The sequence below is a fragment of the Brevibacterium marinum genome (genome assembly GCF_011927955.1).
In the GTDB taxonomy this organism is placed as follows: Bacteria; Actinomycetota; Actinomycetes; order Actinomycetales; family Brevibacteriaceae; genus Brevibacterium; species Brevibacterium marinum.
In genome coordinates this window covers 172,429-403,114 of record NZ_JAATJN010000001.1, presented here as the reverse complement: position 1 = coordinate 403,114, position 230,686 = coordinate 172,429, and the positions used below count along the sequence as shown (strand labels likewise).

Sequence of the window (230,686 nt, the reverse complement as noted above, 5' to 3'; positions counted from 1 at the left end):
CGGGTCGCCACCGCAGCGGCAGGACTCGCCGCCGTGACGTTGCTGGCCACTGGCTGCGGTGGTGGCGGTGGTGGCAGCGGTGAGGAAGGCGAAGCGAACGCTGACTTCATCACGATTGCGACAGGTGGATCGTCCGGGGTCTACTACCAGGTCGGAGCCACCATGTCCGAGGTGCTGGCCGACGAGCTCGGTGCTGACACCTCAGTCCAGTCGACGGGGGCCTCGGTCGAAAACCTCACCCTGATCCAGGACGGCGGGGCGGAATTGGCCTTCACCCAAGGTGACGCCGTCGACCAAGCGCTCGCCGGCGAAGGCGCATTCGAGGGCAAGAAGATCGACTCCTTGCCGGTTGTCGCCAACCTCTACAACCAGTACGTGCAGCTGGTGACCATCGAGGGATCAGGCATCGAAAGTATTGACGATCTCAAGGGCAAAGCGGTCTCCGTCGGCGACCAGAACTCGGGCGTCGAACTCAATGCGCGCACGGTCGTCGACGCCTACGGCCTCAGCTACGATGACTTCGACGCCGACTACCTGCCGTACGCCGAAGCCATCGACCAGATGCGCAACGGCCAGCTCGAGGCCGCCTTCGTCACGAGCGGACTGCCGAACTCGGCCGTGACCGACCTGGCCACCAGCGACGATGTCAAGGTGGTCCCCTTTACCGGAGACGGACGCGAGAAGCTGCTGTCGGAGCATTCGTACTTCGGAGAGGGAGAAGTGCCAGCCGGCACATACGGAGACAATGAGGCTGCGGACACGCTGACCATCCCGAACCTGCTCGTAGCCAGCCCGTCCCTGAGCGATGACGCCGTCTACGACATTACACAGACCCTGTTCGACAACCTCGATCAGATTCAGGCTTCGCACAATGCGGCCACGGACATCACCGTCGACACAGCCCAGGACGTGCCCGTCAGCGAGCTCGCGCCCGGGGCCGATAAGTATTTCGACGAACAGGGCTGACCCATCGGGAGCCTGACCCGGAGGGCGGCTCTGACCGTCGCGACGGCTGTGGGGTTGGGCATCATCGTTCCGATGTCCGTGTCGGGCCCCACGCCGAGGCGGCTGATCATCCGGGAGCAGCCGCCGGGACGACGGGTGTTCCGGTCTGTGCCCGTTGACGACGACAGCAAGGTGGCAATGACCTGGATGCATTCGGTCGACAAGACTCCCTGGTGGGAGTACTACGACATCGTCGGCGGTGAGTTCGTCCTTGACTGCACCGAGCTTGCCCTCATGGGGGCCGGGACACCGTTCAACGCACCGCGGACCGAGATCGACGGCGACATGGTCAGTTTGTGCGGACTCGATGAGCACTTCCCCGTCATTCGGTGGATCCATTCTCATCGAGTCCACCACAGGATCTACCTCGACGAAGAGCTGCTTTTGCGCACACATGCCATCGATCATCACGTACGCGCCGAAATGATTGTGATCGGAGACTGAGGACCATGACGAACGACCATCGTCCCGAAGAGGGCTGCGAGCAGACCTCAGGATCGTCTCCGGCGCCGAGCGGGGTGGAAGAGAAAGGCGCGCGGACCGCTATCCAGGTTTCCCAGACTGGGGCTGTATCGGCGGGCACCGTCGAGAAGTACGACCGCGAATCGCGCACCCGTGACATCTGGTCGACCAAGCTGGCACTGCCGCTGACGGTTTTCGCAGTCGGGCTCTCGGTCTACCAGATCTACTACGCTCTGTTCGGCGGACCGCCGACCCTCGTCCACCGTGGAATCCACGTAGGGGCGATCCTCGTGCTCTGCTTCGCCGTGCAGCGCTTCCGTCTCGGCGAAGTTCGGAAGACCCCGCCATGGTATGACTGGCTGTTCATCGTCGGATCGGTCGCCATCGCGGTCTATCTGGGCCTCGTGTTCGAGAAGCTGACCGTCAGCGGCGGCCGTTTCGAGACCATCGATGTCGTCTTCTCCTCGATCTGCCTGCTGCTCGTGCTCGAGGCTGCGCGACGAGTCACCGGACCGGTGCTGCCGATCCTCGCAGTGCTCTTCATCGTCTTTGACTACTATGGGCGATCGATGCCGGGGCTGTTCCGGCATCGCGGCTATGATCTCGACCGGATCGTCACCTTCATGTATGAGTCGACCGAGGGCATCTTCTCTACAGCGATCGGGGTGTCCTCGACCTACATCTTCCTCTTCATCCTGTTCGGAGCTATTCTGCAGAAGTCGGGGATGGGCCAGTTCTTCAATGACATCGCCATGGCCCTGGCCGGACAGGCTCGGGGAGGACCCGCGAAGGTTGCAGTCCTCGCCTCTGGCTTCCTCGGCTCGATCAACGGTTCGGCGATTGCCAACGTCGTCACCACCGGAGCCTTCACGATTCCGATGATGAAGCGGGTGGGCTATCAACGCAATTTCGCCGGGGCGGTGGAGTCCGCTGCCTCGGTGGGTGGTCAGATCATGCCGCCGATCATGGGCGCTGCCGCCTTCATCATGGCCGAGACTCTCGGCGTGCCCTACACCCAGATCGTACTCGTCGCCATCGTACCTGCGGTGCTCTACTATCTGGCAATCCTCATCCAGGTCCATCTGCGCGCGACAAGCCAGGGTCTGAGTGGAATCAGCCGTGAGAACCTGCCGGCTGTGATGGATGTGATGAAGGAGCGCGGACACCTGCTGGTGCCACTGCTCTTCCTGCTCTACATGCTCTTCTTTTCCGGTACCACGATCCTGTTCGCCGCTGTGACCACGATCTTCGTCACGATTGCCGCAGCGATGGTGCGAAAGAGCACCCGGATGTCGCCACTGGACATCATCCACGCTCTGCGCGACGGCGCGATCACGGCAGTCTCTGTGGCGGTGGCCTGCGCCTGCGTGGGCATCATCGTCGGTGTGGCCACCCAGACGGGCTTCGGCGTCAAGCTGGCTGGGGCCATTGTGACCATCGGCGGCGGTTATCTCCTGCCGACTCTGCTGCTGACAGCGGTCGCGTGCATCATCTTGGGAATGGGCCTGCCGAGCATTCCGGCCTACATCATCGTCTCCACGATGGCGGCTCCGGCACTCATCCAGCTCGAGGTCCCGGCTCTGGCCGCACACCTGTTCGTGTTCTACTTCGGACTCTTCGCCAACATCACCCCACCGGTCGCACTCGCGGCTTTCGCGGCGGCCGGACTGTCGGGCGGCAGTCCGATGCGAACCGGGTTCCTGGCCATGCGTCTGGCCCTGGGCGGATTGATCGTGCCGTTCGTCTTCGTGTATCAGCCGGAGCTTCTCATGCTCGACGGCACCGCGTGGGACACGGTTCGAGCGACTGTCATCCTGCTCATCGGGGTCACGCTCATCGCTGTCGCGGCTGAGGGCCATCTTTTCATTCCGCTGCCGGTCTGGCTGCGCATCACCATCGTCGTGGGCGCGATCGGGCTTGTCACCCCGAGTCATCTCTACGACCTCATCGGTGCCGTCGTGGCCGCAGCCGCCCTGGCCATTACAATGGCGATGGCCAAGAAGCAGGACAGACTCGCATGGCGAGAGATCTGAGCGGCCGCGGCTTCGACCTCACGTCGTCCGGCCCGATTCTGACGTCGTGCGGCAACGGATCGCACTGACGGCGGTACGGCAGTGAGAGGGAGAGTGGAATGAGCAACGTCGAAGCACATCCGGACCAGGTGGTCTGCCGGGCCGGTGGTCTGCCCGGACCGCAATGCGATGAGCAGGGCCGGGCGCCGGTCGAGGTCATCACCGCCAGGGACGTTCCCCTCGGCGGGCCCAGGGCGATGACCGTGCGCCGCACCCTGCCTCAGCGTCAGCGCTCGCTCATCGGCCCGTGGTGCTTCGTCGACCACTACGGTCCCGATGACGTCGCGAGCTCGGGCGGGATGGACGTCGCCCCTCACCCGCATACCGGTCTGCAGACCGTGAGCTGGCTCTTCGACGGTGCCATCGAACACATCGACTCGGGCGGGCACACCGGACTCGTGCTGCCCGGGGAGGTCAACCTCATGACCGCCGGTCAGGGCATCTGCCATTCCGAGGTCTCGACCGAGGGGACGTCGACCCTCCACGGCGTGCAGCTGTGGCTGGCCCTGCCCGAGCACACCCGTCACCAGGAAGCACGCGAATTCGAGCACTTCGCACCCGAGGTCACGAGCTTCGATGGAGGTGAGCTCCTCGTCTTCCTCGGCCAGCTGTGGGGGACGTCCTCACCCGTGAGCACCCACTCGCCCCTCCTCGGCGCAGAGATCCGCCTGGACCCCGGCGCGAGCATCGACCTGCCCGTCGACGAGACCTTCGAACACGGTGTCCTCGTCGACTCCGGCGACGTCGCCGTCGAGAACGTTGCGCTGCCGGTCGACGCCATCGGCTACACCGGGGTCGGGCTGACGGAGATGCGGATCAGCAACCGCGCAGACACCGCGGCCAGGATCGTCCTCCTCGGCGGGGAGCCCTTCCCCGAGCAGATCGTCATGTGGTGGAACTTCGTCGGCCGCACCCACGAGGAGATCCAGCAGTTCCGCGAGGAGTGGCAGGCAGAGGACGACCGCTTCGGTGCCGTCGACGGCTATGTCGGCAAGGGTGGGCCCGGTCAGAATGCCGATGGACTCGGTCGGCTCCCCGCGCCGGGGTTGCCCGACGTCGTCATCAAGGCGCGGAGGAATCCGCCGCCCCACGTCCAGGGCGGACCCGAGGACGTCTGAGCGCCCCTGGGCACTCTGCCGAGACCAACTGATGAGGGCAGCCGTCGGCTGCTGAACAGAGGAGAGAGCAATGAGCGAAGCACTCAAGGATTCCACCGGCGCGGACGTGCATGTGGAACTCGATGAACCGGGACGTGCCTACGTCATCACCGTCGACTCGGGCGAAGTGGCCGGTCGCGCGCACTTCCTTCCCGGACCGGACGCCGACACGGAGCGGATCTTCCACCACACGGTCGTCGACGAAGCCTTCGGTGGACGCGGCCTGTCGAAGGTCCTCGTCGCCCAGGCACTGGCCGACTCCCGCGAGAAGGGATTGACGGTGGTGCCGGTCTGCCCGCTGTTCGTCAAGAAGCTCAAGGACACCGGCGATGACTATCAGGCCGAAGGCGGTCGTTTCCGCACGGCGACCGGCGCCGACCTCGCCATCGTCAAGGCGAACGGCTGACATGAACGCGAACCGCCCGTATATGGACAAGTCCCACCCCGAGGTCTACAAAGCTATGGCCCAGACAGCGGCCGCCTCACGCAAGGCGGCGCGGGCAGCCGGCCTCGACGACGGCCTTATCGAACTGGTCAACATGAGGGTCTCCCAGATCAACGGCTGCCGGACCTGTCTGAGCGTTCACGCCCCGGCCGCACGAAAGGCCGGCATCGATCAGCTCAAACTCGATGTGCTGCCCAGCTGGCGCGAGGCGGAGATCTTCGACGAGCGCGAGAAATCCGCACTCCTGTTGGCCGAGACGCTGACCGTCCTCGACAAGATGGCCGATCGCGATGAGATCGCCGCCGAGGCGGGGCAGCACCTGAGCACCGAGCAGATCGCGGCCATCGAGTGGACCGTGACCCTGATCAACGCGTTCAACCGCATCTCGATCGCAAGCAACCACCCGGTCGCCGGCGCGAAGGACCAGTGATCGAATGGACCACATGACTCACGCCGATCTTCGTTCGGACACGGTCACCCGCCCCGGTCGGGGAATGCGCAGTGCCATGGCCGACGCCGAGGTGGGCGATGCGGTCTACGACGACTGTCCGACGACCAAGCGCCTCGAGGCGATGACCGCCGAACTCCTCGGCGCTGAAGCGGCGCTGCTCTTTCCCACCGGAACGCAGTCCAACCTCGCCGGGCTGATGGCCCACTGCGGACGCGGAGACGAATTCATCGTCGGCCAGGCCGCGCACGCCTACCGCAACGAGGGCGGCGGAGCGGCAGTGCTGGGCTCGATCCAGCCCCAACCCCTGCCGAACGACCCCGATGGCATCATCGACCTGAGCACGATCGCAGCCGCGATCAAACCCGATGACTTCCACAACCCGATCACGCGGCTGCTGGCCCTGGAGGACACGTTCAACGGGGGCTGTCTGGCCGATGAGTACCTTGTCGAAGCGACCGACCTGGCCCGCAACCATGGTCTGGCGACCCACCTGGACGGGGCGCGGATGATGAATGCGGCCGTCGCCACCGGTCGCGAACCGGCGTGGATCGCGCGACGGTTCGATTCGGTCTCACTGTGCCTGTCGAAAGGGCTCGGCGCACCCGTCGGCTCGCTCCTCGCCGGCCCCAGGGAGCTGATCGAACGTGCCAGGCGGATTCGCAAGATGCTCGGCGGCGGCATGCGCCAGACCGGAGTGATCGCCGCGGCAGGCATCTACGCGCTGGAGAACAACGTCAGCCGACTGCGCGAAGACCATGACCGGGCGACTCGATTGGCCGAGATCTTCCATGAGTTCCCCGAACTCGGGGCAGGGCAGGCCCGCACCAACATGGTGTTCATGTCGCCGTCGGGAATCGCCATGGATGACTTCACCGCATTCCTCGTCGATCGCGGCATCATCGTCGGCGGCAGCTACGGAACCCTGCGCTGGGTCACACACCTCGACGTCGACGATGAGGCGATCGAGTCCGTCGGACGGGCGTGCAAGGAGTACTTCGACCGGTAGGCCCGGCGCACTGCCCACCTGTGGCCACTGATCTGCTGGAGGCGGACCATCTGAAAATTGCTTCTCTGCTCAGGTGATGAGACTCCTGTCTTGGCATGTGGAGGTGTCGGGCACACTGGTGGACGGACGACACCACTGCCGACGTCGACGAACACCTGTGAAGGAGCCACACCCCACTCATGTCCGCCGAAACGACATCGCAGACCAACCCCGGCTCCACCTCGGCGCCGTCATCTCTGACCGGACGGCTGCGACTGATCGGCCCCGGCGTCGTGCTCGCCCTGGCCAGCGTCGGCGCCTCGGACATGATCACGACGATGAACTCCGGGGCCGAGTACGGTCTCGCTCTGATCTGGGTCTTCACCGTCGGCATCATCCTCAAATTCGTCCTCTCCGAAGCAGTCTCCCGCCTGCAGATGAGCGGCGACCGATCGCTCCTGTCACATCTCACGAGCTTCGGCGGACGCACCTTCCCCGCCGTGTTCCTCATCGCCGAACTGCTTGTCGGTCTCTTCTTCGGCGCCGGAGTCGTAGCCGTGGCGACGAACATTCTGCAGACCATCTTCCCGGTCCTGCCGTTCTGGCCGACCGCGATCGTCGTCCTGATCTCGGCCGTCGTCCTCGTCGGCATCGGACGCTACGGTCTGGTGGAAAAGGCCATGATGGGCTTCGGGGTCCTCATGTTCTTCGGCATCATCGCCCTCGCCATCTCCGTGTTCCAGGGCCAGGGAGCCCAGGAGGTGGCCGTCGAGACCATGGCGCCGACGTTCCCCAACGGGTCGATCATCACTGTCATGTCGCTGATCGGCGGTGTCGGCGGAGCGACGGGAATCCTCGCCTACTCCTATTGGATCCGCGAGAAGTCCTGGCGCAGTGCCGAGTGGAAACCGGTCGTCCGCCTCGACCTGTTCGTCAGCTATGGACTCGTGTTCGTCTTCGCCGTGGCCATGAGCGCGGTGGGCGCCTTCATCCTCTATGGCCAGGGTTTCACCATCTCCGACAACGGCTCACTGTTCGCCATCGCCGACAGTCTGGTGGGCCGCATCGGCGACGTGGGTCGGATGGTCTTCCTCATCAGCTTCCTCGCCGTCGTCTACACCAGTGTGCTCGGCGGATTCTCCGGCATCGCCTATGTCACCGCCGACTGCGTCCGGGTGCTGCGCCGATACTCTCGTCAGGACGAGGAGAGGTTCGAGATGTCGGCCAAGTCGGTCGAATTCCGCGGCGCGCTGGTCTACCTCGGCATTGCGACCCTGGCCATCATGAGTCTGGGCCAACCGGTCACCCTGGTCCTCATCTACGCTGCGATCAGCGCGTTCATCCTGCCGGTGCTCGCCGCTGCGCTGCTGGTCATCCTCAACCGGTCGTCGGTGCCCGAGTCGCTGCGGAACAAGGGAGTGTCGAATGTGCTGCTGAGCGTCTGCTTCCTGCTCTTCGGATTTCTCGCGGTGCTCCAGGTCAAGGAATCGGTGATGGGGCTGATGGGGTGAGATCAGGGGCCGAGGAGTGCAAGAGGCACAACCGCGATGCCGTCGGGTCGACGGTAGGCAGCGGCTCCGGTCGTGATGACGACAAGGTCGGCGATCTGATCGGGTATCTGCTCACGCAGCCAGTGCAGATGCCTGATATCTGAATCGGAGACATCGGCCGCCAGTTTGACCTCGATGCCGAGGATTCCGCCGTCGGCGCCCTCAACGATCAGATCGACTTCTCTCTCGCCTCTAAACAGACGGAGATGTCGGACTGCAGCTTCTGCGGCTTGAGCCATTACGCGGATGCCTAACGTTGCAAGTGACTCGAACAAGGGCCCAGCGAGGTGAGCTCCTTTGGGTGATAGGAGAGACTCGGCAGTTTGGCTGAGAAGGTTCGCAGCAAGCGCTGGATCGGCCAACTGGTGTTTGGGCGCCTGCTGCAAACGGCGATTCAGATTGTTCGTCGGTGCCCATCCAGGCACAGGGTCGAGCAGCCACAGTTGGCTGAGATGGTCTCTGTAGGTAATGGTGGTCGTTTTCGCTGGCTGAGCTCCGTCGCCACCTGTAGTCGTGTCGAGCAGTCGCGAATACGATGTTGTTGTCGATGACGCTGCGGCATAAGCGGCCAGCCACCGTCTGAGTGTTTCTGGACGCCTGACGGTGTAGCCAAGGTCCGGTAGGTCTCTGTCGACGATTCTCTGAACATAGGCTGTCAACATGCGGCGTTGAACTCGTGGAGCAGTTTTCATGATGCCTGGAAAGCCGCTGGAGACGATGGCGTCGGCATAATCGGTAAGCAGAAACGTCGATGTTCCGTTGACTGGCTTGCGCTGGCCTGACAGGAGATGTGCCAGCGAGACCGTCGGCGTGACGAGACCGCGTTCGTGCACGCCCATCGGTCGCATCCGCAGGGACAGAATGCGTCCGGCGCCACTGTGGGTCCCCGATGCATTGATCGGTGATGCGGAGCCTGTGAGAAGAAAGCGACCGTTTGGCGCACCTGTGTCCACCGAACGTCGAACTGAGTCCCAGACCTGTGGCAGTTGCTGCCATTCGTCGAGGAGAACGGTGCCTTCAGGGATTGACTTAAGCGAGAAGTCGGATCGAAGAACATCTCGCTGAGCTGGGTCGTCCAAGTACCAAGCGATGTCAGCCCGTCGCAATGCCGTATCGGTCTTGCCTACGCCTTTGGGCCCATCAATCGCTATGGCTGCTGCTTCATCTGAAAGTTCATCGAGCTCGAGATCAATGGTGCGGGAAAGGTATTCCATGGAACATGTCCTTTGGGAGTGTTTGCCGCGACCTTATGGACGCTCCACGTGGTCCATTGATTCTCTACGCTACCATTTTGTGAGCGTTTACACTACTAATTTGCGCTTCCAAACGATACGTTTTTGCATGTCCATACGCTACCTTTTCAAAAACGCTATCGGCCCACCCCCGCCCCGCTCACTCTCGCCCGGAGCTGATCCACGTCGGATTGTCGACGATGTTGCGCGTCCCTTCGACCAATGATCGGATGGAGTCGAGTTCCCTCATGTCAGCTGCGTCGAGACGCAGACCCACGGCGCCGAGGTTCTCCAGGGCACGTTCGGGCTTCCGTGACCCGGGAATCGGTACCGTACTGACGCCCATCTGGGCAGCGCGATGGAGGAGCCACGCCAGCGCCACCTGAGCGTTGGTGGCGCCGTGATGGTGGGCCACCTCGGCGACGATATCGACGACCTTCTGGTTGGCGTCGAACGCCTCACCCATACGCGTGGTTCCGCCGCGGAAATCACCCGCGACCTGCTCCTTGGTCAGGGCGCCGGTGAGGAATCCACGACCCAAGGGACTGGAGGGAACGAACCCGACCCCGAGCTCGGCGCAGGCGGGCACGACGTAATCCTCGACGTCGCGTGACCACAGGTTCCACTCGGACTGGAGCGCGGCGATCGGGTGGGTGCTGTGTGCCCGCCGGAGTTCTGTGGACGTGACTTCGGAGAGACCGAGGTGGCGGATCTTGCCCACCTCGGATCTGCGGGGCATGGGATGTCTGCCGGGCGCTGTGTCATGGAAGTAAACCTACGACTGAGAGTGCACTCTCAGTCAAGAGGTGGGCTGAAACTGATTGCGAGCGTCAGATGGCGTGCCTGAGTGCTGCCAGCTTTTCCTTGAACGTCGTCGCTCGTGGCTGAGAACATATGACTTATGTCCGCGACGAAGCAGTCTCTCAGTGCCGCAGTCTTCCTCGGGTTGAGCGTCGACGGCCGCATAGCGCGGCCGGACGGAGACTTGGAGTGGCTGACCAGCCGCGGCGAAGCTGCCGGGGATGCGGGTTTCACACCCTTCGTGGAGTCTGTCGACGCGGTGGTGATGGGTCGAAGAACCTACGAAGCTATCGCTTCCGAGGAGGATTGGCCATACCTGGATCACCCGATCCATGTGATCAGCACGACCCTCGCTGCAGACGCAGACTCTCGAATCACCGTGCATCGCTCGGCCGAGGCGGCCGTTGACGCGCTCCAGCAGGATGGTCGCAGGCGCGTCTACGTCGACGGTGGGGCGACTATCCGGTGGTTCCTTGCCGCGAGGCTTGTCGATGAGCTCACGCTCTCCCGCGTACCCGTGCTCATCGGAGAGGGGCCATCACTGTTCGGGTCGCTTGGAGGAGATGTCGACCTTGAGCACGTCCGCACTGCGGTACTCGACGGCGGGATGGTTCAGACCACCTACCGCGTCTTGGATGGACCAACGCCTCACACGAGCAAGTAGGCCGTGCTGAGCGAGAAGTATCGTCTGCGTCGCGACGCGTCATGACCGACGCCCCTCCACACTTCCCGTCGAGAGCAGGTAGCTGAGCACGTCGGTGACCGTGACCACGGTAGGGTCGCCATCGGCGTGATCGACCAACGCCAATTGAGTGCCAGCGGCCTTCATCGCACTGAACGCACGGACAGCGGTCAAGCTTGCCGGCAGTGCTTCGACCGGGCGCGCTACCTCGGTGATGGAAGCTCCCTCATCGAGACTGAGAACATCACGGACGTGGACGACGTGGGTCGGCGGCTGCCCTCCCGTGGTGTGCACGAGGATGCGCCGGTGACGATCGCGATGCGAAGCTTTTCGCACCTCTCCCGCTGTCGCTCCCGGTCCGACAGCAGTCGGCTTCTCACGTTCGGCTACGAGCTCGCCGAGGCTGAGCTGAGTGAGTTCGAGAGCACCGAGCAGCGCGTCCGAGGACTCCTGTTCGAGGGTGCCGGCCTGCGCCGAATGCCGCAGCAGCTCCCGCAGATCGTCCGAGGTGTGGCCCTGATCGACCTCGTCAACAGGTTCGACGCCGACGATCCGCAGGCAGGCGTTGGCCGCATTGTTGAGCACGTGGAGCAGAGGTCGAGTGAGGAACATGAACCCCCGCATCGGCAGTGCGAGCATGATCGCAGACCGTTCCGGGTGTGCGACAGCCCACGACTTCGGCGCCATTTCACCGACGACGAGGTGGAGGAAGGTGACGACGATGAGGGCGAGGACGAAGCCGGTGAGGTCGGCGATCCAGAGCGGCAGGCCCACAGCATCCGCGACCGGGGTGATCCAGTGATGGACCGCGGGCTTCGTGATCGCGCCCAGCGCCAGGGTGCACGCCGTGATGCCCAACTGGGAGCCGGCGAGGAGGACGGAGAGCTCGGTGGAGCTGCGCAGTGCGGCACGGGCCGAATGGCTGTCGGCCGCCGCGTCTTCCAGCCGGTGGCGTTTGGCGGCGATCAGGGCGAATTCGACGGCGACGAAGAATGCACTCAGTCCGATGATGAGGATAGTGAGGGTGGTAATGATCCAGGGATTGCTCATCGTCCCACCTCGATTCCGAGCCCAAGCAGGGAGGGCACGTGGGATCTCACCTCGAGGACGTCGACATTGAGCAAGACGAGGCTCGGCGGTTCCGTGCCGGCCAGCTCAGCAGGGTCGACGGGCAAAGTGATCTCGATCCGATCGCCGACGGCGGGGAAGCCCCTGGCCTCTTCGATGACGAGACCGGAGAGAGTCAGCGCCGAGGTGACCGGCAGTTCGCGCTGGAGGGCGCGGCCGAGCTCGTCGAGGGGGATCGCCCCGGGAGCCGTCCAGGTGCCGTCATCAGCGGAGACGATCTCCTCGATCGCATCATCGTGTTCGTCGACAATGTCACCGACGAGCTCCTCGCCGAGGTCCTCCACCGTAATGATGCCGGAGAAGCCGCCGAACTCATCGACGACGCAGCCCATCTGGGCCCGACCCTCGGTCAGAGTGCGCACGGCATCGGGAAGCGGCAGGGACTCAGGAACGAAGACCGGTGCCTTGAGGAGCCGGCGCAGATCGTCATCATCGGCGGCGGAGAGAATGTCGAGGAGATCGATCGTGCCCACAACCTCCTCGGCGGCATTGAGCACCGGGTATCGGGAATGACCGGTCTGCATGAGGGTTCGCACCTGGTGAAGCGGCATGTCCTCGCTGATGACATCGACTCGAGAACGGGGCACAGTGGCATGGTCGACGCTCTGCTGCGGAAAGTCGAGGATGCGATCGAGGATGAGGGAATCCTCGTCGACGAGATCCCCGCTCTGGCGGGAGTCGGCGACGATATGCTTGAGATCGCGGCGGGTCGCGGAGTGGTCGACATCGTGGACGGGGTCGATTCCGAGGACCTTCAGCAGGGCGTTCGACGCCTTGTCGAAGATCGTGATGAGCCAGCCGAAGACGGCGAGGTAGATCGCAGTCGAACGCGCCAGCCAGATGGCCAGAGGCTCGGGGCGGGCGATCGCGAGATTCTTCGGGAAGAGTTCGCCGAAGACCATCTGGATGATCGTCGCCACGACCAGTGCGAGCACGGTGCCGATGGCAATTCCGGTGCCAGTGGGGATCGATGTCCCGCCGAGGGCCTCGCCGACAGCCGTGCCGATGAGGGGCTCGGCGACATAGCCGACCAGCAGCCCGGTGACGGTGATGCCCAGCTGGGCGCCCGAGAGCATGAACGAAGTTCGGCGAGTGATCGACTGGGCGCGCTCTGCTGCTCGGTCACCGTTGGCCGAGCGGGCGGCAAGTCGGGAACGGTCGACGGCCATGTAGGCGAATTCCTGGGCCACGAAATAGCCTGTGGCAACAGTGATGAGGAGGACGACGAGCAGGCCGACGAGAAGCGAGAGAAGCCAGGTCAACGGAGTTCACCTGCCCGCGCGGGGTGTTGCTGAGAATTGATACTGCTGCTGATGTCCCAGCCGGGACTTCGATAGTCGTCCATGTTCCTTCCGGAAGTCTGCATGTAGGCGGCTGACTCCGATTATCCAGGCAAGAGCTGGCAGAACGCTGAGGGCGGGCCGGCGCATGGGACTTATCTCGCGCGCACCGTCCCATCCTCAGTCGAAGCTTCACGACGGGGACTTATCACGCTCCCGAAGTCGACCTCTGCCAACCGCCGTTACTCACTTTGCGCTCAAACCATCGGGTTGCAACCCGATGGTTTGAGCGCAAAGTGAGTAACGAAAGCGTCAGCCCACGAACGCCGCCCTACCCCACGAACGCCGTAGCGAAGAACGGCACGAAGGTCACCAGAGCCAGCGCACCCAGCAGCACCAATGCGCTCGGAAGCGCGGCCTTGGCCACCCCGACGACGCTCATGCCCGACATGCCGGAGGCGACGAACAGGTTGAGGCCCAGCGGCGGCGTGATCATCCCGATCTCCAGATTCATCACGACGACGATGCCGAAGTGGATCGGGTCGATGCCCAGGTCCATCGCGATCGGCAGCAGGATCGGTGCCAGAATGAGGATCGCCGAGGACGTCTCCATCACACAGCCCACGAACAGCAGCAGGATGTTGACGAGGATGAGGAACTGCCACGGTTGCAGGTCCCAATCGTTGATCGTGGCCGAAATGGACCCTGGAATCCGCTCGCTGGCCAGGACGAAGGTGAAGAGAATGCCGTTGGCGATGATGAACATGACCATCGCCGAGGTCTTCACCGACGACAGCGTGACCTCCCACAGCTGCGAGATCTTGATTTCGCGATAGATGAGCAGAGAGACCACCAGGGAATAGGCGACCGCGACGGCCGCCGCTTCGGTGGGGGTGAACCAGCCCGAGTAGATTCCGCCGAGGACGAGGAACGGCAGCGCCAGCGCCAGGATCGCATCGCGGAAGGCCTTGAGCTTATCGGCATTCGACATCCGGAAGCCGGCGCCGGCGTTTCCGTACCCCTTCTTCCAGGCCACGAACACGGCCATGCCCAGCAGCATGACACCGGCGAGGATGCCCGGCAGGATGCCGGCGAGGAAGAGATCGCCGATGTTCTGCTCGGTGGCGATGCCGAAGACGATGAGCGGGATCGACGGTGGAACGAGGATGCCCAGAGACCCCGAGGTGGCGACGAGTCCCGTGGAGAACTCCTTCGGATACCCGTTCTTGACCATGGCCGGAATCATCAGCGCGCCGACGGCGACGACCGTGGCCGGAGACGATCCCGAGACCGCCGCGAAGAACATGCACGCGAGCACCGTGGTGATCGCCATGCCGCCGCGCAGGTGCCCGACCATCGCGGCGCCGAAGTCGGTCAGGCGTCTCGAGATCCCGCCGCGGGACATGATGTTGGCTGCGAGGATGAAGAAGGGGATCGCCATGAGCGGGAACGAGTTCAGGGCGTTGAAGAGGCGTTCCGAGACCTGGGTCATCGGAATCAGCGTGAAGTAGTAGAAGTAGACGAGGCTGGTCAGGCCCAGGGCGACCGCAATCGGCGCGGAGCTGATGAGCAGCAGGATGAGGACTGCGATGAGGACGAACGTTGCTTCCAGCATCAGCGCCCCCCTTCCTTCGTGTCGTCGTCGCCGAGGTTGTCATCCCCGGCCGTGCCGTGATCGGTCCCATCGCCGAGGTTGTCGTTACCGCCGGCGTGCTCGTGTCCGCTTGCAGGCGGTGGGTCATCGATGGCGAGGTCGTCGACGGCGATGCCGACGGCGGCGGCCTCCTCTGCGAGCACGTCCTTTTCCAGCGTTTCGGCCGGGGCCTTGAGCGCACGAAAGAGCATCTCTGCTGCGCGGATGAAAAACAGCGTCATGCCGATCGCCAGCGAGAGTTCGACGACCCACAGCGGCAGCTTCAATGCAGGGGTGATGGTCGTGCGGGAGAAGGGTTCGGTGATCAGTGCCCAGGACAGATAGGCGATGAAGCCCGCATAGACGAGAGTCGCCAGCCCGCCCAGAATCACGAAGAACTTCTTCTTCCGTCCCTTGAGCAGTGTCGGCATGATGTCGACGGCGACGTGTTCGTTGTGGCGCAGGGTCACGACGGCGCCGAAGAATGTCGAGCAGATGATGAGGTAGATGATGGCCTCTTCGGACCAGAAGAGCACGTCCCCGGTGAGGTTGCGCAGGAGCACGGCGAAGACGGCCAGAACCGTCGCGGCGATGAGGCTGCCCCCGGCGAGGACGTTCTCCACCCGGCTGAGGTATCTGTCGAAGACCTTCATTCTCAGCCCCTTTCCTTGTTGCGACGGATGAGCTCGTCGACGACCTCTGGCCCGATGACGTCCCGGTACCGCTCGTACTCGGAAGGCACGACCATGTCCTTGAACGACTGCCGCTGCTTCTTCGTCGGAACGACGATCTTGGTGTCGCCGGACTCCTCGATGAGCCTCTTCGACTCGGCGTTGACCTTCTGCGCTTCCTTCCGGTTGAACTCGGAGGCCTCATCGGCGGCTTCGTCGACGACGGCCTGCAGGTCATCGGGCAGCTCGTCGTACCAGCGCTTGTTCACGGTGAGGATGTAGCCGATATAGCCGTGGTCGAGTTCGGTCACGTACTTCTGCACGGTGTGCATCTTCTGCGACTCGATGTTCGAGTAGGTGTTCTCGCCGCCGTCGATGAGTCCCTGCTGGAGCCCGCTGTAGACCTCAGCGAAGGCCAGCGGCGAGGGGATGCCGCCCCAGGTCTCGAACTGGGTGCGCAGCACGTCGGAGGGTTGGATCCGGTACTTCTTGCCCTTCATATCCTGGGGCGAGAGAGTCGGATCGTTCGAGTGGATCTGCTTCATGCCCGAGTCCCACAGCCCCAGCACCTTGAGCCCATTGGCCTCGAGGTCGGGGTTGGCGTAGATGGCCTTGCCGATCTCGGTGTCCGGGCTGACGATGTCCGGGATCTCATCCGGCTCGTCGAAGATGAACGGCAGATCGAGGACCTGCAGACTCGGCGCGATGGTCGTGAACTTGGCGCTGGCCGGGGCGAGCATCTGCACGGCATTGGACTGCAGGGCCTGCATCTCGTCCTTGTCGCCGTAGAGCTCCGAGTTCGGAAACACCTCGACCTGAATGCGACCGTCGGACTTCTTCTCGATCTGCTTGCCGAAGAAGTCGGCGGCGAGCCCCTTGGGCGTACCGGCCGAGGTGACATGGGCGAAGCGCAGTTCGAACTTCTCCTGCTTGCCGCTGCGCGCGGGATTGCAGCCACTCAGCACGAGCAGGCAGATCGACAGGCAGGCAACCAAAGGTTTCCACCCGGATCGTCGTATCGACGTCATCGTCAGCTCCAGTAATCGAGACCAGTGTCGTGTCGGGTTCCGAGGCTGATCGGTGCAGACGGATGCACTGTGCACGACACCGTGCGCACGTGACCTGATCGACCATCTCGGAGCCAAACGCTGTTGAGCTTAGACGAGAATCCGATGTTTTCCAATATTATCCGCCAAAGAATGCATTATTTCTTGGGATGTGGGAAACCGGGCGCCTGAAACGCGCAGAGCAGGAGGCCCGAAGGGTGACGAGAGCGTGCTGTACTGTGGCGGCGCTCAGTCCGCGTCGAAGTCGAAGGGGTCGGCGATCGGCTCGCCCGAGGTCGACTCGGCCAGGCGCAGGAAGCCGTTCGTGATGTGCTCGCCGAGGTGGCCCGCCGCAGCGTCCGGATCGACCCGTCTCACCGCATCGACGATGGCCTGGTGCTCGCTGTGGACCTCGTTGAGGCGGTCCGAGGAGTCGAGCGTGAGATCCCAGGGGAAGGCGCGCCACCTGGTCGCGATGTCATCGCGCAGAGCCGGCAGCCCGCAGCGGTCGTAGAAGAAGAAGTGGAACTCCTCATTGCGGGAGTTGCGCCCCATGGCATCGCCCTTGTCGCTGGCGGAATCGAGAGCCTCGAGGAGCCTCTCCGCCTGGCGCAGCTCATGCCTCGAGATGCGTGTCGTGGCGCGGGCGATGGCGAAGGTCTCGGTGAGCTTGCGGGTGACGAAGAGGGACTTGAGTCGGTCGACGTCGACTCCGGCCACCCGCACGCCGCGGTGGGCCTCGGAGGACACGAGGCCTTCGGCCTCGAGGATGCGCAGGGCTTCGCGGACAGGGGTGATCGAGGCGTTGAACCACTCGGCGACCTGGTCCTGGCGCAGGCGTTCGCCGCGCTCGAGTTCTCGACCGAGGATCTTCCGGCGCAGGCCGAGGACGACCATGTCTCGCTTCGTCGACGCCGATTCCAGATCCATCCCGCCCTCCGTCGTTCTGTTCGCTGCCTATTCGCGGCGCACGTGGTTTGTCTTGCTGGCGCGCTGGCTGTCGCGAGCGCGCCCACTGTGCTTGGCCGCAGTTCCGACCTCTGTCGTGATGAGTGTATCCCGAACAGCAGTGCTCATCCCTAATAATGCATTGTCAGCTAGAAGATGTATTATTCAATCGTCAACTCATGAAATCTCGTTGTGGAGGGCCCTTGCACGCTGAACTTCCGTTGTCCGGGATCACCGTCGTCAGCTGTGAGCAGGCCGTGGCGGCACCGTTCGCCTCCCGGCAGCTCGCCGATCTGGGTGCCCGTGTGATCAAGATCGAGCGCCCCGGGGTCGGAGACTTCGCGCGTGGCTACGACACCACCGTCAACGGCATGTCGAGTCACTTCGTGTGGATCAACCGCAACAAGGAGAGCCTGAGCCTCGACCTCAAACAGGCCCGAGGCAAAGCGATCCTGAAGGACCTGGTCGCCGAGGCCGATGTCTTCATCCAGAATTTCGCCCCCGGCGCCGCCGAGCGACTGGGCTTCGGAGTCGAGGAGCTGCGTGGCATCAACGACCGCCTCATCTATGCTTCGATCTCCGGATACGGAACGGACGGGCCCTACAAGGACGCCAAGGCATACGATGCACTTGTGCAGGCCGAAGCAGGTTTGGTCTCCGTGACGGGGACCGAGGACCATCCAGCGAAGACGGGAATCTCCACGGCGGACATCTCCGCCGGCATGTACACCTATTCCGGAATCCTGACCGCACTGTTCAATCGCGAACGCACCGGACAGGGCACGAGTCTGCAGATCAGCCTGTTCGACTCCCTCGTCGAATGGATGGGCTACCCCCTCTATTTCACCCACGGGGGCGGCACCCGCCCGACCCGGGCCGGAACCTCCCACGCCGCCATCGCCCCCTACGGGGCCTTCACCTGCGGCGACGGCACTCAGATCATGCTCGCGATCCAAAACGAACGCGAATGGGAGCGCTTCGCCGCTCAGGTTCTCGACCGACCCGATATGGTCGCTGACGAACGCTTCGATCGGGCCGCCCACCGCTACGCCCACCGCGACGAACTGCAGACCATCATCGACGCCGCCTTCGCGGACCTCACCGGCGTGCAGGCCGATGAACTCCTCGAAACCGCCGGTGTGGCCCACTCACGCCAGAGGGACATGACCGAGATCGCCGAGCACCCCCAGCTGGTCGAGCGCGGCCGTTGGCAGGACGTCGGGTCACCGGTCGGACCGGTTCCGATGCTCGTGCCCCCGGTCCAGATGTCCGGGGTCGAACCAAGGATGGACCCGATTCCCGATGTGGGCGAGCATTCGGCCGACATCCTCGGCGGTCTCGGATTCAGTCCCGAGCAGGTCGCCGAACTTCAGAGTGAAGGAGTCATCTGAGCGCCATGACAGCACAGTCCGATTCCACAGCGGCAGCGTCGAAAGCCACACCGCCCGCCGGCGCCCCAGGCTTCGACTACACGCCGCTGCTGCCCACCGCCGGACAGGGGGCGACCATGCGCCGTCTCGACATCGGCGGAGTCGAGCAGGTCCACGCTGAGGTGGGCGGTCAGTCGAAGTCGTTCCTCACGGTCGCGTCGTCGACGCTGTCCGATCTGGCCGAGCTCGCCTTCACCGAGGTCTCCCACTACCTGCGCACCGACCATCTCGCCAGCCTGCGGGCGATCATCGACGATCCGGAGGCCAGCGCCAACGACGTCTTCGTCGCCCTCGACCTGCTCAAGAACGCCTCGGTCTCGGCCGGAGAGGTCCTGCCCATGTGCCAGGACACCGGCACCGCGATCGTCTCGGCCAAACGCGGACCCAATGTACTCACCGACGGCGACGACGCGAAGCACCTCTCGGCCGGAATCCACCGAGCCTATGCGGAGCTCAACCTTCGCTATTCGCAGCTGGCGCCGCTGAGCCTGTTCGAGGAGAAGAACACGGGAACCAACCTGCCCGCCCAGATCGAAGTGGGGCTGAGCCCGGCCGACGACTACGAGCTTCTGTTCATGGCCAAGGGCGGGGGCAGCGCGAACAAGTCCTTCCTCTACCAGGAGACGAAGGCGGTGCTGGGCGAGGACGCGATGCTCGAGTTCCTCGCGGAGAAGATCTCGACGCTGGGCACCGCGGCCTGCCCGCCCTACCACCTCGCCGTGGTCATCGGCGGGCCCTCGGCCGAATACACGCTCAAGACCGCGAAGCTCGCCAGCGCCCACTACCTCGACGATCTGCCGACGACCGGCGACGAGTCCGGACACGGGTTCCGGGACACGAAGTTCGAGACCACGGTCTTCGAACTCACTCAGCGGCTCGGCTTCGGCGCCCAGTTCGGCGGCAAGTACTTCTGCCACGATGTCCGCGTCGTCCGCCTGCCCCGGCACAACGGATCGCTGCCGATCGCGATCGCGGTCAGCTGCTCGGCCGACAGACAGATCATCGCGCGGATCAATGCCGATGGTGTCTTCATCGAAGAGCTCGAGCACGATCCGGCCCGGTTCCTGCCCGCGATGGGTCGGGTCGAGGAGATCGAATCCGGCAACGTCACCGCCGTCGACCTCGACCGTCCCATGTCCGAACTGCAGGCGCAGCTGTCCGAACTGGCCGTCGGCGACAGGCTGTCTCTGTCGGGCACGATGATCGTCGCCCGCGACATCGTCCACGCCAACCTGCGTGAACGCCTCAACTCCGGCGGTGACCTGCCCGACTACTTCAAGGACCACCCGATCTACTACGCGGGCCCGGCCAAGACTCCCGAGGGCATGCCGTCAGGGTCCTTCGGGCCGACCACTGCCTCGCGGATGGACACCTATGTGCATCAGTTCCAGGAGGCAGGCGGGTCGATGATCATGCTCGCCAAGGGCAACCGCTCGGCTCAGGTCAAGAACTCCTGCGCCGAGTTCGGCGGCTTCTATCTCGGCTCGATCGGCGGGCCCGCGGCCCGACTGGCTCAGGACTGCATCACCGACGTGGAGGTCCTCGACATGGAAGAGCTCGGCATGGAAGCGGTGTGGAGGATCAGAGTGGAGGACTTCCCCGCCTTCATCATCACCGACGACAAGGGAAACGACTTCTTCGACTCCACCGGCCCCGACACCACGATCGGACTCGGACGCACGCGGACGGTCAAGGACGGCGCCCGCTTGGACTGAACCGATCTGAACCGACGCGTACGGGCACTGACACCACTCAGCGCCCAACGCATTCAGCAAGGACACGAACAGCCGCCTCGGCGAGGCAGACAACACGCACTTGGGACACAGAGGAAGAGGAATTCGAGATGGCAGTCAGCAGCGAAGAGCAGATGATGATCGACACGGTCGCGGAATTCGTCGACCACGACGTCAAACCCCACGTCAACCGGGTCGAGCATGCCGACGAGTACCCGGAGAAGTGGATTCAGACCATGAAGGACATGGGCATCTACGGGCTCGCGATCGACGAGCCCTGGGGGATGGGCAAGGTCTCGACCGAGGCCTACGCTCTCATCACCCAGGAGTTGGCCCGCGGATGGATGTCCCTGGCCGGAGCCATGGGCGGGCACACCGTCGTCGCCAAGCTCATCGCCGAATACGGCACGGACGAACAGAAGGACGACTACCTGCCGCGCATGGCCACCGGTGAGCTGCGGGCGACCATGGCGCTGACCGAACCCGGCGGCGGCTCCGATCTGCAGGCCATGCGCACCACGGCTGCCAAGGACGGCGACGACTACGTCATCAACGGCTCGAAGACCTGGATCAGCAACGCCCGCAAGTCCGACCTCGTCGCCCTGCTGTGCAAGACCGATCCGAGCGCCGATCCTCGCCACAAGGGCATTTCGATCATTCTCGTCGAGAAGGGCGAGGGCTTCACGGTGTCGAAGAACCTCTCCAAGCTCGGGTACAAAGGTGTCGAGACCTGTGAGCTCGTGTTCGAGAACCTGCGTCAGCGGCAGACCCAGCTGCTCGGATCTGTCGAGGGCGTGGGCTTCAAGCAGATGATGAAGGGCCTCGAGATCGGCCGCATCCAGGTGGCGTCTCGGTCACTGGGAGTCGCGCAGGCCGCGCTCAATGATGCAGTGAAGTACTCGCAGGAACGCGAGTCGATGGGCAAGCCGATTTGGCGTCACCAGGCCGTGGGCAACCAGCTCGCGAAGATGGCAACGAAGCTCGAGGCCGCTCGTCAGCTCGTCCTTCACGCTGCCCGGACCTATGATTCGGGTGACCGGGTGGACATGGAGGCGGGAATGGCCAAGTACTACGCGTCGGAGATGGCCGCCGAGGTGGCCCTTGACGCGATCCGTGTCCATGGCGGTTACGGATACTCCACCGAATACGACGTCGAGCGCTACTACCGTGACGCGCCGCTGATGATCGTCGGCGAGGGCACGAACGAGATCCAGCTGAACGTCATCGCCAAGCAGCTCATCGGCCGCAACAAGGCTTGATCGCAAGCGCGATCGTCAACGTTCACGCGAGAGGATAGGGAAGTATGACGCATAAGCCCCGGCCCAGGCCGGACACCCCGCATTTCATGACCGAGGAGAGGCAGGAGATCCAGGCCCTGGCGCGCGAGTTCGCCCGCGACGTCGTCCTCCCGATCGCCGATGAACTCGACCCCGTCGAGGGCCAGTTCCCCGAATCGATGGTCAAACAGATGGCCGAGATGGGCTTCTTCGGCATCCTCATCCCCGAAGAATACGGCGGCCTCGGGTTGGGTGTCTTCGAGTACTGCCTCGTGGCCGAAGAGCTCTCCCGCGCCTGGATGTCCGTGGGCGGTTTGTTGGCGCGTGGCAACGGGATGGGTGGCAACTTCTCCCCCGAACAGGAAGCGAGATTGCTGCCGAAGGTCGCCACCGGCGAATACCTCGGTGCCTTCGCCCTGTCCGAGGCCGAGGCCGGCTCCGATGTCGCCAACATCCGTTGCAAAGCCACCCGGGCCGATGACGGGGGTTGGGTGATCAACGGCACGAAGATGTGGTGCACTTATGCTGATCAGGCCGACTATCTCATCCTCTTCGCCCGCACCAGCACCGACGAAGAGAAGCGTCATCGTGGGATTTCGGCGTTCCTCGTGGAGAAACCCCGTGGCGAGTTTCCTGAGGGCATGTCGGGGGCGGCGACGAAGAAGATCGGCTACTTCGGGTGGAAGACCTGGGAGCTGGCCTTCGATGACTTCCACTTGCCCGCCGACGCACTACTCGGTGAAGAGGGTCGAGGGTTCTATCAGGCGGTATCGGGCCTTGAGGTCGGGCGTGCCCATACGGCAGCGAGGTCGATCGGTCTGGCACAGGCGGCACTCGAGGACTCGATCGCGTATTTGCAGCAGCGTGAGCAGTTCGGACACCCTCTGGCGGAGTTCCAGCATCTGCGATTCAAGGTCGCCGATATGGCTGCCCAGATCGAGGCGAGTCGGGCGTTGATGTATCACGTGTGCACACAGATCGACTCCGGTGCCCGGTGCGACAAAGAAGCCGCGATGGTGAAGTATCTGGCGGCCGAGATGGCGGAGACGGTGACCTCGGAGGCGGTCCAGATCCATGGTGGTGCCGGGTACACGAAGGACTTCGCGGTCGAACGTCACTGGCGGGATGCGAGGTTGACGAAGATCTTCGAAGGCTCGTCCGAGATCCAGATGCGCATCATCTCCGACGAACTGTTAGGACGCTGACATGACTGAGATCAACTTGCAGGACTGGGTGGGCCGGTCGCACACGGAGGAGGACACCGCCTCGGCGGTCAGTGCTTCACGTTTGGCCACACTGCTCGAACAGGAACCGCATTCCTCGGCAGAGCCGGCGACCCTGTTCCCGCTGGGGCACTGGCTGCACTTCGCCGAAGACGATGTCCCGATGAACGAACTCGGCGACGACGGACACGTGAAGCTCGGTGGCTTCATGCCACCGGTCGGCCTGCCCCGACGCATGTGGGCCGGCAGTCAGCTCGAGTTCCACGCGCCCATCGTCGCCGCTCAGGCCCTGTCACGGACGACGACGATCGAGTCGATCACAGAGAAGGCCGGCGGCAGCGGGCGGCTGTGCTTCGTCGTCCTCCGACATGAGGTTTCCGCGGATGGAATCCTGGCGACGACGGACCGGCACACGATCGTCTACCGGGAAGCCACCTCGGCGCCGGACCGTTCCGCAGCGGCCCCACCACGGGGCGATTCCCCGGTGCCCGAGGGATGGGACTGGGTGCGCTCGGTGAGACCCAACGAGGTCATGCTCTTCCGGTACTCGGCGCTGACGTTCAACTCGCACCGCATCCACTACGACCACCCCTACGTCACGCAGGTCGAAGGCTATCCTGGGCTGGTGACACACGGCCCGCTGACGGCCACACTGCTCCTGGACGCATTCATGAAGAACCACGTGGAAGCCACGATCGCGACATACGACTTCCGGGCGAAGTCACCGTTGTTCGCCGGCGAGCAGATCCACCTCGCCGGGCGTCGCACGGACTCCGGCGTTCACGAGCTGCAGGCCATCGCCCCTGATGGGAAGACCGCGATCGCGGCGACAGTGACGACCACCGAAACTTGAGGAGAAGCCATGTCAGAGACACGACCGGCACCACTGGCCGGACTGAAAGTCATCGAGATCTCCGCGTTCGTCGCAGCCCCTCTGGGCGCGATGACCCTGGCGCAGCTCGGGGCGGACGTCATCCGCATCGACCCGATCGGCGGCAACATCGACGCCAACCGCTGGCCGATCAGCGACGACGGCACGAGCATCTACTGGGCCAGCCTGAACAAGGGCAAACGCTCGGTCACCCTCGACCTCAAATCCGATGAGGGCAAGAAGATCGCGACCGACCTTATCGCCGAGGCGGGCACCCTGGTCACGAACCTGCCCGCCCGTGGATGGTTGAGCTACGAGAATCTCTCCCAGCACCGTGAGGACCTCGTCATGCTCCGGCTCAACGGCTCCCACGACGGGAAACCGGCCGTGGACTACACGGTCAACGCCGCCAGCGGATTCCCGATCATCACCGGTGATGACGAACGCCCGGTCAACAATGCCATCCCGGCCTGGGACGTCGCCGCAGGTCTCTATATTTCCAATGGGATCATTGCCGCCGAGTTGGAACGGCGCTCCTCGGGGAAGGGCCAGGAGATCAGCCTCGCCCTGTCCGATGTCATGCTCGCCACCGTCGGCAACCTCGGCTACATCGCCGAGGTGCAGACGACCGGAAAGACCCGGGGACCGTTGGGCAATGGGCTCTACGGTGCTTATGGTCAGTCGTTCGCGACCTCGGACGGCCGCGAGATCATGGTCGCCGTCATCTCGAACAAGCATTGGCGGGGGCTGGGCAAGGCGACCGGTCTGAGCGAGAAACTCGAGATGATCGGGCCGATGATGGACGTGGACCTGTCGACCGAGGGCGGACGCTTCGAGGCTCGTGAAGCCATCGATGCCGTGGTGCGGCCGTGGTTCGCCGCCCACACCGTCGACGAGGCGGCTGCTGCGTTGGCCGATGCCGGTGTGCTGCAGGGTGAGTTCCAGACCTTCGAAGAGCTCGTGAATAACGATCCGTGGTGCTCTTTGGAGAACCCGCTGTTCGGGGAGATTGACCAGCCGGGGGTCGGGCGCGTGATGGCTCCTCGAGCGCCGCTGTCGTTCGGTGGCTCGCCTGCGGGTGCGGCTGTTTCTGCGCCAACGCTGGGTGGGGATACTGATGAGGTGTTGCGGACGATGCAGACCGGTGAATAGCAAGTCGTCCACGCAGTGTCCCCTTGCCACCCGCATGCCGAGGTAAAGTCAGACGACGTCGAGTTTCGCTGCAGTACGAAACTCATCGTATTTGAACTTGAGTAGATCAGCTTGCGGACGATCCTGACGAACTTTTGGAACTGTCATTAGCTTTTGGCCATGAATTTCTTGTAGGCCGTGCCGGAGCATTGGTCCGTCGACCTCTTCGAGAAGATCATGGCGTATTTCTACGGTGTAGTCAGGTCGAACTCCTAGGAAGTACCTGTCAAATGCCGCGTGGTGAATTTTGCACATGGCTAGTCCATTCACAACTGAGGCGATGCCCTTCTCGTCTCCATCCGCGACTATATGCGCAGCGTCGAGTAGGGATGGGTGGGCCAGGTTGCAGACTGCACAGCGATTTTCGTATGCGGTGAGAACCGTTGCTCTAAAGACGGGCTGGTGGACCCTAACTTTGGCCATTCGTGTGAGATACCTTTTTGCCACAAACTCGTGAGCAGAAAAATCTATCTCAGAGATGTCTGCAGCTGGCTCGGTTGCGGTGAGAAGAAATCGCTGCTCGTTTGGCTCTTCACCGACGACATACACAGGCGCGATCACTTGAAATCGAGCCGGCTGCATTCCAACACCCCAGAACCAGATGATGGGGAGCTTTTGTTCCATCGCGTTCCGAAGGCCAACGTTTTCAGGAAACGTCGGATCATTACCTCGCCACATGTATCTCAGTAGACCGTCGTCCCCGATGACATCTTCATAGGGGCGTTCTTGGCCTGGCCTTCGGAACACGGTTTGTATGGAAAGGGCCGCTGAGAACCCCGCGGGCTTCCGGATCCCTTGTTGAGTTGATTGCAATTTGAATTGCTCACCGTCGAACTCGAAATCTTGGATCTCGTCCCGAGTGAGGGGATCGCGGCCTCCATCCGTCCTCATTTCTAGCCACGAGATGGCTGTTTCGCGGAGACCGTTTGGTTCGACCACAGTCAGTACTCTTCCTGTTTTTTCGTGTCTGAGGAGACCATCAATTGTTGTAGTTCACGCACTGCGGGTAGGTCCGGTGCAGCCCAATCAAGATCACTGAGTTCTTCAATGGCCGACCACCGCAGCTTGTCATGGTCCGTGCTTGACGTAGGGGCTGACTCGGCCTTCACCCAGTAGCAAGCAAGATCAATAGTGGCTTCACATGTTGTGGTTGTGGCTCGAGAGACGAGCCGTCCGATTTCAGCCGCCTCGACGTTGAGCTCTTCTGCCAGCTCTCGAAGCAATGCCTCTTCGGGGGTTTCTTCCGTTTCGATCTTGCCACCTGGGAATTCCCACTGACCGCCGGCCGCCTTCTCCGGATTGCGGCGGCATGCCAAGACACGACCCTCACTTTGGAAGATCGCCGCCACTACGCGCAGAGGTTTGCTCATGGACCTTACTATAGAGCGATTTCCGTTCGACTGGCTGTTCGCTCGGTAATGATTGGTGAACAGCCAACCGTGAGATGGGAACTGACTCGGAAGTTCCCGCAAGGATCTTTGGGGTGGTTCCTCGTTTACTGCCCCACCGCCCGTGCGTAGTCCTCCTTGACAAGGTCGAAATGGGCCCAGGTCTCGACGGCGGCAACGTCAACGAGCGCACGCAGCCCTTCGACGACACCGAGCACCTCGTTGGAGGAAGAGCCGACCGCGGTGGCAATGAAATCATGGGCACCGTGAGATCGCGCGGCGAACTCGATCGAGTCCGATTCCAGAACGAACTGACGAACCGCCTCAGATCTACCGGCAAGCGTGATGCCCAGCCCCGTCGCGAAGCGACTGGCGGAGAGCCCACCGGATTTGATCGCAGCGATCCGGATGACGCCGGCCGAAACGAGCCGCTGAACCCTGGACCGCACAGCTGACGGCGAGCGGTGAACAGCCTCGGCGAGCCTGCGATAGCTCGTCCGGCCATCGATTTGCAACGCAGCGATGAGTTCGAAGTCGAGCTCATCCAAAGTGACGTCCTCGCGTCCTTGGGGAACGAAGAAGCCGCGCAGCACTTCGACGTAGGTCGTCACTCGTATCTCCCTAACGCCGGAGATCGCTCTGACCGTCTCGAGCGTCTCCAGAAGCTCCTGGCTCGAGCCGTGACGAGACTCGAACACCAAAGGACGCTCCCCACTGGCTATGGACACGAACACGGCGTTGGAAAGCCGCCCGACCTCTTCGGCGACAGGTAAGACTGGGCCATCGACGCGGGCCATGGAATGTGTCAGCACATGATGGCCGGCGACGCCGGGGTCGAGTGCCGCGACCACTCGCAATCCGTCTCGTTCGGTGAGCACACACAAGCGTTCGGAGATGACATGTCGCGAAACTTCATGGGCGCGAGCGAGGTCAAGCACGCTCGCGCGTCCATCGCATTGAAGCGCACGGATGATCGCAGCATCGAGATGAGAATCCTCCGAATGTCCCACAGGCTATCCAATCGTGCAGTCGTAGCGAGAATCAGCTATTCATTCTCGCGCATTGGGGGCTTGGGCGGGACAAATCAGCAGCGGAAATCCTGTCCTGAGTGAACCATTGCCGGTGACACTGCGCTCGGGCAGACCTACGATCATTGCAAGGCCACAACCTTCGCCGCACAGCTATGTCGCCGTGGCGAACCGAGCAAAGGAGCTCACCATGACCTCGCCCGCACCGACCGCCCCCGAGCGCACGCACCGTCGCGCACTCAAATCCGGATTCGCCGCAGCAGTCGGCACGACCATCGAATGGTACGACTTCTACGTCTACGCCACGGCCGCTGCCATCGTCTTCCCGCAGGTCTTCTTCCCCGAGGTCGACCGCACCCTCGGCACCCTCGCCTCCTTCGGCACCTACGCCGTGGCGTTCTTCGTCCGACCTCTGGGCGGCATCATCTTCGGCCACATCGGCGACCGGCTCGGGCGCAAACCGGCACTGACCATCACCCTGCTGATGATGGGTGTGGCGACCGTTCTCGTCGGCTGTCTGCCCGGCTATGACACGTGGGGCATGACCGCAGCCGTGCTCCTCATCGTCCTCCGCATCATCCAGGGACTGGCGGTCGGCGGCGAATGGGGCGGTGCGAGCCTCATGGCCGTCGAGAGCGCACCGCCGAAATTCAAAACCTTCTACGGCGGCTTCACCCAGCTCGGCAACCCGCTGGGCGCGCTCCTGTCCTCCGGCGCCTTCTGGGTCCTGTCCCTGTTGGGCGATGACGTCCTCTTCACCTGGGGTTGGCGTGTGCCGTTCCTGGCCAGCATCATCCTCATCGGCGTCGGAATCTGGGTCCGCCTACGCGTCGAAGAGACCCCGGTGTTCAAGCAGAGCGGCGCCAGTGAAACGACGCCGATCCTCCACACCCTGCGCTTCAATTGGTACCCCGTGCTGCTGGGCGTCGGCATGGTCGCTATCGCCTCCGGCGGCTACTACCTCGCCACCTCCTACGTTCAAAGCTATGCCACCAGTGAGGAGATCGGACTTGCCGCCTCGATCATCCTCGGGGCGATGACGCTCGCATCCTTCCTCGAAGCCCTCGTCACTCTCCCTTTGGCATTGCTCGGCGACAAGTGGGGAGGGAAACGTCTCATGTACCTCGGCGTGGGACTGTCCTTCCTCTGCTCGATCCCACTCATCCTCGCCATCGAGAATCACACCGTGACCCTGATCTACATCTTCGTCTGCGCGATACGAGTGACGATGAGCGCGACCTGGGCGCCATTGTCCGCGCTGCTGACCCAGATGTATCGCCCCCAGGCTCGCTACACGTCGATGTCCTTGGCCTACGGCGTGGGCGCCGCGGTTTGGGGCGGACTCTCACCGATCGTCGCGACCTCCCTCATGGCAGCCACCGGCTCCATCTGGTCCGTCATCGGTCTCTTCGGCTTCCTCTCCGCCGTCGCCTGGATCGCCACCGCGCTGGCACCGCAGCACAGTGACGAACCCGAACCTGCCACTCCCTGACCTGTCCAACCCCAACTTCCAAGGAGACGCCCGTGCGCCATCTGGCCACCTTCGACGACAGCAATTCCGCACCCACCCTTATCACTGCGAACATGATTCGCACCGTCGATGACACCGTCCGCGAAGCCTCGGCGCTGCTCATCGCCGGAGGGCGGATACTCCACGTGGGGACTGAGTCCGACGCCGAGGCGGCCGCCACCGAACGTGGTCTCGATCCCGTCCGTCTCGACTTCCCCCAAGCAACGATCGTGCCGGGGTTCGTCGATCCGCATGCCCATCCGCTGATGTACGGCCAGTTGCACACCTGGATCGATGTCTCCCCGAGCGTGGCGACGACGATCCCAGAGATCATTGAGGTTCTGCGACGGGAATCAGCGAAACTTCCCTTAGATGTGCCCATCCGCGGGTACGGTTACGAGCAGCGCAACCTCGCTGAGCGCCGGCATCCTACCCGGCACGAACTCGACGAGGTCGCTCGCGACCGTGAGGTCTACATCATGAATGCCTCGGGTCACGGCGGTGTGGTCAACACATTCACGTTCGAGAAGTTCGGCGTCACCCGTGACACTCCGAATCCAGAGGGAGGCGAGTTCTTCCGCAACTCGGACGGGGAGCTGACCGGTGAACTCTCGGACGCGGCCTGCAACGTCCTCACCGGGCTCGACGGGGTCAAGATCGGACATCACGGGCCGAACTTCCACCTCGGCGACGAAGCGAAGGAACATCAGCGGCAACTCGACATCGTGCAGCGCGAATTTCTCACAGGCGGCGTGACCGCGATCGGGGATGCACAGGTCTCGAAACGCGAGTTCGCCGCTTACCTTGAAATGGCCGACAGAGGCGGGCTCCAGATGCGAGTGTCCATGTACTTCCTCTCCCACCTTCTTGACGCTGTGCTCGACCTCGGCCTCACCGGACCCTTCGGCAACGCCTTCCTGTCTGCTGCGGGAATCAAGCTCTATGCCGACGGAACCCTGGGAGGATGGACCGCCTATTTCCCCGACGGGTACGTCGGCGATCCCTGTCGGACCGGGCAGCTCTACCACTCGCCGGAGGAGTACACCGGACTTGTGAGTCAAGCACACGCCGCCGGTCTGCAGACGGCCACGCATGCGCAGTCGCCGATCGCCATCAAGATGGTTGTCGACGCCATCGAAGCCGCATTACGAAAGCGGCCCGACTCGGATGCGCGCCACCGGATCGAACACTGTGGGCTCCCCGACCCAGCCGAAGTGACACGGATGGCCGAACTGGGAATCAGGCCGGTCAACCAGACCCAGCACTATTACAACTGGGGCGAAGGAGTCGAACAGGCCATCGGCACCCCCGGGGAACGATTCAACCCGCTCGGCGAATTCCGTGACGCCGACGTGCCCATCACGCTGTCCTCGGACGCTCCGGTCGCCGAGCCCCGACCGCTCGAAGCCATCCAGACCGCGGTGACTCGGGTGACCAGGCGCGGGCACAAGCTTGGACCGGACGCACTGCGGATCTCTGCCGAGTTGGCCCTGCGAGCACACACGCTCGAAGGAGCGATCACCTTAGGTCGGGAGAACGAATTCGGGTCGCTGAGCGTCGGCAAACGAGCAGACTTCACGGTACTCGGTGCCGACCTCATGACCGTTGCGGAAGACGAGATCGCTGCCACTCCTGTGCTCGAGACCTGGGTCGATGGGGTGCTTCGGCTTCGAGCGAGCGATATTTCGGGACCAACACAGGAAGGTGCGCGTGCATGAATGCGAAGGCAACAGCTCAGGACTGGATCGACGAACATCTCGAACAGCTCCTCGACTGGCATACCCATATCTGGGAACTGGCGGAACCGGCCTGGCGGGAATATGACTCCCAGGCCTGGTACGTGCAACGGCTGCGGGAGGAGGGCTTCGACGTCGAAGACGGGTCAGGTGGAATGCCAACGGCCTTCAGCGCGCGTTGGTCCCACGGTTCAGGGCCCACTCTGCTCACCTACGCCGAGTACGATGCCGTGCCCGGTAACTCGCAGGCCGCAACGACTCGGGAGGAACCGCGGGGCGACTTGTCCCGATTCGCTCCCGGGCACACGGACCCGCATTCGGCGCTGGGCATCTCCACTCTCGCCGGGCTGTTGGCGACCAAGCATGCGATGATCACCCATGGGATCACCGGGACGCTCCTCTACACGGGGGAACCGGCGGAGAAGATGCATGGATCGAAGGTCGTCCACGGACTGCGAGGCTACTACGACGACGCAGACGCAATCGTGTCCTTCCACCCCTTCTACATGCTCCCGCTGTGCAACACGGCCCGCTGGGACACCCAATGCGGGGCCTACTACAGCAAGGTCTATTCCTTCATCTGCGATGAGCCGGAGACCTGGCAGCTGTCCAGCGCTGATCCGCATTCGCCCATCCCGGCCTCGCATTCGGCGGCTCGGGCGCCGGGCGCGAATCTGTCGCTCATGCAGATGCTCTTATCGTCACGATCGATGCTTGACGCAATGCTGCCGGCCACCGGAGGCTGGAGCTTCTCCGACGCGATCCTCACCGACGGCCAGGCGACAGCGGACAATCTGCCCCAGCGAGTCGCGCGCATCCAGTTCTCCTGGCGGACACCGGACATCGAAATGGCCGAGCACATCCTGGCCGTCCTTGATCGCAATGCTCAGGCGGCAGCGATGATGGGCCACTGCGAAGTCGAAGACCGCTGGGTGGCCAGGAGCCGGCCGGGACGGACGAACCATGTCCTCGCACAGGCACTGTACGACAACCTCGCCGAGGTGGGGCCTCCGGTCTACGGCCCCGAGGCAGTGGCGCTCGCCCAAGAGGTGCAGCGCAGCCTCGACGTCGAGGCCGGTGACCGACCGTTCTTGCCCGAGACAGAACGGCTCATCGAACCGCAGGAGGCCGAGCGGCTGCTGCGCGAACAGATGCCGGCGTGGCAGCGAAACTGGACGAGCGACGACTATGTGGAGATGAGCCACTACGCGCCCCTCGTACGCTTCTACGTTTCCCGGCCGGCGCTCGCCCCGGCGGCGGGGGCCGGGCCGTATCCCGCGTGGGTGATGAACGCGCTGGGTGGAATGCGCGAGACGATCGCACCGACGATTCTCACTGCCGGCAGGACCGTCGCCGGAACGTTCCTCGATCTGCTGACCAACCCTGACATCCTCGACGAAGCGAGGACCGAATTCGAGTCGCGAACTGCAGCTGATCCGATGCCGGCGCTGCTGCCGGTAGACTTCGTTCCACCGATCGACCTTCCGTGGCCGGACTACCGACTGGAGCGGCGAAGCGGCGAGCGTTGGTGGTGACTTCAGGCATGGCCAGAAAATGTCCGACATATCGGACACAATTCTGTATCGATGGATTGTGAGCCAGATAACGACCTGCCAGCATGGCCGAAGGCCTTTCCGACACCACTGTTCGCACCAGCATCCGAGTCACCGAGGGCGGTACAGAGCTGGTGTTTCCCCGGTGCTGACGGTTGGTCGTAATTGATGGACAATCCACCGGAGTCAATGATGAACAATAAGAAGATGCGGTGGGGAGTATTCGCCCCGATGGCGGTCCTGCTGGTCGCCACCGCGGTCCTGGGTATCGCAGCCCCTCAGTGGTTCTACAACATACAGTCGACGGTGGTGGGATTCGCCTTCAGCAACTTCGGCTGGCTGTTCAGTCTGACCGTTTTCGTGTTGATCTTCGTCTGTCTGTATGTGGGCTTCTCGAAGTTCGGAAAGATCAAAATCGGTGGCGACGGAGCCAAACCGACTTTGTCGAAATGGCAATGGTTCGCGATCTCTCTGACCAGTGGCATCGGTACTGGCATTCTGTTCTGGGGGACGGCTGAACCGCTGACCCATTTCATGGACCCGCCGGCTGCGCTCGGGCTGGAGCCAGGATCTGAGCAGGCAGCAACCTTTTCGATTGCGGCCGTGACGATGCAGTGGACGGTTGCCCCATATGCCTTGTATGTCATCTGCGGAATCGCAATCGGATACGCACATTACAACAAGGGCATGCCCTACGCAGTCAGCTCTGCGCTGTACCCCATCTTCGGGAAGCGAGCGCTCGGGGGCATCGGAACCGTTGTCGACAATGTCTGCATGTTCGCCATTGCAGGTGCCATGTCCGCGATCCTCGGTGAAGGGGTACTGCAGATCGGCAGCGGCGTCTCGCACTATACGGACATCGTCAATGGCCCCACTCTGTGGGCGGCCATCGCCATTCTCATCACCATCACCTACATTCTGTCGAGCTACACCGGACTCCAAAAGGGAATCAAGTTCCTTGCGGAGCAGAACACCCGGCTTTTTCTCTTGCTTCTGGTCTTCGTGCTCGTGGTCGGACCGACTGCCTACATCATGACCATCGGCACTCAAGGCACCGGAAAATACCTTTCAGACTTCGCGGAGATGCATCTGTGGTTCAGCCCGATGGACGGCGAATCCTGGCCACGTGATTGGCCGATCTTCGAATGGGCTCTCTGGGGTGCCAACGCCCCTCTGATCGGAATGTTCATCGCTCGAGTGTCCTATGGGCGCACGATCCGTGAGTTCGTCACAATCAACCTTCTGCTGCCGGCCGCATTCGGAGCTTTCTGGTTCTGGGTGTTCGGAGGCGCGGCCATGTACTTCGATTGGAAGGGCGAAGGCAAACTATGGGACATCATCAACGGTGAAGGTGGTGTGCCGCTGTCATTGTTCGCCTTCTTGGATGAGCTTCCGCTGTCCCTGCTCTTCGGCATCCTCATGTTGATTGCGATCTTCATTTCGTTCACCACCCTGGCAGATTCGCTGACCACGACCATGTCGTCGTTGACCACCACCGGCAACGATCTCAAGAATCCGGAGCCACCGCCTATGGTGAAGATCTTCTGGGGCGGGTTGATCGGTCTTCTGGCAATTCTTACCGTGACGGCCGGAACCGGGGGAGAGATTTCGGGGATCGACGCGGTCAAACAGACCGCGACCCTAGCAGGCTTCCCAGTCTTGTTCCTGATCATCCTCATCTCGTTCTCTGCCCTCAGATACCTCCGCACGGATACGAAGGTCATAGATGCCGCCGAGGACGATGATAGGACCGGAGCACCCCACCTGGAGAGTTGAATCGGTTCACGTTTTCATCGTGATTCCCCTAGCAGTCGGACAGTCATTTTGAGTGAAGGAGTACGAGATCAACTCGCAAGAATATGTGACCATCAGACCAGATGGGTTCACCGTCGATGACCTGCATCGTATCGCCCGACGTCGACACCATGTGTACCTTTCGGACGATTCGCGCAGAGGGATTCGTGAGTCCCGTCGGGTCGTCGACGATCTGCTGCGCCAGAACGCAATTGTCTATGGAATCACGACCGGTGTCGGCGATAACAGCAAGATCCGAATTGGTCGGGAAGAATCTGCCCAACTGCAGCTGAGTCTTGTCCGCAGCCACGCCAGTGGAGTGGGGGAGCCTCTCTCCGCGGACGAAACGCGCGCCGTGATGGCAATGATGGTTCGGAACTTATCGCTGGGGTACTCCGGGATCAGGGAAGAAGTCGTGGACTTGCTTCTCAGTATGTTGAATGAGGATATTCTACCGCGAGTGCCGCGAAAGGGCTCGCTCGGGTACCTGTCGTACCAGGCTCATATCGCGTCTGTTCTGATCGGTGAAGGCATCGCAGGGGTGGACGGTTCGGAGGTCTCCGGCGCAGAGGCACTCGAACGCCGGGGTCTGAGACCGATTGCCTTGCAGGCGAAAGAGGGGCTGAGCCTGCTGAATGGCACCTGCGATATGGTCGCCCTGGGAGGCCTTGCCGTCCATGATGCGGTGTCGCTGCTGAAATCTGCAGACATCGCAAGCGCCGTCTCAGTCGACGGGCTTCGCGGGAATCTCTCGGCGTTCGATACTCGCATAGGCGCGGTGAAGAAGCACAAGGGCGTCGGGACGACAGCCGAGAACCTGCGAACACTGTTGCAGGGAAGCAGCCTGGGCGAAGCGAGTTCGCAGGACAAGGTGCAGGACGCTCTGAGTGTGAGGTCGATTCCGCAGGTACATGGTGCTGCCAAGGACATGATTCGATTCGTGAAGTCCGTGGTCGAGGACGAAATGAACTCAGCGACAGATAACCCACTGGTATTCGCTGAGGACGAGATGTCTTTGTCGTCGTCGAACTGTCATGGTGAGTCAGTGGCGATGGCTTTGGACATGCTTGCTGTAGCTCTCACAGAGCTGTCCAGCATTTCGGAACGGCGCACATTCCGGTTGACCTCTGCTCATCACAGTGGACTTCCTCCATTCCTTTCTCCGAACCCGGGCACCGATTCGGGGTACATGATTCCTCAGTACACTGCCGCTGCCTTGGTCTCTGATAACAAGCGATTGGCGCAGCCTGCCTCAGTGGACTCCATCCCGTCGGCAGCGGGTCAAGAGGACCACGTGAGCATGGGCACCTCTTCCGCGCTCAAAAGTCTGGAGGTGATCGAGAACGTCTCTCAGGTGGTCGCCATCGAGTTTCTGTGTGCCTGCCAGGCACTGGAGCTCATTTCATCTGACCCCATCGGCCGAGGCGTGGCTGCTGCGTACGACTCGATTCGCGCGGTGGTTCCGAGGCTCGAGAGCGATCGACCGGTCCACAGAGATATCGAAGCGATACATTCAATGATCGTCGGTGAAGAGATCATTGATGCTGTGGAGCTGATCGTGAGCACTTTGCGCACGGTTTGATTCACATGGCGGCGGAGGCACGGAGCTGCAGCGCCTCCCAGGCGAACGTGGCCAGCCAGTGCGAGGACATGTACTCGTCGGACACTGATGCATCCAGTCCAGGTGACAAGAGCACGTCGACCCGACTCATCATTCCTTTCGCTTGGTCGGCAAGCTCAACGCCGTCCTGCTCCCCACTGATGCGTTGCAAACGTGGTGCCAATCTCATGACCGATGCTGCCACCGACAGGCCGAGACCGTAGAGGTGGCTCTGCTGTCCATCGACGGGGTCGAGAACCTTCAGCGGGGTCAGCGCCGGCGATTCAGTGGACAGCTCGGAAAGGAAGTCCGGCAACCATGTTGCCAGCTCGTCTTCCATGAGAACCTCGGTCATGAGGTCGGCTTCGCACAGTCCGGGGGAGAGGAAGTCGTGGCCGCTGCGCTCCTGACGGAAGTTCCACACTTCGTCCTCGACATAGAAACGGTGGGCAGCCTCGGCGATGGCGGCGACGACATCACGTCGGTCAAGGGTGCGGGCGCCGATAAGGATGCGACGCAGTGCGAACGCCGTGTTCGAGTGCACCCCGTGGCGCACCGGCTCGGCGACCTTCGGCAGCCATTCGAGCACCAGGTCGAAGACGGCGTCGGCGAGGACCTGGGTATTCTTGCCAAGCGCTCGCAGCTCAGCGATCTCACTGGCGTGGAGAACTCGATTGAGTTCGACCGCCCACGCCCAACCATATGGCCGCTCCCAGCTTGGATTGTCACGGAGAAAGTCCGCCTCGGCGCGCATGTTCGGCTCGCTGAGGTGGGAGGCGAGGATCTCGATGGCTTCGTCGCGCCATTCCGCACGACGGGCCGCATCGGTGCCCAGAAGCGATGCCAACAGGTAGTGCATGTGCACGCTCGAGTGCCAGTCGAAGGAATTTGCGAAGGCCGGGTTCTTCTCACTGGCCGGCACGATGTCGGCCAGGCCGCGCGCGACATGGTGGGCGGCGAACGGATACTCACGGGTGATGTTAGTCAGGGCCACCTCGGCGAAGGGGTGGACGAGGTCATCAGGGGATGTCATGAAGACAATTCTGCCACCCCGGGTCATTGCCGATCTGAAAATCAGACAGAGGGCATCCAGAACGACTATTGGAATCGATCAAGCGACGTCATTAGGCTCGAAACACCACTTCAGCCAGACGGCAGGCGAGTTTCTCGCACTGCCCATCCACACTGAATCTCCAGCTCAACACAGCACCCAACATGCCGAGGAAGTCATGTCCAAATCTCAGATTGACGACCCCGCGGAACCGGCCAGCTCGGCGGATACGAGTACCGCGCAGCGAACGCAACCGATCGGACTCTTCACCCTCTCGTCGATCGAAATGTGGGAGCGCTTCAGCTTCTATGGACTCCAGGTGATCCTCGCCTATTACATCTACTACTCCGCCGGCGACGGGGGCCTGGGCCTGACTGAAGGTGAAGCATTGGCGATCACTGGTGCCTATGGCGGTGCTGTCTACCTCGGGCAACCTCTCGGTGCATGGTTCGCCGACCGGCTGGTGCCGGCACGGACCATGGTGATGGCAGGAGGCGTCATCATCATGTTTGGGCATATCGGCCTCGCAGTAATCCCGGGCATCCCTGGTCTTCTCATTGGGTTGGCACTCATCACCGTCGGCACCGGTGCCCTGACACCAAACGCTTATGCCATGGTCGGTCGCCTCTACAAGGAACAGTCACCTCGGCGGGATGCGGGGTATGCGATCTTCTACACCGGCATCCTCGTCGGTGCGCTATTCGGCCCCCTGGCCACGGGGTATCTCCAGGTTGAACTCGGATTCCATTACGGTTTCGGTGCTGCTGCAGTCGGCATGGCAATCGGGCTCGTCACCTATTTCCTCGGCCGCAACACCGTGCCCGCGGAAGCACGGATCGTCCCGAATCCGGTGAGTTCGCCGGGTAAGTGGAAAGCTGCAGGATTCGGCGTCGCAGTGGCTGCCCTCGTCGCCGTGCTAGCCAGCACAGGGCTCATGTCGACTGGAAATCTCAACAACTACGTGCTCGGTACGATCCTCATCATTGCCGTGGTGTATTTCGTGACCATGCTGCGATCAAAGAACGTGACCGCGGACGAGCGGATGAAGGTCAAAGCCTTCATCCCGCTCTTCATCACCGGCGCGATCTTCTGGACGATGATCCTTCAGCTGTTCACCACATTCGCCGTCTATGCCGATTCACGGGTGGAGTTGAATATCGGCAGCTACTCGATGCCCGCCGCCTATATCAGCACCTTCGAAGTCATCGCCGGCATCATTGCTGGGCCGATCATCGCCGCATACGGGCAGAAGCTGGCGAACCGACCCAACCGTCGCGTGCCGAGCACGACCTCGAAGCTCGCATTCGGCTTCGTGCTGATGACTCTGACGTTTGGGCTCTTCGCAATCTTCCCATTGATCTTCTCCGGGCTGATTCCGCTCGCGGTCGTCATCGCCGGCATGTTCGTCATGGGCATCACCGAAGTGATGTACGCCCCGATCGGTATGTCTATGGCCTCTCAGCTGTCCCCGGTCGCCTTCAATTCTCAGATGATGGCCCTGTGGGGGCTGACCACAGCCGCCGGTGCCAGCCTGTCGGGTTTCATGGGGCAGCTGTATTCCGCCTCCAACGAAGTCGGGTTCTTTGCCCTGATGACCGTGATCAGTCTGCTCACAGCCGTCTTCCTCTTCGCAATCCGAAGCCCACTGCGCCGCCTCGGCGTCGCCTGACCGTCCGTTTTCCACCCGCCCCACCACCAAGGAGTGCCCATGCCGACTGCCGACCGTGTCTACCGAGGCGGAACCATCCACACCATGGATCCCACGAGGCCCACCGCAGACGCCGTCGCCATCCACGACGGAACGATCATCGCTATGGGGGAGACCGACTGTGCAGCGGTGACCGGCGCCGCCACCGAGGTGGTCGACCTGTCCGGTCGCACCCTCATCCCAGGATTCCATGACTCTCACGCCCACCCCGTCCTCGGTGGGTTGGGCATGGCGGAATGCAACCTCGACAACATCCACGGCTACCAGCCCTATCTCGATCGCATTGCCGAGTACGCCGAGGAGCACCCGGACGACAAGTGGGTGCTCGGGTCCGGCTGGTACGGGGATGTGTTCACCGATGGCTTTCCTCATCGCCGCGACCTCGACTCCGTCGTCAGCGACCGTCCTGCCGCCTTTACCAGCCACGACGCTCACGGCACCTGGGTCAACACTCGCGCCCTCGAGGTCGCCGGAATCACCCGGAAGACACCAGATCCCGATGGAGGGCGCATCGTCAAGGACACCGACGGCAACCCGACAGGGCTACTGTTCGAATCCGCAGCGGAACTCGTGACGGGGCTGTTTCCGTCAGTCACCTCGGCAGACGTGGAACGGGCACTGCGCAACTCACAGAAGTACTTCCATTCGCTAGGGGTCGTCGGCTGGCAGGACGCCGGCGTCGGAGTCCTCACCGGCTCCCCGCATGACTCCTTCCACCCGTACGTTTCGATTGCTGAGAACGGCGGTTTCGTCAGCAAGGTCACGGCCGCCCTGTGGTGGGACCGTGCCGTGCCCTATGCCCAGCAGATCGAGACAATCAAGGAACGACGAGCCGCGATCCAGGGGGTCGACGGTGATCGTCGCCGAGGCGGTCTGCAGGCCACGGTCGTCAAGATCATGCTCGACGGTGTGTGTGAGAATCTCACCGGTGCTCTCAAACGCTCCTACCGCGGTCACGATCACGAACATGGATTGCTGATGTTCGACGCCGCGGAGCTCAAGGAGATCGTCAGCGGTCTTGAAGCCAACGACTTCGACGTCCACATCCATGCCGTGGGTGACCAGGCGCTCAAGCTCGCTGTCGACGCACTCACCCAGAATGATGGACCCTCGCCGGAGCGCCGCCACCAGGTTGCCCACCTCGACATTGCCGACCCCGCCGAGCTGGCCCGGATGGCCGAGGCCGGAATCATCGCCAATGTGCAACCCTTGTGGGCCAGGCGTGACTCCGTCCTCGTCGACACCAAACTGCCGCTGCTCCAGGAGGATCAGCAGTCCCACCATTTCATCTTCGCCTCAATGCGCGATGCCGGGGTCCGGCTCTCCTTCGGCAGTGATTGGCCGGTCTCGAGCCCCGATCCGATCTGGGGTATGCACGTGGCAGTCAACCGGACGGCACCGCACAACGATCCCCACGGCCAGGACGATGTCGCACAGAACGAGCCGCTGCTCGGCGAGGAGAAGATCACCGTCGGGCAGGCGCTGCGTGGGTACACGCTCGATGCCGCTTATGCCAATGGTTATGACGACGTGTCCGGCAGCGTCGAGGTCGGCAAGTCAGCGGATTTCGCAATCCTCGACCGGGACCCGTTTGAGGTTGATTCGGTGGACCTGGGAGATATCGTCGTCGAAACAACGGTCTCCGCGGGAGTGGTTGTTTACCAGCGGGCTTGATTCCTCCTCCGGCCGACGACGAGCTATTGGTACCTGTCATCAGGACGGATCCGCCGCAGACTAGTCTGGGAACCGAGAGATAACCCGCCCGGACGGATGGCAGAGACAATGACGGCAATACCGCAGGTCTTCGGCAAGACGGTCGATGGCCACACGCGCTGTGAGCATTATTCGACCGAGCTCGACATCATCGCCATCCGCTTCGCATGCTGCGGCCGGTACTACCCGTGCCATCTGTGTCATTCCGAATGCACCGACCACCCACCACAGCAATGGCCTCGTGCGCGCTGGCATCAGAAGGCCATCCTCTGTGGAAACTGTTGGACGGAGCTGACGGTCGAGACGTATCAGGGAGTGGATGCGTGCCCGGAGTGCACTGCTTCGTTCAACCCTGGCTGTAAGGCACATTCCTCGTACTACTTCGCGGTCGGCTGAGCGAGAAGTGCGACAATGAGCGCCGAGGCGGTCCGACGATATGACTCGTCGGACCACCTCGGCGGGGTCAGTTTGGGTCTGAGTCAGTGCATGAACTGCATGACCAGCAGCATCGTGGCCATGCCCAAAGACTCGAGCATCAGCCCCGGACGTTTGCGTGCGAGAGACTGCACCGCGCAGAGCGTGAGGAGCAGCGATACGACGATCACGCTCAGGGTGATGACGCCGCTGACCAAAGACCCGTCGAAGCTGTGTCCGTGGTGCTGATGTGCAGCGTGCGCGCCGGCGCCTGAACTCGCAGCATGGTGTGCCCCATGGTTGAGAACCTGCCACGCCATGATCGGATAGGCGACCGCGGATAGGATCGCGGACGTTCTTCCCACATTTGGGATCAGGGGAGCCTTGTGCCACTCGGCTGGGCGCTCCATCGACGATGACTCGGCGGTCTGATCACGGTGTTCAGTGGCGGGGGAGTGCGCGGCGTTGGTGGTGACGAGAGCCTTCTCAGGTGAGACGGTCACCGACTGCGACATCGACTCCGCCTTCAACCTGGACCTGAGCCTCGCTGCGACGCTCAACCCGGCCAGGAGCAGCAGTCCCGACCAGAGGACGGGTGGCAGAGCGCCGACGAAGGCCAGGTCCACCATGGCCAGCAGCATCACCGAGGACGCGGCGATCGCCAGCCGACTCCGCGACGTGGCGGCGCTGATGACGCAGGGAATCGCAGCGGCGACCATGAGGATCGATGCGATAGCGGTCATGTGGAGTTCGCCCTCCTTTGGGCATTGGACGTCCACGCGTCCAGGCGGACAACCTCGTAGATGTGAGAGTGCGGGAAGGGGCGGTGTTCGAGCTATTGCGTCCGAGCACCGCCCCCGTCGTAAGTGCTCAGTCGCACTCGCAGGAGTTGCCGGCCTCTGGTGCACAGTGGCCCGACTTGGGCCGCGGCACGTCGAGCGCAGGGTTCTGGTCGAAGAAGCCATAGGGCTTCATTGAGAATCCGAGGCGGTCGACAGGCATGATCGGCCAGTCCTCGGGTCGCGGGAAGTGCGTCATGGCGAACGAGCACCAGAGGACGATGTCGTCACCGTCGACGGGGCGTTGCTGCTCGACCCATTGGGTGATCGTGCCCTGCCCCGGGTTCTGGTTCGGGTAGGTACCCGACGGGAAGCGCTCGTTCTCATCGAATTGCGTCAGCCACACATGCTTCGACCCGAATCCGGCACGCTTCGAGATCGACGAACCCTCGGCGGCCATCATCGTCGGCTCATCGGGCATGTGCAGCTGATAACCGACGGGGAACCCATGACGGTTCTGCTTCTCCGGGTTGACGATGTGCCACACCCGTCCTGCTTCACCATTGGCGAGCCTGCCGCCTTCCTGGGTGAGGCGGGTCAGCTTGCGGGTGAACGCATTCCCGTACGGGTTGTCATCGCCGAAGGGCACACGCACGACTTCCTGTTCGTCGACCGCGTTCTCGATGCCGTCGACCTGCATGTCGAGTCGGGCGCAGAACATGTGCTGGTGGAAGGGCATGCCGAGGCCTTCGTCACCGAGCGGGGACGACCAGCGCCGACGCTGAGCCTCATCGCCGTACGCTGCGGTGTAGACGATACCGGTGGCCTTGCATTCGAGCTCGATCGTGCCGTCGAGGTAGAGGTACCAGTAGAAGCCGTAGTCATAGTTGCCGACGGTGATGAAGAAGGAGATGACGATGCGGCGGTTGCGGCGCACGTCGGAGGCACCGGTGAACTCATCGGTGTGCTTGAACAGGATGCCCGCATCCTCCTCGTGGATGCAGATGGCGTTCTTGATCGTGTGTGCGCGTCCTTGCTCGTCGGCTAGGACGGCATCGGAGTAATGGATCTCGCCGAGGCAGTCGCAGCCGAGCTCGAGCGAGTTCGCGCTCTTGCCCATCGAGTACTCGCCGGCGTCGAAGTAGTTCTGCCAGAAGCGCACCGGACTCGGATCGCCGTAAGGGACGACCATTTCGGCGACGGAGGCGCGGTAGACGATGGGGCGCTGTTTGCCGTTGTCGTCGTAGCCGATCTGGTGGAGGACCAGGCCCTCGACGGGATCGAAGCCGAGGCGCACCTGCCACTTCTCCCAACTGAGCACGTCTCCGTCGAGGGTGAAGCTGGTTCCTTCGGGCTGGGTGATTTCGATCGGCTTCTGTGTAGTGCGAGGTTCGGGCAGCCACGAGTCGAGGTGGTAGTCGAAGCGTTCCTTGGGCACGGGGACTATGTCGGTGTCGACAACCTCGATGACCTCGCCGGTGTTGAGATCGAGGTAGGCGACGAGTCCCTCGAGCGGGTGCGCCCAGGCGTTGTCCTGCGGATCCGACTGGATGAAGGACGAACCTCTCACGAGGCGACGGCCCGCTTCACCGGGAATATCGAAGCAGCCGGCAGACAAGGCACAGATGCGGACGGTCTCGATATCGGTGATGCCGCGCGCCTCCACGGCAGTCCGCCAGGTCGCGTCGTTCCTGATCATCTGTTCGGCGTCCTCGTACTCGGTCATCGTGATCGGTGCCTGGCCCTCGGCCGCGACATCGAGCACACGCGCAAGCAAGACCCTGCGTTCGATCAGCGACACGAGGACTTCGGTCTGCTCGCCGGAGCCGCGCTCGACGAGGACGGATCGCACGTTGCGGTCGAGGTCGGGGGTTCCGGCGATGACGTCGCGCTTGTTCGGCTCGACGAGGCTGACCAGAGCGAAGATCGTGTTCTCGGTGACGTGTCCTGCGTCGACGATGATGGCGCGATTGAGCTCGATCTCGTCTCCGGTCAGGCGGTCGAGCGGGTGCGACGCGGTCGAAGCGGACGAAGCAGTCGGCATAGTTGAAGTCGTGGTCATGATGGGTCAGACACCTTCCTGAGTTGTGAGATTGTCGTCGAGGCCTGCTTGCAGGGCCTTGGGGTCGAGAGCCGGGCGCACCTCGCGTATCTTGTGGCCGCGCAGGTAGCCGACGAGCGCGAGAGCGGCGAGCATGATGAGCGTGCCGAGGGTGAGAGCGGTGAACGGGCCCTGGTCGACGCCCCATTCGTCCTTGAAGTCGTAGTCGAGACCGAAGAACCGTTCGAGCGTGCCAGGGAAGATCGCCACCCAGGCGCCGAGCAGGATCCAGAGGAAGGCAATTCCGCCGAGGACGGTGAAGCCGGCGTTGTCGACCGGGACGCGGAAAGGACGCTCGATGTTCGGGTGCTTCCACCTCAGCTTGATCGCTGCCGGGATGATGAGTAGGTAGCTGAGCAGGAAGGTTGAGATCGAGATCGACAGAACCACTCCGAAGAGTGCCCCGGCGTCACCGCTGAGCTGCATCGCTGCGATGAGGAACACCGTGGCAACGACGCCGGAGAGCAGATTCACATTGACCGGAGTCCCGAGGCTCCGCGAGATCTTTCCGAAGAACCCACCGAAGAACGCGCCGTCGGCAGCGGTGAGCGCCTGCATACGATCGCTCATGATCATCCAAGCAGCGCCCTGGGACGCGAGGATGATGACGAACATCATGGCCGCGAGCACGACCATCACGTCTGCCGCGGGACCGTAGACGGCGAACACGGTCTTCACAGCGTCGAGCAGACCGCCGATTCCGGTGATGGTCTGAGTCGGCAGCACAAGCAGCATGGCCAGCACCGGCAGAACGTAGCAGAGCGCGGAGACGAAGCCCGAGCGTGCAATCGCGGCCGGGATGTCCTTCTTCGGGTCCTTCATCTCATCCGATGCGCTGTTCGATGCCTCGAATCCGAGGTACGAGAACAGCAGCAGCGGAACGAGGCCGAGGAAGCCGCCGAGCGTGGGGCTGAAATCGGAGAGATGCAGCGGCTGCACGCCATGCTCGATCGCGTAGATGATCGTGGTGAACAGGAAGAAGGCGATGAAGATGACCTTCAGGACGCCGCCGAGAGTCGGCAGCCATTTTGCCTTCGCCAGCGACAGGATCGCCGCGATCACCGTGATCCAGATGAAGACGATCTTGAAGATCCAGTCGCCGACCGATCCCGCTTCGAGCGGACTGATGAACTGGTTCCAGGTGCCGGTGGCGAGGAACGCCATCGACCCGCCTACCCAGACGGGCTGAGTGACCCAGCTGAGGATCGATGCGATTGCGCCGAAGGGCCGCCCGAAGGCCTGCCGGACCCAGATGTAGGCTCCGCCTTCGCCGACGAAGGTGCTGCCGGTCTCGGCGAAGATCAGGGCGTAGGGCACGAGGAAGAAGATCGCGAGCACCAGGGTCCAGGTGAAGGTCTCTGCGCCGAAACCCGCCGTCTCGGCGAGAACCTCGATGCTGAGCACAGCCGACATGACGATGAGCACGATGTCGAATCGGCCAAGGGTCTTCTTCAGATGCTGCTTCTGTTCGTCCGCGTATGCGGTCGTCTCTTCGTGTGAAGACACCATCCACCTCCTTGTGAGTGGGCGTCTCTTGTATTCTTTGGGCTACACCCAAAAGAATTGCACGGAAGAATGATGAATGACAGAGGCAGGCGGCATTTTCGCCATACCGATTCGTGTTCGTCTAGATCACTTCAGGAGATAATTAGGTCATGGCGAGACCGAAGAATCAGAAGGCACGTCGTGAACAGTTGGTGCACGCGGCAAAACAGGCGATCGCCGACCGGGGGGTCAACGGCCTGCGCGCCATCGATGTAGCGGCCTACTCCGAGCTGGGGGCAGGATCGGTGGCCTATTACTATCCGGACCTCGGCGATTTGGTGCGCGATGTCCATCAGGACGCTGTGTCGCGCTTCTATTGGAGCCGCAGGCACCAAGCCGATGCAGGGGAGCATCCGCGCATCAAGCTCGATCGAACGATTCGCAGCGGCATTCCCTTATCGAGGCAAGACATCGACTTCCAGGTGCTCAACGAGCTGCACACCCACGCTTATAGGGATACATTCCATGCAGAGCTCATGGCCGAGCTGTATCGGCTTGAGGTCTCGCTCTACGAATCGGTGCTCAACGAAGGCGTCGAGTCCGGCGTATTCCCGATGACACTGCCCGTGGAGACCGCGGCGAGCAACCTCGTGGCGATGGAGGACGCATACGGTATGCACTTCATGGGTGGGACACCACTCGACGCCGATGACATCTATCGAATGATCGCAAGAAGCGCTGAGGTCATGACCCGGTGCAACAGGTCATGACCTCAGCGCTGTATGTCACTCCGTGCGACAGATGGTCGTCTCATGACCCTCTTCCGCCGCCCGTCTTACGGACGAGCCATCACCCCCACTGCAGCCAGGTGGTCTTGAAGTCCGAATAGTTCTCCAATGCATGCACGGAAAGATCCCGCCCGAAACCGGACTGCTTGAATCCGCCGAAGGGCGTGGTGAATCCGAGGGCGTCAACGGTGTTGACCGACACGGTGCCGGCGACGAGGCGTGACGAGACACGATGAGCACGAGCCATGCTGCCGGTCCACATCGACGCAGCGAGGCCGTACGGCGTTCCGTTGGCCTTCTCGATCGCCTCCTCTTCGGTGTCGAAGGGAGTGACGAGGGCGACGGGGCCGAAGATCTCGTGCTGGTGCAGCCGATGGTCGGCTGGGAGGTCGGTGACGATGGTCGGGTCGATGAAGGCACGGGAGCCGTTGATGCCCGGGCGGCTGCCGCCCTTGACGATCGTGCCGTCTGCCCGGGCTTCCTCGATGCATTCCCACACCTGGTCGGCGTGCTTCTCCGAGACGAGCGAGCCGATCGCTGTGTCCGCATCGAGCGGGTCACCCGGCTGGAATTCCTCGGCCGCAGTCTTGAGCAACTCGAGGAACTTCTCGTACACGGGGCGTTCGACGAAGATGCGGGAATTCGCCGAGCACACCTCGCCCTGGTTGTAGAAGGCGCCGAACGCCGACTTGTTCGCGGCCGCCTCGAGGTCGTCGCAGTCGGCGAAGATGATGTTCGAACTCTTGCCGCCTGCCTCAAGCGCGAGTCGCTTCATGTTCGACGTCCCCGCGTACTGCTGGAGCTGCATGGCCACCTCGGTGGATCCGGTGAAGCCGAGCATGTCGACGTCCATGTGCATGCCCAGCGCCTTGCCGACGACCGATCCGCGACCGGGGACGACATTGAGGATGCCGGCGGGGGCGCCCGCCTCCACGGCGAGTTCGGCCAGCAGCAGGATCGAATGCGAGGCCTCCACCGGGGGTTTGACGACGAGCGCATTGCCCGCGGCCAGGGCCGGCGCGATCTTCCACGTCGCGATCTCCAGCGGGTAGTTCCACGGCACGATGATGCCGATGACCCCGAGCGGTTCCCGGGTGACCAGAGCGGTCGACCCTTCCGGGGTGACGGGAATTTCGTCGGTGGCCTTCTCGATCGCCTCCCCGTAGAAGCGGTAGAGCGCGGCGGCACCCGGGGCGTCGATCGTCGAGGACTCGCCGATCGGTTTGCCCATGTCGAGGGTGTCGAGCAGCGCGAATTCGTCGACGCGAGCCTCGATGAGATCGGCGAGGCGCAGCAGCACCTCCCGACGGTGCGTTGCCGAGGTCCTCGACCACTCACCGGCCTCATAGGCCGTGCGGGCAGCACTCACTGCTGCGTCGACATCGCCCTGCCCGCCGAGGTGGAGGTGCGAGATCGTCTCACCGGTCGCCGGGTTCGTCTTCGGATGGGTTTCGTCCGAGAGTGCGTCCACACGCGCACCGTTGATCACGGGCCGCCCGTCGATGCTCAGTCGGGAGGCCTTGTCGTGCCAGCTGTCGATGGTGGTCTGCTGGGAGAGGGTGTCAGTCATGAATGATTCTCCAATGATGTGCGGTGATGGGGTGCGGCCAGATGGTCGGATGTTTGAGTCGCTCGGCGCTTCGAAGGGGCACCCGGGCGATCAGGCGCGCGCCGAGGTGGGCGCCTGTGATTCGAGATCGTCGTCTTTGAGGAGGTCGACGGCTCTGGTCTCGGGGATCGAGACCACGGTGACGATGCCGACGACGCCGACCGCGGCAAGGAAGAATCCAGGACTCAACGTATTTCCGGTCCGGTCGATGAGCCAGGTCAGAGCATAAGGGGCTGTGCCGGCGAAGAGAGCGGCGGTCACGGCATAGGCAATGGAGAGCCCGGTCTGCCTGGTGCGTGTCGGGAACAGTTCGACGACGGTCGCGGCGTGGGTTCCGAGGATGATCGCGAGTATGAAGGCCAGGCCGAACGTCGACGCGAAGGATGCCCAGCTGCTCCCCATGCCCATGAGCATGAACAGCGGAACCGAGAGCACAGTGAGCGAGACCGCAGCAGTCATGAGCACTGGTTTGCGTCCGAACCGGTCAGAGGCGATCCCCGCCAGTGGGACGATGATGAGACCGAGCGCCGAGGCGAGCGTGGAGAGCAATGCCGCCCGTCCGGCGTCGAAGCCGAGGGTCGTTTCCTGGTACGTGAGCAGGTAGGTCAGAACCACGTAGAACGTGACATTCATGAAGATCTCCATGCCGCATGTCTGAATGAACTGTTTCGGGTTGCGCTTGAATATTTCGCGCAACGGCGACTGCGCGACGGTCTCGTTCGTCTGCAGCGCTTCGAATTCCGGGGTGTCCTCGATCTTGCGGCGGATGTACAGGCCGATGAGCCCGAGGGGCACAGTGATGAGGAACGGGATCCTCCATCCCCAGGCAAGCACCTGTTCAGGCGTCAGAGCCTGGTTGAGCAGGTAGACGACGAATGATGCGAGAAGGAACCCGAGCAGGGAGCCGACCTCGAGCCAGCTGCAGCCGAATCCTCGGTGTTTCGGCGGTGAGAACTCGCCGAGGAACGCAGCGGCGCTGCCGAACTCCCCGCCGGAAGCCAGACCCTGAACGATACGGGTGGCGATGAGGAGGATCGGCGCGAGCATGCCGATGGTCTGATAGGTCGGAAGCAAGCCGAGGACGAGCGTCGAGGCCGCCATCGCGAGGATGACGACCGAAAGAGTGAGCTTGCGTCCGAGCCTGTCGCCGAGCCGGCCGAAGATGATCGCTCCGATCGGTCGAACGAGGAAGGAGACCGCGAAGACGGCAAATGTGGCGAGCAGGCCCGCCGCTTCCTCCGATTCAGGGAAGAATATGGAGGCGATCGTCGTCGCCATATAGGCGTAGACCGCCCAATCGAACCAGTGGACGAGCACACCGATGGAGCCGGCGACCACGCTCTTCTGCAGCCCCTTCTTCCGCGTGCGTGCGGCGATGTCGGGGGTCAGTGCACCGGTCATGTGGAGTTCCTCCTTTGGAACCTCAGCTCCTCGCGGAACTGCTGTGATACTTGTGTGATGGTCGGAGTCAGTCGGTGCGCCGGATCAGGAGCGACGGGCGCTCACGTCCGCGGCGGTCCAAGCCAGAGCCGTGGCACCGTCGAGGAGTGTGCGTTCGGCGGTCGCTCCGACGCAGGATTCGGCGAAGGCGGCCTGGTGGTTGCTCGCCTCGCCGCCGACACCGATATAGGGGTGGATCGCGTTGACGACCTGAGACACATTGCCCATGTCGGTCGACGCACGGTTCATCGTTGCCGCGATCGGGTCGACATCGAAGTTCCGACCCAGTGCCACGGCGTTGCTGCGGTAGGCATCGAGGGCTTCCTCGTCGGTCCGCATCTCCGCATATCGTCGGCTCTCCGCGGTGATCGCCAGGGAGGCTCCGGTGGCCAAGGCTCCGGCTTCGAAGCAGTCGACGACGCGCTTCTCCACTGACAGCAGCTCTTCGGTCGACTCTGCGCGGACATACCAGCGGCCCTCGGTCTTCGCGGGGATCGCGTTCGGAGCCTCCCCGCCGTTGGTCATCACGCCGTGGACGCGCACGGTCTTCGGCAGCTGCTGACGCAGCAGTCCCAGCGCCACCTGGGCGACGAGGAAGGCATCGTTGGCGTTGATTCCGCGCTCCGGGTAGGCGGCGGCGTGGGCCGCGCGGCCGGTGTATTCGACGTGCCAATGGGCGACCGCGAACGGTTCGGCCTCGGCGACGTCGACGGGTGCGGGGTGGGCCATGAGGGCGAAGTCGAGGTTCGTGAACGCTCCACGGTCGAGCAGTTCGATCTTGCCTCCGCCGCCCTCTTCGGCGGGGGTGCCGATCACCTCGACGCCGATACCCAGGTCATCGGCGACAGCCGCGAGTCCGATGGCTCCTCCCACGCTCATGGCGGAGATGAGATTGTGCCCGCAGGCATGCCCGAGGCCGGGAAGCGCATCGTATTCGGCGAGGAAGCCGATCGTGAACTCGCCGGAGCCGTATGTCGCGCGGAACGCAGTCTCGAGTCCTGCATATTCGTGTTCGACGGAGAAGCCGTGATCGGCCAGGATGCCCGCCACCGAGGCGGCCGAGCGGTACTCCTGCCACCCGAGCTCGGGGTTGTCGTGAAGAGAGTTCGACAGACTCACGAGGGAGGACCCCACCTCGGCGATGCGCTCGGAGATCAAGTCCTTGACGGCAGGGGCAGCTGTCCTGACAGCTGCCGCGTCCACCTCGGCGTCGGTGCGCTGCCTCATCGCTCGTCTCCGGGGACACCGTAGGAGGGCGAGGCGACGGGGTCGAGGCCGCGGGTGATGTAGTCCTCGCGCTGTGGCATCCAGATGTCGAGGAGTTCGCCCAATTCTGAGATGGGGTCGTCCTCGGCCCAGTCCACGCGCAGATCGGTGACCCGCCAACCGGCGTCGCTGACGACCGCAAGTCCTGCCGAATGCACGGGCCCGGCCTCTCCGCCCGCGGCGAAGGCAGCTTGGAAGGCCTCGAAGAGTCGATGCTCGATGCGCCCGCTCGAGTTCAGAGCGGTGTCGATGAAGGCGTCGAGGACCCCGATCGACTTGAGCATATTGCCCCCGGCCACCGCGTTTGTCTCGGTCCGGGCACCGAAGATGCCCAGCGCCTCCGCGCCGGAGTGTGCGGCGGTGTCACCGCTGCCGTCGATGACGAGCAGCTGACGGTACGCGATCGACGCGGCATCCGTGGCAGCGACGACGGTGTCGAGAGCCGACTGGGCGGGCTTTCCCGACGCCATCTCGTCGAGGATCCGGCCGCCGAGGCGAGGGTCCGTGACGTTCTGGGAGTTCACACCGCCGACGCCGTCGGCCAGGTTGAGGCAGCGGGCGGAGACAGCAGGGGAGGACGAGGCGATGGCCGCACCGAACTCACCGGTGTCGGGATCGTGGAGGAGGAGCGAAAACGTCATCACGCCTCCTTGTCGCTGATGACGGCCGTGGCATCGATCTCGACGAGCCACTCGGGACGGGCCAGCGCCTGGACGACGATGCCGGTCGAAACAGGGAAGACTCCCTTGAGCCACTTGCCCACGGTGCGGTAGACGTCTTCGCGGTAGCGGGGATCGATGATGTAGATGGTGACCTTGACGATGTCCTCGAGTCGACTGCCTGCCTCGTCGAGGAGCATCGCGATATTGGCCATGGCCTGCTCCGCCTGCGCGGTGACGTCGCCGATGCCCACGGACTCCCGGGTCTCGAGGTCCTGACCGATCTGTCCGCGCAGGTAGACGACACCGCCGGCGACGACGGCCTGGCACAGATCGTTGTCGAGATTCTGCTCCGGATAGGTGTCCTTGGTGTTGAACATTCTCAGTCGTGTGTGCGTCGGCTCTGCCATGGCGGCGTCTCCTCGTCGAGTGAAGCGGTCGTTGTCTGCCACCCATTCTCGAGACATTCCATTCATCTGTGAAATAGTTATAATTTAGTCAGAGCATCTACAAAACAGATTCTTCATCGCAGGGAGCCGCAATGGTGCAGAGATTCGCGATCACGCTCACTCAGCTGTCGTACTTCGCCGAATGCGCGAAGACGCTCAATATGACCGAGGCCAGCCAGGAGCTGCACATCGCCCAGTCGGCCGTGTCGACGGCGATCAATCAGCTGGAGAAGGCCCTCGGGGCTCCGCTATTCGTGCGTCAGCACTCGAAGGGCCTCGTGCTCACCTCGGCCGGCGAGGGCCTGCTGCACGAGACCCGGGAGATCTTCGGGCGGATCACCGACGCCGTCGACTCGATCCAGGCCGGGCAGCGCGAGGTTCGCGGAACCATCGTCATCGCCTGCTTCCAGACGATCGCACCGTTTCTGCTGCCGCAGCTGCTCCAACGCTTGGGCGAGCGCCACCCGGAGCTGACCGTCGAGGTCGTCGAGGGAGACCACGAGGAGAGCATCGACGCCCTGCGCAGCGGTCGAGTCGAACTCGCGCTCAACTACGACCTCACCGAATCCGACGGCATCCGCGCCGAGATCGTCGGCGAGGCACGGCCGCACGTCATCGTCGGCACCGATCACCGTCTCGCCCGTCGGAAGAAGGTCTCGCTGAGCGTGCTCGCCGAGGATGACTTCGTCGTCCTCGACCTGCCCGACAGCCGCGAGTACTTCCTCAACATGCTGCGCTTGGCCGGCATCACCCCGCATGTGCGCTACCGCAGCTCGAGCTACGAGACCGTGCGGTCGATGGTCGCCATGGGCCTCGGCTTCTCCATCCTCAATCAGCGGCCGCGCATCCGGCAGACCTACACGGGAGAGCGGACGACGATCCTCGAGATCTCCGATCCCGTCCCCACTCTGCACGTGGCCGTGTCCACCCTGGCTCGATCCGGGCAGACGGCGAAGGCCGCTGCCGTGGCTAACGTCGTCCGCGAGATCCTCGCCGAGGTGGCTCCCGAGTCAGGCTGAAAGTGTTTCCGGGCGATACCTCCAAGTGATCGATGCTCAAGCATTGCATCTATTCGTAAGATGCAGTGCACCGTGAAGAACTATTGGCATTGCCGCTTCCACCTGCGGTTTGCTGGAAGGCGTCAGGGCAACGTTGAAGTTGTGCCCGCCAGCAACGAAGCAGATGCCGCCACCGCGCGGCACCGACGGAAGGGTGTCCATGTCGAACACAGCCGCAGAAACCACCGAGGTCGTCGTCATCGGCGGCGGCCAGGCCGGGATCGCGATGAGCGAGCATCTCAGCGACAGGGGAGTGGCCCATGTCGTCCTCGAACGCGACCGCGTCGCCGAGGCCTGGCGCTCCCGCCGGTGGGACTCCCTCGTCGCAAACGGACCCGCCTGGCACGATCGTTTCCCCACACAGGAGTTCGCGGACACCGACCCCGACGGCTTCGCCACGAAGGGGCAGGTCGCCGAATACTTCCAGACCCTCGTCGAGGCCAAGGACCTCCCGGTGCGCACCGGGGTCAGCGCTACCTCGGTGACGGAGAACGAAGGATCCCGAGGGTTCCGAGTGACCACCGACGCCGGAGCTATCGACGCCGACTACGTCGTCGCCGCCACGGGGCCGTTCCAGACCCCGCGGATCCCTGAGATCATCCCTGCCGAGGCGGGATTGACGCAGATCCACTCGAATGACTACAAGAATCCCGAACAGCTCGACGACGGCGGCGTTCTCGTCGTCGGTGCCGGGTCGTCCGGCGTGCAGATCGCCGCCGAGATCCAGCGCTCGGGTCGGTCGGTTCACCTCGCCGTCGGTCCCCACGACCGTCCGCCGCGCGCCTATCGCAGCCGCGATTTCTGCTGGTGGCTCGGCGTGCTGGGCAAGTGGGACATGGCCACACCGCCGGCCGGAGCCGAGCATGTCACGATCGCCGTCAGCGGAGCGCAGGGCGGACACACCGTCGACTTCCGTGATCTCGCGAACTCGGGCATCACCCTGCTCGGCCGAGCGAATTCCTATGCCGACGGCGTCCTGCACATCGGTGACGACCTGCAGCGGAACATCGCCCGCGGCGACGAGAACTACCTATCGCTGCTGCGTGAGGCCGATGAGTACATCGAACGCAACGGCCTCGACCTGCCACCCGAGCCCGAGGCGCACATCCTCGGTCCCGAACCGGACTGTGTCAGCGCCCCGATCCGCGAACTCGACCTCGCCGCCGCGGGCATCCGGACCGTGATCTGGGCGACCGGATTCGGGGTCGACTACTCCTGGCTCGATGTCCCCGGCGTCCTCGACGAACGCGGATACCCAGTGCAGAAGCGCGGCGTCAGCCCTGTCCCCGGAATGTACTTCCTCGGGCTGCCCTGGCTGTCCCGACGCGGGTCGAGCTTCATCTGGGGCGTGTGGCACGACGCGAAGTACCTCGCCGACCAGATCGGCATCCAGCGGATGTACCGCGACTACACCCCGAGCCGCAGCGAACTCCTCGCCCGCGCCGTCTCATGACGCCGACGAGCACCGCAGCTGAGCTCATCCGCACCGAAACCGACTCCATCGGAAGCATGGAGATTCCCGCCTCCGCGTACTGGGGAGTCCACACCGCGCGGGCGAACGAGAACTTTCCGATCGCCGGGCGCCCGATCTCGGTCTATCCGAACTTCGTTCGCGCCTTCGCCTGCGTCAAGCAGGCCGCAGCACGAGCCAACCTGGAGATCGGGGCCCTCGACGAGCAGCGGGCCGCACTCATCAGCCAAGCCTGCGAGGAGATCAGAGCCGGAGCGCTCGACGATGAATTCAGAGTCGGAGTCGTCCAAGGCGGGGCGGGCACCTCGACGAATATGAACGTCAACGAGGTCGTGACGAACCGCGCGCTCGAACTGGCCGGTCGGCCCAAGGGCGATTACGCGTTCATCAATCCCAACGACCACACGAACCACAGCCAGTCGACGAACGACACGTACCCCACTGCGATCAAGATCGCGCTCGCCTTCTCGCTGGACAACCTGCTCGCTGAGCTGCGTCTGCTGGCAGAGTCCTTCGCTGCCAAAGGTCGCGAATTCGCCGACATCGTCAAAGTCGGCCGGACCCAGCTGCAGGATGCGGTGCCGATGACATTGGGACAGGAGTTCACGGCATTCTCCGTGACCCTCCTCGAGGACGTCGATCGTCTCCATGAAACGATCCCCCTCCTCGGCGAGGTGAACATGGGGGCGACGGCCATCGGCACAGGCATCAACGCCCCGGTCGGATACCAGGACGCGGTCGTCAGGCATCTGCGGGAGATCACCGGGCTCGACCTCGTCAGCGCCGGTGACCTTGTCGAATCGACGAGCGACACAGGCGTGTTCGTGACCTTCTCCGGTGCGCTCAAACGCAGCGCGCTGAAGCTGTCGAAGATCTCGAACGATCTGCGCCTGCTGTCCTCGGGGCCGCAGGCCGGATTCGGAGAGATCGATCTGCCCGCCCGGCAGGCCGGGTCGTCGATCATGCCGGGCAAGGTCAATCCCGTCATCCCCGAATCGGTCTCCCAGGTCGCGTACTCGATCGCCGGCGCCGACGTCACAGTGTCGATGGCCGTCGAGGCGGGGCAGCTTCAGCTCAACGCCTTCGAACCGATCATCGCCCACTCACTATTCCAGTCGGTGACGTGGCTCGAACGTGCCTGCCGGACCCTGCGCGTCAACTGCGTCGACGGAATCACCGCGAACAGTGACACGCTCGGGGACACCGTCGCGCGCTCCGTCACCGTGATCACGGCACTGGCCCCGGTCATCGGCTACGCCCCGGCTGCGAAATTGGCGAAAGAGGCTCTGGCCACCGGCGAGACGGTCGCCGACCTCGTGACGAAGCAGGGGGTGCTCGGCGCCGATGCACTCGACGAAGTCCTCACACCATCACGGCTGACCGGGATCCCGGCCGACCCGGAGATCGGATAGGGGTGCGAGTAGGAACACAGTGTGCGTGCGCTTTCCCTATCCCGCAGGCACCGGATTGGCATCCGACCCCTCGGTGACCGTGAGCACGATGATGCTCTCCGGTCCCACACCCAGATCTGCGCGACGCGACTGCGCCCCATCACCGGTCAGCGCCAGCAGTGCCCCGGCCAACGAGGCCGCACCACAGGGCCCGGCGGCCACGCCGAGCTCGGCCAAGCGGTGGGCCGCTGCGATGGTCTCCTGTTCGCCGACCGCTGCGGAGGCGTCGAGCCCCTCACGGATGAACGGCCAGGCCAGCGAGGACGGTGTGCCGCAATTCAGTCCGGACATGATGGTCTGCCCGGTCTCGACCGTGACCGGATGCCCGGCTGTCAGGCTCGGCCCCATGCAGGCAGCGGACTCCGGTTCGACCGAGACGACGGCGGTGCCGCGAGGGCCACTCTCACTGCGATAGTGCGCCAGGCCGGCCTGCAGCAGTGAGCCGACGCCCGTGGGCACCAGTACAAGATCGGGACCGCGCCGGCCCCCATCGGCCAATTGCGCATCGATCTCTTGGAACAGCGTCGAATAGCCCTCGACGATCCACCCGGGCACCTCTTCGTAGCCGTCCCACGCGGTGTCCTGGACGAGGACTCCGCCGGAATCGGTCGCGAACCGTGCAGCGGCGACCACGGTCTCGTCATAGTTGCCCGCATGCTCGACCACCTCGGCGCCTTCGCCGCGGATGGCGGCAACCGCATCGGGATGGATGCCGGCGGCGGGAACGAAGATCCGAGCCGCCCGTCCGGCCAGCCGCGCAAAGCGCGCCACGGCACGACCGTGGTTTCCATCGGTGGCAGTGATGACCTCCGCCGAGGTTGCTCCCTCCTCGGACCCGGCCCGTCCGAGCGCCCGATGGACCGCCCACGAGGCTCCGAGTGCCTTGAACGCGGGCAGTCCCAGCCGGGTCGATTCGTCCTTGGCGAAGACCCGCCCGACGCCGAGCTCCACTGCCAGCTCGGGCAGTTCGATGAGCGCGGTGGGCGCGTATCCGTCGAGGCTGCGGTGGAATTCGAGCGCCTCGCCGGTCTGGTCGGGGCAGGTCCACGCGGTGTCGCGGCGGTTCGTCGTCCAGTCGGGGTCCGTGATGTCTGACGTGGTCATGCTGTGGATCCTTTGCTCAGGCGTGAGCGCACGAGCTCGACATAGAAGTCGATGCCCGCGCCGAGGACGGAGTCGTTGAAGTCGAAGCCGCGGCTGTGCAGAGGGGCCGTGCCGTTCGCGGCGATGTCACCGGCGCCGAGGAACGCGAAGCCCGCCGGCACCGCCCGGGCGTAGGCCGCGAAGTCCTCGCTGGCGGTGATCGCCCGACACGAGCCGTCGACCCTGTCCTCACCGATCGCCGAGCTCGCCGCGGCGACGATGTGTTCGACGCAGGTGTCGTCGTTGATCGTCGGCCGGAACACGCGACTGTAGGTCACCGAGCAGGTGGCCCGGTGAGCGATGCCGATGCCCTCGGCGATCTCCCACATGCGGGTCTCGACGAGCGTGCTGTCGTCATCTGAGAAGGAGCGGACATCGCCGCGGATGACCACCTGGTCGGGGATCGCATTCCGCGCCCCGTCGGTGACGAGTTCGGTGCATGAGACGACCACGGAATCGAGGGGGTCGACGTCCCGGGCGACGATCGACTGCAGGGCGAGGACGGTTTCTGCGCCGATGACCATCGGGTCGATGACGAGATGCGGGGCCGAAGCGTGGCCTCCTCGTCCGGTGATGCGGATTTCGAAGTTGTCCTCGGCGGCCATGATCGCACCGCTGCGCACATGGATCTCTCCTGCGGGCAGACCGGGGATGTTGTGGAGTCCGTAGACGGCGTCGACCGGGAAGCGCTCGAGCAGACCATCGGCCAGCATCGCCTCGGCGCCGGTGCCAGGCTCTTCGGCGGGCTGGAACAGCAGATGCACCGTGCCGTCGAACTCATCGCCCTCGGTCAGCTTCGCCGCGGCGCCGAGGACCATAGCCATGTGCCCGTCGTGACCGCAGGCGTGCATGACTCCCGGATTCCGGGAACGGTGGTCCGCCCCGGTGCCCTCCTCGATGGGCAGCCCGTCCATGTCTGCCCGCAGACCGATCGACCGTGTGCTCGTGCCGCGTCGGAGCGTGGCGATGATCCCGGTGCCGCCGATGCCTGTGGTGACGTGCCAACCGAGGTCGGTGCACACCCGGGCGATGAACTCGGCGGTCTCGCCCACGTCGAACTCGGTTCCGGGGATCTGGTGGAGCTCTCTTCGCCAGCGCAGGGCAAGCGTTGCGGGATCTGTGCTCATGTCACGATGTTCCCGGAGCCAGGTGAATCATTTCAACGCGAATGGACAAAGTCAGACGCAAACGGACGACCTGACGCAAAAACATTGCGCGAAGATGCCGGGCGACGGACACTGGTGCAGTGGAAGCCTCATTGGATGAGATCGACATCGGACTGCTCGATGCCCTGCAGATCGACGCCCGTCTGCCTCAATCGGCCCTGGGCGCTCGGGTCGGACTGTCGACGGCGGCGGTGAACCGCAGACTCAAACGGCTGACCGAATCCGGAGTCATCTCCGGCACTGCGGTGACCGTGGCGCCGGAGAAGCTCGGACGACCTGTCAGGGTCATCGCACAGGTGGCGGTCGAGAGCGAGCAGCTCGACAAGCTCGATGCGCTCAGCTCCGTCCTCACCGCTCGCCCCGAGGTGCAGCAGTGCTACTACGTCGCCGGCGAATGGGACTTCATCGTCGTCCTTGTCGTCAAGGACATGGGGGAGTACACGGCGCTGACGCGCGAGCTGTTCTTCGGCAACGACAACGTCCGCCGCTTCAACACCCACGTGGTCATGGACGCTCCGAAGGTCGGACTCACCGTTGCGTTGGGCAAGAATCGGTGACTGATGTTCGGCGACTGGTGATCCGCGACAGGGTGAGGTGGACAGTCATGAGACCTTTTCCGCCACGCTGTGAACCTCTGTTGTCAGCGCTCGAGCCATGTGCAAGCCTGAAACCACTATGACTGAGCAGTTGACCGCACAGACCCCACCCACCCGCACCGAAACCGACTCGATCGGCAGCCTGGAAATCCCGCAGACCGCCTATTGGGGCGTGCACACCGCCCGGGCGAACGAGAACTTCCCGATCACCCGCCGTCCCATCAATGTCTACCCCGACTTCGTCCGAGCATTCGCCTGCGTCAAACAAGCCGCGGCACGCGCGAATGCCGAGATCGGGGCCCTCGACGAACGACGAGCGGGGCTCATCGACGCCGCCTGCGAGGAGATCAAAGCGGGCAGGCTCCACGACCAGTTCACCGTCGGCGTGGTCCAGGGCGGTGCCGGCACCTCGACGAACATGAACGCCAATGAGGTCATCACCAACCGGGCGCTTGAGATCGCGGGCCAGGCCAAGGGCGATTACGGCTTCATCAACCCCAACGACCACACGAACCACAGCCAGTCGACGAACGACACCTACCCGACGGCGATCAAGATCGCGCTCGCCTTCTCACTGCAGAACATGCTGAGCGAGCTCACACGTCTGGCCGATGCCTTCGCGGCCAAGGGGCGGGAGTTCTCCCACATCATCAAGGTCGGGCGCACGCAGCTCCAGGATGCCGTGCCGATGACCTTGGGTCAGGAGTTCACCGCCTTCGCGGTGACCCTGCGCGAGGACGTCCAGCGGCTCGAGGAAGCCGTCGCCCTCCTCGGCGAGGTCAACATGGGAGCCACTGCGATCGGCACATCGATCAACGCACCCCAGGGGTACAAGGAATCGGTGATCAGGCATCTGCGCGAGATCACGGGACTCGATCTCGTCACCGCCGGCGACCTCGTCGAATCCACCTCCGACACCGGAGTCTTCATCACCTTCTCCGGGGCCCTCAAACGCAGCGCACTCAAGCTGTCCAAGATCGCCAACGATCTGCGTCTGCTCTCCTCGGGACCTCAGACCGGCCTCGGCGAGATCAATCTCCCGGCTCGTCAGGCGGGATCGTCGATCATGCCGGGCAAGGTCAATCCCGTCATCCCCGAGGCGGTCTCCCAGGTCGCGTACTCCGTGGCCGGGTCCGATGTGACCGTGTCGATGGCAGTCGAGGCCGGTCAGCTCCAGCTCAACGCCTTCGAACCGATCGTCGCCCATTCCCTGTTCCAGTCGATCACCTGGCTCGAGCGGGCCTGCCAGACCTTCCGCGTCAACTGCGTCTCCGGCATCACCGCGAACGAGGAGCGCCTCGAAGACAGTGTGGCCCGGTCGGTCACCGTCATCACCGCACTGGCGCCGGTTATCGGCTACGCCCAAGCCGCGCAGCTGGCCAAGCAGGCCCTGGCCACCGATGAGAAGATCTCCGACCTCGTCGTTCAGCGCGGACTGCTCGAACGGGACGAGCTCGACGCACTCCTGAGGCCCGAACGGCTGACCGGGATGGGCACCGATCAGAACGTGACCACGGACCCCGACTCCGCCGAGGCGGTCCCCCGGGATGAGATGACCGGCGAGTTCGAGGCGGTGCCCGAATCGCAGGAGTGAGTGGGGCTCGCGCGTCTTTCGCCTGAAGGAGTCAGCGCACTCCGTTGCGGAAGACATCGAGTATGTCGTCCACCTCGGCGCCTGCGAGTCCGAGGGACTCTGCAGTACGGCCCTCGGCGTAGAAATCGACCCCGCACAGAACACTGCTGATGGCGATGAAGCCGTCGGTCAGCGGCATCGGCACACCGATCTGTCGCGCGATGGAACTCCAGACGACCAGCCCGAAGGGGATATCTTCCGTGAAGTATCGATGCGTCAGGGAGTCGGGTTCAGGAAATGCCTGTCTGCCGTATCCCTGTACGACCCGTTCGACGAATGAGCCCTCTGTGACCCCGTAGGCGTCGGCGAGGAACTGCCAGAACCCTGTGGTGTCGGTATGGAGAATCGACGACAGCGACAATCGCTCCTGATCGAGAGCATCAATGGCCTCGGCGATCCTCGGGGTCACGAGCTCATGCTGCGGCAGACGTTCAGAGTCTTCGACGGTCTTGAAGTTCAGCACTGCCGGTGGGACGTGATAGATCGGATTCGAATTGCTCAGACCGACCGCCAGGCTGTCGGCCGCCGGGCTGTAGTGCTCACCGAAGAAGGGGACGAGACGATCGATGACCTCCTGCGTCCTGCTGCTGGGAATGCTCGAGATACCGATCGAGTCCTTCACCGCACCGACGTAGACCTTCGCGGAGTCCTTGAGTCGGCACGTGTATAAGCTGGTCGCGCTCTCCGCGATGAGGCATGGCTGCCGGTCGGCCAGCGCGAAGTGGCGAGACAGTTCGACACCGCTGCCCAGAACTGTCGGTTGGAAGACGACGAGTTGATCGGGTTCCAGGGCAGAAGCGAGTGACTCGGAGAGGCCGGGGTGTGCGAACGCCGGCGCCGCGACCACCACCACATCTGCGTTCTCCGTGGCTGTGCCGATGTCGGTGGTGAACAGGTCCGGCATGCCGATGCCGTTGATTTCGCCGAACAGTTCGATCCCTCCTCGGTCCCGGATCGGCTGAAACTCCCTTTCCCATCGCGAGAACATTCGCACAGAATGCCCCAGCAGTGTCATATGCCCGGCGATCGTCTGGCCGACGTTGCCCGCACCGATGACGGTGATCGTTCCCATATCTGTTTCCTTTCGAGAGTCTCAGTTGTCGCGATTGAACGTATCCGTCATCGAACCGGCACCCCGGGGCCCAATGGGATCCCGATGAGATACCAGATGACGAAGAAGATGGACCAGACGATGAGCACTGCCAACGCCAGGGGAAGGGTGAAGGAGAGCATGGTTCCGACTCCGGCTCCCTTGCGGAAGTGCTGGACATAGCCGAGAGCGAGGACGAAGTATCCGTTGAGCGGCGTCAGGCAGTTGGTGACCGAATCGCCGATCATGAACGCAACCATTGCCGACTCGGGCCGCATTCCGATGTACATGACGAGTGGAACCACGACGGGAGCGAGGATCGACCACATTGCGGAGCCGCTGGTGATCAGCATGTTGAGCACACAGATGGCGAGAATGATGATGAGCAGCAGAACCAGATGCGGAGCGTTGAGCTGTTTGAACAGCGCGGCACCGTTGACACTGATGACCGACCCGATGTTCGTCCACTCGAAATAGGCGAGGAACTGAGAGACGACGAAGAACAGCACAAGGACCGGTGCCAAGGTTCGGATGCCTTCGGCCATTGCCGGTGGAACGTCGCCGAGGTTGGGGATCGATCGTGTGATTTTCCCGTAGACGATGCCGAGCAGTGCGAAGACCAGCGAAATGAAGATGGCGATGTTCTTGAGCACGGGCGACTGGATGATGCTTCCGCCTTCTCCGCGAAACGGCGAGCTTGGCATGAGCATCAGCGCGATCCCGACCGCGGCGACGACGAAGACGATCGCGGACACGATGAGACCCCGACGCTCCGCGGCGCTCAGCTCGACCGATTCATGATCCATGGACTCCGTATTGAACAGTCTGTCCGAGACCCGGAAGTCACTTGAGAGGCGTTCGGGTGAGAACTCAGGGCGGCGGCTGAGCAATTTGTCGACGACCACTGCGATGGTGATCGACAGCACCACCGACGACGCCGCGGTGAAGAAGTAGGTGGCGAACGGTGTGACGACATAGTCTTCGTCGACGATGTGGGACGCCGCCATCGACAGTGAAGCGCGAATGGCATCCGAAGGCGTGACGAGCGGGCTCGCATTGAATCCGACTGCCGTTGCCGCATAGGCGACCATGAGACCGAGCAACGGACTCCGTCCGGCAGCACGGAACGCCAGGGCGCCCAGTGGGATCATCACGAGGTACGCAGAATCCGACATGACGTGCGCAATCATCGAAGCGAAGGCGATCGAGAAGGTCAGCCAAGCTTTCGGAAGCCTGCCCACCGTCACGCGCAGCAGAGCCGTCAGCATGCCGCTGCGCTCTGCGACGCTCACGCCGAGCAGGACGACGACGATCATGGCCAATGGCGGGAACGTCGCGTAGTTCGTCAGGGCGTTCTCGATGGCGAAAAGTGCACCATCGATTGAGAAGAGGTTGTTGACGGCGACTGTCTTCCCGTCAGCGGGCAGAGTCACCGAGACTCCGAGGCCCGCCAGGAGCGCGCTCGTCGCTCCGAGTACGAGGCAGAGAATGACGAACAGCCAGAACGGATGCGGAAGCTTGTTCCCTGCACGCTCGATCGAAGTCAGAGCGCGATAGAAACGGTTGTCCGGGTTGGCAGCCGTCTGGTCTTCCGTGGTGGTTGTCATTGGAGCCCTTCCGGTGAGGCGGTGTGCACTTCATTGTGTGAGGCCTTCTCAGGCGCAATATCAGAGCGGTGTATCCGTAAAGTATCCGGCTGATATATAACAAGGATGGTAGAATGGCACAGATCGGAAGTCAACTCGTTCTTCGACTGAGGCGAGTCTCAGCACAGTGAACTGAAAGGTTGTTCGGCGGTGACAAAGACTTCAATGGCCGATCAGGCTTATGCGCAGCTGAAGAGAGACATCGTGAAAACGACGCTGCGTCCTGGCACCATGATCTCGGATTCGGCGATCGCCGAAGAGTACGAGATGAGTCGCACTCCGGTTCGGGAGGCGATCAACAGCCTGCGTCGCGAGGGGCTGGTCGTGGTCATGCCTCGACGAGGCACGTTCGTCAAGCCGATCGATTTCAGCGAGATTCAGGATCTCTACGCCCTGCGCAAAATGGTCGAGCCGGAAGCGGCCGTTCTTGCTTCGGAGCGTGCCTCATCGGCTGAGCTCGAAGATCTGGCGGAGTTGAGCGAACTGAGCACCGACCCATCCGTCGAGAAGCATGTGCTCAATGAGCGCAACGGGCAGCTCCACGTCCGGATCGCCGAACTCTCCGGTGTTCCTGTGCTTGCGAAAACGGTGCGCTCGATCCATGAGGAGATCGAGCGCTGCCTCAATCTGCGCAAAGAGCTGGGGCGCCCCTACAAAGCAGTCAACCACGGCCGGTTGGTCGACGCCATCGAAAGCCATGACCCCGGCGTCATCCGCGATACCGCTTTGCAGGGCATCGAACGTGCCCGGTCACATATGATGACGGTCCTCACCAGCCATTCGGGCTCTGCTTCTGCTCTGTACCAGGAGTGATGGCAGGCGTCCTGCTGCCGCTCACCACGGCACCGTTCCCTCATCGCTGGTGAAGGTTCCTGTCGGGCCCTGTCTCCCGCGCAGTGCCACGGCGACGATATGAGCGGCACCCTGCTCAACGGTCCTCGTCCCCTGGAAATCGTTGAGTGCCGTCGCCGTCATTCCCGGATCGACCGTATTCACCGGAATCCCCTCGGGTTCGAGTGCCGTGGCGAAGGCGAGGGAAACCGCGTGCAGGGCGGTCTTGGTCACGGAGTAAAGGCCGAACATCTGCCGATGCGGGTTCTGCGGATCGGCGTTGGCAGCCAGTGAGCCACCTCCGCTGCCGACATTGACCACGCGCGATCCGGGTGTGGAACGGAGCAGCGGAAGAAGAGCCTGAGTGAGGGCGATGACTCCGAAGACATTGATCTCGTACATGTCTCGCACGGTCGACAGAGGCGCAGTAGTGAGCAGCCCGGACCGCGCACGCTCCTGCAGCGGAGTGTCTCGATCGCCGAGGAAGGACACCCCGGCGTTGTTGACCAGCAGATCGAGGCGCCCGAATTCCGTCTCGATGCGATCTGCGGCGGCAGTGATGGAGGCGTCGTCGGTGACATCGAGGTGCAGGGCGACGGTGCCGGCACCGATCTCAGCAGCGGCCCGACGTCCGCTCTCCTTGCTGCGGGACCCGAGGAGGACGGTGAAACCGGCGGCAGCGAGATCTGTGGCGACCTGCAGACCGATTCCTCTGTTCGCGCCGCTGACGAGGGCGACTGGGGTTGATTCGGTGGGTGCTGTGGCAGTGGTTTCTGTATTCATGTGTCCTACTCTGCCGCCTCCAGCTCGTACGAAGAATAATGCAGAGTCCACAAACAATGCTCTATAGTTCAGGCATGGCTGTCGATCATTTCTCAGAAGTGCTCGACCTCATCGCGGTGCGCGGTGTGGTCTCGGGCGGTGCTGCCGTCACCGGTCGGTGGTCGGCGGAATCGGACGTCGACGAAGAACTGAAATTCTGCGCGATCGTGCGCGGTCAGGCCCTGCTGGACACCGACGGAGTCGACTCGCCGATCACGTTGGCCGAGGGTGAGGTCGCGATCCTCAACGCCCGATCGTGGCTGTCACTGCGCGGAGGCACCGGTGATGGGGCGCTGACAGAGGTGCCGCAGCCGTCGAACGGCGAGATCACGCGCCTCGACGATTCTGACTCTGAGGCTTCGGACATCTTCATCGGCGGTCGGATCGACCTCGACGTCGCGGGCCACGAACTCCTGCTCGATGCGCTGCCGCCGGTGGCCCACATCCGCGCCTCGTCGCCATCGGCGTCTCGTGTCAGCGGCACCATCGATCGTCTCTTCGACGAGATCACCTCGGCGCGCCCCGGAGCGGACTTCGCCGTTCGTGAGTACAGTCAGCTGCTCATCCTCGATGTCCTGCGGGCCTTCGTCGACGAAGTCGCCGTCCCTTCCGGGTGGCTGAGACTGCTGGCCGACGAACGGCTGCGGCCCGCTCTCGACCTCATCCACGAACGTCCCGAGGTCGCGTGGGGTCTCAACGATCTCGCCCGAGCATCGGCGATGTCACGCACGGCATTCGCGGTTCGCTTCCGTGAGGTCGCCGGCATGCCGCCACTGACCTACCTCGTGCGGTGGCGGATGCTGCTGGCCAAACGCGAGCTGCGCTCGGCCGACTCGAGAATGCGACTGCTCGCCCTCAAGCTCGGGTATTCCTCGGAGAGCTCATTCAGCTCCGCGTTCAAGCGCAATGTCGGCGAATCTCCGCACAGGTACCGGACGCGCATGCTGGCTCAGCGCGCCCCGACGACGCCTGCGGCTCACGTCTGACGCGGGCGCATCGCCTGGCCGACGCACTCGCGCAGCAGGGCGCGGCGGGAGGCGTGCACCTCGGCGGGTTCGCTGCTGTCGGCGGCATAGACATTGCTCACCGGTGACCACGCCATCGACATCGCGATGACCATGGCCATGATGTCGAACGGATCGCCGTCCCTGACCCGGCCCGCGGCCTGAGCTGCGGCGATCGCTGCCAGTTTGTGCTCATCGTGGTCATCGTGTGATTCGGCGAGGTGGCCCGTCGGCCGTCGCTCCAGTCGCGTCCATGTTGCCAAGCGGATGAGATCCGGGCGGCGAAGGTATTCGTCGTAGAGGCGCACGGCCCAATCGGCCAGGTCCTCGGCGTCGATGGGCGCCGTGTTGGTGATGCTGTCCAGGGAATCGAGGAAGATGGCGTCGAAGAGCTGTCCCTTATCGCCGAAGTAGGCATAGAGCTGGGCCTTGTTCGTCCGCGCCGCGGAGACGATTCGATCGACCCGCGCACCGGCGATCCCGTGCTGGGCGAATTCCTCGGTGGCGGCGTCGAGGATGCGTTGGTAGGTCGCCGCCCCGCGGCGGGTCTGAGGCTGTTCGGGCATGCGGCCACCGTATCAAACAGACCAGTTGGTTTGCATTGCTGAGTCGGCGGGTCTACGCTGAATAGACCGAATAGTCTGTTTGAGGAGATCTGTGATGCGAACGACCACTGCCTGGCATGCCGACCCGGAAGGGCTGAGGCCAGCGTCGCTCGAACGGCGGGAGCTGCGACCGGACGACATCGCCGTGAGAGTCGACTACTGCGGGCTCTGCCACAGTGACCTGCAGACTCTGCATGATCACGACGGCCACTCACCCCTCGTCCCGGGGCACGAATTCACCGGTGTCGTCATCGAAGTCGGGCCTGAAGTGACCGCCTTCTCCGTCGGTGACAACGTCGCGGTGGGCAACATCGTCGACTCCTGCGGGCAGTGCCCCATGTGCCGGGCGGGACAGGAGAACTTCTGCCACTCGTTTCCCACTCTCACCTACGGCGGCAGGGACCGTGTCGACGGAACGACGACACTGGGCGGTTTCTCACGGGAGTACGTCGTGCGCGAAGACTTCGCCTACCGACTCCCTGTCGGTCTGGACCCGGCGGCAGCCGCACCACTGATGTGTGCGGGCATCACCGCCTGGGAGCCGCTGCGGGCGCTGGAGGTCGGGCCGGGTGCACGTGTCGCCGTGGTCGGCCTCGGCGGCCTCGGTCATCTTGCGGTCAAGTTCGCGGTCGCACTCGGTGCCACCACGACGGTGATCAGCCGCACGCAGGACAAGGCCGAGGACGCCCACCGCCTCGGCGCACACGGGTTCATCGTCTCCACCGACCCTGCGCAGATGGCCGATGCACGGGAGAACTTCGACCTCGTCATCGACACCATTTCGGCACCACACGACCTCACGGAGTACCTCAAAGTGGTCGGGCTGGATGGGACCCACAGCGTCCTCGGGTACCTGGGCGCGGTCACCGTGGAGGTCACCGACCTGCTCATCGGTCGGAAGAAGCTCAGCTCTGCCGGCAGCGGCGGTCGGCCCGCGACCGCCGAGATGCTGCAGTTCTGCGCCGACAACGGGGTCGTCCCCGAGGTGGAGGTGCTGCCGTCGGCGCAGGTCGACCGGGCGCTCGACCGGTTGGAGAGGAACGACGTGAGATACCGGTTCGTCCTCGATATGTCTGACCTGGATGGGGCCGTCTGATTTTCAGTCGTCTCCACGTACGACAAGAGCTGATCCGCGAAATGGCAGGCAATCCGACCCTGGTGACTCTTGATCGTCCTGAGGAGCCCTGCGGTCGGCAATGGTCGGGGTCTCCGGGCTGAGCCGGCGCGTTCCGGTCTTGTCATCGGTGTAGCCATATGACCACACACGACCTCCTGCCGGCCCAGGCAGAGCCGGTCTTCACCAAGTCCGTGTCGTCACACGATGCGCCGACCTGTGCGCATATGAAGCACAACTCCACGATCCACTATCGCAAGATGTACCACTGATCGGCTCTTCGCCTCGACCGCGAGTGAGCTGCAGGTCGGGGCGGTGCCCCTTCAGCCGGGCAACGATCGCGCTAACGGGCATCGTCACCGGCATCGTCGTTCCCAGCCGTGGCCCCGGGCTCGGCCTCATCATCGTCGCCCGATGCCTCATCCTTGCTGGTGCGGTCGAAGAGGACGAAGAATGTCGCTCCGGCCAGAACAAGTCCGGAGGCGACGATGGCGATCGGCCCGATCTGGAACGGCACGACATCGTGAAGCAGTCCGCGCACAGTCGAACTCGGATCCGCCAGGGTGGCGGCGACGAAGATCGCCACCAGGACCGAGATGCCCACGGCGGCGACCTTGTTCCATGCGCTTGTGCTCCGTCCGGCCAGCAGGCTACCGGCCTTGATGATCCGGCCCGTTCGCAGAATCCGCAGGGCTCCGATGAGGCGAATGAGTCGGAACAGCTGGACCGGTCCCAGAGCGAGAACGACTCCGAGGACGACGAGCACGGTGAGCGCCACCAGCCACAGATGACGTTTGAACCAGGCGAGCCTGTCGGGCGTGACGGCCAGCAGGATGAGCGTCTCTCCCACGAGCACCAGCCCGGAGAGGAGATTGATGACCCGGCCGGCATCGCTCCACGGCCCGGAGAGGAACGTGAGGAAGACTGCTGGAATCGACACCAGAGCGGCAACGAGAACCGGCACAGCCAGGCGTGCCTGCCAGCGCTGTTCCCGGTCCGCTGCTTGTGTGTCATCATCCATGTTCACTATCAGAATAGTCGGTCGTGGCGACCTCCGCCGTTCTCGGACGACGTCTCTCGATTCCGGTCTGTTCATACGCAAACCTCGGCGAGGCTACCCCTCCAGCAGCCCCCGGATGTCGTCGGCCGTGACCGTCTGGCTGAAGGCCTGACCGCTGGGTCCGCGTCCTTCGAACGTTCCGCCGTTGCTCATCAGTGAGTCGAAGAGCTCGGCCTTCTTCCTCTGCAGGGCCAGCACCTTCTCCTCGATCGTGCCTTCTGTGACATATCGATAGACCATCACGTTCTTCGTCTGCCCGATCCGGTGCGCGCGGTCGATGGCCTGATTCTCCGATGCGGGGTTCCACCACGGGTCCATGAGGAAGACGTAGTCCGCCTCGGTGAGGGTGAGGCCGAACCCGCCGGCCTTGAGGCTGATGAGGAACACGGGGGCCGCCCCAGATCTGAACTCCTCGACGACGGCCCCGCGATTGCGAGTGGAGCCGTCGAGGACCACGTAGGGCACACCTCGGCGATCCAGGTCGTCGGCGATCTTGGTCAGGAATGAGGTGAACTGGCTGAAGACGATCGACCGGTGTCCTTCGGCGAGCACATCGTCGAGTCGCTCCATGAGTGCGGCGAGCTTGCTCGACGGCACCTCGGAGTGTTCGGCATCGACGATGCTGGGGTCGAGGGCCAGCATCCGCAACAGTGTGAGTGAGCGGAAGACGATGAACCGCTGTCTGTCGTAGTCGCTGTCGATGAAGCCGAGGATCTTCTTCCGCTCCTTCTGCAGCACACGATCGTAGAGCTTCCGGTGGGCCGAATTCAGCTCGACGGTGATGACCTGCTCCTGCTTCTCCGGCAGGTCCGCGGCGACGAGATCCTTCGTCCGCCGCATCATGAATGGCCTGATCCGCTTCTGCAGGCGCACCATCCTCCCGGGATTCTCGCCGCTCTCGATCGGTCGCACGTATTCCTCGTCGAAGCGATGTGCGCTGGGGAAGAGCCCGGGTGAGGTGATGGACAGGATCGACCACACGTCGCGCAGTGAGTTCTCCAGCGGTGTGCCCGTCAGGGCCAGACGGAAGCCGGCGGTGACCGACTTCGCCGCCAGGTGGACCTGGGAGGAGCTGTTCTTCACGAACTGTGCCTCGTCGAGGACGAACCCGGCCCAGTCCAGCCTGGAGATCGGGTCCTCCTCCAACCTGAGCATGGCGTAGGACATGACGATGACATCGGCACCGTCGACCACCTCGGCGAGGGCGGTCTTCCTCTTCTGCGTCGATTCCGCGACGACGCGAACGTCGAGGTCAGGGGTGAACTTCGCAGCCTCCTTCACCCAGGTGTCGACCACCGAGGTGGGAGCGACGACGAGGAACGGCGGCAACGGCCGGCGCGCGTCCGAGTCCTGCGGCCGGGTGCCCGTTGACCATGCGTGCTCGGTCTTGGCATGGGCGATGAGCGCCAGGGTCTGCAGGGTCTTTCCGAGACCCATGTCGTCGGCGAGGATCGCGCCCAGGCGGGATCGGTAGAGCAGCGCCAGCCACCGAAATCCCTGCACCTGATAGGGCCGCATGGTCACGCCCAGCGGCGGCACTTCGGTGGCCGGGAGGTGCTCGAGATCGGCGAGGGCCTGAGCGGACTCCCGCCAGGACCGGGCTGGTTCGGATTCGTCGGCGAGGTCCTCGAACTCGGACCACAGACCCACATGGAGGCGGCTGATCTTCGGGGACTCGGGCTCCCATTCGGGGATGAGATCGGCCTCGGAGAGCAGGGCCTTGATCCTGTCGAAGACCGGTTTGTTCAGCGACAGAAATGAGTCGTCGGAGAGTTTGATCTTCTTGGTGCCGCGGGCCAGAGCCTTGAAGAGCTTGACGAAGGGCACCGGGTGGCCGTCGACGGTGATCTGGAAGCCCAGATCGAACCAGTCGTTCTTGTCCGACTCGACCGAGGTGATCTTCACGTTCGGTTCGCCGCCGAGCTCCCGGTACGGCTGCTTCTTCCCGCGGGTGATGACCTTGACATGCTCGATCTCCTCGAGCTCGGGCAGAACGTTGACGACGAAGTCGGCGGTGTCCGCGTCGTGCAGGTCGGTGTCGATCGGGGCGCTCAGTGCTGAGCCGTCCTCATGCGCCGAGGTGAGGATGCGTGTCACCTGCTCCATGACGCCCGACTCATGGGTGAAGTCCCGGTTGTCGGGGTTGGCGTTGGTCGTCGAGTTCGTCGCGAGTCGGAGGGGCAGTGTTCGTCGTGGGCCCGAGTACTCCCAGTACCAGCGGATGGTGAGGTGATCGGCGGCCCCGTAGGTGAGGAACAGGACGAGCCTGGGGTCGCGGTAGCGGGGAAAGGCCACGGAGTCGTCACTGCTGACCACCTCGGCGGTGGTGCGCAGCTGCGGGTAGTACTCCTCGAAGAACTCCTCGGCCTCGTCGTTGGGGATGGTGATCGGTCCGGGAGCATTGAACACCGACAGTGCCGATTCCGTCGTCGACTCGGCGGCCGGGGCCAGGGTCACGGTGAAGCTCGAACGGACGTCGACGCCGAAGAATCCGTGCGTCCAGATCGGTTTGATGAGCCCGGGGGAGAAGTCGCGTTCGTCGATGGTGGCGCGCGGTAGGACCCGCAGCTGCCCCTGCACGCGGTTGACGTCGATGACCGCTTTGGACTGCCGGCCGATGTGGATGCCCATACCCTGATTGACGCCGACGAACTCGATGCCCAGCTCCGCCCCTCGGGCGAACATCTGCCACAGCAACGGAGTGTGAAAATCGCCGAGGTTGTACGGCGCACCGTCGGGTGTGAAGTCCGTCTTGTCCCGGGTCCGCAGGCCGGCCAGCTGGGAGAACCACTCCTGATGGCGAGGGTCGACGCCGAACTGCCGGGCCATGCGATCGATGTTGCGCCAGGTCAGCGACTTCTTCACCCAGTTGCCGGAGTCGCTGAGGATGAGTGGGCGGATGGCCAGACTGGGGTCGGCTCCCGGGGTGACCTCGTTCTTGGTCAGGAGGTTCGAGTGCTTCGGTTCGAACCAGGTGCGGGCCACGACCTCGACGAGCTCGAATCCCAGGGCCACGGGCGTATGGGCCTGCGGAACCGCCTCGGCGAGTGGGGCGAAGGCCTCGCGCCAGTCGGTGGGGATGGCTGGTCGGTTCTCTGACACGATGCCATCTTCTCACTGATGGCTGACACGATTGCACACGCCGGTTTCGGCTGGCCGGAGGACTGCAGCATGCTGCCCAACGGGGGCCGGTGCGGATCCGTTCCCGTAGAGTCAGAGTACAGACATCGCCGCGAACCGACCTGGATCAGAGAGGGCCACTATGGCAACAGAGGTTACTCGGAACAGACCGCCATTCGATCCGGAGTTGGCGGCTGTGCTCGACGCGGCGGGTGAGCCGGTGCCATCGACGGTGACTGCCGAGATGATTCCGCTGATGCGCGAGGCGGGTGTGACGATATCGATCGACGACGTGCTCAGCGGACGCAAGGTCACCCACCGTGAGATCATCATCCCGGGGTATCAGGGCGCCGACCTGGTGGCGTCGGTCTTCGCCCGAGAAGACCATGAGAACGTCGGCCCCGGAATCTTCCATACACATGGAGGCGGCATGATCATCGGTGATCGTTTCACCGGAATCGACGTGATGCTCGACTGGGTGGAACGATTCGATGCTGTATGCGTCTCCGTCGAGTATCGTCTTGCACCCGAATTCCCGGACCCGTACCCCGTGGAAGACTGCTACGCCGGTCTCGTCTGGACGACTGACCACGCCGATGAACTCGGTATCGATGCCGAGAGACTGCTCATCGCCGGTGGGAGCGCCGGAGGCGGACTGGCCGCGGGTGTCGCTCTGCTCGCCCGCGACCGCGGTGGCCCGGCTCTCTTTGCTCAATGCCTCATCTATCCGATGATCGATGATCGCAACGAGACGATCTCATCGCATCAGATCGATGGCGAAGGAGTGTGGGATCGCACCAGCAACTTCACCGGCTGGGATGCTCTGCTCGGTGATCGTCGCGGAACTGAGGACGTGTCGATCTACGCTGCACCGTCGCGGGCGACAGACCTGAGCGGACTGCCGTCGGCATACATCGACGTCGGTACGGCAGAGGTATTCCGCGATGAGGACGTCGCCTATGCCTCACAGATCTGGGCGGACGGCGGAGTCGCCGAGCTGCATGCGTGGCCCGGCGGCTTCCACGGCTTCGACATGATGGCACCGGACACTGCGCTTGCCCAGGCAATGAGAGCCTCTCGGACCGCTTGGCTGGCGCGCATCCTCGGCGACTGATGCTCGAGATCGATCTCTGACCGCCGTCTCAGCGACATCAGCACGCGAAGGGTCCCTCAGCTGGAGAACAGCTCGATCTCGTCCGGGTCGTAGTAGTTCTGTGCGGTCCCGCCGACGTGCACAAGGTACTTTCCCCGCGTCTCGTCGAGGTAGACAACGGTGCCGACACTGCCTGTCATGACGCTGCCGGTGATGGTGACGGTGTCACCGATGCTGAATTCGTCCATGCCTCAGTGTAGACATCCCATGTTCGAGGCGCATCGATGCCGCCCTGCCGTGCACAGCCATCGAGACTCATCTCCCGCAAGGCCCATGCACCGCTGAAATCGCGCCAGGGGCGGCGGGCATCAGCGCTCGATGCGCCCGCTGGGACTGGCGATATCGCGTCGCACGCCTGTGTACGAATGGTCTTCGTGGGCGAGTGTGTTCAGCAGAGTGAGGGCATCGGCGGACGGTTCGTCGGCGGGAAAGTAGACCTCGAGCCGGTGATCGGGCGTGTCTGCCTGAAGCCAGACCTGGAAGTCGACGATCAATTCTCCGACGAGCGGGTGCTGGAAGCGTTTGGTTCCCCCAGTGCACTCTTTGACTCTCCCCGAAGCCCACAGGGCTGCGAAGTCGGCGTCCTTCATGCAGAGCTCTCCGACGAGCTCGGCCAAACGCGAGTCCTCAGGATACTTGCCGCTGATGAGGCGAAGGTAGGCGACGTAGGTGCGCGCTTCTGCTTCCCAGTCAAGGTGAGCGCCTCTAACCTGGGGATCGAGGAACAGCAGCCGCGGCAGGGAGGGGCGCGTGCGAGGATCGCTGGTGTCGAAGGGCAGGTGCGGGGCCAGGAGTGCGTGGCCGGCCGGCGTCCATGCCAGTGCATCGTTGCGTCGGCCCAGCAGCACGGCCGGATGGCTCTCGAGGGTTTCCAACATCGCCAGCGACAGCGGATGGGCACGCTCGGGCCGAGTACGCGGCGTCGCCTTGGTGCGGGACGGCCTGGCCAGATCGAGCAGATGTTCGGTCTCGGTCTGCGACAAGCACAGTGCCCGGGCGATCGCGAGGAGAACCTCGTCGGAGGCATTGCGGGCCTGACCCTGTTCGAGGCGGACAAAGTAGGCGACAGAGACTCCGGCCAGCTGGGCGACTTCTTCGCGCCGCAGACCGGGCACCCGTCGGCGCCGCCCCCAGCCTTCGATGCCGGCTTCTGGCGGGCTCAGCGCATCACGACGAGACTTCAGGAACTCGCCGAGGCTGCCCGAACCGCCCGTGTGGGTTGGTCTGCTCATAGGGCCCAGCCTACGCGCGTGTACCGCTTCGAACGTATCCCTGTCAGTGGTACGAATGCCGGTCGCACGCTCATTGAGGGGCTGGCTGGTCGCCTGCCTGTCGATGAGACTGGGCATAGGCGCCGCTCGCGACCGTGCGACGACGGTACGCGCGGGGCTGCCCGGCCGCCGAATGACGGCGGCTCACCCGATTCCCCGTTCTGAATTCAGGAGGACACATGGAGGACTACCGCTCAACCGCGCTCGTCGTCGGCGTCAACGGCATCGTCGGCTCAGAGATCGCGCGCAAGCTTGCCATCTGCGACGACTGGGATGTCTATGGACTGTCGCGTTCGGCACACGAACTGCCACCGAGGGTGCATCCGGTTCTGGCAGACCTGCAGGAGCCTGAGAGTGTGGCCCAGGCTCTGAAGGACCTCCGACCGACTCATGTCTTCCTCACCGCGTGGTCACGGCAGGAGACCGAAGCTGAGAATATCCGCGTCAACGCGGCCATGATGAGCAATCTTTTCGACGCACTCGCCCCAGCCGGTTCGGTCAGGCACGCTGCTCTGATGACCGGGCTGAAGCACTACATGGGTCCGTTCGAGGCGTTCGGTACCGGAGAGATGCGTGAGACCCCCTTCCGGGAGGAATCCCAGCGATTGGAAACACCGAACTTCTACTACGCCCAAGAGGATGAGGTCTTCGCCGCAGCCGAGCGCGATCACTTCACATGGAGCGTCCACCGGGCCCACACGGTGACAGGGCATACGGTCGGGAATGCGATGAACTTCGCGTTGACCTTCGCGGTGCACGCAGCGATCGCCAGAGAGTCGGGCACCCCGCTTATCTTCCCCGGCACGGAACTGGTGTGGAACTGCCTCACCGATATCTCCGATTCGCGGATCGTGGCTGATCAGATGATCTGGGCGTCGACGACCCCCGGCATCGGCAACGAAGCGTGGAACGTGACCAACGGTGAGATCTTCCGCTGGCGCTAGCTGTGGCCTCGCCTTGCTGATGCACTCGGTGTCGATTGGGAAGGTCCCACCGAGGAACCCAAGCCGCTTGTCGAACAGATGGCTGGCAGAGAGCAGGAGTGGGTCGACATCGCTGCCAAGTACGGGCTCAAGGAGGACCGGCTCGATCGTGTGGCCTCGTTCTGGCACACCGACAGCGATCTGGGAATTGAGGTCGAGGTTGTGGCTGATATGACGAAGAGTCGGCTGGCGGGGTTCACAACCTACATCAGCACCGAGCGGGCGTTCCTCGAACTCTTCGACCGGTACGAAGCAGACGGCCTCGTGCCGCCTCGTCCGCGCAGATCCTGATCACTGTCCTCACTCCGATGAGTTCGGAAATACCGATGAGCCTCGACTGATCAGGTGGGAGTGAAGGACGGCTGCGGTGGCCGCGCTCAGACGATCTGGTCGGCGAGATCCTCGAAGTCCTCAGCCACCACATCCCACGGACCATCCGGGACGAGATCGCTTGTCTGATTCGGTCCGTGTTCGGTGGCTCTGCGCACGAAGACGGTGCGGAGTCCGACGTCGCTCGCGGCGGCGAGGTCACTGTTGTGCGCGGCGACCATGGCCACCCGATCGGGTGCAAGTCCGAGGATCTCCACGGTGCGCAGGTAGGCGGCCGGTTCGGGCTTATAGGCACCGGCAACCTCGGCGCCGAGGATGGCATCCCACGGCAGTTGCGCGCGTTTGGCGACGTCGAGCGCCAGGCGAACATTGGCATTCGACAGCGGAGCGATGATGAAACGGTCTTTCAAGCGTGTGAGACCGGGCACGGAGTCGGGCCACGGGTTCAGTCGATGCCAGGAGAGATTGGCCTCGTCGAGAACAGGCGGCGGAATCGTCGCTGGATCGACACCGAGCCGGTCGAGTACGGTCTCGAGATTCTCCCGATGGAGGACATCGAGGCGTGTGAACGCTCTGCTGCCGTTGCGCACACGCTCCATCGACGGCTGGTACTCCGCGCGCCACAAGTCCGCGAACTCTCGCGGGTCCACGGTCGGCAGGTATTCGGCCAGGAGGGTCGCAACCTCGGCGGCCATGCTCTCACGCCAGTCGACGACCGTTCCGAACATGTCGAAGACCAATGCCTCGACGCCCTCCAACCGCGCACCCATCGCTGCCCTCTTCCGCTTCATAGATCGGGCGTGAACGACGAATTCTCGTCGGTGCGCACCCGAAAGGACTGTTGCGATCACCGTAGCCCTGACGGCGCCGACAGTCACACTGTCAGTGCTGCGCGCTATCCTTGGCGGCATGGATGAGAACAACGAGGTTCACACGGAATTCTTCGACACCTACACCCGGGCCCTGATCGACCGAGACGCCGCCGCGATCGCCGACCACTACGCGGTGCCGGCGCAGATCGAATTCCCCGGGCAGCGGATCGCGGTCACCGACGCGAGCCAGACTGAAGGCTTCTTCGCCGGTGCGTTCGGTCAGTACGAGGGGGTGACGGACATCGATGCCACCGTCGAGGTGGTCGCCGCAACCGGGTACAGCATCTGGGCCGATGTCACCTGGCGATATCACGGCGGTGCCCCCGACGAACGGAACATGTACCAGCTCGTGCGCACCGAAGACGGCTGGAAGATTGCCGTCCTCACTCCGTTGACGCTGGAGTGAGGACGAACCTCTCTATGTGCTCGCTGACCCTGCAGGGCATCCGTTCTGCATCTTCGTCGCGTCATGACGGACCTTTCTACAGATGGCGACAAGTGGTTGACCGTCACCGGGCGCCGGTGGCGCAGAGCCAATAGACTGTTTCTCGTCCGAGTTCGACACGGTATCGGCGGAAGGGCCTGCCCATGGGATGGAGCACGAGCGAGTTGGCAAAGCTGACCGGGACCACGGTCAACACCATTCGCCATTATCACAAGCTCGATCTGCTCGCCGAGCCCGAGCGCATGAGCAACGGATACAAACAATACGGTGCCTCCCATCTGCTCCGACTCCTCCAGATCCTCCGGATGAGGGAACTCGGCATACAGCTGTCAGACATCGGCTCCGTGGAGAACGATCACGAACAGCAGCAGATCGCGCTCAAACATCTCGACAGTGAGCTGGGTGAGCGGATCGCCCAGTTGCAGAAGGTACGAGAAGAGGTTGCACTGCTGCTCGAACATGGTGCACCGATCGACACCGCCTCGGGTTTTACAGACATCGCGACTGCCATGACGGCATCGGATCGCGGCCTCATGTCTCTCTATTCTCGGCTCTACGATGAGTCGACGATGTCAGAGATGAAGTCGATCATGTCCGAGGCATCACCCTATGACCACGAGGTCAGTGAACTCCCGGAAGACGCCGACGAAGAGACACGATCGCGGTTGGCCGAAAAGATCGCGCCGGACATGAAGGATCAGCTGGAGTCACAGCCGTGGCTGCTCGCGCCGAGCCATCGGATGACCGGCGACCGGAAGATGGGGCAGAACGCGATCATCTCCCTCATCGGCGAGCTCTACAACGATGCCCAGATCGACGTCATGCAACGGGCATTCATCCAGATCTTCGCCAGCCTCGACATTCCCGACGAACATCGAGAGCGATTCATCGCCTTCATCAAGGAGGCCGAGCGTGAGGAAGCAGCGAGGCAGCGCAGGACAGTGGGACGAAGCGCAGGAGACTCGGACGCTACCTGAGCATTTCCTGGGATCGCCGATGAGTGCTTGACCCTGTTCTGAGAACACAGTCTGTACTGAACATAGTCAGCAATCAGATCCGACTCGATGAGAGTCGAGGTCTGAGCAACCTCGTTCAAAGGACATCATGAACCCCATCATCGAATTCTTCCAAGGCCTGGCCTCCCACGTCCCCGACCTGCTTCAGCCCTTCATCATCGCAGCGGCCGGAGCCATCCCCTTTATCGAAGGCGAGATCTCCTCGATCATCGGCGTCTGGGCCGGAATGAACCCGGTCCTCGCCGGAATCGCGGGCGCCATCGGCAACTTCATCTGCGTGGCCGTCATCGTCGTTCTCGGCGCCAGGGCCAGGCGCGCAGTTGTCGCCCGCCGCGATCTCAAGCGTGAGACTGCGCGAATGGCAGTCTCCCCTGCGGGCGAGGAAATCGCCGACGAGGCACCCGGCAATGCTGCTTCCTCTGACTCCGAATCGGTCGATGTTCGCCCAATAGGCGACGAGAAGCCAGAATCGAAGGGGCGAGTCAAGTTCAAGCGCTTCCTTACCCGTTTCGGGGTCCCGGGTGCGAGCCTGCTCGGCCCTCTGGCGATTCCGACTCAGATCACGTCGACCATCCTCGTCGGCGCCGGGGTCAAGACCTCGTGGATCCTGCTCTGGCAGGGCATCGCGATCGTCTGCTGGACCACCCTGACCACACTCATCGCCACGGGAGCGCTCGCCCTGCTCGTCGGCTGAAGTGTCGAACACACGGCACTGACTGCCGCGACCACGGGCGACGAACGCGACCGCACATCGCCCGCGAACGGACGGCAGCCTCGGCGAACGGAGAGGAAGGCGACGACCGCCTCATACCGGCCTGAGCGAACAATCCACGTAAGATGGCCAGGATGACTGACTCAGGCACCGAGAGATCCCACACCGCGACCCCCGCGCTCATCGGGGCGCTTCTCCACTGCGCGGCCCGAGAAACCGAGCTCTCACCCCGCAGTTCGTCTGCTGGCACCGAGTCCAACCACGCTGATCAGGGGATCCTCGCCGAGGTGGAAGTCGCCCTCCGCGGTCAGACGCAGGACGAGTCGCACGTGACAAAGGCCCTTGCCGAGGTGGCCGGTTCCCTGTTCAGTGTGCGGGCTTCGTCCGGCGACGTGTCCCTGACCGCGGCCAAGTACGAGAAGCAGCGCACCGCGGTTCTCGCGGAGCTGGGCGTCGCCTCGACCAAAGGGTCCAGTGTGTGGCCGCCGACGAGCCAGACTGCGGTCCAGCGCTTCGGTTCGTGGAATGAAGCGCTCAAAGCCGCGGGGTTGGCAACCAGTTCGGTGGGGCGGGCACGTGGGCAGCTCCGATTCGATACCGCGGCCTATGAGAAGGCGATCGCCGAGTTCGTCGCCGACAGCGAAGCCCGTGGCGTCGGTGCCACCTACAAGGCGTATGGCGACTACGCCGCCGAGCACAAGGGCGAGGTGCCCTCAGCCGCAGCGGTTCGGAAGTTCTACGGAAGCTGGAACAAGGCGCTCGCCGCGATCGAGTGAGGCCTGTGGCTGCGCTTCGGCGCGGTGAACCTGCAACAGCGCGGTGCAGGCGGCGCGCTCTTGCAGGTTCAGGTAGCTTTTGTGGTCAGCTCCGCTGACTCTCTCGACCATCATTCGGGGCCTACTGCCTGCCGATGAAATTGTCTGTATCCTCGGGAACAATGCCATCGCGGAATCGCGACGGACGGAAGTCCTCGAGCAGCTCTTCCTTCCCGCCCACCAGCTCGTTGGCGACCAGCCGTCCCAGCAGCGGAGCCAGAGTCATACCGCTGTGCGTGACCAGCGAATAGATTCTATGTGCATCATCGAGATAGCCGACGATGCTCACTCCGTCCTCCGGGAAGCTGCGACCGCTGAAGATCACCTCCTCCACGGGGATCGAGGTGTCGAAGAGCTCCTGCAATGACTCCTCCATCACCGTGCCGATCTCGTCCAGCAGTTCAGTGCTCTCGCCCTCTTCCGTCCGGTGCTCGACCGGAGGGACCTGGACGAACATGCTGCCGTCGCTTCGGGGACGAACATTGATCCGGTCGGAGATGACGACGCGACTGAGCGCCACCTCGGTGGGAGCAGTGATGCCAAGAAGGCTGTGGGTTCGTGGTCCGGGGGAATCCAACGGCGCGACGGGCAGAGTCAGCCCCGAACGCTGAGCGATGGGACCGGATTCCGCTCCCGCAGCGATGACGACCTGATCGAACGATTCGACGCCGCCTTCGGCGAATGCAACCTCGGTGGCCGAAGAAGTCGATTCAACGTTGTCCACCTCACGCACGTCGATATCGACGCCTGCCTCGGCCAGCAGATCGCGTATCAGGTCCCCGAACGTGAAGTTGTCGAGGTGACCGTCCTTCGGGAAGAAGAGGGCAGCATCGGTCGGCCAATCGATCTCTGGTTCCAGTTCGAGGAGCCGGTCGCGGTCGATCGTCTCCACCGGGTAGCCGAACTCTGTGGACTCTTGGACTCGGGCGTCGTAGTTCACTGGTGCATCAGAGGTGGAGTCAGACAGAATGCATCCGAGCTGGTGGAACCATGTGCCATGGGCCGCGAGTTCCTTCTGCAGGTCCTCATGAGCTTCTACGCCGGCCGCATTGAGGCGGTGGTAGGACTCCGGGAGTTTGTGATTCGCATTGATCCACGCGAAGGATCGATGGCTGGCTCCCGCATATGTGCCGATCTTGTCGACAATGGTCACTTCGTGACCGTCCTTCTTCAGGTTCCATGCGGTGACGAGGCCTAGGACTCCCGCGCCGATAACCAGTGTTTTCAAGCTTGTGCTCCTTCTTCGATGGTGGCTCGTGCCTGAGGTCTTCTGACTGCAAGCATGATGAAATACGCGATGAGGCTTCCGAGGATGCCATAGACCGCATATGGAACAGTCGTTCCGAGAACATGAGAGATCGCGCAGGCACCGAGGCCGACGACCATTGATACGTAACCGACCGATACGTGAATGACCCATTTGCTCGCGAGGACCATGCCGATGAGGAACGGAGCGGCCAGCATCGAGGCTGAGTAGGCGTATGTTGCCACCAGCCAATTGAGCGCTGTGGGAAAGATGATGGAGAGCAGCGCGGCCAGCGCCGACACTGCGACTGTGCACCAACGGGAGACGTTGACGAGGTCGGCCGTGGTGTCCTTCCTCTTCACAAATGCCGGCCTGAGATCGTTGACAAGATTGACCACCACGGAATGCAGCGCAGAGCCGGTGGTGGAAACGATCGTTGCCATGAGGAAAGCGCCGTAGATGGCGACGAGCCATACGGGGAGCTGCGCGAGGAACCAGCCTGCCGCCTGTTCGCGCCCGTCTACCCCGAACTGGTCGGTCATGCTGCGCACCGAGAGGCCGATGATGAGCGCGTAGATGCCGGAGAGGAAGATCAGTGCACTGCTGAGGTAGATGCCCTGACGGGCTTGCTTCACGCTGCTGGCCGCGAAGACGCGCTGGTAGTACAGCTGGTTGGTGAGAGTTCCCGGCAGGATCGAGAACAGCCACAGCAGAATCGTCAGCCCACCCGCCGCAGTGAGACCGGTCGGCATCACCGTGAGGTCATCCGGCAGATTCGCCATGATGGTGCCGGGCCCTCCCGCGTTGTTGACAGCGTAGAACCCGACGACGATCGAGGCGATGACCATGAAGACGCCGAAGAAGAAGTCTGACCACGCCACTGACGTGAGCCCACCGGGGAGTACGAACGCGATGCTCACGACCGCCATGATGATGATCAGAGGCGTGATTCCGATTCCTGTGACAGAGTTGAAGAGGTTGGCGAAGGCGATGAACTGAGTGGCTAACCAACCGAAGGGCACGACGATGACGGCCAGTGCGACAAGGCTGAGCATCAGGCGATGCTCGCCGTAGAGACGGGTGAAGACTTCCGGGATGGTCGAGAACGAACGACGTCTCAGCCAACCTGCGAAGAGCGAGATGATGATGAGACCGATGACGACGAACAGTTCATACCAGAAGACGGAGAAGCCCCACGCATAGGCAATGCCCACATGGGCGACAAGCACGCCTCCGCCTACCGCAGTCGCGTATTGGGTGAAGGCCACGACGTAGAGCGGGAGGTTCCTTCCGCCGACGACCCACGAATCGTTCGATTTGTTCTTCTTGCCCACATAGAACGAGATGTACGCGCCGATGCCGATGACGATGATCGCTGTCAGCGAGATGAGTGTTGTGGTGCCCCAGTTCATGACCCGCCTCCATCGAAGCGCTGCGCGTCCATGAGTCCGATGGCATCGGTCGAACTGCCGTTCTCGACCATGTCAGTCACGATGGAGCCCATCATCGGTGAGAACTTGAACCCTTGGCCGGACATGCCGACGGCAAGGACGATGCGGGGGTCCTGCGCTGAGGGCCCGACTATCGGGGCCTCGTCCTTCGTGAATCCCTCGGTCCACGTGGACACTCTGAACGGGGTTGGGTCGAGGCCTGGCATGAGGCGAGCCACAGCGTGCTCGGTTGAGCGGACGACATCGGCTTCGACGAAGCGCGGCAGGTCCTCGACTTGGTCGAGGGTGGCCCACGCCAGATGATGCGGGAGAATCTTGACGCCCAGGCCGTCAAGGACTGGGAAGCAGGAGAATCCGCCTTCCGGGTGCCGCCGGATGGAGATGGGCATGTTGGCTGGGGTATGAAGTGGGACGTCTCGGGCCGGGAACCACATGGCCACGAGGCGACGCGGGGCGACGATGTCTGGGCCGAAGTCTGTCAGTTCGTTCACCCAGGGGCCGGTGGAGACAACGACCTTGTCGAATGCCTGTGCACCATCGTGAGTGTCGATCATGACGTGTTGGCTGAGAGGGCGGATGTTGAGAATTCGAGTGTAGGTCCGAAAGTCGGCGCCCAGGCGTTCGGCTTCCTTCCGCGCGGTGAGAACAGCAGCCTCTGGTCTGAATACACCTGAAGCCGGATCGAAGACACCGACCTCATCATCGTCGAGACGGAACTGCGGATACTCTCGAGCCATGTCGTGGGAGTTGAGGACCCGGTGATCGAGGTCCGCAGCTTCGGCGCAGGAGATGACGGCTTCGACATCGTGGGTATCCGGCCGGCCGATCATCAGGCCGCCGCACATCTGCAGTACGGAGGTGGCTTGGTTTGCCTGAAGCTCCTCCCACATGTCGTACGATTTCTTGAGGACCGGGACATAGTCAGGTCCCTCTTTGTAGATCGTGCGGAAGATCCGAGACTCGCCCGCCGAGGCGCCGCGGTCGTTCGGGGTGTTCCACTGATCGAAGACCGTGACATCGAAGCCGCGCTTCGCCAGTTGCCAAGCTGTCATGGTGCCGATGACTCCGGCTCCGACGACGGCTACTCTGTCTGGGCTAACTGTTGTCAATTTGGCTGACCTCCAAAGTCATGTTGTGCGGATGGATGAGGAATTCGGCAACTTCGACGACTGCCTCGGAGCTGAGAGTCACTGTTCTGTGCTGACGAATGACCGGGATGGAGGTCGAGATCTCCATATGTTCGACGTCCTGCTCGTTCAGATGAACTGCGCTGAGCGATGTATTCGCCCGACGAATGCCGAGCTTGATCGAGTTGTAGTAGGCGATGGTCGTCAGCGATGCGAGGTCCTGTGACAGCACGTTGGGAGCCAGCAGAAGATCGATGGCGCAGCGCTCCAGTGCGAGGGGTCTTCCTTCTGCGCTGGTCTTCAGCCGGGTGAGATGTGCTGTGGGCGTGCCCGAGGCAAAGGCATTCCGGCTGAGTCCGAAATTCTCAGCCGAGGCGACGGTCAGGTCGATGACGCGATGTTCACCATGGACTTCGGGCCCGGTCAGGGTGGGGTCCATGAGCCTGAGCAGGTTGCTGCGCAGACCGACGGACGCGACGATCGTGCCCGCTCCGCGCTTCCGAGTCACCATTCCCGTTTCGACGAGGGCGTTCATCGCCTTCTGAACGGGATTGCGGCTGACTGCGAACTGATCCATCAGTTCTTGCTCTGTCGGCAGCTTTGCGCCGACTTCGTAAGTCCCTCGATGGATCTCCGATTCGATCCATTCGCGAATCTCACTGTGCTTCGCCGTTGCCATGCTATGAACTTAATCACATCTTTAAGTGATTGCAATAGAGTGAAAGTAATTACTTTCAAACAGACCGAATCGGTAGGTGACCGCGGGCGTTCTCAACGGTGGCATCTGAGGATGGCGAAGTCGTCATCGACTTCCCTGTCGCACGGCTCCTCAGCTTCTTTGTCGATGTCCGAACCACGTTGGAGCCCCTGCTGTTCGGTTCGATCTGTGCCCAATCGTGCGCTTCGATCTGGGCCCTGCCGCGCGGTTCGATCCGGGGCGCACGGCAGGGCGATCCTCACTGGAGGAGGCGCCCTCCCTTGATGACGGAGTGGATCGAGCTGTCCGCGTCGCCTAGCACGGACACGTCGTCCAGCGGGTTGGCGTCGAGGACCAGCAGGTCGGCCCATGCGCCCGCTGCCACAGCGCCGAGGTTGTTCTCCTCCCCGAGGAGTTCGGCCGCTGTCGTAGTTGCCGAGCGCAGGACCTGCTGAGGTGTCTGTACCTGGGCGCGAATGGCGAACTCCTGGCTCTGGTGAGGCTGCATGCCGCCGAGCAGATCGGAGCCGTACGCGATCTTCACCTGCTGGTCGGTCGCGAGCTTCAAGGCGTCGAGACCTGCATAGAGGACGTCGTCGACCTTGTTCTGGCTGGCTTCAGGCAGACCGAAGGTGGCACCGTCCTGCTTCAGGCGTTCATAGGTCACGAGGGTGGGGACGAGGAACGCGTCCTTCTCGAGCAGGAGCTGGATGCTCCGGCGGTCGATGAGGTTGCCGTGTTCGATGGACCGCACTCCGAGTTCGAGTCCGCGGTTGACCGACTTCGCTGTGTAGGCATGGCCGAGTACGTAGCGATTCGCCGCTGCTGCCTCCTCGACTGCAGCACGGATCTCGTCATCGGAGAACTGGGTGGAGTCGACGCGGTCGGTGGGTGACGCCACTCCGCCCGAGAGCATGATCTTGACGTGATCGGCACCTGTTCGCAGGTTCTCGCGAGCGGCCTTCCGCACCGCATCGGCTCCATCGCAGACGATGCCGATGTTGGGGCAGCAGAGGTGCTTGTCCATGACGTGCGTCCCCGGTCCGCGCATGTCCGCATGCCCGCCGGTCTGTGACAGTGCCTTACCGCCGAAGAAGAGCCGAGGCGCAGGGAAGAGGTTCTCCCGAACGGCGGCTGCGAGACCGAAGTCTGCGCCACCGGCATCACGGACGGTGGTGAAGCCGCGGCCGAGCATGGCTCCCATCAGGCGCGCGGCCTGGGCGCCGAGGTAGTACGGCGATTGATCCCCGAGGTCACCCAGGTTTGCGGTGGCTGCCAGGACATGGACGTGGGCGTCGATCAGTCCGGGTGAGACGATTCTGCCTTCGGCGTCGAAACTGTCCGGGTCCGATGTCGCTCCGGTCCCGCCGACCTCGGCGATTCGCTCGTCCTTGATGGTCACCGTCGTCGGCTCGGATATCGTAGCCGTGTCCACGTCGAGGACCCGTGCGTTGGTGATCGTGCTGATGCCCCGACCGAGATGCATTCCATGTCTCCTTCATTGGATCCGATTAGGATGATGGGCCCAGAGTAGGTGCAATGCAACAACCTTTGCAAAGGAAGTCCGGACTGTGAGCAGCTTCACCGAGTGGATCGACACTCTCCGATCGGCCGCACGGCTGACACGCGCGACGAAGACGATTCTGAGTGTGATCGAGGCGGATCCGGATGAGGCCGCTTACTGCTCGGCTCAGTTCCTTGCCGATATGGCGCAGGTGAACGTCGCTACGGTCGTTCGCGCGGCACAATCGCTCGGATATACCGGTTGGCCGACATTCTCGGCAGAGATCCGCACTCGTTACCTGGCATCGCTGAGCTCGCGCAGCCTGTATCTGCACAACCGGAGTCAGGGGCGGTTGGCGAACTCGATCGACAAGGACATCGAGCTGCTCGAGCGGATGCGCGACGGCCTCGATGAGGGCACCCTCAACAGGATGGGCGAACACATCATCGCCTCCGAATCCACGGGCGTGTTCGCGACGGGCTCCTACGCCGCCCCAGGAATGCAGCTGGCGCACGTGGCGCAGATGCTCGGGTATCCGGTGCGTCTGCATTCGGGTTCCGTGACGTCGATGGTCAACGAGGTCAATCTGCTCAGCTCGCACGACTGCTTCGTGGCGATCACGCTCTGGAAGTCCTCCCGTGCCGTGGTCCAATTGGCCGAGGCGGCTCGGCAGCAGGGGGCGACGGTCCTCGTCATCGCCGACCGTCAGACCGCCCTGACCGACATCTCCGACGAGCATGTTCTCGTGCCGGCTGAATCTTCCGAGCTGATCTCGTCGCTCGTGTGTGCGACTAGCGCCGTCCAATACCTGCTCGGATGTCTGGCCCGGCACGATGAGGAGCGGACTCAGCGCACGCTCGGACGCATCGACGATCTGTGGGGAGCCACCTCGGCGATTGCCGAAGATTGAAATGTTTGCAAAAATTGTTGCATTCACCTGCGGTCGTCGGTGAGAATCGTGGTCTGCGCATCTGTGCACCACGACACAAGGGAAACCTATGAACCTCACATTCGTCATCGTCCTCATCGCCTATGTGGCGATCATGATCGCCATCGCCGCATGGTTCGGCCGCGCATCGGCGATGAGGGACGGAGAGGACTTCGTCCTGGCGGGAAAGTCGCTGCCGACATGGGTTCTCGCCGGAACTCTCCTGGCGACGTTCGTCGGGTCCGGCTCGATCATCGGCGGGGCGAACTTCATCTACAGCAACGGCCCGTTGGCGGGAATCCTGTTCTTCGCCGGCACCTTCTGCGGAATCATCGTCCTCTACTTCATAGCACCGAAGGTGAGGAAGAACGGATTCCGCACCGTCCCTGAGCTCTTCGAGTCCAAATTCGGGCGACCGGTCCGTGTCGCCGGAACTGTGCTCATCCTCGTCGCGTTCATCGGAATCACCGCGTATCAATTCACCGGGGCCGGCTATATCCTCACCCTCATCACGCCGCTGAGCACGACCCAGGCGACGATCGTGGCGACGGTCCTCATCACGTTCCTGTCGCTGTCCGGCGGCCTGAAGTCTGTGGCCTGGACCGATTTCCTTTCAACAGTCCTCATCGTGATCTCTCTCCTCGGTGCGCTCGTCTGGGTATTCCTCAACGATCTCGGCGGCGTCGGCAGCTATGTCGAACGACTGGACCCCGCGTTCAAGTCGTTCACGGGGGTTCTCGGGCCGTGGCAGATCCTGGGCTACTTCCTCCCCCTGTTCCTCCTCATCCTCGGCGATCAGAACATGCACCAGCGCCTTGCTGCGGCACGGTCTCCCAAGGTTGCTCGCAATGCGACCATCCTCTTCTTCATCGGGGCAGCGCTGATCGTTGCACCGATCATCCTTCTGGCGTCTGGTTCGACCATCCTCATGCCTGAGATCAACCCGGACATGGCGATCCTTGCCCTTGCCGAAGGTGAGTTCACGCCGGCGGGAATCGGTGCCGTGCTGCTCGTCGCGGCCCTGGCACTCATCGTCACCACCGGCTCGTCCTACCTGCTCACATGTTCCGGCAACGTCGTCTACGATCTGGCATTCATCAAGGACAAGAGCCGAGGAGACTCGAAGGCGGGAGTTCTGGTCGGACGGTTCTCCGTTCTCGCAATCGCCCTCTTGGGTTACATCATGGTCCAGTTCTTCGAATCCGTGCTCGCACTCCAGATGTATGCCTACACGATGTACGGTGCCGCGATCACTCCTGCGGTGCTGGCGGCCCTGTTCTGGAAGCGGGTCACAGCCGCAGGCGCCCTGTCGTCGATGATCGCCGGCGGCGTTGTCACCATCCTGTGGGAAGTCAGCGGCAAGTCCGGCGAGATCAATTCCGTCATCCCTGCGCTGCCCGCTGCCGTCGTCGTACTCGTCATCGTCAGCCTGGTGACTGCGACGAAACGCGGCAGGGCGACGCGGTCGGCCACGGACGAGACTTCCGTGCGCAGCTGAAGCGCACTCAGTGCAAGATGCTGCGCCGTCGGCGGACCACCGAAAGCACACCGCAGCGTTCAGGGCATAGGGTAGACGCTCCGCCCTCGACGCTGCGGTGTGCTCTCGGTGTTTGAGGATGGTGCGCGTGTGGCGACCGACCGGGAGTCACCGGCCGGCGGCGAACGCCTCCAGCCGGTCGCACGCGGTGTTGATCGTCTCGGGCGAGACCGCGAAGGTCAGGCGCAGATAGCCTTCTCCGGCGGGCCCGAAAGCCGATCCGGGGATGGTGGCGAGGTTGTGGTTCTCCAACAGCGCGATCGCGAGCTCCCAGGAACTCAGACCCCACTTCTTGACGTTGACGAAGGCATAGAACGTCGCTTCGGGGCGGACGACGCTCAGCCCATCGATGGCGTTGATGCGATCGATGAGGATCTCGCGCCGTTCGGCATAGGAGCTCACCATCCTGTCGACGTCCGTCTGCGGCCCTTCGATCGCGGCGACCGCGGCCTCCTGGACGAACCCGGGCAGGCTCGAGGTCAGCCCCTCCTGGAGCAGCGACATCGGAGCGATGAAGTCCTCGGCCCCGATGACGAAGCCGCAGCGCCACCCTGTCATCGCATAGGTCTTCGAGAAGCTGCCGATGGCGAGGAACCGGTCGAAGTCCGGGCGCACCTCGGCGATGGAAGTGAACACGGCATCGTCGAAGACCATCTGGTCGTAGACCTCGTCGGAGATGATCGTGAAACCGCGCTCATCCGCGAGCTCTGCGATCTGCTCGAGCTCCGTCCGGTCCATGACCGAGCCCAGCGGATTCGAGGGGCTGTTGATGATCACGGCCGCGGTCCTGTCGGTGACGGCGTCCCGGACGTCCTCGGCGCGGAGCTTGAAGTCGTTCTCCTCCCGCACGGGAACAGAGACCGCGACCCCGCCGAGGCGGTGGACCTGGCCCATGTAGTTCGGGAAGCTGGGATCGGGGATGATGACCTCTTCACCAGGAGAGACGGTGACGTCGAGGGCGAAGGTCAGTGCCTCCATGGCACCGAACGAGACCATAACGTTCTCCGGTCCGATGCCCCGGTCCCAGCGTCTGGAGTACTTGCGGGCGATCGCACTGCGCAGCTCCGGGATGCCGGCATTGGCGACGTAGCGGGTGTTGTCGTTCTCGATGGCGCGGATCCCGGCGGCCTTGATGTGCTCCGGGGTGTTGAAATCGGGTTCGCCGACGGTCAGCTTCACTGCGTCGGGGAAGTCGAGGGCGAGGTTGAACATCTTGCGGATGCTCGAGGCCGGGTAGTTCTCGGCCACGGGGGAGATGCGGCGGTACGTGCGGGTCATTGCGGTTCCTTTCGTGATCATCGGCTACCTGAACCTGCAGCAGCTACCCGTGTGCAGGTGGTTATTGCAGGTTCAGGTAGCCGATGGCGTGCTACTCATGCAGTCCGGCTAGGCGGGAGCCGAACCGGGCGAGCAGGCTCGTCGTCTTCGCGCCGGTGACGGCCTCCCAGGCGTCGGCGATGTTGAAGATCCTGTACATCGAGCGGATGCCCAGCCAGCGGATCGGCTCCGGCTCCCACTGGCCCGAGTAGTGCTCGTTCCACGGCAGGGCGGTCAGCGGAGTCGACGCACCCGAGACCCGGTCGATCAGCGTCTTCGCCGCCAGGTGGGTGGCCGTCACCCCGTGCCCGGCGTAGCCGCGAGCGACGCCGATGCGCTGCTCGGCATCGAAGAAGATGCCGGCGCACCAGTCCCGGGTCACGCCGAGGGCGCCGCGCCACGCGTGGGCAACCTCGAACTCGAGGTCGGGGAAAAGAGAGGACAGTCGCGCACTCAGCAGATCGACCACCTCGGCGGGGACCTCGCCGTCACCGGGCAGACCCGAACGGAACTCATAGGGCGCCCCGCGACCGCCCAGGGCGATCCGATCGTCATCGGTGCGCTGGGCGTAGATGAAGGTGTGCGCGGTGTCGCCGAGACATTCGCGCCCGTCCCAGCCGATGGTCTCCCACACCGAGGCGGGAAGCGGGTTGGTCGCGATCATCGAGGAGAACACCGGGATGACCTGACGTCCTTCCAACCCGGGCAGGTCGCCGGTGACCGTGTCCGAATAGCCTTCGAGGCAGACGAAGATCGTCTCGCCGGCGACCGGACCGCGATCGGTGGCGACGACGTCGGCGCTGATGTGGCCCGCCGAGGTGTGTTCGCAGATCGTCACGTCCTGTTTCCTGAGGGCGCGAGCGAGACCCTGTGACAGCAGTGCCGGGTCGATGCGGGCGGTGCCGGGGAAGTACACGCTGCCCTGCGCGTTGTCGACGTTGATGCGGGCGCGGGTTTCCTCGGCGTCGAGGAACTGCATGTCCTCGGGTCCGTACCCGTACTGTCTGTCACCCTCGTAGAGCTCGCGCAGTCGGGACATCCCGGCCTCGGTCTGGGCGATGTCGATGTGACCGCCGCGGACCTGATGAGCGTCGATGCCTTCGGCGTCGAGGACTTCGAGCACCTCGTCGATCGAGTCGAAGAGAGCGGACTGGAAAGACCTCACGGACTCCACGCCGGTCGGCCCTGCGGACCCGACCGGGCCGGTCGGATCGGTGGCGCGGGCGCGGTCGACCGCCTCGGCGTACTTGGCTCTGTTTCCGGGCAGCAGAGTCGAGAGCCAGCCGCCGTTGCGCCCGGATGCCCCGTAGCCGATGTGCTTGGCCTCGATGACGGTGATCTGCCAGTCGGGGTGGGCCTGCCTCGCGTAGTAGGCCGACCACAGGCCGGTCAGTCCTCCTCCGACGATGACGAGATCCTGCTTCTCGGCAGGCAGCGGGGAAGGGGCGGTGGACTCGGGCGGGGACTGGGTCAGCCAATGGGAGGCCTCACCGTTGAGGTAGGACAATGCGCAGCTCCTGATCGTGGGTACTCATCGGCAGTGACGATCTGTCAGTCTGACCGCGTACGGAATCAGTTCTATCCCACGGAAGGGGCGAAGTAAATGGTGGCCGTGCGGCGTATTGCCATATGGAATCCGCGAGGGCATGGTCCGAATTCGAAGTGCCGATCCACGCAGTGGTCCGTACGGTGGACAGTTCTGTCTGCCTGCAGTTCCGGGCCGGTTTTGGCTAGACTCGGAGGCAAGTCAACTGAGGTGAAAGGGTCAACGATGATCGACCAGTCCTTTCCGCGCGATCTTGTGATGATCAGTGCGGTGTTCGGGCTTGCCGCATTCATGTGGTCGGGGTGGGGACAGGAAGGGCCGCCGAGCCATCCCGTGTTCCGCATCATCCTCGGAGTGTTCTCGGCGGCCGGGCTCGCCTTGATGGTGCCGAGCATTCTTGCAGCGATCCGCCATTGGGGCGAAGCGACGGCGATCGACTCCGGCACGACGGCCTTCACCGTCTACATCATCGTCGTGTGGACAGAGATCATCGGCGGGGGAGTTCTGGCCTTCCTCGCCATCCGCACAGGACACTCCGAATTGGTCGCGCCCCTGATCTTCGCCATCGTCGGCATTCACTTCTTCGGCCTCGGCATGGTCTTCACTCAACCCGTTCTCCACCTCGCGGCAGTGGTGCTCACCTTGATTGCGGTCGTGGCGTACTTCCTGCCCCGAGACCTCGCCGCGCCCAGTTTCTGGTGCGGCCTGCTCGGCGCGCCGGTGTTCCTGGCCATCGGCCTGTGGTGCCTGTTGGCCGGCCGCAATGCGACCGCTGTGAGCTGAGGTTTCGAAGGCCGCTGACGGAGGCTGAGGCATGAGGGCCAACGGTGACAACCGGAATACTGGGCCTCATCGGGGCGTTCAGTTTCCGGAGACCGACACGACATCGATCCGGGAGTACACACGATTATGGCTCAACTTGCACTCGTCACCGGAGCATCTGCAGGAATCGGTCTTGAGATCTCCCGACAGCTTGCCGATCGCGGTTACGACATCATCGGCGTCGGCTCCAGCGAGCGGATCCGGGAACTGGGCGAGACGCTGCCCCACGCCGAGGTCTACCCGGTTCGCGCCGACCTGACGACCGAGGCGGGCGTGACCGAGGTCTGGAACGAAGTGGCGGAGCTCGGACGCGAACTGGACGTCGCGGTCCTCAATGCCGGACGCAGCCTCGGCGGCGGATTCCTCGATACCGACATCGAGGACGAGAAGCAGATGATCGCCCTCAACCTCACCTCTCAGGTGCTGTTGGCCAAACAGGTCGTGAAGAAGATGGCCGAGCAGCATGCGGGGCGGATCCTGGTCACGGCTTCGATGTCGGCGCTGACACCGACGCCATTCGAATCGATCTACGGCCCGACCCGCGCATTCATGTTCAGCTTCGCCGCGGGCCTGCGCGAAGAGATGAAGGACCATGGAGTCTCCGTCACCGCACTTCTTCCAGGCGCCACGGCGACGAACTTCCATCAGACGGCGGGCATGGGGAACACTGTCTTCGGTTCCAATGACTGGAAGAACGATCCGGCACAGGTCGCCCGGCAGGGAGTCGAGGCCCTCATCGCGGGCAAGGACCATGTCATCGGCGGCGATCGGAAGACACGACTCACCGCACTCATGCACAAGTTCCGGTCGAACAGGAGCAAAGCCGGGAAGTTCGCCCGCGACAGTCGACCCACGAAATGAACCGGACAGCTGAAAACTCCGACAGATCCCAGCGCCTCGGACAGAGTTCCGCTTGAGCAGCCCGGCGAACCTGCCCTCCACCTCGGCGAACCTGTCCAATGGGACGACGTCACTCTTGACCATGTCATCTATCGTGTGACGTACGGTCATTGATTCCGTCGTCAACTCACCTCGGATCAGGACGCCATACCGTGGACAGCCGGAACGCATGAAGGAGCCGACAATGAAGACTGCTCGACGCTTGGAGAGCCTGGGTACTGAGACCGCGTTCCGGGTCGCCCAGGCCGCCGCGGACTGGAAGTCCCGCGGAAATGAGGTCTATCCCTTCCACCTCGGCGATCTCAATTTCCCCATGGCAGGCCACATCGTCGAGGCCATGGACCAGGCCATCAAAGACGGGAAGACCGGCTACTGTCCTGGGCCGGGGGTTCCGGAGCTGCGTGCCGCCCTGGCCGACGACATCGGATCCCGGCGAGGCATGACGATCGACCCCGCCGAGGTGGTCGTCACGACAGGTGGCAAGCCCGTGATCACGAAATTCCTCCAAGCCGTGATGGACCCCGGTGCCGGTGTGCTCTACCCCAATCCCGGGTTCCCGATCTACGAGTCCCAGATCGAATACCTCGGTGGAACCGCGCTGCCCTACCGCTACGTGCCCACCTCCGACGGGTTCGCCATCGACCTCGACCACCTGCGGGCCTCCATCGACGAGTCGACCGTGGCCATCATCTACAACGATCTGCAGAACCCGATCTCGGCCGAGTCGACCGATGCCGAACGTGAGGCGATCGCGGCGATCGCACAGGAGTTCGACCTCTGGGTGCTCTCCGACGAGGCCTACTTCGAGATGCGCTACAAGGGACGCTCGAAGTCCATCGCCGCGCTTGAGGGAATGCGCGAGCGCACCGTCATCCTCTACACCTTCTCCAAGAAGTTTGCGATGACCGGGTCCCGTCTCGGCTGTGCCGTGGCCCCGCCTGTGATCGCCGAGGCGATTTCGACGATGAACACCAACGACGAATCCTGCACCACCCAGCACGTCCAATGGGCGGGAATCGCCGCGCTGCAGGGGCCCCAGGACTCGGTCGGGCGGATGCTCGAAGTGCTGCGCAAGCGCCGTGACGCCACCTGCTCGATCATCAATTCGATCCCCGGGATGAGCGTGGCGACTCCGGGCTCGACGTTCTACGTCTTCCCGGATGTCACCGAGGCCATGGAGACAAAGGGGATCGCGACGCTGTCCGAGTTCTCCACCGAGGCGCTGCACAGGACCGGCGTCTCGTTCTGCACCCGCGAGCACTTCGGCAGGCGACAGGGCTGGGAGGAACGGAGCTACATCCGCCTCGCCTACTCGGGAATCGGCCTCGACGAGATCACCGAGGGCCTGGGCCGGCTGCGCGACTGGGTGTCGCAAGGGTAATCGCGGGCCCCTGGCGGGGGCACCCGTGGCGCGTGGCTCCCATGGCGCCGCGCACCCCTTGGCGAGACGTAGCACCCGTGGCGGGGGCGCCCCTCGGCGCGTAGCACTGCCGGCGCGGGTGCCCCCTGGCGCAGGGCAGTCGGCCCGTGAGTGGTGCGGGTGGGCTGTTGGACCCGCGTGATTGTGGGCAGATGGTCGAAATTCCCGCGGGATTCGACCATCTGCCCACAATGACGGGGCGGGGCGCTGAGTGAAGCACCAGCCCGGTGCGTCCGCGGGGACAGTCAGTCGGCAGGCTCGGCCTCGGGTTCCCGGCCTTTGAGGAAGGGTGACTCCTCGGGTTCTGGGTGACGCAGCCTCTGAACGACGATGATGAGGACGCCCAGCGCGACCGCGCCTATCGCGGCCCACACGTTGGTGCGCAGGCCGAGGACGACGAAGCTGGGGTCGAGGCGGATGGACTCCCACACGATGCGACCGGCCCCGTACCAGACGAGGTACATGCCGAAGAGGCGGCCCCACTGGAAGAACAGGTGACGTCCCAGCCACAGAAGGACGAGGCAGCCGAGGCCGTTCCACACCACTTCGTAGAGGAACGTGGGGTGGAAGAGCGTATCGACCGGCAGCCCGGGTGGGAAGGCAGGATTGTTCGGATCGATCTCCAGCCCCCAGGGCAATGTCGTCGGGCGGCCGAAGAGTTCCTGGTTGAACCAGTTGCCGAACCGACCGCAGGCTTGGGCGATGATGACGCCGGGGGCCAGAGCATCGAGGAGCGCGGTGAGTCTGATGCCCATGCGCCGACACATGATCCAGGCCCCCAGCACACCGCCGAGCAGCGCCCCGAAGATCGCGATGCCGCCCTCCCAGATCGCCCACACGGAACCGGGTTCGAAGACGTTCCAGGGGTTGCGGCCGGGGCCGAAGTAGTCGGTGTAATGCGTGATGACGTGGTAGATCCGAGCGCAGACGATGGCCAGCGGAACGGCCAGGGTCGCAATGTCGAGGACCTGCCATTCGGGCACGCCGCGCTTGGTCAGACGGTGGTTCGTCAGCACGATGGCGATGATGATCCCGGCGAGGATGCACAGCGCGTAGAAGTGGATCGTCAGAGGCCCGAGCTGGAAGCTGGAGACGCTCGGGCTCGGGATCGAGGCGAGAACATCGTGGGGCGGCGTGGGCAGGTCATTGACCGCTGGATTGGCAAGCACGGGCCCAGTCTATTTCCAACCGCCACCGGACCGACAGTTGAGCGACGGCGGCAGCCGGTGCGTGGGAAGATGAGAAGCATGGCGCTCGATTTCACTCTCGTCCAACTGCGGTACTTCCAAGAGGTGGCCCGCCGCGAGAACATGACCGAGGCGGCCAAACACCTCAACGTCACCCAGTCGGCGATCTCGACCGCCATGGCCCAACTCGAGCGGACCCTGGACATCGACCTGTTCATCCGCCAGAAGAACCGCGCGGTGGTGCTCTCACCTGCCGGCCGACGCTTCCTCTTCGAAGTCAACCCGTTCCTCGAATCCTCCGACGCACTCGGTGAGACCGCGCACGGCTTGGCCCGGTCGCTGAGCGGCAACCTCACAGTCGGAGTCTTCTCACCCATCGCACCGACCCGTCTCCCGCTCATCCACGCCGAGTTCGAAAAGCGCTACCCGGACGTGCGGGTCAACTACTTCGAAGCCGACCTGCACGAACTGCAGACCGCGGTGATCGCCGGGGTCTGCGACATCGCTCTGACGTACACGCTGGGACTGACCGACAGGTTCGACTCGTTCCTCATCGACGTCGTCGAACCGCACGCTCTCGTCTCACTCGATCACCGCCTCGGCGGGGGAGCTGACGAGCCGCGCCCGATCCACCTGCGCGAACTCGCCGAGGAGGACTACATCCAGCTCGATATGCCGTTCTCCCGGCAGTACTACGACGAGCTCTTCCGCATCGCCGGAATCGTGCCGAAGATCCGACACAGCTTCTCCGGCTACGAGACGGTCCGGTCGTTCGTCGCGCTGGGGCATGGGTATTCGGTGCTCAGCCAGAGCGTGTCATCGGGGACGTACATCGGGTCGAAGACGGTCGATGTACCGCTGCTCGACGACTTCCCGAGCATCGACCTGGCCATAGTCTGGCCCAAGGAGGTGCGCCTGAGCAAGCGGGCGCGGGCGTTCAGCGAGCTGACTCGCGAGATCTTGGGAGCCGAGGCCTCGGACTGAGAACCTGCGTCTCCGGATGGCTGCCTGCGTCTGCGCGTGGCTGCCGCGTCTCTGGCCGACTGCCCGCAGCTCGAGCCGTCTCATAGATCCAATTGATGTCTGTATTCAACATTATCTGTTGGACTGATGCATGCGTCCGGGCAAGAATGGTTTCCGACCACAAGGACACAGCAAGGGAGCTTCTATGTCCGCGACACGCACTGCGTCCCCGACGCCACAGGGACGGGCCGGCAGATCCACGAGCATGCAGAAGAAGGTGCTCGTCGGCGGCAGCATCGGCCAATTCGTCGAGTTCTACGACTTCACCCTCTACGGTCTCTCGGCCGTCATCCTCTCCGAGTACTTCTTCCCCGACGGCGACCGGGTCACCGGGCTTCTCGTCATCTTCGCGACCTTCGGCGTCGCCTTCGTCATGCGGCCTCTGGGCGGTCTGTTCTTCGGGGCGTTGGGTGACAAGGTCGGCAGGCGCAAGACCCTGACCATCACGATCTTCCTCGTCGGCTGCTGCACCGCGCTCATCGGCATCCTGCCCGGCTTCGCGCAGATCGGCTGGTTCGCGGCCATCCTGCTCATCCTCGCCCGTCTGGGTCAGGGCTTCTCCGCCGGCGGCGAATCTGTGGGCGGACCCTCCTTCGTCTACGAACACGCCCCGGTCGGCAAACGCGGCCTGTGGATCAACATCACCCTGGCAGCCACCGCCCTGCCCTCGGTCTTCGCCGGCGGCCTCATCCTCCTGCTGTCGACAGTGATGAGCGACGCCGCCTTCGAGTCCTGGGGCTGGCGCGTGCCCTTCCTCCTGGCCCTGCCGCTGTCGGCTGTCGGGCTCTGGATCCGCTCGAGGACCGACGAGTCCGAGCTGTTCAAGAAGACCGCGGCCGAACGCCCGAAGGAATTCAGCCCCATCCGCGACTCGTTCCGCGAGAACTCGGTGGGGATGCTCCAGGTCTTCTTCGTCCTCGGGCTGACCGCTCTGGGCTTCTACATGCTCTCGGCCTACTTCGTCACCTACATCCAGACCACCGGAGACCTCAGCCGCGAACAGTCGCTGCTGACGAACGCCATCGCCATGGCCAGCTACACGATCGTCCTGCCCATTGCCGGGGCCATCGGCGATCGGGTCGGCCGGAAGCCGATGCTCATCACCGGCTCCATCCTCCTCGCCGTCACCTCGATCCCCGCTTTCGGGCTCGTGACCAGCGGGAACATGGGTCTGGCTTTCCTCGGGCAGACGGTCTTCGTCATCGCCCTGTGCTGCTACGGCGGTGGCTGCTACACCTTCTTCTGCGAACGCTTCTCGACGAAGACCCGTTTCACCTCGGCGGCCATCAGCTACAACGTCTCCTACGCCATCCTCGGCGGAACCGCACCGTTCGTCGGCACCTGGCTCGTCGACATCACCGGCGTCAGCACCGCTCCCGGGCTCTACATGAGCGTGTGCGCAGTCCTCGTTCTCGGCCTGATCTTCGTCACCCGCCTCCCCGAGACCCGGGGCCGTCTCGGGTGAGCGACAGCGCGGACCGCCGGGACGGACTGCAAGAACCGCAGGGACAGCGCGAACCGCCGGGCCACCTCGGCGACACCCCACAATCCCAGCTAGAGAAAGAGAACACGCACCATGACCGCACCATCCGCCGAACCTTCGAACCCGGCCCGCACTGCAGACTCCGGCTCGTCCGGCAGCCCTGCCCCCTCGAGCGACGCCGCCTTCCTCGCCGACTTCCACCACGTCGCCACGATCGGGGCCACCGACAGCAACGGCGTCGACCGGCAGGCCCTGACGCCCGAGGACAGGCTCACGCGGGACTGGATGCTCGGGTGGGCCGAGGGGAACGGCTTCGAGGTCCGCGTCGATGCGATCGGCAACATGTTCGCCTGCCTCGAGTTCGCCCCCGACGCCCCCTTCGTCCTCATCGGCTCACACCTCGACTCCCAGCCGCTGGGCGGTCGCTTCGACGGTGCCTACGGAGTCATCGCCGCCCTCTTCGCCGCCCTGCGGATCAAGGAGAACATCGCCGAATCCGGGCAGATCCCGCGCTTCAACCTCGCCGTCGTCAACTGGTTCAACGAGGAGGGCGGTCGCTTCGCCCCCTCGATCATGGGCAGCTCCGTCTACGCGGGACTCTTCGGTCTCGAGGAGATGCTGGCCGTGCGTGACCTGGAGGCCACCTCCGTCGCCGAGGCGCTCGCCGCAATCGGCTACAACGGCAACGACACTCCTCCCGAGGCGATCTCCTACGCCGAGATCCACATCGAACAGGGCCGCATCCTCGAGCGTGAGGCCACGAACATCGGCGTCGTCGAATCCAGTTGGTACACGCAGAAGCTCGACATCGACGTCCTCGGCGAACAGTCCCACACCGGAGCCACCGCTATGGCCGACCGTCACGATGCCCTCGTCGCAGCCTCCAAGGTGGTCCTCGCCGTCGCCGAGGTGGTCGACGAGTTCGAGGACGAAGCTCTTGTGTCCTCCGTCGGTCAGCATGTCGTCGAACCCAACTCGCCGATCGTCGTGCCCCGCCGGGTGCACATGGTCGCCGACCTCCGCTCCTCGGATCCGGCGATCGTCACGGCCGCCCGGGATTCCCTGCACCGGCAGATAGCGACCATCGCCCTTGAGCACGACATCACCATCAAGGTCGAGGACTTCGACGTCCGCGACAAGCGCCACTTCCCGGAGGCCGGCGTCGAACTGGCGGAGAAGTCCGTGGCCAACGAAGGCCTGACCATCCGCCGGCTGGAGACCATGGCCGGCCACGACTCCGTAGCGATGAACCACCGGGTGCCCGCCGTCATGATGTTCGTGCCCAGCGTCGACGGCGTCTCCCACTGCGAACGCGAGTTCACCACCGACGAGGACATGGTCCGGGGCTTGCGCGTGCTCACCTCGGTCGCCACCGAACTCGTGGGTGGCGAGCTCAGCGGGGAAGGCGAGGGCGAGGTGTGGGTCGGCAAGTCCGTCACCGGGGTGCGGGCACAGTCGTCCGTGTCTGCCGAGGCCACCGCATGAACACCACACCCACCTCGGCGGCTCCGGGTGCGGACGAAATCTGGGCACTGTCCGCCACCGAGGCGTTGACGAAGTTCCGCACGAAGGAGCTGTCCCCGGTCGAGTTCCTCAGTGCCCAGATCGGCCGGATCACGACCGAGGACGAGCGCATCAATGCGGTCACGGAGGTCCTCGAGGAGGCGGTCACCTCGGCGAAGGAAGCGGAGAAGTTCTACGCGAATGCCGAACCCGATGACCTCGCCGAGGCGGCCGCCACCCGACCGCTGCTCGGCCTGCCTGTGATCGCCAAGGAGAAGCACGCGATCGCCGGGCGCACCCTGACCCAGGGGCTCGTTCACGAACGCGACACCGTCGCCGAGGCCGACGCTGCGATCGTCCGCCGTATCCGCGCGTCCGGGGGATTCGTCCACGCCCGGGCGACGTCCCCGGAGTTCAGCTGTGCGACGGTCACGCATTCGCCGATGTGGGGCGTGACGCGCAATCCCTGGAACGCCGAGCTCTCGCCCGGCGGGTCCTCGGGAGGGTCGGGCGCGGCCCTGGCCGCCGGGTTCGCGCCTTTGGCCACGGCCTCGGACATCGCCGGATCGACGAGGCTGCCAGCCGCGTTCACCGGCACCGTCGGGTACAAAGCCCCCTACGGTCGGATCCCGGGCGCCCAGCCGCTGGCTGCCGACTGGTACCGCGGGGACGGGCCGATGGCGCGCACCGTCGCCGATGCCGCACTTCTGGCGCGGGTGATGGTCGGCGTCGATCCCAGTGACCACACGACGATCGCCTCGCCCGGATTCCTAGAGGGCTTCGACGCCACCTCCGCCGAGGTGGTCGCCGGCGTCAGCGGCAAACGGATCGCCCTCTGTCTGAGGCTGGGTGACTACCCCGTCGGCGAGGACATCATCCGCAACACCCGCGCGGTCGCCTCGGCGCTCGAGGCTGCCGGCGCGATCGTCGAGGAGATCGAGCTGCCGTGGACGGGGGAGGGCCTCTTCGAAACGGCGTTCACCCATTACGGCAACATCCTCGCCCCCGCGATGCGGGCCGCGACCAGCGGTCACGAGGACACTCTGGCCGATTACACGCGACGGTTCATGGCCGACACCGAGGCGGTCGCCGCCCGTCATTCGCTCTACGCAGGGCTTGCGGCGGAGTCCGCGATCCAGGCCGAGCTGGCGACCGGGATGGACGGCTTCGATGTGCTCCTGGCTCCCACCTCGGCGGTGGCCGGGCTCGAAGCCGACGGCAGCTACCTCAACGGGATCACGATCGACTCCACGGGTGTCGGACGAGACGATGCCGGTCGAGGCGCTGGTGCCGGCCCGGACGGTTGTGCCGGCCCGGGCGCTGGTGCCGGTCCGGACGCTGGTGCCGGGGGCGTCGACGGCGGGGGAGTGCGGCTCGACCACTACTGGCAGGCGCACATGACGATCCCGTTCAACATCTGCAACCGCGTGCCGATCGTCAACGTGCCCAGCGGCATGGCCGACTGCGGGATCCCGACCGGTCTGCAGGTGGTGGCGCACCCGTTCGACGATCGTGCGGCCTTCGACGTCGCTGCCGCGGTGGAGCAGCTGGTGCCGTGGACGGGGATCGCGCCGGGGTGAGCGCGATGACTCTGTTTGCGGAACAGTACACAGGTTGCAACCGATGTACTGTTCTGCAACCTGACGAGCCGCGGGGCGCTGGTCTCTGGCACGATGGGGATCGTGGACGAGAATCACGAAACACATCAGGCAGGTGGCTCTGTGCAGAGCCTTGAACGGACTCTCGCAGCGGTCGAAGGCAGCGGTCGAGATCTCAATGCGGTGACCTCAGTGATGAGCGATCGTGCACGCACGCTTGAACGGAAGACCGCCGAACGTGCTTCGGCGGGCCAACCGGCTCGCAGCCTCGACGGCGTTGCCTTCGCTGTCAAGGATGTCATCGACGTGGCGGGACACCCGACGACGATGGGTTCGAAGGTCAGCAGCGGACCCGACCCGAGCACGACAGCCCCTGTCGTGAGTCTGCTGGAGCGAGCGGGTGCTCTGCCGGTTGCGAAGACGAACTGCCAGGAATACTCGTACGGCATCCTCGGCGATGAGAGCGCCTTCGGTCGTGTCATCAATCCGATCGACCCCGCCCTGTGCACGGGCGGATCGAGCTCCGGGTCTGCGGCACTTGTCGCTGCAGGGATGGTCCCGCTGGCTCTGGGAACGGACACCGCCGGATCCGTGAGGGTCCCCGCCGCCTGCCAGGGGATCATCGGGTTCAAACCGACATTCGGCGCGGTCCCGACCGAGGGAGTGTTTCCACTGTCGCCGTCCTTCGACACGGTGGGGCTGTTCGCACGCGAGCTGCCGCTGCTCGCCGAAGCATTCAAGGTGATCGTCGGGGGCCGTCAGGGCCCGACTCGCGCAGAAGCCTCACTGGCCGGAACGCCAACAGCCTCACGGACGCCCGGGGCCTCACTGGCCGGGACGCCGACTGTCGACCTGAGCTTGCTGAAGCCGGCAGACGAATCGTCGACAGAGGCACTGACCTGGGCCGAACATCACCTCGGCGAGTCAGCGCTCGCGGCAGCCACCTCGGCGAACTTCGATCGTCTGACCCACCTCATCGAACGGGGGATCGGCTTCTACGACATCGTGCGACGGTACGAGGCCTACGTGCTGCACAAGCAGTTCCTGGATGACCAGGGCGAGCAGTACCAACCGGGAGTCTGGGCGAAGATCCTCGCCGGCCAAGACATCGCCGAGGCTGACTACCGATCCAATGTCGCCTCTCTGGACGAACTGCGAGCCTCCGCCGAATCGTTCTTCGACGACGTCGACTTCTTGATCACGCCCGCCATCGACGGTGAGGTGACCGAGTGGGATGAACTCGGCCCGGGATCGGCCGCGAAGTTCATGCGTTACTCGCTGCCGTTCAACGTTCTGGGATGGCCGGCAGTGACGCTGCCCATCGGCGCTGCAATCGAGGGGGCGATGTCGGCCTCCGAACCTGCGATGACGGCAGCGTCGCGAGCGAAACCTGCGTCGGTTCAGGTCGTCGGACCACCGCACAGCGATGAGAAGCTGCTCGAATTCGTCGCGGGGCTGTGAACGCGCTTCAGCAGGGGTGAAGCGGTGTTCGTCGGTACAAGCTGAAGAGGGGCTCGCCGGCACCGACTGAAGCGGAGATCACCGGCCCCGACTGAAGCGACGTCGTCAGCCCGGCGTCCCCCGAACGGAGTCGTCAGGCCGGCGACCCCCGAACGGCGTCGTCAGGCCGGCGACCCCCGAACGGCGTCTTCAGGTCGGCGACCCCCGAACGGCGTCTTCAGGTCGGCGACTCCCGAACGGCGTCGCCGGCCTCAGAAGAACGGCGTGAGCAGACAGACGATGATGAGCGAGATGACGGAGGCGAGGGCCGTGACAAAGGTCAGCGCTTTCAGAGCGCCCTTGGTCGTCACCTGCATCATCGTCTGGAACATCCAGAAGAAGTTGCTGTTGACCTGCAGGGCGAAGAGCGCACCCGAGCCGATCGCCAGACCGATGATGATCGGCGAGATGTCGAGCTGACCGAGGACGGGCCCGATGATGCCGGAGGCCGCGATCGCCGCCACAGAGATGGAGCCGATCGCCAGATGCAGAACCGCGGCGATGAGCCAGGCGATGAGGATGCTGACGATGACGGGTGCGGCGGAATTCGCGGTGAACAGCCCGCCGAGAACGTCTGCCAGGTTCGTGGCGCTGATGACTTCGCCCAGCGAGCCTCCGACACCGGTGATGAGGAGAATCTGGCCGGTGGTGCTGAACCCTTCTTCCATCGACGAATTCGTCTTCTGTCGTCCGTTGAATATCTGGGAGAGCACATAGGCGATGACGAGCCCCAAGAAGAGGGCGAAGACCGGATCGCCGAGGAAGTCCGTGATGGAGTTGGCAGCGTCGAAGGCGCTGAGGATCGCTCCGGAGGCAATGAAGATCAGCGGTACGTAGACCGGGCTGAGTGCCAAAGCCAAGTGCGGCCGGCGAGTTCGAACGGCGGTGGTTCCACCGGCCTCGGGCGAATCGTCCTGCTCGGCTTCGGACACGGTTCCGGTCTCATCGGTCTCGGGATTCCAGAAGCCGCGCTTCACAAGGAAGGAGTAGACGAACACTGTCAGCAGGACCGTGGCCACACCGACGGCGAGTCCGATGCCGAGCATCTGGGCAAGCGGAATGTTCAGGAGTCCTGCGATCGAAATCGTGCCGAGACCGGGTACGACGAACACGTATCCGACGAGGATTCCGGCGGTGACCGAACCGGCCATGATGCCCAGTCCGCGACGACCGAGCGCCGGTGCCGCATTTCGGGCCAGAGGCGAGGCCAGCACGAGCTGCACATCCACGTAGATCGAAGGGAAGACCGCGGTGAGGGCTGTCGCCAGCGCATAAGGAAGTTTACGAGGTCCCAAAAGTCTGAGGAGCAGCTCGACGAATCTCTGCAGAGCCCCCATATTGAACAGCAGTGCCCCGATGAGCACACCGAAGCCGATGAGCAGGCCGACCTCGGCCATGATCGATCCGAACCCTTCGACGATCGTCGTCAGAGTCCTTTCCAGGCCGAGCCCCGCAGCGATGCCGTAATACATGGCGCCGATCACCAGTGAGATCACTGGATCGACCTTCAACAGTATGATGAGCAGGACGACTGCGAGAATTGCGATGATTGCGTGGAGAATGACCATTGGCTGCTCCTCGTTGAGCGGAGAAAAGTGATTAAGTCATTTAATCACTTTTCGGCTGAGAATGACAGGCGGCATCCCCGCAGAGTGAGATGTTCTCGAGGGCACTCACCGCGAGATGCTCTCGACGCCGCTCACGGTGTGAGCAGTGAAGCGGTGACCTCTCCGATGACCAGAAGAGCCCCGACGATGGAGGCGCCGACGGCCACACGGTAGAGCACCGTGGAATTGGCGCGACGGATGACCAGATTCGACAGCAGGAGTCCGGCGACCATGAATGGCAGCAATGTGGCCGCAGCGATGAGGTGTTCGCTCCTGACCTCACCGCCGATCGTCAGCCCCGTCAGCGAGAGGATGCTGCCGATGGTGAAGTAGGCACTCATCGTCGAACGCATCGATGAGGGGTCGAGCGACCGGAGCACGAGGGCGATGGGCGGCCCGCCGATGCTCGTTGCCGTGCCGAAGATTCCCGAGACGCTGCTGGCGAGGAACATGTTCCGTCCTCCGGCCGCGGGCGACCAGCCCACCAGGCTGAACCCGACTCCGCCCAGTACTGTGACCGCCAAGAGCAGCGACAGGCCCTCATTCGGCAGCAGCACCACGGCGGTCGTGCCGATGGCGATGCCCGGCAGGCGGCCGAGCACGCCCCAGCCCACGAGCTTCCAATCCACATCTGCGCGCTCGCGCAGAAAGGCGGTGAGAGATGTGAGCACTGCCAGCAGAAGCAGCGCGGCCGGGAGCAGGTCCGGCTGGAGCAGCACGAGGACCGGAGCCGTGATCATCCCGAGCCCGAAGCCGACGGAGCCCTGCACGCAGGCCGAGCCCAACACCACAGCTCCGATGATGAGGTAGTGGGCCATCTCCATCGAAGCTCTGCTCCTTCGCACTGCATCGTTGCGGATCGGGTGTGCCAGTGTGGGCCGAGAGCTCGGGTTCGTGCTCTCATTGAGCGACTATCATCTCACCTAACTGCGCATATCGAGCCGAATGTCCACTATTCGGAATATATATTGCGCAAAACACGCAGAAATGAGTTAGTCTCTACGTAGACCACGCATGTAGGTGGATGTACGCAACGAGTGCTTCCGCATGAATGCGGCACCGGTCGTCAGTCATCCGATCGTCTACACACTGGAGTGCGCGCCATGGCCACCGACGTCCATAGCATGGATTCATCACAACCACGCCAGTTGCCTCTCCCGCGGGGGCTCGGCCTCGTCACATCCGTCGGCCCGGGCCTGGTGCTGGCAATGTCGTTCCTCGGCACAGGTGACCTCGTCAGCTCCTCGGTGTCCGGTGCCTCCTACGGGTACGCGCTGCTGTGGACCCTGGTCCTGTCGTTGGTCGCTCGCACCTTCATCATCTCGTCCATCGCGAAGTACACGCTGATGAACAAGCACGGTGACACTCAGATCCTCGACGGCTTCGCCCGTTTGGCTCCCGCGCTCCCCGGCGTCATGGCCGGAGTCGTCATCATCGCCGGGTTCATCACCCAGGCGACCTTCGTTCTGGCCGCGGCCACCGGACTGCACGAACTCACCGGCGGCCAGTGGGGCGGCAGCTGGGGTCGATTCTTCTGCGCGGTGGCCATCGTGGCGCTGACCCTCTCGCTGGTCATGCTGCGTAAGCAGTTCGTCGTCCTCGAGTACTTCGCACGATTCGCCTCCGTCGCGATGATCGTCGCCTTCGTCTACGCGCTCATCAAGATCGGGACCTTCGACATTGCAGGATTCTTGGAGGGGCTGGCCTTCGAGATCCCCGAGGAGCAGAACACCTCTGCCTTCGCTCCCATCGTCATCGCCTCGGCGACTATCGGCACCATCGCCGGGAACATGCCCAACCTGCTCTATTCCGGGTTCATGCGCGACAAAGGATGGGTGGGGCCGAAGTATCGCCGGATCCAGCAGTTCGACCTCATCGCCGGAATGGCACCGCTGCTCATCATCAACCTGCTGTTCTGGATCGTGGCCGCCGAGTTCAGTGCCGGACATCCGGGTTTCTCGATCTCCGACGAATTCGACCTCTCCCACATGCTCTCCGTCGCTGTGGGCCCCCTCGGCCCCTTCTTGCTGTGGATGTGCATCTTCTTCGCCGCGATGACGAGCTTCCCGCCGCAATCGCGCGGGTTCTCGCAGCTGGCGATCAACGGCATCAACCACTCCGTGCCCTCGATGCGCAAGTACCTCGGCCGCGATGAGGAGAATCCCGCATTCCGGTGGATCCAGGCGATCGTCTTCATCATCGTTCCTCTGGCCTCGACCGTTCCGGGTGCGCCCGATCTGGTTTCGCTCAACATCGTCGGGACGGCGATCTCGACCGTGCTCAGCCTGCCGATCATCGTGGTCTGCATCCTCCTCCTGACATCGCGGAAGAAGCACATGCACAGGTACGCGGTGAACCGGAAGTGGCAGACGGCGCTGCTGGGTATCCTCGGCATCATCGCGATCGTCGTCGGAGTCCAGATCGCCATGCAGATTCCGTCGATGTTCGAAACCGCCTTCGGGTGAGTCCGATGGCTGCGGCGAACCCGATCATCCTGATGACCCCGATGGCCCTGAGTATCCCGACGCCGACCACACAGCAAAGGAACCACTTATGAACCTGCTCACGAATCCGAGTCTCGACCACGTCCCCGCGGCGCCGGCCGACGGCAGGCTCAGGTACTTCGAGGATTCCGACAGTGCCGCGGCCATCATCCCCACCGACCGCCGGTCCAACCATGCGCCGTCGATCCTCGACCTGCCGGAGGGGAGGCTGCTCGCGGCCTGGTTCGGCGGCAGCGACGAGGGCAACAAGGACATCGACGTCCTCGTCTCCGACTTCGATCCGTCGACCGCGGCCTGGTCGGAATCGCGGGCCGTGACTCATGACGAGATCCGCTCCGATCAGAACCCGGGGCTCTTCCGTGCTCCCGACGGTCGAGTGTGGCTGGTCTACACGTCCCAGTCATCTCGGCAGTCCGGCATTCCCGAGACCTTCAACCTGCAGCACACCTCGGTGGTGAAGGCGGTTTGCTCGGAGGACGACGGGGCCACCTGGACCGAGCCCGAGACGCTCTTCGACCGTGAAGGCACATTCTGCCGCCAGCCCATCCAGGTGCTCAGTGACGGCCGGTGGATCCATCCCCAATGGCTGTGCTTCGATGACGACTCGAAGAACGGATCTGATCAGCCGGTGCTCCAGATCTCCGAGGACGCAGGCAGCGCCTGGCGACAGGTCGAATTTCCCGACGCCGCCGGTCGGGTTCATCCCAATGTCGTCGAACTCGCCCCGGGGCGCCTCGTATGCCTGTTCCGCTCGCGCTTCGCCGATTGGGTCTACATCAGCCGGTCCGAGGACGGCGGAGACACCTGGACAGAGCCCGAAGCGACAGAGATCCCGAACAACAACGCCGGTCTCAGCGCCTTCCTGCTGCCCTCGGGAATGCTGGCTCTGGTCTCGAACGAGCACCAGATCGCGCAGAGACCCGCCGAGGTGGTGTGGCCGTATGAGCGGATGAGGATCGTCATCGCCGTGTCCGACGATGAAGGCCGGACGTGGCCGGTGCGACGAGTCATCGAGCCCGGTGACGGTTTCGCGGGCGAGGGCAATCTGCGCAGCAACCGCCGTCAGGAGTACCCACACGGCATCGTCGACTCCGAGGGACTCATCCACGTCGTCTACGCCTACAGCTCACGTCGTGCGATTCGCCACGTGGTCTTCGCCGAGGACTGGATTTCGGGAGTCGAGGACCAGGTCCACACCGACTGCAAGCTCTGGGGCTGATCTCAGCCGACTGACACACAGATGAACGAGCTCCCTGCCGGTTGCCGGTCAGGGAGCTCTGGCGTCGTTTGGGCCTCAGTCGCGAGGAGGCTGAGCGACTCCCATTCCGTCGACGGTGACCACCGTGATTCCGCGGGCTTCGAAGGCTCTGATCTGTTCCGCCTCGGCGGAGTCGTCGGTCACCAACGTCCACCCGTTGCCCAGGTCTGCCCACGCGTGGAACGGGCGCTGCCCCAGCTTGGCGGCGTGTGCGACGACGTGGACGTGGGTGGCCCTGCGGCTCATGAGTTCCTTGAGGCGAACCTGCTCGGGCGTTGCTTCGCAGACGCCATCCTCAGCGGTGACCGCGTCTGCTCCGAGGAAGGCGAAGTCGAAGGTGAACTTCTCCAGACCGACCTCGGTGATCGGCCCGATGAAGCCCTGGCTGATCGAGCGATATCGACCGCCGAGCAGAGTGAACTCGACGTCTGGCGCCCCTGCCATCTGCTGCAATGAGGTGAGCCCTGTGGAGACCACGGACAGCGGGGCGGTCTCGCGCAGGGCTCGAGCGATCTGCGCGGTGGTGCTGCCGGCGTCGAGAAGCACATGCGAGCCGGTCGGCACCTGACGGGCGCACCAGATGCCGAGGGCCCGTTTGATCTCCGGTGCCTCGAGGGAGCGTTCGTCCAGCGTGCTTTCGGATTCCGTGGAGACGGCGATGACACCGCCGTAGGTGCGCGCGAGGTCTCCTGCGTCGGTGAGTCGGGCGAGGTCGCGACGGATCGTCGAGGCAGTGACTCCCAGCATCTCCGACAGAGTCTCGACGCTCATCTCGCCCTGTGCCCGAACCCGCTGGATGATCTCTTCGCGTCTGTCGCCTGCGTTCATCTCTCTCCCGATGCCTACATTCGGTGTGCGATCCGTGTTGTGTGCGGTGTGCATTCCGTGTCGGATGCACCTCGTGCCGCTCGTCTCTGGGCGGCTCGTGGTCGTGCGGCCACTGTATCGCGAAACCTCGCTCCCGCTTGAATTCGCGGTGGAGGAACGCTGATGGGGCGTTCCGGGTTCGCATCCGGAACTGCCGATCGCTCAGACCCTGCCGCTCGCTCGCTTCCGGAACTGCCGATCGCGCAGCCCGTGCCGATCGCTGGCTTTCGGCAAGATGGATCCGGTGGCCCTCAGACAGCAGCCAACGCTGCGGCCTGCCGCATGGCCTCGCTCATGCTGGCCGTGTCGACCTTGCCGGTACCGGCGATGTCGAAGGCCGTTCCGTGGTCCACCGATGTGCGGATCACCGGCAGCCCCACGGTGATGTTGACGCCGGCTTCGATGCCCAGGACCTTGATCGGGCCGTGGCCCTGATCGTGATACATGGCGACGATGAGATCGTAGTCGCCGCGACCGGCGAGAAAGAAGGCCGTGTCGGCCGGCAGCGGCCCGGCGGCGTCGATGCCGTCGTTCTGCAGTGCCGAGATGGCGGGAATGATCTTCTCCTCTTCCTCGCCGTACCCGAACAGGCCGTTCTCTCCGGCATGCGGATTGATCGCGCACACCCCGATATGCGGATGCTCGATGCCGGCTCTGACCAGCGCCTCGTTGCCGCGCCGGACCGTGCGCTCCACCAGGCCGGGTTCGATCCTGGCCACCGCGTCGATGAGACCGATGTGGGTCGTGACGTGGATGACGCGCAGCTTGGGGGAGGAGAGCATCATGGAGACCTCCTTGGTGCCCGTGAGCGAAGCGAGCATCTCCGTATGACCGGGGTACTGGTGGCCGGCCGAATGCAGCGCCTCCTTATTCAGGGGAGCTGTGCAGATGGCCTGGACGTCGCTGGACATGGCCAGCTCCGACGCCCGTTCGATATAGCGGAACGCGGCGTCGCCGGCGACGGTCGAGAGCTCGCCCCAGGGCAGATCGGCGGGCAGCAGATCGAGGTCGATGACGTGGATGACTCCCGGACAATCCCCAGCCTCGGAGGGCGAGTCGATGGTGCGAATCGCGACCTCGGTGCTGAGGGCCTCGGCGGCCCGTTCCAGCCGGGCGGCGTCTCCGATGACGACGGGTCGGGCCACGGCGAGCACAGTGGGGTCGAGGCAGGCGGCGACGCAGATCTCCGGACCGACGCCGGCCCCGTCTCCCATTGTCACTGCGACGGTGGGACGCGAGTTCATTCGTTCTCCTTCGTGGTTCGCGAAAAGGTTCGCGGTGGTGGCTGAGGTTCGCGGTGATGCGGCTGGACGGGCGTGGACTGGGACAGTGCCTCGTGGATGAGCGTGAGGGAGGACTCGTCGCCCTGACCGCCCGGTCGGGTGACGACTCGGCAGAGCTCCGTGCGTGCACCTGATCTCGCCGAGGTGGTCGGGACCTGTGACAGGACGGCCCCCGGGTGGATCTCCCGAATCGTGTCGAGGGCTCGGACACCGAGGCGGTCGAGCACTGCCCGAGCCGTTTCGCCGCCGGTGGCGGCCAGGTGGGCCGGGCCGAAGCCTGTGAGGGACTGCGCGACAAGCTCGGCCAGCAGTCCGGGCAGGGGACGGGCATCGACCGATTCTCCGGTGTCCGTGAGCCGGACGACGAGGTGGGCCGTGGTCAGTCGTTGTCGCACCCGTTCGGCGGCGGAGGACAGGGCCATGGCATCGTCGCCCCAGGCGGCCACCTCAGTCGCCGGGAAGTCGAACACATCCACCTTCGCCTGCGTTCGGAGGTGATCCAGCTGGTCATCGATGCGATCCGCAGCTGTGCCGACTGCGAAGAGGATCGGGAGTTCCGATGTGCCCGGCTGATCCACACGGGCCTGCGAGGGGCTGGAGCCGGTGGGCGGTATCGGGCGACTGGAGCGAATGTCCGCGAAGGCTCTGACAGCTGCCGCGGAGCCGACGACCAATGCGCCGACGGATTCCGCCAAGGCGACGACCCGCCTCAGATCATCCATCGTTTCGGCATCGGCGGTGACCAGCCGGGCAGCGCGAAAGCGGGAGGCGAGTTCCTGCGGCTCATTGGTGCGCAGTCGGCGCAGGTCAAGGTGGGCAGGCGGTTCGGGGCACAGGTCGCGCAGGTGTGTCGGGGCCGAGCCGTCCTCGACGTCCCACGCTGTCGTCTCGTCGAGTCGGATTCCATCGACGAGGGGGACGCCATCGACGACTGTGCGGTTCTGTTGGGGGAGGGCCGGGGCGAAGAGCACGGGGCCGGACGAGCGATCCAACGCTGCCGAGAGGTGTGCTGCGATATTCCCCCGCAGCAGCGAATCGATCTTGATGACGGTGAAGCGCTCCTCGTGGCCCGGACTCGCAAGTGCGTTCCGTGTGCGTGAAGCGGCAGCCGCGGGGGAGACATAGCGGCAGTCGAGATCGACGGCGACATCCGATGACGAGTCGGCACCGATCTCGAGAGAGTAATCATCTGGGTCTGGGCTGGAGAGGATGATGCGCACGGCAGTGCCGAGCGTGACTGCGGCCTCGGCCGCACCGCTGAGATCGTCTGCGAGGACGAGGACGCCTGTGTCTGAAATCGACATGGCACTCCTCTGCGTCCGGTCCTGCTGGGTTTCCAGAATGTCATATGTGCGTGAAGTGCGCAAATCGTTGCACGATACGCGCAGAAATGAGATGATTCCAGCACGCGGACCGCATGACCGACTCGACGAGGAGAACCGAATGACAGCAGACACGAGCCTCACCATCGATGGTGTCGCAGTTCCATTGTCACCGCTTGTGCTGGGCACGATGACCTTCGGTGACACGGTGCCCGAAGCGGTAGCTCACGAGGTGATCGAAGCGGCCCTGGCTGCGGGAATCACCGGCATCGACACCGCCAACGGCTATGCGAAGTCGGTGACCGAGGGACTCATCTCGCCCGTGGTGAAGAAGCACCGTGATCGGCTCGTGCTGGCGACCAAGGCGGGCATGCCGCATGCCGATGCCGGAGAGAACTCACCGCTGTCGGCAGCGGGGCTGAGGGCAAGCGTCGAGGGGTCGCTGCGGCGACTCGATGTCGATTCGATCGACCTCTTCTATCTCCATCAGCCTGATCGCGCAGCCGCTCTCGACGAGACCCTCGAGACCGTCGCCCAGCTCCGTGCAGAGGGCAAGATCACCGCACTCGGCCTCTCGAACTATGCCGCCTGGCAGGCTGTCGACATCATCGCGGCAGCCGAGCGGGTCGGCGCTCCGAAGCCGGCCGTCGCGCAGAACGTCTACAGCGTTCTGGCGCGGCGAATCGAGGACGAATGGCTCGAATGCGGTGCGGCGCACGGGATTGCGACGATGGCCTACAACCCGCTCGCCGGCGGTCTGCTCGCCCGGCGGCCCTCGACCGAGGGTACGGGCGATCGCTTCAGCGATTCGGTGCTCTCGCAGATGTACTCCCAACGCTATCTCTCCGACTCCGTCCTAGCGGCGGTCGAGGCCTTCGCCTCGGTCGCCGACGAGGCCGGCATTCCGCAGGCCGAACTCGCTCTGCGCTGGGTCGCAGGAGGCGAGGGCATCGATTCGCTGCTGCTCGGCGCCAGCCGCGTCTCTCAGCTCGAGACCAATATCGCCGCGCTCGCGAAGGGGCCCCTGCCCGCCGACGTGCTCACCGCCGTCGACGATGCTACCGCCTCGGTGCGGGGATCGCAGCCGCAGTACAACCGTTGAGACGGCACCGTGCCGCGCAGGCGCGCCTCGCGCCTCTCCACTGACCTCGCAGTCCCGCTCAGTCCTGACTGCGCCAACCGCTCGAAGGGAAATCATGTCATCCGTCAAGGGAATCCTCGCTGCGATCGCCACCCCGTTCGACGAGGACGAGAACCTCGTCGAAGCCGCCCTGCGCGGTCACGTCCGGCGCCAGCTCGACGCCGGCATCCACGGCATCTTCGCGCTCGGCACCAACGGTGAGTTCTACGCCCAGACTCCGGCAGAGCGCGCCGAGGCGGCTCGCATCGTCATCGACGAAGTCGGTGGGGCCGTTCCCGTCGTCATCGGCGCCGGCGGACCGACGACGAAGAAGACCGTCGCGATCGCCGAGGACGCAGCCGCTGCCGGTGCCGACGCGCTGTCGATCATCACGCCCTATTTCGCCGCGGCATCGCAGGACGAGATCGCCGCCCACTTCCGGGCGGTGGCGGAATCCGTCGATGTCCCGGTCATCGTCTACAACATCCCCGCCCGCACGGGCAACGCCGTGGCGCCGGCGACGCTCGAAAAGCTTGCCGAAGTCGACAACATCACGGCCGTCAAAGATTCGAGCGGCAACTTCGACACGATCCTGCAGTATCTGGAACGTACGGACCGAGGCAGCTTCGACGTGATCTCCGGCAACGACTCGCTCATCCTGTGGACGCTCATCGCCGGCGGGGCGGGAGGCATCAGCGGGATCGCGAACATCTATCCGAAGACTATGGCGTCGATCTACGATCTGTTCCTCGCCGGAGACCCCGAGGGAGCGCGTACCGCACAGGAGAGCATTCGCCCGATTCGCAACTGCCTGGCTCTGGGCAACCCCAACACCGTGGTCAAGCACGCGGCGAACGTCCGCGAATTCGGCCTCGGCCCTGCCCGGGCGCCGTTCAACGCTCTCTCCGACGAGGCGAAGACGACGATCGAAGAGACCGTCATCGCCGATGTGGAACATGGCTTGGCCTGAGCGGCCTGTCTGGTTGACGTCGAACTGAGACGTGGGAGGGGCTGCGCCGATTGGCGCAACCCCTCCCTCTGGTGTGACAGCCAGTGTTGTGACAGTCACCGTTGTGGCCGTATCAGCTCACGGGGAAACGGGGATCTTCTCCCTGCAGTACGCGGACGACGTCCTCGACGGCCCAGGAGCCCATGTTCGCGTTCGCGATGTCCGAGTAGGCACCGATGTGGGGAGTGGCGATGAGGTTTGGTGCGTGCATCAACGGACCGTCGGCAGGCGGCGGCTCGGTGGCGAAGGCATCGAGAGCGGCGAACGACAATCGGCCCGACTCCAGGGCGCTGATCAGGGCATTCTCGTCAATCAAACCTCCACGGGCGGCGTTGATGAGACCAGCACCCTGCGGCATCGAGTCGATGAGCTCTGCAGACAGCAGAGGTTCCTGCCCACCGGGGAGGTGGAGAGTGAGGAAATCTGACTCTGCGACCACCTCCGTGAGACTGCGCGGCTCAACACCTGCCTCGGCGATGGCGTCATCCGGCACGTAGGGGTCGTATGCGGCAATGCGCAGACCGAATCCGGTGGCGCGCTCGGCCACGGCACGACCGATGCGCCCGAAGCCGAGAATGCCCAGTCGCTTACCGCTGAGCTGACTGCCGAAGAACACCTCCCAACGGCCATCCCGGAGTGAACTTTCGGCGGTCCTGATCTTCCGAGCGCCCATGATGAGGAATCCCAGCGTCAGGTCGGCGACGGATTCTGCGTTGGCCCCCGGCGTATTCACCACTGTCACCCCGGCCTCCGCAGCAGCGGCGAGGTCGATGTTGTCGACCCCGGCTCCGTGCTTGGCGACGACCTTGAGACCAGGGCAGGCGGCGAACACCTCGGCGTCCATCCGATCGAGCCCGACGAGAACCGCCTCGGCGCCGGAGATCTCTTCGATGAGGTTCTGTCCGGACTTGGGATGGTTCTCGGTCCGGTAATCGAGCTCGATATCCAACTGGGCGGACCGCGCACTCGGTGAATCAGAGTAACTGCCGAAGGAAGGGGTGAGGACTGTGAGGCGCATCAGGCTCCGATCTCGATTCCGAATGTCTCGAATACTGTGTAGATGCCGAGCAGGCCGATGGCAAGGGATGCGAAGACCAGCATCACAGTGAAGAAGGTGTTCGACTTGAACTCCGGCGGGACCTCGCGTGAGCGCAGGTGCCAGACGGCGATGACGACGGCCACCAGGAAGACGCCGCTGGCGACACCGCCGATCTGGACCATGATGACGGGCGACTGGATGATGAGATAGCTCAGCGCCCAGATGACTGGGAACGCGACGGTGAGGACGCGGATGATGCGCGTACGAGTGCGCAGATTCGTCCAATCGAAGGCGCCGAGGATGGAGATCGTGTTCGCCCACAGCCGCGGCACGCTGGCCGAGGAGGCGATGAACGTCGAGAACAGGACGGCGAAGGCACCGATGAGGAAGACCCAGTGTCCGATCTCGCCCATCGTTGACGAGTACATGGACGACAAAGTCGTGATCATGTCGTTGCCCTCTGGGACGAGGCCCTGAGGGTGGAGGATCGCCGCACCGATGACGTAAAACGACATCGTGCAGACAGCAGAGACGATCCAGGAGACCAGAACGTCGGTGCGCATCACCGAGATCCATCCGCGCGCGCGGCGTGCACGCTCGTCGGTGCCGTCGTTCGGCCCGGTGTAGCGGGCGTAGCCCTTCTCCAGGCACCAGTAGGTGTACGTGGTCATCTCGTCAGCCCCCACGCCGGTGATGCCGAACATCGCGACAGCGAAACCGAGCGTGCCGGCCGGGATGGCGAACGTGAGACCGGTCAGGACATCCGCGGAGTTGTAGGCGAAGTCCGTGAAGGGCAGGGAGAGTGCGAGTCCGACCGTGGAAACGGTGAAGATGATGACTGCGGTGACGGAGAACTTCTCGACGATACTGTACTTGTTCGTCACCAGCAGTGAGATGACGACCGCGAGGGAGACGACCGTCCAGAAGACGAGTGAGGGTGTGGACAAGGGGTCCCCGAAGACAGGGAGCATGATGGACAGGGCAGCGACGGCGCCGCCGATGATCCCTCCGCGTTGCAGCACCTTCGCGAAGTCCATGAGGATCCAGAGGAGGTTGATCCACCCGGCACGGCCGATGAGGCGAGAGCCGACGTGACCATAGCCCTCAAGTGCAGGTTTGCCCGAGAGGATCGTCCACTGTGCGATTTCGAGCTGGACCCAGACCTTGACCGCTGTGGAAATGACGACGAGCCAGAGCAGGACGAAGCCCGCCTTGGCTCCCAGCGCCGTGGTGGTGATGAGTTCGCCCGAGCCGATGACCGCGGCGGAGATGACCAGGCCGGGGCCGAGATACTTGAGTTTGCCGGCGAATGTGGTCGGCGGTTCGAGGACGTCACGAGGATCGAGATGATACGGGTCATCGTTCGTGCTTATGGCTGTGGGTGAGCCCGGTGGGCGTGCGGTCGAGTCCCCTGAAGCGGTGCGATTCGTGTTCATTCTCGGCTTCCTCGCGCGATGTGCGGTCCAAATTTCACCGTCGAGTCCGCCGCCCGCCGTATGCGGCGCAGGTCGGCCCACATCTGTGAGAACAGCAACTTTGGTGCGAAGTACGCAACGGCAGGACGCTCGACTGAAGCAAGTCTGCCAGTAGTGCGTGATGTGCGCAACATGTGTGCATAAATTGCGCATACAAGATGGTTCGTCAGGAATGGTCGTGGGTGCCCGCAGGCGCTCTGCCGGCGGCACTCTCGCAGAATGTGGAGCAAGAACGCCGCAGTCTGCATAAAAAGTGCGGCATCGCCCATCCTGTGGACAGGCGATGCCGCTCCTCGTGGCTGCTCGAGTCGGTGCCGCTCACAGCCTCCAGCAGCTGTCGAGGGGTGCCTTGTCGTCGAAGGTGCGGTTCGTGAAGATCTCGACGCGGGGGAGTGCGGCGATGTAGCCGCCGATATGGGTCGGTCCCAGGTTGTCCTCGAATGCGACTCTGTTGCCCGCGTCGCACCACGTCGAGGCGAGTTCCCTCCCCAGGCCGAACGGCACCACATCGTCGAGTCGACTGTGGTTGACGAGGACGGGGACGTCGGGGATGGGCGACTGTCCCAGGAGCTGCTTGTCAACGATCGGTCTGAACTCTTTGTCAACGATCTCCTGGAAGGAGTTTCCGTCCTTCGTCAGCGTCGTCGTGTCGGTGAAGGCGTGATTCACAAGCGCCTCGATCGTGCACTGGTTCGAGGCGCTCTCTGCAGCGTCGAGTCCCTTCTGGTTGAGGTACTCGGAGAGCTCGACCCCACTCTGTTCCGCGAACGAATCGATGCCGTAGAGGAGGAAGGCCGTATACACATTGGAGAGCTTCGAGACCGTGTCGTAGAGATCCGTGGGCACGGCTCCCGCGGAAGCGGAGGCGATGTTGAGGTCGGGTGCCCAGTCCGATGCAAGCTCCAACGCCGCCGCGGTGGCCTGCCCGCCCTGCGAATAGCCGCGCAGTTGGAGCTTCGTATCGCCGTCGATGTCACTTCCCTCGACGTTCTGAACCGCCTTGGCCGCATCGAGCACGGATCGGCCCTCTTCGACACGATTGAGGTAGTGGTGCGTACCTTCGGTGCCGAGGCCCACGTAGTCGACGACGACCACCGGTCGCTTCGCCGCCAGCGCCGAGGTGACGGAGATGCCTTCGTACTCGGTGCCCATGGCCATCTGACGACTGGGGGCGCACTTATCGGCGATTCCCTGAGTGCCGGGTGAAATGACAACCGCGTCCTTCGCAGGGGCACTTGCGCCCTTGGGGGTGAGCAGGGTGGCGGTGGCGGCGCGCGCATTGCCCTGTTCGTCGGTGGTCCGATACATGAACGCCGTCGTCTTCGCATCGTGCTTGATGAGCTTGATGGGATCGAGGTAGAACGTCGACGGCGCCTGTTTGAGCACAGCGCCGTCCTCCTCCGGCAGCTGGTTCGGCGTCTCGTAGAAGTTCTCTGGCACCGCGTCCGAAGGCAGATCCTCGAGCGCCGCGGCGTATTCGACGTCAGCGGTGGTGACCTCGTCTGACTTGTCGACGGCGGCCCTCGCTTCCTGGACGCTGACGCCTTCGGGCACATTGCTCCGGTTCAGTGCATCGGAGTCCTCGGCCTGCCGGTCCTCGATGAGATCCGTGGCTTCTTGCTCCGTCTGCGGCACCAGCGACTGCGCGCCGGCGGGCGCTGTTGCGGTCCCCAAGGTGAGAGCCAGGCCGGTGACGGCCGCGGCACTCAGCACTGCGAAGCGTCGTGCATGGGGGAGTGTTCTGTGACGGGACGTGCTCATACGTGTGGTCCTCTTCTGTCGTTTCTCTCGGCATTGAGCGTGTGCGGACAGTGATTGCGTCGCCGGCCGCTGCGGCGTGGGTGACGTCGATGCGGCCGTCGGTGGTGCAGGGCCTGAATGGTGGCAGGCATCACAACCCTACTCGATAGTAGAACTAATCAGTAACATTTCTTATCGGGCGATCGAGTAGAGGGCAGGTCGCCGCAACTTCGTCCAGTGCGAAGAGGGACAGGTCAGGGCGAGGGGTTGAACGAGTCGGCGCGACCAAGAAAGGAACTTTCGGTGTGTTCTGGAGGCCAGAAATCACACCAAAAGTTCCTCGAAGAGGGCAGGGCGCTGCGGTGAAGCGGCCGGACGGTCCACCGCACCGCTCCTCGGCTGCGGTAGCCGTGCCGCCGCACGCGACCCCGCCACACGCAGCCGTGCCGTCGCACGCGACCCCGCCACACGCAGCCCGCTTCGCGTCAGCTGCGTGCCGCGTCGAGCTCCTCCACCTCGGGGTAGATCGTTTCAGCGGGCGCAACACTGCGGTTGCGGAGCATGAAGTAGTAGAGGACGAAGGTGACGGCGATGCCGACGAGCCAGGAGATGTCCGCACCGCCGAGCTTCGAGACCATCGGGCCCGTGTAGAAGGACTGCGCGAGGAACGGGATCTGGACGACGACGCCGACTCCATAGGCGAGGAGCGCCCGCCAGTTCCAATTCCCGTAGCGACCGTCCAGCCTGTAGAACGCCGGGATGTCGAAACGATCCTTCGAGATCAGGTAGTAGTCGGTGAGGTTGATGATCGACCACGGGGTGAAGACCATGAGCAGCGTGAGGACGAAGTTCTTGAAGTTCGCGAGGAAGTCCGCTGAGGCCACGAGGGCGACGAGCACCGTCAGGGTCACGATTCCGATGACGAAGACAGCGCGGGTCCAGCGGCGGATCTTCGCCTTCTCGCCGAAGGTGGTGAGGATCGTCAGGGTGCACATGAAAGCGCCGTAGGCGTTGAGCGTGTTGACCGTGAGCTTGCCCAGCAGGATGACGATGAAGATGAGGAGGGCGTAGACGCCTCCGCCGACGATGTCGCCGACGTAGCCGACCTGATTCTCGACGAATTCGTTGCCGGACTCGGTCATCGCAGCCGCGCCGATGAGGGCGCCCAGGGTCATCGACCACTGCGAACCGATGACCGAGCCGCCGAAGGTGAACCAGAAGGTCTTGGATGACGGTGTCGACCGCGGCAGATAGCGCGAGTAGTCGGCGACATACGGGCCGTAGGTCATCTGCCAGCCCACGGACAGGGCGATCGCCGAGAGGAACGCGGGGAACGCGAAGCTCGAGTTCGAGACCAGTCCGGGAACGTCGATCTGCGTGATGACGCAGACCGTGATGAAGAGGAAGCCGAGCAGGCCCGTCACCGAGGAGATGCGACCGAGCACGTGGATGTACTTGTACCCCAACAGTGCGACCAAAGCGGTGAGTGCGCCGAAGATGATGATGCCCACCGCCGGAGTCTCGACGCCGATGATGAGGTTGACGGCTTGGCCCGAGAGCACGGCACCGGTCGAGGCGAATCCGATGTACATGAGCACCACGAGCACCAACGGAATGATCGCGCCGATGATGCCGAACTGCGCCCGTGAGGAGATCATCTGCGGCAGTCCCAACTGGGGCCCCTGCGCCGAGTGCAGCGCCATGACGATGCCGCCGATGACGTTGCCGATCGCCAGTCCGATGATCGCCCACAGGGCATCGGCGCCGAAGACGACGGCGAGTGCCCCGTCGACGATGGCCGTGATCTGGGTGTTGGCGCCGAACCACAGTGTGAACTGCGAACGAGGCGTGCCGTGACGTTCGTTGTCGGGCACCATCTCGATGGATCGCTTCTCGATCCCCGAATTGGACGAGCTCGCCATAGGTTTCTCCTTCGAAATCGGAATCAGAGACAGTCTGGCACCGCGGCACAGCTGGTTACGAGGCCCAGATCACACCTTTCGTCCGATATTTCGGAAACTGTCGTGACCGACGCCGAGGTGATTGTGAGTGGCGTCCACGGGCCGCGTCTCAGCCTCAGGCCGTCAGGCTCCGGGCGATGATCGTGCGCTGGATCTCCGAGGATCCCTCGTAGATGCGGTAGATCCTGGCATCCCGGACGTAGCGTTCGAGCGGGAAATCCCGGGTGAAGCCGTATCCTCCGTGGATCTGCAACGCTTCGTCGGCGATGAATGCAGCGGCCTCGGAGGCGGCGAGTTTGGCCGTGGCCGAGGAACGGGTGAAGTCCACCTCGGCGTCCCTCTGCTCGGCGGCATCCATGGTCAGCAGCCACGCCGAGCGGTACTTCGTGTACATATCCGCGAGTTTGAAGGCGATGCCCTGCAGACGGTCCAGCGGTTTGCCGCTGATCCTGCGCTGTCCGGCCCAGTCCACTGCCGCGTCGAGGGCGGCCTTCGAGATGCCCAGGCTCATGGCGGCGACCTCGATGCGACCCCGGTCGAGGACCCGCATCGCGGTCGTGAAGCCCTCGCCTTCGACCCCCAGCAACGCATCCTCGGGGACGATCGCGTCGATGACGAATTCGTAGACCGGGCTGCCGCGCAGGCCCATCGTCTTCTCCGGCGGATTGAAGTCCAGCCCCGCCGAGGCGTCCGCCGTGTCGACGATGAATGCGCTGATCCCCTTGTGTCCGGCGTCGACGTCGGTCTTCGCGTAGACGACGATGAAGTCAGCGAACCCGGCGTTCGTGATGAAGCACTTCGTGCCCTTGAGGTGCCATCCGCCCTCGACTCTCGTCGCCTTGGTCGACATTTCGGCCGGGTTGGACCCCGCACCCGGTTCGGTCAGGCCGAAGGATCCGATGATCTCACCGGCGGCGGCGCGCGGCAGCCAATCCTGCCGTTGGGCATCGGTGCCGCCGAGGAGGATCGAGTCGGTGGCGAGGAACTGCGCAGTGACGATCGAGGCCGTCGAGGCGCAGGCGGCAGTGATCGCGGTGACCATCTGACTCATCGCGACGGATCCGACGCCGGGCCCGCCGAGGGCTTCGGGCAGGTTGAGGCCCATGACCCCCACCTCGGCGATGGTCTTCAGGGTCTCATCGGCCACGCGCTCGTTCGCGTCGGCGGCCGCGGCCCGCGGAGCGAGGATGTCGGTGCTGATCTGGGTGACCGCGTCGACGAGTTCCTGCTCGTCCGCGCTGATGTCGAATCCCATGGTCCTACTCCTTGTTCTGGTGGGGCTCGGCGCCTATCGCCGAGAACTCGTCATTGTGCTCGCCGAGGAGGGGCGCCGGCAGCTCGGATGTCGGCCTGGCGCCGTCGACGAGCAGTGGGTGGCGCAGGTGCGCATGCCCGGTCCGGGCATCGGTGGCTGTGAGGTCGCGGCCTGCGGTGATGGGGCCCTCGATCGCTTCGGCGAAGTCGAGGACGGGGGAGTTCGGGACTCCTGCCGCGTCGAAGATCGTGCACAGCTCGGCCACCGTGTGCCCGGCGGTGAACTCCTCGATCTCTGCCCGCAGCGCCTCGTCGTTGTCCGAGCGGACGGAATCGGTGGCGAAGCGCTCATCGGCGACCAGTTCCGGTTTGTTCAGCGTCTGGGCGAGGACGGCGAAGAGCCTGTCGTTGGCGACGGCGATGACGACGAGTCCGTCGGAGGCGGCGTACGTGTCGAACGGCGCGGAGATCGGGTGGCGGTTGCCGACGCGTTTCGGAGCCGAGCCCGCCGCGTGGATGGCCGTGTTGGTCGGCTGCATGGCGAGCATGACGTCGAGCATCGGAATGTCGATGTGGGCGCCCTCGCCCGTGGTCTGGCGGTGGAACAGTGCGCTCGAGATGCCGAAGGCGGCGAAGACCCCGGCGGAGACGTCGGCGATGGATTCGCCCACACGGGTCGGGGAACCCTCAGGGGAACCGGTGGCCGACATCAGACCGCTCAGCGCCTGGATGACGGTGTCGTAGGCGGGACGCTTCGCCTGGGTGCCGGACTGGCCGAAGCCGGAGATCGAAGCGTAGACGATATCGGGTCTGACGGACTTGATGTCGTCGAAGGACAGCCCCAGTTTGGCCGCAACTCCCGGCCGGAAGTTCTCCACGACGACATCACAGGTGCGGATGAAATCGAGCAGCTGTTCGTGTGCTTCGAGATCCTTGAGGTCGGCCTCGATGGAGCGCTTGCCCCGGTTGAGTGAGGTGAAATAGGTCGAACCGGTGTCGGTGAAGGGCCCCAGGCGACGAGAGTCGTCGCCATGACCGGGCATTTCGATCTTGAAGACCTCGGCACCCTGATCGGCGAGCATGCCGGTGGCGTAGGGGCCGGCCAGCACCCGCGAGAAGTCCGCGACCCTGACCCCGTTCAACAGCTGCTTCCTTGCGTCCATGAGGTCAATCCTCGGTGCGGAAGAAATGGAAGACAATGAGGTCGCGAACATTTCAGTCCGACATATCGGATGGCTGATGTGGCGTGTGTTTTCTGTGCCGGCTTCATCTGCGGCCGTGTTCCGATGCGCGTGCGGCAGCGACCCGACGTGTGGGGCCGTGCGGCCGTAAGTGGGCACGTCTCGTTCCAGCGTTGAAAAAGCTCTCAGACAGGCATCTAGCGTTCCTGGCCAAGGACTTTTTCGCCGTTGGCTGGACGATCCGAGATCTCATGACAGCACTCGACACTCTGCCGAACGGCTGGAAGCAAGGGCAGTTGGTCGGCGGCCAATGGGTGCCATTCTCAAGAGCCGACGGGACCCCCGCAACTCGACTCGGGCACTGGGTGAACTGGCGACTCAACCACTGGCGAGACGAGGGCGCTGTCGTTGAGTTCCCCGCCCAGACACGTGTTCGCCGAGCAACCTTAGTCAAACAAGCCTGCCTCGTCCAGTTCCGCGCCCACTGTGAGCGAAATCGGAAGCTCCGTCGACGCCGGTAAGTGAGTGTGCCTCTCGTCGACGGAGACGGCAAATTCGGACGATCCCGTACAACCGCTTCTCAGCTAGTCAGGTTGGTGGAGGCTGAGAACACGTTCGTTGCCGACCCGAGTCGCAGATTCGCTATCCTGGGCTGCGATCTTCATGAGTGGCAACGGCTGCGATGACCAGGCTGACGCCAGCGATTTCCGGGCCGGTCGGGATCTGCCACAGCACGAGTACGCCAATAGCGGTTGCCGTGGCGGGCAAAAGTGCGGACAGCAGGGCGTAAGTTCCGCGGGGCATTCGGCGCATTGCCAGTTGGTCGAAGACGTACGGAATGACGGAAGAACTGATGCCCACGCCGACTGCAGCGCCCAGTATGACAGGGTCAGCGAACACAGGCAGCGCATCTGCGATGCCCAGCGGCAGCCCTGCAATGCCTGCAATGATCATTGCCGCGGCGAGACCGTCGATGCCGTTGAGGTGTTGGTGTCTTGATACACGATGTGCGATGACGATGTACCCGGCGAACAGCGCCATATTGATGAAAGCAAAGGTGAAGCCGAGTGGCGCTCCAGCAAAGCGCACCTCGCTAAGGACTCCCACTCCGACGATGGCAAGCGCGACGGCGGCTAGGTTGCGCAGGCGCCGCACCGCGAAAGCCGCAATGACTATGGGGCCTAAGAATTCAATTGCTGCAACTGTTCCGAGAGGAAGCAGATCGATGGCGAGATAGAACGAGGTATTCATCAGAGCGAGCAGGACTCCCCACAGCAGGACGGTGGTGCGTTCCCGGCGCTCCGCAGCTTGCCATGCTCGCCACGGCCGCCGCCAGACCGCGAAGACGGCCGCCGCGGTAACTATTCGAAGCCAGGCGACTCCGAAGGGATCCACGACAGTGAACAGCAGGACAGCGAAGGACGGCCCGAGGTAGTGAAAGATCGCTGAGCCGATGAAGTAGACCTCTGGTCGACGTCGAGTCAACTCGGTCAGTGTGAAATCAGGAGACATGTCTGCCTAACGGTCTAATATTATTTAGAAAGTTATATAAGCCTATCGCTGCGTGCTAACATGTCAACACCAGTTAGGTCGTTATTGGAGGGAAGTTGACTGCAGCCGTCGACCTGGACAGTGGTGGTTACAGCGGAACGTACAAGCTCATCGGACAGTCGGTCAGCCTCGACTTTGCCAACTTGGTCAGTTATCGAGACACTCCAAGGCAACACGACTGGTTGAAGCCGGAGTCGAACCTCGATGTCTGGCGGGCCGAGGTCGGCCTCGACGCGAATGGACAGGACTGCGAGCATGTCTCTGTGGTCAGCTTTCGCGAGAGGCTGGCGCAAGTCTTCCTGGCAGTTGCTGACGGTGCAGTACCTGCCCAGTCCGATCTCGACGTGGTGGGCGCACAAGCCGCCACGGCGTGGAGTCAATCATGCCTGCGTATGTCGCCACGTCAGAGGGAAATAGAGTGGGAAACCGAAGGCCTCTGCCTGTGTGGCATCCTGGCCCTTGACGCCGTTCGACTGCTCACCTCGTCCACGCTGATGAGCCGTGTGCGAGCCTGCGACGAGTGTCGTTGGGTCTTCCTCGACACCACACGAAATCGCAGCAGGCGGTGGTGCGATCCGGCTGACTGCGGCAATCGATCCCGCCAGCGGCGGTACTACAGCAGTTCCCGAGCTGTCGATTGAGCCAGTCGTCGTTGGTCTGAAGTTTGCCGCAGCGAGCAAAGACTTGGCCGTCGCTGAGCCCTCATGGTGTCTCCACGAATCGGAGGAATTCGACGATCGAGGCATTGAAGACCTCGGGTTGGCACAGGTTGCTCGGATCGAATGAATCGGCAAGGATGTGCAGGTCTTGCGACCCTGCAGCTTGAACGGCCCGTTGCATCAGCTCGATCAGCTGTGGAGAGCCATCACCGACGAGGCCTCTGGTGGGACAGCGGATCGTGCTCAGCCGTGCGAGGTTGTCGACGTGATTGGCTGCGCGACGCATGCGAATTGTCTCGTGTTTCCGCATAGTCTTATATCCGTCGACTATTGCTTCTCGTGCATGTGGCCAACGGGAGTAGATTCGCCGGACTGCCGGCAGTGACAGGCGAGGTGCTGCCAGCATCGGCACGGCCAGATAGGCGCCGAGTCTGAGCGTGAAGGTGTTCCCCCGCGAGGATAAGCGCGTATCCGCGAATGAGTCGCACAAAAGGAGACCGCTAATTTTTTCGGGGCACTTGAGGGCGATCTCTTGAGCCACTAATCCGCCATAGCTGATCCCGCATACGACCGCTCTCTCGATCTCGAGTTGTTCGAGGAGCACATTAATGTCCTCGGCTTGTGTCGAAAGTACTCCTTGCGATTGCCTCAGAGGACTGGAGCCGCCCGCGCCACGCAGATCGACGGCGATGACTCGATGGTGCTTCGAGAGGTTTTCGACCTGTGGCCACCACATTGAACGGTCGAGCCCGAGACCATGGAGAAGTACGACTGCAGGACCGCGACCGATGTCGTCGTAGGCAATGGTCGCTTCATTGGTTTTCGCGACGGTCATGGAATATCCCTACTTTCATTTCGACGCGTAAATGTCGTTGGTCGTCATGCTTGACCTCATGCGTGTGACCCGAACAGTGAGTTTGCGGTCCGAATACCGGCGACTCGCAGGCTGACTGCAGCCTGGCTTGAGGGGAGGAACAGATGCTTGGCCCTTCGTCCGAGTACTTGCTTGGAGGCGACATGAGGACGCATGTGTCGCTGCCAGCGGTCGAGCCCGACTGAGATGTCCGGTTGACGGTTCAGGTGCTCGGCAAGGGAAAGCGCGCCCCCGACAGCCAGGGACGAACCTGCCCCGGCCAAGAGGCTGACTGCCCACGCCGCGTCGCCGACAAGCACAATGCGTCCGTGGTGCCACGTATTCATCCGGGTCTGTGTGATGTCGTCGAAAAAGACCGAATCGGCGCACTCAGCTCGGTTGATGAGTTCGGGCCACAACCATCCGAGGTCGCGGTAGGCATGTTTCAACCGTGTCAATGGGCCACCGGAGTCCGCTAGGTGGGACTCGAACGTGAAGAAGGCGCTGAGACCGCCGTCGGACTGCGGGTACAGGCCCGCGCTCCGACCGATCGTGGTCAATATGGTCGTCTTCTCACGGATTGCCGGCGGCGGGTCAGTGATTTCGTACGAGACCACCTCTGCGCCGAAATCGTATCGCCACCGGGCCTCCGGGCCGAAGACGAGACGGCGCACGACAGAATGAGCACCATCGGCGCCGACCAGCAGGTCGGCGGAGATCTCTGTCCCGTCCTCGAGGACAATTGTGACCCCGTGGCCGGTGCTGCGCACCGCGGCCATGGTCTGGCCATAGTGCAGATCAGCACAGTTTCGTGCGGCGCGGTGGAGCACGGATTCGAGATCCCCACGAAGAATAGAGATCATCCGACGACCGCTCATAGTCTTTTGCGATGATTCCGACAGTTGGGCAAGGACTTGCCCGTTGCCGTCGACCTGTTGCAACGGTCGCCAGGGGGAGGCACGAGCTCGCAGTTGATCTCGGAGACCCAGGCGTGTGGCAGCTTTGAAACCGATTCCTGAGAAACCGACGACGAATGCGCCTCCGCGCGGCCGGGGTGCTCGCTCCACCACGGTGACGTACCAACCGGCTCGGGCGAGGCTGATGGCGGAAGCCAATCCTGCAATTCCGGCACCGACGACGATAGCGCTCCGAGCTGTTCGCGGCGACATCTATCGATGTCCATCTGCGGAAGCAATGACAGAGCGCGAGAACACGTTAGAGTCTGCACAGCGGTCACCAGCACCTGCAGGCCCGGACTCTTGGCGAGGGCCTGAGGTCAAAATGGGCTGGCAGCTGTCGGCCAGGCACTCGAACGGTTCGTGTGTGTGAGATTGCTGAAACCAAGCGCTCATATCAGACGTTCATTCTTCGTCTTCTTCGAGGAATCGTCGGACGACGCGGACTGTTTCATCAGGGTGGTCCTGTGGTAGAAAATGGCCCGCACCTTCGATGATTTCCACCCGCCCGCGCTCAGCGGCATCCGCGGCCTCGATGGCCAGCTCAGCCGGCACCGCCTCGTCGCGGCTGCCATGGACGAACAGTGTCGGACATGTCAGTTCCTCGATTCGAGGAAGGTGATTGGTGCGCATTCGCCTGGGGCCGATCTCAAAACGATTCCAATCGCTGAATAGGTGGCCCCCATGCTGTCGCTTGGACTCGTGCTCTGTGAGGTAAGCCGAGGTAAGACGGTCAATGTAATTCTCGGTTATGTAATCGGCGTAAGGCAGCCTATTTCTGGCGAACTGTGTTAAAGACTTCGCAGATTGCAGCCGGGAAAGTGCCCACGACACTGGTGTCCGGAGAGATAAGTAGGCCAGTTCGTGAGCGCCAACTCGGTCCTGAATTCCGCCGCAGGAGGCGAGCACGAGCCGGTTGACGCGATTGGGATGGTTGAGGGCGACCCCCAGTCCGACGGTTGCGCCCATTGACAGACCGACGACGGTCACTGATGGCAGATCCCAGGCGTCCAGCATTCTGAGAACAACTGACTCGAGGCCGCTCTGATCCGCCCGAGCGGACCAAGGCCAGCTCTCGCCGTGCTTGGGTAAGTCCGGTGAGTACACGAGGTGGTCATCCGATAGGTCGCGAGCGACATGCCTCCATGTGATCGAGCCATTGTCCAAGCTGGCTCCATGCAGAAAGACCACTGGCTGGCCACTACCGTGGACCTGATAGGAGATATGCCCTTCCGCAAAATCGAGACCGTATCGTTCGAATTTCTCGATGGCACTTGCGTTCTCAAGGGGGTGTGTCAATTGTGGTCCTCCACTTCAGACAATTGGTCGTCGAAACGTTGCAGGAGAAGCAGCTGTGCCTGACGGGCAGCGTCGGCATCGGGCGTACTGGCCGGGGCGAGACCCCGACTTGTGACGTCGGCGAACAGCACAACGGAATCGGATAGTTCCTGCGGCGAGCACTCGCCCATTGTGGCGGGGGAGTGCACTAGGCCGATGGTGAAGGTCGACAGCATCCGAACGATGGCAGTCGGCTCTATGCTGTCGGTGATCACACCAGCATTTTGCAGATGGCGCACGTATTCATCGAGCCAATCGATCCGTCTGCGATATCGTGTGTTCGCAACGTCGGCCATGTGATTGCCAAGTACCGCGGTATCGCCGAGATAGAGGGCGCGCATGAGTGGATCGGTCAGCAACTCAGCAACCGAGAAGCGGTACACCTGTGCCAGATCGACTATTCCGTCGGCCTGGAGTACTCGGGAGCGTACCTGAGCGATCAGTCGCCGTGAGCTTTCACGAATCAGCCCGTCGAGAATCGCGGCTTTATTCTCGAACTCCAGGTAGACTGCTCCTTTGCCGATCATGGCGTGCGCGGCGATGTCGGACACAGTCGTTCGCGTCCAGCCCTTTTCGTGGAACAGAGCCCGGGCAGCGTCGAGGATCAAGTTGCGACGGTGAGGGACCAGTGGCCTCGGCATTGAATCATCCTCGTAGTGACTAAACATAGAAGTGTGGTCACTACGAGAATATCACTCTGCGCTAGTGAGCAGCCAGAGTTGAACGGCATTAATCGTGCAGGCGAACAAAGTTACGCATAAACATTGCAGGGTGGAGATCGGCATCATGAGAGGGTCGCGAGCATCGTCATGACTTTCCGGCGGACGTGACCGAATCTCTTCCCGGTTGAAAGGCGATTGAGGAATCGCGACTGACTGGCGATCTTTCTGGACTGTCGGAGGCGACGGTGGTTGAACTCTTTCAAGCCCTGCTCAAGGGCAGTCGAAGTACGTAGTGCGTTGGCGAGGGTGACTGCGTCGATCAACGACTCGCATGCGCCTCGGCCCATGTTCGGAGCCATCGCGTGAGCGGCATCGCCGATGATGGCGGTTCGGCCATGAATCATCGATCGCATGGGCACGGAGTCGTAGAGTATGCGCCGGTCGACCTGCTCGGGACGTATGGCTCCGACAATGCTCGCAACAGACTGGTGCCAATCTCCGAACAGCTCGACAAGCGCTTCGCCGGTCCCCATGTTTCTGCCTCGTCGGTGGAGGAGATCTTCCCTCACGCAGGCGAACCAGTTTGTCGAGGTTGAGTCTTGCGGTGTGATGCCGAACAGGCGGCCTCTGCCCCAAGTCTCGCTGATCTGGTTCGTTCCGCCTGGTGTAACCCCGCGATAGACGATCGACCCGAGGGAGCGACGGATGTGATTCTCGCCTTTAATGGCTCGTCTGATCCGACTGTTGATCCCGTCGGCCCCGATGATTAAGTCGCTTTCTGGGAGGGATGCCGGGTCACGTACGTTGTACGACCAATTGATGCGGTCGTCCGGTATTCCCCGACAAAGTGTTGAGAGGAGCGCAGGGCGTGAAATGAGGTATACAGGCTCTTCGGGTTCAAAACGGGTGACCACGTTGCCGTCGGGGCGAAGGAAGCGCGCTTCCTGTTGGCGAACCGCTTTGGCTTGCACCAGGTTGCTGAGTCCGAGCTGGTCGAGCGCCTTCATTGCCTCGGGCCACATTCCTAATGCTGTTCCGGCCTGTGGCAGACCGGGCGTCTGCTCAAAGAGACGTACATCCCAGCCGTTGGCCATCAACGCTCTAGCTGTGGCGAGGCCACTGATTCCTGCACCGACAATGTTGGCTTGAAGACTCATATTCTTCCTTTCTCGAGGAGCGCTTTGGGTGTCGACTCTTCGGCGAACCGTCGCACTACAGCGTGCGGGCCAGCCCTTCTCGATAGGTTGAGTAAGTGGGTGACCAGCCGAGCTCGGCTTTGGCCTTCTCGTTTCCCATCCGAACCCGGGTGTCGACGATCATTGCGTGCAAGTAAGATGCCGGCTTCAGAAGCCAGCCGGGGACTTCTGCAGGGCGGCGCGCCCCGATCTGATTCGCAAGTGCAGAGATGTATGCGGAGAAGCTGACGGGCAGGTCATCGCAGATGTTGTAAGCCTCGCCGGCTTTGCCCTGCTCCAAAGCCGCCACCGTGGCCTCAGCCGCGTCGTAGATGTGGATGAGGGAGACCGTCCCTGAAGGCTTCGGCACAGGCAGCCACCCCTTCGCCGCCAGCGACAGAAGCTCTCGAGTCGAGGGTTCGGGCCCGTAGAACATTCCGAAGCGAAGTGCGATGCCATCGAAACTTCGGTTGGTGCGCACCAGTGATTCATTGGTGCGCATCGAAGCGAGGTGGCGTTCGACGGCACGGTTTCGATCACTCTGGCCGAACTCTGTTTCCTCCGTCACCAGGTCTTCTCCGAGATCTCTGTAGCCGTACCCGAGGAAGAATGATTGGGTGACGAACCGAGTCGCGCCGATCCGCTGAGCGGCCTCGACCAGTGCGGATGTGCCTTCATCGCGCAGTCGGTCAGTCGCATGGAGGTCACGGTGGAACACAGGGAGACCCTTGAGCGCTGTGGCCTGGTGGATGACAGCATCGGCTCGTGTTCCGGCCACCGCTCGCAGGAGGTCCACTCGGTCGAGTACATCGGCGTGGATCGCCGTCGCGCCCTCGTGTTCCAGCCACTCGGCTCCGGTGGCAGATCGTGAGATGCCGATGACTGTATGACCGGCCTCGCGCAGGCGCGCTACGAGAGGTTTGCCGATAGTGCCAGTGGCGCCCGCGAGCAGCACTTTCACGATCTTCTCCCGTCTGCTTCGGAGGCCATCGCCGAGTTGCGCAGTTGGCGGATGCGAAGGCCGAATCCGATGAGGCCAACTATCGAGAGCGCGAATAAGAGCCACGGGTCGGTGGGGTTGCCTCCCAGGTGGAGGTCTTGGGCGTGGTTGAGTGCGTGGAGTGAATTGGTCAGGCTGAAGCCGCCCAGCCCCACGGCAATAGCGTCTTTCCATATCAGAGTCGCCAGCAGGGTGAGCCCGATCCCGATCTGAAATACCCCTGCATCGTGGAGGAAGTGGATATGATTCGGCCAGCCGGCGTGGTTGGCGAAGCCAGCAGGGTCCCACCGTGCCCAGACGCCGAAGAAGACCATCGACAGCGCGGTGATCAGCACTGTGGTGCGCACAGGCCATGTACTTTGCATTGGTTCTCCTTTCCAATCATCCATAGGACGAAAAGCGTCCCGATTCTGTGACATGTCCGGTTCGAACGGGTTTCTCAGTGCGTGGACTTATGGCAGGCTCGGTTGAGACGTTCGGCAGAGAGGTGGCGAGGTGGAATCGGTCTTCGATAAGCATCGTGGTCTGCTGTTTCGGGTGGCCTACAGCATCCTCGGGTCGGTGTCCGGGGCCGAAGATATCGTGCAGGAGTCTTGGTTGAAGTGGGACCGCCGCCGAAGGGACGATATTGTCCGTCCCCGTGCCTTTCTCGTGCGAGTCGCCACCAACCTCGCAGTGGATGAACTGCGCGCGCAGAAACGGCGGCGAGAGGACTATGTCGGAGTGTGGTTGCCCGAACCGTTGGTCAGCGACAAAGACCCGTCTGAGAATTTTGTTGACTCGGAGGACATCACTCTCGGCATGCTCGTCGTTCTGGAGACGCTCTCGCCGCTGGAGAGGGCGACATTTGTGCTCCGTGAAGCCTTTCGATTCGACTACGATGAGATCGCCCGGATTCTCAATCGCTCTTCTGCCTCTGTGCGCAAGCTTGCCCAGCGAGCCCGTGAACACGTGCGTGCACGTCGCCCGCGGTTCACAGCAGATCCGTCGACCGCCGAAGCTGCTGCCAGGAGGTTCCTCGACGCCGCGCTCGGAGGAGACATGGACGCATTGCTCGAAGTCGTGGCTCCTGACGCGATCTTGTACAACGACGGCGGCGGGAAAGCGCCCGCGGCGCTGAAGCCGATCTACGGTGCAACGAAGGTTGCGTGGCTCATGGCCAGCGTCGGTCCGCGGTATGCCTCTTTTGATCGAGCGTGGATGGCGGGTACTGAACCAGCTGTCGTCCTCCGCGATCGTGACGGGCAGATAATTTCCGTGCTTGCCTTCGAGGCTGACCCCGACAGCGGTCTGGTGCGACGCGCATACGGCGTCGTCAACCCTGAGAAGCTGCGAATGTCCAGGCAGTGGTGACCCGCCCGAGTCGCTTCAAAGCACCCATTTCGGTGAATGCTGGCCTGAACCGCTCCTGTTCACTCGCGGCAGCGGTCTGACGGCGTGTCGGCAGTCGAGTCATCGGCAGCAAGTCCAGTGTTGATCCTCTCGATTGCACGATCCAAGAGCTCATCGAGTGGAGCCTCGAAACCGACGTTCCTCCAATGCTGCAATGCACCGAGCACGGCGCCGTAAGTTGCACTGATCGCGATCTCAGCATCGAAGCTCATCGACCCGGACGTTCCATCTCCGCCGGCCATGTGCGTCAGTTCGCGAATGCGCCGATGCAGATCGAGTGCGAGAGCAGCCTGCAGATCGGGGACTTCCACAAGGTATCGCAGACGATCTTGGACGATCGGATCCCTTGCACGAGTATTCAGAGCCGTGACCAGAGTGCTCTGAACTCGATCAACAAGTTCTTGGTCTGTCTGCCCGGCACCTCTCTCGGCCACTGGCGAAGCGTCGGTACTCAAGACTTGGTTCGGAAAGTCTGGGTCAGCGAGCACTATCCCCTCTTTCGTTCCGAAATAACGATAGATAGAGCTCTCCGAGACGTCGGCAGCCTCTGCGACCTGTTCAATCGTCACGGCTCGAAATCCGTTCTGATCGAAAAGACGGAGGGCGACCGTCTGAACGTGCTGCATGGCTTTGAGGCGCTTCGTCCTGCGTCGTCCTGGCTTGTGGTCCATGAAAAGCGACTATATGCGGTAGTGACAGTAACTTGCATTGGGTTTCGGGTGGCAGACGGTTTGCGCAGGTTCCGGGCGACGTTACTGAGGCACGGTGGGCTTGTGCGGGTCTGAGCCAGTCTCCAGCCGAGAAAAAATGAAAGTCACTTGCACTTAGAAGTCTCCTGCGACATAATTCTGACAGTGACTATCACTTCGCTGGAGTGGGAGTCGAGGCAATGATTCGCGCTTTCGGAATCGGAGCCTTCGTCGTCAGTCGTCTTTGTCGGGGCGGTTGACGTTTGAGACTCGTCAATATCTGCACAAGCTCCGAAAAAGGGTGAGAACCGTGGCGCATCGATGGTTGATGCCGACACTCAGTGGGGTGGTTGGCCTGTGCGGCTTCCTCTGCACCGGCGGACGGAGGCGACTCATCAGTAAAGGAAAATCGATGAATGAACATGCGACAAGGGCCGAGCGGGCTCTAGACATACGCATTGTTCGAGATCTGACGTTGGCGGCTTTCCCCACAGATCTCGAGGCGTCCATCGTCGACAGGCTGCGCCTCGATCGGGCATGGATTGAGGGCCTGTCCGTTCTGGCTCTCGACGATACTGGTGCGATCATGGGCCATGCCCTCTTATCAAGGTGCCACATCGGAGAGGCACCGTCACTGCTATTGGGGCCGGTTTCGGTGTGGCCACAGCGGCAGAGGCAAGGCTACGGTTCGGCCGCAATCCGCGCAGCTCTTGAAGCGGCGCAGCGGCTCAATGAGCGGCATGTCGTCGTCGTGGGCCATCCTGACTACTATCCACGATTCGGATTCCAGCGTGCTTCCACTTTCGATATCACAACGAGCGATGGATCGCCGGACGAAGCCGTCATGGCGCTGACTCTCGATTCGGCGGCATCATTGCCTGCTGGAGTCGTCGCCTACGCTGCGCCATTCGCTTCGTGAGGGCACTAGCTCTGATCGGCACGATTCCATCGGCGCCGCTGCGTCGCCGGGGATCACATGGTCTGGCGGGCTCAGGCCGACATTCGGCAGGGCCAGGATCTGCTCAACGACGACTGTGCCCAAATGTCTGGAGGAGGTATTGCTGAGTATGCGTGACGCAGCGGCCGATCTGGGAGAATCAATACGGATTCCGCAATCTGAGGGGGTGCTTCGCGTCATCACTCGAGGAGTGAAGGGGCCTCCGGTGCTGCTGCTGAGCGGTGCCGGTAATGACAACATCTCGCTCAGCTGGCGACGAGCCATACCGGTGTTGGCGGAGTCGCATTGTGTCTATGCTCTGGATTGGCCGAAACAAGGCGGGTCGGTCCCCTGGGACGGAGTCGCAGACCACGAGAGGATGCTGCGGTGTATAGATGCCGTCCTCGACCACTTCGACCTTGACGAGGTGTCGCTGGTCGGGCTCTCGCAGGGAGGCGCAATTGCCCTCGGATACGCGATCGAACGACCGCAGAGCGTCGACCGGTTAGTCACGCTCGCACCCGGCGGCGTCATATCGTTTCCGCCGGTCATTCATCAGCTGCTTTGGGTGATGGCAAAATCTCAGTTCCTCAACCGCACGTTGCCATCATGGATCTTCCGCAGCCGAGCGGCATGCGCATGGTTCGCGCGAACCAGCCTATTCGCGGGGCCAGTGAACGATTTTGACGAGATCGTCGACGAGTACCACGCTGATGTCATCGAGAACGGATCCGGTTCTTCCGATTGGCAGAACCGGTCGATTGGATTCTTGAATATGAATGTCGACTTGCGTCCTCGTCTACACGAAATTCAGTGTCCAACTCTGATCATCCAGGGCAGCAACGACATCGGTATTGCCCCGAAACACACCCGAACGGCGACGGAGTCGATCCCCAATGCCACCTTCGAACTCATCGAAGGGGCAGGTCATTGGGCTAACCGCCAATGTGCTGAAACGGTCAATACTCTCATCAGCGCGTTTCTGAGGCCTTGACCACGTGCTTGGGAGATGCTGTATTGCGCGAGATCGGCTTGAGGGAAGCGGACGCGTCCAGCGCCTGTCTGGAACGTGGTGAGACAGGAGCGGTGGCACCCTCGCTGAAGCGGTCTACACCATGGCTGCGGCTTCCCGCACTAGCTCCGGCAGGTCCTCCGGAAAGTACCGAATCGACCCGCTCTCGAGATCCTCGGCGCTCCACCAGCGCCATGTGGTCATAGCCGTTCTCTCGAGGTCGGTCCAGTTCGAGTCGCTCAGGTCTGTATCATCAGTCCTCGCGGCAAAAAGTGCTCGACCTGGTGCTGAGGTTCGCCGTGGTTGAGTAAGTCGAACTCGCGCCGGTGGAACGGCCCGACCAGGTCGATGCCGGACATGCCCGTCTCTTCGAGCAGCTCACGGTCAGCGGTCTCCGGCGGGGTTTCGTTCGCATCGCTGCCCCCGCCGGCGGTGAACCAGAAGCGGATGCTGTCCTGAGCATCGGAGAGGTCGCGCCCTTCGAAGAGCAGGACCCGCGATTCCGAGTCGAGAAGGACGATACGGACGGCGACACGGGTTAGGTTGGGCATGACGACCATCCTACTAGGGCATGTCTCGTTTATCGGCGGAGCCAGCTCCTGGGCAGAGTTTCTATTCACAGGACATGACTTAGAACCACGCCATTTATTGATCAGAGAATCACACCACTTACTTTTGCGGCTCGCAGACTCGCGCCGTCCCAGAACCGTGTCCCACAAATGACTTGTCCTGAAATGTTCCCTATATCGTTTATGGGCCAACCAGTAGAATGAAGACGAATAGCTTGAAAAAGGGGATGGAGCGAGTCCCCTCACGCTGTCACCCTTCTTTGCATCAGTCCCCTCAAACTGTATGAGATCGTCGCCAGCTTCGACGTCCTGGCCCGACACCAGCGACCAGGAGGTGACCACCGACGCGCTGCCCGTCTAACGGCTCAGCGAACGGCCGTCACACCACTTCCAGTGACTTGACCAACGCCAACTTGGTGCCAGGCATGGAAGACCCTCTCGTCCCCCTGCTCCGAGTAGTGCAAATCCCTGGTCGCGAGTCGGCCCCCGGAGTCCTTCGGCAAACGGCAGCTGTAGGTCCAAGCTATACTCGCCGAAACTTCTTTGAGCAGATACTTCCGGACTCTTAGACCAATTGATTTGCTTCGTGGAAAGCGAAAGTAGTGCCACATCGCACGCTCAACTGCCGCTGCAGCTCTTCTCTCCGAATACGGCCGCGACGTCTGTTCTCATCGTCCGCCAGCTGCAGGGGTCCGAAGCGCTGCGGGTCCATCCCGAGATCAAGCCGCTCAGTGAGAGAACGACCGCAGGCTGAGCCGGGCCCGGACCATCGCATGCCTCGTCACCGCAGAAACGGCACCACCGGCGTCACCGGCGTCACCGCACGGTCGGCAGGACCGCCTCGGCGATGTCGAGGACTGTCTCCAGCGCGGCATCCTGGTGGTCGAGGCGATACGCGAGATAGAGCTTGGTGGACTCGGTCGGGGCGTTGACGGGGACCGCAGTGACATCCGAACCGTACCCGGCCGCCACCGAGTCGAAGGTGATCGCGACACCCATGCCCGCAGCGACCAAGGCGGCGATCGACTGCGAATCGGGCGCCTCCTGGACCACCTTCGGCGAGAACCCGGCGTCGAGGCACAGGCGCATGCTCGTCTCCCGCAGATTGGAGTTCGGCCGGGACGGGAGGAAGACGAAACGCTCATCGCGGAGCTCGTCGACGTTGACCGACGTCCGGCCGGCCAGCCGGTGATCTCGGGGTACGGCCACGCAGGGGCGCTCGATCTGCACGGGACGTCCGGCGATGAGCGGCGGGCGCTCCCGCCAGCGGACCAGCGCGAGATCGAGGCTGCCGTCCATGATCCGTTCGAGCCCTTCATCGGCATAGACCCGCGACTCGAGGTGGAAGGAGATGCCGGGGCTGTGCCTCTGCGAGGCCGCGACCAGGGCCGCAGCGAGGTCTCTGGACGAGGGATGGGAATACCCGAACCTCACCTGCCCCATCCGTCCCGTGGAGGACCGATGCACCGACTCGAGGGCCGCTCGCTGGGTCGCGAGCATGTGCTTGGCCGGTTCGAACAGGGCGGAGCCGGCCGGAGAGAGAGCGACCGTTCGGGTCGTGCGATGGAACAGCGACGCATCGAGCTCGGTTTCGAGGGCGCGAATGGTCCGAGACAGCGGCGGCTGCGCCATTCCGAGCCGTTCGGCGGCCCTGCCGAAATGCAGTTCCTCGGCGACCGCGACGAAGGCGCGGATCTGGTTCAATTCCATCGGTGATCTCCCCGTCTGTGCGCTGGTGCGAACACTCCCTATTATTATTGCATCAATCGTTAATAATTACGTCTATCTTTTGCGCAACGGGGTCTTTAATATAGTCTGCGAACCATGAACATCGACACGGTCGTCAGTCTGCCCCATGCGATCGCGGAGCTCGTCAACGACGACGATACGATCGCCCTGGAGGGCTTCTCCCATCTCATTCCCTTCGCCGCCGGCCACGAGATCATCCGCCAGTCGATCACCGGGCTCACCTTCTGCCGGATGACGCCCGACCTGCTCAGCGACATGATGATCGCCGCCGGATGTGTGGACCGCCTCGTCTGCTCCTTCTTCGCCTCGGGGTCGGCCGGCAGCCTCTACGAGATCCGCCGACGCATCGAATCCCATGATCCCGCACCTCTCCCTGTCGAGGAGTACTCCCACCATGCGATGACTCTGCGCTACCACGCGGGAGCGGCCCGGCTGCCGTTCGCGCCGATCAGCTCGTTCGTCGGATCCGACATCCCCGGCATCAACCCGGACATCCGCTCGGTGCTCGACCCGTACACGGGCAAGAGGGTCCACGTGGTGCCCCCGCTCAACCCCGACGTCACCATCATCCACGCCCAGCGCGCGGACCGACGCGGCAATGTCCAGATCTGGGGCATCACCGGAGCGCAGCAGGAAGCCGTCTACGCCGCTGACAGAGTCATCGTCACGGTCGAGGAGATCGTGGACGACGAGGTGGTGCGGGCGGACCCGAATCGCACCCTCATCCCGGCCCACGCCGTCGACGCGATCTGTCACATCCCGACCGGTGCCCACCCCTCCTACGTGCAGGGCGCCTATGACCGCGACAACGCCTTCTACCGCGAATGGACGCCGATCTCGAAGGACCCCGAAGCACTGCGGGCCTGGATCGACACCCATATCCGCTCGACTCGCGACCACGCCGAGTACCTCGAAGCCATCGGCGGCACCCGCATCGCCGCCCTGCGGATGGCGCCCAGACCCTCGGGCAGCGTCGACTACGGCACACGACCCTCGAACGATGACGTGCTCACCGAACGGAGCCCACGATGACTACGGCCACAGACTTCACCGAAACCGAGCTCATCGTCTGCGCTGCAGCCAAGATGCTCGCCACCAGCAACACCGTCTTCGCCGGCATCGGCCTGCCGACGCTGGCCGTCGACCTCGCCCACCGCACCCTCAACCCCGGAATCCAGCTCATCTACGAGTCCGGAGTCTCCGGTGCCCACCCCGAATCCATGGCCGAGGGCATCGCCGACTCCGTCGTCGTCTCCGGCGCCGAGGCGGTGTCGAACATGCATTCCCTCTTCGGCTATGTGCTCCAGGGCGGCAACGTCGACGTCGGGTTCCTCGGCGCGGCACAGATCGACCGCTTCGGGTCCCTCAACACCACCGTCATCGGCGACTGGGATCAGCCGAACGTGCGCCTGCCCGGTTCGGGCGGTGCCGCCGACATCATGGCCAACGCCGGAGAGGTCTTCGTCATCCTCCGCCGCCACGACCCGGCGGCGCTGGCCGGTGAGATCGACTTCGTCACCTCGGCCTCGCCCGCACGGGCCGCCGAGCAGTCGGACTTCATCCAGCCGCGCGGCTTCGGGGTCAGCACCGTCATCACCCCGTTGGGGATCCTCGAACGCCACGACCGCCTCGGCGAGCTCGAACTCACCCACGTCCACCCCGGCGTCACGAGCGAGCAGGTGCAGGAGGCCACGGGATGGGACCTCGCCGTCTCCGGTGATCTTGCGACCACCGGGCAGCCCACCGCCGAGGAGGTCCGACTTCTCCGTGACGAGATCGACACCGTCCGGCTCTACCTGCGCTGATCTCAGGGTCGGGGTGCGTCTTCGCGATCGAACTCGGCCGTCGCCTCGGCGAGTTCGATCTTCTCCGCCTTCTCGGCGTTCGATTCCTCGGATGCCACCCAGCCCGTCTTCTGCAGGAGGGCGAGGGTGCACACGAGCGAGACCACAGCGTACGACGCGCCGAGGATCGCGACCGGCATGATCGTGTCCGTGCTGGTGTACATCCATTGGGCGATGGCAGGTGTGCCTCCGGCCACGGTCATCGAGCACAGTTGGTAGGACAGTGAGATTCCCGTGTAGCGCACATTCGTGGGGAAGGCACGGGCGAGGATGCCGCCGATGCCTGCATAGAACATCGAATGCGGAACGGTGGCCGCCGCCATGCCGAGGACGGCGATCCAGACATTGCCGGTTTGGATGGCGAAGAACATCAACGGCATGAGGGCGAATTCCGGAACCACGATCCAGAAGATCGCCTTGCGCATGTCTCTGACCCGGCTGAGGATGACAGCGCCGAAGGGCTGCACGATGAACTGCACGACGAGGGCGATGGCGACGATGCCGAGGAAGCTCGACGTCCCGTAGGCCCAGTCGTGGGATTCGTCCGTGGCCCACGCCGTGGCGAAGGTGGTCTTGAGGTAGGTGACCTGGACGAGTGGCAGTGCACCGGCCCCGAGGAGGATGAGCGCCCAGTGCTTCTTGAACGCCTCGATCACGGGCACCTTGACCACGGCATCTTTCCGGCGGGCCTTCTGCATGTTCTCCGGCTCTTCGAGTTTGAGCCTGATGACGAGACCGATGACGATGAGCAGGATTGAGGCGAGGAAGGCGATCCTCCAGCCGTAGAGGATGAAGTCCGGTGTGGGCATCATCGCGAGGACGAAGAAGGCGCCGGTGGCAAGGAGGTTGCCTGTCGGTGATCCCTGCTGGGCGAAGGCCGAATACAGGATGCTCTTGCCCTTCGGAGCGCTCTCACTGGCGATGAGCACTGATCCGCCCCATTCGCCGCCGACGGCGATGCCCTGCAGGACCCTCAGGCAGGTCAGCAGAATGGGGGCGGCAACTCCGATCGTCGCATACCCGGGCAGCAGGCCGACGAGGAACGAAGCGGCGCCCATGAGCACCAGGGTGACCACGAGCGTCTTCTTGCGACCGTACTTGTCACCGAAGTGTCCGAAGATGATTCCACCGAGCGGACGAGCGATGAAGCCCGCCCACATCGTGACGAAGGAGAGCAGCGTGCCGATGCCGGCGGGCAGGCTCTCCGGGAAGAAGGCGTGGCCGAAGACGAGGGCTGAGGCTGCGCCGTAGATATAGAAGTCGTACCACTCGATGGTGGTCCCGACGTAGGACGCGATACCTGCTTTGCGGGCGCGTTTGGCGGTGTTGACCGAGTCTGACATGCGAGTCCTCTCAATGGAGCATCATTGCACCAGCCGACGGCGAGAGTGGCGCCGTCGATGATGGAATCACAGTAGGCCGAGGGGGAGGTCGATACAAATAACCCTGCTATATGAAAACATAACCTCAGGTGATGTGAGCAGGTGATGTCCAGGTCAGCGCTGGTCCTCATACAGTCGGAGGCGGCGAGGAATTCTTCTCAGGCCAGACGTGCTCGAAAGTTGAATAGTGCGCGGGTGACTATTGTCCTTCTGGCAATAATCAGAGAGAGGTTCTCGCCGACGTCCCGGATCACTCCGCCGAGACCTCGGATCCCCCTGCCGATGCCTCGGAGGCGACGACGATCGCCATGCTCAGGTCGCCGATGGGGCCCGACTGGTCCTCGCCGCGAGTCGTCACCCACGCCTGTGGGGCGTTGGGGCCCGAGTCGATCCGATCGAATGCCAGGCGCTCGTCTCCCCGGGAGCTGCGGGCGATGGGCGTGGGCACAAGGGCGATGCCGAGCCCGTGCGCGACCATCTCCACCGCGGCCGCCCAGCTGGTGGTCTGGTGACGGATCCGCGGTTCGAATCCATGTGACCGGCAGAGACCGACGACGGTGTCGTGGTAGACCGGGGACGCGCTCCTGCGGAAGATGACGAACGGTCGCTCGGCCGCCTCGGCGAGGGACAGGCCGCGGAGCTCCGACGGCAGGCACAGCCAGAAGCTCTCCCGCGCCGCCGGTGTGCAGACGACGTCGGGGTGCTGGACCGGCATGTGCCCGCAGGCGACGTCGATCTCGTGGCCCAGCAGCAGCTCGAACTGATCCGCCGAGGTGGCCTCCCGGGTGGTCACGAGCATGTCAGGTCGGTCGGCGGTGAAGTCGGTGATGGCTTCGGGCAGACCACGATGGAGGAACGTGGCGACCGTTCCCACGGAGACCGTCCTCGGTGCCCCGGAGGCCACCTCGGCGGCGATGTCGTTGAAGCGACCGGCCGCACCGACTGCCGCTCTGGCCTGGGGGAGCAGTGCGTGGCCGGCCGGGGTCAGCCTGGTCGACGGGCTGCGACGGAACAGCGGCCTGCCCACGAACTCCTCGAGACGTCTCAGCTCCGCGCTCAATGCGGGTTGGGAGATGTGCATGGCATCGGCCGCGGACTGGAATTTCCCGTGCTCCGCCAGGGCGATGAAGTACTGCAGGCGTCTCAGGCTCGGTTCGACCATTGCGGTGCCCTCCACACGTTGACGTCCTCCACACGTTGACCGCTCATGAACAGCTGCCGAGACTAGCAAGACCGCGACTCAGGCGCTGAACCGGTCCGCACTGTAGTCGCCGGGCTCGAGGAATCGGGAGGCGATGCAGCCGATGAGGATTCCCCAGAACGCCGCGTGGATGTTGAATAGGTCGAACTCGGCGATCGTGACGACGAAGGTGACCAGGGCGCCGAAGGTGTACTTGGAGGAGAATGCGGAGACGAAAGCCTGCCGCAGGGCCCCGAGCATCGCCATTCCGCCCAGAGCCAGGATGTAGGCCTCGGGGGTGCCGAGCATGAACCGGGTGACCAGCGGTGAGAACAGTGCGGCGATGAAGCACAGGAACGAATAGAAGACGGCCGCGGAGTACTGGCGGTTGGGATCCCCGGACGAGGTGAGCAGGGCATTCGTCGGTCCCGTCAGGCACGCTGAGACGGCCCCGAAGCAGGCGTTGAGCACCGACATGATTCCGGAGGTCACGGCCGAGGCGTTGACCGGGGTGGCGTGTCCGGCGCTGCGCAGCACGGCTTCGCCCTGACCGTTCTGGACGACGAGCACCGTCAGTGTCAGCGGGACCACGAGTTCGAGCTGCGCCGCCCAGGTGAACTCGGGCGGAGTGAACACGGGGCTGGCGAGGACCGGACCGCCGGACGTGAGATCCAGCTGGTCCAGGGCGACGACGGCGATGAACCCGACCAGCAGCGCACCGAGGACCGGCGGCATGAACCGGGCCGCCCCGGGCAGCGCGGTGAGCGCGATGAAGGTGACGATCATCGGGATGACGATCGCAGGAGTCGAGCGTCCCGCGTCGACGATGTCGATGCCGAAGCGCAGGAAGAGCGCGGCCACCATGGCCATGACGATCGGGGGAGGGATCGCGGCCATGGCGCGCCTGACCAGCCCGCTCATGCCCAGGCCCAGGGTCAGCACGCCCGCGACGAAGAACGCCCCGACGACCTCGCCGAAGCTCAGGTGCTGCAGTGAGGGCCCGAGGAGGACGGTGCCGGGTATCGACCAGGCGAACCCCAGCGGCCGTCGGTAGACCAGAGACATCACGAGGGTCGCCAGGCCGGCCGAGAGGAAGATCCCGAAGACCCAGGACGACAGCTGCGCATCGCTGAGTCCGCCGGCCAACCCCACGGCCATGGTCACGGCGATGGGTCCGGTGATGCCGAAGATGAGCCCCACGACCGCGTTGAGACAGTACTGGAGTCCGAGGTCCCGACGGATCTCGCGCAGACGCGGCAGCCGTGTGCCCGGACGCTCGATCAGGGGCTCCTTGTGCGCCGAGGCGGTGCCGTCGGAGGTGTTCGCTCCGGATGGTCCGGAGGAGGTCGCTGCCGTCGCCGAGGCGGTCTTCGGGTCTTCGCGCATGGATCAGGTCCAGCGCGGGAGGGTGGGCAGATTCGGCAGTGCGCTCGCCGACTGCAGTTCGCCCGGGTGTCCCCAGGCCAGCCATTGGACGAGGTCCTCACGGTCGCCGTCGACGGCCTGGCCGTCGTCGCCGATCTCCCAGTGATCGCCCTCGGTCGTGTCGAGGATCAGGGCGGGCGCCGCCTCGGCGATCCTCAATCGTCTGATCAGGGTCTCCAGGGCATCGAGGGCGGAATCGGGATCGGCCTCCTCGATGGTCCACGCGGTGCCCAGGGCATCGTGGGCGATGACGATCTCACCGATGCGCTGCCCGACGATGTCGCCCGGGGCCAGCCGCAGACCGCGGTAGTCGAAGATCGTGTCCTCGGGCAGCTTCGTCAGCTGCGCGGCCGCGGCGGTGAACGCGAGATGGCACCGACGGTAGCGGACCCGGACATCGTCGCTCGGGTCGTCGCTCAGATCGCCGTCGGCGTCAGCGGCGGCGCCGAGTTCTTCGTTGATGAGCCCGGCGAGTTCGAAGCCGCCGTCGACGACCCGGGAGATGACGGTCTGCTTGCTGTGTCCCTCGGCGCTGGTCGTCTCCAGGAGGTCGTCGGCGAGCATGGTGATGACGGTGTCCATCATCTCCGTCTCCCGGCCGAGGCGTGAGAGATCCGAATACAGCGCTTCGATGCGATTCACGATGGCGTCCTTTCCTCATCCGCGCAGAACACCCTTGTGCGCGCAGAGACGTGGTGAATACCGACAGAGATCCCTGTCGGATCGACAGCGGTTTTCGCTGTGAGGTCACCGGTCACGATACGTGCCTCATCGCCGCGTGACAGGCCCTGAGAACCCCAGTCCTCATGCCCTGGGTCAGTCCTAGGGGTCCCCCTGGTGTGAACCAGGTCACCGGCGTCCAGGATGGAGTGGTCAAGCACTCGGCCACCGCGTCGAGGACCATCCGCACGAGACCGAATCCACGAGACCAACGGAGGCTCACCATGACCGATACGCTCGATTTCAGCGCCGACACTCGAGATCTCATCGCGAACGGAGTCCAGGAGCGGCCCGAAGAGGGCGTCCGCCGCGTCAATCGGCAGATCTTCACGGACGAAGAGACCTTCGAACTCGAGATGAAGCACATCTTCGAGGGCAACTGGATCTATCTCGCCCACGAATCGCAGATCCCCGAGATCGGCGACTACTTCACGACCTACATCGGTCGCCAGCCCATCGTCATCACCCGCGACAAGCAGGGCGAGCTCAACTGCCTCATCAACGCCTGCGCCCACCGCGGTGCGATGCTCTGCCGCCGCAAGACCGACAACCGCACCACCCTGACGTGTCCCTTCCACGGCTGGACCTTCCGCAACTCCGGCGAACTGCTCAAGGTCAAGGACGGGCGCAACGGCGGCTACCCGGAGCAGTTCAACAAAGAGGGCTCCCACGACCTGACCAAGGTCGCACGATTCGAAAGCTACCGCGGGTTCCTCTTCGGTTCGCTCAACCCCGACGTGCAGCCTCTCGAGGACCACCTCGGCGACACGCGAACCATCATCGACTCCGTCGTCGACCAGTCCCCGGACGGTCTCGAGGTCCTCAAGGGCGCGACGACCTACACCTATGAGGGCAACTGGAAGCTCCAGACGGAGAACGGCGCCGATGGCTACCACGTGACCTCCGTCCACTGGAACTACGCGGCCACCACCGCACGCCGCAAATCCGGTGAGTCGGAGAACGAGACCAAGGCCATGGACGCCGGCGGCTGGGGCAAGGTCGCAGGGGGCTTCTACTCCTTCCCCTACGGTCACCTGCTGCTGTGGCAGGAATGGACCAACCCCGAGGACCGGTCCCTGTGGGCCGACCGCGAACGCCTCGTCGAGCAGTACGGCGAGACCATGGCGAACTTCATGACCAACATCTCGCGCAACCTCTGCCTCTACCCCAACGTCTACCTCATGGACCAGTTCAGCTCGCAGATCCGGCACATCCGACCGATCGCCGCCGACCTCACCGAGGTCACGACCTTCTGCATCGCTCCCAAGGGCGAGTCCCAGGAGGCTCGGGCCAACCGCATCCGCCAGTACGAGGACTTCTTCAACGCCACCGGAATGGCGACCCCGGACGATCTCGAGGAGTTCCGCTCCGCACACAAGACCTACCGTGCCTCGGCGTCGCCCTGGAACGACATGTCCCGCGGTCAGGAGCACCAGATCGACGGCCCCGACGAACAGGCGAAGGAACTGGGCATCAACCCGATCGCCTCGGGGGCGAAGACCGAGGACGAGGGGCTCTACCCCGTCCAGCACGAGTACTGGCAGTCGGTGATGATGGATGCCCTCGCCGCCGAGGACGAGCGCGCCGGTGCACGTCGGTGAGCGGGCCGGTGCGCGCCGGTGAGCGCGCCGGTGCACGCCGGCAGCAGTGAGCGCGCCGGTGCGCCCCAGTGAGCGCGCACGCAGCAGAGACAGTCGCATCACCCACCTGAGTGGAAGAAGGACACGCCCATCATGACCATGACCGCAACGCAGACAGCACCCAAACTGCTCGTCGACGCCGAAACAGCCGAATGGATCCGCCAGTTCCTCTACCGTGAGGCCAGGCTCCTCGACGAATGGGAGTTCGAGGAGTGGCTGGAGTGCTACCACCCCGACGCCCCCTTCTGGATGCCGGCCTGGGACGTCGACGACACCCTGACCACCGACCCCCAGAACGAGATCTCGCTCATCTGGTACCCCAACCGCAGCGGTCTCGAAGACAGGGTCTTCCGCATCCGGACCGACCGGTCGGCCGCGACGTCGATGCCGGAACCGCGCACCGAGCACAACATCAGCGGCGTGGAGTTCCTCAGCCGAGACGGCGACACCGTCGAGGCCCGCTTCAGCTGGACCACCCACTACTACCGGTACCAGTCGACGCTGACCTACTACGGTCACAGCCTCTACACCCTCGACATCTCCGGCCAGACACCGGTGATCACGGCCAAGAAGGTCATCCTCAAGAACGACACCGTGCACCAGCTCATCGACATCTACATGATCTGAGCGCCGCGGCGTGAGCGGTGCCCGCTGCCGCACGCTGAGCGGCACACGCTGAGCGGTGCCCGCTGCCGCACGCTGAGCGGCACACGCTGAGCGGTGGACGCCGCCGCACGCTGAGCGGTGGACGCCGAGTGACCATCTGCGCGAGGGCGCGCAGCAACGAGAAGAAGGACAACCATGAGCAACGACGTAGCCATCAGCTTCGAAGATGGCGTCACCAAGATCATCAAGGTCAACCCATACGAGACCGTGATGGAAGCGGCCTTCAAAGCCCGGATCAACCTTCCCTCGGACTGTCGTGACGGAGCATGTGGGACGTGCAAGTCCTTCTGCACCTCGGGCGAGTTCGAGCCGGGCGACTTCATCGACGACGCCATGACCGAGGACGAACTCGACGAAGGATACGTCCTCACCTGCCAGGCGACTCCCGAGTCGGACATGGTCATCGACGTCCCCACGACCTCGGACATCGCGAAGACCTCGGCCGCGGAGTTCGACACCGAGATCGTCGACCTCCAGTTCCACGCGGACTCCACGGTCAGCTTCACCCTGTCCGTGGACGAGCGCGACGACCTGGCCTACCTGCCCGGCCAGTACATGAACCTGCAGGTCCCGGGCACCGATCAGGCACGCTCCTACTCGTTCAGCTCCGGACCGAAGGTCGAGAACACCTCGTTCATGGTCCGCAACACCCCGGGCGGCGCGATGTCGACCTTCCTCACCGAACGTGCGGCAGTCGGCGACAAGCTGACGATGACCGGTCCGTTCGGCACCTTCTTCCTCCGCCCGCCGAAGCGCCGCATGCTGCTGCTGGCAGGAGGCACCGGACTCGCCCCGATCCTGTCCATCCTCGAGAAGATCGCCGAGGACGGAACCGATCAGCCGATCCACCTCGTGTACGGGGTCACCAACGACTCCGACCTCGTCGGCCTGGACCTGCTCGAGGAGTACACGAAGAGGATCGAGACGTTCAGCTACAGCCATTGTGTGTCCAACCCGGAATCGACCGCGGAGCAGAAGGGCTACGTCACCCAGTTCCTCGATGACGAGCACCTGGCCGACGGCGATGTCGACATCTACCTCTGCGGACCTCCGCCGATGGTCGACGCGGTCTCGAAGTGGCTCGGCGACGAGGCCATCACCCCGGCGAACTTCTACTACGAGCGGTTCGCGCCCAAGGGGTCGACCGATGACGACGAGTCCGGTGCACCGATCAGCACCGAGACGATCAAGGAATCCGGTGACACGATCAGCGCCGGCGAAGCGGTGTCGACGATGGAGACCGGTCGCCTCTCGTTCACCCACCAGGACTCGATGGCCCATCTCGAAGCCCGCACCGGCCTCGAACTCGCCGTCACCGAACTGCTCATGGGCAGGCTGAGTGACAAGCAGCTCGAACAGTTCCGTCGCCTGGCCCAGAACGTCTCGACGGCGCTCAAGGGCGACGAGATCGTCGACGCGGAGGAGTTCGGGAAACTCAACGAGGAATTCCACGAGTACCTCTTCATCCTCTCGGACAATCCCGCCTTCCTCGAAAGCTTCCGACGGCTGCAGGTGCAGAGCCAGATCGTCGAGGCGCTGCGCAACGGCGGCTGGATCGCCCCCGAAGTCGACACCGAGCACTTCGAACTCGTCGACGCGTTCGAGAACGAGGACATCGAGGCCGCCCGCCGAGTGCTGCGAGCCCACAGCGAACACTCCCGCGCGACGATGAGCACGGTGGTCCCGCATGCCTCCTGAGACCCGGGCCGAGGAGCCGCAGCGATCCGAACAGCAGCGAACCGAGCCGCAGCCGCGGGCCGAGCAGCCGCAGCGAACCGAGCCGCAGCCGCAGCGAACCGCGCAGGATGCGCTCATCGATCATGGGCTGCTCGCCGGCAAGCTCGTCCTCATCACCGGAGCAGCCCAGGGCATCGGCCGGGAGACCGCCCTGCTCGCGGCCGCCCAGGGAGCGGATCTGATCCTCTCCGACCGCTCGGACCTCGTCGCCGAGACCGAAGCCGAGGCGACGGCCATCGCCGATGCACGAGGACGCAGCCTCACCTCGGCGACGGTTCTGGGTGATCTCGAAACCTGGGAAGGTGCGGAGCACGTCGTCACCGAGGCTGCGCAGAAGGTGCGGTTCCCCGACGTCTGCGTCAACGCCGTCGGCGGCACGATCTGGGCCAAGCCCTACGAACTCTACGAACCGGACAGGATCGAGGCCGAGATCCGTCGGTCCCTGTTCCCGACCATGTGGATGTGCCGGGCCGTCCTCCCCGAGATGAAGTCACGAGGGGCAGGTACCATTGTCAACGTGTCGTCGATCGCGACGCGCGGCATCAACCGGGTCCCGTACTCGGCTGCGAAGGGCGGGGTCAATGCGCTGACCGCATCCCTGGCCGTGGAGGCCGCCGAGGCGGGGGTGCGTGTCGTTGCCACTGCACCAGGCGGCACCGAAGCACCGGAACGCCGGATCCCGAGAGGACCGGGCGCCGAGACCGAGGAGGAACAAGGATGGTTCCGCGACGTCGTGACACAGACGACCGAATCGAGCCTGTTCAAACGCTACGGGACGCTGGCCGAGCAGGCCTGGCCCATCGTGTTCCTCGCCTCGGACGCGGCGTCCTACGTCAACGGCTCCGTTCTGCCCATCGGCGGCGGTGATCAAGGATAGACGAATCACTCGCAGCTGTCAGCCGGAGAGATCTGCTGCCCGGCCCGGACCAGGCTCTGCGCGCCGTGCTCGACCTGTGGGAGTCGATCGACGACACCGGCGGTCGGGTCCTCGTCCTCGAGGGCGGCGCGGGCTCCGGCAAGTCCAGCGTGCTGCGCGCCGTCCAGGACGAGACCGACGGCGCCTGTGAGCTCCTCGCCGGCGCTCGGTGGAGTCGAGAGGTGCCCTATGCTCTGCTCGGGCAGCTGCGCACCCGAACCCCCATGTACCGTCCGACCGACGGTGCGTGTCAGGCCAGCGATCGCGTGCACATCGCCGAATCCCTCCTCGCGGAGATGCCGACGGAAACCGAGGACAAACGCCTCATCATCCTCGACGACGTCCACCTCGCCGACCCCGAGAGCCTGCAGATCATCAGCCAGCTCGGCCATCGCCTGCGCGGGACCCGTCTCCTCCTGCTCATCGCCGTCACCCCGGACACGAGCGCCGAGGTGGACGCCGATTTCCTGCGGATGACGACCAGTCCCGTGTGTGAACGAGTGACGATCCCGGACTTCGGCCGCGTCGATGCCCTCGAGCTGGCGCGTGCCCACGGGGTCTATGACATCGGGGAGCACGGAGCCTCCGTGCTCGTGGCAGAGAGTTCGGGGCGCATGCGTGTGGCTCTGGAGATCCTGTCGCTGCTGCCCGAGGGCCGCTGGCCGGCGGACCCGGCCGACCTGCCGCTGCCCGACAGCGTCGTCCGAGAGGTCCTCGACCCCATCGAGGCCACCGGGTCCTCCGAGGTCTCGGATGCGGCCTCGGCGCTGGCGATCCTCGGCGGTCCTCAGGACCTGCCGCGTATGGCGAGTGTCGCCGGACTGGCCGAGCCGAGCCACGCCGTCGACCTCGGTGTGACCCACGGAGTCTTCCGCGAACGCAATTCGGCCGGACGGCTGACCCTGGGCCTGAGTCGGACGGCCTCCGCCCGTGTGATCATCGCCGCCATGACTCCCTCGACCAGACGACTGTTTCATGAGCGCGCGGCCGAATCCGCCTACCGGGAAGACGAACGGCTCGTTCACCTGTCCGCGGCGGCCGCCGGGGCCGACGAGGGACTCGCGCATCGTCTCAGCAGCTCAGCGGCCGTTGCCGAGCGATTCGGCCGCTGGGCCGATGCCGCGCAGCTGCACTTCGGGGCGGCACGGGTCCTGCCGCCGTCCGCCGGGCGTGACAATGAACTTCTGGCAGGCATCGACGCACTCGCCAGCGCCGGCCGAGTCACCGAGGTCCTGCCCTGGATCGACATCGGCAAGAACATCGCACCCTCGACCCTGCGCGATACCGTCCTGGCCAATGTCGCCATCCACCGGGGCCATGCGGCACAGGCCGACGACCTTCTGACCCGAGCCGATGCGGTGCCCACCGACGACGACGGGCTCGCCGCCCAGATCGCCCTGCGCCGGACACTCGATTCGCTGGTGCGCTGGGACGGTCCGAAGGTCCGCGAATGGGCGAACCGGGCGATGTCCCTGAGCGGGGTCGACGAGCCCGCGAACGTCGAATCCCATGCGATGCGGGCTCTGGGGTTCGCGGCTCAGGGACGCATCGACGACGCCAAGGAGGACCTCGAGGACCTCTCCGACCGGCACCTGACCGGGGCTCAGAACCAGCGGGTCCGCCTCTGCGTCGGATGGGTGTCGATGCTGGCCGGGGACCTGCGGGAGGCGGTCCGCGAATTCGAGGCAGCCGTGCCCACTCAACACGAACGCGGATCGCTGCGGATCTCGCTGTGGGCCCACGGCTGGCTGGCCCGGGTCCAGTACCTCCTCGGCGAATGGGACGAGAGCCTGCGCACGGCCGAGGTCGGTCTGCGACAGGCCGACAGGGCGAACATCTCTCTCGTGGCTCCTCTGCTGAACTGGACCACGGCCGAGATCAGACTCTGGCGCGGCCACCCCATCGACGAGGTGATGGGCCGGTCCGACAGCGGCGCCATCCTCAGCGACTACCTGGCCATGCAGGTCCCGGCACGACTGGTGCGGGCAACGGCGGCGAATGTCCGCGGTGACCATGACGGGCGTGTGGCGGCGCTGCGACCGCTGCTCGACGTGGACTCGTGGACCCGTGACAGGACCTCCTTCTGGCCCTGGTGCACCGAATATGTCGACGGACTCATCACCCTGGGCCATGCCCAGCGGGCGCAGCAGGCGGCCGCGAACTTCGCGGCGAACACCGTCGGCGCCAGGGATCACGTTCGCGCACAGGCGGCCGTCGCCTCGGCGAGGATCTGCCAGGGCGAGGGAGACATCCCGGCCGCGGAGAAGCATTTCTCCACGGCGCTCGAACTGTTCACCCGCGGCCGGCAGGACACCGCTGCCGCGCGCGTCCTGTACAGCCGCGGCCAGATGCTGCGCCGGGCGAATCGGCGACGCGAGGCCGTGGAGAGCCTCGTGAGGGCGCGCGAGTTCTACGAAGGGGTCGGCGCCACTGTCCTCGTCAGACGCTGTGATCAGGAGCTGCGAGCCACCGGAATGTCCTGGCGCGGAATGTCCGAGACCGACAGCACCAGGAACACGATCGGGACCTCCGCCGAGGCGGGCACCTATGTCCCGCTGACCCCGCAGGAGATGTCCGTGGCCGACCTCGTCGTGCAGGGAATGACCAACGCCGAGGTCTCGCGCAAGCTCTTCATCGCGGAGAAGACCGTGCAGTACCACCTCACCCACATCTACGGGAAGTTCGGGATCCGCTCCCGCACGGAGCTGGCGACCGTGCACCTGTCCGGGGAGGTCCCGACGGTGTGATCGGGCCACAGGCTCTGTGAATGGGCGAGGGCGCCACTTGTGTGAATTGGCGAGGGCGCCACGGCGGTCTGTCGTGGCGCCCTCGCTCTGGCGCTGCCGGCGCAACTGGCGCTGCCGGCGCAGCGCTGTCCGCTGAGATCAGCCTTCGGGGTCGAGAACGAAGTTGTAGGTCGTCATCTCGCCTTCCTCATCCGGGTTGGGCTGAGGATCGAGCAGGAGCTCGGGCTTGACCGCAGAGGCGATGTCGTCATCGTTGTGCGGGTCGCCGGGGAAGTACAGCTGCGAGGTGATGAGCTTGTGTCCGGGGGCATGCACCTTGAAGTGCATGTGAGCCGGACGCCAGGCGTGCCACCCTGCTGCCTCGATGAGCTGACCGCAGGCGCCGTCTGTGGGGATCTGGTAGGGCGCGGGACGGATCGTGTGGATCTCGTACTCTCCGTCCTCATTGGCGATGAAGGTGCCGCGCAGATTCCACTCGGGCAGGCCGGGGGCGAACTGCGAGTAGAAGCCCAGGCTGTCGGCGTGCCACAGTTCGAGCTCGGCGCCCGGCAGCGGTTCACCGTTGGTCGAGGTGACCTGACCCTTGAACACGAACGGGGTGCCCGGCTCGTCGGGGCGCATGTCGATGGTGCCGTTCCACTCGACCTCGGGTGATCCTTCGAGGTAGTACGGTCCCTCGATGGTGCCCTTCGAGCCTTCACGGTCCTGGTTGGCGACTTCTTCCACTGCGTGCTCGATCCACACATCGAGGAACAAGGGCCATTCGCCGTCCTCGCCGACCTTGATCAGCCAGGCTTTGAGGGCGTTGAACTCCTCATAGCTGACCTGCTCCTCTTCGACGATGTCGGTCAGCGCCTTGATGGCCTTGCCGGGGAGAAGGCTGACGCGCTCGTGGTCGACGATGCCGCCCTCACCGGCCAGTCGCGACTGACGTTCGCGGAAGCGGGCGGAGGCGTTTGCTCCCGAGTCCGCTGCCTTGGCGGTGGCTTCCTGCTGGAAATTGTTCTCTGACATGTCTACTCCTTTGTTGATGTGGTGTTCGTCAGGTTGTCGGATGGACCGGTCTGTGGGTGGTCAGGTCTGTGGGTGGTCGGGTCCCAGGGGAGGGATTCGTGTCCGATCGACCTCAGTCGACGCGGAAGTGGGCGAGTTTGTCCTCGTCGACGGCGGTGCCGGCACCGGGGACGGTCGGTGCGTGGATCCGTCCGTCCCTGATCTCCAGCGGGGATGCGATGAGGTCGTCGGCCATGTCGAGGAAGTTCGACATCTCCGCCGGGTACCGGGAGGAGTGTTCGAAGGCCGCACCGAAGGTCACAGTGGCCACGCTGCCCAGCTGGGTGTCGATCTGGTTGCCCATGAGCACGTCGAGGCCGAGTGCCTCGGCGAAGGACAGGATCTTCTGGGATTCCGTGAATCCGGTGCGCGCCGTCTTGATCGACAGGGCGTTGGCTCCTCCCGTATGGATCTCGCGTGCGGCATCGCCGAGGTTGGGGGCCGATTCGTCGGCGACGATCGGAATCGGTGAGTTCGTCACCAGGCCACGGCGGGTGAGCACCTCGGCGGCGTCGTTGGGCTCTTCGAAGAAGCGCAGGTCGAGGTCGGCGGTGGCCGCGAGCATCTGAGACGCCTCGGTGGCGTTCCAGCCGCGGTTCGCGTCGAGGTAGAGGAGCGCGTCGGGGCCCAGGGCCTCGCGCAGAGCGGCGACAAGGTCGACGTCGAGGGAGACCGGGCGGCGGCCGACCTTGATTTTGAACGACTGCACCCCGTAGTTCTCCGTGAAGGACAGCGCCTCGTCGACGACCTTCTGGGTGGGGGAGAACCCGAGCATGTGGGAGACCTCGATCGAGGAGGAGAATCCGCCGAGGAGGCGGTGGACGGGAGTGGAATATGCCTGTCCGATGAGGTCCCAGAGGGCGATGTCGACTCCGCCCTTGGCCGTCTGATTGCCGATCGTGCGGTGCAGTTTCGCGTGGACGGCTCCGCGGTCGAGGGGATCGGCACCGATGAGCGCCTCGGCGAAGACCGTGTTGATGACGGCGACGACCGACTCGACGGTCTCACCGTAGGTGTAGGGGCGCGGGGGGATATCCGCGTTGCCGACGAGTCCCTCGTCCGTATGGAGGCGCAGGAGCACGTGTTCGATGTGGTGGACCTCGCCGCTGGCGAACTTCAGCGGCTTCCTCATCGGGACCCGGTAGGGCACCGTCTCCAGGTGGGTGATCTTCACGATGCGCTCTCCTTCGGTTCGGCGGGTGTCTCCACCGGATCGGTCGATGGTGCAGCCGGCTCGCCCGGCTCGGCCGGTTCGGCCGGTTCGGCCGGTTCGGCCGGCTCGGCCGGTGGTGTCGCCGCTTCGGACGGTGCTTCGTCGATGACGTCGGAGACCACCTCGGCGATGATCCGGGCCATACGGGACACGGTCTGGGTCTCTTCGTTCGTGCGCCACGCGAGCGCGAGTTCGGTGCGGGGAGCCTCGGCGATCTCGCGGAAGTGGACTCCGGGGATCTCCAAGGCTGCGGCCGTGCGGGGGACGATGGCGGGCCCCAGGCCGGCCGCGACCAGCGACATGAGCGTCGAAGTCTCCGAGGCGCGGATCGAGTAGTCGGGAGAAGCCGAGTGCTCGGAGAGGAACATGGTCGTGGTCGCCGACACCACGGAGTTCTCCGGGTAGCCGACCAGGGAATGGTCGGCGAGCTCCGCGGCCGTGATCGACTCGAGGTCGTCCAGCGGAGAGCCGGTCGGCACCGCAAGGATGCAGGTTTCGTCTCCGAGCACCTGGTAACTCAGGCCCTTCATGGGGGAGCTGTAGCGCAGAAGCGCGATGTCGATGCTGCGTTCGAGCAGCTGGGAGACGAGCCGTGGCGTGGTCATCTCGCCGCTGACGCCCAACTGCAGTCGTGGAGCGGCCAGGGATGTGCGGCGCACGACCTGCGGCATCACGCCGTAGGTCGTGGATCCGGTGAAGCCGAGACGCAGCGGACCCTTGAGCCCGGCGCCGATGAGTTGGACCTCGGAACCCAAGGTGTCGAGTTCGGCCAGGACCCGGCGGGCCTGCTCGAGGAGGTGGCTTCCCGCCGAGGTGAGGGAGACCGTGCGGGTGGTGCGGTTGAGCAGGGTGGTGCCCAGCTGGCGCTCGAGTTTGCGGATCTGCTGCGAGAGATAGGGCTGGGCCAGATTGAGCCGCTCCGCTGCCTTGCCGAAATGACGCTCCTCGGCAACGGTGGCGAAGTACTGCAGCTGGCGGGTCTCGAGCATCATGCCGGCTGAACCTGCCTGGACGCGCTCTGGTCTGTGCCGGTCCTGTCCGGTGTCCGGGCGTCGTCCGAGGAATCGGACTCGGCTGCGGAGCCGGCCTCGTCGGCGGTATGGATGCCGCGGAAGTGGGCGGCATGGACGAAGTCGTCGAAGCTCAGGGTCGCACCGCGGTGGGCGGCGATGCGCAGGGCCAGGCGCAGCACCATCTTGATGTCGCGGGCGGTGATGTCGGTGAATTCACGGACCAGGCGACCGAGGAGCTCGGGGTCGAGCTCGACATCATTGCCGCGGGCCATGATCTGCCAGATCTGGCGGGCGTCCTCGGGGCCGGGAGCGTGGTATTCGATGACTGCCGCGCAGCGGGCGAGGATCGCCTCGTCGACGCCGTCGGTGCGGTTCGTGGTGAGGAAGAGCAGCCCATCGAAGTATTCGAGGGTGCGCAGGAACTCAGCGACGATCGCGTTCTGGGTCAGGTCGAGCCCGCGTTCGAGAACGAAGACGTCGGCCTCGTCGAGGAGGAGCACGGCGTTCCAGCGCTTGGCGCGATCGAAGATGATCTCGAGGTTCTTCCGCACGGCCTCGGGGGTGATGCCCAGGGACCCGGAGTGGATCGAGTACAGCGGTTTGCCGATCACCTCGGCGTACACCTCGGCGGTCAGGGTCTTGCCGACTCCGGGCCGACCTTTGGCGAGGATGACGTTGCCGGCGGACTTGCCGTCGATGATGTCGCCGGTGAAGACGCCGATGTCCGAGGTGAGGATGGTCAGCAGCTCGCGCTGCTCGTCGGGGAGGACGAGTTTGTCCTGCAGCCCCGGATCGTAGGCGTATTCCTCGAGGTCTCCGGTGTTGACGTCGAGATAGTCCTGCGCGGCGAGGTCGAAGACGCGCACGGCTGTGAGCAGGGGGATATTCCCGTATTCGCCCTCATTGAAGAGCGCCGAGGCGCTCGCCCCGCGCAGGCCGGCGATCTCATCGGGGGCGACGTCGTTGACGATCTTGCGTCCGCTGCGCCGGTTCGATGCCCGATGATCGTCGGTGCGGATGGCGCGTCCGGTGAAGATGTACTGGGAGCCGAATCCGTGATCGATGATCTCCTTGAATACACTGCGACGAGCGACGTATTCGTCTTTGAGTGCTTGATTCTCGCGGAAGACCCCCGCCGAGGTGAGCGCCTCCTCGGGTGTCTTCCCGACGATCTCCGTGTCCTCGAAGTAGAGGACCTTGGGCACGCGGGAGGGACGCTTGACCGTCGGATTGTCGGCCTCGAGAGTGATCTTCACGCGTGGTCCGCGGGTCTTGTCGCCATTTTCCAACTCGATGCTCATGACGAGGTACGGGTGGACATAGCCGTCGGATTCGCGCACGTAGAGCCAACCGTCGATCCTGGAGGCTCTGAGGAATTCGAGGATGATCTCCGAGGCGGAGACGATGTCGGGGACGATCGGGGTCTCGCCCGTGCGGCTGGCCTGGATCGCTGTGATGGTCCGTTCGAAGGACGGTTCCCCGAGGTTGACCGCGGTGGCGGAGAGGTCGCTGAGCGCCTGGTCGGTGAGCTCGCGATCGGGGATTCCGATCTCCTTCGAACGCCAGCTCTGGGCCCGGGCACGGGTCGTGGCGAGGGCCTGTGACTCGGTGGCTGCGACGACTGCAGTGGGCGCGATGAACATCGTTGTTCCTCTTCTCAGATGCTCGGAGATTCGGGGCTGTTGGTGGTCAGCCTATGCCTTTTTCACCTTTACTTACAGAATCGATTGCGTCTCGATTGAGAAGTATGTGGCATAAATAATGTCCGATATTTCGGACATAACTTGACTCACGCCACTTTCGCTTCTGCGCGGAATCGTCAGAATGGAATGTGTAGACAGCGGCGATGCCGGTGAGCAGGGAACCTCTTGCTTCCGCAGCTCAGCAATGGAGTGATTCTGCTCCACCGGACACCGGCATCGCGCATCAGCAGACGAACCAGCCCGCCGAACGACGAGGAGAGTCACATGACCACGAAGCCGACTTTCACCCAGCACGACCCCACCCGCGTGATCAGAGCAGACCGCGGCACCCAGATCAGCGCCAAGTCCTGGCAGACCGAAGCCCCCAAGCGCATGCTCATGAACAACCTCGACCCCGAGGTCGCCGAACGTCCCGAGGATCTCGTCGTCTACGGCGGAACCGGACGCGCCGCCCGCTCCTGGGAAGCCTACGACGCGATCGTCAAGACCCTCGACGATCTCGAGGACGACGAAACCCTCCTCGTCCAGTCGGGCAAGCCCGTCGGCGTCATGCGCACCCACAAATGGGCCCCGCGCGTGCTCATCGCCAACTCCAACCTCGTCGGCGACTGGGCCAACTGGGAGCACTTCCGTGAGCTCGAGGCCGAAGGCCTGATGATGTACGGCCAGATGACGGCCGGCTCGTGGATCTACATCGCCACCCAGGGCATCCTCCAGGGCACCTACGAGACCTTCGGCGCCATCGCCCACAAGCGCTTCGACGGAACGCTGGCCGGGACTCTGACCATCACGGGCGGCTGTGGCGGCATGGGCGGAGCCCAGCCCCTGTCGGTCACACTCAACGGTGGAGCCTGCCTCATCATCGACGTCGACAAGACCCGCCTCGACCGCCGCAAGTCCAAGCGCTACCTCGACGACGTCGAAACCGATCTCGACACCGCGCTGGCCAAGGTCATCGAGGCCAAGAGGAACAAGCAGGCCCTGTCCGTGGGACTCGTCGGCAACGCCGCCGAGATCCTGCCGCTCATCCTCGATCGCGACGAGGCGGCGGAGGTCGACATCGTCACCGACCAGACCTCGGCCCACGACCCATTGTCCTACCTGCCCATCGGCGTCAGCGTCGACGACTGGCACGACGAGGCCGAACAGGATGCGGAGAAGTTCACCATCCGTGCCGAGGAGTCCATGGCCAAGCACGTGCGTGCCATGGTCGAATTCCAGGACCGCGGTGCCGAGGTCTTCGACTACGGCAACTCGATCCGCGACGAGGCTCGCAAGGCCGGCTACGACCGCGCCTTCGAATTCCCCGGCTTCGTCCCCGCCTATATCCGTCCCCTCTTCTGTGAGGGTCTCGGACCGTTCCGCTGGGTCGCCATGTCCGGTGATCCCAAGGACATCGAGGTCACCGACGCCGCGCTCAAGGAGCTCTTCCCGGACAACGAGCATCTGGCCACCTGGCTCGACGCCGCGAACGAATACGTCGAGTTCGAGGGCCTGCCGGCCCGCATCTGCTGGCTCGGCTACAAGGAACGCCAGCAGGCCGGACTGCTGTTCAACCGGCTGGTCGCCGAGGGCAAGATCTCTGCCCCGATCGTCATCGGCCGCGACCACCTCGACTCGGGTTCGGTCGCCAGCCCCTACCGCGAGACCGAATCCATGTGTGATGGCACCGACGCCGTGGCCGACTGGCCGCTGCTCAACGCACTGGTCAACACCTCTTCGGGTGCCACCTGGGTCTCCATCCACCACGGCGGCGGCGTCGGCATCGGCCGCTCGATCCACGCCGGACAGGTCTCCGTGGCCGACGGCACCGAGCTGGCCGGGCAGAAACTGGCCCGCCTGCTCACCAACGACCCGGGCATGGGAGTCATCCGCCACGTCGACGCCGGCTACGACCGTGCCGCCGAGGTCGCCGTCGAACGCGGCCAGCGCGTGCCCATGATTCCCGAACTGGACCAGCGTGACGAGGAGTCCGCCGCGCAGTAAGGGTCTCAGTGCAGTTCGGATCGCCGCAGCGTTGGCGGTCGACTCGCGCTTACTCATCCTGCGGAACAGTACACAGGTTGCAGCCCGTGTACTGTTCCGCAGAATGATGCACGTGCCGAGCTCTGTGTGTTCGGCCATGGGGCGGTCGATCCTCAACGGGCTCAAGTTCGGGGGCGGCGTCTGCAGCCTCCTCGTGCTGCCCGTGTTCCACTGCAACGGCCCGCTGCCGGAGTAGTCTGCTGTCCGGAGCGGCGCGCTGCCCGGAGCGGTCTCGTCGCTCATGCTCGGCGGCAGCGCCCACGTGCTCCCAAGAATCGACTCGCAGACCTTCTGGGGCGTCGTGTCCCTCATCGCCCACACGGCACTGCGCGACGGCGCCGAGGCGCTGCTCTTCGCGACGATTCATCCTGCGGAACAGTACATCGGTTGCAACCTGTGTACTGTTCCGCAGAGTGATGCACGTCAGTACTTCAGCGCCGCGTCGCGCCGGATGACAGGGGTGTGAGGCCGCGATCACGAACTGTCCGAAATGTCGGACAAAATTCGTCGATCACGGTTCAGCTGGAGCCTTGCGCGGTCCATACTGAGAGTGAACCGCCCTCGATCGCGAAGGACCTCACCCGTGCAGATCATCACCGGGATCAGTGAACTGGTCGTCAACGACCTCGACAGCCTCGGCGCCCTCAACGTCATCGACGACGCCGCCGTGCTCATCGACGATGGCCGGATCCTGTGGTCGGGACCGTCCGCTCAGGCGGACAGCGCCGTCAGGGATCACCTCGGCGAGACCAGGGAAGAGTCGGCGTCGGCCACGACCCTCGACGACGATGACATCGAAAACGGCACCCTCACCTCGGCGAGCGGGGGAGTGGAGCTCGAGACGATCGACCTGGGCGGCAAGGCCGTCGTTCCGGGGTTCGTCGACAGTCACAACCACCTCATCTTCGCCGGCGACCGGTCAGCGGAGTTCGCCGCGCGCATGGCCGGACAGAAGTACTCGGCCGGGGGCATCGCGACCACCGTCGCCGCCACCCGCGCCGCCAGCGAGGCGGAGCTCGAGGCCAACTTCGTCCACCTGCTCGATCAGGCCACCCGGCAGGGCACCACGACCTTCGAGGTCAAGTCCGGGTACGGGCTGACGCGCGAGGACGAGCTGCGGGCGCTGCGGATCATCAATCGGCACACCGAGGAATCCACGCTCATCGCCGCTCACGTGGTCCCACCCGAGTACAAGGAGAACCCGGAGGCCTACGTCGACCTCGTCATCGACGAGATCATCCCGGCCGCGACCGGGCAGGCGAAGTGGATCGACGTCTTCTGTGAGAAGGGCGCCTTCACCGAGGAGCAGACGCGACGCATCATCGAAGCCGGCAAGGCCGCGGGCATGAAGCCGCGTCTGCACGCGAACCAGCTCACCGACGGGGGAGCGCTCAAGCTCGGTGCCGAACTGGGGTGCGTGTCCGTCGACCACGCGACCTTCGCCTCTGATGAGGATCTCGCGGTCCTGGCTCAGGCCGGCACCGTCGTCACGCTGCTGCCGGGCATCGAATTCTCCACCCGGCAGCCCTACCCCGACGCCCGCCGCTACATCGGCGCGGGCGTGAGGCTGGCGATCGCCACCGACTGCAACCCGGGATCGGGATTCTCCAACAGCATCCCCTTCGCCATCGCCATCGGCGTGCGAGATATGCACTTCACCGTCGAACAGGCCGTATGGGCGGTCACCGCCGGTGGTGCCAACGCCCTGCAGCGGCCCGACGTCGGCCACCTCGGCGCCGGTGCTCGGGCCGATCTCGTCGTCCTCGACGCCCCCAGCTACCGGCACCTGGCCTACCGGCCGGGCGTCCAGTTGGTCGAACGGGTCTACCGCGATGGCGAGCTCGTCGCCGACAACCGCCCACAGGTCTGAGACGCACAGACGCCATGGGCACGTCCGCGCTTTCACCGTCTAAAGCCACCACACGAAGCGCATAACAGCACCACACGAACGTTTCACCCACCCAACCGAAAGGTCCCAGATGTCAGACTTCATCGATCTCGACCCCGACACACTCACATTCGCCCAGGTCGTCGACGTCGCCCGCCATGACGCGCAGGTCAACCTGAGCGAGGCCACTCTGGCGCGGGTGAACAAGTACCGCGAAGCCATCGACGCGCTCGCCTCCGCACCGAAGCCCGTCTACGGTGTCTCCACCGGCTTCGGGGCACTCGCTCAACGGCACATCCCCGCCGAACTGCGCACCCAGCTGCAGAAGTCCCTCATCCGCTCACACGCCGCCGGCGTCGGCGAACCCGTCGAACGGGAAGTCGTCCGGGCGCTGATGCTGCTGCGTGCCCGCACCTTGGCCACCGGCCGGGCGGGTGTCCGCGCCGAGGTGCTCCAAACCTACGTCGACCTCCTCAACGCCGGCATCACCCCGGTCGTCCACGAATACGGTTCGCTGGGCTGCTCGGGCGACCTCGCGCCGCTGTCGGCCTGTGCGCTCGTCGTCATGGGCGAAGGCGTCGCCGAGGGGCCCGACGGTGTCGCCGGTCCCGCCGATGAGATCCTCGCGGCCGCCGGCATCACCCCTGTCACCCTGGCCGAGAAGGAAGGCCTCGCGCTCGTCAACGGCACCGACGGCATGTTGGGCATGCTCATCATGGCCCTGGCCGACCTCGAGAACCTGCTCACCGCCGTCGACGTCTCCGCGGCCATGAGCATCGAAGGACTCTTCGGCACCGACGCGGTCTTCGCCCCCGAACTCCACTACGCGCTGCGCCCCCACGACGGCCAATCCGCTGCCGCCGCGAACATGCTGACATCCCTCAAGGACTCCGGCATCACCGCCAGCCACCGCGATTCCACGCATCTCGTCCAGGACGCGTACTCGATGCGCTGCGCCCCGCAGGTCAACGGCGCCGCCCGTGACGCCGTGGCCTTCGCCACGCAGGTCGCCGAACGCGAACTGCGTGCGGCCATCGACAACCCGGTCGTGCTCACCAACGGAATGGTCTCCTCCAACGGCAACTTCCACGGCGCACCCCTGGCCCACGCGCTGGACTTCCTCGCCATCGTCTCAGCCGACGTCGCCTCGATGTCCGAACGCCGCACCGACCGCATGATGGACGTGACCCGCAACCAGGATCTGACCCCGTTCCTCGCCGACGACGCCGGGGTCGACTCGGGCCTGATGATCGCCCACTACACACAGGCCGCCATGGTCTCCGAAGCCAAACGAGGCGCCGCCCCCGCCTCGGTGGATTCGATCCCGTCCTCGGCCATGCAGGAAGACCACGTGTCCATGGGCTGGTCGGCCGCCCGCAAGCTGCGCAAGGTCGTCGACAACCTCGCCAGCGTCGTCGGCATCGAGTTCTATGCCGCTTCCCGGGCCTGCGACATGCGCGAGGCCGCCCTGGCACCGGTCACCGGTGCCGTGATCTCCACGATCCGTGAGACCGTGCCCGGCCCCGGGCCCGACCGGTTCCTGTCCCCGGAGCTCGCTGAGACGATCGCCAAGGTGAAGGACGGTTCGCTCGTCGCAGCCGCAGAGTCGGTCTCGCCGCTGCAGCACACCGTCACCGAGGCGGCCGGGACCTGGCTGCCCGAAGGCGGATCACCGGCCGTCGACGACCCCGATTTCACCGCCCTGGGCAACCTCGACGCAGCCGCCGAGGCATCGGGAACGGACGCCGCGACGACCCACAGGGACGAGGTCGGCACCGACGGTTCAGTCGGCGCCGCCGGCTCGGGATCGAACGATTCGGACGGAGCCAACTGAGATGAGTGACGTCGTCTCCCTCCTGGCGCAGATCGAAGGCACCGGTCGTGACGCTCGTGGTGCCGGCTACCAGCGCCCCGGGTTCTCGGACACCGAGCGAGAGCTGCGTGACTGGTTCCTCGCCGAGGCGGCCCGACGTGGCCTCGAGACCGAGATCGATGACAACGGCATCACCTGGGCATGGGCGACCGCGCCCGGTGAGAACGCCGTCGTCACCGGGTCCCACCTGGACTCCGTGCCTGGTGGGGGAGCCTTCGACGGGCCCCTCGGCGTCGCCTCGGCGCTGGCTGCCTTCGATGAACTCAAGGCTTCCGGAGCGCTCGAACGTGCTCGGCGTCCGCTGGCGCTCGCCGTGTTCCCCGAAGAAGAAGGCTCGCGCTTCGGCGTGGCCTGTCTCGGATCGCGGCTGATCACCGGCGCCATCGAAGCAGACCGCGCGTTGGGACTCAAAGATGCCGCTGGCGACACCTTTGCCGACGTCGCGGCCGGCTACGGCCTCGACCCGAACCGCATCGGCACCGACCACTCCAGGCTGTCGACGGTCGGATCCTTCATCGAACTCCACGTCGAACAGGGCATCGGTCTGATCAACACCGACCAGCCTGTGGCGATCGGCTCCTCGATCATCGGCCACGGCCGCTGGCACTTCTCCTTCTCCGGACAGGGCAACCACGCAGGTACGACACCGATGGGTCATCGCGCAGATCCGGTGGTGGCCGGCAGCCGCGCCATCGGCGACATCCCGATCCTCGCGGCCAGCCACGACCAAGCGGTGGCCACCGTGGGTCGGACGCTCATCCATCCGGGCGGGACCAATGTCATCGCCTCGGGCATGAGCTTCTGGCTCGACATCCGTCACGCCGACGACACCGTCGTCCAGCAGGTCCTCGAGGAGATCAGCGCCCGAGCCCGCGAGCACGCTGACGGCACCGGCGTCGAGGTGTCCATCTCCCAGGAGTCGTACTCGCCGACGACCCACTTCACCGCGGAACTCAACTCACGGCTGACCTCGGTGCTGCCGAACGCGCCGCTGCTGCCCTCGGGCGCCGGGCACGACGCCGGCATCCTCGCCCCGCATGTGCCTTCGGCGATGCTCTACGTGCGCAACCCGACCGGCGTCTCCCACGCTCCGGAAGAGGCCTGCGAGGTCGACGACCAGCGGGCCGGCGTCAGCGCGCTGGTCAAGGTCCTCGAAAGAGAGCTCGGGGTGGACGCCTCGGATGATTCGTCGGGGCCTGTCGACTCGCCGGGGCCTGTCGGCGAAGCATCGGGACTTGCCGGAGCGCCGGGATCTGCAGGAGGTGCGTCATGAGCACGCGTTTCTGGTGCGAATCCGCCTGGGTCGGCGGACAGGTCGTCACCGGCGTCCTGCTCACCGCCGATGACACAGGGACGCTGACCTCGGTCGAGACCGGAATCGAGACCCCACCCACCATCGCCGAGGTGGTTCCCGGCTTCACCCTTCCAGGTGGAGTCAACGCCCACTCCCACGCTTTCCACCGCATCCTGCGCGGACGCACCCACGGCGACGGCGGGACCTTCTGGACCTGGCGCGAAGTCATGTATTCCGTGGCCGCGAAGCTGAGCCCCGAGAACTACGAAACGGTGGCTCGCGCGGTCTTCGCGGAGATGCTCGCCGGCGGCTACACCTCGGTGGGCGAATTCCACTACGTCCACCACGCACCGGACGGCACTCCGTACGAGAACACCCACGCGATGGAACGGGCGCTGGCACGGGCGGCCGCCTCGGCGGGTTTGCGCATCCGACTCCTCGACACCTGTTACCTCACGGGCGGAATCGACTCCGAGCTCTCAGACGAGCAGGCTCGATTCGGCGACGGAACCATCGACGGATACATGGACCGCCATGCCGCTCTTTCCAAGGCTTTTGCCACTGAGTTCCCGGTCGGAGCGCCTGGTGAGAGCTTCGTGCATGTGGGATCGGCAATCCATTCGATCCGCGCGGTTCCGGCGGCCAACCTGCCCAGGTTCGCCGAGCTCGACGGGCCCGTGCACGTGCACCTGTCCGAGCAGCCGGCGGAGAACGAAGCCTGCCAGGTCGCCTACGGCACGACACCGACGCAGGTCTTCGCACGTTCCGGTGTCGTTGCGGCGAACCTCTCGGCTGTCCATGCCACGCACCTGCGCGATGACGACATCGCGAGCTTGGGCGGGTCGCGGGCGTCGATCGTCATGTGCCCGTGCACGGAGGCCGACCTGGCCGACGGCATCGGTCCGGCCCGTGAGCTCGCCGACGCCGGCGCCACGATCTCGATCGGCTCCGACCAGCATGTCGTCCTCGACGCTCTGCGAGAGACTCAGGGCATGGAGGCCGGCGAACGCCTGCGATCGGGCCAGCGGGGTCGCTTCTCCCCGGCCGAACTCATCACCGCCCTGACCTCGGGCGGGGCACGCAGCCTCGACCTGCCCGTCGGCGAGCTGGCCGTGGGCAGGGCCTGCGACTTCATCGCATTGGAGACCGACAGCATGCGCACCTTCGGGTCGGTGGGGGAGCAGATCATCCTCTCGGCCACCTCGGCGGATGTGCACATGACCGTCAGCGGGGCCTGCGTCCGCGTCCGCGACGGCGTGCATACGGAACTGGGGTCGATTTCGGAGTTGTACCGGGCGGCATTCGCGGCACTGGGGATGGAGGACTGAACCGTGGCTGAGGTTCCGGCGCTGCGGCGCTCGATCGCGATTCTGCGGCATCTGGCCTCATCGAACCGTCCGATCACCGCCGGTGCTCTGGTGCGGGCTCTGGAGATCCCGCGCTCGAGTGCCTATGAGCTGCTCACGGTGCTCGAGGAGCTGGGGCTCGTCGTGCGCACCGAATCCGGTTACGCCCTGGGGGCCGGTGTCCACGAATTGGGAAGCTCCTATCTGCGCACGAACCCCCTGCAGAGGTTGGCCCAGCCCATCGTGCGGCAACTGGCCGACGACACTGCGGCGACCGCACAGCTGGCCGTCATCCGCGGATGGGAGACCGAGTATGTGCTCAAGGAGCAGTCCCTGAAATCGGTCGCGGTCATCACCGCCACCGGTGTGCGCATGCCCAGTTACCTGACCGCGACCGGACGGACGATCCTGGCGAATCTGCCAAAGTCGGAGGTGCTGGCGATGCTCCAGTCCGAGTCCGGATTCGTCACCCGCACGGGGCGAGGCCCGACGACTGTCAAGGCGCTCAATGCGATCCTCGCCCAGGACCGGCGTGCCGGCTGGGCCATCGAACACGGGGAGGTCACCCCCGGGATCTCGACGATCGCGGCCCCCGTCTACGACGTGCTCTCGCGTCCGATCGCCGCCATCGGACTCTCGCTCGCCGGTGATGCGCTGAGCGAGGGCACCGATACAGAATCGCTCGTGGAGCAGGTCCTCGCGGCCGCCGCCGAGGTGACGTCGAAGCTGCGATGAGGCGCGCGCCGATAACGAGTGGACCACTTGGTGGCATCGAGAGCGGGGACTATCGCTTGTTCGCTCGACATTTAGTGATCTACCCGGTGCAGCGCAGTGATCGGGCGTCGTCGTCGGCGTTCCACATGTTCGGATCGGTGCGACTCAGAGCCCCAGCACGCGCCTCTCGCGAGCGATCTCGTCGACGATTTGATGGTCGTTGCGCAGTTCCTTGATCAACGCGACTCCGAGGATGATGACGATGACAGTGAACGGCACAGCCGAGAGCATCGCCGCCTGCTGAAGTGCTTGGAGTCCGCCGAGCAGAAGGAGAACGACTGCGCATGCCCCGGTGAGGACACCCCATGTGGCGATGACAGGTCGTCGCGGTTCGAAAGACCCACGTGAGGACAGTGAGCTCAGCACGAATGTATTCGAATCCGCGGAGGAGACGAAGAAGAGGATGACCATGAGGACTGTGAAGATCGAGGTCAGCAGCGACAGCGGCAGCTGATCGAGCAGACTGAAGAACGCCGTGTCCAGATTGTCCTGAGTCGCCTCGCCGATCGAGGCACCACTCATATCGAACTTGATTGCAGATCCTCCCATGATGGTGAACCAGAGGAAGAAGACGGCGCTGGGAACGAGGAGCACACCGGTCACGAACTGTCGGATCGTCCGGCCCTTGGAGATCTTGGCCAGGAAGATTCCGACGAAGGCGCTCCAGGACAGCCACCAGGCCATCATGAAGTAGGTCCAGCCGAGCATCCATTCGCTGTCGGCGGCGTTTGCCGGTGTCAAGAAGCTGAGTTGCAGGAAATCGCCGGCGAACGAACCGACGGAGCGGACGAAGAGATTGGCCACGAAGCCGGATGGACCGGTGACGAAAACGAAGAGCCCAAGGGCAGTGGCCATGGTCAAGGTGATCTGAGAGATGTATTTGATGCCTCGGCTCACTCCCGTCAGGGCGGACCCGGTGAAGAGGAGTGTCAGCACTGCGACGACAATGATCTGCAGGATGATGGTGGGTTCGATGCCGAAGACCGTGTTGAGACCCTGGCCGATCTGCGAAGCGCCGAGGCCCAGCGACGTCGTCGTGCCGAAGAGGGTAGCGATGATGGTAAGGATATCTATGAAATTGCCGACCCAACCGTCGACGAACCGGCCGAGCACCGGACGCAGCATCGTCGAAACCAGCGCCGGGCGGCCCTTCCGGTGCGTCGAGTAGCCGATCGCCAAACCGAAGACCCCGAAGATCGCCCAGGCTTGGAAACCCCAGTCGAGGTAGGAGAACTGCATGGCCCGGATCGCTGCGTTCATGGTTTCGGGCTCCGCCAGGCCGTGGGGAGGTGTCATGAAGTGCGACATCGGCTCCGCAACCCCATAGCTGACCAGCCCGATCCCCATAACCGCGGCCAGAATCATGGCCAGCCATGATGCGGTGCTGTATTCGGGGCGAGAGTCCTCGGAGCCGAGGCGAATGCGCCCGAATCGGCTCGCAGCGAACCAGATGAGCATTACGATCGCGGCAAACGGAACGACCAGGTAGATCCAGCCGATTCCGGACGACACCGCATCCATCGCCGAGGCCATGATGGAGCCGAGACTGTCGGGAGACAGTGCCGCCCAGAGCACGAATGCGATGACGAATCCGACTGACCACAGAAAGACCCTCCCCACCGAGCGACGATGCCGGGCCTCTCCGTCCGCGCCCGTACCATGTCTGACTTCCGGGGCATCGCTTCGCTGCATCTCGTGATCTTCTAACATCGACATCGTTGTCTCCAAATTCGGGTTCGAGGGGATCCTGGGCTCATCAGGAATGGTGCTGAAACGGAAAATCGCAAGTGATCGGTGGCCGCTCGTCAGTGTTACTCCGATGCCGGTCGAACACGATCAAGAGGCTGCGCGAACGAGATAGTGTTCGCGCAGCCCCCGGATCAAATTGCGGTGAGATCTTCGCTGTCGAAGAACTTGCCTGCCTTGTACACCATCGGCTCCGCTTCGGTGACCTCGGCATGACGGACCCGGCAAATGAAGATCGTGTGTGTTTTGGCCTGGAAGCGCTCTTTGATGTCTGCTTCGAGAGCGGCTGACGAGCCGTCGATGAGTGGACTTCCCGAGGGGCCGCCATGCCAATCGAGATCGGCGAATTTGTCTGCAGCCTTGGATGCGAAGGTGCCGACGGTTGCACGCTGTCCCGTTGACAGGATGTTGATTCCCAGATGATCGGCTTTGAAGAGGGCAGGGTAGGTCGACGAGGTCTTCTGCACACAGACCATGACCAGCGGGGGCTCGATTGAGACTGAACAGTAGGCATTCACTGCCAACCCACGTGGCCGGTCTTCGTCCCTAGTCGTCACGACGGTGACACCAGTGACGAACTTTCGATTGAAGCCTTTCATCATCTCCTGATCGGGCTCTCCCGAGAGGTTGTCGACGACGAGGCCATCGTTGGCGGACTCGTCTGCCGCCGAAAGCGATTTCACACCGAGATCGGCGAGGATCCCGCTCGAATCCCACGTCACTGTTTCCTTGGCGACGTGTCCGTCCGCGATTTCGAGGACGTTCGAACCACGGCTGATGACAGATCTCCCGGTAGCTGGCGCATCCTTCAGTGCTTCGGTGTGGGTGCCCCGCGAAGTCCAGAAGATGACCGCCTTGTCTCCTTCGGTGATGAACTCGTCGATGGTTGTCTTCAGGTCAGGGAACGCTGCGCGAACGGAGCGGATCTCGTCTTTGATCTCTCCCAGGCCGACGGTGGACCCGCTGGAGTTGCTCACTCTCCGGTAACCGTCCGTGACTATCGCGTCGAGGCTATCGACTTCACCCCGGTTCCACGCAGCTTCCCAAGCTTGCTCTATGTTCATTCTGTGATTCTGTTGCATGGCAGAAAACGTAGTCCAGTACACATCAAAGTGTCAATAGTGTAAGCGGATTTGGTGCATGAATGCTCTGTAGACCCCACAATGCGCCGTGAGTATGCTCAGGGTAAGGATTTGAGGCTGAACGTCACACCTTGGTGTTGACCTCTTGATGTATGCAACATACGATTTCTTGTATGCATGTGAACGCAGAATCAGCAGCACCGACGTTGTTGGCACGGCTCAGGGACAAGATCACCACTGGTGAGTTCGAGCCAGGTGCGCCGCTGTCGGAGGTGTCTTTGGCACAGGAGTTCGATGTCAGCCGCACGCCCATTCGAGAGGTGCTCAAGCAGCTGCAGCTCGAGGGGCTCGTTGAGATCCGGCCGAAAGTGGGCACCTTCGTCAGGGAGCCGACTCGGCGAGAGATCGTCGAACTCTTCCAGCTCAAAGAGGTGCTCGAGGGTTTGGGTGCTGCGCTCATGGCGCGCAGAGGCCCCTGCGCTCAACTGGAGATCCTCGAACGCAATGTCGACGAGTCGGAGCGGTCCGCGGCGGCAGGTGATGCGGATGCCTATGCCGTGCAGGTCAAGGAATTCCATGAGACTCTCGTCCTGGGCGCCGACAACAACAAGCTCGTCGAGCAGTATGGACGGCTGATGAACCAGTTGGCCTACTTCAGGTTGGTTCGCAAGACGCTCGAGCATCCCGGTCGCGTCAGCGCCTCGAGCGGAGAGCATCGGCTGATTCTGACACACATCCAGGAGAAGGATCCCTTCGGTGCGGAGAACGCGATGCGCTCACACGTCTTCGCCTCGACACAGGAGCTTCTCGTCCCCGACACCAAGACCACTCTTTCGCTCGCCCGCGAAAAATAGTCTCAAAGCAGCAAAGAAAGGTATTCAAATGCGATTCTCTGTCTTCCACGGCCTCGGCGCCCCGGGTGAACTGGCCGACTACAACCTACACATGAAGAATGCACGGGAATATGCGATGCGGGCCGAAGAGCTCAACTTCTGGTCCACCTGGTACACCGAGCATCATTTCGGCCACGAGGGACAGGAGCTGACGCCCAACCCAATCCTCATGGGAACGGACATCGCCGCGCACACCTCCACACTGCGCATCGGTCAAGCAGCCTCGATCGTCACCTTCTGGCATCCACTGCGTCTTGCGGAGGACTACGCCCTACTCGATCAGCTCTCTGACGGCAGACTCGAAGTCGGCGTCGGGCGAGGTCTCTATGGACGGGAGGCGCTCAACCTCAATCCGGTGGCCGACCCTCGCGACCAGGAACAGAACCGTGCTCTGTTCGCCGAAGTGATGGAGATCCTCGACAAGGCATGGAGCAACGAATTCTTCAGCCACAAGGGCCGGTTCTTCGAATTCCCCGCCCCCGGAGTCAAATGGAGCCATCCGATGTCACCGGCGACTCCAGAGTTCACCAATGAGGACGGTGAGATCACGAAGATGGCCGTGGTCCCTCGGCCGTACCAGGAGGGCGGCCCCGGGATCTGGCAGGTCATCGATTCCCCTCGATCGATCGAATCCGCAGCCAATGACGGCATCAATGCCATCTTCTGGATGCCGCCGGTCTCCGAGCTCAAGGGGCGGTTCGAGCTCTACCGCGACAAAGCGTCTGAGGCCCAGGGACGTGATGTTCCCTTGGGCGACGGAATCGCGTTGGTCCGCGATGTCTATGTGGCGGATACGATGGAACAGGCGCGCGAGGAGTTCGAAGAGGCCGTGATGAATACCTACCGTTGGGTCACTCACTGGCGTGGACTCGGAAACCTCATGGAGAAAGGCGAAGAGCTCACCGACGAGCACACGCTCGACTTCGACTTCCTGTTCGAACGCAACATGCTCGTGGGCACGCCGGAATACGTGACCGAGAAGATCCAGGAACTCAAGGATGAGGTCAACCTCGACCACCTGATGCTCTGGACGACTCACCCCGGGCTCAAGCACGAACACGCGATGAAGAGCCTCAACCTCTTCGGTGAGAAAGTGATGCCGAACTTTGAGTGACCTGAACGCAGCACGAAATGCCGGAGTCAGGACGATCGTCTACAGCGAAGAGGAGCTGGTCACTGAGGCGGGCGCAGGCGTCAACGGCCCTATTCGCAAAGCCACGGCCACTGCGGCGATTGCGAACCCCTGGGCGAACCGTGCAACCGGATCCGAACTGTCCGCGGAGGTGGAGGCGATTGCCCCGATTCTCGCACGGGAACTCACCGATCGCCTCCTGGGCTCCCTCGGCGGAGCTGCAGAGATCCAAGCGTTCGGGAAGGCCGCGGTGATCGGCTCGTCCGGAGAGCTCGAACACGGCGCCGCCTTCATCCACACCCCCTATTTCGGCAACCTCGTCCGAGAGTTTCTGGAGGGCAGCTCGATCATCTGCTTCGCAGACGAAAGAGCAGAGGCAGGCACCTCGATCACTGTTCCACTCTGGCACAAGACCGAGGCGGCCACGCGTGATTACTATCAGACGATGACGGCGCGCATCGCCGACGCTCCCCGACCCGACGAGATCCTCGTCGTCGCCGGCGCATCGACAGGGACCCGGCCCTTACCTCGGCTCGGTGATCGCAAGACGGATCGCCCAGTCAATTCACATCAGTTAGCAGGAGTTGCATCATGAGAGTTCGCAAGATCGTCACCCACGTCGAAGAAGTGCTCACCGAGGGTGGTCGTCCCGTCGACCCGGCAGCACGCGTTGCCGTGGTCGCGGCAGTGATCGAAAATCCCTGGGCAGGTGAGGGCTTCGTCGACGACCTCAACCCCGGAATCGACGGCACAGCATCTCCGCTGGGCGAGCTGCTCGCCCCGCGAGTTGTCGAGGCGCTCAATGCAGACGTCGAGGCATACGGAAAGGCAGCCATCGTGGGGCTCAGCGGTGAGGTCGAGCATGGGTCTGCACTCATCCACACACTCAAGTTCGGTGATCACTTCCGCCGTGCCGCCGAGGCCAGCACACTGCTTCCTGCCGTCGAAAAGAGAGGGCCGGCAGGAATCGTGTTCGACATCCCGATGAAGCACAAAACCGACGCCACGGTGCGCTCCCACCACCAGACGGTTGAGATCCGGATCGCAGACGCCCCGCATGCGGATGAGATCGTCGTCGCCCTCGCTGCGTCCGCCCAGGGTCGGCCGCAGCAGCGATTGGCTGATCTCTCCACCGAGCGGTAGGCGCTGATAATGACAGCACATTCTCAACTGTCCCCAACGGAGCCGAGGTCACGCGGGCCGCTGCCGCTGGTCCTGCTCCACGGGGTGGGTCTCGACAGCACGATGTGGGGGCCGTTGGGGGCGGAGCTCCGGAAGGCCGGGCAGAACGAGATCATCACGCTCGATCTGCCCGGCCACGGTCAGAAACCTCCGCTGAGAGAGCCCCAGAGTCTGAGCTCGTTGGCAGACGATGTGTTCCGGCAACTGCCGGAGAAGTGCAATCTGCTCGGGTTCTCGCTCGGTGCGCTGATCGCGCAGGCAATCGCCGTCTCTCACTCAGAGAGAATCGGACGACTCATCTGCGCATCGTCGGTCTGCCAGAGGACGGACGACGAGAGAGCAGCCGTTCGGGCTCGACTGGAGACAGCCTCAGACGACATGACCGCGTCGTCGGCGGCATCGATCGAGCGGTGGTTCCCGACCGGGGCCACCGCCGTACCGGACGAGACTATCGAACAGGTCCGCTCCACACTGCTGAGAAACGATTCCGAATCATTTCTTCGTTCCTACAGGGTATTCGCATTCGGAGATGCGGAGATCGCCGGCGATCTGAACAGGATTGAGGCGAAGACTATGGCGATCACGGGCGAACTGGACCCGGGGTCGACCCCTGATATGTCGGAGAGGCTGGCGAAGGCCGTTCCCGACTGCCGATCTGTGGTGATTCGGGGAGCGCGACACATGTTGCCTGTCGAGAAACCGCAGGCGATGGCGAAAGAGATCGTCGAGTTCCTGGCCCGAGCGTGAACTGCCTCGACGACAGTACGAAATGAAAGCAGAGAAACCAATGACGAAGCGATACCAACATTTCATCAACGGTCGTTGGCACAAGCCATCGGACGGTGCCTACTTCGAAAGCACAAATCCGGCGACCCTTGAAGTCCTCTACGAAGCAGCAAGAGGCAATGCCGCCGACGTCGACTCAGCAGTTGCGGCTGCGCGCGAGGCGTTCGAGAACCCCGCCTGGCGTGATCTCAGCCAGACTCGCCGGGGCCACCTTATGCGACGCCTCGGCGATCTCATTGCAGACAATGCCGAAGAGATGGCACTTGCTGAGACCCAGGACAACGGCAAACTGCTTCGAGAGATGCGAGGCCAGATGGCCGGTGTGCCTGAGTACCTCTACTACTACGGGGGCCTTGCCGACAAGATCCAAGGTGACCAGATTCCCACGAGTTCGCATCTGGTCCTCAACTACACGATGCGCGAACCCCTGGGCGTCGTCGGCGCAATCACACCCTGGAACTCTCCGATGACGCTGACGACATCGAAACTGGCGCCGGCGTTGGCAAGTGGGAACACAATCGTCATCAAACCGAGTGAGCACACCTCGGCGAACATTCTGCGTCTGGCCGAACTCGCCACCGAAGCGGGATTCCCCGACGGAGTCGTCAACGTCGTCACCGGATTCGGCACCGAAGTCGGTGCCCCGTTGGCAGATCACTCGGGTCTGGCGAAGATCTCGTTCACGGGATCGACCGGCACAGGACAGGCGATCGCCACCTCGGCGGCCTCACGCTTCATCGGCTCGACACTCGAACTCGGCGGCAAGAGTCCGAACATCGTCTTCGACGACGCGAATGTCGGCAATGCCGCCATGGGTGTCATCGCCGGTGTCTTTGCAGCCGCTGGACAGACATGCATCGCCGGAAGTCGCGTCTTCGCGCACAAAGCCGTCTACGACGAGCTCTTGGAGAAGGTCAGCAGACGAGCGGAGTCAATCGTCATCGGCGACCCACTCGATGATCGAACCGAACTCGGACCGCTCGCTTTCGAATCGCAGTGCGAGAAAGTGGCGTCGTATGTTGATCTGGGCGTACAGGAAGGGGCCACGGTTGCAACGGGAGGGCGACGTCCCGATGTCGAGCTTCCCGGCTACTTCTACTCGCCCACGGTGCTCACCGACGTCAACAATGACATGAGAGTCGTGAAAGAGGAGATCTTCGGCCCAGTGACTGCTGTCATTCCGTTCGAGACCGAAGAAGAACTCGTCGGAATGGCCAATGACTCGATCTACGGCCTCGCAGCCGGCGTGTGGACCAACAGCCTCTCGCGAGGCCATCGAATCGCCCGGCAGCTCGACGCAGGCACCGTGTGGCTGAACATGTATCGAGCCATGTCGCCGATGTCCCCGCGGCAGGGATTCAAAGCCTCGGGAGTCGGAGTCGAGCATGGAATCGAATCCATCAAGGACTACACCCGGCTGAAAAGCGTTTGGGTGAACACCGACGAGGAGCCTGTCGCCGACCCATTCATCCTCAGGAGCTGAGCCGATGCCGCTCATCGAAGTCTCGATCGCTGAAGGCAGGACCGAGGGCGAGTTGCGCAACTTCATCACCGCTCTGCACAAAGCTGCCGAGACGACCGTGCACGCTCTGCCGGAGAACACGACGGTGATCGTCCGTGAAGTGCCGAAGAACCGTTGGTCGAAAGGCAATGTGACAATCGCGGAACGCGGGTAATTCCGTTTCGAACCAGCGACCTTCCAAGACAGACGTTGCAGGTGAGCACGGCGCGGCTCATGGTCGTTGCACATCCGTCTGCTCGGGTTGAATAGCCCAGCTCAGTCGCACCGCGTTCGGGCCGCTCACGCCAGCTGTTGAAGGATCTCGACGGCTCGGCCGGTGCCGTCCTCTGCCGCAATCCTGTCTGCCAGGTATGCAGAACTGCTGCGGTAAACCTCCGTTTCCACAAGGTTCGTGAACCGTTCGGCCAGAGCATCTGCCGTGATCTCGGCCCGGGGAAGTGGTTTCGGGCCGGCCCCGAGTTCGTGGACTCGACGAGCCCAGAACGATTGATCGCCGAGGAACGGGCAGACCAGGCTGGGGCAACCAGACGCCAAGCCGATTCCTGTTGTGCCCGCCCCGCCGTGGTGGACGACCGCGGACACGTGTGGAAACAGCCGATCGTGGGGTGCACCGTCGATGACGAGAACGTCGTCGGTGCTCTCGGCGACGACACTTCCCCATCCGGTGGCGACGATTGCCCGGATGCCGGTTGTTCTGAGCGCCGAGGTGATTGCTTCGCCTCGTTGTTCTGCTCCCTTTCCGAATCCCATGGATCCGAATCCGACGTACAGCGGTGCTTCCCCGGCGGCCAGGAAGTCCTGCAGCTCCTGAGGAGGTTCCCATGAGGCACCGCGCCCGGTGAACCAGTATCCGGTGACGTGCGCCGTCGACGGGTAGTCGGACGGAACGGGGACAACGTGCTGCGAATACGGGTAGAGAATGTCCACGGGACCGCCATCCGGTTTGACCAATGGATCCGCCCATCGGGAAAGCGATCTGAGACCGAGCCTGTGCCGAAAGTCGTTGGTGATACCGCCGTACATGAGTGACTCGGCACGATTGAGTGTATAGCTCCATCGATTCAGTCGTGGCCCCAGCTCCCGCGAGATGAACGGGATCGGATACGCCGAGGTCGGGGTGTAGAAGGGCAGCGGCAGCGACAGCACCGCCGGAATCCCAAGAAATTCTGCCAGGTGCGGAGCGCCGAGACATTTTGGGTGATAGACGATGATGTCCGGTCTGGTGCTGCGGACCGCCCGAAGTTGATCATCGAGGCTGACCCGGATACTTTCGGTCATCGCCTTCGCCGCCTTCTGCAGGTCCGCGAGACCAGCTGAGTTCGAAAGCGCGCCCTGCATGACTTCGAGCATGCGTGAGTTGCTCGGGACGAAATCGACGCCGAGCGAGCGCACATCGTGTTCGAAGCCCTCGGCGGTGGCGACCGTTGCTTCGTGTCCGGCGTCCTTCAGCGCTCTGGCCAAGGCGATATACGGTTCGATGTCACCTTTTGTGCCGAACGTCAGAATCAGTGCCCTCATGTCTTCACCGTAGGCCGCGAAGCACTCGCGGTAAACGGTACCGGGCGAGTGAACCGACTCAGATCTCGAGTGTGAGCAGGTGGTAGCTCATGGTCTTTCCGTGCCCGTCCAGGTTGGGGGAGCCGGTGACTCCGCCGCCGAGCAGACCGGCGAGTTCGAAGCTGAAGGAGTGAAGTGTCGGCAGATCGCTGCGGGTCACCGACTGCACGGTGAGGCCGAAGTGTGAGGCGACGCGTTCGACGCTGAGCTCCTGGGCAAGCCGGTCATAGGCGGCCCGGTCGTCGGCGACGACGCCGAGGATGAGCGTGTCGCCCTTGTCGCCGGTGCGCACCGATGCGAGCTCGTCGATGGTGGTCATTTGAGTCCTCCTGTGCGACGTTCGTCGACGAATTCGACGTTCACCGACTCTTCGATGCTCAACCGGTCCACGCTGCACGATCTGACTGCGACCACGCTGTGCACGGACTTCCGGGCACCTCCGCCGCCGGCCGGCCCATTGGTGTAGAGGGCCTCGACCTCATCGCCGATGATCGCAGCCTCCTGCCGGGTCGCTGCGGTTGAGACGATGCGCAGCCGCACCTCGGCGGGGTCATCGGCCGTCACCAGCCCGCGGAATGCGGCGGCCATTCCGATGTATTCGACGAACACCGACTCGGGGTCGACATCGTAGAGCGCTTCGAGGCGCTCGAGGACGATCGCCGCCGCCAGCTCGGCACGCTCCTTCGACCGAATGCCGGCGTAGGTGATCTGTCCTTCGCCCTGCCACCCGGAGTCGTAGCCGAGCGTGACCTTGAGATTCTCCGGGCGGGCTGCTCCTCTCCCACCGCTGACGCGAACACGGTCGACGGCGCTCTGCTCGAAGCTCACGTGTGAGAAGTCGGCGATGACGTCGGGGGTGATGTAGGCGCCCGGATCGGCGACCTCGTAGAGGAGCTGCTCGGTGCAGGTGCGCGTGGAGACATCGCCTCCCGAGCCCTCGAGTTTGCTCAGGACGGCCTGCGCATCGGCGTCGACATCGGCGAAGGGGAACCCGAGATGGGCAAGGCCGGCGACGGGTTTCGTCACCGGGTCGGCGAAGTAGCCGCCGGTGACCTGGCCGGCGCATTCGAGCAGATGGCCGATGACCGTGGCGCGGCCGATGAGGTCCACGTCATGGTGGTCCCAGTCGAAGTGGTGCGCCATGGCACCGACGTACAGGGAGGGATCCGCGACCCGGCCGGTGATGACGATGCGTGCACCGGAGTCCAACGCCCGCCGGATCGGTTCGGCGCCCAGATAGGCATTGGCCGAAATCAGCTCTCCGTCGGCGGCGGAGGCGGGCTGTCCGGTCTCCCAGGTGCGCGGATCCTCGTCTTCGACGATGGACAGGACCTCATCACCGGTGACGTACGCGACGGGCAGGTCGACGTTCAACTCTCGAACCGCCTCGGCGACGGCATAGGAGGCGGCCTCAGGGTTCGCGGCACCGCCATTGGTCACGATGCGGGTGCCGTTGGCGGCACAGTCGGCGGCGACGGAGCGGATCCGTTCGACCAGAGTCGGGTCGAAGCCCGTGTCCGTGGACTCCCGCTCGCGTCGCTGGGCCGCGGCGACGGTCCTCTCGCCGAGGAGTTCGAAGACGAGGAAATCGAGCTTGCCGTGCTCGGCCAGGGCGATCGCGGGGTCGAGACGGTCTCCGGCGAATCCGGCACCGGCTCCCACCCTGACATGGCCGGCCGGCTTGGGCGGGGAAGAGAGCCCGGCCGGACTCGATACGTTCAGGCTGCCCACCGGGGAATCACTCCGATCACGATTGCTGCGATGAGCACGATGATACTGACCAACCATGCCCAGCCGATGAGGCCGAGGATGTGCTTGCCGATCGGCACGTTGGCCAAGCCGACCAGCAGATAGAACGACCCGGTCAGGGGGCTGATGGGAAAGCCGAGAGTCTCCTGCCCGATGATCGAGGCCTGCGCGAGCACCACGGGATCGATGCCGTAGTTCGAGCCCACCGCGGACAGGACGGGAAGGACCCCGAAATAGTAGGCGTCGGGGCCGAAGAACAGGCTCATGGGCACCCCGAGGACGGCGACCACGATGGGCAGGAGCGGCATGATCCCGGCCGGCAGGACCTGGACAGCGGAGTCGGCCATCGACTCGATCATCCCGCTCTCGTCGAGCACGCCGAGGAGGACTCCGGCGGCCAGCAGGGTGCTGGCCATGAGCATCGCTGATTTCGCACTGATGTCGAACTGTCGAGACTGGTTCTCCAGACCTCGGAAGTTGATGATGAGCGCGATGATCGTCGCGACGAGGAAGGCGATGGCCGGTGAGACGATGCCCCACATCAGCACCACGAGGGTCGCGAGCAGGATCAGTCCGTTGACCCACAGCGGGATGTTGCGGTGGTCCTTCTCCACGGTTGCGTCGCTGGCATCCTCGCCGCGGTGCGCGCCGTGGGTCGAGCCGCCGGACGCGGCCCCCGCGGTGCTGAGGGTGTCACCGCCGGTGCCCTGGCGGTCGGTGTCCTCCGTCACCGAGGTGGCCCGTGTCCCACCGTCGCCTGTGGCGGAGGTGCGGGTTGCAGGGTCATCGCTGTGAGCGGACACCGCCTCGGCGAATTCGGAGGTCTTGCCTTTGGCGATGCGCTTGACTTCGCGGCTGCCGAGGAACCACGCGACCGCGAGCGCAGCGCCGACGCCGACGATCTGCGCGGGGATGAGCGGTGTCCACACCTCGTTCGCTTCGACCCCGACGGTCGCCGCCGCGCGTGCGGTCGGTCCGCCCCAGGGGAGCAGGTTCATGGCTCCTGCGCCGAGGCCGACGCATGCCGTGAGCGTCAGTCGACCCATGCCCAGGCGCTGGTAGATCGGCAGCATGGCCGGAATGGTGATGAGGAACGTCGTCGCACCTGCACCATCGAGATGGGCAACGCTGGCCAGGAGTGTCGTGGCCAGGGTGACGGCCTTCGGAGACGAACCGCCGAGGCGGACGATCCGATCGATGATCGGGTCGAAGAACCCGACGTGGCGGAGTATGCCGAAGAAGACGATCGCGAACACGAACATCACGACGACACTGGCGACGCTGGTGATGCCGGCCAACGCGAATTCGCTGACCTCGGACGGTGAGTTGCCTGCGATGAGGGCCGCGACGATCGGGACCCCCGCGAGGGCGACGATGGGTGAGACCTTCTGCATGAGGAGCAGAGCGAGGATCACCAGCATGGACACGTATCCAATGAGTGAAAGCACCTTTGATTCCTTTCTCAGATATCGCCTTCTATGATCCAATGTCATCTGATGGCTCGTCCAATATCGTTTAGCTCTATACTGATGACCTATGGTTATCAATCTGGCTATGTACCACCTGCGCACGATCGAAGCGCTCCACCGGCTGCGCAGCTTCACGCTCGCTGCCGAGGACATGCAGGTCAGTCAGCCCGCAGTGAGTCGGGCGCTGGCCGAGGCCGAACGGCGCATCGGCGGCAGGCTGTTCGATCGGAGCACGCGGTCTGTCGTCCCCACGCATCTGGGTGAGGAGGTCTCCGCACATGCGGCAATGGCCGTCGCGACCTACGATGAGGCACTGTCGCGCATCACCCGCCACATGAACGGCGATGACGGGATCGTGCGGGTCGCGTGCCTGCCCTCGGTGACGGCGACGCTGCTGCCCTCGGTGATCTCCGACTTCCGTCGCGACCTCGGGCAGGTGGGTCTGAGGATCCATGACGAACCGCAGGAGAATGTGGCGGAGAAGATCCTCGACGGCACAGTGGACCTGGGCATCCTGGCACTGGACTCCAGCATCCCGCCCGAGCTCGAGGTCGAAGAGGTCGCCTCCGACAGGTTGATTGCGATCATGCCGTCGGGGCACAGATTCGCTGATCGTGATGAGCTCGCCTGGGGTGACTTCGCCCGTGAGAAGTTCATCGGCTTCGACTCCGTGACGAGCATCGGACCATTGGTCACCCACGCTTTCGCCAAGCACGACGTCGATGTCGACATCGTGCAGACGGCGCGCAGCATCCCGGCCGTCGGAGGTCTCGTCTCCGCCGGCCTCGGGGTCTCTGTCGTGCCGGAGATGGTGGTGCCCCTCGTGAAGTTCGAGGGAATCGAGAGCGTGCCGATCAGCCCGGCCATCGACCGCACCCTGGTCGTCGTCCACCGCAAGCGCGGACCGCTGCCCGCCGTCGTCGAACGGTTCCGGCAGTCCCTGCTGTCGTAGAGCTCATCTGCACCGAGAGCACACCGCAGCACCGAGCGCAGACTTCCTGAAGTCAGCTCTCGGTGCTGCGGTGTGCTCTCGATGCGCGATGGGGGCAGCTGCTGCGGCTCCCGGTTGCGGTTGTTGTGGTTCGAAGCCGCGAGGGCACTTGGTCGGCTCAGAGATACGGCTTCGTGATGAGTTCCAAGTACATGCCCGAGGGGTCGAGGAAATAGACGCCGCGACCGCCATGCCCTGTATTCGTCTCTTGCAGGCGCGAACGCTGCGGATCGGCCCAGTATTCGAGGCTCCGCTCGTTCAAGAGGGCGACTGCTCGGTCGAAGTGGTCGTCGGTGCAGAGGAAGGCCATGTGAACGGGCGAGATGTCGAACCCCGGAGGAGGAGACGCGAACTGCAGCATCACCCCTTCGGAGAGCATGATGTTGGAGAAGACTCCCCATGATTCGGTGTGTTCGGCTTCGAGGATGTCGACGTAGAACTGTGCTGATTCCGCCGGGTCGGCGGCGGCGATGATGGTGTGATTGAAGATTGCTGACATGATGTCCTTTCGAAAAGTCTATTCAAGGTGAAAGAGATCTCTTCGAAAGGGGCGGACCGCGAATCTCATGTTCGCGTCCGCTGCGGCTCAACGATCGACCGGTTTACCGATCCGTGAGCGGCTGAGGGCCTGTCCGGTCATGGTCGAAAGTCTACATGAGCGGGCACCTCGCAGGATGCGGAATACCACTTCGAATAGGAGTGCTTTCTCGGCTGACTGGATTCTTCAGTCTGCGGTTGAACGAAATATAGAGATCATCGGTGAGGCATTGAACAGGTTGAGGAGAACCGATGCTGAAGTCGCAGCGCGCATTCCTCATCTGCAAGAGGCCATCGCGACGAGGAATGTCATCGCGCATCAATATGCCAACGTAGATTAGCAACGTGTGTGGGACATGCTCGAGGCTGATGTCCCTGATCTGATTGTGGTCTTGGAATCACTGTTGACCGAGTTCGGTCCGCCACAGTTTTGAAGCCCCGACTTCCTCATCTATGCCGCCGCAGCACCACCGCCACCTCGAGGTGCTTGGTGTGGGGGAACATGTCGAAGACCTTCGCTTGTGCGACCTGGTAGCTGGGCATCCGGTCAAGGTCCTTGACCAGGGTGAGCGGATTGCAGCTCGAATAGACGATATGTTCGATCCCGGATTCCTCGAGTGCAGCCGACAGTCGCGCTCCGATCCCTCGCCGAGGTGGGTTGACGATGACGCAGTCCGGACGTTGCCCCGAGGCCAGGTTGACCTCGGCGAACTCCATGGCATCGTCGGCGAGGAACTCGACGTCGCCGCCCGGCTGGGGATCGGGTCCTGGTCGGGGACCGGCGCTGGGCCGAGAGCCGACGCCAGGCTGGGAATCGGCGTGGGGCTGGGATCTGAGCCCGAGTTCGGCCGCACTGATCCTCGCGGATTCGATAGCCTGCTCGCTGAGCTCGACCCCGATGACAGAGCGTGCCGCAGAGCCCCCACCCGCGGGCCGCCCGACTGACTGCTCGGAGTCGAGCGCGCCCGCACAATACAGTGCGAAGCCGCCCACCCCGCAGTACAGGTCCCACAGCGTGGCCGGCGAGATCTCGTCGACCCACGTCGCGACCTGGTTGTAGAGGCTGACAGCGACGGCAGTGTTCGTCTGGAAGAAGCTCTGCGGGCGCAGATGCAGGTCTACCCGGTCGAGGTTCATGCGCAGGGAGTCGCCCGCCAGCACGACTTCGCGGCTGCCCTCGAGTACGGCCTTGTGCTCGGGAAGCAGATTGACGGAAACGACGGTGGCACGGGGCACGAGGCCGATGAAGGCGTCGCGCCGGGAACGCAGAACATCGAGGCCATGCTGGGTGCGCACGACGAACCGGATCATCAGGTCCCCGGACGGCGCCGCGGTGATGTGGACGAACTTCAGCTCACCTCGGCGAGCGCGGACATCGTAGGGTTCGAGGCCCGACGCGTCGAGGAACCCTGCGATGACGGGTATCACCGCGCGGATCTGCGGAGCCTGGATCCCGCATTCGCGCAGATCAACACCGTGGAAGTCCTGGTCGAGGATCCCCAAGGTGACGCCGCCGGCCGAGCCGCCCACGGCGAGCTTGGCCCGATTGCGGAAGTCGCGATCAGATCCGGCCTCCGCTGGAAGCCAGATGGTGGGCGCGTGGACGGCCAGTACCTCACGGCCCCAGGCCTCCTTGTCGCTGATCTGCTGCTCGTAGGGCATCTCGATGAAGGTGCACGAGCGGCAACGTCCCGCGTCGAAGTAGTGACAGTGCAATTGCCCGGATACCGCCGAGGCGGGGGTCAGAGGCGATGATGTCATGAACTCATTTTACGGGCTCATTCGAGCCCGAAGATCGGCGTGAGCGCAGCGCGCCAATCGGCGCGGCCCCAGCTGTGACGGTTCGTTGACGCACCCGCCCGGCCACCGTAGACTGAGGGAAACCAAATCGATTTGGCCTTACGGTGCGACAACACCGCAGGCTATCGTTGACTGCGAGGATCTGCAGGGGCGCCGAGGCTCCTGTGACGACGAAGGATGACATGACTCAGCTGCGCACTCTGCACGAGACTCCGACGGTGCTCGTCCCCGAACAGGTCCTTCTTCCAGAAGGTCCGCAGACGGATCATGCCGTCCTCGTCACGAACGGCCGCATCACCGACGTCGGTCCCGTCGCCGAGGTGATGGCCAACGCCCCTGCCGACGCCGCCCGCATCGACCTGCCCAGCCGTCTCCTCATGCCCGGTTTCATCGACGCCCACCATCACCTGACACAGTCCTTCGGCAAGTCGCTGGTCTTCGGCGAACCCTCCGAGATCTTCCAGCGCGTCTGGGTGCCGATGGAGGCGAACATGGACCCCGAGGCCATCGACGTCGCCACCCGCTTGGCCGCCTGGGAATCCCTGCGCGGCGGCTTCACCACGGTCGCCGACGCCGGGACTCGCGCCAGCGTCGACGCCTCCGCGATCGCCGATGTCACCGCCGAGGTGGGGCTGCGCTGTGTTCTCGGCGTGATCTGCAATGACCTCGGAGGAGGCACGAAGACCGCCGAGGTCTCCGAGGTGATCACTGCTGCCCAGCGCCACCTGGGCCGGTGGGATGCCGACTCGCTCGTCCACCCCTCGCTGGCCGTCTCGATTCCCGAGGTCGCCTCGGACGCGGCCCTCATCGCCGTCACCGAATTGGCCCGCGAGGCCGGTGTGCCCTTTCAGACCCACCTCAACGAGCACCTCGCCGCAGTCGAACGTTCGCTGGTGACCAACCGGGAGCGTCCGCTGGAACGGCTGGCCCGCCTCGGCGCCTTGGGTCCCGAGACGCTCACCGCCCATGCCACGCTGCTGACGCCGCGGGAGATCCGACTGCTCATCGATCACGGCTCGGCGATCTCGTACAATCCGGTGGCGAGCTCGTGGAAGGGCAACGCGGTGGCGCCGGCCCTGCTCATGCACGAACTCGGCGCGCGGATCGGGCTCGGCACCGACGGAACCCGCTCGGATGCTTTCCGCCTCCTCGACGCCGCCGAGACCGCGCAGCGACTGACGCAGGGCACAGACGTCGGCGACGCCTCGGCCGGCGGCGGCTGGACCTGGCTCGAGCAGGGACTGCGCGGGGGAGCCGACGCGGTCGGACTCGCGGGCAGCGTCGGCGAGATCACCCCGGGAGCCCTCGCGGATCTGCTCGTCATCGACCTGAATGTGCCCGAATTCGTCCCCTCCTGGGATGTGGTCTGGGAGCTCGTGCGCATCGCCAACCGCGACCAGATCGAAGCGGTCATCGTCGACGGCAGGCTGCGTCTTGAGAACGGGTGGCCCGTCGACTGGGACGGGCGGTCCCTCCTCGACCGCGTCCGCGAAGTCTCACGGAGGGTCGTCGCCGCCTCGCCGATCACACGCATCGACTCGAACTCCACCGAGCACCGAAGTGCATGGATGGACGAGCACCCGGAGAGCCACCTCGGCGCGGGTGCGGGCATGGGCAGCACCACGACGAGGAACTCCGGTCCGGGTGCGACACGGAGCACCGGGGACCTCACCTGATGACGATCCTCGCCTTCAGCATCGTCGCGATCACCGTCCTGCTCTCCGCCTTCGTGCAGGGCTCGACCGGCATGGGCTTCGCGATGATCACCGCCCCCGTCGTCAGCTTCATCGACCCGAGCCTCATCCCGGTGATGCTGCTGGTCCTGATGATCCCGCTGAACTTCTATGTCGCGGCCCGGGAGCGAAGCGACATCCACTGGCACGGGGTGAAGTGGATCAGCGTGGGACGCTTCGCCGGCACCTTCCTCGGCCTCTGGATCCTCGTCATCGTCAACCTCCACCAGCTCGCCCTGCTCATCGGGTGGTCGACTCTGGTCGCCGCCGTCGTCGCACTGCTGGCCCCGAAGTTCACCCCGAATCGCCCCGTGCTCGGACTCGTCGGCCTCATCACCGGTGTCACGGAGACTTCGACGGGAATCGGCGGTCCGCCCTACGCCCTGGCCTACCAGCACAGTCCCGGCCCGGAACTGCGGTCGACAGTGGCGGTGTGCTTCCTCGTGGGTGAGGTCATCTCCCTCGTCGTCCTCGCCATCAGCGGTCAGGTGAGCGGGCCGACTTTGCTGTTCACCGCGGCCATGCTGCCCTTCCTGGCCATCGGGTCGTTCCTCAGCAAGTTCGTCCATCACCGACTCGACGGTCCGGTCCTGCGCTACATCGTCCTGGGTTTCGCGATCATCTCCGGAGCCATCGTCATCGTCCAAGCGTGATCAAGAGGTGACGGGGCGTGGGGATGGCGCCAGCGCCAGCCACCGATAAACGGGTTGAGTGCCGAGAAACGCATGCGCGCGTGCGTGCCTCGAACGTCACCCCGTTATTCGGCGTGATCGTCCAGTAGTCTGAGGCCATGGGAGAATCAGAGCGCCCGAGCCGGGCCACGATCGCCGATGTGGCACGTGAAGCCGGAGTCTCGCGCACGACTGTCTCTCATGCGCTCAACGGGCTGGGCAAGGTCAACTCGGCAACCCGGGACAAGGTCAAGAGCGTGGCGACCCGCCTCAACTATCGCCCCAGCGTCCGCGCCCAGGGGCTGCGGTCCGGCCGCTCCCAGGCACTCGCCCTGCTGTCGTCGATGCCCTCCGCCGTCTCGGCCGGTCCCTCGCAGCTGGGATTCTTCACCGAGCTGGCGATGGGGTGCGCGCGGACCGCACTGCTCAAGGGCTACGTCTTCGTCCTCGCCCCGCCAGAAGGTGACATCAACCCGGTCGACCGCCTCGACATCGATGGTGCCATCGTCCTCGAACCCACTGCCGACGACCCCATCGCCGCAGCGCTGAGCGATCGCGGCATTCCGTTCGTCACCATCGACGGGCCCGCCGGTGAGCGGAGTGTGGACCTCCATCACGCGGCAACCGCTGAACTCCTCGTCGGTCATCTGCTCGACAGTGGGGCGAAGCAGCCGGCGCTCGTCGCGGGTGCCAGTGTGCGCGGATCTCAGGCGGCCGCCCGGGCCGCTTACCTGGCAGCCGCCGAACGCGAGAGCTTCGCCCCGATCATCGCCGAAGCGGATGAAAGTGAGGGAGAAGATGCCGGTTTCCGTGCATCTGAGTCGATCCTGGCCGCACACCCGGACGTCGATGCCCTGTTCATTCCGATCGACACCTTCGCCTCGGGGGCCGTGCGGGCCGGAGTGCAAGCAGGACGGACCATCGGCCTCGATCTGCTCATTGCCACGAGGTACGACGGATTGCGTGCTCGCACCAGCTCCCCGCCGTTGACGGCCGTGCATCTGGGGTTGGATGAGATCTCGGGCCAAGCCGTCGATCGACTCGTGACGATCCTTGACGGGTCATCGCATCCGAGCGATGCGGCGTCAGAGTTCGCGCCGACTCTCGTCGTCCGGGAGTCCACCGCCGGACCCGCGAAGCAGCCTGCCATCGGGCAGGGCTCCGCCTGACTGCCTGAACCACGGCGCCCGAAAGCGGCAAGCTGAACCACGGCGGCCCTCATCGCAACCGCCTGAACCACGGCGGCCCGAAAGCCACACGCCGAAGCAGCCTCGCGAACCGACTCAGATCCGGTAGTCACCCGCGCGCTGATCCAACTCACTGGGATCGTCGATCGGGGTTCTGCTCTTCGGGTGCCGATTCCTCCGGCCAGTGTGGTGGAAGAGCAGATTGAGCAGAACTGACACGAAGGCGGCCATCGCCACTCCGCTGCCCAACAGCGAAGCCGCATTGGGTGACAGCTGCGTGTACATGCCAGGAATGAGCACGGGCAGCAGACCCGCTGCCAGGCCGACCGTCGCTGTGATGAGGTTGCCCGTCTGGTTGAAGTCCACACGGGCGAGCATCTGCACGCCGAGGACTGCGATGATCGCGAACACCACGACCGCCGTGCCGCCGACGACCGCGGAGGGGATGCCGTTGAGGATTCGTGCCAAGGGGCTGACGCCGATGATGATGAGCAAGATGCCCGCGAACGCGGTGACGAACCGGCTGCGGACGCCGGAGGCACGCACGATTCCGACGTTCTCTCCACTGGTGACCATGGCGGGCGTGCCGAAGAGTCCACCGACGATGGTCACGATGCCATCGGCTCGGATGAGTTTGGGTACGTCCTTGCTCGGATCGACCTTCTTGTCGACGATCTCACCGTTGATGATCGTCTGCCCTGTCGCCTCAGCCATGGAGGCCAGCGCCCACAGCAGCATCGGAATCGCAGCGATGAGATCGAACTTCGGGGCTCCGAAGGGAAAGAGCGACGGGGCCGCGAGCAGCGGGCCTGCGGCCTGTGCGGAGAAATCCGTCGCACCCATGAAGGCTCCGACAATGGTGCCGCCGACGAGTCCGATCGCGATCGAGAGCTTGCCGAACATACCGCGTAGGAAGCGGAAGCTCAGCACTGTGATGGCAATGGTGATGAGACCGAGGAGCAGATTCTGCGGATCCCCGAAGCCCTCGGAGTCAGCCTCACCGACGATGAGCTTTCCCGTCACCTGCACGAGGTTGACCCCGATGACGATCACCATGATGCCGATGACAAGCGGCGGGAAGAATTTGAGCAGTTTGACGAAGAGGGTCACCGCGAGAATGTAGAAGACGCCTGTCAGAAGCACCGCGCCCACAGCGGTCTCGACGTCCGTGCCCTGCCCGATCGTGATGAAGAGGATGGTCGCTGCGCCCCCGGGCAGCATCACGAAGGGCAGCCGGACGCCGACCTTCCACACGCCGACCGACTGCAGGATCGAGCCGAGTCCGGAGAATACGAAGACCGCCGACAGAATCGCCGAGGTGGTGTCCTCCGACAGGTCCAGTGCGGTGGCGATGAGAAACACCGAGGAGATCGGTGTGGCCACCATGACCAGGACGTGCTGGATCGCGAAGGGGATGAGCCGATGCATCGGGCGCAGCTGGTCGACGGGGTGGGTGCCTTCGGTTGCCTCGGACGGTGCAGTCATTGGGCCTCTCCTTCGAAGCGCGTCATGTTCAGCCCTTGTCACATCAGTAGCCAAATCGATTTGTTCAATCCTGCACGGAAGCTCTGAGCATGTCAAGAGGCCGTCTGGATGACGGACGATGGGCACCGAAGGCGGCGCAGCCTCACGCGCTGGTGAAGCTGAGGACCATGAACACTGCGAAGGAGACGAACGGGGCCAGGATCGTGATGGTCATCGCGACGATGCCCTGGGTTCTGCTGCGACCGGTGACCGCAGAGACGATGCCCATGACGAGGCCGGTGATGCCGAGAGCCGCACCCAGGGCCTGGAGGCCGAACAGCACGAACGCCAGGTTCTGATACCAGCCGGGAGTATCGGTGAAATGGTAGCCGGATGAAGCTTGCATCGGCCCGATGGTGGCCCCGAGGATGATCGAGGAGATGAGGGACAGACCGGCCGCGACGATGGCCACGACCAAGGCTGCCTTGCCGAGGCGCTGGCGGTTCTCCTCCACGATCGAGGCCTCCGCAGCCGACGCGGCCGAGGTTCCCGAGTCGGCCGCGATCGAGGCTCGCGCGGCCCCCGAGGCTGCCGAAGCCCCTGGGGCCGTCGAGGCCCCAGAGCGCCCCGTGCCGGGAAGCGAAACTGCACCGGCCGCACCGCCACCCAGCGCGGGGGTGCGCGGCTGCTGAGCGGCCAGCTCGTCGTCGGTGGGCTGGGGATACATGAAGTCGGGGGAGGTCATGTCTTCGACACTATCCACGCCGACCCCGGTCCGCCCATGCGGCTTCCCTGTCCGCTGGGTCGGGAAAACCTGACACTCAGAGTTCGGCGGCGATGAAGAACCGCTTCTGGGTGACCGAGATGGGGGAGTTGCATTCCCACAGCAGATCGAGGGTGTCCAGATTGTCGGCCACGGTGAAGTCGGGGACATCCCAGGGGATGTAGGCGAGGTACTCGATGACCGCCTCGACGTCGGCGAACTCCATGGTTCCGATCCACTCATCGGCACCGGCGATGGTGAAACCCTGTGACTCGAGCGCGTCGATGCACGGTTCGAGTCGAATGTCCGGGGTCTGTGGCTCGCCGCGGAACCACTGTCTGAACTCACCGGCCTCCGTGCCGTCGACCTGTTGGGTGAGGAAGCGGCCATTCGGTATCAGCACGCGGGCGAGCTCGGCCGGATCGTAGCTCTCATGACGGTTCATCACGAGATCGAAGAAGCCATCGGTCCAGGGCATGGCTTCGCCGGTCTCGCTGTCGTATTCGCGGACGTCGATCCCGTATTCCTCCAGCGCCGAGGTGGCCAAGTCCAGGTTCGGTCGCCACCCCTCGCTGGCATGGACCGTGCGTTTTCGCCCTGCGCCACCGGCCGCTGCGCTACCGGCTCCTGCGCCACCGACGCCTGCGCTACCGGCCGCTGCGCTACCGGCGCCGGTGCCCACACGCCGGGCCGAATCGACGCGACGGACGAGGTCGCTGAGGCGCTCGCCGCCACCGGTGCCCATGTCCAGGCACGCGGTCGAAGCGGCCATCGCCTCGGCGCAGGTCGTCTCGAAGTCCCATGGCGGATCGTCGGCCACGAGCCTGGTGCCGAGCGCGGCGAAGTCCCACCCGGTCATGACCGCGCTCTCGTGGATCCATGTCCAGCGTGCGTATCGGTCCTCTGCAGATTCGGCGACGGTGCCAACTCCTTCGTCGTGCCGCGCGTCATAGTGCGGTAATGGTCGCAAAATCGCCGTTCTTCGACCATATCCCCACTATTGAGTCTGTCGAGCGCGAAGGCAAGCGCTGCGACGGCCCCGCTGCGAAGGCCTCCCTGCGACAGGTTCAGACGAGGAAGCAGAAGACGAGGATGAGGATATTGAGTGCGAGCATCCCCAGGCAGTTGAGCCAGAAGTCGCGGCCGACGTAGCCCGCACGAAGATGTGCGATGGCGGCAGTGAGGAAGTAGGCGATGAGTCCGATGACCGCGGCCAGCCCGACCCCGGGAACCCAGAAGCCGGCGACGAGGCCGATCGCAGCAAGGAACTTCACGACAGCGAGCACCCACCACCAGTCGCGAGGGAGTCCGACCCCGTCGAGGCAGACGGCAATGAACTTCGGTGGCGTGAAGGTCAGGACGCCGTCGACGAGGACGATGAGGGCCATCACCGCCACCGGCCACCACGGTTCGGGGAGCAGTGTCATAGGGGTCTCCTCAGTTGAGTGTGGAATGCGATGCTGCTCGACAGTGCCTCGGTCGCCTCTTCGAGGCCCATGTCGCTGGCCGCCCATCGGAACAGGATGCCCAGATAGGAGTCGTAGAGTGCCGCGGCGCTGGCCTGTGCATATGCCCGACTGATCCCGATCGAGGCCAGGCTCGAGGACAGCTGGTCCTGCAGGTCGGTCGCCAGGCTCTCGAACACCTGGGGCTTGCCGACCGCGCGCATCAGCGCGGCCGCATAGTCCCTGGACAGGTCCTCGTGCGAGGCGAAGAACTCGAGGAAGGGCAGGAAGATCTCCAGCAGATGCTTCTGCACCGCCGAGGCGGCGCCCGCTCCGCTGTGTGCCCCGGTTGCGGCACGCGTCCGTGCCGGCAGGACGTAGGTCCCGGACTGGAGCTGTCCGATCCACCGGTCGTAGCAGCGGACGAGGAGGACGTCCTTGTCGCCGGCAGACATCACTCTGCCCACGGACACCTCGGCGCGCTCGGCAATGCCCCTGATGGTCGTGGCCCGGTAGCCGAGCTCGAGGAACAGATCAGCGGCGGCGGAGATGATCCTCTCCTCGGTTCTCAACCGGCGATCGGTCCGTGAGTGAACTTGTTCAGTGGGCATAGTCGGATCTTAGGCCTTTCCATCTTCGGCTACCAGAGGATCTTGCTCGCCAGCAAAAGTTAATGTACGTTAACTTCATGAACGTCGATCGATCGCGCAACGGCAGCCCCACACCGTCCGGGACCACCCCATCAGCGACTCCTGGCGCCCAGTCGCGGAGCAGTGCGCGAACGACCTCGAGTCGCTCGACCTCAGGACGGTCGACCTCGAACCGTTCGGGTTCGAACCGGTCGAACGACAGGCCCGCGAAGAAGGTCTCGACTCTCTTCCTCCTGGGCCCGGCCTTCGTCGCCGCGATCGCATACGTCGATCCCGGCAACGTCGCGGCCAACCTCACCGCCGGCGCCGAGTACGGATATCTGCTCGTGTGGGTCCTCGTCGCGGCCAACCTCATCGCCGTCCTCGTGCAGTACCTGTCCTCGAAGCTCGGTCTGGTCTCCGGGCAGTCCCTGCCGAGTCTGCTCGGCGAGCGGCTCAGCCGCAGATCCCGTCTGGCGTACTGGGCGCAGGCGGAGATCGTCGCCATCGCCACCGACCTCGCCGAGGTGATCGGCGGCGCCATCGCCCTGAAGATCCTCTTCGACCTGCCGCTCCTGCTGGGCGGGATCATCGTCGGCGTCGTGTCCCTGTTCCTGCTCTCGATCCAATCCACCCGCGGTCAGCGCCCCTTCGAAACCGTCATCATCGCCCTGCTGGCAATCATCGCCATCGGCTTTTTAGCAGGCTTGTTCGTCGGTGATGTGAACTGGGGGCAAGCGGCAGGTGGAATCATGCCCAGGCTGGAGGGCACGAACTCGGTGGTGCTCGCCGCGAGCATGCTCGGCGCCACCGTGATGCCGCATGCGATCTACCTGCATTCGGCACTGTCGGTCGACCGGCACGGCAAGAACCCCCGGGCGACGATTCCCCAGCTGCTCAGGGCCAGCCGCTGGGACGTCGTGGCCTCCCTCGTCATCGCCGGTTCGGTGAATATCGCCATGCTGCTGCTGGCCGCCGCCTCGCTGCGCGGTCAGGAGGGAACCGACACGATCGAGGGCGCGCATGCGGTCGTGACGGCCAACCTCGGCGAGGTGGTGGGACTGTTCTTCGGCATCGGACTGCTCGCCTCGGGTCTGGCCTCGAGCGCAGTAGGCTCCTATGCGGGCGCTTCGATCATGCAGGGGCTGCTGCGCATCAACGTGCCGATCGTATGGCAGCGCGCGGTGACGATGATCCCCGCGCTCATCGTTCTGGGCATCGGCGCGGACCCCACCTGGTCGCTCGTGCTCAGTCAGGTCGTGCTCAGCCTCGGCATCCCATTCGCGATGATTCCCCTGGTCAGGCTGACGATGAACCGGACGGTGATGGGCCGGTACGCGAACTCACGGATCATCACGATCGTCGCGACCGCAGCCTCGAGCCTCATCATCGTCCTCAACGTCGTCCTCATCGTGCTCCTGGCCCTGGGCATCGACTGAGTCGGTCGTACATGAGCGGATGTGTCCGGCACGCCCGTGCGCAGTCGCACCGGCCGAGCCTCACCGGTCCCGCAGGTCCGTGGGCTCGACCATGGTCCGGGGGTTCGATCGCACCCACCACGGCCGAGGCGCTCCTTCCCTTCGTGCCTGTCGCCGTTCCTCCCCGGTGGCGTATCGGTAGGTGAAGACCCGGACGCGGATGAGCGCCGGGGCCCGCCCGTCGAAGGGATCGGGGCCCAACTGCGTGCGGATCTGCTCATCCCCGGAGCCGATGCGCTCGAGGAGACGGTAGAACCAGGCCTGCCGGTAGTCGCCGAGGGCCGCGAACCACATCAGCCAGTCCAGGCGCAGGTGATAGGGCGCGACGATCGGGGAGCGGCGGTCGACGTCACCGGGTTTGCCCTTGAACGCATAGGGCCTCCAGCCGCCCGAGTCCATCGTCGCCTCGGGGTCGAGACTGCCCTCGATGATGATCTCGTCGCGGGACTCGGTCATCGACCCGAAGGCACCGTAGGCGTTGCCCAGGCCCCACCGGTTGAAGCCGGCGTTCATCAGCTGACCAGGCGAGAAGAGGTTGCGCAGGGCGGGGACGCTGAGCACGCACTGCCAGACGACGAAGGCGGTGACGAGGATCGCCCACCACAGGGGGAAAGCCTGCGACGAACCGAGTGCGCCGGTCGATGCAGACGCGCCGGCCACCTCGGCGCCGGGCAGACCCGACAGGCCCCACCCGGGCCACGGACCGCCGACGATCCAGGCGAAGAAGGAGTCGCTGATCCCGGCGAACGCGAGCAGGATCGTCGCCCAGTTCAGCCACGCGTAGTTGCCCGAGACGACGAGCGCCAACTGCGTGATGATGATCGCGGCGGCGGCAAAGGAGGCGATGGGCTGGGGCAGGAAGAGCAGCCACGGTGCGATGAGCTGGACGACGTGGCTGCCCAGCGTCTCCCCGCGATGCCACCACACCGGCATGAGGTGGGCTCGGCGGCTGAAGGGTCCCGGCATCGGCTGGGTCTGATGGTGGTAGTCCATGGCGGTCAGATCCCGCCAGGAGCTGTCCCCGCGCATCTTGATCATGCCCGCCCCGAATTCGACGCGGACGACGAACCAGCGGAGGAAGCCGATCATCAGCAGAGAGGGAGCCACCTCGTGGGAGCCTAAGAACCCGACGAGGAAGCCGGCCTCGAGCAGAAGCGACTCCCAGCCGAAGCCGTAGAAGCGCTGACCGATGCTCGAGATCGAGAAGTAGAGCCACCACATGAGCAAGAACACGGGGATCGTCGTCCACGCGGGCCCGGCCTGGGGGATGCCGGCGACGACGGTCGCGGCCGTCACCATGCCGATGCCGCACACGATGCGCAGCCGCCGGTCCGAATAGGTGAAGCGCTTCCACCGGAACAGGCTCGGTGCCTGGTCGGCGGTGGTTGCGGCGATGAATCGTGGTGCCGGGGTCAGCCCATGCTCACCCAGCAGGGCGGGGAACTGGTTCCAGGCGCTGAGGAAGGCGATGAAGAACAGAACAGCGAAGCCGCGTTGCAGCACTTCGCGGGCGATCGTATAGTCCTCGGCGGCCAAGACCGACAGCACCGTGGCCATGTCCACGGCGACCACCTCCCGGTTCACGCGTCCGTATGCTTCTCGACGTCCCTGCCTCGACTATGGTCCGGTCGCTCGAGTTGTGCAAGACCCCGACCGGCCTCGACCGGTGCCGTGAATGCGCCGAGGCTGCCCCCGGTGTCGGGGACAGCCTCGGTTCACGTGTGGTCGGGTTCACCGACCGCCGGGCTCAGTGCTCGGGCACTGGGCTGACCGCTCAGGCACTGCGCACTGCTCGGGCACTGTGCGGACCGTCAGGAGGGATCGTATGCCGGTTCCTGATCGATCTCCTCGTCGATCTCCTCGACCTCATCCGCCGAGGTGGGCACGGCCGGGATCGAGTCCGTTGCCGGCGGCGTCGGAGGAGTCACGACCGACTGGTACGAGTGCTCGTGTGAGTAGGCGAGGAACGACAGATGGTTCTCGTAGCGGTCGAGGACGTCGTCGATGATCTGCTGGCTGCTCAGACCCATGAGGTCATACCCCTCGGAACCGGTCTGGGTGAACACTTCGATCCGGTAGTACACGTCGTCACCACGAGCGACGTTGCGCCCGCCGAACGAAGGCACATTGTGTTCGACAGCGGCGATCTGATACTGGAAGTCGCGCTGCTCGCCCATGTCGACGATCAGTGTGGACTCCGTGATCCCCGACTCCGTGTTCGGATCCTGGGTCAGATTGACGGTGTAGTCGAGTTCGCGGAATTCGGCGGCCACAGCCTCGAGTGCGGGTTCGACCACCTCGTTGACGAAGCGGTTGACCGCCTTCTCCGACGGGTAGGACCGCAGGGTCGCCAGCCGCTGACGCCAGGTCTTCTCCGGAGTCCTGCCACCGTGGGCGGCCGTGGACCGACGCTTGCGGATCCGGCCTTCCCGCTCTGCTCTCTCCATGCGCAGGACCTTGGAGAAGGAGGCCATGACGAGGTAGGCGATGACCGTCACCGGCAGAGCGAAGATCAGCGTCGCGTACTCCATCGTCGTCACACCGCCGGCGACGAGCATGGCGATGGTCAGCACCGCAGTCACGAGGGCCCAGAAGATGCGCAGCCATTTGGCTCCGTCCTCGGCGGGGTTCGGAATGGTGGAGCTGAAGTTCGACATCACCATGGCGCCCGAGTTCGCGCTCGTGAGATAGAACAGCAGTCCCGAAAGGGTCGCGATCCCGATGAGGAGCGTCGCCCCCGGGAACATCTCGAGGAGGTGGTACCACCCCTGCTCCGGTGAGTCGATCGCCAGCTGTGCGAATTCGGAGTTGCCGTCGAAGACCTCCGACAGGGCGGAGTTTCCGAAGATCGAGACGATGATGAAGTCGCAGAGTACCGGTGCGGTGATCGCGGCGATGACGAACTCACGCAGAGTGCGGCCGCGGGAGATGCGGGCGAGGAACAGACCGACGAAGGGCCCCCAGGCCAGCCAGAATGCCCAGAAGAACAGTGTCCAGGCGCCCATCCACTCGGAGCCGTCGCTGACATAGGCGAAGGTGGTCAGGGTGCGTTCGGGGAGTGAGAAGACGAACCGGCCGATGTTCTCGACCAAGGCATTGAGCAGGAATGCGGTCTGGCCGGTGACGAGGATGTAGAGCATCATCGCGGCACAGCACCAGAGGTTGAGCTCGGAGACCAGGCGGATTCCCTTGTCCACGCCCGAGGTGCATGCGGCGACCGTCATCACCACGGCGACGAGGACGAGGCCGATCTGGAGGGCGAGGCCCTGAGGCAGCCCGAAGAGGGTGGAGAAGCCGACATTGAGCAGGACGACGCCGATGCCCATCGAGGTGGCCACGCCGAAGACTGTGCCGACGAGGGCGAAGATGTCGATGACGTCACCGGTGGCGCCGCGGACCCGCTTGCCCAGCAGCGGGTAGAGGACTGCACGGATCGACAGCGGCATGCCCCAGCGATAGGCGAAGTAGCCCATGGCCATGCCGAGCAGCGAGTACATCGACCAGCCGGCGATTCCGTAGTGGAACATGGTCCACACGACGGCGTCCTGAGCGGCGGCCGCGGACTCCGGATCGACGTCGACCGGTTGGAGGAACTGGGTGATCGGTCCCGTCACGGAGTAGAAGAGCATGTCGATGCCCACGCCCGCGGCGAAGAGCATCGCAACCCAGGTGAAGAGGTTGTACTGTGGCCTCGAGTGATCCGGCCCCAGGCGGACCGAGCCTTCCTTGGACAGAGCGACCCAGAGGACGAAGAAGATGACGACGGTGATCGTGAGGACGTAGTACCAGCCGAGGTTGGTCGCGATCCAATCGACTGCGGTCTTCATCGTCGTCTGGGCGGTGCCCGGCATGAGCATCGCCCAGATGGAGAAGGCGAGGATCACCGCCGAGGAGATGAGGAAGACCTTCCAGTTGACCCGGGATCCCCGTTCGTCCGAGAGCTCGGCGGGAGCTCGGCTCATTTCCGTGCTGGAGATCGGAGGGAGCTTCTCGGGGTCGACGTCTCGGCTCGGTCTGTCGGTTCCGCCGAAGCGCTCACGCTCGACGATGGGCCGTTTCATCTTCTCGTCGTTGGGCTCTTGCACGCATTACCTCCGGTCGGAAAATCTGGACTTGCCCAAATCGGGCACCGATCCATCTTAGACTCTCGGTGTTCTGCCAGAGACTCTGCCCCCTGCTCTCAGGGTCCGGTCGTTACCTTTCGGTAGTCCGCGGGCCCGCTTGCGAAGGGGTCATGTCGGCCCCGCTCTCAGGGGCGGATCCTGCCGGTGCGTGCGAGGCGACTGACCGCCTCGGCGAAGGCCCGGGACTGCTCGGGGTCACCGCCGACCACACGCATGTCCTGACTGTCACGGAAGTGCGCAGTCGTCAGCAGGTCGGGGCCCATGCGCTGCGAATCGGCTCCCGTCAGCTGTCCGGGGCTGGCCTGTTCGAGAACGAAGGTCCGATCTGATCCGAGGATGGAGGCGCGGACGAACCTCTGATTCGTGGCAATGAGCATCTGCGGTTCGGCAGTGCGTTCGCTCTTGAAGTGCATGAGCAGCTCCTCGCCTCGGCGGAGCATGTCGTGCGGTGGCGAACCAGGGCAGGCCTGTCGCTGCGCTCGAGGACCGAACCGCGCCTGACGACGCCGCTGTCGAGCACTCTGCCTGGGATGGGCCGCGTCGTAGCGACTGACCCGGGCGATGGCCCAGGCGCGAGCACCGATGAGGGTGAGCAGGCTCAGGGGCAGAGCGAGTGCGGCGATGGTCAGTGCTGTGCCGGTCCGCTGATCCGGGAGGAAGAAGAACCATGCGGTGATGCCGAGGCCGACGATGAACATGACGATCATGGCGGTGATGAAGAGTCCGCGGCGATCGCGGTTGAACGCCTCGGCGACGGCTGCGAGGGTGAACCCGATGCTGGCGGCGGCCCAGCACAGGAGGAACAGGGCGAGGGCGGGCAGCGGCGACGCGGTGTAATCGCCCCACACCGTTCCCAGAGTTCCCGGGAACTCGGCGAACGAATGCCAGATGAACACCGATGCCATGCAGAAGACCGCGAAGATCGGTCCCACGGACAGCACCTTGTACCAGGCCTGACGGATGAAGCCGGTGTAGGAGTCGGGCGCCCGGGGGATATGTGCGTCTGCGGCCGCTTCGCGTGTCGTCGGCGAGTCATCGTCGTCGAAGAAGATGATCGCAACCGAGTGGTAGAGGCCGAGCATGCCGAAGCAGACCATTGCAGCGTTCTTGGGATCGAAATCTCCGCGGCCGACCCGGGGATCGATCCCGGCGTTCACGAGTGCGAAGATGACCAGCATGAAGACAGTGAGCGTGACTGCGTAGACCAGGGTCGTGCTGAATCTGTGAGTTCTGAACTTCATGCTGTGATTGTTCCACTTCGCCGCACCCTGAACGGCGCACGCTTGTGCCAGATCTGTGTCGCGCTCGGCTCGTCCGATGCCCAACCTGAACCTACCCGACGGCCAGGTTCAGGTTCGTCCTGTTTCGTCCGGTGACCAGCTCAAGGAGCCCGAGGAGACAGGGCCACTGTCATCTGCGACCACGGACGAGGACCGAATCCGATCCCATCGGCTACGCTGAGCGCATGCGTGCAGGCGAAGTGTCCGAGGTCAGCCAGGACTACCTCAAGGCGATCTGGTCGGCCCAGGAATGGGGCGGGACGCCGATGACGGCCACTGAGCTGGCGAACCGCTTCGGCACCACGAAGGCCAATGCCACCGAGGTGCTCAAGCGTCTCGACGATCTCGGCCTCATCGTCCGTGTGCCCTATCGGCCACCGGTGCTCACCGCCGAGGGACAGGCGATCGCGCTGTCGATGGTGCGCCGGCACCGACTGCTCGAGACCTTCCTCGTCGAGTCCCTGGGGTATGGCTGGGACGAGGTCCACGACGAGGCGGAGATCCTCGAGCATGCTGCCTCGGACAGGCTCGTCGACCGCATCGACGCGTTTCTCGGTCGTCCCCGGTCCGACCCCCACGGCGATCCGATCCCCGACCCCGATGGGCAGATCCAGTCCCATGATTCCTCGCTCCTCCTCGCCGAGGCGGCTCCCGGGTCCTACGAGGTCATCCGGGTCTCCGACGCCGACCCCACGGTCCTCGCCCACCTCGCCGAGGTGGGCGTGCGCCCGGGTGCGCACGTCGAGGTTGCTGACGCTGGGATCGCAGCAGTGCCCGTCGAGGTCGACGGCAGATCGATCGAGATCGATCGGACGGTCGCCTCGGCGGTATATCTGACAGCGACCTGAGCATGACGCCGAGGTCCCAGGACTTCTCCTGAGCCTGCGGCCACTCGTGCCACACCTGGGTCACGAAGGGAACCCACGGAACTCAGGCACGTTGCGTGATCTGACGGTTCTTCGGGGGCCAGAAGAAGGGGTCGGGGGTCGATTGTCCGCAAAGACTTGAAGAGTGAGTTGCAGAGGACCGGGGTGAAGTCGGTGACGCGAGCCTGTTCGGCGGTTCGCACCCAGTCCGGTCCGGCGTGGCGATTCCGTTTCGAGATGTCTGCAAACGCGAGCCCCTTGCAGCTGGGCGGCAGTGCCTGGGGCGAGTGGCTGAGGAGAGCGCGGGCCCATTGGAGGGACTCCTCCGCGGAGAACCCTGGCCAGTTTTCGTCGGCTTCCAGTGACATGACGGCACCGTCTTCTCGGGGGCGCGTCGCGGCCCGGACCAGGGCGTCTGCTGTTGGTCCGGGCCGCCGTGATGAGCGGTTGCGACTCAGCCGAAGAACGTGCGGATGGTGAGAACGCCGATGGCGCCGATGCTCGCGGCGGCGGGCAGTGTGATGACCCAGGCCATGGCGATCGGCTTCATGAGCTTCCAGTTCGCCGAGCGGTTGACCAGACCCACGCCGATGATCGCACCGATGAGGATGTGGGTCGAGGAGACGGGCAGACCGCTGATCGAGGCTGCCATGACGACGCCTGCGGCGGCGAGTTCGGCGGCGAAGCCTGATGCCGGGTGGATCTCTGTGAGCTTGGTCCCGACCGTGGCGATGACCTTGCGGCCGATGAACCAGAGGCCGGCGATGAGGGCGATTCCGCAGGTGAGCATGGCCGCGAACGGCACGGTCGCCTCGGCGTCGACTGTCCCTGTCCTGAGCACGTCGAGGACGGCGGCGAAGGGCCCGATCGCGTTCGCAATGTCATTGGAGCCGTGGCTGAAGGCGAACGCCGAAGCGGTGAACACCTGCATCCAGGAGAAGAGGATGTAGGTTGCCCGGGGCACGGTCTGTTTGCGCAGGGTCTTCGCGAAGACGAACACCGCCATCCACACGGCGAGGCCGATCATCGCCATGACGAGGATGCCGCCGACGGTGCCGATGGCCACGTCGATGTTCTTCAGGCCCTTGAACAGGAGCATCGCGGTGATGATGACCGCGGCACCGGCGGCGATGACCGGAACCCAGCGCTGCAGTGTGGAGTGCGAACCGATCGTCGTCTCGTTCGATTTCGCGGCATCGGTCCCGAAATCGGTTGCCGGCTCAGCGGCATGCGCGTCGCCGCTGGTCGGGGCCAGCATATGCGGCTTCAGGGTGTGAGAGAGGGCGTCGCCGAGGACGTACTTCTTGATCGTGCCGTAGATGAGGAAGGCGACGAGGGCGCCGAGTGCGGGGGAGAGGACCCAGGAGATCGCGATCATGCCGACCTCCGACCACTGCACCATGGCGAATCCGCCGGTGCCGGTGACGAAGCCGATGGTCAGGGAAGCACCGATGATGCCGCCGATGATCGAGTGCGTGGTCGAGACCGGCCACCCCATGCGAGTGGCGAGCAGCAGCCACACTGCGGCACCGAGCAGGGCCGCCATCATGATGTAGACGAATTCCATCGGGTCGAGGGAGACGGCGCCGAGGTCGACGATTCCGCTCTTGATGGTGTCGGTGACCTCTCCGCCGGCGAGCAGAGCGCCGCTGACTTCGAACACGGCTGCGACGAGGAGAGCCTGCTTCATCGTCAGTGTGCCTGCGCCCACCGAGGTGCCGAATGAGTTGGCCACATCGTTGCCGCCGATGTTGAAGGCCATGAACGCGCCGAAGATGACTGTCGTGATCAGCACCATGCGAGGGGCGCCGGAGCCGACGTAGTCGAATGACCACAGAGTGAAGGCGATGAGGGTGATCGCGAGCAGCGCACCGAAGGCCAGGTGCCAGCGGCGATCATTGCTGCGGCCGACGGTCTGCGTCGGTGTGAAGGTCTCCGGGGCCAGAGCCTGGGTCATGCGCTTCTCCTAGCGAGGATCATGAGATGTGTTTCCAGCTGTCTCCCATGATTCGCATGCTTGATGTCCGCCAGGTTAAGGAGAAGGTGAACGGACGGTGAATCAACGAATCGGACCGCGCGAACAGCAGATGCACACTGAGTGCAGATCCCCGGGAGTTCACGTGACGTTCCAGGTCAGATGGTATGCGCAGGATGGTTGTCGCCGGCTCGGCGGCCACTTTCACGAGTCGTGTTTCGCGCTGTGATGATGGACACGTGGGCACGCGGACAGACACGCAGGCACGCAGGCACGCAGGCACGAGGGCCCGGCGACGCGCGCACACCACACGTGGGCACGAATGACTCGTGCCCACGTGTGGTGTGAATCCCCGCCGACGGAAGTCGCTCGGCCGGCTGCTGCCGTCAGCCGCGGCGTCGCGGGAGATTCCACCGCGGTTGAGGCTGTGACGGCTTGCCGTGCTGGGGCATGTATCCGCGTTCGGCCTGTAAGTGGCCCTTGTCGTGGCTCTTCGCCTTGACATCGGCATCGAGGCCGGGGATCTGCGCCTCGAGCTTCTTGTTCGCCTGCTCGGCGCCGATGATCGGAACTTCGCCCGTGATCACCGGCGTCTGGGCGATTGTGGGAATCTCGCCGGTTCCGGACGGAATGCTCTGCTTCTCGGTTCTCTTGTCGTCTCGCATGGTGCTTCCCTTCTCTCCTGATCTGCTGGTCTGCTTCGGTGCAGCTGCCGGGGCGCTGCTCGTGTGCAGGGCCGAATACAGTCCGGCCCACTGTTCTGGATCGAGGTCTCGCGGCAAGGTGTCTCCTCTGACGTCGTTGCGGTCCATGGTCGATTGCAGCGTGGAACTGTCGGTGAGGTTCATCTTCGTGAGGATTCCTTTCATTCCGCGTCCGCGTCCGGTGAAGGCTGCGCGGACGAACTGCTGGTAGTCGGACCTGTGCCGGAACGGCACGAGGCTGGTCATCAAGCGCTCGATGGTGAGGATTCCACCGTCGACGCTGGGCTTCGGTGTGAACGCGTGCGCCGGGACCCGTTCGATGAGTCGGAAGTCGAACCAGGGCGCCCATTGGGCGGTCATCATGGTCGATCCGCCGACGCCGGCGCGTTTGCGTGCGACTTCCCATTGGGTAAGCAGAATGGCGCTCTGCCATTTCTTGGCACGCAGAAGTCTGCGCAGTATGGGCGTGGTCAGGTGGAACGGCAGGCTGCCGACGATCACCGGCTGGTCGATCCGGGAGTTCAGGACGTCTGCGTGTCTGACCTGGGCGCGCGGGAATGAGTGTTCAAGGTGAGAGATCCTCGTCTCGTCGAGTTCCACGAGCGTGAGTGGTCGGCCGAGCGTGTACAGCTGGGCAGTCACCGCGCCGGTGCCGGGACCGATCTCCAGGATGGGGCCGGTGGTGGCGCGGGCCAAGTTCGCGATCGTGTGCAGGGCTGAGCGTGAATGCAGGAAGTTCTGGCCGAGTTCGTGTCGGCCGCCGAATGATGAATGAGGTCGCATGGGCGCGCTCCGGAAGTGAAGAGTGGAGCACCCAAGGCAACGCAATGCGCAGTGACGAGTGTCAGTGGTTTGCGACTTCGCCCCGGATGCAGATGATCGTCCGGGTTGACAGCGCGCTGCTGCAGATCCTGCTCGTTCGACTCGACGGTGGCAGGTCCGTCAGTGGACCGATGCCGCCGAGGCTTCGATGAGGTCAGCGGATCACAGAAAGTGAGTCGAGCGCGCCGTCAGGCGCGGCGATCACGAATGTAGAAGCTGAGCGCTGTCATTGCGCTGCGATTCAATGTTCCCATGTCGAATAAGTTAGCACGGAGCCTGGCCGATGTTCCAGAGTTTGAACCAAATTTGTGAGGAATCGAGTCGAACCGGTCGTAGGCCTCCACGTAGAAGGCCATGGCTCCCCACAGGGAGGATCCTTGCGCCGAGGCGGCCCGGCCCTATTCGATGACTTCGCCGCTGATGATGTCGCCGCCGTCGTCCGGCGGCTTGCGGTGCGGATCCTGTCGGATGGCCTGAGCTGTCTTCCGCAGACGCCAGCCGAGAGCGACGAGGGCGATGCCGACGACGACGATGAAGGCCGCGAGGGTGAAGATGAGCGCGGTGATTCCGGCCTGGGGCGCGAAGAGGAAGAAGCCGCCGAGGACGATTCCGGCAATTCCGATGGTCGTCAGCAGCCACCACGTCCTCACCCCCACACGTCGGATGAACAGCGAGGCGGTGACGGCGAGGAAGCCGAAGAAGATGATCGCGAACCCGGTCAGGACGGTGACGAAGGCCGCGAAGAACATAGGGGAGAAGAAGATGAGGGCACCCAGGAGGATGAGGATGACGGACCGGGCCACCAGACTCCCCGTGCGCCCGCCCTTCGGTGCGAGGACCAGGGAGGAGACGGCGATCACGGCCAGCCAGGCGGCGAAGATGCGCACTACCACCTCGGCGGTGGCTCCGGGCCACACCATCATGAGGAGTCCGACCAGGAAGGCGATGACTCCGTTGACGATGACTGTTCTGCTGGCGCGCTTCAAGTCCATGGCCCCAGCCTAGTCACTCGGAATGGAAGCTCGCTGAGCGCTCAGGTTCTGTCTCCCGTCTCCCGCTCTTCCTCGCTCGGAGCATGTCTCGGTTCGTCTGCCTCTACCGGGTCGGTCTCCGCCTGCTCCTCCGTCAGCTTCACCGAGGCGGCCAGGGCCCGCATCATCTCGTCGATGTCGGCCGACTGCTGAGAGGAGTGACCGTCAGCAGCGTCCTCCGCCGAGGTGCTCGTGGCGGTGACACCGCCGCCACCGGTGCCCTTCGGGGTGTTCCCCTCGAGGAAGCGCAGCAGCTCGACGGGGAAGGGCAGGACCAGGGTCGAGTTCCTCTCCGCGGCGACTTCGACGATGGTCTGGAGCAGACGCAGCTGCAGAGCCGAGGGAGTGTCCGACATCGCCTCGGCGGCCTCAGCGAGTTTGTTCGAGGCCTGGAGCTCACCATCGGCGATGATCACACGGGAACGGCGTTCGCGTTCGGCTTCGGCCTGACGCGACATCGATCGCTTCATCGACTCCGGCAGAGCGACATCCTTGATCTCGACCCGGTCGATGTGGACACCCCAGTCGACGGCCGGGTTGTCGATCATGATGGCCAGGCCCTGGTTGAGCCGCTCGCGGTTCGTGAGAAGATCGTCGAGTTCGCTCTGGCCGATGATCGAGCGCAGCGAGGTCTGCGCCACCTGCCCGACGGCGAGCTGATAGTCCTCGACGTCGACGATCGCCTTGCGCGGATCGACGACCTTGAAATAGATGACAGCATCGACCCGGACCGTGACGTTGTCGCGGGTGATTCCCTCCTGGGCGGGGATCGGCATGGTGATGATCTGCAGATTGACCTTCTCCAGCCTGTCCACGAAGGGCACGATGGCCGTCATGCCCGGCGATTTCGCGTCGCTCGAGACTCGCCCCAAGCGGAACACGACACCACGCTCGTACTGTTTGACGATCCTCAGACTGTTTCCCAGGCCGATGGCACCGAGCACGATCAGTCCGAAGATGATGGATAGGACCAACATCGAATCGCCTCCTCCGACGATTGCCTGTCTTTTCACAGTACCCCCGCTGCAGCGAAAAAGACCCGTCGCGGCGACAATGTCGAGGCGACTGTCGGCGATGGCTCAAAGAGCAGGACGGGCCCAGCGGTTTGCGACGGCCTCACGGGGTCCGAGCCACGGCCCGTTCCCGCGTCAGCAGGCGTCTTCCGGCCGGGTAGGCAGCCAGTGACTGCGGGAGCCGGATGAGCCGACCCGAGGCGAAGGTGGCGATGACCATGCCCGTGTCGGGCTGATTCGGTCCGACGCCGTGCGCCTCGACTCCGATCCTGCGCAGCGTCTGCTTCGCCACCGGAATCGGGGAGTCGAACAGCGTGATCGCTCCGGCGCGCGCGGCCATGATCCGATCCGCGACGAGGCCGTAGTGGGTGCAGCCGAGGACGATGGTCTCCACGCCCGGCTCCATCTGGTTCAGCGCCGCGTCGATGGCGGCGTCGATGGTGACGAGATCTGCCTCATTGATCGCCTCGGCCAGTCCCGGACATGCCACCTTGGACACGGCCACCTCGGCGGCGAAGGTGTCGATGAGGTTCTGCTGGTAGGCGCTGCCCGTCGTCGCAGGCGTCGCCCAGATGGCGAAGTCCTGCCCGGTCCCGGCCGCCATCTTCACCGCCGGCACGGTCCCGATGACGGGGATTTCGGGCTCATAGCGGGCGCGGACCGCTTCGAGGGCCTGGACGGATGCGGTGTTGCAGGCGATGACGATCGCATCGGGTTCCCACTCCGCGAGCACCGCGGCCGAGTTCAGTGCCCTGGCCTCGAGCGCTTCCGGGCTGAGGCTGCCGTACGGGGTGAAGTCCGGGTCCATCGCCAGGATCAGGTCCGCATGCGGAGCCAGATGCAAGAGCGCATCGGCGGTGCCGAGCAGCCCGAGTCCTGAGTCGAGCAGACCGATGCGCGTCATGAATCCTCTTTCGGGTAGGCGAATTCCCTGATCTCCTTCAGGTGCGCCTTCGTCAGGCCCTGGGCGAAATCAGGAGCGATGAGTTTGAGTCGGCTCGGTGCATAGCGTTCGATGAAGTACTCACGGGTCGTCGGTGCCGCGAGGTCGTCGTCGATCCAGACGGCGCGGCCGTGCTCGTGCGCGGCGAGCCAGTCCTCCATGGCGCGGGCCTTCCACCACAGCTGCGGATCGTCGGCGTACCGATTGTGGGTCTCATCGGGCATCTCGATGACCGCGAAGGAGTTGCGCAGCCCGAACTTCGGCTCCAGTTCGGTCTTGCACCGCTGGGACCAGGTTGAGAGCCACACGACGTCGACCTCGTGGGTCTCGACGAGGCGATCGAAGAACGCGATGACGGCGGGCCTGTAGTGCAGCTCGTAGTCCCAGGCCCGCAGCTTCTTCCGGCCCTCGGCCATGATGCGCAGCTTGGGCACCGGATACGAGTTGAGCACCCCATCGACATCGAGGAAGACAGTGACGTGCCGCTCCTGCCGACGTGCCGATGTCGGCGACGGGGTTGCAGCTGCCATTGTTCCTTCCCGGGGATGACGGGTACCGGTTAGTCTGAGATCGGGCGGCGTCCGATGCGGACGAGCCGATGAATTCCAAGAATACCGCTCGAGACTGAAGAGGGACGAGCATTCCCATGTACTCGGAGACGCGCATCCCCAGCCTCCGCGCCGCACTGTGGGCATCCACCCCGGAACCGGTCCTATCGTCACCGTCCGCCGAGGCGTCATCGTCCGACGCGGCGGCTGTGAGCGCACCTTCCCTCATCGTGCCCGACGGGTGCATGGACCTCATCGTCATCGACTCCGAGGTCGTCATCGCCGGCGCCGACTCCACCGCGCGCACCTTCGCCGGTGCATCGACCCGCGGCGCACCGGCGCCGATCGTGGGACTGAGATTCGACCCCGGTGTGCTCCCGCAGCTGCTGGCGACCTCGGCGGCCGAGCTCGCCGACCGAGTCACTCCGCTCGATGCGGTGATCGGGCGCCTCACGACGGGTGCGGGGCAGGTTCGGTCCGTTGCCGATCCCGTGTCAGCATCAGACGGGCACTCCCACACCAGTCGGCTGCTGGCCGTCGCCGAGACCTTGGCCTCCCGGGTCGACATCGATCTCAGGCCCCTGGAGCTGGCGACGCTCCTGGGAGTCCGACAGGATCAGCAGCGAAGCGATATCGCCGAGGTGGCCGCCCGGTTCGCGTACTCGCCCCGGCAGCTGCGGAGGCTGTCGGCCGAATGGTTCGGCTACGGGCCCAAACACCTGTCGAAGGTTCTGCGATGGCAGGCCGCGCGAGCACTCATCGATGCCGGTCGCACCCGCACGGCGGCCGCAGCGGCGGCAGGCTACGCCGATGCAGCGCACCTGTGGCGAGACGAGAGGTCACTGCTCGGCCGGTGAGTCAGGTGGCCGTGTCGGGCAGCTGCGGTAAGTCGGCCGAACGCGGCGAAGAGATCGCGTATGCGAAGCGATCCGTGCGGACTGCTCAGAGGGCTGCGAAGAGGTCGATCGTGTTGTCGTCGGGATCGGAGATGACGGCGTAGCGCTGGCCCCAGAACGCATCCCAGGGTGCATGGACGACTCCCGCCACGGGATCCGAACCGGACCCGCTGGAAGTGAGCTGGGCGAACGTCGCATCGACCGCCTCGGCGGTGGAGCAGTCGAAGGCCAGGGACATCTTGTGGCCACCGGTCGGCCTCGTCCACTCGGGGTCGATGCTGAGAATGACGTTCTCGGTGTCGAGGAGGAGGCGGAGACTGCCGGAGGTGAATTCCGTGTGCGGGGTGTCCGCGCCGCCGTCGACGAGGTCGAGGCCGAGCGAGGTGTAGAACTGCACTGCGGCCGGCATGTTGGCGGTGATGATTGAGATCGCGTCGAGTTTCATGCTCTCAGGCTATGCGCGGTGGGCATCACCGAGCATGAACAGAACGGCCATCGTGCCTCGGCACCTCAGCCTGCCTCGGCGCTTCAGGCGGCGAAGTAGCGCTCGAGGAGACCGCGGATGTCCTCGGCGATCGGAGCCGGCCGACCGGTCTCGCGGTCGAGGTGGACGAGCACGACATCGGAGCCGAAGACCTGCCTGCCCTCCTGATCACCGCGCGTGTGCACGGTGAATGAGGAGTTGCCGATCTTCGACACGCTCAGCGTCAGCTTGAGCTCGGGGCCGTACATGACCGGGAGGAGGTAGTCGATGGACTGGTGGGCGACGAGCATGCCGCCGCCGGTGATCCGCTCGGCCTTCTCCTTGTGGAGCCACCTGACGCGGCACTCCTCGATGAGCGTGATCATGCGCGCATTGTTCACGTGCCCGAGCAGGTCCTGATCGGACCAGCGGACCTCTGGGGAATACTCGAATGTCTCCACGAATGACCTCTCATCTTCTCTGCCGGGAACTCGGGGGGATGCGCTCCGGAGCGCGACCGGCATTTATCGTTTCAGATTCCGGATCGGGACCGAAATCGGTTCGGCCCCCGGTGCCGTCGCGACACCCGCCGTCTTTGTGTACCTGATCGATCGTTCTATAGTTAAACAGGACTGATCGACGAAAGGAAATCATGACAGTGCTCGACGGTGTGCGTGTCCTCGACCTGGGTGGAATCGGCCCGGGCCCCTTCGCCACGATGATGTTGGCCGATATGGGCGCCGAGGTGATTCGCCTCGATCCGCCGAAGACCGCCGGCCAACCGATGAACCCCGTCCTCGACCGCGGCAAGCGATCCGTGACCGTGGACTTCAAATCGGAGGCCGGCATCGAGCTGGCCCGGTCGTTGGCCGCGAAGTCCGAGATCCTCGTCGAAGGGTTCCGGCCGGGTGCTGCCGAGCGCCTGGGCCTCGGTCCGGACGATCTCCACGCACTCAATCCGGCACTCGTCTACGGGCGCATCACCGGCTACGGCCAGGACGGCCCGAAGGCGCAGCAGGCCGGCCACGACCTGGGCTACATCGCCTCGGCCGGGCTGCTCAACCAGTTCGGTCGCGCCGGCGGCCCACCGCAGTTCCCGGCCAACCTCATCGGCGACTTCGGCGGAGGCGGAATGCTCCTCGTCGTCGGTGTCCTCGGCGCGCTCACGAGTGCCCGCACCACTGGCGTCGGCACCGTCGTCGACTCCGCCATGGTCGAGGGCGCCAACCTCCTGTACTCGATGATGCACGGCTTCTCCGAGCTGGGAATGTGGCGCCACGACGCCCGCGGACACAACCTCCTGGACTCGGGCGCGCCGTTCTACGACGTCTACCCCACCGCCGACGGCAGGTACGTCACCGTCGCCTGCATCGAAGGGCCGTTCTTCGCCGAGTTCGTCCGCGGCCTGGGCATCGAGGACCGGCTGCCCGAACCCCTGGACCGACTCGACCATTGGCAGCCGCAGCACTGGCCGAGCCTGCGGACCGTCTTCGCCGAGGAGTTGTCCTCACGCACACTGGCCGAACTCGAGGAGCTCTTCTCAGGCAGCGACGCCTGTGTCGAACCGGTCCGCACCATGGCCGAGGCGAAGTCCGACGAGCACAATCTCCACCGTGGGCTCTTCTGCACGGACGAGGCCGGTATCGACCAACCCGCACCGGCACCACGGTTCAGCGCCCTGGGCGAGGCTGCTCTGGGCGCGACTGCTCAAGCGGCGACTGCTCCGGACGCGACTGCTCGGGGTGAGGCTGCTCCGGACGCGACTGCTCCCGGCGTGAGTTCGGGCGGCGGTGCCAACGCAGAACCACCTCGGCGAGCCCCGGTCACCGGAGCCGACACCGAGGCGGTGATCGCCGAACTGGGGCTGTGACCGGCCTCAGCCGCGGCGGTTGCGAATCTCCTCGTTGACGGCTCCGACGACCTCGTGGAGATCGCCGATGATCGCATAGTCCGCGCGTTGGACCATCGTCGACTCCTCATCGGTGTTGATCGCGATCAGCGTCTTCGCGCCCTCGATGCCGGCCATGTGCTGGATCGCGCCGGAGATCCCGCAGGCGATGTAGACGTCAGGGGTGATCCGGCTGCCGGTCTGACCGACCTGCTCCGCGTGCGGACGCCACCCCAGACCTGTGACCACACGAGAGACTCCCAGGGCCCCGCCGAGGTGGTCGACGAGTTCGAGGACCTCGTCGAATCCGTCCTGTGACCCGACCCCACGACCGGCGCCGACGACGGCCCGGGCCTGGGTCAGCCCCGAGGTGTCATCGGCGGCTTCGACCTCGGTGCGGACGACTCGTGTGCGCAGGTCCTCTGCTGCGACTTCCGGGGAATGGGTAAGGACCTCCGGGGACGTCGGTGTCGTCTCCTCGGGAGTGCAGGCGTGACCGGCGATGGTGAGAACCTGCAGGTCACCGTCGAGGTTCAGGCGTTCGAACGCGGCCCCGCCGAGAACCTGCCGCAGCAGACCCTCGTCATCGGCGGCCACGACATTGGCCGCAATCCGCTCCCCGGTCCGCACCGCCACATGCGCCATGAGCTCCATCCCGCGAGGGGTCCCCGAGGCCAGGACCGTCCCGGTCTCCGGCGCGATCTCGACGAGCGCCTGCGCCCAGGCAGGAGCGGAATACGCCTCGAGATCTGCCGACTCGAAGTGATGGATCCGCCCCACGCCCAGGGATGCGAGCTGCTCGCCGGCAGCGTCAGTGAGCGCGCCGATCACGGCGACGTCGACCCCGAGACCTTCCTCTGAGCTACCTTCCGGTCGCTGAGCAACCCCGCCTGAGGTTGCTGAGGCGCCGGAGGGTTGCTCAGACGGCGAGCCCGCCATTCTGGCGAGGGCCGCGGCGTTCGTGCGGGCGAAGGTGACCGCCTCGGCGGAGGTCAGCGCCACCTGGCCGGTCTCATCTGTTTCGACGAATACGAGTGTCATGACCTGATCACTCCGATCTCTTCCAATACGTCGACGAGGGAACCGGCCGCATCCGGTCCTTCGCCGAGAACGGTGACCGCGCTCGCTGTCTCGGGCGGCAGTTCGAGGCCGAGCCGCGGATTGCCGGTCCCCGGTTCGGGGGCCACGTACTCGGCGATGCGGGCCCTCTTCGCTTTCATCCGCCCGGTGATCGAGGGGTAGCGGGGGTCGACGCCGCCCTCTTGGACGGCGATGACGGCGGGCAGGTCGAGGGAGAAGATCTCGGTCCCTGCCGGTCCGATCCCACGTGCCTCGAGCGCTCCGGCCTCCGACGCTCCGGTTGAGCCGCCCGAGCTGCCCGAGCCTCCGCCGGCACCGCCCGTCGCGTTCAGCGCCTGGACTCCCGTCAGCACGGGATAGCCGAGGTCGTAGGCCAGCCGGATGCCGACCTGGAAGTCGCCGGTATCGGCGGCATCGTTGCCCAGCAGCACGAGGTCGAAGCCTTGCCCCTGCTCGGCGAGGTCGCGGATGACGTCGCCGATGATTTGGGCGATGTCCTCGGGGGCGAAGACCGACGGGTCCTCGGCTTCGATGAGGATTCCGTCGTGGGCGCCGACGGCCACGGCCGCGCGCAGCTGTTCGACCGCCTCGGCGGGACCGAGGGTCAGGACCGTGACCTTTCCGCCGGTGGCAGCCGCGGTCTGGATGGCCAGCTCCACCGCGCATTCCTCGTGCGCCGAGGTGGTGTGGCCCAGTCCGGAGTCGTCGATGTCGGTGCCGGAGTCGTCGAGCGTGATCTGGCCCGAGATGTCGGGGACGCGTTTGATGCAGACGAGGATGTCCATCGCCTACCTCCTGATGTTCTCGTTGCTGGGATCGAACAGCGGGGTCGAATCGATCGAGGCCACCGTCACCGGGTAGGACTCCTCCATGTAGACGACGGTGAGCTGGTTGCCCAGAACCGCCTCGGCGGGAGGGAGGAAGGCCATGAGGACGTGCTTTCCCAGGCTCGGAGCCGGCCCCGCCGAGGTGACGTAGGAGTTCCGTCCGTGACCGTCGACCAACGGCCGGCCGTCCTGGGACAGGATGGGTTCCCCGCCGAGCATGAAGCGCTGCACGCCGCTGGAGCTCGTCTGATCGTCGACGGTCAGGGAGCACAGGACAGTCTTCGGGTCCTCCTCCCTGTGCCGCAGGTGGGCGGCGCGACCGACGAAGTTCTGCGACTTCACCTTCGGGCGGGCCATGCCGACCTCGACGACGGTGCGCTCGGAGTCGAGTTCGGCCCCGAAGGAGCGGTAGCCCTTCTCGATGCGACCCGTGGTGCCGTAGACGCCGAGGCCGACGGGCACGAGACCGTGCTCCCCGCCCGCCTCGGTGAGGGTGTCCCAGAGTTTGAGCCCGGATTCCATGGGGACGTAGAGCTCCCACCCCAGATCGCCGACGTAGGAGATGCGGGAGGCCAGCACCGTCAGCGACCCGACCTCGATGGTGCGGGCGGTGCCGAACTTGAAGCCCTCGTGGCTCACGTCCGCGTTCGTGACCTGGGAGAGGATGTCACGGGCGCGTGGCCCCCAGAGGCCGATCGTCGTCCACGAGGAGGTGAGGTCGGCGATCTGGGCACCGGTGTCCGGGAGGCGGTCGGCGAACCATTTCACGTCGACCATGCCGTGGGCGGCGCCCGTGACGACGCGGAACCGGTCGTGACCCAGACGCATGATGGTCAGGTCCGAGCGGAAGCCGCCCGCTTCGTCGAGAACCGGGGTGTAGACGACCCGGCCGATGCTCACGTCCATCTGCGCCAGCACGATCGCCTGGACCGCGTCGAGGGCGGCGGGACCGATCACGTCGAAGATGACGAAGCTCGAGAGGTCGACGAGACCGGCGCGCTCACGCAGGGCGAGGTGTTCGGCATTGATGATCGGCGACCACCAGCGGGAGTCCCATTCCGCGGTGCGGTCCATGACGCGCTCGCCGAACTCCTCGAGCAGGGGCGCATTCGACTCGTACCACTGGGGGCGTTCCCAGCCGCCGACTTCGAAGAAGACGGCGCCGAGTTCCTTCTCGCGCTCATGCATGGGGGAGAGGCGGACGTTGCGGTCGGAGTTCCACTGTTCGCCCGGGTGGACGATGCCGTAGGTCTTGATGAAGGCCTCGGAGGTGCGGGCTCTGACATGTTCGCGGGTGCGCTGGTGCGGGTGGAAGCGGGCGATGTCGGCACCTTGGACGTCGATCTCGGGCAGCCCGTTCGTCATCCACTCGGCCACGGCTCGGCCCACTCCCGGGCCCTCTTTGACCCATACGGCCGCCGCCGACCACAGACCCTTGACCTCGGGCGATTCGCCGAGGATCGGGGGCCCGTCCGGAGTCAGGGACAGCAGACCGTTGATCGCGTAGCGGATCTCGACGTCCGGGTCGGACAGGACGTCGGGCATGAGTTCGAGGGCCTGTTCGAGCTGCGGGTCGAAGTCCTCGTCGGTGAAGGGCATCTCCGTGGGGGAGAGCTTCGCCGCCTCGATCGAGGGGATGTCGTCGGGTTCGTGGAGGATCGCCCGGTGGGCGTAGGAGCCGATCTCCATATCGGATCCGTGCTGGCGTTCGTAGCAGAGGGCGTCCATGTCGCGCACGATCGGGAACGAGATCTCGCCCGTCTGCTCGGCCAGCTGAGGGACGGGCCCGGCACTGATCATCTGGTGCACGGCCGGAGTCAGTGGAAGCGCGGCACCGGCCATGGCCGCGATGCGCGGGCTCCAGACTCCGCAGGCGATGAGGACCTTGTCGGTCTCGATCGGGCCGTTGCTCGTGTGCACCCGCGCAATCGCCCCGTTCTCGACGTCGATGCCGGTCACCTCGGTGTTCGGCGACACCGTGAGCGCTCCCTTGTCCTGCGCGGATTCGCGCATCAGCGTCCCGGCACCCACGGAGTCGACGACCCCGACACCGGGCGTCCAGAAGGCACCGACGATGACCGAGGGGTCGAGGAAAGGCACCTTCTCCGCGACGTCCTCGGGGCCGACCAGGTGGGATTCGATGCCCCATGCCTGCGCCGAGGCCATCCGCCGACGCAGCTCCTCCATTCGCTCCTCGGTACGGGCGACCTCGAAGCCGCCGGACTCGGTGAAGACGCCGAGTTCCTTGTATTGGCGCATGCTGTCGAGGGTGAGGTCGGTGATCTCGCGGGAATGGTCGACGGGGAAGATGAAGTTCGAGGCATGCCCGGTCGAGCCGCCGGGATTGGGCAGTGGGCCCTTGTCGACCTGGACGATGTCTCTCCAGCCGAGCTCGGCCAGATGGTGGACGAGGCTGTTGCCGACGATGCCTGCGCCGACGACGACGACACTGGCTTGGGCGGGGACGGAAGCCATGGTCAGGCTCCTCTCTGGAAGCGTCTTCGCCTCCAACGGCACATGTTGCGCACTGTGCAACGTGACGCGCTATATGAAACTGAGTGCTTTGATCGTCCTCCGCCCGCCGAGGTGTGTCAAGGGTTCGGCGGCAACCGGTCGTCAGCGCTCGCGTCGTCAGGCGTTCAGCGCTGGCGCCACCCGAACCGTGCCGAGACGTCGGCCGCCGCACCCATCAGCAGATCTCTGGCGGCCTCGACCTTGTCTCCGGTGAAGCGGAAGCTCGGGCCCGAGGCCGAGATCGAGGCGATGACATCGCCATGAGCGTTGCGGATCGGGGCGGACACGGCGGTGAGGCCGACTTCGAGCTCATCGATGACGACCGAGTGCCCGGCTTCGACCACCTCGGCGATCTGGTCGAGCAGTCGAGGCAGGGAGGTCACGGTGTGCGGGGTGTAGGTCGGGAGCTTCTCTTCGAGGGTCCTGCGGATCCCTGCCTCGCTCAGCCCGGACAGCAGGACCTTGCCGTTCGAGGTCGCGTGCAGGGGGATGCGCTGGCCGACCCAGTTGTGGCTCTGGACGGAGGCGGTGCCGGCGACCTGGTCGAGGTAGAGGGCGGCGCCGTCGGAGAGTACGGCGATGTTGATCGTCTCACCGGTGCGTTCGGCCAGGAGCTTGGCGATGGGTCGGGCTTCCTGGACGATGTCGAGTCTGGCGGTCGTGGCCCCGGCGAGACGGAGGATGCCCAGGCCCAGGCGGTACTTCCCGCGGTGCTGGTCCTGTTCGACGAGTCCTCGTGCTTCGAGCGTGGCCACGATGCGCGAAGCCGTCGACTTGTGTACCTCGAGCTCGGCGGCGATATCGGTGACCCCGGCCAGTCCTGTGCGGGCGATGACCTCGAGGATCGTGACCGCGCGGTCGACGGACTGCACGGAGCCGGAATTCGTCTCGCTGTTGCTCATTTCGAAACTGTAGCTCACATGGCACAACTCGAACAGTGTGAACCGGGTGTGCTGTAGGGTGAATGCCGCCGGAGCGCCGATGGTGTCGCGGCATATCATTCCCCGACGGAGTTGAGCACTATGACCAATGGGACCCAGTCGATCGATCGTGCGGCAGAGATATTGTCGCTGGTGGTGAAGGCCGACGATGCGATCTCCTACACCGAGGTGGTGGAGTCGACGGAGTTGGCCCGTTCAACGGTCTCACGCCTGCTCTCTGCCCTGGAACGCAACGGTCTCGTCGAACGCGACGCAGACGGGCTCTATCGCGGTGGGGCCCTGTTCGCGACCTATGCCTCGCGCTTCGATCGGGTCGAAACCCTGGTCTCCGCGGCCGATCCCACCCTGCAGCGACTGAGCGAGGAGACCGGGGAGACGGTCAATCTGGCCATGCCCAGCTCGACCGGGGTCGTCCAAGTCGCCCAGGTCGACTCGACCTTCGTCCTCGGCGCCACGAACTGGGTCGACGTGGAAGTCCCGCCGCACTGCTCGGCATTGGGCAAGATCATGTACGCCTTCGACATCATCCCGATCCCCACGGGACGTCTGGAGCGCCGCACCCCGCACAGCCTGGGGTCGCGGAAGGAGCTCATGGACAACCTCGCCGAGGTGCGCGAACGTGGGTATGCGATCGTGCACGAGGAATTCGAAGAGGGCCTCGACGCCTTGGCGGCACCCGTGTTCGGCATGGATGACCGGGTGGTCGCGGCCGTCGGCATCTCGGGCCCGACGATGCGCATCGCCGATCACCATGAGGAGGTCGGCCGTCTCCTCGTCGATGAAGCGGGCCTGCTCTCCCGCAGCCTCAAGCGCAAGGTCACCCACCGGTAGACCGATAGGTCTCCCCGCGCGAGGTGGTCCCCACCGGTGGTTGCTCCTCCGCACTCGGCATCGTGTCGCGGGAGCGCGATCGTTCGGTGTCGTCGCGCCGACCGGCACTCACGTAGGCTGGAAGGTTCCCGAATCGGCTCGGGCCCAGTCCTGTGCCCACGACTCGGGCGCCTGCGCCAGCAGCTCTCCCGGCTGCAGCCATTCGTAGAGCTCGGCATAGGAACGATGCTCGTTGCGTGAGACATTGCGCTGGAGGAATTCGGGCCGCAGCTGTTGCGGATCGTTCACACCCATCGATGCCATGATCTCGACGGCCTGTTCGACCGTCGCTTCTTGGTAGTTCTTCACGCGGTCGCTCTTGTCGCCGACGTGCAGGGCCCGCTGTCGCTTTGGGTTCTGGGTCGTGACCCCGACCGGGCACTGCCCGGTATGGCAGATCTGGGCTTGGATGCAGCCGACGGCCATCATCATCGCCCGCGCGGAATTCGTGTAGTCGGCTCCCTGGGCAAGTCGCTTGACGATGTCGTTGCCGGCTGCCACCTTGCCGCTGGCTCCGACCCGGATCTGATCTCGCAGTCCGGTGCCCACGAGCGCGTTGTGCACGGTGAGCAGACCGTCGGTCAGGGGCGCGCCCATGTGGTCCTCGAACTCGAGCGGCGCCGCGCCGGTTCCTCCTTCGGAGCCGTCGACGATGATGAAGTCCGGTGCCGTGCCGACATCCTTGATGGCCTTGCAGATCGCCAGCACGTCGATACGCGAGCCGACGCAGAGCTTGAAGCCTGTGGGTTTGCCGCCGGAGAGTTCGCGCATCGAGGCGATGAACTCGATGAGTTCGGTGGGGGTGCTGAAGGCCGTGTGGGCCGCGGGGCTGACGCATTTCTCGCCTTGCGGGACTCCGCGGGCCTGGGCGATCTCCGCGTTGACCTTGGCCGCGGGAAGAACACCGCCGATGCCCGGCTTCGCTCCCTGGCTCAGCTTCAGGGACACGCACTTGACCTGCTCACGCGAGCTCTGCTCGGCGAACTGCTCGGGATCGAAGCGGCCGTCATCGGTGCGTGTGCCGAAATATCCGGATCCGACCTCCCAGATCAGGTCGCCATTGTTCTCGAGGTGATACGGCGAGATGCCGCCTTCGCCGGTGTCGTGGGCGAAGCCGCCCCTCTCGGCTCCGCGGTTGAGCGCTCGCACGGCGTTCGGCGACAGGGCACCGAAGCTCATGGCCGAGACGTTGAGCAGCGACATGCTGTAGGGGCGTGAGCAGTCGGGGCCGCCCACCTTCACGCGCGGCAGCGTGGTCGGTGGGTCGACCGGTGCGGTGGAGTGGACGAGGTATTCGTAGCCTTCGGCGTTGACGTCGCGCTCGGTCCCGAATGCCTTCTCTCCGTGGATGCCCTTCGAGCGTTCGTAGACGATCGTGCGTATGTCGCGGTCGAAGGGGCGACCGTCCCAGTTGCGTTCGATGAAGTACTGCTGGAGTTCGGGCCGCAGGCTCTCGAGCAGGAAGCGCAGATGCCCGACGACGGGATAGTTGCGCAGGATCGCATGCTTCCTCTGCGTGAGGTCGTAGATCGCGAGGATGATGACGGCGGCGACGAGTGCCCCGATCACCCACCACGCCCAGGGGCCGACTGCGGTGGCCCATCCCACGGCCACCAGAATCCCGAGCGTCGCAGCGATTGCCAGGAAACGTCCCATTGCGATCTCCTTCCGTGCGAAGGCCGGCGCCCCGAGTCTCGGGCCACGATCTCAGTGACGGGCGCCGCCAGCTCCGTATGCTGGTGAGCGGCGTCGGACACCATCCCTCTTCAGCCATGGTATGCCTCAATTCGTTGGGCTTCGTCTGCCTGGCGGGATGGGGTTCGCCGGCTCGGTCGTATGGGACTCGCCGTCCGGAACCGCGCGGGGTGTCAAGGCGCGGCAGTTCGCTCCGAGTTTTCTGTGACGCTCGCAGCGCTTTTGAGGGGTTGCCTGGAAAATGATCGATGACCGATGAAAGCCGCGTGAAACCCTTGCTTCTGCCGGTTTGTCGATCCTACACTGGTTCTACCCATAATATGGGAATCAAGTTCCATATTATAAAACTGTGCGAGGCAGGGGAACATCATGGACAACAACGTTCCATCAGTGGACCAAAGTGACAGACAAGTTCCGATCAACCTACGTCAATCAGGCCCGACCCCAGTGGAAATGCTCATCGACACCAGAGTGCGAAAGTCTCCGTACTGGGAGCTGTCCATGCAGCAAGGATGCTGGCGGGCCTCCGTCTACAACCGGATGTACCACCCGCGTGGCTATGTGCCGCGCGAGGACGGCGGGATGATGGTCGAGTACCAGTCCCTCGTCAACGACGTGACCCTGTGGAACGTCGCCGTCGAACGACAGATTCAGGTCAAGGGCCCCGACGCCGAGGCGTTCGTCAACTACGTCATCACCCGTGACGCGACGAAGATCCCCGTCATGCGTGCCCGCTATGTGATCCTGTGCAATGAGGCGGGAGGCATCCTCAACGACCCGATTCTGCTGCGGGTGGGGGTCGATGAATTCTGGTTCAGCCTCTCCGACTCCGACCTCATGCTCTGGCTGCAGGGCGTCAACGTCGGCAAGGGCTTCGACGTCACCATCGCCGAGATCGATGTCTCGCCGGTCCAGGTCCAAGGGCCGAAGTCGGTCGACGTCATCGCCGATCTCGTCGGTGAGGAGGGGCGCACGCTGCCCAGCTTCGCCCTCATGGAAGCTCAGGTCGGCGGGCATGACGTCATCATCTCGCAGACCGGGTTCACGGGGGAAAAGGGGTACGAGATCTACCTCAAGGACTCGACGAAGTACGCCGAAGACATGTGGAATGCCGTGCTGACCGCTGGCGTTCCCTACAACCTCAAGGTCGTCGCGCCCAGCCACCACCGCAGAATCGCCGCCGGCATTCTCTCGTGGGGTCAGGATATGGACTTCGAGACCTACCCATTCCAGGTCAACCTGTCCTATCAGGTGCCGCGGAAGAAGGAGGCCGACTATATCGGCAAAGCCAAGCTCGAAGAGGTGCGGGCGCAGATCGAAGCGGGAACGACGCCTTACCAGACTCAGCTGGTCGGGCTGACCATCGGCGGCAAGCCGATCACGGACTATGCTCCTGACTTCTGGCTCGTCAGTGCCGCCGCCAGTGGGTATCCGGTCGGATATGTGACATCACCGTGGTACTCACCAGAGCTCGAGGCCAACATCGCAATGGCCTACGTGCCCGTCGGAGGCACGGCCCTGGGCACGGAGTACTGGGTCCATCTGCCGGAGCCGTTCGCCGATACACCGGGCGTGCCGGTACGCGCCGAGGTCGTGGAGATGCCGTTCCGCCCGAGCGTCAATCCCAACCAGCGAGAGCGCCTGAAGATGAACGGACTCGACTCCGCCGTCTGATGCGCCATCGTCTCGATTCTTCCGTCTGACGGTCGGCCAGGATCCGAGCGCCGGTCGGTCTCGATGCGAGAGTCCGACGTTCGGCCTCGGTCCCCCTGATCCGAGCGCGGTCACTGTGCGAAACGCCGGTGGCCGCGCTCGCCTCTGCTCTCGCATCCCTGCATGCAACACGAGCCCGGCTCCCTACCGCGAGTCCCATTCCCTACCCGCAGTACCAATAACACCCTGCAGCTTCGTAGCAGGCACCCGCAGCGCCATTACATACACCCGCAGGGCGGTGTTTCGCTGCTAACGGTGAGGGGTCACACCGCTGCAGCCCTTGCGGGCCGGGCTGACACTCGCCGCGTCACTTCGTGCGCATGGACTTCACCTTGGCCAGCAGTTCGTTCTCTGCATCCGGTCCCGCTTTGATGCCGGTGGGCAGGCGGAACATGAAGTAGATGCCGACGGCCAGCCACGCACCGAACATGGCCCAGGATTTCCAATCAAGTTCGGCCGAGAACGGGGTGATCGGTAGGTAGAGGATGAACAGAATCAGGGTCAGCACCGAGGAGATGGCTCCTATGGCCATGCCGCCGTTGCCCGAACCGCCGACTCTCAGGGGCCGTTCCATGCCGGGTTCGCGCCTGCGCAGGACCAGGAAGCCGACACTGACGAGGAAGTAGGCGATGACGATTGCGGGAGAGCCGGCGTCGGAGATCCAATTGAGCGCTTCGGCACCGAGGAAGGGTGCGAGGGCGGAGAGCACGCCGATGAAGATGATGGCATTGACCGGGGTGCGGTAGCGCGGGTGCAGCTTGCCGAACCAGCGTGGGATCATGCCGGCATTGGCCATTGCCCACATCAACCTCGACGATCCCATGAGGAAGGCATTCCACGAGGTGATGATTCCGGCAAGCCCACCGGCGATGACCAGCTTCCCCCAGAACGTGGAATTGAACATATTGGAGAGCGCATCGGCAGTCACGAGGTCGTGGGAGCCGAGCTTATCGGCGGGGATGGCTACCGACGTCATCCCGATGACGATGATGTAGAACGCGACCGCCATGACCACCGATATGACGACGAGCTTGCCGATCTTGCGGGGAGGGATATTGACCTCTTCCGCCGACTGCGGGATGACGTCGAAGCCGACGAACAGAAACGGAACGACGGCCATGACTCCGATGAAGCCGGTTGCTCCTCCGGTGAACAGAGGCTCGGCATTGTCGAGGTCTCCGCCGACGAAGCCCCCGGTGAGCAGAAGTAGGCCGACGATGAGGAGGAACGAGACGACGAAGGTCTGAACAAGGGAGGCGATTCGAACGCCGCGGATGTTGATGAAAGCGATGATGATCGCCGACACCGTTCCCACCAATGCCCAAGTGAGGTAGACATCGGAGTCGGCGATGGTCCAGAGCTTGATGTGTTCGAGATCGGGGAAGAGATAGACCGCGGTCTTCGGCACCGCGACCGCTTCGAACATGACGACGCTGATGTACCCGCCGGCGATCGCCCAGGACCCGAAGAGGGAGACGCGAGGTCCCATCGCGCGGATGAGGTAGTTGTGCTCACCACCGGCGTGCGGCATCGCGGCGACCATCTCGGAGTACACCGTGCCCACGAAGCACATGATGATGCCGCCGACGACGAATGCGAGGACCGCGCCCAGGGTGCCTGCGCCGTTGATCCACTCGCCGGTGAGGACGACCCACCCGAAGCCGATCATCGCTCCGAAGCCGATGAACAGAGCATCGACCGTCCCGAGCGATCTGACGAAACCGTTGCCCCGGTCTTCGATCTCCGTGTTGTGCTGCGTCATTGCACCCCTCCGATGTGTCCGCCGTTACAACTCAGCAGAGTAGCAGGAAAACCGAGGGCACCGGACAGCGATCTTCCCGTGGACCCCGTGCGGATGCGCAGTGGCCCCACGTGCGGGTGCCCGTGGGCCCTCGTGCGGGTGCGGAGCCCACGGGCACCCGTTCTCAGTCGCCGAGGTCGACGACCTCGAACTCGAGCAGATCGGCCTGCTCGGAGACCGGTTCCTTGCCATTGGCCTCGTGTGCGGGCTTGCGTGCCTGGCGCCAGTTCTCGAAGTCTTCGCGTGTGGCCCACTGGGTGTAGACGAAGTACTGGTCGCCGCCGGAGACCGGACGCAACAGCTGGAAGCCTTCGAAGCCGGGTGAGCCGTCGACGGAGTGCTTGCGGGCCGCGAAGCGCTTCTCGAGCTCACCGCGTGCAGCCTCGGGAACGGTGAGGGTGTTGATGGCGACGACGGACATGTTGGCTCCTAAAATTCGGGGAACGACTATCTGTGAGAACAACGGTTCACGGACCGACGGCGACACCGTTCGATTCCTCCTCGAGGTTACGACCGATTTCTGGATCCGAGCTGAGCTGTCCACAGGAGGCCGCGTCCCGTCTGAGTGCCAGGTGGCGAAGGAGGACGACACCACCCGGACCGCCCCGAGTCACTCAGTCGGCACGACACCGCACTCAGACCACCCCTTCAGACCACGGCGTTCAGAACGCCGAGTGCGGTGCCCCGATTCCCGGATCGATCCGGCCCGGCCCATCTGCGCTGGGCGAGATGTCGACGTCGAACATGGCCGTCGGCAGATACACGGTCGCACAGGCATTGGGAATGTCGACGACCCCGGAGAATCTGCCTTCGATCGGTGCCGCGCCGAGCAGCAGGTAGGCCTGCTCCGGGCTGTAGCCGAACTTGGTCAGGTAGTCGATCGCGTGCAGGCAAGCCCGCTGGTAGGCCAGGTGCGAGTCGAGGTAGCGCTGCTCCCCGTCCAGTGTCACCGAGGTGCCGGAGAACGCGAGCCATTCGGAGTACTGCGGAGCGGAGTTGCCGGGTTGGAAGATCGCATTCTCGGACACCCCGTAGGTGTCCATTCCGCCCTTGATGAGGTCGACCCTGATGTCGATGAATCCGCCCATCTCGATGCCGCCGCAGAAGGTGATCTCACCGTCGCCCTGGCTGAAGTGGAGGTCGCCGACGGAGAAGTTCGCACCGTCGACGAACACCGGGTAGAAGACTCGAGTGCCCTTGGTGAGGTTCTTGATGTCCTGGTTGCCGCCGTTCTCCCTCGGTGGAGCCGTGCGTGCGCCTTCGGATGCGACCCGGTCGAACTCCTCCCCGTCCAGGGCGCCCAGGATCGCGCCCCGCGGTTCCGGGGGCAGCGCCAATGGCGGTTCGCGGTTCGGATCGGTGGCGATGAGCGCCGCCTCGCGAGTGTTCCACTTCCCCAGCATGTCCTTGCTCGGCGCGGTGCCCATGAGACCGGGGTGGACGATGCCGGTGAAGGACACTCCTGGGACGTGGCGTGATGTGGCCGTTCCGCCGGAGAAGTCCCAGACGGCTTTGTACGCGTCGGGGAACTGGTCGACGAGGAACGAGCCTCCGTTCTTCTTTGCGAAGATTCCGGTGTATCCCCAGCCTTGACCGGCGAGCGGGCCCTCCTCTTGCGGAATCGGACCGACGTCGAGGATGTCGACGATGAGCAGGTCCCCGGCCTTCGCGCCTTCGATGGCGACCGGCCCGGACAGGGCGTGGACGATGTCCATCGGCGCATCGCGGATGTCGTCGGCGCTGTCGTCGTTCTTGATGGCACCGTCGAACCATTCGCGGCAGTCCAGCCGGAACGACTCTCCCGGCTTCACATGCACGGAAGCGGGAACGTCGGGGTGCCAACGATTGTGTCCGGTCGTGGCTTGGGCGGTGAAGGGCTGAGTCGAATCGAGTGGAAACAGATTGTCCGGCATTGGTCTTTCCCTTTCATTGGTTCCGCTTCGTTGTTTCAGCCCAGTCGCGGATCGACCTCAGGCGCGGGGAAGCTTGGCGTGCCGCGGATCCCGGCTGACCGGTTGTGCGCGGCGTTGAGATGATGGGATGCGTGAGACGAGGGGTGGTTCGTCGGCGGTTCTCTTCGTTGCGTCGACGGCGGCGAAGACAGATCCCGAACCGGCACCGAGGTGGGGCGAGGTGAACGCGGACACGGCAGTGCCGCGACAGTCGGGGCAGGTGACGGATTCCGGTTTCCGGCTCATCGGGAAGACCTGTTCGGTGTCGCCGCAGGTCGTGCATCGGTAGACGTAAGTGGGCACTGGATCACTCTTCTCGAAATCATTGCCGACATATGAGCCTTGATGCATTCCTACACCGTGACCAGGAAAGACTCAAGGGTTCAGACGAGAATTCATTCCTCGGCCACCGTGGCCCCGGTCCTCGGCCACCGTTGCCTCGGTGAAGGTCGGCCCCGGCTCGAGGCGCTGACCTGCCCTGCGGATCCGTTCCGCGGTGAGCCTGCTGATCTCGGGGAAGTCGGTCTCCGAATCCGCTTCCACGAGGCTGCGCGCGTTCTTCGACCGCAGCGGCTCAGGGGTCTGGATGAGGATGAATTTCCGTGCGCCCTCATCACGCCGGTTGGCCGCCATCACCGCCTGCGCGGTCGTGCCGGAGCCGGCGAAGAAGTCGAGGACGATGGCCTCGGGGTCGAAGAAGGTCTGTGAGGCCACGAGCGTCTTGACCAGCTCGACGGGCTTCGGGTAGCTGAAGATCCCACCCAGACCGAGATCTTCGAGATCGTTCTGCCCGCCGAGGGCCTTGATGATCGAGTAGAGCTTCGAACTCGCCTTCTCGGCCGGTGTCACCCGCACGACCGCGTGCTTTCCTTGGGCGCCCCATCGGCGCAGAACATATTCGCCCGAGGCCAGCTTCGCGTCCACCTCGGCGAGCTTCTTCGCCCCTTTGACCTCGAGGATGTCCTCGTACATCAGGCGACGCTCCTGGCCACGGGCATAGCGGCCGAACCCGGCGCGCAGCACATCGGTCTCGACGAGCATGCGTCTGCCGTCGATGACCTCGAGCTTCGCCGGTGCCTTCTTCTCCGTCAGGAACGCGCCCGCCCGGTCGCCGACCTTGGCCCACACGTGGACGTAGTCGTGGCCGCGGACGAAGGAAGGTGAATTGCCGCCGCCCTTCGCCCTCTGGTGGATGAGGGTGCCCAGCGAATTGTCCTCGCCGAAGATCTCATGACCGAGCAGCTGCGCCCACGCGCTCTCTCCGTCGTCGAGGTGGATGAAGATCACCCCGTCATCGCGCATGAGTTCACGCGCGAGCATGAGCCGCGGTGTCATGAAGTTCAGCCAGCTTGCGTGATCGTGCCCGTGATCCTTGTACGCCAGCGCATTGCCTGTGTTGTACGGCGGATCGATGTAGACGACCTTGACCCGCCCCCGATGCGTGGCGAGCAGTCCGGTCAGCGCCGGCAGGTTGTCCCCGACGAGCAGCAGGTTCTCGTCGGGGGCCGGGATGTGGGCCTCACCTCGGCGTAGAAAATGCGGACCCTCGCCGAGGTGGCCCGCCGATTCCTCGTCCACCGACGTCGACGACGTGGTCGAGGCGATGAGTCGTCGACCGAGCGCGAAAGCGGCCTCCTTGCCAGTCCAGTCCAGGGCCGTCGGCATCCTTCTCCTCGTCCGCGATCGGTGCCAAGATTGCTGTATGAGTATTTCACGAGTGGCCGTCATCGGTGCCGGGATCGTCGGATTGGCCCTCGCCCGCGAGATCACCCGCAGACTCCCCGAAGTCGACGTGAGCGTGTTCGACAAGGCCGAGCGCGTCGCCGCACATCAGAGCGGGCACACGTCCGGGATCGTCGAACCCGGACTCGACGCAGAGCCGGGGTCGCAGGAGGCCGAACTCGCTCGCCGAGGTGTTCAGCTGCTCGTCCCATTCGTGTCCGAACGCGGCATCCCCTACCGCGAGTGCGGTCAGCTGCTCGTCGCGCAGAACACCGACGAAGCCGACCGTCTCGAGGGCCTCCTCGCCCGCGCTGAGGCCAACGGGGTCCCGGGAGTGCGGCTGCTCGACCGCAGGCAGATGCGAGAGATCGAACCGAACGCCCGGGGAGTGCTCGCCCTGTATTCTCCACACACCGCCGTCACCGACTTCACCGCCCTGACCGAGGCGCTCGCCTCCGATGCCAGAGCTGCGGGAGGGACCTTCCGCTTCGGCACGGAGGTCACCGGCCTCGACGTGATGAGCAATGAGGTCCGGGTCCGCATACGCGAGGCAGATCCCGAGACACGCGAAGACAGTCCCGAGCCACGCGATGACGCCGCCGAGCCACGCGATGACGACAGAGATATCGACGAGCAGGTGCACGAGGGGCCGCGGACCTATCACGGCGAGGACGCCGACGGACCGGTCATCGACTTCCGCGACGAACTGCGCAGCCGCTTCGGTGAGCAGGACTGGTTCAAACAGGTCGAGGACACGATCGGCGGCCTCGCCGACAGGTTCTCGAACCCCGCTTCGGGGCGCGACCGCTCCCGGGACGGGAGTCAGCGCACTCGCTCCGACGACGCTGCCGAGGAGGGCTTCGAATCATTCGACCTCGTCATCGTCTGCGCCGGCCTCCAGGCCGACCGGATGGCCGCGGACGCGGGATTCGACGACGACCCACGCATCGTCCCCTTCACCAGCGACTGCTGCGTCGTCGATGCCGCCCTCGGTGGAGATGTCTCCACCCCCGGACGAGATACGGGCGTCCACGAAGGAGGTGCGTCCGCCCCCGAAGGAGATGCGGGCGCCGCCGGGTCGGAGGCGTCCCCGACGGCACCGGATGAGCCCGCCGAGGTGGTTCGCGGCATCATCGGAACCGTTCCGGACCCCGCCTCACCGTTGTCCGCGAAGTCCGTGGTCAGAGACGTGAACGGTGTCCTCACTCTGGGGCCGAACACCTTCGTGTCCCTGGGGCGCGAACGCTATGACAGGCGCGGATTCGACTTCGGCGACGTGGGATCGACCGTCGGGTTCAAAGGGTTCTGGAAGTTCGCGGCGCAGTCCGCGAAGACCGCCGCGCACGGTGCCAAGCCGACCGTCAGCACCTCGGCCTTCGTCGCGGAGATCCGGAAGTTCGTCCCCGCCATCGACCCTTCCGCCCTCCGTCAGGGAGTACGCGGAGTACGAGCGCAGGCGATGGATGCCGACGGCACGCTGGTCGACGAACTTCGGGTGAGCACCCGCGGCAGGCTGACCATGGTCAGGAGTCTCCCCAGGTCGGGGGCCACCTCGGCGCTGGCGATTGCCGAGCACATCGCCGACTCGGTGCTCGAGGCACCGACCGGCTCGACCCGGTGAGTCCTCACCCGGAGTGACGTTCGAGGAACTCGTAGACCTCGGTGTCGTCGACGCCTGGAACGGCACCGGGCGGAACCGCTGCCAGCAGGGATGCGTGCATCTGTGCCGAGGGCAGCGCCTGGTTCTCCCACTTCTCGGCGAGATCCTCGGGCGCCTGCCGACAGCAGGCGGGATCCGGGCAGGATGACTTCGAGCGGATCTGCGATTCGCGACCCTCGAACCATTTCACATGGGCGAAGGGGACCCCCACGCTGATCGCGAAATCGCCGCCGGGCAGGACCCGCGCGGTGCACCAGAAGGACCCTTCGGGGGTGTCCGTGTACTGGTAGTACGGGCTGAACCTGTCGGCGACCCGGAACACCGTGCGGGAGGTGAACCGTTTGCAGGCGAACTGTCCTTCGATGGCGCCGAGCGGATCGGTGGGGTAGGGCAGGCCGTCGTTCGAATACGCCTTGTGGATTGTGCCGGAGCGGTGGACCTTCATGAAGTGCACGGGCAGGCCCAGGTGCTCGGTGGCCAAGTTGGTGAATCGGTGCGCGGCCATCTCGTAGCTGACGCCGAACATGTCACGCAGGTGTTCGACGGAGATCTCGCGCTTCCTCTTCTCCTCCTCGAGCATCGGCACAGCCGAACTCTGCGGCAGGAGCACGGCCGCGGCCAGATAGTTCGCCTCCACCCGCTGCTGCAGGAACTCGCTGAAGTCCTTCGGCGAGTCATGACCGAGCACGTGCGCGGCAAGACTGGTGAGCAGGTGCGACCGGGGATCGGCGGCGGCATCGGCGTTGGGCAGGTAGAGACGGTTGTTCGCGGTGTCGGAGATCGACCGGGTCGAGTTCGGCAGGTCTGAGACGTAGTGGAGGCTGAAACCGAGCTTCTTCGCGATCAGCGCCGTCTGGCGCTGTGAGACGGTGCCGGATTCGTAATCGGCCAGTCGCAGCAGCTCGGCGGCCTGAGCCTCGAGGTCGGCGAAGTAGTTGTTCTTCTCCCGCATCCGCTCCCGCAGCTCACGGTTGGCCCTCCTGGCCTCCTCCGGGGTCGCGGCGCGGCGTTCGAGGACCTCGCCGAGCTGCCTCTGCAGGCCCACGATCGCCTCGAGCGCATCAGGGGGCAGCGACTTGATCCGCACCTGCGGCAGACCCAAGGAGGAGTACATGGGCGAGGCCTGGTTGCGTTCGGCTTCGAGTTCGAGAGCCTGTCTGCCGTCGACGGGAGTGGGGTCGATGAGCTCGGCGACTTCGGTCCTCAGGGCCTTCGCGATCGCGGTCAGAAGCGTGACAGAAGTTTCTCGCTTCCCGTTCTCGATCGTCGAGATCTGGGAGGCCGCACGGCCCACTTTCTCGCCCAGATCGTTGAGCGTCAGACCCTGTTGTTTGCGAAAAAACCGGATTCTTCTGCCGATGCTGAGAGTGTCGGCCTCCTGGTCGGAGTCTCTGGTATCGGTGCTGTTGCTCGTCATAGCGGCTCCCATCGATGCTGTGCGCTGGTTCACATGCGATGAGAACCAGTATGACAGAAGCGCGATATTTCCAAAACCAGAATAGTAGCGATTATTCCTGCCGAAAACCTCTATCGAGCCCCTTGCGCTCGCGGCAGACTGAACTCACCAACCCCGAACGACTAGGAGTGAAGGAACAATGACTGAGAACACCACGCAGAGCAACCTGCACGATGCTGAGTCCATCCGCCGCGACTGGGCGACCAACGCCCGCTGGTCGGGCATCGCTCGTGACTACGAGCCCGAGGACGTCGTCAAACTGCGCGGTTCGCTGATCGAGGAGCACACGCTGGCTCGCCACGGCGCCGAGCGCCTCTGGGACCAGGTCTCCTCCAGCGACATCAAGTCCGGCGAGTACGTCAACGCACTCGGTGCGCTGACCGGCAACCAGGCCGTTGAGCAGGTCAAGGCCGGCCTCAACGCCATCTACCTCTCCGGTTGGCAGGTCGCCGCCGATGCGAATGCCGCCGGGCAGACCTACCCCGATCAGTCGATCTACCCGGCCAACTCGGTGCCGCAGGTCGTGCGTCGGATCAACAATGCGCTCATGCGCGCCGATCAGATCGAGACCTCGGAAGGTCAGAAGAACGTCGACGACTGGTTCGCTCCGATCGTTGCCGACGCCGAGGCGGGCTTCGGCGGCGCGCTCAACGTCTACGAACTCATGCGCTCGATGATCTCCTCCGGCGCTGCCGGTGTGCACTTCGAGGATCAGCTCGGTTCCGAGAAGAAGTGCGGCCACCTCGGCGGCAAGGTTCTCGTTCCGACCTCGCAGCACATCCGCACCCTCAACGCGGCTCGCCTGGCCGCCGACGTCGAGAACGTGCCCAGCCTCGTCATCGCCCGCACGGATGCTGAGGCAGCGACACTCATGACCTCGGACATCGACGAGCGCGATCAGCGCTTCGTCACCGGTGAACGCACCGCCGAGGGCTACTACAAGATCAGGAACGGCATCGAAGCAGGCATCGCCCGCGGACTGTCCTTCGCTCCCTACTCGGATCTGCTGTGGATGGAGACCTCCACACCTGACCTCGAGGCCGCCAAGCAGTTCGCGGATGCGATCCACGCGGAGTACCCGGACCAGAAGCTGGCCTACAACTGCTCACCGTCGTTCAACTGGCGCAAGCACCTCGACGATGCCACCATCGCGAAGTTCCAGCGCGAGCTGGGAGCCATGGGCTACAAGTTCCAGTTCATCACCCTGGCCGGCTTCCACGCGCTCAACTACTCGATGTTCGATCTGGCTTACGGCTACGCTCGCGAACAGATGAAGGCCTACGTCGATCTGCAGGAACGCGAGTTCGCTGCCGAAGAGCGCGGCTATACCGCGACCAAGCACCAGCGCGAGGTCGGAACCGGATACTTCGATCTGGTCTCGACGGCGCTGAACCCGGACAGCTCGACGACCGCTCTGACCGGTTCGACCGAAACCGCTCAGTTCAGCTGATCCTTCGGTGACCCGCGGTCACCGAGCCCAATGCCCGACAGGGCACTCAGGACTCGGCGCGGATCGACAGTGTTTTCACGGGGTTTGCACTGTTGATCCGCGCCGGCACATCCGCACATCACACACCGACGACAACCTCGGCGACATCGACACGCCGACGCCAACCTCGGCGACATCGGCACCACCGAAGAACCGCAGCACCAGCACACAACCGCACCATCACTAGCACCAGCACAGCACCATCGCAATGCACATCAGCAGCACACATTCCGACGGGTGAGGAGAAGCCCCATGTCTCGCATCACGATCAACGCCCCCATCGAACCCGGCTTCGACACGATCCTCTCGGAGTCCGCCCTCAACTTCATCGCGGCACTCCACGATCGCTTCAGCGACCGTCTGGGCAAGCTGCTCGGTGTCCGCGGGCGTCAGGCTGAAAGCATCAGGAACGGCACATTCCCTCGGTTCACCCCGGACACCGCAGGCATCCGCGCCGACACCAGCTGGAGCGTCGCCGGCGCGACCGGAGCTCCCGGCCTCGAAGACCGCCGCGTCGAGCTGACCGGCCCCGTCACCGAGCCCGAGGTCATCGCGGCGCTGAACTCACGTGCGAAGGTGTGGCTCGCCGACCTCGAGGATGCCACCAGCCCGACCTGGGCCAATGTCATCGGCGGACAGCTCAACCTGTTCAACGCGATCCGAGGCAACTTGCCGGGCGTGAACAACCGTGTCCAGCCCACGATCGGCCTCCGCCCCCGCGGTTGGCACCTGCCGGAGAAGCACCTGATCCACGTCGACGACGGAGGCCGCGAATCGGAGACCTCCGGCGCCATGGTCGACTTCGGCCTCTACTTCTTCCACAATGCGCGTCGACTGATCGACAACGGCTCGGGACCGTACTTCTACCTGCCGAAGCTGGAGTCCTTCCGCGAGGCCCGTCTGTGGAACGAGATCTTCGTCTTCTCCCAGGACTACCTGGGCATCCCGCAGGGAACCATCCGCGCAACCGCTCACATCGAGACGATCACCGCTGTGTTCCAGATGGAGGAGATCCTCTGGGAGCTGCGCGACCACTGCGCCGGCCTCAACGCAGCGGGCTGGGACTACCTCTTCTCGCTCGTGAAGAACTTCCGCAACTCCCCGCAGTGGGTGCTGCCCGACCGTGAGCACCTGACGATGGGGCTGCCGCTCCTGCAGGCGTTCGCCGACCGGCTCGTCTCGACCTGCCACCGCCGCGGTGCCCACGCGATCGGGACTATGAGCAACCTCATGACCACGCACCCGGACAAGGAGTTCGTCGCCTCGGAGATTGCGATGATGCGCGAAGACAAGGCTCGCGAAGCCTCGCGCGGATTCGACGGCACCTGGGTGGCCGAGCCCGGCCTGGTCGACGACGCTCTGGAGGTCTTCGACGCGGCACTCGGTGACAAGCCGAATCAGCTCGACAATCGCCGGGTCGATGCCCACGCCTGTGCCGAGCACATGCTCGACGTGTCCGGACTCGACACCACCGTCACCGAGGCGGGGGTTCGCCTCAACATCCGCGTGGCCATCGGCTACATGAACGAATGGTTGGGAGGCAACGGCAACGTGGCACTCGAGAACCTGCTCGAGGACGCATCGACCGCAGAGATCTCCCGGTCCCAGATCTGGCAGTGGATCCGCCACTCGGTGACCTTGGACAACGGCAAGCAGCTCACCCGCGACCTGGTGGAGCGGTACATGGGCGAGGAGCTCGCGGTCATCGACCGTCACCCCGCCGACCATTACACCGAGGCGGTTGAGATCTTCCGCAAGAGCGCGCTCGGCGAAGACTTCCCTGAATTCCTCACGATGCCCGCCTACACCGAGCATCTGGTTGACAGGGTGGCGAAGGGAGCCGTGTTCGCGGCCTGACTCTCGACCAGCAGCTACCCGAATGTCAGTGGGCAACCCCACGAAGGGTTGCTCGCTGACATTCGGGTAGCTCTGTGTCGACCTGAGTGCCCCGAGTGTGTGAGTGCTCAGACTCCATCCTTCACGCCGTCCATCACGCCGTCCATCGCGCCGTCCATCGCGCCGTCCTTCACGCCGTCCATCACGCCGTCCATCACGCCGTCCTTCACGCCCTGCCTTCCGGTGGCCAGGGCTCACCGTCGGCCCGCGCGTTGAGCTGGTAGGCGATCGCGCCGTCGATGGATTCGCGGATGATGTCCGCATGTCCGGCGTGGCGAGCGATCTCGGTGTTGAGGTGGCACAGGATCCAGCGGACGTTCATGACGAAGTCCTTGGGCATCCACGGGTTCCCCGGCATCGGCACCACGACGCCGAGGTCTGTTCCCTTCTCCTCGACAGCTCGACGAGCCACCTCGATTTCGTCGATGCTCGTCTCGAAGATCGCAACCACGTCGGCGATATCAAGGTCGGGGAGGCCGGATCCGTCGAACATTCCGTTGAGGCCGAGTCTGTCATTGATCGTCGGATACTCCTCCTCATCGATATGGCGTGCTGGGTCCTTCACCTGCTGCAGCCAACCGTTGAGAACCTGCGCGGCGTGGGCCACGAGGCCGGAGATGCTCAGCGCGCTCGCCGTCGGTGTGCTGCGGGCCTGCTCACCGGTGAGCCCAAGGGCGGTGAGCTTGAGCTGGGTGCACTGCTGTCGGAGGTAGGAGAACAGGGCGTCGGATTCGGTCGTGACGGACGGGGTGAAGAAGGGCATGATCTCTCCTGATCGTGAGCTGCCGACCCGGTGTTCCGGATCTTCGACACAAGTCTCCAAGCGATTGAGGACATATACTGTCCTCAATGGCAGAACTGTCGATCGGATTCGGGGAGGGACCATGGGGTCGACGATGACCGCCGAGTCCCGTCTGCTGTCGCTGTTGGGGATGCTCGCCACCGGACGGACCCGTACCGCGACCGAACTGGCCGCACACTTCGGTGTCACTCCTCGCTCCATTCGCCGAGACATGACGAGTCTGCGTCAGCTCGGTTATGTCATCGAGTCCGTCCCGGGCGTCCTCGGCGGCTACCGTGCCCAGTCGCACACCGTTCTGCCGCCACTGCAGCTGGAAACCGGCGAAGCACTGGCGACGGCCGTCGGCCTGGCGCTGCTCAACGGTGCTGGTCTGGGCACCTCGAACGCCGATTCGGCTACGGCGAAGTTGCAGGGCATGCTCCCACCCGCGATGCGCGAGACGATCAGGAACATCAGCACGGCAGTCTCCGTTCTCCCCGGTCACGAACCCGGAGTCGACATGACAGCGGTGATGACGACCGCCTCGGCGATCGCGTCCCGCAGCGTCCTCACCTTCACCCACGTGAAACGTAAGTCGGCCGGTTCCCAGGCGATGGAGCGCCGAGTCGAGCCCGTGCGGATGGTCGTCCTCGGCGCGCACTGGTATCTCTACGCCTGGGATCTCACCCGCGCCGATTGGCGGGTCTTCCGCCTCGATCGGATGAGCGAGGTTCACGAAACGACGTTCGCTTTCGCTCCCAGGGACCATCCCGACGCCGAGGCTGCTGTGAGTTCCGCCGTCACCACCCATGCGTACCGCCACACTGTGATCCTGGACGTCGACGCTTCGGCAGCCGAGGCCGAAGCGTGGTTTCCGACGAGGGCGGCCACGATCACTGCGACCGACGACGGCGCGCGCGTCGAATTCGGAGTCGAGGATCTGACCTGGGCGGCCGTGATCACAGCGGCGACTCCCGTCAGTTTCCGTGTCATCGAACCGCCGGCGCTGTTGGATGCACTGCACGATCTCGGTGCGCGAGCGGCTCGGGTGAGCAGATCCGGCACAAGTCGTTCGGGCTGAGCAGCACCGTGTGCTTCCGACCACCCGAACCTGCAATAGCACCCTGCAGGCGGCGCGCTATTGCAGGTCGAGGTATCCGATGGTCGGCGGTGACAGCGAGGTGTCCTCACGGTGATACGGGAATGAACGAATCAGGGCGGAGCCAATATACTGGTCGATATGACGATTCTCATTGGCTATCTTCCTGCTCCTGAGGGTGAGGCGGCTCTGCGCGCGGGCTTCGCAGAAGCCAAACTTCGGTCGAGCAACGCAGTCGTGATCAACTCCCAACGACGCGGAGCCAGTGGAACACCGACCGAGATCGACCAGGACGTCATCGACCGCATCGTCTCACTCGGCAAGGAGTCCGAGGTCGAGGTCGAGGTGCTCCAACCCGACCACGAAGACGATCTGCCGGGAACGCTGAACGAACTCGTGGAAGAACACGAGGCGCAGCTCATCGTCATCGGACTGCGCAAACGTTCGGCGATCGGCAAGTTCATCCTCGGCTCACAGGCACAGCGCATCCTGCTCGAGGCCGAGGTCCCGGTCCTCACCGCCAAGGCCTGACCTCGAACCTCGCGGGCTGATCCGCCCAGCGGCTGGGTCAGCGACTGCCGCGGCCTATCGGACGGGTTCGAGACCCCACCCCCAGGCCAGCAGCTCCGGCAGTGACACCCCCTGCGCGTTGCTGAGGTCGGTGATCTGGGTGCGACAGG

The 230,686-nt window shown here is 64.2% G+C and carries 202 protein-coding genes and 1 pseudogene (2 of these 203 running past the window's edge); 97 read left to right on the top strand and 106 right to left on the bottom strand.

Annotated features, from left to right (window positions below; genetic code table 11):
• From BKA07_RS01725 to BKA07_RS01690, 8 genes are all read left to right on the top strand, one after another.
• Positions 1-966 carry the 3' portion of a TAXI family TRAP transporter solute-binding subunit gene (locus tag BKA07_RS01725; protein ID WP_167949372.1) on the top strand. It extends 24 nt beyond the left edge of the window, so the window shows 966 of its 990 coding nt (coding positions 25-990); its start codon lies beyond the left edge, outside the window; it ends in the stop codon at positions 964-966.
• A gap of 177 nt (positions 967-1,143) precedes the next feature.
• Complete coding sequence (locus BKA07_RS01720) at positions 1,144-1,449, top strand: DUF1850 domain-containing protein (protein ID WP_167949371.1); 306 nt, start codon at positions 1,144-1,146, stop codon at positions 1,447-1,449.
• A 5-nt stretch (positions 1,450-1,454) separates the two neighbouring features.
• Complete coding sequence (locus BKA07_RS01715; protein ID WP_167949370.1) at positions 1,455-3,500, top strand: TRAP transporter permease; 2,046 nt, start codon at positions 1,455-1,457, stop codon at positions 3,498-3,500.
• A 98-nt stretch (positions 3,501-3,598) separates the two neighbouring features.
• The gene (locus BKA07_RS01710) at positions 3,599-4,657 is read left to right on the top strand and encodes a pirin family protein (protein WP_167949369.1); all 1,059 of its coding nucleotides are present in this window, start codon (positions 3,599-3,601) and stop codon (positions 4,655-4,657) included.
• Between the two features lie 70 nt (positions 4,658-4,727).
• On the top strand, positions 4,728-5,102 hold the full coding sequence (locus BKA07_RS01705) for a GNAT family N-acetyltransferase (RefSeq protein ID WP_167949368.1): 375 nt from the start codon (positions 4,728-4,730) through the stop codon (positions 5,100-5,102).
• Position 5,103: 1 nt separating this feature from the next.
• Positions 5,104-5,571 carry a carboxymuconolactone decarboxylase family protein gene (locus tag BKA07_RS01700; RefSeq protein ID WP_167949367.1) on the top strand — a complete coding sequence of 156 codons (468 nt, stop codon included), beginning with the start codon at positions 5,104-5,106 and terminating at the stop codon, positions 5,569-5,571.
• A 4-nt stretch (positions 5,572-5,575) separates the two neighbouring features.
• Entirely contained in the window at positions 5,576-6,598 is a 1,023-nt protein-coding gene (ltaE, locus tag BKA07_RS01695; RefSeq protein WP_245161796.1) for a low-specificity L-threonine aldolase, read from the top strand.
• A gap of 179 nt (positions 6,599-6,777) precedes the next feature.
• On the top strand, positions 6,778-8,088 hold the full coding sequence (locus tag BKA07_RS01690) for an Nramp family divalent metal transporter (RefSeq protein WP_167949366.1): 1,311 nt from the start codon (positions 6,778-6,780) through the stop codon (positions 8,086-8,088).
• A gap of 2 nt (positions 8,089-8,090) precedes the next feature.
• Here BKA07_RS01690 and BKA07_RS01685 read toward each other — a convergent pair whose 3' ends face one another.
• On the bottom strand, positions 8,091-9,341 hold the full coding sequence (locus BKA07_RS01685) for an ATP-binding protein (RefSeq protein ID WP_167949365.1): 1,251 nt from the start codon (positions 9,339-9,341) through the stop codon (positions 8,091-8,093).
• A 178-nt stretch (positions 9,342-9,519) separates the two neighbouring features.
• Positions 9,520-10,098 carry an aldo/keto reductase gene (locus BKA07_RS01680; protein ID WP_245161795.1) on the bottom strand — a complete coding sequence of 193 codons (579 nt, stop codon included), beginning with the start codon at positions 10,096-10,098 and terminating at the stop codon, positions 9,520-9,522.
• Between the two features lie 162 nt (positions 10,099-10,260).
• Between BKA07_RS01680 and BKA07_RS01675 the strand changes: the two genes are divergently transcribed.
• Complete coding sequence (locus tag BKA07_RS01675; RefSeq protein ID WP_167949364.1) at positions 10,261-10,824, top strand: dihydrofolate reductase family protein; 564 nt, start codon at positions 10,261-10,263, stop codon at positions 10,822-10,824.
• A 39-nt stretch (positions 10,825-10,863) separates the two neighbouring features.
• Here the strand turns inward: BKA07_RS01675 and BKA07_RS01670 are convergent, their stop codons facing one another.
• The 6 genes from BKA07_RS01670 to BKA07_RS01645 form a co-directional block, all read right to left on the bottom strand.
• Positions 10,864-11,892, bottom strand: coding sequence for a CNNM domain-containing protein (locus BKA07_RS01670; protein WP_167949363.1), 1,029 nt, complete (start codon positions 11,890-11,892; stop codon positions 10,864-10,866).
• Positions 11,889-13,232 carry a hemolysin family protein gene (locus BKA07_RS01665; protein ID WP_167949362.1) on the bottom strand — a complete coding sequence of 448 codons (1,344 nt, stop codon included), beginning with the start codon at positions 13,230-13,232 and terminating at the stop codon, positions 11,889-11,891. The genes BKA07_RS01670 and BKA07_RS01665 overlap by 4 nt, the downstream gene beginning before the upstream one ends.
• A gap of 349 nt (positions 13,233-13,581) precedes the next feature.
• On the bottom strand, positions 13,582-14,865 hold the full coding sequence (locus tag BKA07_RS01660) for a TRAP transporter large permease (protein ID WP_209043831.1): 1,284 nt from the start codon (positions 14,863-14,865) through the stop codon (positions 13,582-13,584).
• The gene (locus BKA07_RS01655) at positions 14,865-15,536 is read right to left on the bottom strand and encodes a TRAP transporter small permease (protein ID WP_167949361.1); all 672 of its coding nucleotides are present in this window, start codon (positions 15,534-15,536) and stop codon (positions 14,865-14,867) included. The genes BKA07_RS01660 and BKA07_RS01655 overlap by 1 nt, the downstream gene beginning before the upstream one ends.
• A 2-nt stretch (positions 15,537-15,538) precedes the next feature.
• Complete coding sequence (locus BKA07_RS01650) at positions 15,539-16,582, bottom strand: DctP family TRAP transporter solute-binding subunit (protein ID WP_167949360.1); 1,044 nt, start codon at positions 16,580-16,582, stop codon at positions 15,539-15,541.
• 267 nt (positions 16,583-16,849) lie between these two features.
• Positions 16,850-17,530 (bottom strand): GntR family transcriptional regulator, encoded by a 681-nt coding sequence (locus BKA07_RS01645; protein ID WP_167949359.1) that lies wholly within the window; start codon positions 17,528-17,530, stop codon positions 16,850-16,852.
• A 221-nt stretch (positions 17,531-17,751) separates the two neighbouring features.
• On the opposite strand from BKA07_RS01645, the gene BKA07_RS01640 reads away from it, so the two are divergent.
• From BKA07_RS01640 to BKA07_RS01615, 6 genes are all read left to right on the top strand, one after another.
• Entirely contained in the window at positions 17,752-18,939 is a 1,188-nt protein-coding gene (locus tag BKA07_RS01640) for a CaiB/BaiF CoA transferase family protein (RefSeq protein ID WP_209043830.1), read from the top strand.
• A gap of 5 nt (positions 18,940-18,944) precedes the next feature.
• The gene (locus BKA07_RS01635) at positions 18,945-20,693 is read left to right on the top strand and encodes a FumA C-terminus/TtdB family hydratase beta subunit (protein WP_167949357.1); all 1,749 of its coding nucleotides are present in this window, start codon (positions 18,945-18,947) and stop codon (positions 20,691-20,693) included.
• Between the two features lie 128 nt (positions 20,694-20,821).
• Positions 20,822-21,970, top strand: a complete 1,149-nt coding sequence (locus tag BKA07_RS01630) for an acyl-CoA dehydrogenase family protein (protein WP_167949356.1) — start codon at positions 20,822-20,824, stop codon at positions 21,968-21,970.
• A gap of 44 nt (positions 21,971-22,014) precedes the next feature.
• Positions 22,015-23,193, top strand: coding sequence for an acyl-CoA dehydrogenase family protein (locus BKA07_RS01625; protein ID WP_167949355.1), 1,179 nt, complete (start codon positions 22,015-22,017; stop codon positions 23,191-23,193).
• A gap of 1 nt (position 23,194) precedes the next feature.
• Positions 23,195-24,064 (top strand): HTD2 family dehydratase, encoded by an 870-nt coding sequence (locus BKA07_RS01620; RefSeq protein WP_167949354.1) that lies wholly within the window; start codon positions 23,195-23,197, stop codon positions 24,062-24,064.
• Positions 24,065-24,073: 9 nt separating this feature from the next.
• Positions 24,074-25,234: a CoA transferase gene (locus BKA07_RS01615; protein ID WP_167949353.1), complete on the top strand. Its 1,161-nt coding sequence runs from the start codon at positions 24,074-24,076 to the stop codon at positions 25,232-25,234.
• Positions 25,235-25,282: 48 nt separating this feature from the next.
• On the opposite strand, the gene BKA07_RS01610 is transcribed toward BKA07_RS01615, so the two are convergent.
• The 3 genes from BKA07_RS01610 to BKA07_RS01600 all read right to left on the bottom strand — a co-directional run bounded on the left by BKA07_RS01610 (position 25,283) and on the right by BKA07_RS01600 (position 27,599).
• On the bottom strand, positions 25,283-26,212 hold the full coding sequence (locus BKA07_RS01610) for an HNH endonuclease (RefSeq protein WP_342448960.1): 930 nt from the start codon (positions 26,210-26,212) through the stop codon (positions 25,283-25,285).
• A 2-nt stretch (positions 26,213-26,214) separates the two neighbouring features.
• Positions 26,215-26,643 carry a (deoxy)nucleoside triphosphate pyrophosphohydrolase gene (locus BKA07_RS01605; RefSeq protein WP_167949352.1) on the bottom strand — a complete coding sequence of 143 codons (429 nt, stop codon included), beginning with the start codon at positions 26,641-26,643 and terminating at the stop codon, positions 26,215-26,217.
• A 125-nt stretch (positions 26,644-26,768) separates the two neighbouring features.
• Entirely contained in the window at positions 26,769-27,599 is an 831-nt protein-coding gene (locus BKA07_RS01600; protein ID WP_342448959.1) for an Lrp/AsnC family transcriptional regulator, read from the bottom strand.
• Between the two features lie 280 nt (positions 27,600-27,879).
• Here BKA07_RS01600 and BKA07_RS01595 point away from each other — a divergent pair, with 280 nt between their 5' ends.
• The 5 genes from BKA07_RS01595 to hutH (BKA07_RS01575) all read left to right on the top strand — a co-directional run bounded on the left by BKA07_RS01595 (position 27,880) and on the right by hutH (BKA07_RS01575) (position 35,864).
• Positions 27,880-29,181 (top strand): MFS transporter, encoded by a 1,302-nt coding sequence (locus BKA07_RS01595; RefSeq protein WP_167949350.1) that lies wholly within the window; start codon positions 27,880-27,882, stop codon positions 29,179-29,181.
• A 32-nt stretch (positions 29,182-29,213) separates the two neighbouring features.
• Positions 29,214-30,917 (top strand): amidohydrolase, encoded by a 1,704-nt coding sequence (locus tag BKA07_RS01590; protein WP_342448958.1) that lies wholly within the window; start codon positions 29,214-29,216, stop codon positions 30,915-30,917.
• Complete coding sequence (locus BKA07_RS01585; RefSeq protein WP_167949349.1) at positions 30,914-32,470, top strand: amidohydrolase; 1,557 nt, start codon at positions 30,914-30,916, stop codon at positions 32,468-32,470. The genes BKA07_RS01590 and BKA07_RS01585 overlap by 4 nt, the downstream gene beginning before the upstream one ends.
• A 210-nt stretch (positions 32,471-32,680) precedes the next feature.
• Positions 32,681-34,264, top strand: coding sequence for a BCCT family transporter (locus tag BKA07_RS01580; RefSeq protein WP_167949348.1), 1,584 nt, complete (start codon positions 32,681-32,683; stop codon positions 34,262-34,264).
• Between the two features lie 52 nt (positions 34,265-34,316).
• Complete coding sequence (gene hutH, locus BKA07_RS01575) at positions 34,317-35,864, top strand: histidine ammonia-lyase (RefSeq protein WP_167949347.1); 1,548 nt, start codon at positions 34,317-34,319, stop codon at positions 35,862-35,864.
• A gap of 1 nt (position 35,865) precedes the next feature.
• Here hutH (BKA07_RS01575) and BKA07_RS01570 read toward each other — a convergent pair whose 3' ends face one another.
• Positions 35,866-36,915, bottom strand: coding sequence for a DUF2891 family protein (locus BKA07_RS01570; RefSeq protein WP_167949346.1), 1,050 nt, complete (start codon positions 36,913-36,915; stop codon positions 35,866-35,868).
• Between the two features lie 196 nt (positions 36,916-37,111).
• Here BKA07_RS01570 and BKA07_RS01565 point away from each other — a divergent pair, with 196 nt between their 5' ends.
• The 3 genes from BKA07_RS01565 (at position 37,112) to BKA07_RS01555 (ending at position 40,750) form a co-directional block, all read left to right on the top strand.
• On the top strand, positions 37,112-38,602 hold the full coding sequence (locus BKA07_RS01565) for a peptide MFS transporter (RefSeq protein WP_167949345.1): 1,491 nt from the start codon (positions 37,112-37,114) through the stop codon (positions 38,600-38,602).
• A 39-nt stretch (positions 38,603-38,641) separates the two neighbouring features.
• Positions 38,642-40,315, top strand: a complete 1,674-nt coding sequence (locus BKA07_RS01560) for an amidohydrolase (RefSeq protein ID WP_167949344.1) — start codon at positions 38,642-38,644, stop codon at positions 40,313-40,315.
• Positions 40,316-40,411: 96 nt separating this feature from the next.
• Positions 40,412-40,750: a CHY zinc finger protein gene (locus BKA07_RS01555; RefSeq protein ID WP_342448957.1), complete on the top strand. Its 339-nt coding sequence runs from the start codon at positions 40,412-40,414 to the stop codon at positions 40,748-40,750.
• An 83-nt stretch (positions 40,751-40,833) separates the two neighbouring features.
• Here BKA07_RS01555 and BKA07_RS01550 read toward each other — a convergent pair whose 3' ends face one another.
• From BKA07_RS01550 to BKA07_RS01540, 3 genes are all read right to left on the bottom strand, one after another.
• A complete protein-coding gene (locus BKA07_RS01550) occupies positions 40,834-41,511 on the bottom strand; it encodes a hypothetical protein (RefSeq protein ID WP_167949342.1) in 678 nt (225 codons plus the stop codon).
• Positions 41,512-41,638: 127 nt separating this feature from the next.
• Entirely contained in the window at positions 41,639-43,609 is a 1,971-nt protein-coding gene (locus BKA07_RS01545; RefSeq protein WP_167949341.1) for a primary-amine oxidase, read from the bottom strand.
• A 6-nt stretch (positions 43,610-43,615) separates the two neighbouring features.
• Positions 43,616-45,157: an APC family permease gene (locus BKA07_RS01540; RefSeq protein WP_167949340.1), complete on the bottom strand. Its 1,542-nt coding sequence runs from the start codon at positions 45,155-45,157 to the stop codon at positions 43,616-43,618.
• A gap of 146 nt (positions 45,158-45,303) precedes the next feature.
• Here BKA07_RS01540 and BKA07_RS01535 point away from each other — a divergent pair, with 146 nt between their 5' ends.
• Positions 45,304-45,903 (top strand): TetR/AcrR family transcriptional regulator, encoded by a 600-nt coding sequence (locus BKA07_RS01535; RefSeq protein WP_167949339.1) that lies wholly within the window; start codon positions 45,304-45,306, stop codon positions 45,901-45,903.
• A gap of 79 nt (positions 45,904-45,982) precedes the next feature.
• On the opposite strand, the gene BKA07_RS01530 is transcribed toward BKA07_RS01535, so the two are convergent.
• The 5 genes from BKA07_RS01530 to BKA07_RS01510 form a co-directional block, all read right to left on the bottom strand.
• Positions 45,983-47,491: an aldehyde dehydrogenase family protein gene (locus BKA07_RS01530; RefSeq protein ID WP_167949338.1), complete on the bottom strand. Its 1,509-nt coding sequence runs from the start codon at positions 47,489-47,491 to the stop codon at positions 45,983-45,985.
• Positions 47,492-47,581: 90 nt separating this feature from the next.
• A complete protein-coding gene (locus BKA07_RS01525) occupies positions 47,582-48,931 on the bottom strand; it encodes an MFS transporter (protein WP_167949337.1) in 1,350 nt (449 codons plus the stop codon).
• 84 nt (positions 48,932-49,015) lie between these two features.
• Complete coding sequence (locus BKA07_RS01520) at positions 49,016-50,197, bottom strand: M20 family metallopeptidase (protein WP_167949336.1); 1,182 nt, start codon at positions 50,195-50,197, stop codon at positions 49,016-49,018.
• Positions 50,194-50,877 (bottom strand): DUF1028 domain-containing protein, encoded by a 684-nt coding sequence (locus BKA07_RS01515; protein ID WP_167949335.1) that lies wholly within the window; start codon positions 50,875-50,877, stop codon positions 50,194-50,196. Before BKA07_RS01515 ends, BKA07_RS01520 begins: the two co-directional genes overlap by 4 nt.
• Positions 50,877-51,305 (bottom strand): RidA family protein, encoded by a 429-nt coding sequence (locus BKA07_RS01510; protein ID WP_167949334.1) that lies wholly within the window; start codon positions 51,303-51,305, stop codon positions 50,877-50,879. Before BKA07_RS01510 ends, BKA07_RS01515 begins: the two co-directional genes overlap by 1 nt.
• Positions 51,306-51,436: 131 nt before the next feature.
• Between BKA07_RS01510 and BKA07_RS01505 the strand changes: the two genes are divergently transcribed.
• The 3 genes from BKA07_RS01505 to BKA07_RS01495 all read left to right on the top strand — a co-directional run bounded on the left by BKA07_RS01505 (position 51,437) and on the right by BKA07_RS01495 (position 55,285).
• A complete protein-coding gene (locus BKA07_RS01505; RefSeq protein WP_167949333.1) occupies positions 51,437-52,363 on the top strand; it encodes a LysR substrate-binding domain-containing protein in 927 nt (308 codons plus the stop codon).
• A gap of 199 nt (positions 52,364-52,562) precedes the next feature.
• Positions 52,563-53,855, top strand: coding sequence for a flavin-containing monooxygenase (locus tag BKA07_RS01500; protein WP_167949332.1), 1,293 nt, complete (start codon positions 52,563-52,565; stop codon positions 53,853-53,855).
• Positions 53,852-55,285 carry an aspartate ammonia-lyase gene (locus BKA07_RS01495; RefSeq protein WP_167949331.1) on the top strand — a complete coding sequence of 478 codons (1,434 nt, stop codon included), beginning with the start codon at positions 53,852-53,854 and terminating at the stop codon, positions 55,283-55,285. The genes BKA07_RS01500 and BKA07_RS01495 overlap by 4 nt, the downstream gene beginning before the upstream one ends.
• Positions 55,286-55,321: 36 nt before the next feature.
• Here BKA07_RS01495 and BKA07_RS01490 read toward each other — a convergent pair whose 3' ends face one another.
• Positions 55,322-56,428, bottom strand: a complete 1,107-nt coding sequence (locus BKA07_RS01490) for a diaminopropionate ammonia-lyase (RefSeq protein ID WP_167949330.1) — start codon at positions 56,426-56,428, stop codon at positions 55,322-55,324.
• Positions 56,425-57,594 carry an amidohydrolase gene (locus BKA07_RS01485; protein WP_167949329.1) on the bottom strand — a complete coding sequence of 390 codons (1,170 nt, stop codon included), beginning with the start codon at positions 57,592-57,594 and terminating at the stop codon, positions 56,425-56,427. Before BKA07_RS01485 ends, BKA07_RS01490 begins: the two co-directional genes overlap by 4 nt.
• Before the next feature lie 119 nt (positions 57,595-57,713).
• Between BKA07_RS01485 and BKA07_RS01480 the strand changes: the two genes are divergently transcribed.
• Together BKA07_RS01480 and BKA07_RS01475 are read left to right on the top strand one after the other, a co-directional pair.
• Complete coding sequence (locus tag BKA07_RS01480; protein ID WP_167949328.1) at positions 57,714-58,190, top strand: Lrp/AsnC ligand binding domain-containing protein; 477 nt, start codon at positions 57,714-57,716, stop codon at positions 58,188-58,190.
• A 118-nt stretch (positions 58,191-58,308) separates the two neighbouring features.
• Positions 58,309-59,823, top strand: coding sequence for an aspartate ammonia-lyase (locus BKA07_RS01475; RefSeq protein ID WP_167949327.1), 1,515 nt, complete (start codon positions 58,309-58,311; stop codon positions 59,821-59,823).
• A 31-nt stretch (positions 59,824-59,854) separates the two neighbouring features.
• Here BKA07_RS01475 and BKA07_RS01470 read toward each other — a convergent pair whose 3' ends face one another.
• Complete coding sequence (locus BKA07_RS01470) at positions 59,855-60,934, bottom strand: NAD/NADP octopine/nopaline dehydrogenase family protein (RefSeq protein WP_167949326.1); 1,080 nt, start codon at positions 60,932-60,934, stop codon at positions 59,855-59,857.
• A 47-nt stretch (positions 60,935-60,981) separates the two neighbouring features.
• A complete protein-coding gene (locus BKA07_RS01465) occupies positions 60,982-62,559 on the bottom strand; it encodes an AbgT family transporter (protein ID WP_167949325.1) in 1,578 nt (525 codons plus the stop codon).
• A 189-nt stretch (positions 62,560-62,748) separates the two neighbouring features.
• Between BKA07_RS01465 and BKA07_RS01460 the strand changes: the two genes are divergently transcribed.
• Positions 62,749-63,411: a GntR family transcriptional regulator gene (locus BKA07_RS01460; protein ID WP_167949324.1), complete on the top strand. Its 663-nt coding sequence runs from the start codon at positions 62,749-62,751 to the stop codon at positions 63,409-63,411.
• Positions 63,412-63,432: 21 nt separating this feature from the next.
• On the opposite strand, the gene BKA07_RS01455 is transcribed toward BKA07_RS01460, so the two are convergent.
• Positions 63,433-64,212 carry an SDR family NAD(P)-dependent oxidoreductase gene (locus BKA07_RS01455; RefSeq protein ID WP_167949323.1) on the bottom strand — a complete coding sequence of 260 codons (780 nt, stop codon included), beginning with the start codon at positions 64,210-64,212 and terminating at the stop codon, positions 63,433-63,435.
• Positions 64,213-64,286: 74 nt separating this feature from the next.
• Here BKA07_RS01455 and BKA07_RS01450 point away from each other — a divergent pair, with 74 nt between their 5' ends.
• Complete coding sequence (locus BKA07_RS01450) at positions 64,287-65,237, top strand: AraC family transcriptional regulator (protein ID WP_167949322.1); 951 nt, start codon at positions 64,287-64,289, stop codon at positions 65,235-65,237.
• Here the strand turns inward: BKA07_RS01450 and BKA07_RS01445 are convergent.
• Positions 65,228-65,821 (bottom strand): TetR/AcrR family transcriptional regulator, encoded by a 594-nt coding sequence (locus tag BKA07_RS01445; protein ID WP_167949321.1) that lies wholly within the window; start codon positions 65,819-65,821, stop codon positions 65,228-65,230. The genes BKA07_RS01450 and BKA07_RS01445 overlap by 10 nt on opposite strands.
• A 94-nt stretch (positions 65,822-65,915) precedes the next feature.
• Here BKA07_RS01445 and BKA07_RS01440 point away from each other — a divergent pair, with 94 nt between their 5' ends.
• Positions 65,916-66,956: an NAD(P)-dependent alcohol dehydrogenase gene (locus BKA07_RS01440; protein WP_167949320.1), complete on the top strand. Its 1,041-nt coding sequence runs from the start codon at positions 65,916-65,918 to the stop codon at positions 66,954-66,956.
• Between the two features lie 158 nt (positions 66,957-67,114).
• The gene (locus tag BKA07_RS19470) at positions 67,115-67,246 is read left to right on the top strand and encodes a hypothetical protein (RefSeq protein ID WP_280712824.1); all 132 of its coding nucleotides are present in this window, start codon (positions 67,115-67,117) and stop codon (positions 67,244-67,246) included.
• A 71-nt stretch (positions 67,247-67,317) separates the two neighbouring features.
• Here the strand turns inward: BKA07_RS19470 and BKA07_RS01435 are convergent, their stop codons facing one another.
• Together BKA07_RS01435 and BKA07_RS01430 are read right to left on the bottom strand one after the other, a co-directional pair.
• Positions 67,318-67,995: a hypothetical protein gene (locus tag BKA07_RS01435; protein ID WP_167949319.1), complete on the bottom strand. Its 678-nt coding sequence runs from the start codon at positions 67,993-67,995 to the stop codon at positions 67,318-67,320.
• 93 nt (positions 67,996-68,088) lie between these two features.
• Entirely contained in the window at positions 68,089-71,136 is a 3,048-nt protein-coding gene (locus tag BKA07_RS01430) for a DEAD/DEAH box helicase (RefSeq protein ID WP_342448956.1), read from the bottom strand.
• Positions 71,137-71,296: 160 nt separating this feature from the next.
• Between BKA07_RS01430 and BKA07_RS01425 the strand changes: the two genes are divergently transcribed.
• Positions 71,297-72,268: an alpha/beta hydrolase gene (locus BKA07_RS01425; RefSeq protein WP_167949318.1), complete on the top strand. Its 972-nt coding sequence runs from the start codon at positions 71,297-71,299 to the stop codon at positions 72,266-72,268.
• A gap of 56 nt (positions 72,269-72,324) precedes the next feature.
• On the opposite strand, the gene BKA07_RS01420 is transcribed toward BKA07_RS01425, so the two are convergent.
• Positions 72,325-72,495 (bottom strand): KOW domain-containing RNA-binding protein, encoded by a 171-nt coding sequence (locus BKA07_RS01420; RefSeq protein WP_167949317.1) that lies wholly within the window; start codon positions 72,493-72,495, stop codon positions 72,325-72,327.
• A 120-nt stretch (positions 72,496-72,615) separates the two neighbouring features.
• Positions 72,616-73,539, bottom strand: a complete 924-nt coding sequence (locus BKA07_RS01415) for a helix-turn-helix domain-containing protein (protein WP_167949316.1) — start codon at positions 73,537-73,539, stop codon at positions 72,616-72,618.
• A gap of 218 nt (positions 73,540-73,757) precedes the next feature.
• Here BKA07_RS01415 and BKA07_RS01410 point away from each other — a divergent pair, with 218 nt between their 5' ends.
• Both BKA07_RS01410 and BKA07_RS19660 read left to right on the top strand, forming a co-directional pair.
• A complete protein-coding gene (locus tag BKA07_RS01410) occupies positions 73,758-74,522 on the top strand; it encodes an SDR family oxidoreductase (protein WP_342448955.1) in 765 nt (254 codons plus the stop codon).
• Between the two features lie 78 nt (positions 74,523-74,600).
• Complete coding sequence (locus BKA07_RS19660; RefSeq protein ID WP_342448954.1) at positions 74,601-74,852, top strand: hypothetical protein; 252 nt, start codon at positions 74,601-74,603, stop codon at positions 74,850-74,852.
• Positions 74,853-74,938: 86 nt separating this feature from the next.
• On the opposite strand, the gene BKA07_RS01405 is transcribed toward BKA07_RS19660, so the two are convergent.
• Positions 74,939-75,682, bottom strand: a complete 744-nt coding sequence (locus BKA07_RS01405) for a haloacid dehalogenase type II (RefSeq protein WP_245161794.1) — start codon at positions 75,680-75,682, stop codon at positions 74,939-74,941.
• A gap of 118 nt (positions 75,683-75,800) precedes the next feature.
• On the opposite strand from BKA07_RS01405, the gene BKA07_RS01400 reads away from it, so the two are divergent.
• The 4 genes from BKA07_RS01400 to BKA07_RS01385 all read left to right on the top strand — a co-directional run bounded on the left by BKA07_RS01400 (position 75,801) and on the right by BKA07_RS01385 (position 78,712).
• Positions 75,801-76,169, top strand: a complete 369-nt coding sequence (locus BKA07_RS01400) for a hypothetical protein (protein WP_167949315.1) — start codon at positions 75,801-75,803, stop codon at positions 76,167-76,169.
• Positions 76,170-76,372: 203 nt separating this feature from the next.
• Complete coding sequence (locus tag BKA07_RS01395; protein ID WP_167949314.1) at positions 76,373-77,185, top strand: helix-turn-helix domain-containing protein; 813 nt, start codon at positions 76,373-76,375, stop codon at positions 77,183-77,185.
• 127 nt (positions 77,186-77,312) lie between these two features.
• Positions 77,313-77,918 (top strand): small multidrug efflux protein, encoded by a 606-nt coding sequence (locus tag BKA07_RS01390; protein ID WP_167949313.1) that lies wholly within the window; start codon positions 77,313-77,315, stop codon positions 77,916-77,918.
• Positions 77,919-78,070: 152 nt separating this feature from the next.
• Positions 78,071-78,712, top strand: a complete 642-nt coding sequence (locus BKA07_RS01385; protein ID WP_245161793.1) for a homing endonuclease associated repeat-containing protein — start codon at positions 78,071-78,073, stop codon at positions 78,710-78,712.
• Between the two features lie 121 nt (positions 78,713-78,833).
• On the opposite strand, the gene BKA07_RS01380 is transcribed toward BKA07_RS01385, so the two are convergent.
• From BKA07_RS01380 to BKA07_RS01360, 5 genes are all read right to left on the bottom strand, one after another.
• Positions 78,834-79,979 (bottom strand): NAD(P)/FAD-dependent oxidoreductase, encoded by a 1,146-nt coding sequence (locus tag BKA07_RS01380; RefSeq protein ID WP_167949311.1) that lies wholly within the window; start codon positions 79,977-79,979, stop codon positions 78,834-78,836.
• Positions 79,976-81,409 carry a sodium:solute symporter family protein gene (locus BKA07_RS01375; RefSeq protein ID WP_167949310.1) on the bottom strand — a complete coding sequence of 478 codons (1,434 nt, stop codon included), beginning with the start codon at positions 81,407-81,409 and terminating at the stop codon, positions 79,976-79,978. The genes BKA07_RS01380 and BKA07_RS01375 overlap by 4 nt, the downstream gene beginning before the upstream one ends.
• Positions 81,406-82,557: an N-methyl-L-tryptophan oxidase gene (solA, locus tag BKA07_RS01370; RefSeq protein ID WP_280712823.1), complete on the bottom strand. Its 1,152-nt coding sequence runs from the start codon at positions 82,555-82,557 to the stop codon at positions 81,406-81,408. The genes BKA07_RS01375 and solA overlap by 4 nt, the downstream gene beginning before the upstream one ends.
• A complete protein-coding gene (locus tag BKA07_RS01365; protein ID WP_167949308.1) occupies positions 82,544-83,254 on the bottom strand; it encodes a GntR family transcriptional regulator in 711 nt (236 codons plus the stop codon). The genes solA and BKA07_RS01365 overlap by 14 nt, the downstream gene beginning before the upstream one ends.
• 277 nt (positions 83,255-83,531) lie before the next feature.
• Complete coding sequence (locus BKA07_RS01360; protein ID WP_167949307.1) at positions 83,532-84,758, bottom strand: metal-dependent hydrolase family protein; 1,227 nt, start codon at positions 84,756-84,758, stop codon at positions 83,532-83,534.
• Positions 84,759-84,843: 85 nt separating this feature from the next.
• On the opposite strand from BKA07_RS01360, the gene BKA07_RS01355 reads away from it, so the two are divergent.
• Positions 84,844-85,686 (top strand): MurR/RpiR family transcriptional regulator, encoded by an 843-nt coding sequence (locus BKA07_RS01355; protein ID WP_167949306.1) that lies wholly within the window; start codon positions 84,844-84,846, stop codon positions 85,684-85,686.
• An 88-nt stretch (positions 85,687-85,774) separates the two neighbouring features.
• Positions 85,775-87,202, top strand: a complete 1,428-nt coding sequence (locus tag BKA07_RS01350) for a sodium:solute symporter family protein (protein ID WP_167949305.1) — start codon at positions 85,775-85,777, stop codon at positions 87,200-87,202.
• A gap of 147 nt (positions 87,203-87,349) precedes the next feature.
• Here BKA07_RS01350 and BKA07_RS01345 read toward each other — a convergent pair whose 3' ends face one another.
• Positions 87,350-88,519 carry a pyridoxal phosphate-dependent aminotransferase gene (locus BKA07_RS01345; protein ID WP_167949304.1) on the bottom strand — a complete coding sequence of 390 codons (1,170 nt, stop codon included), beginning with the start codon at positions 88,517-88,519 and terminating at the stop codon, positions 87,350-87,352.
• Between the two features lie 91 nt (positions 88,520-88,610).
• The gene (locus BKA07_RS01340) at positions 88,611-90,065 is read right to left on the bottom strand and encodes an NAD(P)/FAD-dependent oxidoreductase (RefSeq protein ID WP_167949303.1); all 1,455 of its coding nucleotides are present in this window, start codon (positions 90,063-90,065) and stop codon (positions 88,611-88,613) included.
• Positions 90,066-90,329: 264 nt separating this feature from the next.
• Between BKA07_RS01340 and BKA07_RS01335 the strand changes: the two genes are divergently transcribed.
• From BKA07_RS01335 to BKA07_RS01325, 3 genes are all read left to right on the top strand, one after another.
• A complete protein-coding gene (locus BKA07_RS01335) occupies positions 90,330-90,887 on the top strand; it encodes a hypothetical protein (RefSeq protein ID WP_167949302.1) in 558 nt (185 codons plus the stop codon).
• A 126-nt stretch (positions 90,888-91,013) separates the two neighbouring features.
• Positions 91,014-91,787: an SDR family NAD(P)-dependent oxidoreductase gene (locus BKA07_RS01330; RefSeq protein ID WP_167949301.1), complete on the top strand. Its 774-nt coding sequence runs from the start codon at positions 91,014-91,016 to the stop codon at positions 91,785-91,787.
• A 223-nt stretch (positions 91,788-92,010) separates the two neighbouring features.
• Entirely contained in the window at positions 92,011-93,207 is a 1,197-nt protein-coding gene (locus BKA07_RS01325; RefSeq protein WP_167949300.1) for a pyridoxal phosphate-dependent aminotransferase, read from the top strand.
• Positions 93,208-93,491: 284 nt separating this feature from the next.
• Here the strand turns inward: BKA07_RS01325 and lgt are convergent, their stop codons facing one another.
• Positions 93,492-94,415 carry a prolipoprotein diacylglyceryl transferase gene (gene lgt / locus BKA07_RS01320; RefSeq protein WP_342448953.1) on the bottom strand — a complete coding sequence of 308 codons (924 nt, stop codon included), beginning with the start codon at positions 94,413-94,415 and terminating at the stop codon, positions 93,492-93,494.
• Positions 94,416-94,493: 78 nt separating this feature from the next.
• On the opposite strand from lgt, the gene BKA07_RS01315 reads away from it, so the two are divergent.
• From BKA07_RS01315 to BKA07_RS01295, 5 genes are all read left to right on the top strand, one after another.
• A complete protein-coding gene (locus tag BKA07_RS01315) occupies positions 94,494-95,417 on the top strand; it encodes a LysR substrate-binding domain-containing protein (RefSeq protein ID WP_167949299.1) in 924 nt (307 codons plus the stop codon).
• 184 nt (positions 95,418-95,601) lie between these two features.
• Positions 95,602-96,921, top strand: coding sequence for an MFS transporter (locus BKA07_RS01310; RefSeq protein WP_245161792.1), 1,320 nt, complete (start codon positions 95,602-95,604; stop codon positions 96,919-96,921).
• Between the two features lie 111 nt (positions 96,922-97,032).
• Complete coding sequence (locus tag BKA07_RS01305; protein ID WP_167949298.1) at positions 97,033-98,424, top strand: M20 family metallo-hydrolase; 1,392 nt, start codon at positions 97,033-97,035, stop codon at positions 98,422-98,424.
• The gene (locus BKA07_RS01300; RefSeq protein WP_167949297.1) at positions 98,421-100,022 is read left to right on the top strand and encodes an amidase; all 1,602 of its coding nucleotides are present in this window, start codon (positions 98,421-98,423) and stop codon (positions 100,020-100,022) included. The genes BKA07_RS01305 and BKA07_RS01300 overlap by 4 nt, the downstream gene beginning before the upstream one ends.
• A 141-nt stretch (positions 100,023-100,163) precedes the next feature.
• On the top strand, positions 100,164-101,501 hold the full coding sequence (locus BKA07_RS01295; protein WP_209043829.1) for an amidase family protein: 1,338 nt from the start codon (positions 100,164-100,166) through the stop codon (positions 101,499-101,501).
• A gap of 251 nt (positions 101,502-101,752) precedes the next feature.
• Here BKA07_RS01295 and BKA07_RS01290 read toward each other — a convergent pair whose 3' ends face one another.
• Both BKA07_RS01290 and BKA07_RS01285 read right to left on the bottom strand, forming a co-directional pair.
• Positions 101,753-103,108, bottom strand: a complete 1,356-nt coding sequence (locus BKA07_RS01290; protein ID WP_167949295.1) for a GntP family permease — start codon at positions 103,106-103,108, stop codon at positions 101,753-101,755.
• Between the two features lie 131 nt (positions 103,109-103,239).
• On the bottom strand, positions 103,240-103,971 hold the full coding sequence (locus BKA07_RS01285) for a sulfite exporter TauE/SafE family protein (protein WP_167949294.1): 732 nt from the start codon (positions 103,969-103,971) through the stop codon (positions 103,240-103,242).
• Between the two features lie 300 nt (positions 103,972-104,271).
• Here BKA07_RS01285 and BKA07_RS01280 point away from each other — a divergent pair, with 300 nt between their 5' ends.
• On the top strand, positions 104,272-105,612 hold the full coding sequence (locus BKA07_RS01280) for an Nramp family divalent metal transporter (protein ID WP_167949293.1): 1,341 nt from the start codon (positions 104,272-104,274) through the stop codon (positions 105,610-105,612).
• 88 nt (positions 105,613-105,700) lie between these two features.
• Positions 105,701-106,870: a sialidase family protein gene (locus BKA07_RS01275; protein WP_167949292.1), complete on the top strand. Its 1,170-nt coding sequence runs from the start codon at positions 105,701-105,703 to the stop codon at positions 106,868-106,870.
• 75 nt (positions 106,871-106,945) lie between these two features.
• Here the strand turns inward: BKA07_RS01275 and BKA07_RS01270 are convergent, their stop codons facing one another.
• The 3 genes from BKA07_RS01270 to BKA07_RS01260 form a co-directional block, all read right to left on the bottom strand.
• Positions 106,946-107,737, bottom strand: coding sequence for a DeoR/GlpR family DNA-binding transcription regulator (locus BKA07_RS01270; RefSeq protein WP_167949291.1), 792 nt, complete (start codon positions 107,735-107,737; stop codon positions 106,946-106,948).
• Between the two features lie 290 nt (positions 107,738-108,027).
• Complete coding sequence (gene pdxA / locus BKA07_RS01265) at positions 108,028-109,020, bottom strand: 4-hydroxythreonine-4-phosphate dehydrogenase PdxA (protein ID WP_167949290.1); 993 nt, start codon at positions 109,018-109,020, stop codon at positions 108,028-108,030.
• Positions 109,017-110,363: a four-carbon acid sugar kinase family protein gene (locus BKA07_RS01260; RefSeq protein ID WP_167949289.1), complete on the bottom strand. Its 1,347-nt coding sequence runs from the start codon at positions 110,361-110,363 to the stop codon at positions 109,017-109,019. The genes pdxA and BKA07_RS01260 overlap by 4 nt, the downstream gene beginning before the upstream one ends.
• Before the next feature lie 139 nt (positions 110,364-110,502).
• Here BKA07_RS01260 and BKA07_RS01255 point away from each other — a divergent pair, with 139 nt between their 5' ends.
• Positions 110,503-111,483, top strand: coding sequence for an aldo/keto reductase (locus BKA07_RS01255; protein WP_167949288.1), 981 nt, complete (start codon positions 110,503-110,505; stop codon positions 111,481-111,483).
• A 94-nt stretch (positions 111,484-111,577) separates the two neighbouring features.
• Positions 111,578-112,471: a dihydrodipicolinate synthase family protein gene (locus BKA07_RS01250; protein WP_167949287.1), complete on the top strand. Its 894-nt coding sequence runs from the start codon at positions 111,578-111,580 to the stop codon at positions 112,469-112,471.
• A gap of 112 nt (positions 112,472-112,583) precedes the next feature.
• Here the strand turns inward: BKA07_RS01250 and BKA07_RS01245 are convergent, their stop codons facing one another.
• The 7 genes from BKA07_RS01245 to BKA07_RS01215 all read right to left on the bottom strand — a co-directional run bounded on the left by BKA07_RS01245 (position 112,584) and on the right by BKA07_RS01215 (position 122,672).
• Complete coding sequence (locus BKA07_RS01245) at positions 112,584-113,528, bottom strand: phosphoglycerate dehydrogenase (protein ID WP_167949286.1); 945 nt, start codon at positions 113,526-113,528, stop codon at positions 112,584-112,586.
• Positions 113,528-114,985: an Nramp family divalent metal transporter gene (locus BKA07_RS01240; RefSeq protein WP_167949285.1), complete on the bottom strand. Its 1,458-nt coding sequence runs from the start codon at positions 114,983-114,985 to the stop codon at positions 113,528-113,530. Before BKA07_RS01240 ends, BKA07_RS01245 begins: the two co-directional genes overlap by 1 nt.
• A 357-nt stretch (positions 114,986-115,342) precedes the next feature.
• Positions 115,343-116,785: a lipase family protein gene (locus tag BKA07_RS01235; RefSeq protein ID WP_167949284.1), complete on the bottom strand. Its 1,443-nt coding sequence runs from the start codon at positions 116,783-116,785 to the stop codon at positions 115,343-115,345.
• Positions 116,786-117,249: 464 nt separating this feature from the next.
• Positions 117,250-118,686, bottom strand: a complete 1,437-nt coding sequence (locus BKA07_RS01230; RefSeq protein WP_167949283.1) for a purine-cytosine permease family protein — start codon at positions 118,684-118,686, stop codon at positions 117,250-117,252.
• Between the two features lie 154 nt (positions 118,687-118,840).
• Entirely contained in the window at positions 118,841-119,980 is a 1,140-nt protein-coding gene (locus BKA07_RS01225; protein WP_167949282.1) for an acyl-CoA dehydrogenase family protein, read from the bottom strand.
• A 4-nt stretch (positions 119,981-119,984) separates the two neighbouring features.
• Entirely contained in the window at positions 119,985-121,142 is a 1,158-nt protein-coding gene (locus tag BKA07_RS01220; protein ID WP_167949281.1) for a CaiB/BaiF CoA transferase family protein, read from the bottom strand.
• Positions 121,143-121,802: 660 nt separating this feature from the next.
• Positions 121,803-122,672 carry an EamA family transporter gene (locus BKA07_RS01215; protein ID WP_167949280.1) on the bottom strand — a complete coding sequence of 290 codons (870 nt, stop codon included), beginning with the start codon at positions 122,670-122,672 and terminating at the stop codon, positions 121,803-121,805.
• A gap of 95 nt (positions 122,673-122,767) precedes the next feature.
• Here BKA07_RS01215 and BKA07_RS01210 point away from each other — a divergent pair, with 95 nt between their 5' ends.
• On the top strand, positions 122,768-123,352 hold the full coding sequence (locus BKA07_RS01210; protein WP_167949279.1) for a CGNR zinc finger domain-containing protein: 585 nt from the start codon (positions 122,768-122,770) through the stop codon (positions 123,350-123,352).
• 61 nt (positions 123,353-123,413) lie between these two features.
• On the opposite strand, the gene BKA07_RS01205 is transcribed toward BKA07_RS01210, so the two are convergent.
• The 7 genes from BKA07_RS01205 to BKA07_RS01175 all read right to left on the bottom strand — a co-directional run bounded on the left by BKA07_RS01205 (position 123,414) and on the right by BKA07_RS01175 (position 129,719).
• Positions 123,414-124,205, bottom strand: coding sequence for an alpha/beta fold hydrolase (locus BKA07_RS01205; RefSeq protein WP_167949278.1), 792 nt, complete (start codon positions 124,203-124,205; stop codon positions 123,414-123,416).
• Between the two features lie 56 nt (positions 124,206-124,261).
• Positions 124,262-125,392 carry an FAD-dependent oxidoreductase gene (locus BKA07_RS01200; protein WP_167949277.1) on the bottom strand — a complete coding sequence of 377 codons (1,131 nt, stop codon included), beginning with the start codon at positions 125,390-125,392 and terminating at the stop codon, positions 124,262-124,264.
• 192 nt (positions 125,393-125,584) lie between these two features.
• Positions 125,585-126,478 (bottom strand): alpha/beta fold hydrolase, encoded by an 894-nt coding sequence (locus BKA07_RS01195; RefSeq protein ID WP_167949276.1) that lies wholly within the window; start codon positions 126,476-126,478, stop codon positions 125,585-125,587.
• Positions 126,475-127,125, bottom strand: coding sequence for a TetR/AcrR family transcriptional regulator (locus BKA07_RS01190; RefSeq protein ID WP_209043828.1), 651 nt, complete (start codon positions 127,123-127,125; stop codon positions 126,475-126,477). Before BKA07_RS01190 ends, BKA07_RS01195 begins: the two co-directional genes overlap by 4 nt.
• Positions 127,126-127,301: 176 nt before the next feature.
• The gene (locus BKA07_RS01185; RefSeq protein ID WP_167949274.1) at positions 127,302-128,336 is read right to left on the bottom strand and encodes an FAD-dependent monooxygenase; all 1,035 of its coding nucleotides are present in this window, start codon (positions 128,334-128,336) and stop codon (positions 127,302-127,304) included.
• A 55-nt stretch (positions 128,337-128,391) separates the two neighbouring features.
• Positions 128,392-129,315: an NAD-dependent epimerase/dehydratase family protein gene (locus tag BKA07_RS01180; protein ID WP_167949273.1), complete on the bottom strand. Its 924-nt coding sequence runs from the start codon at positions 129,313-129,315 to the stop codon at positions 128,392-128,394.
• Positions 129,312-129,719: a hypothetical protein gene (locus BKA07_RS01175; RefSeq protein ID WP_167949272.1), complete on the bottom strand. Its 408-nt coding sequence runs from the start codon at positions 129,717-129,719 to the stop codon at positions 129,312-129,314. Before BKA07_RS01175 ends, BKA07_RS01180 begins: the two co-directional genes overlap by 4 nt.
• 130 nt (positions 129,720-129,849) lie before the next feature.
• On the opposite strand from BKA07_RS01175, the gene sigJ reads away from it, so the two are divergent.
• Entirely contained in the window at positions 129,850-130,707 is an 858-nt protein-coding gene (sigJ, locus tag BKA07_RS01170) for an RNA polymerase sigma factor SigJ (protein WP_167949271.1), read from the top strand.
• A gap of 59 nt (positions 130,708-130,766) precedes the next feature.
• Here sigJ and BKA07_RS01165 read toward each other — a convergent pair whose 3' ends face one another.
• The gene (locus tag BKA07_RS01165) at positions 130,767-131,417 is read right to left on the bottom strand and encodes a TetR/AcrR family transcriptional regulator (RefSeq protein WP_167949270.1); all 651 of its coding nucleotides are present in this window, start codon (positions 131,415-131,417) and stop codon (positions 130,767-130,769) included.
• Between the two features lie 346 nt (positions 131,418-131,763).
• Between BKA07_RS01165 and BKA07_RS01160 the strand changes: the two genes are divergently transcribed.
• Together BKA07_RS01160 and BKA07_RS01155 are read left to right on the top strand one after the other, a co-directional pair.
• Positions 131,764-132,354 carry a GNAT family N-acetyltransferase gene (locus tag BKA07_RS01160; RefSeq protein ID WP_245161791.1) on the top strand — a complete coding sequence of 197 codons (591 nt, stop codon included), beginning with the start codon at positions 131,764-131,766 and terminating at the stop codon, positions 132,352-132,354.
• A 148-nt stretch (positions 132,355-132,502) separates the two neighbouring features.
• Positions 132,503-133,366 carry an alpha/beta fold hydrolase gene (locus BKA07_RS01155; protein ID WP_167949269.1) on the top strand — a complete coding sequence of 288 codons (864 nt, stop codon included), beginning with the start codon at positions 132,503-132,505 and terminating at the stop codon, positions 133,364-133,366.
• 257 nt (positions 133,367-133,623) lie between these two features.
• Here BKA07_RS01155 and BKA07_RS01150 read toward each other — a convergent pair whose 3' ends face one another.
• Positions 133,624-133,935, bottom strand: a complete 312-nt coding sequence (locus BKA07_RS01150) for an NUDIX domain-containing protein (protein WP_167949268.1) — start codon at positions 133,933-133,935, stop codon at positions 133,624-133,626.
• A 604-nt stretch (positions 133,936-134,539) separates the two neighbouring features.
• Between BKA07_RS01150 and BKA07_RS01145 the strand changes: the two genes are divergently transcribed.
• Entirely contained in the window at positions 134,540-134,707 is a 168-nt protein-coding gene (locus BKA07_RS01145; protein ID WP_167949267.1) for a hypothetical protein, read from the top strand.
• Between the two features lie 62 nt (positions 134,708-134,769).
• Here the strand turns inward: BKA07_RS01145 and BKA07_RS01140 are convergent, their stop codons facing one another.
• On the bottom strand, positions 134,770-135,663 hold the full coding sequence (locus BKA07_RS01140) for a LysR family transcriptional regulator (protein ID WP_167949266.1): 894 nt from the start codon (positions 135,661-135,663) through the stop codon (positions 134,770-134,772).
• A gap of 114 nt (positions 135,664-135,777) precedes the next feature.
• On the opposite strand from BKA07_RS01140, the gene BKA07_RS01135 reads away from it, so the two are divergent.
• Together BKA07_RS01135 and BKA07_RS01130 are read left to right on the top strand one after the other, a co-directional pair.
• Complete coding sequence (locus tag BKA07_RS01135; protein ID WP_167949265.1) at positions 135,778-136,734, top strand: CoA transferase subunit A; 957 nt, start codon at positions 135,778-135,780, stop codon at positions 136,732-136,734.
• Positions 136,731-137,507 carry a CoA-transferase subunit beta gene (locus BKA07_RS01130; RefSeq protein WP_167949264.1) on the top strand — a complete coding sequence of 259 codons (777 nt, stop codon included), beginning with the start codon at positions 136,731-136,733 and terminating at the stop codon, positions 137,505-137,507. Before BKA07_RS01135 ends, BKA07_RS01130 begins: the two co-directional genes overlap by 4 nt.
• Before the next feature lie 2 nt (positions 137,508-137,509).
• On the opposite strand, the gene BKA07_RS01125 is transcribed toward BKA07_RS01130, so the two are convergent.
• The 4 genes from BKA07_RS01125 to BKA07_RS01110 form a co-directional block, all read right to left on the bottom strand.
• Positions 137,510-138,889, bottom strand: a complete 1,380-nt coding sequence (locus BKA07_RS01125; RefSeq protein WP_167949263.1) for an MFS transporter — start codon at positions 138,887-138,889, stop codon at positions 137,510-137,512.
• A 289-nt stretch (positions 138,890-139,178) separates the two neighbouring features.
• Entirely contained in the window at positions 139,179-140,105 is a 927-nt protein-coding gene (locus tag BKA07_RS01120) for a LysR substrate-binding domain-containing protein (RefSeq protein ID WP_167949262.1), read from the bottom strand.
• 63 nt (positions 140,106-140,168) lie between these two features.
• Positions 140,169-141,494 carry a benzoate/H(+) symporter BenE family transporter gene (locus BKA07_RS01115; RefSeq protein WP_167949261.1) on the bottom strand — a complete coding sequence of 442 codons (1,326 nt, stop codon included), beginning with the start codon at positions 141,492-141,494 and terminating at the stop codon, positions 140,169-140,171.
• Between the two features lie 3 nt (positions 141,495-141,497).
• The gene (locus tag BKA07_RS01110; RefSeq protein ID WP_167949260.1) at positions 141,498-142,175 is read right to left on the bottom strand and encodes a DinB family protein; all 678 of its coding nucleotides are present in this window, start codon (positions 142,173-142,175) and stop codon (positions 141,498-141,500) included.
• A 302-nt stretch (positions 142,176-142,477) separates the two neighbouring features.
• Between BKA07_RS01110 and benA the strand changes: the two genes are divergently transcribed.
• The 5 genes from benA to BKA07_RS01085 all read left to right on the top strand — a co-directional run bounded on the left by benA (position 142,478) and on the right by BKA07_RS01085 (position 149,959).
• Positions 142,478-143,854 (top strand): benzoate 1,2-dioxygenase large subunit, encoded by a 1,377-nt coding sequence (gene benA, locus BKA07_RS01105; RefSeq protein WP_167949259.1) that lies wholly within the window; start codon positions 142,478-142,480, stop codon positions 143,852-143,854.
• Between the two features lie 132 nt (positions 143,855-143,986).
• Positions 143,987-144,520, top strand: a complete 534-nt coding sequence (gene benB, locus BKA07_RS01100; protein WP_209043827.1) for a benzoate 1,2-dioxygenase small subunit — start codon at positions 143,987-143,989, stop codon at positions 144,518-144,520.
• Positions 144,521-144,694: 174 nt separating this feature from the next.
• Positions 144,695-146,257 carry a benzoate 1,2-dioxygenase electron transfer component BenC gene (gene benC / locus BKA07_RS01095; protein WP_167949258.1) on the top strand — a complete coding sequence of 521 codons (1,563 nt, stop codon included), beginning with the start codon at positions 144,695-144,697 and terminating at the stop codon, positions 146,255-146,257.
• On the top strand, positions 146,247-147,173 hold the full coding sequence (locus BKA07_RS01090) for a 1,6-dihydroxycyclohexa-2,4-diene-1-carboxylate dehydrogenase (protein WP_167949257.1): 927 nt from the start codon (positions 146,247-146,249) through the stop codon (positions 147,171-147,173). Before benC ends, BKA07_RS01090 begins: the two co-directional genes overlap by 11 nt.
• Positions 147,170-149,959: a helix-turn-helix transcriptional regulator gene (locus BKA07_RS01085; RefSeq protein WP_342449130.1), complete on the top strand. Its 2,790-nt coding sequence runs from the start codon at positions 147,170-147,172 to the stop codon at positions 149,957-149,959. Before BKA07_RS01090 ends, BKA07_RS01085 begins: the two co-directional genes overlap by 4 nt.
• A gap of 138 nt (positions 149,960-150,097) precedes the next feature.
• Here the strand turns inward: BKA07_RS01085 and catA are convergent, their stop codons facing one another.
• From catA to BKA07_RS01065, 4 genes are all read right to left on the bottom strand, one after another.
• Positions 150,098-150,973, bottom strand: a complete 876-nt coding sequence (gene catA, locus BKA07_RS01080; protein ID WP_167949255.1) for a catechol 1,2-dioxygenase — start codon at positions 150,971-150,973, stop codon at positions 150,098-150,100.
• Positions 150,974-151,085: 112 nt separating this feature from the next.
• Positions 151,086-152,186, bottom strand: coding sequence for an enolase C-terminal domain-like protein (locus tag BKA07_RS01075; RefSeq protein WP_167949254.1), 1,101 nt, complete (start codon positions 152,184-152,186; stop codon positions 151,086-151,088).
• Positions 152,183-153,217 (bottom strand): LysR substrate-binding domain-containing protein, encoded by a 1,035-nt coding sequence (locus tag BKA07_RS01070; RefSeq protein ID WP_167949253.1) that lies wholly within the window; start codon positions 153,215-153,217, stop codon positions 152,183-152,185. The genes BKA07_RS01075 and BKA07_RS01070 overlap by 4 nt, the downstream gene beginning before the upstream one ends.
• Positions 153,214-154,881 (bottom strand): AAA family ATPase, encoded by a 1,668-nt coding sequence (locus BKA07_RS01065; RefSeq protein ID WP_167949252.1) that lies wholly within the window; start codon positions 154,879-154,881, stop codon positions 153,214-153,216. The genes BKA07_RS01070 and BKA07_RS01065 overlap by 4 nt, the downstream gene beginning before the upstream one ends.
• Positions 154,882-155,205: 324 nt before the next feature.
• Here BKA07_RS01065 and hutU point away from each other — a divergent pair, with 324 nt between their 5' ends.
• The 8 genes from hutU to BKA07_RS01030 all read left to right on the top strand — a co-directional run bounded on the left by hutU (position 155,206) and on the right by BKA07_RS01030 (position 164,102).
• Positions 155,206-156,927 carry a urocanate hydratase gene (gene hutU, locus BKA07_RS01060; RefSeq protein WP_167949251.1) on the top strand — a complete coding sequence of 574 codons (1,722 nt, stop codon included), beginning with the start codon at positions 155,206-155,208 and terminating at the stop codon, positions 156,925-156,927.
• A gap of 112 nt (positions 156,928-157,039) precedes the next feature.
• Positions 157,040-157,162: a hypothetical protein gene (locus tag BKA07_RS19465; RefSeq protein WP_280712822.1), complete on the top strand. Its 123-nt coding sequence runs from the start codon at positions 157,040-157,042 to the stop codon at positions 157,160-157,162.
• Between the two features lie 45 nt (positions 157,163-157,207).
• Positions 157,208-157,432, top strand: coding sequence for a hypothetical protein (locus BKA07_RS01055; RefSeq protein WP_167949250.1), 225 nt, complete (start codon positions 157,208-157,210; stop codon positions 157,430-157,432).
• 117 nt (positions 157,433-157,549) lie between these two features.
• The gene (gene hutI, locus BKA07_RS01050; RefSeq protein WP_342448952.1) at positions 157,550-158,836 is read left to right on the top strand and encodes an imidazolonepropionase; all 1,287 of its coding nucleotides are present in this window, start codon (positions 157,550-157,552) and stop codon (positions 158,834-158,836) included.
• Positions 158,837-158,945: 109 nt separating this feature from the next.
• Complete coding sequence (hutH, locus tag BKA07_RS01045) at positions 158,946-160,688, top strand: histidine ammonia-lyase (RefSeq protein WP_167949249.1); 1,743 nt, start codon at positions 158,946-158,948, stop codon at positions 160,686-160,688.
• A gap of 1 nt (position 160,689) precedes the next feature.
• Positions 160,690-162,000 carry an allantoate amidohydrolase gene (locus BKA07_RS01040; protein WP_245161790.1) on the top strand — a complete coding sequence of 437 codons (1,311 nt, stop codon included), beginning with the start codon at positions 160,690-160,692 and terminating at the stop codon, positions 161,998-162,000.
• Entirely contained in the window at positions 161,997-163,349 is a 1,353-nt protein-coding gene (locus BKA07_RS01035) for a formimidoylglutamate deiminase (protein WP_167949248.1), read from the top strand. The genes BKA07_RS01040 and BKA07_RS01035 overlap by 4 nt, the downstream gene beginning before the upstream one ends.
• Positions 163,350-163,352: 3 nt before the next feature.
• Complete coding sequence (locus tag BKA07_RS01030) at positions 163,353-164,102, top strand: IclR family transcriptional regulator domain-containing protein (protein WP_167949247.1); 750 nt, start codon at positions 163,353-163,355, stop codon at positions 164,100-164,102.
• A 144-nt stretch (positions 164,103-164,246) separates the two neighbouring features.
• Here the strand turns inward: BKA07_RS01030 and BKA07_RS01025 are convergent, their stop codons facing one another.
• Positions 164,247-165,761, bottom strand: coding sequence for a BCCT family transporter (locus BKA07_RS01025; RefSeq protein WP_342448951.1), 1,515 nt, complete (start codon positions 165,759-165,761; stop codon positions 164,247-164,249).
• A gap of 260 nt (positions 165,762-166,021) precedes the next feature.
• Positions 166,022-166,951 carry a flavin reductase gene (locus tag BKA07_RS01020; protein ID WP_245161789.1) on the bottom strand — a complete coding sequence of 310 codons (930 nt, stop codon included), beginning with the start codon at positions 166,949-166,951 and terminating at the stop codon, positions 166,022-166,024.
• Between the two features lie 191 nt (positions 166,952-167,142).
• On the opposite strand from BKA07_RS01020, the gene BKA07_RS01015 reads away from it, so the two are divergent.
• Genes BKA07_RS01015 through BKA07_RS00985 form a run of 7 tightly spaced genes read left to right on the top strand, consistent with a single transcriptional unit; the run spans position 167,143 to position 172,638 of the window.
• Positions 167,143-167,823, top strand: coding sequence for a GntR family transcriptional regulator (locus BKA07_RS01015; RefSeq protein WP_167949244.1), 681 nt, complete (start codon positions 167,143-167,145; stop codon positions 167,821-167,823).
• 28 nt (positions 167,824-167,851) lie between these two features.
• The gene (locus tag BKA07_RS01010) at positions 167,852-168,976 is read left to right on the top strand and encodes an LLM class flavin-dependent oxidoreductase (RefSeq protein ID WP_167949243.1); all 1,125 of its coding nucleotides are present in this window, start codon (positions 167,852-167,854) and stop codon (positions 168,974-168,976) included.
• Positions 168,969-169,589: an amino acid synthesis family protein gene (locus BKA07_RS01005; protein ID WP_167949242.1), complete on the top strand. Its 621-nt coding sequence runs from the start codon at positions 168,969-168,971 to the stop codon at positions 169,587-169,589. Before BKA07_RS01010 ends, BKA07_RS01005 begins: the two co-directional genes overlap by 8 nt.
• Positions 169,586-170,137, top strand: a complete 552-nt coding sequence (locus BKA07_RS01000; RefSeq protein WP_167949241.1) for an amino acid synthesis family protein — start codon at positions 169,586-169,588, stop codon at positions 170,135-170,137. Before BKA07_RS01005 ends, BKA07_RS01000 begins: the two co-directional genes overlap by 4 nt.
• A gap of 9 nt (positions 170,138-170,146) precedes the next feature.
• Positions 170,147-170,923, top strand: coding sequence for an alpha/beta fold hydrolase (locus BKA07_RS00995; RefSeq protein ID WP_167949240.1), 777 nt, complete (start codon positions 170,147-170,149; stop codon positions 170,921-170,923).
• Between the two features lie 40 nt (positions 170,924-170,963).
• The gene (locus BKA07_RS00990) at positions 170,964-172,445 is read left to right on the top strand and encodes an aldehyde dehydrogenase (protein WP_167949239.1); all 1,482 of its coding nucleotides are present in this window, start codon (positions 170,964-170,966) and stop codon (positions 172,443-172,445) included.
• Between the two features lie 4 nt (positions 172,446-172,449).
• Positions 172,450-172,638 (top strand): tautomerase family protein, encoded by a 189-nt coding sequence (locus BKA07_RS00985; protein WP_167949238.1) that lies wholly within the window; start codon positions 172,450-172,452, stop codon positions 172,636-172,638.
• 125 nt (positions 172,639-172,763) lie between these two features.
• Here the strand turns inward: BKA07_RS00985 and BKA07_RS00980 are convergent, their stop codons facing one another.
• From BKA07_RS00980 to BKA07_RS00965, 4 genes are read right to left on the bottom strand one after another with little or no spacing between them, the layout of a single operon-like run.
• On the bottom strand, positions 172,764-174,002 hold the full coding sequence (locus BKA07_RS00980) for a glycosyltransferase (protein WP_167949237.1): 1,239 nt from the start codon (positions 174,000-174,002) through the stop codon (positions 172,764-172,766).
• Between the two features lie 58 nt (positions 174,003-174,060).
• Positions 174,061-174,360, bottom strand: coding sequence for an AtuA-related protein (locus BKA07_RS00975; RefSeq protein WP_167949236.1), 300 nt, complete (start codon positions 174,358-174,360; stop codon positions 174,061-174,063).
• Positions 174,357-175,772, bottom strand: coding sequence for an acyclic terpene utilization AtuA family protein (locus BKA07_RS00970; RefSeq protein ID WP_342448950.1), 1,416 nt, complete (start codon positions 175,770-175,772; stop codon positions 174,357-174,359). The genes BKA07_RS00975 and BKA07_RS00970 overlap by 4 nt, the downstream gene beginning before the upstream one ends.
• Complete coding sequence (locus BKA07_RS00965; protein ID WP_167949234.1) at positions 175,760-177,238, bottom strand: SLC13 family permease; 1,479 nt, start codon at positions 177,236-177,238, stop codon at positions 175,760-175,762. The genes BKA07_RS00970 and BKA07_RS00965 overlap by 13 nt, the downstream gene beginning before the upstream one ends.
• A gap of 88 nt (positions 177,239-177,326) precedes the next feature.
• Between BKA07_RS00965 and BKA07_RS00960 the strand changes: the two genes are divergently transcribed.
• Positions 177,327-178,211, top strand: a complete 885-nt coding sequence (locus BKA07_RS00960; protein ID WP_167949233.1) for a LysR family transcriptional regulator — start codon at positions 177,327-177,329, stop codon at positions 178,209-178,211.
• Positions 178,212-178,368: 157 nt separating this feature from the next.
• On the opposite strand, the gene BKA07_RS00955 is transcribed toward BKA07_RS00960, so the two are convergent.
• Positions 178,369-178,749 (bottom strand): VOC family protein, encoded by a 381-nt coding sequence (locus BKA07_RS00955; RefSeq protein WP_167949232.1) that lies wholly within the window; start codon positions 178,747-178,749, stop codon positions 178,369-178,371.
• 67 nt (positions 178,750-178,816) lie between these two features.
• Here BKA07_RS00955 and BKA07_RS19870 point away from each other — a divergent pair, with 67 nt between their 5' ends.
• Entirely contained in the window at positions 178,817-179,128 is a 312-nt protein-coding gene (locus tag BKA07_RS19870; RefSeq protein ID WP_425339305.1) for a HepT-like ribonuclease domain-containing protein, read from the top strand.
• 106 nt (positions 179,129-179,234) lie between these two features.
• Here BKA07_RS19870 and BKA07_RS00945 read toward each other — a convergent pair whose 3' ends face one another.
• On the bottom strand, positions 179,235-180,548 hold the full coding sequence (locus BKA07_RS00945) for a methyltransferase domain-containing protein (protein ID WP_209043825.1): 1,314 nt from the start codon (positions 180,546-180,548) through the stop codon (positions 179,235-179,237).
• A gap of 221 nt (positions 180,549-180,769) precedes the next feature.
• On the opposite strand from BKA07_RS00945, the gene BKA07_RS00940 reads away from it, so the two are divergent.
• From BKA07_RS00940 to BKA07_RS00930, 3 genes are all read left to right on the top strand, one after another.
• A complete protein-coding gene (locus BKA07_RS00940; protein ID WP_167949230.1) occupies positions 180,770-182,263 on the top strand; it encodes an amidohydrolase family protein in 1,494 nt (497 codons plus the stop codon).
• On the top strand, positions 182,263-182,973 hold the full coding sequence (locus tag BKA07_RS00935; protein WP_167949229.1) for a sulfite exporter TauE/SafE family protein: 711 nt from the start codon (positions 182,263-182,265) through the stop codon (positions 182,971-182,973). The genes BKA07_RS00940 and BKA07_RS00935 overlap by 1 nt, the downstream gene beginning before the upstream one ends.
• Positions 182,974-183,110: 137 nt before the next feature.
• On the top strand, positions 183,111-184,160 hold the full coding sequence (locus BKA07_RS00930; RefSeq protein WP_167949228.1) for a LacI family DNA-binding transcriptional regulator: 1,050 nt from the start codon (positions 183,111-183,113) through the stop codon (positions 184,158-184,160).
• A gap of 114 nt (positions 184,161-184,274) precedes the next feature.
• On the opposite strand, the gene BKA07_RS00925 is transcribed toward BKA07_RS00930, so the two are convergent.
• The 5 genes from BKA07_RS00925 to BKA07_RS00905 form a co-directional block, all read right to left on the bottom strand.
• Complete coding sequence (locus tag BKA07_RS00925; RefSeq protein ID WP_167949227.1) at positions 184,275-185,663, bottom strand: uracil-xanthine permease family protein; 1,389 nt, start codon at positions 185,661-185,663, stop codon at positions 184,275-184,277.
• A 142-nt stretch (positions 185,664-185,805) separates the two neighbouring features.
• Positions 185,806-186,387, bottom strand: a complete 582-nt coding sequence (locus BKA07_RS00920) for a hypothetical protein (protein ID WP_167949226.1) — start codon at positions 186,385-186,387, stop codon at positions 185,806-185,808.
• A 76-nt stretch (positions 186,388-186,463) separates the two neighbouring features.
• Positions 186,464-187,264: a class I SAM-dependent methyltransferase gene (locus tag BKA07_RS00915; RefSeq protein WP_167949225.1), complete on the bottom strand. Its 801-nt coding sequence runs from the start codon at positions 187,262-187,264 to the stop codon at positions 186,464-186,466.
• 208 nt (positions 187,265-187,472) lie between these two features.
• On the bottom strand, positions 187,473-187,832 hold the full coding sequence (locus BKA07_RS00910) for a DoxX family protein (protein WP_167949224.1): 360 nt from the start codon (positions 187,830-187,832) through the stop codon (positions 187,473-187,475).
• Positions 187,829-188,461 (bottom strand): TetR/AcrR family transcriptional regulator, encoded by a 633-nt coding sequence (locus tag BKA07_RS00905; protein ID WP_167949223.1) that lies wholly within the window; start codon positions 188,459-188,461, stop codon positions 187,829-187,831. Before BKA07_RS00905 ends, BKA07_RS00910 begins: the two co-directional genes overlap by 4 nt.
• A gap of 77 nt (positions 188,462-188,538) precedes the next feature.
• On the opposite strand from BKA07_RS00905, the gene BKA07_RS00900 reads away from it, so the two are divergent.
• Positions 188,539-189,918, top strand: coding sequence for an Nramp family divalent metal transporter (locus tag BKA07_RS00900; protein WP_245161788.1), 1,380 nt, complete (start codon positions 188,539-188,541; stop codon positions 189,916-189,918).
• Between the two features lie 60 nt (positions 189,919-189,978).
• Here the strand turns inward: BKA07_RS00900 and BKA07_RS00895 are convergent, their stop codons facing one another.
• The 3 genes from BKA07_RS00895 to BKA07_RS00885 form a co-directional block, all read right to left on the bottom strand.
• Entirely contained in the window at positions 189,979-191,514 is a 1,536-nt protein-coding gene (locus BKA07_RS00895) for a lipase maturation factor family protein (RefSeq protein WP_209044039.1), read from the bottom strand.
• A gap of 254 nt (positions 191,515-191,768) precedes the next feature.
• On the bottom strand, positions 191,769-194,018 hold the full coding sequence (betT, locus tag BKA07_RS00890; protein WP_167952732.1) for a choline BCCT transporter BetT: 2,250 nt from the start codon (positions 194,016-194,018) through the stop codon (positions 191,769-191,771).
• Positions 194,019-194,206: 188 nt separating this feature from the next.
• Positions 194,207-195,322 (bottom strand): hypothetical protein, encoded by a 1,116-nt coding sequence (locus BKA07_RS00885; protein WP_167949222.1) that lies wholly within the window; start codon positions 195,320-195,322, stop codon positions 194,207-194,209.
• A gap of 224 nt (positions 195,323-195,546) precedes the next feature.
• On the opposite strand from BKA07_RS00885, the gene BKA07_RS00880 reads away from it, so the two are divergent.
• Entirely contained in the window at positions 195,547-196,209 is a 663-nt protein-coding gene (locus BKA07_RS00880) for a metal-dependent transcriptional regulator (RefSeq protein ID WP_167949221.1), read from the top strand.
• Between the two features lie 472 nt (positions 196,210-196,681).
• On the opposite strand, the gene BKA07_RS00875 is transcribed toward BKA07_RS00880, so the two are convergent.
• The 6 genes and pseudogenes from BKA07_RS00875 to BKA07_RS00850 form a co-directional block, all read right to left on the bottom strand.
• Entirely contained in the window at positions 196,682-198,184 is a 1,503-nt protein-coding gene (locus tag BKA07_RS00875; RefSeq protein WP_167949220.1) for an inorganic phosphate transporter, read from the bottom strand.
• A gap of 752 nt (positions 198,185-198,936) precedes the next feature.
• A pseudogene (gene erm / locus BKA07_RS00870) lies at positions 198,937-199,689 on the bottom strand (23S ribosomal RNA methyltransferase Erm); the annotation flags it as partial.
• A 437-nt stretch (positions 199,690-200,126) separates the two neighbouring features.
• On the bottom strand, positions 200,127-200,720 hold the full coding sequence (locus BKA07_RS00865; RefSeq protein ID WP_167949218.1) for an HdeD family acid-resistance protein: 594 nt from the start codon (positions 200,718-200,720) through the stop codon (positions 200,127-200,129).
• A gap of 41 nt (positions 200,721-200,761) precedes the next feature.
• Positions 200,762-201,736 carry a slipin family protein gene (locus tag BKA07_RS00860; RefSeq protein WP_167949217.1) on the bottom strand — a complete coding sequence of 325 codons (975 nt, stop codon included), beginning with the start codon at positions 201,734-201,736 and terminating at the stop codon, positions 200,762-200,764.
• 139 nt (positions 201,737-201,875) lie between these two features.
• Entirely contained in the window at positions 201,876-202,676 is an 801-nt protein-coding gene (locus tag BKA07_RS00855; RefSeq protein WP_167949216.1) for a glutamate racemase, read from the bottom strand.
• Complete coding sequence (locus BKA07_RS00850) at positions 202,673-203,245, bottom strand: HAD domain-containing protein (protein WP_167949215.1); 573 nt, start codon at positions 203,243-203,245, stop codon at positions 202,673-202,675. The genes BKA07_RS00855 and BKA07_RS00850 overlap by 4 nt, the downstream gene beginning before the upstream one ends.
• 116 nt (positions 203,246-203,361) lie before the next feature.
• Here BKA07_RS00850 and BKA07_RS00845 point away from each other — a divergent pair, with 116 nt between their 5' ends.
• The gene (locus BKA07_RS00845; protein ID WP_167949214.1) at positions 203,362-204,120 is read left to right on the top strand and encodes a helix-turn-helix domain-containing protein; all 759 of its coding nucleotides are present in this window, start codon (positions 203,362-203,364) and stop codon (positions 204,118-204,120) included.
• Positions 204,121-204,205: 85 nt separating this feature from the next.
• On the opposite strand, the gene BKA07_RS00840 is transcribed toward BKA07_RS00845, so the two are convergent.
• Positions 204,206-204,604: a VOC family protein gene (locus tag BKA07_RS00840; RefSeq protein WP_167949213.1), complete on the bottom strand. Its 399-nt coding sequence runs from the start codon at positions 204,602-204,604 to the stop codon at positions 204,206-204,208.
• Between the two features lie 83 nt (positions 204,605-204,687).
• A complete protein-coding gene (locus BKA07_RS00835) occupies positions 204,688-205,083 on the bottom strand; it encodes a thioesterase family protein (protein ID WP_167949212.1) in 396 nt (131 codons plus the stop codon).
• A 191-nt stretch (positions 205,084-205,274) separates the two neighbouring features.
• Here BKA07_RS00835 and BKA07_RS00830 point away from each other — a divergent pair, with 191 nt between their 5' ends.
• Entirely contained in the window at positions 205,275-206,492 is a 1,218-nt protein-coding gene (locus tag BKA07_RS00830; RefSeq protein WP_167949211.1) for a CaiB/BaiF CoA transferase family protein, read from the top strand.
• 6 nt (positions 206,493-206,498) lie between these two features.
• On the opposite strand, the gene BKA07_RS00825 is transcribed toward BKA07_RS00830, so the two are convergent.
• The 4 genes from BKA07_RS00825 to BKA07_RS00810 form a co-directional block, all read right to left on the bottom strand.
• On the bottom strand, positions 206,499-207,551 hold the full coding sequence (locus tag BKA07_RS00825) for an electron transfer flavoprotein subunit alpha/FixB family protein (protein ID WP_167949210.1): 1,053 nt from the start codon (positions 207,549-207,551) through the stop codon (positions 206,499-206,501).
• Positions 207,548-208,375, bottom strand: coding sequence for an electron transfer flavoprotein subunit beta/FixA family protein (locus BKA07_RS00820; RefSeq protein WP_167949209.1), 828 nt, complete (start codon positions 208,373-208,375; stop codon positions 207,548-207,550). The genes BKA07_RS00825 and BKA07_RS00820 overlap by 4 nt, the downstream gene beginning before the upstream one ends.
• A gap of 3 nt (positions 208,376-208,378) precedes the next feature.
• Positions 208,379-210,892, bottom strand: a complete 2,514-nt coding sequence (locus BKA07_RS00815) for a GcvT family protein (protein WP_167949208.1) — start codon at positions 210,890-210,892, stop codon at positions 208,379-208,381.
• Positions 210,893-211,056: 164 nt separating this feature from the next.
• On the bottom strand, positions 211,057-211,833 hold the full coding sequence (locus BKA07_RS00810; protein ID WP_167949207.1) for an IclR family transcriptional regulator: 777 nt from the start codon (positions 211,831-211,833) through the stop codon (positions 211,057-211,059).
• Positions 211,834-211,953: 120 nt separating this feature from the next.
• Between BKA07_RS00810 and BKA07_RS00805 the strand changes: the two genes are divergently transcribed.
• Complete coding sequence (locus BKA07_RS00805; protein ID WP_167949206.1) at positions 211,954-212,703, top strand: IclR family transcriptional regulator; 750 nt, start codon at positions 211,954-211,956, stop codon at positions 212,701-212,703.
• A 108-nt stretch (positions 212,704-212,811) separates the two neighbouring features.
• Here BKA07_RS00805 and BKA07_RS00800 read toward each other — a convergent pair whose 3' ends face one another.
• Positions 212,812-214,398, bottom strand: a complete 1,587-nt coding sequence (locus tag BKA07_RS00800) for an FMN-binding glutamate synthase family protein (protein WP_167949205.1) — start codon at positions 214,396-214,398, stop codon at positions 212,812-212,814.
• Positions 214,399-214,938: 540 nt separating this feature from the next.
• Here BKA07_RS00800 and BKA07_RS00795 point away from each other — a divergent pair.
• On the top strand, positions 214,939-216,111 hold the full coding sequence (locus tag BKA07_RS00795; RefSeq protein ID WP_245161787.1) for an aminomethyl transferase family protein: 1,173 nt from the start codon (positions 214,939-214,941) through the stop codon (positions 216,109-216,111).
• A gap of 346 nt (positions 216,112-216,457) precedes the next feature.
• Here BKA07_RS00795 and BKA07_RS00790 read toward each other — a convergent pair whose 3' ends face one another.
• From BKA07_RS00790 to BKA07_RS00770, 5 genes are all read right to left on the bottom strand, one after another.
• Positions 216,458-217,912, bottom strand: coding sequence for an APC family permease (locus tag BKA07_RS00790; protein ID WP_167949204.1), 1,455 nt, complete (start codon positions 217,910-217,912; stop codon positions 216,458-216,460).
• A 163-nt stretch (positions 217,913-218,075) separates the two neighbouring features.
• Positions 218,076-218,372, bottom strand: coding sequence for an antibiotic biosynthesis monooxygenase family protein (locus tag BKA07_RS00785; protein ID WP_167949203.1), 297 nt, complete (start codon positions 218,370-218,372; stop codon positions 218,076-218,078).
• A gap of 241 nt (positions 218,373-218,613) precedes the next feature.
• A complete protein-coding gene (gene fmdA, locus BKA07_RS00780) occupies positions 218,614-219,864 on the bottom strand; it encodes a formamidase (protein ID WP_167949202.1) in 1,251 nt (416 codons plus the stop codon).
• A gap of 57 nt (positions 219,865-219,921) precedes the next feature.
• A complete protein-coding gene (locus BKA07_RS00775; RefSeq protein WP_167949201.1) occupies positions 219,922-220,206 on the bottom strand; it encodes an FmdB family zinc ribbon protein in 285 nt (94 codons plus the stop codon).
• 72 nt (positions 220,207-220,278) lie between these two features.
• On the bottom strand, positions 220,279-221,568 hold the full coding sequence (locus BKA07_RS00770) for a site-specific DNA-methyltransferase (RefSeq protein WP_167949200.1): 1,290 nt from the start codon (positions 221,566-221,568) through the stop codon (positions 220,279-220,281).
• A gap of 37 nt (positions 221,569-221,605) precedes the next feature.
• Here BKA07_RS00770 and BKA07_RS00765 point away from each other — a divergent pair, with 37 nt between their 5' ends.
• On the top strand, positions 221,606-223,246 hold the full coding sequence (locus BKA07_RS00765) for an FAD-dependent oxidoreductase (protein ID WP_167949199.1): 1,641 nt from the start codon (positions 221,606-221,608) through the stop codon (positions 223,244-223,246).
• Positions 223,247-223,250: 4 nt separating this feature from the next.
• Here the strand turns inward: BKA07_RS00765 and BKA07_RS00760 are convergent, their stop codons facing one another.
• Positions 223,251-224,702: an XRE family transcriptional regulator gene (locus BKA07_RS00760; protein WP_167949198.1), complete on the bottom strand. Its 1,452-nt coding sequence runs from the start codon at positions 224,700-224,702 to the stop codon at positions 223,251-223,253.
• A 178-nt stretch (positions 224,703-224,880) separates the two neighbouring features.
• Between BKA07_RS00760 and aceA the strand changes: the two genes are divergently transcribed.
• Both aceA and aceB read left to right on the top strand, forming a co-directional pair.
• Complete coding sequence (aceA, locus tag BKA07_RS00755; protein ID WP_167949197.1) at positions 224,881-226,191, top strand: isocitrate lyase; 1,311 nt, start codon at positions 224,881-224,883, stop codon at positions 226,189-226,191.
• 291 nt (positions 226,192-226,482) lie between these two features.
• Entirely contained in the window at positions 226,483-228,087 is a 1,605-nt protein-coding gene (aceB, locus tag BKA07_RS00750; RefSeq protein WP_167949196.1) for a malate synthase A, read from the top strand.
• 205 nt (positions 228,088-228,292) lie between these two features.
• Here the strand turns inward: aceB and BKA07_RS00745 are convergent, their stop codons facing one another.
• Positions 228,293-228,889 (bottom strand): mycothiol transferase, encoded by a 597-nt coding sequence (locus BKA07_RS00745; protein WP_167949195.1) that lies wholly within the window; start codon positions 228,887-228,889, stop codon positions 228,293-228,295.
• Between the two features lie 121 nt (positions 228,890-229,010).
• On the opposite strand from BKA07_RS00745, the gene BKA07_RS00740 reads away from it, so the two are divergent.
• Together BKA07_RS00740 and BKA07_RS00735 are read left to right on the top strand one after the other, a co-directional pair.
• A complete protein-coding gene (locus BKA07_RS00740) occupies positions 229,011-229,988 on the top strand; it encodes a helix-turn-helix transcriptional regulator (RefSeq protein WP_245161785.1) in 978 nt (325 codons plus the stop codon).
• 159 nt (positions 229,989-230,147) lie between these two features.
• Positions 230,148-230,537, top strand: a complete 390-nt coding sequence (locus tag BKA07_RS00735; RefSeq protein ID WP_167949194.1) for a universal stress protein — start codon at positions 230,148-230,150, stop codon at positions 230,535-230,537.
• A gap of 54 nt (positions 230,538-230,591) precedes the next feature.
• Here the strand turns inward: BKA07_RS00735 and BKA07_RS00730 are convergent, their stop codons facing one another.
• On the bottom strand, positions 230,592-230,686 hold the end of the coding sequence (locus BKA07_RS00730) for an FAD-binding and (Fe-S)-binding domain-containing protein (RefSeq protein WP_167949193.1). It continues 3,016 nt past the right edge of the window; 95 of the gene's 3,111 nt are visible here — the last part of the coding sequence; its start codon lies beyond the right edge, outside the window; it ends in the stop codon at positions 230,592-230,594.

Excerpts from the sequence above, each read along its gene's own strand:
- BKA07_RS01720 (WP_167949371.1), top strand. The coding sequence starts at position 1,144 with ATGACCTGGATGCATTCGGTCGACAAGACTCCCTGGTGGGAGTACTAC.
- BKA07_RS01715 (WP_167949370.1), top strand. The coding sequence starts at position 1,455 with ATGACGAACGACCATCGTCCCGAAGAGGGCTGCGAGCAGACCTCAGGA.
- BKA07_RS01710 (WP_167949369.1), top strand. The coding sequence starts at position 3,599 with ATGAGCAACGTCGAAGCACATCCGGACCAGGTGGTCTGCCGGGCCGGT.
- BKA07_RS01705 (WP_167949368.1), top strand. The coding sequence starts at position 4,728 with ATGAGCGAAGCACTCAAGGATTCCACCGGCGCGGACGTGCATGTGGAA.
- BKA07_RS01700 (WP_167949367.1), top strand. The coding sequence starts at position 5,104 with ATGAACGCGAACCGCCCGTATATGGACAAGTCCCACCCCGAGGTCTAC.
- ltaE (WP_245161796.1), top strand. The coding sequence starts at position 5,576 with ATGGACCACATGACTCACGCCGATCTTCGTTCGGACACGGTCACCCGC.
- BKA07_RS01690 (WP_167949366.1), top strand. The coding sequence starts at position 6,778 with ATGTCCGCCGAAACGACATCGCAGACCAACCCCGGCTCCACCTCGGCG.
- BKA07_RS01685 (WP_167949365.1), bottom strand. The coding sequence starts at position 9,341 with ATGGAATACCTTTCCCGCACCATTGATCTCGAGCTCGATGAACTTTCA.
- BKA07_RS01680 (WP_245161795.1), bottom strand. The coding sequence starts at position 10,098 with ATGCCCCGCAGATCCGAGGTGGGCAAGATCCGCCACCTCGGTCTCTCC.
- BKA07_RS01675 (WP_167949364.1), top strand. The coding sequence starts at position 10,261 with ATGTCCGCGACGAAGCAGTCTCTCAGTGCCGCAGTCTTCCTCGGGTTG.
- BKA07_RS01670 (WP_167949363.1), bottom strand. The coding sequence starts at position 11,892 with ATGAGCAATCCCTGGATCATTACCACCCTCACTATCCTCATCATCGGA.
- BKA07_RS01660 (WP_209043831.1), bottom strand. The coding sequence starts at position 14,865 with ATGCTGGAAGCAACGTTCGTCCTCATCGCAGTCCTCATCCTGCTGCTC.
- BKA07_RS01655 (WP_167949361.1), bottom strand. The coding sequence starts at position 15,536 with ATGAAGGTCTTCGACAGATACCTCAGCCGGGTGGAGAACGTCCTCGCC.
- BKA07_RS01650 (WP_167949360.1), bottom strand. The coding sequence starts at position 16,582 with ATGACGTCGATACGACGATCCGGGTGGAAACCTTTGGTTGCCTGCCTG.
- BKA07_RS01645 (WP_167949359.1), bottom strand. The coding sequence starts at position 17,530 with ATGGATCTGGAATCGGCGTCGACGAAGCGAGACATGGTCGTCCTCGGC.
- BKA07_RS01635 (WP_167949357.1), top strand. The coding sequence starts at position 18,945 with ATGACAGCACAGTCCGATTCCACAGCGGCAGCGTCGAAAGCCACACCG.
- BKA07_RS01630 (WP_167949356.1), top strand. The coding sequence starts at position 20,822 with ATGGCAGTCAGCAGCGAAGAGCAGATGATGATCGACACGGTCGCGGAA.
- BKA07_RS01625 (WP_167949355.1), top strand. The coding sequence starts at position 22,015 with ATGACGCATAAGCCCCGGCCCAGGCCGGACACCCCGCATTTCATGACC.
- BKA07_RS01620 (WP_167949354.1), top strand. The coding sequence starts at position 23,195 with ATGACTGAGATCAACTTGCAGGACTGGGTGGGCCGGTCGCACACGGAG.
- BKA07_RS01615 (WP_167949353.1), top strand. The coding sequence starts at position 24,074 with ATGTCAGAGACACGACCGGCACCACTGGCCGGACTGAAAGTCATCGAG.
- BKA07_RS01605 (WP_167949352.1), bottom strand. The coding sequence starts at position 26,643 with ATGAGCAAACCTCTGCGCGTAGTGGCGGCGATCTTCCAAAGTGAGGGT.
- BKA07_RS01595 (WP_167949350.1), top strand. The coding sequence starts at position 27,880 with ATGACCTCGCCCGCACCGACCGCCCCCGAGCGCACGCACCGTCGCGCA.
- BKA07_RS01585 (WP_167949349.1), top strand. The coding sequence starts at position 30,914 with ATGAATGCGAAGGCAACAGCTCAGGACTGGATCGACGAACATCTCGAA.
- BKA07_RS01580 (WP_167949348.1), top strand. The coding sequence starts at position 32,681 with ATGAACAATAAGAAGATGCGGTGGGGAGTATTCGCCCCGATGGCGGTC.
- BKA07_RS01570 (WP_167949346.1), bottom strand. The coding sequence starts at position 36,915 with ATGACATCCCCTGATGACCTCGTCCACCCCTTCGCCGAGGTGGCCCTG.
- BKA07_RS01565 (WP_167949345.1), top strand. The coding sequence starts at position 37,112 with ATGTCCAAATCTCAGATTGACGACCCCGCGGAACCGGCCAGCTCGGCG.
- BKA07_RS01560 (WP_167949344.1), top strand. The coding sequence starts at position 38,642 with ATGCCGACTGCCGACCGTGTCTACCGAGGCGGAACCATCCACACCATG.
- BKA07_RS01555 (WP_342448957.1), top strand. The coding sequence starts at position 40,412 with ATGGCAGAGACAATGACGGCAATACCGCAGGTCTTCGGCAAGACGGTC.
- BKA07_RS01550 (WP_167949342.1), bottom strand. The coding sequence starts at position 41,511 with ATGACCGCTATCGCATCGATCCTCATGGTCGCCGCTGCGATTCCCTGC.
- BKA07_RS01545 (WP_167949341.1), bottom strand. The coding sequence starts at position 43,609 with ATGACCACGACTTCAACTATGCCGACTGCTTCGTCCGCTTCGACCGCG.
- BKA07_RS01540 (WP_167949340.1), bottom strand. The coding sequence starts at position 45,157 with ATGGTGTCTTCACACGAAGAGACGACCGCATACGCGGACGAACAGAAG.
- BKA07_RS01535 (WP_167949339.1), top strand. The coding sequence starts at position 45,304 with ATGGCGAGACCGAAGAATCAGAAGGCACGTCGTGAACAGTTGGTGCAC.
- BKA07_RS01530 (WP_167949338.1), bottom strand. The coding sequence starts at position 47,491 with ATGACTGACACCCTCTCCCAGCAGACCACCATCGACAGCTGGCACGAC.
- BKA07_RS01525 (WP_167949337.1), bottom strand. The coding sequence starts at position 48,931 with ATGACCGGTGCACTGACCCCCGACATCGCCGCACGCACGCGGAAGAAG.
- BKA07_RS01520 (WP_167949336.1), bottom strand. The coding sequence starts at position 50,197 with ATGAGGCAGCGCACCGACGCCGAGGTGGACGCGGCAGCTGTCAGGACA.
- BKA07_RS01515 (WP_167949335.1), bottom strand. The coding sequence starts at position 50,877 with ATGACGTTTTCGCTCCTCCTCCACGATCCCGACACCGGTGAGTTCGGT.
- BKA07_RS01510 (WP_167949334.1), bottom strand. The coding sequence starts at position 51,305 with ATGGCAGAGCCGACGCACACACGACTGAGAATGTTCAACACCAAGGAC.
- BKA07_RS01505 (WP_167949333.1), top strand. The coding sequence starts at position 51,437 with ATGGTGCAGAGATTCGCGATCACGCTCACTCAGCTGTCGTACTTCGCC.
- BKA07_RS01500 (WP_167949332.1), top strand. The coding sequence starts at position 52,563 with ATGTCGAACACAGCCGCAGAAACCACCGAGGTCGTCGTCATCGGCGGC.
- BKA07_RS01495 (WP_167949331.1), top strand. The coding sequence starts at position 53,852 with ATGACGCCGACGAGCACCGCAGCTGAGCTCATCCGCACCGAAACCGAC.
- BKA07_RS01490 (WP_167949330.1), bottom strand. The coding sequence starts at position 56,428 with ATGACCACGTCAGACATCACGGACCCCGACTGGACGACGAACCGCCGC.
- BKA07_RS01485 (WP_167949329.1), bottom strand. The coding sequence starts at position 57,594 with ATGAGCACAGATCCCGCAACGCTTGCCCTGCGCTGGCGAAGAGAGCTC.
- BKA07_RS01475 (WP_167949327.1), top strand. The coding sequence starts at position 58,309 with ATGACTGAGCAGTTGACCGCACAGACCCCACCCACCCGCACCGAAACC.
- BKA07_RS01470 (WP_167949326.1), bottom strand. The coding sequence starts at position 60,934 with ATGGGAACGATCACCGTCATCGGTGCGGGCAACGTCGGCCAGACGATC.
- BKA07_RS01465 (WP_167949325.1), bottom strand. The coding sequence starts at position 62,559 with ATGACAACCACCACGGAAGACCAGACGGCTGCCAACCCGGACAACCGT.
- BKA07_RS01455 (WP_167949323.1), bottom strand. The coding sequence starts at position 64,212 with ATGAATACAGAAACCACTGCCACAGCACCCACCGAATCAACCCCAGTC.
- BKA07_RS01450 (WP_167949322.1), top strand. The coding sequence starts at position 64,287 with ATGGCTGTCGATCATTTCTCAGAAGTGCTCGACCTCATCGCGGTGCGC.
- BKA07_RS01445 (WP_167949321.1), bottom strand. The coding sequence starts at position 65,821 with ATGCCCGAACAGCCTCAGACCCGCCGCGGGGCGGCGACCTACCAACGC.
- BKA07_RS01440 (WP_167949320.1), top strand. The coding sequence starts at position 65,916 with ATGCGAACGACCACTGCCTGGCATGCCGACCCGGAAGGGCTGAGGCCA.
- BKA07_RS19470 (WP_280712824.1), top strand. The coding sequence starts at position 67,115 with ATGACCACACACGACCTCCTGCCGGCCCAGGCAGAGCCGGTCTTCACC.
- BKA07_RS01435 (WP_167949319.1), bottom strand. The coding sequence starts at position 67,995 with ATGGATGATGACACACAAGCAGCGGACCGGGAACAGCGCTGGCAGGCA.
- BKA07_RS01425 (WP_167949318.1), top strand. The coding sequence starts at position 71,297 with ATGGCAACAGAGGTTACTCGGAACAGACCGCCATTCGATCCGGAGTTG.
- BKA07_RS01420 (WP_167949317.1), bottom strand. The coding sequence starts at position 72,495 with ATGGACGAATTCAGCATCGGTGACACCGTCACCATCACCGGCAGCGTC.
- BKA07_RS01415 (WP_167949316.1), bottom strand. The coding sequence starts at position 73,539 with ATGAGCAGACCAACCCACACGGGCGGTTCGGGCAGCCTCGGCGAGTTC.
- BKA07_RS01410 (WP_342448955.1), top strand. The coding sequence starts at position 73,758 with ATGGAGGACTACCGCTCAACCGCGCTCGTCGTCGGCGTCAACGGCATC.
- BKA07_RS19660 (WP_342448954.1), top strand. The coding sequence starts at position 74,601 with ATGGCTGGCAGAGAGCAGGAGTGGGTCGACATCGCTGCCAAGTACGGG.
- BKA07_RS01405 (WP_245161794.1), bottom strand. The coding sequence starts at position 75,682 with ATGAAGCGGAAGAGGGCAGCGATGGGTGCGCGGTTGGAGGGCGTCGAG.
- BKA07_RS01400 (WP_167949315.1), top strand. The coding sequence starts at position 75,801 with ATGGATGAGAACAACGAGGTTCACACGGAATTCTTCGACACCTACACC.
- BKA07_RS01390 (WP_167949313.1), top strand. The coding sequence starts at position 77,313 with ATGAACCCCATCATCGAATTCTTCCAAGGCCTGGCCTCCCACGTCCCC.
- BKA07_RS01385 (WP_245161793.1), top strand. The coding sequence starts at position 78,071 with ATGACTGACTCAGGCACCGAGAGATCCCACACCGCGACCCCCGCGCTC.
- BKA07_RS01375 (WP_167949310.1), bottom strand. The coding sequence starts at position 81,409 with ATGAACTGGGGCACCACAACACTCATCTCGCTGACAGCGATCATCGTC.
- BKA07_RS01365 (WP_167949308.1), bottom strand. The coding sequence starts at position 83,254 with ATGGCAACGGCGAAGCACAGTGAGATTCGCGAATGGATCGAATCGGAG.
- BKA07_RS01360 (WP_167949307.1), bottom strand. The coding sequence starts at position 84,758 with ATGCATCTCGGTCGGGGCATCAGCACGATCACCAACGCACGGGTCCTC.
- BKA07_RS01350 (WP_167949305.1), top strand. The coding sequence starts at position 85,775 with ATGAACCTCACATTCGTCATCGTCCTCATCGCCTATGTGGCGATCATG.
- BKA07_RS01345 (WP_167949304.1), bottom strand. The coding sequence starts at position 88,519 with ATGACCCGCACGTACCGCCGCATCTCCCCCGTGGCCGAGAACTACCCG.
- BKA07_RS01335 (WP_167949302.1), top strand. The coding sequence starts at position 90,330 with ATGATCGACCAGTCCTTTCCGCGCGATCTTGTGATGATCAGTGCGGTG.
- BKA07_RS01330 (WP_167949301.1), top strand. The coding sequence starts at position 91,014 with ATGGCTCAACTTGCACTCGTCACCGGAGCATCTGCAGGAATCGGTCTT.
- BKA07_RS01325 (WP_167949300.1), top strand. The coding sequence starts at position 92,011 with ATGAAGACTGCTCGACGCTTGGAGAGCCTGGGTACTGAGACCGCGTTC.
- BKA07_RS01315 (WP_167949299.1), top strand. The coding sequence starts at position 94,494 with ATGGCGCTCGATTTCACTCTCGTCCAACTGCGGTACTTCCAAGAGGTG.
- BKA07_RS01310 (WP_245161792.1), top strand. The coding sequence starts at position 95,602 with ATGTCCGCGACACGCACTGCGTCCCCGACGCCACAGGGACGGGCCGGC.
- BKA07_RS01305 (WP_167949298.1), top strand. The coding sequence starts at position 97,033 with ATGACCGCACCATCCGCCGAACCTTCGAACCCGGCCCGCACTGCAGAC.
- BKA07_RS01300 (WP_167949297.1), top strand. The coding sequence starts at position 98,421 with ATGAACACCACACCCACCTCGGCGGCTCCGGGTGCGGACGAAATCTGG.
- BKA07_RS01290 (WP_167949295.1), bottom strand. The coding sequence starts at position 103,108 with ATGGTCATTCTCCACGCAATCATCGCAATTCTCGCAGTCGTCCTGCTC.
- BKA07_RS01285 (WP_167949294.1), bottom strand. The coding sequence starts at position 103,971 with ATGGAGATGGCCCACTACCTCATCATCGGAGCTGTGGTGTTGGGCTCG.
- BKA07_RS01280 (WP_167949293.1), top strand. The coding sequence starts at position 104,272 with ATGGATTCATCACAACCACGCCAGTTGCCTCTCCCGCGGGGGCTCGGC.
- BKA07_RS01275 (WP_167949292.1), top strand. The coding sequence starts at position 105,701 with ATGAACCTGCTCACGAATCCGAGTCTCGACCACGTCCCCGCGGCGCCG.
- BKA07_RS01270 (WP_167949291.1), bottom strand. The coding sequence starts at position 107,737 with ATGAACGCAGGCGACAGACGCGAAGAGATCATCCAGCGGGTTCGGGCA.
- pdxA (WP_167949290.1), bottom strand. The coding sequence starts at position 109,020 with ATGAACTCGCGTCCCACCGTCGCAGTGACAATGGGAGACGGGGCCGGC.
- BKA07_RS01260 (WP_167949289.1), bottom strand. The coding sequence starts at position 110,363 with ATGTCGATTTCAGACACAGGCGTCCTCGTCCTCGCAGACGATCTCAGC.
- BKA07_RS01255 (WP_167949288.1), top strand. The coding sequence starts at position 110,503 with ATGACAGCAGACACGAGCCTCACCATCGATGGTGTCGCAGTTCCATTG.
- BKA07_RS01250 (WP_167949287.1), top strand. The coding sequence starts at position 111,578 with ATGTCATCCGTCAAGGGAATCCTCGCTGCGATCGCCACCCCGTTCGAC.
- BKA07_RS01245 (WP_167949286.1), bottom strand. The coding sequence starts at position 113,528 with ATGCGCCTCACAGTCCTCACCCCTTCCTTCGGCAGTTACTCTGATTCA.
- BKA07_RS01240 (WP_167949285.1), bottom strand. The coding sequence starts at position 114,985 with ATGAACACGAATCGCACCGCTTCAGGGGACTCGACCGCACGCCCACCG.
- BKA07_RS01235 (WP_167949284.1), bottom strand. The coding sequence starts at position 116,785 with ATGAGCACGTCCCGTCACAGAACACTCCCCCATGCACGACGCTTCGCA.
- BKA07_RS01230 (WP_167949283.1), bottom strand. The coding sequence starts at position 118,686 with ATGGCGAGCTCGTCCAATTCGGGGATCGAGAAGCGATCCATCGAGATG.
- BKA07_RS01225 (WP_167949282.1), bottom strand. The coding sequence starts at position 119,980 with ATGGGATTCGACATCAGCGCGGACGAGCAGGAACTCGTCGACGCGGTC.
- BKA07_RS01220 (WP_167949281.1), bottom strand. The coding sequence starts at position 121,142 with ATGGACGCAAGGAAGCAGCTGTTGAACGGGGTCAGGGTCGCGGACTTC.
- BKA07_RS01215 (WP_167949280.1), bottom strand. The coding sequence starts at position 122,672 with ATGTCTCCTGATTTCACACTGACCGAGTTGACTCGACGTCGACCAGAG.
- BKA07_RS01205 (WP_167949278.1), bottom strand. The coding sequence starts at position 124,205 with ATGACCGTCGCGAAAACCAATGAAGCGACCATTGCCTACGACGACATC.
- BKA07_RS01200 (WP_167949277.1), bottom strand. The coding sequence starts at position 125,392 with ATGTCGCCGCGAACAGCTCGGAGCGCTATCGTCGTCGGTGCCGGAATT.
- BKA07_RS01185 (WP_167949274.1), bottom strand. The coding sequence starts at position 128,336 with ATGAGTCTTCAAGCCAACATTGTCGGTGCAGGAATCAGTGGCCTCGCC.
- BKA07_RS01175 (WP_167949272.1), bottom strand. The coding sequence starts at position 129,719 with ATGCAAAGTACATGGCCTGTGCGCACCACAGTGCTGATCACCGCGCTG.
- BKA07_RS01165 (WP_167949270.1), bottom strand. The coding sequence starts at position 131,417 with ATGGACCACAAGCCAGGACGACGCAGGACGAAGCGCCTCAAAGCCATG.
- BKA07_RS01160 (WP_245161791.1), top strand. The coding sequence starts at position 131,764 with ATGCCGACACTCAGTGGGGTGGTTGGCCTGTGCGGCTTCCTCTGCACC.
- BKA07_RS01155 (WP_167949269.1), top strand. The coding sequence starts at position 132,503 with ATGCGTGACGCAGCGGCCGATCTGGGAGAATCAATACGGATTCCGCAA.
- BKA07_RS01150 (WP_167949268.1), bottom strand. The coding sequence starts at position 133,935 with ATGCCCAACCTAACCCGTGTCGCCGTCCGTATCGTCCTTCTCGACTCG.
- BKA07_RS01140 (WP_167949266.1), bottom strand. The coding sequence starts at position 135,663 with ATGGAATTGAACCAGATCCGCGCCTTCGTCGCGGTCGCCGAGGAACTG.
- BKA07_RS01135 (WP_167949265.1), top strand. The coding sequence starts at position 135,778 with ATGAACATCGACACGGTCGTCAGTCTGCCCCATGCGATCGCGGAGCTC.
- BKA07_RS01130 (WP_167949264.1), top strand. The coding sequence starts at position 136,731 with ATGACTACGGCCACAGACTTCACCGAAACCGAGCTCATCGTCTGCGCT.
- BKA07_RS01125 (WP_167949263.1), bottom strand. The coding sequence starts at position 138,889 with ATGTCAGACTCGGTCAACACCGCCAAACGCGCCCGCAAAGCAGGTATC.
- BKA07_RS01115 (WP_167949261.1), bottom strand. The coding sequence starts at position 141,494 with ATGCGCGAAGACCCGAAGACCGCCTCGGCGACGGCAGCGACCTCCTCC.
- benA (WP_167949259.1), top strand. The coding sequence starts at position 142,478 with ATGACCGATACGCTCGATTTCAGCGCCGACACTCGAGATCTCATCGCG.
- benB (WP_209043827.1), top strand. The coding sequence starts at position 143,987 with ATGACCATGACCGCAACGCAGACAGCACCCAAACTGCTCGTCGACGCC.
- benC (WP_167949258.1), top strand. The coding sequence starts at position 144,695 with ATGAGCAACGACGTAGCCATCAGCTTCGAAGATGGCGTCACCAAGATC.
- BKA07_RS01090 (WP_167949257.1), top strand. The coding sequence starts at position 146,247 with ATGCCTCCTGAGACCCGGGCCGAGGAGCCGCAGCGATCCGAACAGCAG.
- catA (WP_167949255.1), bottom strand. The coding sequence starts at position 150,973 with ATGTCAGAGAACAATTTCCAGCAGGAAGCCACCGCCAAGGCAGCGGAC.
- BKA07_RS01070 (WP_167949253.1), bottom strand. The coding sequence starts at position 153,217 with ATGATGCTCGAGACCCGCCAGCTGCAGTACTTCGCCACCGTTGCCGAG.
- BKA07_RS01065 (WP_167949252.1), bottom strand. The coding sequence starts at position 154,881 with ATGTTCATCGCGCCCACTGCAGTCGTCGCAGCCACCGAGTCACAGGCC.
- hutU (WP_167949251.1), top strand. The coding sequence starts at position 155,206 with ATGACCACGAAGCCGACTTTCACCCAGCACGACCCCACCCGCGTGATC.
- BKA07_RS01055 (WP_167949250.1), top strand. The coding sequence starts at position 157,208 with ATGCTCGGCGGCAGCGCCCACGTGCTCCCAAGAATCGACTCGCAGACC.
- hutH (WP_167949249.1), top strand. The coding sequence starts at position 158,946 with ATGTCAGACTTCATCGATCTCGACCCCGACACACTCACATTCGCCCAG.
- BKA07_RS01040 (WP_245161790.1), top strand. The coding sequence starts at position 160,690 with ATGAGTGACGTCGTCTCCCTCCTGGCGCAGATCGAAGGCACCGGTCGT.
- BKA07_RS01035 (WP_167949248.1), top strand. The coding sequence starts at position 161,997 with ATGAGCACGCGTTTCTGGTGCGAATCCGCCTGGGTCGGCGGACAGGTC.
- BKA07_RS01020 (WP_245161789.1), bottom strand. The coding sequence starts at position 166,951 with ATGAACATAGAGCAAGCTTGGGAAGCTGCGTGGAACCGGGGTGAAGTC.
- BKA07_RS01015 (WP_167949244.1), top strand. The coding sequence starts at position 167,143 with ATGCATGTGAACGCAGAATCAGCAGCACCGACGTTGTTGGCACGGCTC.
- BKA07_RS01010 (WP_167949243.1), top strand. The coding sequence starts at position 167,852 with ATGCGATTCTCTGTCTTCCACGGCCTCGGCGCCCCGGGTGAACTGGCC.
- BKA07_RS01000 (WP_167949241.1), top strand. The coding sequence starts at position 169,586 with ATGAGAGTTCGCAAGATCGTCACCCACGTCGAAGAAGTGCTCACCGAG.
- BKA07_RS00995 (WP_167949240.1), top strand. The coding sequence starts at position 170,147 with ATGACAGCACATTCTCAACTGTCCCCAACGGAGCCGAGGTCACGCGGG.
- BKA07_RS00990 (WP_167949239.1), top strand. The coding sequence starts at position 170,964 with ATGACGAAGCGATACCAACATTTCATCAACGGTCGTTGGCACAAGCCA.
- BKA07_RS00985 (WP_167949238.1), top strand. The coding sequence starts at position 172,450 with ATGCCGCTCATCGAAGTCTCGATCGCTGAAGGCAGGACCGAGGGCGAG.
- BKA07_RS00980 (WP_167949237.1), bottom strand. The coding sequence starts at position 174,002 with ATGAGGGCACTGATTCTGACGTTCGGCACAAAAGGTGACATCGAACCG.
- BKA07_RS00975 (WP_167949236.1), bottom strand. The coding sequence starts at position 174,360 with ATGACCACCATCGACGAGCTCGCATCGGTGCGCACCGGCGACAAGGGC.
- BKA07_RS00960 (WP_167949233.1), top strand. The coding sequence starts at position 177,327 with ATGGTTATCAATCTGGCTATGTACCACCTGCGCACGATCGAAGCGCTC.
- BKA07_RS00955 (WP_167949232.1), bottom strand. The coding sequence starts at position 178,749 with ATGTCAGCAATCTTCAATCACACCATCATCGCCGCCGCCGACCCGGCG.
- BKA07_RS19870 (WP_425339305.1), top strand. The coding sequence starts at position 178,817 with ATGTTCGCGTCCGCTGCGGCTCAACGATCGACCGGTTTACCGATCCGT.
- BKA07_RS00945 (WP_209043825.1), bottom strand. The coding sequence starts at position 180,548 with ATGACATCATCGCCTCTGACCCCCGCCTCGGCGGTATCCGGGCAATTG.
- BKA07_RS00940 (WP_167949230.1), top strand. The coding sequence starts at position 180,770 with ATGACTCAGCTGCGCACTCTGCACGAGACTCCGACGGTGCTCGTCCCC.
- BKA07_RS00935 (WP_167949229.1), top strand. The coding sequence starts at position 182,263 with ATGACGATCCTCGCCTTCAGCATCGTCGCGATCACCGTCCTGCTCTCC.
- BKA07_RS00930 (WP_167949228.1), top strand. The coding sequence starts at position 183,111 with ATGGGAGAATCAGAGCGCCCGAGCCGGGCCACGATCGCCGATGTGGCA.
- BKA07_RS00925 (WP_167949227.1), bottom strand. The coding sequence starts at position 185,663 with ATGACTGCACCGTCCGAGGCAACCGAAGGCACCCACCCCGTCGACCAG.
- BKA07_RS00920 (WP_167949226.1), bottom strand. The coding sequence starts at position 186,387 with ATGACCTCCCCCGACTTCATGTATCCCCAGCCCACCGACGACGAGCTG.
- BKA07_RS00915 (WP_167949225.1), bottom strand. The coding sequence starts at position 187,264 with ATGACCGGGTGGGACTTCGCCGCGCTCGGCACCAGGCTCGTGGCCGAC.
- BKA07_RS00910 (WP_167949224.1), bottom strand. The coding sequence starts at position 187,832 with ATGACACTGCTCCCCGAACCGTGGTGGCCGGTGGCGGTGATGGCCCTC.
- BKA07_RS00905 (WP_167949223.1), bottom strand. The coding sequence starts at position 188,461 with ATGCCCACTGAACAAGTTCACTCACGGACCGATCGCCGGTTGAGAACC.
- BKA07_RS00900 (WP_245161788.1), top strand. The coding sequence starts at position 188,539 with ATGAACGTCGATCGATCGCGCAACGGCAGCCCCACACCGTCCGGGACC.
- BKA07_RS00895 (WP_209044039.1), bottom strand. The coding sequence starts at position 191,514 with ATGGCCACGGTGCTGTCGGTCTTGGCCGCCGAGGACTATACGATCGCC.
- betT (WP_167952732.1), bottom strand. The coding sequence starts at position 194,018 with ATGAAACGGCCCATCGTCGAGCGTGAGCGCTTCGGCGGAACCGACAGA.
- BKA07_RS00885 (WP_167949222.1), bottom strand. The coding sequence starts at position 195,322 with ATGAAGTTCAGAACTCACAGATTCAGCACGACCCTGGTCTACGCAGTC.
- BKA07_RS00880 (WP_167949221.1), top strand. The coding sequence starts at position 195,547 with ATGCGTGCAGGCGAAGTGTCCGAGGTCAGCCAGGACTACCTCAAGGCG.
- BKA07_RS00875 (WP_167949220.1), bottom strand. The coding sequence starts at position 198,184 with ATGACCCAGGCTCTGGCCCCGGAGACCTTCACACCGACGCAGACCGTC.
- BKA07_RS00865 (WP_167949218.1), bottom strand. The coding sequence starts at position 200,720 with ATGGACTTGAAGCGCGCCAGCAGAACAGTCATCGTCAACGGAGTCATC.
- BKA07_RS00860 (WP_167949217.1), bottom strand. The coding sequence starts at position 201,736 with ATGTTGGTCCTATCCATCATCTTCGGACTGATCGTGCTCGGTGCCATC.
- BKA07_RS00855 (WP_167949216.1), bottom strand. The coding sequence starts at position 202,676 with ATGACGCGCATCGGTCTGCTCGACTCAGGACTCGGGCTGCTCGGCACC.
- BKA07_RS00850 (WP_167949215.1), bottom strand. The coding sequence starts at position 203,245 with ATGGCAGCTGCAACCCCGTCGCCGACATCGGCACGTCGGCAGGAGCGG.
- BKA07_RS00845 (WP_167949214.1), top strand. The coding sequence starts at position 203,362 with ATGTACTCGGAGACGCGCATCCCCAGCCTCCGCGCCGCACTGTGGGCA.
- BKA07_RS00840 (WP_167949213.1), bottom strand. The coding sequence starts at position 204,604 with ATGAAACTCGACGCGATCTCAATCATCACCGCCAACATGCCGGCCGCA.
- BKA07_RS00830 (WP_167949211.1), top strand. The coding sequence starts at position 205,275 with ATGACAGTGCTCGACGGTGTGCGTGTCCTCGACCTGGGTGGAATCGGC.
- BKA07_RS00825 (WP_167949210.1), bottom strand. The coding sequence starts at position 207,551 with ATGACACTCGTATTCGTCGAAACAGATGAGACCGGCCAGGTGGCGCTG.
- BKA07_RS00820 (WP_167949209.1), bottom strand. The coding sequence starts at position 208,375 with ATGGACATCCTCGTCTGCATCAAACGCGTCCCCGACATCTCGGGCCAG.
- BKA07_RS00815 (WP_167949208.1), bottom strand. The coding sequence starts at position 210,892 with ATGGCTTCCGTCCCCGCCCAAGCCAGTGTCGTCGTCGTCGGCGCAGGC.
- BKA07_RS00810 (WP_167949207.1), bottom strand. The coding sequence starts at position 211,833 with ATGAGCAACAGCGAGACGAATTCCGGCTCCGTGCAGTCCGTCGACCGC.
- BKA07_RS00805 (WP_167949206.1), top strand. The coding sequence starts at position 211,954 with ATGACCAATGGGACCCAGTCGATCGATCGTGCGGCAGAGATATTGTCG.
- BKA07_RS00800 (WP_167949205.1), bottom strand. The coding sequence starts at position 214,398 with ATGGGACGTTTCCTGGCAATCGCTGCGACGCTCGGGATTCTGGTGGCC.
- BKA07_RS00795 (WP_245161787.1), top strand. The coding sequence starts at position 214,939 with ATGCAGCAAGGATGCTGGCGGGCCTCCGTCTACAACCGGATGTACCAC.
- BKA07_RS00790 (WP_167949204.1), bottom strand. The coding sequence starts at position 217,912 with ATGACGCAGCACAACACGGAGATCGAAGACCGGGGCAACGGTTTCGTC.
- BKA07_RS00785 (WP_167949203.1), bottom strand. The coding sequence starts at position 218,372 with ATGTCCGTCGTCGCCATCAACACCCTCACCGTTCCCGAGGCTGCACGC.
- fmdA (WP_167949202.1), bottom strand. The coding sequence starts at position 219,864 with ATGCCGGACAATCTGTTTCCACTCGATTCGACTCAGCCCTTCACCGCC.
- BKA07_RS00770 (WP_167949200.1), bottom strand. The coding sequence starts at position 221,568 with ATGCCGACGGCCCTGGACTGGACTGGCAAGGAGGCCGCTTTCGCGCTC.
- BKA07_RS00765 (WP_167949199.1), top strand. The coding sequence starts at position 221,606 with ATGAGTATTTCACGAGTGGCCGTCATCGGTGCCGGGATCGTCGGATTG.
- BKA07_RS00760 (WP_167949198.1), bottom strand. The coding sequence starts at position 224,702 with ATGACGAGCAACAGCACCGATACCAGAGACTCCGACCAGGAGGCCGAC.
- aceA (WP_167949197.1), top strand. The coding sequence starts at position 224,881 with ATGACTGAGAACACCACGCAGAGCAACCTGCACGATGCTGAGTCCATC.
- aceB (WP_167949196.1), top strand. The coding sequence starts at position 226,483 with ATGTCTCGCATCACGATCAACGCCCCCATCGAACCCGGCTTCGACACG.
- BKA07_RS00745 (WP_167949195.1), bottom strand. The coding sequence starts at position 228,889 with ATGCCCTTCTTCACCCCGTCCGTCACGACCGAATCCGACGCCCTGTTC.
- BKA07_RS00740 (WP_245161785.1), top strand. The coding sequence starts at position 229,011 with ATGGGGTCGACGATGACCGCCGAGTCCCGTCTGCTGTCGCTGTTGGGG.
- BKA07_RS00735 (WP_167949194.1), top strand. The coding sequence starts at position 230,148 with ATGACGATTCTCATTGGCTATCTTCCTGCTCCTGAGGGTGAGGCGGCT.